Raw genomic sequence first — 230,686 nt, 5'->3', positions numbered from 1 at the left:
GAAAAGCGCGGCATAGACAATGCCAACGGAATAGTAGGACCAGGCGCCAACATAATTCCCGGCGGCGAGCCCTAAAAACATGGCGATGCCCACCCAGGACATGATCTTTCCAGCATGCTCCCGGCCAACCAGCCCGATAGGCCAGGTTCCGCTACAGGTAAAAATCAGGCTCTCGCCAACCCCCATCAAGATCCTGGAGAAACAGATAATCACGTAAGTAAGAATAGTCGCTGGCAATAAAGCGAATGACAGATAGCACAACATCCCCGCGCTGAAGGTCAGCGTAAGCCCCAGCACCATCCCTTTTCTGGGACCATGATTGTCCGAAAACCTGCCGGCGTAGGCGCGGGAAAGCAACGTAGAAATGGACTCAATCGCTACCACCAATCCGACATAAAACGCAGAGTAGCCCAGCGTTTTATTTACATACAACGGCAGGACAGCCAGGGAAAGCCCCAGACTGACAAGAGCCAGAAACAGAATACTGGCGACCATACTGGCCGCCACAAGGTCATTTTTAACCCGGTACATCAACATCATCCTTCAATGTGACTTTATTACCCTCGTATATGATTTTTTCATCAATAAAGTCTTTGACCACGCGATGAATGATCCCTTTCTCAACCTGGATAATCGCCTCCCGCAAATCACTTTCAGTCATACCATAAGTAATGCGAACGCTTCCCTGGTCAATAATGGGGCCGGCGTCGACTTCATCATTAATGAAATGCACGGTTGCGCCAGTAATTCTCACTCCAGCTTCTATTGCGCGCAGCTGCGCCTTATCCCCAGGGAAAGCGGGCAGCAGCGACGGGTGAGTATTAATCGTCTTATGCCCATACTGGGTCACAAACTCCGGGGAAAAAATTCTACGGAAGCCGCCTAATACGACCAAGTCAATTTTGTTACTCTCAAGGCGCTCAGATATCGCCTTTTCGAACTCCCTTTTTTCGCGGTAATCACGATGATCGATTGTCGTCACGTCAACGCCGTTAAAGTGGCCGTAAAGAGAAGAATCGAATTCCCGATTATTCGTCATGACGAACTTCAGCGAGGCGGGGTTAGCCGCCGCCTCTATACCGGACAATACTGAAGACAGTAAGCTTCCTCGTCCTGAAAAAATAAATGCTATGTTTTTCACACCATTACCTCATTTCTCATCCTTTTGAATTCGCGCTCTATTGTTTCAGCATCGGAGTACAGGGCGTGATAATCATCAACCACTGTCTCGCCATTCACCATCACTCTGTATGGACGCTCCTGATTCAACATCGTAAGTATCGACACCGGCGTATTGATGTAAGAGGAGTCAATGCGAGACGAGTCGTAGAAAATAATATCCGCGTTGCAACCTGCGGCTATGCGTCCTGTCTGTGGGAGTCCTAAAACACGTGCGCCGTCACAGGTTAACATTCGCAGGACTTCTCTTGCCGCCAACTTGCTGGATAGCGAATCCGGTCCATGGTGATACAGCGCAAACAGAGCGTCAAACGTCAGGTCGTTATTAGGGTTTACCATCGCCGCATCCGTTCCCAACCCAATGCGCCCATCTTCGTATAACGCTCTAACAGGCATTTTACCCGCCCCCACAAAGCTATTGCTGACAGGGCAATGCACTATATCCACCGTGGAGCGGGTCAAAAGCTCCACATCCTTTTCACTCAGGTGGCAACAATGAACCAGGGTAGTATGCCGATCCAACACTCCCAAACTCGCCAGGCGCTCAATAGCGCTATGTCCGTAATGAGTTTTGAACTTTTCTACCTGATGTCGCCCTTCGTGAATGTGCATGAAGAACTTGCCGCCACGCTCAGCCGCAATAGCGTGCAAGGAGCGCAGCAATTCATCATCCGCAGACAGTTCTGACGCTGTCGCCGGCGTCAGCGTAATCAACCCGGACTGGAGGGCGGCTTCCGCGCTTCTATATTTGTCCAGAGCAGCCTGTAGCTGATGACTCTCCGGACTCTGCCCGGCGCCGATCCATTGCGTGCTTTGACAGTAATTGACGACAGCCCGGACTCCGACCTGCTCACAAGCGCGAATGTCACTGTCTATTCTGCTCGTGAACACGCCATATGTGGTCACCCCTTTTTTCACACCAGAGGTCAAAGACTTTAGCGCCGCTACGTACTGCCCTTCGGATGTTTCCAGCGCGTTATTTCTGTGTACGGCGTCCAGTACATCTTCGATGGGCGAATGATCGCTAATGGCGCCGTAAATCTCTTTGCTGGGGTGTAGGTGAGCATTAACCAGCCCGGGAAGAACAATTGCATTATCGCAATGAATAACGTCGCATGAGAGCTGAGAGGAAAGCAGCTCTGGCGTAACAGCCTGTATGACTCCCTCTTTTACGTGAATATCTCCAGAGACCAGCTCCATGGAGTCGCTATCAAGATATCTTACTCCCTTAAGAACAAACTCGTTCTTCACTTCCCAATACTCCATGTAACTGCTTTTCGGTTTCCTTAAAGTCTTCATTTTTGTTGAAATGAAGCGTCTTCATTCCAAGCGCTTCACATGGGGCGATATCATTGGCGTAACTATCGCCCACGATCAGCATTTCTCTGTAGTCGAGGTTCACTTCGTTCCTGATGCGCTCGAAGAAGCCCACATTTGGTTTACACCAAGGGCTGGCGGAGCCATAGAAAAAAGTATGGAAGTACCTCTCCAAGTCATGACGCGCCAGCTTGCGGCCTTGCACAGACTCATGTCCGTTGCTGCAAATGATCAGTTTAAGGTCAAGTGCGCCCAACGCTTTCAGTACTCGGTCCCATTCACCGACTATATGACAATTGTTGATATAAGCCTCAATGAAAGCGCGCTCGATAAACAAGCGCTCCTCCCGGCAGTCTATAGCAAACCAGTCGCCGATATACTCGAACCGCCTTTTAAGTATCTCTTCAACACTTATCTCTCCGTCTTCAAAGCGGCTCCATAAGCCATGATTCAACTCACCATAACCACTGTGAAACTCAGAAAAGTTGTAGTCAGAAGCGACGCGTCCTCGCTCCACTAATGTCGCGCCAAGAGCCGCCATTGCAGAGTTGTGGCCATGGGTGTGATCAAGCAGCGTTTCGTCGATGTCGAATAGCACTGCTTTAATCATGAATCAGGCCTTTTCTTGCTGAGCACAGCGCCGAAGGCGCAGCGAATCGCGGTCTCAAATTCATCGACGCGGGTATATAACCCCTTAGTCAGAACGCCGTTGGTTCCAAGCGTATCGATTTGCTCTTCGGTATACTCAGTAAACGTCGCTTTCACCACATCAGAAAGCTTATCTGCAGGACTGACCTGGTTGATAATTGAATCGGGCACCATGACTTTACCGCTGCAGCCATAATACACCTCATTAAACGCCGTCTCTTTAACAGCGGCCCAGCCATACACGAAGTTGCCCGCTTCTGACTTTTCTATCAGCCCTTCCAGAGCAAGAATATAATCAACATCCTGAGGATACCTGGATTCGAGCCACTCAATACGCGCGCGACACCCCTGCAATGCTTCATTATCCGTATCAGGCGTTTCACTCACGCCAGAGGGAACATCCTCGGATATCAACTGAAAGTCAGAGAATAAATGAGAACATATGTTATTGGCGGCCATTACTTTGGCCGGATTTTTGGAAGCCACCAATACAACGACATTATCATTCCGCATTTTCATAAACCCACTTCATTACTTCCGTATCAGACTTCCTGCCATATATATCATTCAACGTTGCGCTGGCTGATATAATCGCCGGCATTACCTCATTCTCACCGGCGCTCTCAACCGCTTCATTCGCCTTGCTCAGCGTTTTATCATAAATTTGCGTAAAGGTGGTTTTCATTATGGTAGACCCTAGCTCCAGGTCATCCATTCCCCTTTCTCGTAAATCCCGCCAGACAAGTTCATGAATAAAAGAGAAGAATCCCATGTCATATGGCAAGCCGGTAATAACATCCGTACTACGGGAAATAGTTTCACAGTAGAGTGTTTTATTCTTTATAAAGAACTGCATCCCGACCGTGCAAGGGAAGTCCTTGGTGTCTGACTTATGGTAACTCTGATTAATATTAATAATCGCGCGTCGAGAGTCTCTGTTTTTTACAAGGACATCTATCACCCAATTATACTGATTACCATACCCTTCCACGTCTTCATAGAAAACGTAGTACCCGTAGTTAGAATTTACATTTCCGTTCTCGTCAACTAACGTCATCCAGAATCGGGACGCTTTCGCCAAACCGTCCTCGGCTTTCAGGCTACCGCTGAAATACGCGACCAGCTCACGGCAAAGATATCTGCGAGCGCCATGCCGCAGGTTATGAACTCTGTTTCTGGGATTAGTCAGAATGTAATTGACGCCATACGACTGTATAGCTTCACCAGCTCTGGAAGTGATTTTAGAACCCGTGGTTAAGATGTGATATATGCCATTTTTAACAAGCTCATCAACACTGTCGCCACTAATACTAATAAAGTCATGCTGGGATTGACTTTTCGGTTCTACAACGCCTGCCACCATTATTACTACCTCTCTCCATAAAGTACAAAAAATCCAGTTTGGGACTATCAAGCAGCGGGAAATCAAAAATAATACTGTGCATCATGAATTGCAATTGCTTTTTGATTGCATTCCTTCACAGCGATAAAAACACCTGTCTGATATGTTCAGGTCTATATATTGATCAGTTTTAGACCTGCCTGATAAAAACACAAATAAAACACATATGTATAACAACTAAACTTTTAAGTAGTCATATCTCCCCTTTAGATAACAAGGATTCAACATAAGTAAATATTCACTCATCCTGAAAGCACTGCATAGCCTAAAACAAAGGATTGTTTTAAACGCAAGTGTAAGAACTGAAACGACAGCTTTTAAAAACTTGGAGGCTTAACAGCGTTACGACAAAAACGCGCATCAGTTGAATGAGAACAACCCTCCATGAGAGTGGCGAACTCAACGGGATTTAAATAATTCAGGTAATTCACTGTTTGCTTCCTGCACAGCTTTATTGGTTCAGCAGCGTATTCTATTTTCTTTTTACTTCAGCCTTTTGATTTAGCTCAACACCACCTCAAACTCCGCTCCTGGAGTGCGGTTCAGCACATCCACCTCGCCCCCCATAGCACGAGTCAGCTGTCGCACTAACGCCAACCCAATTCCGGTGCCGACGGTTTCACGGGTCAGCTCATTGCCGGAACGGTAGAACAGTTGAAAGATTTTTTTCATCTGGCTTTTCTGAACGCCGGGGCCATAGTCCCGCACGCTCCAGGCGACTGACTTCGCTCCCCGCGGCCGCGCGTGGATCTCGATACGTTTGCGCTCAGACTTGGCGGAGAATTTGATGGCGTTGTCCACCAGATTGATGATCACTTGTACGAAGGCGTCAGCGTCTACATGCAGCTCTCTTTCCACGCAGGAAGGATCGAGCTCGTAGCTGCATTCAAATCCGGCCCGCTCGACCTGGCTGCTGATTTTAGAGCGCACCATATCCATCAGGGCCTGAGCGCCGACGGGTTTGAGTTCGAGTTTCAGGTCGTTGCGCTCCATTCTCGCCAGTTGCAGCACGTTGGCGATGAGCCGGGAAAGGCGTTCACTCTCGTCATGAATGAAGTCGTAGTACTCCCGCTTTTTCTCTTCGCCAACCCAGCCTTCCCGCAGCATTTCGCCGTACATGCGGATGGAGGTTAGAGGCGTTTTCAGTTCATGGCTGACGGCGGAAACAAAGTCCTGCTGCTGTCGCGCCAGTTTGATCTGCCGCAGGCCAAGCCGGTACAACATGATAAAGCCCAGCAACAACACGCCGCCAAGAATCACGCTGGCCCAAATGACGACCCTGGCCCCTGGACCGGCTGGAAGCCGGTTAATCGTCCACAACAATTGAAAGTCGCCCAGCGGCGCCGACAAACGCACCTGATGCAATAGTTCGCCGTTCAACTCACCGCTCCGGTCCATGTAAGCGCGACCCGCGGCGCCGGACATCGTTTGCAGGATATCCCCCTGAAACGCCACCACCATATTGCTCATCTGCGCCAGCGCCGTTCCCTGAAAAGCCTGCGCCATCGCGCCTTCGATAAAGGCGTTCTGCTCGATGATCGCTCCTTGAATAATCCGCTGACCATCACGCCAGACTTTCCTGAACAACACAAACTGACCACTGTCCAACAAGGCCAGTTCCAAGGGGTCGACTTCACTTTCGAATATTTTGACTTTTGGCGCCGCGACGGCAGGCTCTCCTGGGGCCGCCTCGGACTCCACGTCTTCCAACAGCGCAGTCTGCTCTATCCGTGACACGCGGTTGGCTGTCTGCGTCGTCGCTGGTGCGGATTTCGAGAGCGACTTGCTTGCGATGCTTTCTTTCTTGAAGCTGTTCTGCAGCTTGAGGTCTTCCAGGCGCTTATCACTCTGACTGCGCTGCCGTTGCTCGAATACTGGCGAGTTTAAATTATCAAACGCCTGCTGCGCATATAAGGGCGGGGCTTTGGATTTGTATTCTTCCTGCCCCGGCGCCGATACGGCTTTTCTCTCCTGGGGGACGGGCGCCGTCAGCGTTGGTTTGGGCTCAGCCATAGCCAGACTGTCCATCTCTGCGTCGCTGTCAGCGTTATCGCTACTGTTTGGTGCGCCATAGCCAGTAACGTCAGCGCTATCGACAGTACTGTCGGCGCTCTCGTTGATTCTTCCCAGACCCGATTCGTATGACGAACTGAACCTGCTTGAAGATGCTCCCGACGCATCCGCCAAGCCTGCGCCTTCATCCATCAGATTGAGCGGCTTGTCATCCGTCCTGCGGCGTTGCACCAGTTGATTCTGACTGAGAATATCCAGTAAAGAATCGCGTAGAGACGTCCTCTGCGTCAGCTCATCGACGCTCAGTCCCCAACGCTCGGGGTTATCCAGCGTCTCTGGCGTCGCCGGCGTAGAGAACACGCCTGCCGCATCCACCTGAAAATAGCCAAGCAAGCCAGGAATAGAGGATTCAACAGGGAAAGCCGCCAAAGGCGAGCGCTGCACGTAGCTGGACGTATTGGGGTCGCCGGTTAAAACCAGAAACTGATAGTCGGCGTATGAATGCGCTTCTTCCACGGCGATCCAGCGTTGCAACTCTGAATCGATACGCTGGGATAACTCTTCCGCCAGCAAGCGGTACTGGTGAAACGCCTCCCATTTGATCTGCTGCTGGGTCTGCCACACCAATACAGTGAAAGGGATAAGCAAGGCAAGAAACAGAACCGCCAGAAACAGACGCAGACGTCCGGGCGTCAGACCATGTCGCAGCGAGGCGGCCATCAGGATTCCGTCATCAGGCGATAGCCGCCGCCGCGAACAGTCACCAAGCGTTGCGGTTGCTTGGGATCGTCTTCAATCTTACGGCGCAGCTTGGCGATATGGATATCCACAGTGCGGGTTTCTATGTCCAAGTCCCGCGCGTAGCCCCAGACTTTATTCAGTAGCTCCTCACGCGATACCGGACGCTCATTGTGTTCATGCAGGTATTGCAGGACATCCATCTCCCTGCGCGTAAACGCAACATCTTCCCCTTTGTGCTGACAGCTCAGGTTCAACGTGTCGACCTCCAGGCCGCCCATCAGACGCATATGAGCGTCATCAAGCGTCGTGGAGCGAGAGCGCCGCAGCACCGCCTGCACGCGCAACACCAGTTGCGCCACGGAAAAAGGTTTGGCGACGTAGTCATCAGCTCCCAGCGACAAGCCATGGATGACATCTTCGTCGGAAGACTTGGCGGTCAGCATGATAATCGGTTGGTCACGGTCCTTGAGGCGCACGGCTTCGCAGATCTCGTAGCCGTTTGTTCCCGGCAGCATCACATCTAGCAGGATCAGATCATAGGCGCCATTCAGCGACTTATTCAGCCCCTCGTCGCCATCCACGGCGAAATCCACTTCATAGCCATGGTAAACGAAGACATCCACCAGACCGGTGCGAATCGCCGTTTCGTCCTCCACTATCAGAATGCGCGCTTTGCGTTGCATCTCCACCTCAACAAGTACCGAAAAGAACATTCTCGCGATAGGAATGTAGTTACAAACGAGTCTAACAACAAGCGCCAGCGCACCATGTAAATTCTTTGTAAACAGAACGGCGCAGGTTTTACAAAAGCCTGTCTACGACGCCTGCACACTCCTTTTTAGACTGTAACCACATCAACGAACACCCTGAAAGGAGACGAACATGGCGCTGATCACCAGACTGACTCGTTTATTCAAAGCGGATATGCACGCCGTGCTGGACCGCCTGGAAGAGCCCGACGCCCTGCTGCGTCAGGCGATTCGGGAAATGGAAGAAGAAGTATCGCAAAACGCGCGTCGACTGCAAACGAAAGAGTTTGAGATACAACAGGTTAATGGTCGCGTTAAAGAAGTGGAGAAATCTCTGGGCGGACTTGAAGGGCAATTGGACCTTTGTTTTGAGGCGCAGAACGAAAAACTCGCCCGCAACCTGCTTCGTCGCAAACTGGAAGGCGAGTTGCTGCTAACCCAATTCCGACAGCAGGCCAGTCAACTGACTGACGCGATCACCGCTCAAACCTCTACGCTTTGCGATCAGCGCCGCCGGCTTGAAAGTATGCGACAGAAAGCCGCTTTGTTTGAGACGGATCACAGCGTCGAGCCCAAGGCCTGGGACAACAAAGACGTCAGCATTACCGAGGAAGACATTGACCTGGCGATGCTGCGCGAGCAGCAAAAACGGAGGGCGTCATGAGCAAGACCACTTTTTGGCGCGGCGCAGCCATTGCGCTGGCGCTCAGTATATTCGGCGCCCTGGCGCTGGTACTTTTCGCGCCGCTGGTTGGCGAAGGCTTCGGACTCAAGCTGCTCATTTCCGCGCTGGGTCTGACCTATGTGGTGATCCTGTTGCGCGATAGCCGCGCCCGCACCGGACGTCTCGTCGTTTTCGCCGCCTGGATGGCAGCGACCGCCGCTCTGTTCTTACTTAATCCTGGTATTTGGGTCTGGCTGACGACGCAAACCGCCGCCATCTGGCTGACGCGCTGTTTGTATATCCATGACAGCCTGGTCGCCGCCGCGATGGACGCGCTCCTCAATGGCGCCGCCCTGCTCGCGTCCCTGGCCGCCGCGCTACATTCCCACAGCCTGTTCCTGGCTTTGTGGACCTTTTTTCTCGTACAAGCGGCGTTTGTTTACATCCCTCGCAAGCTGTCTGCGTCAACACGCGGTGAAACGCCCATCAGCAACGAGGATTTCGAGCGCGCCTATCGCAACGCGGACGCCGCCCTGCGTCGGCTGTCCAGACATTCCTGACCTCGGCTCATTCACTTATTGGAGGACCTAAACCATGAAATCGAAACTGCTCGCCTTCACTCTGTTTGCAGCCACCGCCGGCGTGGTCGCCTTTTATCCTACGCTGCAGAACCTCGCTATTGCGAAGCCTGCCGTCAACCAGGTTACCCACCCGCTCACGACGGCAAACTCGATCGCCACGATCAGTGAGAAGCGCGCCAAGATAGAAGTAGTATTCGCCCTGGACACCACCAGCAGCATGAGTGGTTTGATTCAGGCGGCGAAAGAAAATATCTGGTCCATCGCCAACACCATGGCCTCAGCGCAACCCGCTCCGGAAATCAAAATGGGACTGGTGGCGTTCAGAGATCGCGGAGACAGCTATATCACCCGCGTCACCGACCTTTCCCCTGATCTGGACTCTATGTACGCGACATTGATGGATTACCAGGCTGAAGGCGGCGGCGATGGTCCTGAGAGCGTCAACCAGGCGTTGTTCGACGCCGTACATAAAATTTCCTGGAGCCAGGACAAAGACAGTTACCGAGTCATTTTTCTGGTCGGCGACGCGCCCCCGCATATGGACTATCAGGACGAACAGCAATATCCACAAACATTAAAAGACGCACTGAGTAAAGGCATTGTCGTCAATACAATCCAGGCCGGAGGCGATCCTTTCACACAAACGGAGTGGCGTCGCATTGCGCAGTTGAACCAGGGCTCTTTCTTCCAGGTGGAACAATCCGGCCAGGCCGTTGCAGTCGCCACTCCATTTGATGAACAGTTAGCGTCCTTGTCCAAAGAAATGGACAACACCCGGATGTTCTACGGTACGGAAGAAAAGCGTAAAGCGCTCGCCGCCAAAAGCGCAGCGACAGACAAGTTGAACGCTGTCAGCTCCGACGCCGCTTTGGCTAAACGCGCCGCATTTAACGCTTCAGCCGCCGGTGAAGGTAACTTCCTGGCGGAAAGCGAGTTGGTCGATGACATCAGCAGCGGCCGCGTCGATCTGGAGACTGTCGCGCCAGCAGCCCTTCCCGAGCCTTTACAAGCCATGGAAAAAGAGGAGCAGGTGAAAGTCATCAAGGAAGCAGCGGAAAAACGCGAAGCCCTGCGCACCCAAATTGCGGAACTGTCACGTCAGCGTCAGGCGTTTATCGAGCAGCGCTTAAAGGACAGCGGCGCGGAAGAAGAAACCCTGGACTATAAAATCTACTCAACGGTTAAAACCCAGGCCGCCGAAAAAGGCATTCTCTACGAAAGCGCGCCAGCTTACTGAGTTATCGGAAGGAAGCAAACAAGGGCGGAGTCTCCGCCCTTGTTTTTTATAACACTTTTTTCGTCACAATATCGGACGTGTCACTTTCCAGCCCATTCACATCCACTGCCGAAACGGCAAAGTAATGGGTGCCGACAGGCAAGTTGTCGAAGGAGAAGCTGATTTCATCCGGCGCCGCTTCATATACCGTTTCCACGGAACCGTCTTCAGACAGATGATAAATACGATAAAGTTGAATTTCCGATGCCGCGAGCACGCTGCCGTCTTCGCGGGTCGCCGGCGGCGTCCAACTCAACAAGGCAGTGCGATCGATCACGACATCCAGCGTCGCCGCATCACTAATCACTACGCCGCTCTCATTGCCAATCATGACGTCATAATTACCGGCGTCCGCTTCGCTCACATTGGTAATGGTATAGCTGGAGGTGACCGCATCAGGAATGTTCTGGCCATTTTTACGCCATTGATAATAGAGCGTATTACTGCCGCTGGCGCTGACGTTCAAGGTGACAGAGGAGCCTACCGCGGCGGATTGCGAGGCTGGCGGTAAGGAAATAATGATGTTCACGTCATCTGACTGGGTCTGGTCAGTCGTCGGGTCCTGTGTGGACGTATCTGGGGCCAACGTCGTGTCGCCCGTATCCGTCTGGCCGGAGTCAGTCGTCTGATCGCTACTCGATGCAGTCGTATCCGTTGTAGGACTAAAGGGGTCCGTAGTCTGACTGGTGTCGCTAGACTGGCTGGTGTCAGTCGTGTCAGAAGGACTAAACGGATCTGACGATTGAGTAGAGTCAGAGTTATTAGTGGTGGGACTAAAGGGATCTTGAGTGGTTGTCGTGGTCCCGGAAGTGTCCGTGGAGGTGTCAGTAGTGCTGTTGTTGGAGCCATCCCCCCACCTTCCGCCTCCTCCTTTGGTCCCGCCTTTACCGCCTTTGGTGGAGGTGTAAGATGAATCCAGCACCGTATCGCCGCTCAGTTCCGTTTCTGAAACGGTGATGGAGCTTTCCGCTGAAGCCTGAGACTTTGGCGCGGCGTTAGCCGGCGTCGCGCCCCCGCACCCCGCCAGGAATAACGGCGACAAAGTTAAAACAGATGTCAGTACGGTGCGTCGTAAGTTACGTTGAATCTTAAGAGTGCGCCGTATTTGCCGGTCTGACACCAAATGTTGTTCGACAAGGATCTCACCCAGCTTTTTGTGGGATGTCTTCTGCAAAGACATCGCCTTTTCCAGTTGCTCCTGGGTGATGATATTCCGTTCAAGCAACAGGTCCCCTAAACGGGTCTTATCTGACGATGATACGGGTGCTTCCGCCATGTCCACTCCCCCCTCTGAGGATACTTCCCGCCGACTCGCCACTTGGCGCTTCACTGCGCATGACTTCGGGCTGCGACGGATATGTTGTTCTGGCGTGAATAAATATGCGGGCTGTTCTCGTCCGTTTGGGCGCAAAATCCAAGTAGCATTATTTATGCGGCGCCATTATTTACAGTTTAGTAAAGGATTTACTCTGTAAATAACGACGATAAGATCAAATGGATATAAAAAAACCAAATGTGCTAGCGTTTTGTTAACTTCTTTTCCATTGTGAAATTAACCAGTATCTGACCGTTGCGTTGTATTTCATTAAGTTGCGTCGTTACAAAGCCTTTTGACTCAAAAAAGGAGCGCGCAGCCCTTGATGCTTCTACATAAAGGCGCGTTATCCCTGCGTCAACCGCCTCCTTCTCCAGTCGCTGATAGAGCTGTGCAGCCACCCCACGCCGCTGAAACTCAGCATGGGTATACAGGCAGTCAATATGGCCATCAGCCTCCAATTCGATAAAACCAAGCAAGCGCCCATCGCTTATCGCCAAAAACGGCTTTTTGATATCCAGCCTGGCTTTCCATTTATCATAATCAGGGGGCGTCGGCGCCCATGCTTCCTTTTGCGCAGCCGTGTACATCTGCGAATCGACGCCATGCACCGCCCCATGAAACAAATCAGCCACCGCCACGGCATACTGAGAGTCGTAATTAACTACATCAATATTCACAACAAAATCGTCCTCACTATTAATCAAGCAGGTATATGGCGCTCGTCAATTTGCTAAAAAAATTACTATTAAATGCTGACAGTGAAAGCCGGATCAAAGTCCAGATTGCGTTCCCCGGGATAGCCTCGGGGATTGCAGACAACCCGGGTTGCCCCTACCTGATAATCACTGCTGTTGTGCAAATGGCCGTGTATCCACAGATTTGGCTGCAAGGATTCCACCACCGGCTCCAGATTGGAAGCATACGCTGAGCTGATAATATGGTTTTTCCTATGCAGCGGCAGGGAGTGGCCACTGGGCGCATGATGAGTGACGACAACGCGCCGGCAGCCTGGATGCGTCTCGTCGCAAAGAGCGAACGCGCCTTTTAGCCAGTGCAACGAGCGAGAATGAATCACCGCCAGATCCAGTGAGCGCATTTTGGAGTAACCAGGCTCTCTGCGGATCTTACGAAAATCGCTCATCACCTGCTGACATTCAAATCCCGCCACACGGGGATCGCCAAGCAACTCAAAGTCCGTCCACAGTGTACATCCGAAAAAGACGACGTCGCCCAGCGCCACGGACTCATTCTCCAGCACATAGACATGCGTTCCCTGTGTCATCTCTCGTAACTTTCGCGCCAGTTTCGGGTAGATATGCCGGTAGTATTCATGATTTCCCAGTACATAAATTATCGGCTTCGCCGGAGTCTGCTCCAAGGCCCAACGCACACCTTTGTCGCCGACATGGATATCCCCAGCCAGGACCAGCACGTCCGCGTCGTCGACATCGAGCGCAAAATCCTCAAACTCCAGATGAAGATCGCTCAATACCCTTATTTTCATACCACTGCCTACTACTCACCCCAAAATTTGTCGACACGGCACGAAGGGAATATGAGTTCCCTTCCTGCCGTCGGGCTATTATCTACTCACTCGTTCCAGGGACCGTTCAGGTCGGGATTTACCGCTGAGATCGAGCGGAAGTTCGGAATCAATACGCTATCCTTACCCACAATGGAGCGCACCGCCATGAGTCCGGCCTGGCTCAATGCTCTCACTGCCGAATCAGTGATGTTGATCTCCGCGCAAGGCGTCACAACGGATTCGCCATCTTCGCTATAAACATGCAAAGGCAGGCGATCTACCTGCTGCTTCCTACCCGGCGCAAATTTCCAGCCGAAATCCGTATAGTGTTGCGCCAAAAGCATCACCGCTAACCAAGCGCCGTTGCCCCATAGGTAGAAGGAGTGCCGATTGCGCTCCGGCAGCTCTTCAAAATCAAAGCGCTCTGTGCGGGACGTGCGCTTGCCGTATGGCATGCGCAGCAATACACGCGGGGCCACCATCGCCAGGCTGCCGGCGCTAACCTGCTCCCTCATCGATTTCCATTGTTCGGAGAATTCCGCGTCAACGACGCCCTCCCAGTCATCCGGATCAGGCGTCACCGCCAGATCGCCGCACCCCGCCAAGGTTGCGGACCCACCAGTCAACGCCGCCGCTCCGACAACATGAGCGGACCCCGCCAGAGTGGACAGAAAGTTCAGTGTTTCCGTTTCCGGCCCGAAGGCGTAATCAGCAAGGATCATGCTGAATGGCGTGGCGCCGCTGGCGCTGCGCTTCTCCACCAGCAACTTGTACAGTCCGGTTTCGTCGATGGATTCCGCTGCGTTCGCGTCGGCTATCAGCTCTTGACGCGTTGCATCAACGATGAAAACGCGCAGGTTTGCGTCCGTCTCCAGCCTGCGCACCAACAGATACAGCCCACGCCAGCTCGCTTCCAAGGCATGAAAAGCGCTGTGATGCATGATTTTGCGCATCAAGTCGCTGGCGGCCTGGTCCACAGCCTCCAGCATTTCCTGTTGGCGCGGGTCCGGCCCCTGGCTCACGTAGGGCGCAATGATCTCCTGCACCAGAGTGCGCACATCAAACGCATTACTGGAGCGCTGAACGCCGGATGCGCTATCCAGCAGGCTTTCCAGCAAAGAACCGCTGTCGCTGGACAGGCCTTCACTAGATGGCTTGGACTCCTTAACAGGCCTTTCCGCTTGCGGAGCGGAGCCGCTCCAACCACGGATTTCATCCGCCGCCGCCTGGAAGGTATCGTTACTTTTGAGGCGACGCTTCAGACTTTTGAACTTCTCAAACAGCGCGGTGCGGTCATAGATGTAATCCGGGTGCATATCATCCAGCTCACGAAAACGAATGACGTCATCAATAACCGGAATATCCAACTCCACCTTCAACTGCTCGAAGACGTCATCATAATTATCCCGATCCACCTCAATCACTTTGCGTTTCGCCAGCGTCTCCGGTTCATGCGCGCCACGATGTCCGCGGCCGCTGAAGTCCCCCAACACCACGATGTGACAGGGTTGATTGGCTGGCGTCGCCTTCTTGTCGCCGGCATCTTTGGATTTAAACTGAATTTCGCCCGTGCTGATGGTTGTTCTGGACATATGAGCTTCCCTTGAGGTTGTCGCGCCTCACATTGGAGGAGAGTGTAGACGCCATATTTTATGCAAAGCAGCCGTGTCAGGCGGCCGCTCTCATACAAATTGAATCGGTCGAGAATACAGCGTCGTGAAAAAGAGTAAAAGCGTTGAAACGGAAGACACTCCGGCGCCGGAGAACTGAAGCCGTCCATGGCTTGGTGTGAAAGTGGCGGATGCCTTTCCTTGCGACTTAGAAGGCTTAGGGACTATTGCGTCTGAAGACCCGACGCATCTCCAGGTGAGGTGCGCGAACGGTTCAGTAAACGTAACGCGATCAACATGCCCAGACCGCCAAGATGCCACCACAACGGTAGCGGCCAGAGCAACAACAGAGCGGCTACACAGACCAGTAGACGCATGACGGGGTTCAACGCCTGCCCCAGCCACCCTACAAACACGGCGGCGAACGCATACAAGCCAAATGCGGAGAACACGAATATCTGCAACGCCTCGCCCCAGTCGCCGCTAAGAAACGGCGTGTAGGCGAACAGGAACGGAACGATATACAAGGCTTTCGCCAGGCTCCAGGCGGACAGCCCGGCTGACATCGGAGATGTTTTGGCGATGGCCGCCGCCGTGAAAGCGGTCAGGCAGACTGGCGGCGTGACGTTACTGTCCTGAGACAACCAGAAGATGATCATGTGCGCGGATAACAGCGCCAGGGTAATCATTTCCGGCGCAATCGCAACATCCAGCAGCGTCGGCAGGATATCCCGGCTGATGCCTCCCACCAGCGCGGCGGCCTGATCGTAAGGAATCGGCTGACTGAGATCGACGTCCGTCACCCCCGCCATGAACTGCAACGTCACTCGCGCAGTCTCCGGCAATTGTCCGGCTACCAGCAAATCCACTAACTGGTTTTGCAGAATCAGTTGTTGCAACGCCGGGGCGGCGATGGTCGCCACCATGATATAGGCCGCCGTCACTGGCAGACCCATCCCCAATACCAGCGAGGCCAGAGCGATCAACAAGATAGCAATCCACAGCTGTCCGCCCGCCCATTGCACAATCATGAACGAAAAAGTGTTGCCGATTCCGGTCGTGGCCACCACGTTTACAAGCAGTCCCACGCTGATCAGCAGCAACGCCGTCATCACCATATTCTTGGCGCCTAAAGCCAGCGCGTCGCAAACCGCCGTGAAGCCCATGCGGTTGGACGTCAGCCAGGACGACGCAATCACCGCCAGGATCGCGAACCCCGCCGCATAGGTAGGACTCAGTCCCCATATCAGTAGACCGATCAACAGGATAATTGGCGCAAGAAATGAGTATCCTCCCCGTTTCATCAACACTGACAGCGGTTCCGGGCTGCCTTCCTCAATAGGCTTCAACCCTTCTTTCTTCGCCTGGAGCCGCACAAATGCGGCAATCGTCAGGAAATACAGCAACGCCGGCAGAAACGACACGACAACAATGTCTGTATAGGGAATCTGGGTGTAGTTGGCCATGACAAACGCGCCAGCGCCCATAATCGGAGGCATAAGTTGCCCTCCGGTAGAAGCGGCGGCTTCAACCCCGGCGGAAAAACGCGGCGAATAGCCCGCCTTCTTCATCAAAGGAATCGTGATGACGCCAGTAGAAGCGGTGTTAGCCACTGCAGAACCGGAAATCGTGCCAGTTAATCCAGAGGAAATGACAGCGATAAGCCCGGGGCCGCCGTGCATTTTTCCTGCAGAGCGTTTGGCCAGATCAATAATGAAATCCCCCGCCCCGGACCGCACCAGGAAGGCCCCGAACAAGATAAACATCATCACAAAACTGGAAGAAATCGTGGCGATGCTTCCAAACATGCCGTCATCGCCGAAAAGACTGCGAAACATGATGGTTTCGAGACTCAGCCCACTAAAGCGAAATACGCCGGGAAGGTACTGCCCCCACCATGCGACATAACCCAGAGCGATAATAATCAACGTGGGAATCAGCCAGCCCGCCATACGCCGGGTCAACTCCAGAGACGCCAACACCACCATACAACCGGCCACCCAGTCCGCCCAAGTCAAATGGAGGCCTCGCTCATAAATCATGTCCTCGCTGAAAAACAGCCACAGTGTCGCTGCAGTGGTCGCCGCAGCCAGAACATAATTGAATATCTTTAGCTTCCTTGATGCGTCTTTGCTGACATACCAGCCCACGCATAGCCAGGCGAAACCGATGAAGTGAATGACATTAGGCCAAAAACCGCTGATCCAGCCGGTCATGTTGATAACGATATGGATAAGGGATACAACGACGGCCGCATAAAAAAATACGCGGCTGTCACGGAGCTGACTCCACTCCGTCGCAGACTGACTCATTACAAATCTCCAAAGTAAGCGGGGGACGCATCCCCCGTTGTGACTCAGGTATGGAGGCTGTTATTTCATCAGCCGGTCGGGAATATTCAGTCCCTGCTCTTTGTAGTAGCGAATCGCGCCAGGATGCAATGGAATCGGCAGGCCGGCGATCGCCTTTTCCAGCGCCATATCGCTGGTGGCTTTATGGATGCTGTTGAGGAAAGGGAGGTTTTCATAAATCGCCTTGGTCAGGAGATAAACGGTTTCCTCATCGATGTCGTCACGCACTGACAGGAAGTTAGGCTGAGCGATAGTGACGATATCTTTATTCACGCCGGGGTAGACGCCAGCTTTCACGGTGAAAGGCGTCCACAAATCGAAGCCATTATCCGCCTGTTGGATTTGCTCTGGCGTGAAGGACAGCAAGGTGATATCGGAACGTTGCGCGAAAGCGTTTATCACAGCGCCTACTGGAACGCCTGCCGGCGTCCCAACGCCCACCACTTTACCGTCTTGCAGCGCCTGACTGCTGGGGCCATAACCGGCGTACAAGAGATCAAAGTCTTTATCCAGATCCAGGCCGAAGTTGGCGAGAATGGTGCGGTTGGACTCAATAGTTCCCGAGTTCTTGGAGCCCAGAGCCAGACGTTCCCCCTTGGCGTTGACCAGATCGCTGATGGTGCCGGTTTTGACGTATTTGTTGTCCAATACGAAATGCTCGACGTTCTGCCACAACATGGTGATGGAGCGGATGTTGCGTTGCTTGCCTTCATTGGCGAACACGCCGGAGCCTTCCCACGCGTATTTGCCGAAAAGCCCCTGCAGAATGGAGAACTGCGCTTCGTTATCACGCATCAACTTGATGTTTTCCGCAGACCCTGCGGAGCTGATGGCGGAGATGCCGATTTTGTGGGTTGGCTGCAGCTTTACTTTCGTCAGTGTGGCGATTGCGACGCCAACAGGATAGTACGTGCCTCCTGTGCTGGCGGTCGCCATGATGTAATTTTTCTCTTCGGCGGCGCGCAGGCCGGAAGAGAACACAGAAAAGGATAGAACGGAAAGGGTGAGAGAGATTAGTCGGATATACCGATTCATACTGAATACCTCAAAGTTTTATTTTTTAAGTCACAGGCGTTCAAATACTTCGCAAAGGTCATGCCGCTTACCACCTTCACACAACTTACTGATTTATAAAGAAGCCAACCAAAATACAAAAAGCGCCATAAGCTAATTTTGGCTTATCACTAAAACTTTATAGGCAAAATTTTGCTTATCGACCAATGAATGTGGCTTTATGCTTTGAAAGCCCTGAACATCATCAGCGCCTAAAGGTTGTAATAAAACGTTGAACGAGAGTAGCTTTCCTATGTCGAACCAACACATCCTGGCGTTCACACTTTGCCTTTTCACATTACCGACCCTGGCTGCGGAAGCGCCCATGCTTAAAAACGATCCCAAACGCCCACAAAAGCCAGAGAACGCATGAATAAGTCCGTACTCTTACCCTGCCTGCAACAGGCCAACCCGGAGATCACCAACGACAGACTTGATCAGGTGATGGATAAATACAGGGAGAAAAAAATGTATAGAACACCGCAACTGCTTCTCATCGCGGGCGCCGCACTGCTTACCCAGGCCTGCACGACTGAGCAGGCTTATTACGCCGTACGGGAAAACCAAAGGCAACAGTGCGAAAAATACATTGAGCAATCGCAATACGAAGCCTGTATGAAGCAGGCGAATGAGAGTTATGACGACTACGAAAGACGCAGAAAGGAGCTGACGAAACAGAAGCAGTAAGCGCCTTTAGAATTTGCACAATCTTTCCTTATTTCAACCGACGGCCTTCCTCATGAGTAGGCGCTTTCAGAGTCATGAAAATCTATCAGCAACTCTGATCGGCGACACGATCATCAACAAGAAGGCTAACACCATGGCAAGTGAATACATCTATATTCCTGTAAACAGTGACGAAATGAGCGAATTCGCGGAGAGATTCGCGAAAGCGCTGGGCATTCCAGTCAACCAGATACTGGCTAACAAGTGCGTTTCAGGAAAAGGCAAAGCGATGTATCGCTGGATCGACAAATGTCTCAGCAAACTCACCAAGGACGACACGCTCTACGTCGTTACTCACGGTACGGGAGCCGCCGACGCCAAGACCATTGGCGCGGAGCGCAACATGGGCAATAACAAACAGAAAAGAGTTAACGTTAACAGCAATGACACCTGGGAGGGCGGTGAGTGGAAAAGTTACACGCCGGAACAGCTCACCTCCACGCTGACCAAAGAAGGGTTGCCTAGCACCTTTGTCAACCTGCACGTTTGCGCCTGCGGCGGCGGTTACGAAGGAAAAATGGCGCCATGGGCCAGCCGTCTGAAAGACGCCATGAAGCAGAGCTTTCCCAAGGTTCAGGTTACCGGCTATCAAGGCGCTTTCTCCGTTACTACTACACGCATCGCCATTATCGATAAAGGCAAGCTGTATCCCATGAACGAGCGCTCCGTCACCTTTTAAATCCCCTAGACGCCGCGTAATTAAAGCGTTGCGCAGCGTCGCATTGGTGTTCGTGTTTTTTCTTGACACATTAATCTTGTCAAAATAGATCCAACCTCTACCGGTTCTGGTTCAAATAAATGAAATCGACAGTAGCGAGCTGCTCCCGTTAATTGGCCTGTAAACGGTGGAGTCACTAGCGCAGGCCATGCGCGCCATCATTCACGACAATCAATGTAAGTCCAAATGGGACCTGTTTCACGTCCTCTCCCACCTTAGCGCTCAAATGCCCGAAGGCGCTTGCGCCCTTCATGTCGACGCCCTCCTTCGGCTTGAGGCGCCATGGCGGGATTGCGCCGCTTTGTTAACCATAGACCCCGTTCTCAAAGTACGTGAGTGAGCTATACAGGCTTGGCTGCAGCCGGACAATCAAGCGTACGCCAACGAGGCCGATCTTGCTCATTTCGTGGCGGCGAGAAAGTGGCTTCCAGAACCTGACAGATTGCATCTTGATGCAATCATTAAGGCTTTGCAGCGCCGCCGCGTAGGCGGAGCAGCAAAGGATGCCGAGAAAGTGGAAGCGCGCGAATGCTATGTATCTCCGTTCGATTCACTTGGCGCGTTTTACATTTCACTGGTGTTATTTCATGAGGGGAAATAGAAAGTCTGGAGCGCTCGTCTAAGGCAAGATATGAGACTCTCCAAGGGCGGTCTTTTGATATTCCCTGACAGAAATATTCTGGATAGGCATATTGAAAACGGTAAGCGCTATCTGAATTTCGGAATGCTCCCAAGCGCAGAGCTCAAGGCGTTGGTCCGACACTTTCTCCTATACAACCGCGGCGCATACAGTCCTCCCGCTCCAGAGCTGCTTTGGATGATCAATCACGTGGAGGGAAGTGGTCGTCGCCGGACTCAATGAACTGTGAGGAGATAGTGGATGCTCTGGAAGCCCCTGGATAACTGCCCGCTGATCAGTCGGGCTTCGCCAAGGATATACGCCAGCTGGCTCATTCATGGATAAGGCCCGAGTGGACCAGAGAACACTCCACCAGCGAGGCGTTGATTGAGGAGCGCTTTGAGGCTCAGCGGGAAATGTGGCGGGAGCGTTTCCTATTGTCCGCGTATTTCCTTCAACAGCAGTCGAAAAGTCCGAAAAAAATCGAATTGTTAAGGCAAGCCGCAGCCGGTATCGCCGCCGGTAAACCCCTAACAAGCGTTTCCTTAATCAGGGAAATGGCGGAAGCAGCCTTTCATTGGGAGGGCACGCCAATTCAATGGGAAGGAATGCCTCTGGGAGAGATGGCGCGCTTCCACCGCCAGATTTATCAGGACTGATGATTCAACAGTAATAATTACCCAAGGACTCCCCCGTAGACCACATGGCATAACCCCTCTGGAGCTTTGTGTAGGGGAGTCGGCTTTGTTAACTTTTGTTTCAACTATAAGCAATTTTCATTGCGCACAACTCAATATCATTCGCCGCCACACTAAGCCGCCCCGGTTTGCCACCGTTGGATATCCCACCTGTTACTTGGAATGGGAATCTATTGGGCTGAAAGTTTGCATTCAATGTGACACAAGGAATTTTTAGGGATTAATCATGAGTCAAGCCTCCTCTAATTTTATTCGAATTGGTCTGCCTGAAACCGGGAAGCAAGTGTATGCCTGCGGTCCTGTAGCCATAAAATATAAGGCGCTGGAAAGTGCATCCCAAAAAGGGAACTATTGGGCAACTACAGTGATGAAAGAACTGCAGCGCCTGACCTCAGGTAAACTCGGGCACGATCATGTCTATGTAAAGAAGCAAGTTTTTCCGGGAGGGGTTGAAACCTTTTATCTAAAGCTCCCAGGCTTTAACGCCACAGTAAAAGAGCTTCACAGTGCATACTTTATTATGCAAATGGATGTCAGTCTCGATTATTTCTTACTGCAAGACCAGTATGAAAAGCCAGGGCTCCATTTTGTACATAAGGAAAATAAAGAGTGGGTTGTAAGATTACTTAAAGATGAAAAAATAGAGATTAACAAGCGAAGTATTAACACAAAACCCGGGCTGGTTAACCCTCAGTCTGAGAATGCTGTTGATTATGTCATCGCCAATGTTGCAGCTCCATGCAGAACTCCGGAAAAAGCTGCTAAGCTTGCTGCCGCTCATATCAAAGCAAGTCCATATAAGGAGTCAAAAATAGACTCTCTTGGTTTCAACATGCTTTACACACCAGGCGCAATGACCATAGGTGGTTGTTATAACCTAAAAGAAGCGCGGAATGCTGAAACCTCGGAGAATTTGCTGGAAACCTCATATCTTCTGGCCGAGGCCATGATTAATGCTGAGAAGGCAAATATGCAAGTTGCCTGGATATCCCATGGCGGGGGTTCCGGTTATTTGACACAAGCAATGCGCATTGTGAGAGACAAAGGACACTCTCTTAAATCACAGACAATTTTTTTAAGTCGCCCTACGACAAACCCAGGCAGCGCATATACTTTAAGTCAAGATCTTGGGATGACACTTAATCAGAAATATGTAAGTAGTAAACATGATGTATTGATGGAGCTAGCTGCCGCTGATCTCACCTTAGGGATAGGAACGAGCTTGAATCGTCTGAAGAATGAAGATGTTTACGGATTATTTAACTTTGGCTCAGATTGTTGGAATACTATCGGGGGCTGGAAGAACCTTATTAAAATTGGGGCAGCTTTTGGCGGAGCAGCGGCAGCTTGTTTTGCTGGAGTTTCCGTTGTTGTCGCGGCGGTAGGGGCTGGCGCTGGAGTGACAATACCCACCCTAATTGCTAACATGAACTCTGTTTCCGAGTGGCCGGACACAGAGTCAGCAGTGGAAGAGATTAGTAAGCCTTTACTTGAAAAAATGACATCCTTTTTCAAGAGACAACAGTGAGGCTTATCATTAAAAGGTTTTAAATCATGAGTTTATTGACATTGAAACTCAGAAAAAGACGGCCATGCGCTCCAATTGGCCCTGATTTCTCCAAGGCTGAACGCATAGAGCTTGTGCTATCTGGAACAAAAATTAGCGTGTCGATGAATGACCATCTTCCTGATGGTCCTCACGAGGAGGTTATCTATCCAGCAAGGGAATATAATATATTCGATAGCGGACTATATGAAGAGGTCCCTAAGAATATTGATGAAACAGCCTGCTATAAGGGGCTGTACAGTATAATACCATTAAGGCGATGTTGGTCCTTTCGCGGACCAATATTCACTGGCTATGCCGCACAAATAGATACAACTATTTCTATCTTAAAAGTTGTCCCTGTCCAAAGTGAGCTCTCGTTATTCAATCCTGATAATTTTCAGCAATTCCTTTTAGATAAGTTGACTGTTGACTATGGGGCATTGATTACTCACGGCCGTAGTCGGTTTGATGCGCCTGTTGGATGGCGGGTAGTCAAAAACCTTCCTGTTCCTGCCGCAACCTTTGAAATAACTCCCGTAATTGATGGCGGTAACCGGAAAGTCATGTTCGCCTTTCCTGTGGATCATGAGATTGCAGTCTATTTTTGCTTCCATCTTTTGCAGTATGAACCGGGAGAGCTATCAAAAAAAGATGCAATGGTCTCTCCAAAACCGCTTTATGAGCTGGTGAGCAACGTCATTTCAAGTGCAAAAATTGAGTTATCGTCGTCCGCGAACCAAGCACTAAACGAAATAAAGTCACGCCATCCAGAGGCGAAGCTAGCACACTCTGTGAAACCGTTGAAATGGACAACTCCAGAGCAAGACGCTGAGTGGGAGGAATATAGTAAAGAACTGGCTGATATGCGCCGACTTAGTTATTCAGACCAGACGGCTCCTAAATCGGAGATGGATAAGCTCTACAAGAAAATGAACGAAGCCACAACAGAAGAGGAAATGTTTAAGTTAATGGAGCAGGCTGCGGAGATGGAGACTAAGCACTCCAGCCAAGGCAAAAAGAGCTAAATTTATTCCAGCGACCATTACTGAAAACGCCTTTGGGTTACCCCTTGGGCGTTTCAGGCCGCCCTCGTTGTCAGAAATAACATCTGCGCGATGGCCTTTTTGTGCTGAACGATTAAATCGACTGGGTTCACCGTGCCAGCCCCCTGATAAGAGACTTAGAAGTATCAAAGCAGTCACTATATCCGTTCCGCCAACAAGATTTCATCACCATCAATAACAAATTGCTATAGCCCTTATTCGTGAGCTTAAAGCGAAGTCATAACTACTTCGTTACATAATCCAACTAGTTAATTGGTAGTGATCAGCTCCCTGTTTCACGTCATGTATGACGAGAGCATTTGCTATCAATTCTTTATGGAACAAAAAGAGACTTGGCTCGAAGATCAGACAGCGGAGATCCTCCAAATGTGCCTGGAAGTGGTCGCCCTGGTGGTGGAGGACATGCACCTATTGCGGTAGTTCAGTATTCTTGGGATGTTCTGGAAAGCTGTGCGCAATGGACGCTTACCCCGCGCTTGCGACCATTTCAATTCCCTGCAGGAAAAGCTAGTGCGCAAATCTATGCGCAGATAGACTCTATTTTAGCCGCTGCAAAAACACCGCCCCTTAAGGTACACTGATCGCAGTTTTCATTACTCCCCAACGACAGTCAGGGAAGACAGCTCCACACAATCCGCTGTGGCCACGATGAATGATTGAGAATTGATAATTTATGCCGTCAAAGAGACACAGCAGGATAGCGGGAACAGGCGTTATTCTCGCCGCGCTAGGCCTACTTCTGCTGGGAGTCACCCAATACTATTGGTCTACCAACGATCAGTATGTGACTTTCTTTGCACAGTTCTACGCCCATATATTGTCGGCAATCTCTATCGCGCCCCCTGTCGCAGAGCCTGCTTTTATCACTGGCGGCTTTTCGCTTACCGAAGAGTTAGCCGTGCAGATCAATCACGGCATAGCATTTTCATGCGCCCTCGCCGCCATATTCTGTGCGTTCCTAGCGAGACGGAGAAAAGAAAGTCCAGTATATGCCGGCGCCTCCCTGGTTTTTGGGGCCGGTGTGTTTATCTTGTTTAACCTAACCCTCGGACTGTTAGTGGCCACGGCTTGTTTCCTAATTATACTTGCTCAGAAAAAGAGCCCACCATCGATCCCGTTTCCCCAGGAGAACTGATATGACGTTATTCCTAAGATCAGTTGGCGTTACTGGGGCCATATTATTTGGCTTTTTATTCGCCATTACATTCGTTGCCACAGACACATTGGAACGTTCAGCAAAGAGCTTTGTCCAAGGGCAGATTGAAAAGGAAATCCGTGAAAAGTTTCAGCACAGCAAAACGTCATCGCTGAGAGAAAAAGCCGAAACTCTCGCCAAGTCGCTAAGTATGGAAGAACGGCAGATGCTTGAAGATCTCAAAAACAACCTGCCAGACAAAATCGCCAGTGTCATAGCCTCCATGTGCGGGTATGACTGCGAAAAGAAAAAGAGGTTATCCCAGTCCATCACAAACGACTTTCTTAGCCGAATATCCTCGTTAGAAAGCGCACAAGGAAGGCTGGAGAGCATCATAAAAGAGAAGTACATAGATATTACGGAGGCGCTCAAAGCGGACTTACGAATATTTCTCGGCACAAACTTAGTCGCCTTCCTTGCCGTACTGCTCATTTCTCTGGTCAAGCCCCAAGCGAATATACAGCTCGCCGTCCCGGGAATATTGATAATCATCTCAACGATCATCAGCTCCACTATTTACCTTGTAGGGCAGGACTGGTTTTACACTATCCTCTACAACGACTATATGGGAACCGGATATATCGCTTACATCAGCATGGTATTTGGGTTCCTTATGGACATTACCCTCAACAGGGCGCAGATAACGACGCTTATTCTGAATGCCGTTAGCGAGGCGTTAGGCGCCGCCCTGCAAGTAACGCCATGTTGATAACGCGCTTTTGGATTATCGGCTAATAAGTGCTTGTTGCAGAGCTTCTACCTTCATTCCCCTATCATGGATTATTCCGACGTATTTAGATAAGGAAGCAGAGCCTAATTATTTACCATGAACACAAAATCCGTAGTTAGAAAATACTGGGAACTCATGCAAACCAATGACTTCCATAAGGCCAGCGAGATGCTGTCGGAGGATTATGTCTGCCATTGGCCGCAGTCTGGTGAAGTCATTCGAGGGCGTGAGAACTTTGTTCTGATCAACGCCAATTATCCCGCGCAGGCCGAGTGGCGTTTTACGCTTAACCACATCCTGTGCGAAGGCGAGCAGGTGGTGACGGATGTGACCGTCACGGATGGAGTGACTAAAGGACGCGCCCTCACCTTCAGTACTGTTAGTGAGGGCTTGATCGTCAAACAGATTGAGTACTGGCCAGACGACTTTGCGCCACAGGAGTGGCGTAAAGCGTGGGTGGAGATCGTCGACTGATTTAGCCGCCCACAATTAACCACCCAAAAAATCCTCCCGCCGCAATCCATAGCGCTGCATCTTCTGATTCAGCGTGCGGCGGGGCAGGTCCAGTTCTTCCATCACCTGATTGATATTGCCTTTTTTAGCGGTCAGTTCCGCGCTGATAACCGCTTTTTCATATTCCGCGACACGAGACGCCAGGGATTGATCCGACGGGCTGGACGTGTCCAGCTTTTCGCCGGAGAGCACCTCCCGGATGGATTCGTCGCTAAACTGGCTGCGTAAAAGATAGCGCTCCGCCAGATTCTTGAGTTCCCGCACGTTGCCCGGCCAGTTATGGCCTTCGAGGGCGACCCAGTCATCGCCGCGCAGCTCGGGGGCTTCTTTATCATGTTTTTGCGCCGCCAGTTTCAAAAAGTGAGCGAACAGCAGCGCAATGTCTTCGCGTCGCTCCCGTAGCGGAGGAATGCGCAACTCCGCCACCATCAAGCGGTAATAAAGGTCGCTGCGAAAGCGGCCTTCATCCCCGGCTTTTTTCAGATCCTCTTTTGTCGCCGCCACCACACGCACATCCAGCGCTACCGCCTGATGCGAGCCGAGTCGAACGACTTCCCGCTCCTGCAAGGCGCGCAGCACCTTCACCTGAAAATGCAGCGGCATACTTTCCACTTCATCCAGGAACAGCGTGCCCTTGTTGGCGTATTCGAACTTACCCGCCTGAGCTTTCTGCGCCCCAGTGAAGGCCCCGGCGGTATGCCCAAACAGTTCACTTTCAAACAGATTTTCCGGAATCGCCGCCACATTCAGAGCGACAAAAGGATGTTTCGCGCGCTTACCGAAGTCATGTAGGCATCGAGCCACCAGCTCTTTGCCTACGCCGGTTTCACCATGGATCAGCACGTCCACGTCCAATTGCGCCAGCTCATGGACATGCCGACGCAGTCGTTTGATACCCGGCGAGTCCCCGATAAGAATTGATTCCAGCCCCTGCTGCGACTCCAACGCCTTGCGTAGGCGCTGATTTTCCAATAGCAAAGAACGCTGCCGGCAGGCGCGCTTGATTGCGTCCACCAGATGCGTAGGCTGAAACGGCTTCTCGATAAAGTCATAGGCGCCCTGTTTCATTGCCTCCACCGCCATGGCGATGTCGCCATGGCCCGTGATCAGCAGCACAGGAATATTTTTCGGCATTTTCTGCAGCAGCGCCATGCCATCCAGGCCGGGCATCTTGACGTCTGACACCACCACGCCGGCGAAGTTCTCATCAATGGTCTGCAAGGCTGCTTCCGCAGACGCCCATGCCTTGGTTTCCAGGCCCGCCAGCGCCAGCCACTCTTCCAGCGCCTCCCTGACAGAGCTATCGTCGTCGATGATATAAACCAATTTAGTCATAATGAATTACAGCCGGTAAGCTAAGGGTGAATTCGCTGCCTTCACCCGGTGTACTGGTAACGGTTATCTCTCCGCGCATGTCCTGCAGCAGGTTATAACTGATCGCCAATCCCAGGCCCAACCCCTCACTCCCTGTCTTGGTGGTGAAGAACGGATCGAACAGGTGTTGCAAACGTTCTTCGTCCATCCCTTCGCCGTTGTCGCAAACGGATATCATAACTTTATCGCCGCGGCGCTCCGCCTTAACAAAAATATCGGGCTGTACGGCGGACTTCACCGCAGCAATGGCGTTGTCGAGCAGGTTGATCATCACTTGCTCCAGCATATGCTGATCCGCAATGGCCTGAAGCCCCTCAGGAATCTGCGTACGAAGGATAGACCGTTGCTGGTTGAGCTTATGCTCCAGCACCTCTCCTACATACCGCATGACCGCCTGCAAAACAGTCGGCCGCAAATCGACGGAGCGTATCCCAGCAAACGACTTAAGCTGGGAGGAGATCCTGGCGATACGTTGCACCAACGCATCCATTTTATCCAAGGTTGCGGCGCTTTTATCTTTTTGTTCCTGCGCCAGATACAGGCGCCCCATGGCGACATAACTGACCAGCGCCGTCAGCGGCTGATTCAGCTCATGAGCAATGGCTGCGGACATACGCCCCATCGCAGCCAGTTTGCGCTCCTGCATCAAGGCTTCCTGGGTCTCCCGCAACGCCAAAGTACGCTCTTCCACCCTAGCCTCAAGCTCTTCATTAGCTTGCAGCAAAGACGCCTGCGCCGCCTTCAGCTCGCTAACGTCATGTACGGTCAACAAATACTCCCGGTCGGGTCCTGTGCGAATCAGACTGACGCAATATAGAATCGGGAACGAGGCGCCGTCAGGGCGACCGCCTTCCGCTTCCCTGACCACCCCGTCAGGCGTGCTGATCCAGGGCGTGACCAGACGCAATGGGTCCAGGGACACGCCTTGCCCATGCGTTTCCACGCCGAAAAGTTCAGCGGCTTTCTGGTTAACCTCACGTATTTCAAAGCGTTCATTCAGCGTCATTAACCCCGCGTCCGTGTTTTGAATAATGGCCCGTTGATGCGCATCGCTCTCTTCGATGACTTTCAAGAGCCGGTGCTCCGTACGGCGTTTTTGTCGCGCTTCGCGGTAATACAGGGCGAGGACAATCAGCAGCAACACGGCGCCGCCGCACGTAGCGGAGATCAGAGCCGCCATGGTGTTCACATCCACTACCGGCAAAGCCCGATGCATCCGCCAGGGCTGTCCGACCACCTGACGGGAAAACAGCAACAGGCGAACGCTGTCGACTTCGACAATCGGGGCTTCAGACCAGGCATCCACCTCCGCCAGCAAGGGTTTCGATTCAGCAGAGCCGTATTGCTTGGTGGCCTTAAGCTCCGCCATCACAGGCTCTTCTAACGGTTTCAGTGAGCGATATAACACAGCAGGATCGGATGCAAGAAAGATAATGTCATTGGGTCCGCTCAGGAATATCCGGTTGCCGGTTGCAGCCCAGCTCTCCTGTTGCGGCGTCAGGTCCAGTTTGACGACAGTGACGCCGAGTATTCGTCCAGTGTTGTCTCGTATCGGCGCAGAGATAAACAGCCCCGCCTTGCCAGTGGTGACGCCAACCGCATAATAGAACCCGGTGCGCCCCGCCACGGCGTCAGCGTAATAAGGGCGAAACGCGTAGGAGTGACCGACAAAGCTGGTGACGTCGCGATAGTTACTGGAAGCCAGGGTCAGCCCCTCGGCGTTCATGATGAATATCTCATCGGAACCCGCCGCTTGATTGAAGCGGTTCAGCAGCTCGGAAATTTCATCATCACGCTCATTACGACGCAGCATCCGCTGAAAGCGCGGGTCCGCCGTCAGGATAGCGGGGAAATAGACATATTTATCAATGGCGGTAAGCAAAGCGCTTTCAAACGCCTGCAACAGTTGCTCCGACTCCAGGCCGTTGTGCTTGATAAGCAGATTACGGGAGAGGAAAAAACTCGACGACACCGTCGCAAGCAACAAAAAAACCAGCGCGATCTGACGCGCCTTACGATGGGATGGACGAAACGAGTCAGCCGGAAACATAGTCAACTACACTTGTTTTATTGACATTTATCTTAACGATAAGAAAGCTCGGCGCATACCGAACCCCAAGTGGCGGATATTCTCCGCCCGCTTATCCGCGACGGCAAGACGGGTCTATGTTGGCGCCACAGCACTATCAATCAGGACCGCCGCTGCGCAAGCGCATCCATGCGCTGGGTTATCAACATGCCAAGAACCTTGCCATGTTAATATTGCTCAGCCAACCTCTCCAACGCCTTTTCGACCTGGCGCAATTCTTCGTCGGTAAGCGCCTTGTATCCTCTCAGATAAGACCAGCCATATCCCCAGCGAAAACCGGTCGGCCAGTAAGGCGATCCACCGACGCGCACACCGGCTTCCATCACGAAAGACAAGCTTTCCTCTCCAACGCCAGCGACACATAACTGCAGCGCTTTATCAGCTTGCACGCGCTCCTCGTAGGTTCCGCCTCTCCAATAAGCCAAGTCATGCCGATAGCAGCAATCAAGCCAAAGATTTTCTTCCATGAATGAGCCATCGGGAAACAAGCTGCAGCCGTCGCTGGCGAAAGGTTTAAGTTCCTCTCCGGCGCATAACGCCGGGCCTAGCAGCAACAACGACATAACAATATTGCGGGCGAACATAGAATAATCGATCCAGCACAGCTAATCCTGCCCGTAGCTTATGCCAGAACCCAACGTATTACAAAGCGCGACCTGCGCCTTCAGGTTAGCGCCAACGCGGACCAATCAGGCATGGTTGCCACTCTTCCAACGACTCCAACCACTCTTGCCAGGATCGCATCATGTTGCTTTGTCTCTTCTTGATCTTTATCGGTTGTTTTATTCTGGAACGTGTGCACACCGGTTGGCGTCTGCCACAGGTAAAGTCTTGGTGGTTCCGAGTCTTACTAGTGAATGCATTTCAACTGGGGGTGGTGTTGCTGGCGGGCGTCACCTGGGAAATCTGGTTGTCCGCTTACTCCGTTTTCAATCTTTCGAGTCACCTGAACCCTATCGCCGGCGGCTTTTTTGCGTACTTCATCGCCACCTTCATTTTTTATTGGTGGCATCGCTGGCGCCATGAAAGCGACTTTTTATGGCGTATCTTCCATCAAATACACCACAGTCCCCAGCGCCTTGAAGTCATCACGTCCTTTTATAAACACCCGGGTGAAATGGTCTTCAACTCCATCCTGGGCGGTCTGCTGGTCTATGCGCTACTCGGTCTGGACCCCGCCGCAGGCGCGGTATATACCTTCTGCACTGCGATCGGTGAGTTTTTTTATCACACCAATATCAAAACGCCGCACTGGGTGGGTTACTTTTTCCAGCGCCCTGAAATGCATCGCATCCACCACGAATATGGTCGCCACAAGAATAACTATGGCGATATTACCTGGTGGGACATGCTCTTTGGCACTTATGAGAACCCCAAAACCTGGAATAAAACCTGCGGTTTCGACGACGCCAAAGAACAGCGCCTATGGGATATGCTGATGTACCGCGACGTCCATAAGGAATAAAGACCTCCCCCTCAAATAAGCAGGGGGATGTTAGCGCCAATAAAATAGCGCAATCCCTTGAATTGATGTGTAATACGGGTTATCAATGCAGCGCGGAACCCAACGAGAGAGGCGCAATGAAACATCCCCTGAAAGTGTTCACCGGCAACTCCAACCCAGCCCTGGCCCACGAAATATGCGGGCATTTGGGAATAGAGCTTAGCCCACTGCAAATCTCACGTTTCTCCAACGACAACCTGTTTGTGCAGATCCAGGAAAACGTGCGCGAGCGGGATGTGTTTGTAGTGCAGCCGTTCACGGAGCCGGTCAGCGAACACATCATGGAACTGCTGATTACGCTGGACGCCTTACGCAGCGCTTCCGCCCGCCGTATCACCGCAGTCATTCCCTATTACTCTTACGCTCGTTCCGACAAGAAAGACGCCCCCCGCATTTCCATCGCCGGGAAGCTGATGGCCGACTTGCTGCAAACCGCCGGCGCCAATCGGGTGCTGACCATGGATTTACACGCAGACCAAGTGCATGGCTTTTTTAATATTCCCGTCGATCACCTGACAGCCGTCCCGCTGATCGCCGACTACTTCAAAGCGAACTACGACCTGAGCCGTATGGTGGCGGTAGCGACGGACGCAGGTGGAGCAAAACGGGCGGGACGTTTTTCCGAACGCCTGAATATTCCTCTGGCGATCATCGATAAGCGACGCGTCAGCGATACTCAGGTCAAACAAGGGCACGTCGTCGGCGACGTAAAGGACATGGACGCCGTGATCTTCGAAGATGAAATTTCCACCGGCGGCACCCTGATGTCCACCGTCAAAACCCTGCAGCAGGCAGGCGTACGCAGCATTCATGTCGGCGCCGTACACCCAGTGCTTTGCGGTCCCGCCATCACCAATCTGCGTGAAGCGAATATTTCATCTTTGGTCGTCACCAATACGGTTTATCTGCCGGAACAGAAACAACTGGAGAAAATCACCCAACTCTCCGTCGCCTCCTTAATGGCGGAGGCGATCAGCCGAATCCATTCCGGGGAGAGTGTGGGGGCTTTGTTTAGTTGAGGCGCCACCTTGAGTAAGGCGCTTTTAACTATGAGGCAATATAAAGCCTATCTACCACCTTTTTCTATCAAGACTTCAGGCCCACCACAAGCTTGGATCACCCTTTTTTGTCTTCCATAAACTTAAGTGTTTCACAACTTGGGAAATAACATCACCAGGTAACGTACTAGTTGCGTGACCCGAGTTATAAGACTCAGGATTAAAACCTACGTTTTTCGTATATGTAACATTTGCGAGAGCTTGCATTCTTGCAGAAACCTTAGAAAACTTATCTGTATACTTCGTTATATTCACTGTCGGCAAGCCCAGAAAAGCGCCAAAGTCCATACCACCACTCATCATTCCAACCGAGGCAATCACACCCACTTGCTTGCAGGCGCTTAATACAGCCCCTTGCATTAGATATGAGTTATCTTGTGAGTATGCCTGTCTCTGTAGCTCTATTAAGCTCGAGGCAGATTTAGGCATCTTTGTTGGCTTGTCTCCAATGAGTACAGGTTGTAAGCCTATTCCCTTTATTGCAGCAACTATCTGATCTAATGCCGCCTGTGACAAGCCCCTTCCACCCTCATGATTATTTCTAACCCATACTAGTACTTTTTTTATATTTTTATTTCCAAGTTCATTAATGAGCTTACTTTCAAGCCCATCAAATGCCCCTTTATTGCATACATTTGTAAACTTTTTTGAAATTTCAGAACGAATAAATGGCGCCCCCATACACTCTAACGCGTTATAAACGGTTTCCGTCGTAGCACCAGGCTTTAGTTCACTTCCCTTCTCGCCACCACTATTTATCTTGCCAAAACCAATAAAGTTGGAAAGGAAACTTCTAATTTGAGCATCGGTCACCTTACTTTCCGTTGTTGGCGCTTGAATTATCTTAACCACTAGACTCGGGAAGGATTCACTAAGCTGTTTAGCAGTAAGCCAAGCAGCTATGTGCAAAACTTCACCAAATTCGTTGGTTCCAACGATTGCATTATTCTTTGATAAATCATCAATCTCATTCGAAGCCATTTTTAGTTCTCTCCTTAGCGCAACCAATAATTCAAAAGTAAGCGTCTTTTCAAATAAAATCCCTTCGCACACAAACGAAGTTTTTACGAAAAAAATAACGAATAGGCCGCAAGACATCGCTTTTATTGCAATACCTACAAACAAACCGTACATATGCACTAAACTTGCAATAACAAAGGATTACATACGTCTACTTTGGACGGTTAAAATGAGCGTTAAGAAATATATTTTTTCCCGATTCAAAACAAAAATGTTGGTATTTATGCTTGTCATAGGCCCCACTATTCTGCCTGCTGCAGACATCAAGGTCGTGACCACCGACTTCCCCCCCTATTCCTTTGAAGACAATGGCGAAATCGGAGGTATGGCGACGGAAGTGGTGAAAGCCGTGTTGGCGAAGTCTGGCGTCGGTGTGTCTTCGTTTCGCGTTTATCCCTGGGCGCGGGCTTATAAACTCGCTCAGACTGAGCCCAACACGCTGATCTACTCCATCGCCCGCTCCACCGAACGAGAGCCGCTGTTTAAGTGGGTGGGAGAGATTGCGCCGTTTCGGGTCAATCTCTACAAGCTGAAAAGTCGGTCGGATATCAATGTTGGCAGCCTGGAAGACGCCAAACGCTATGTCGTTGGCGGTGAGTATCAGGATATCAAGCAGGATTATCTGGTTAAGCAGGGCTTCGAGGTCGGCAAGAATATTGTGCTGATGCCGGAAGACGAGCTCAACCTTCGCATGCTGTTCGCCAAGCGCATTGACCTGATTCCTTTCAGCGAATTCAGTCTTCCCGTTATGTTGAAGCAAGAAGGCTTCACTCCAGCAGATGTAGAGAAAGTGCTGACGCTGGACGATATTTCCTACAACCTTTACATGGCCTGCAGCCTGGAGACGCCGGAAGCAACCGTAGACAGTCTCAGGCGCGCGCTGCAAACGCTGTGGGATAAGGGAGAAATCCAGGCGATCCATCAGAAATACCTCAACCCGGAGTAATCGAGTCTCTCACTGTGATCGCCGCAGATGTATAATCCCCGCCGTAATCAGCGGAGCAACCCCATGGCGTTAAAAGCAACCATCTATAAAGCCGTACTGCATGTTGCAGATATGGACCGGAACTATTACGAGGATCTGACGCTCACCGTCGCCAGACACCCTTCAGAAACCGACGAACGCATGATGCTGCGTCTGGTCGCTTTCGCGCTGCACGCATCAGATCGCCTGCAGTTCACCAAAGGCATCAGCACACAGGACGAGCCGGATATCTGGGAAAAAAGCCTGAGCGACGAAATTGATCTGTGGATAGACCTCGGGCTACCGGAAGAAAGCCGCATTCGCAAAGCCTGCGGTCGCGCCAGGCAAGTCATCATCTACGCCTATGGTGGTCGAGCCGTTCCGTTATGGTGGCGGAAATACCAGGACGAACTCGCCCGCTTCGATAACCTGCGAATTATGGAAGTCAGCGCAGAGACGACCAAACAACTGGCGGATTTGGCGCAGCGCGCCATGGATCTGCAATGCACCATTCAGGATGGACAGGTCTGGCTGAGCGACGCCACCAACAGCGTCGCCATCGAGCCCGTCAGCCTGTTTCCCGCATAAGGCTTCGCTTACGCCGCGAGCGGCGCGCGCTTCCTGGCGCGCCGTGCGCTCATTTCCCGCCGCATCAGCAACAAACCGCTCGCCACAACCAATAGGGCGCCGATTAACGCCAAAGCAGCAGGCGTTTCCTCCCAGAACGCGTAGGCCAACGCCATTCCCCACACCAACTGAGAGTACTGCATCGCACTGACCGTACTGGGCGATCCGCTCTGAAATGCTGACAGCACCAACAAAGTCGCCAAGGCGTAGCACACTCCGCCCGCCGCACTGATCGCCAGCGAGGTCATATCAAAGGAGAACAGAGACCATCCAGGCCAACATGCGGTCACAACGACAATCAGGCTCAACCCATAGACGGCGAACGCCAGAGGGTGCTCCTGGTTTTTATATTTTGCGACCATTATGAACGCCGCCGCTTCAATCATGGCGCTCGCCAAGGCGGGCAATAAAGCCATATTCACCACGCCAAAGCTTGGCGAAAGCACAACTAACGCGCCCACAAAGCCCATCAGCGCCAACAGGAAACGTCCCGTATCGAAGCGCTCCATATTCATCGCCATCGCGAATACCGCAACAAACACAGGCATAGTCAGAATCAGGCTGTACGCCTCCGTTAACGGCGCAGCGCCATAGCTGTAAAACGCCAGGGCGTCGACCAGCAACAGCATAACGGCCCGGGCTAAATGCAGGCCCGGCCGCGATGTCTTCAACAACGTCCAGCGTGGAGCCACCCATACCGATAACGCCAGCAAAGCAAACAGGCAGTTGAAGAAAATCACCTGCGGCAGCGGGTATATCGCCAACAAATGTTTGATGCTCAAATCCATCCAGGTAAAAAAGAAAAAGCCGCACAGAGCCATCAGCGCCGCTCTCATAATTGCCCCCCTCAACTCAAATCAGTCCCGCAACACATCGCACGCGCCGCACCACGGGATCAGCAGTGCGTGTTGGAAAAATTTCACTTGGGATAGCTTGCGGCAGCGTCTAACATTTGTGAAACGAGTTTATTTTTATTAATTAATAAAATCATTTTATGAATTTATCTCATCACATCATCACCCATCTTCCCTTTCTCGCGGCGGTCTATCGAGCACGCAGCTTTACCCGCGCGGCGGAGGAAATGCACGTATCCCAGGCTGCGGTGAGCTACCAGATTCGGCAGTTGGAGCAAAAGATCGGGGTTTGTCTGGTCGTGCGCCAATCCGGCAGTCGCATCCATCTGACCCATGCCGGGCAGAATCTGGTGGATGAGTACCTGGTCAGCGAGCAACGCCTGCAGGCGACTCTCGACAGTCTGAGTGGAGAAAGCCTCAGCGGCAGGTTAAAGGTCACTGCCCCCGTCGACTTCGGCAGTCTGGTTATGCCTGCCGCCATTGCGGAATTGGAACGTCTGGCGCCCGCGCTGAAAATAGAGTTGCACGTCAGCGACGACCTTATCGATCTTGTCGCGCAACAGTTTGACGTCGCAATCCGCTCTCCTGCGACGGGCGCCGGGTTGACGCATCACTTGCTGACAACTTCCAAAAAACAGGTGGTGGCCGGTAAAGAGTATCTGCAACGACGGGGCTTTCCGGCAGCCCTCGCAGAGCTAAAACATCACCGTCTGCTAACCCGCGCCAACGGCAAAGCCGCCAGTTGGGGGCAGTTATTAAGGCAGAATGATCTCAATCTGGATGCGATGCCGGAGCGCATGCGCCTTGGCAATACCTTCGCGCTGGCGGAAGGCGTACGTAATAATCTGGGGGTGGCGATATTGCCCAGCTTCGCTATGGAACGAGATATCGCAGAAGGAAAAGTCATCGAGCTGTTTCCGTCATTTAGCGCACCGTTACTGACGGAGTTTTACCTGAGCTATCCGCCGTCAGCGCCCATCCGCAAACGGCTCGCAGCGCTGGCGCAAGCTATACGGACGGTAATGGCTTCCGCGCGCTTCAGCGACGGGTTCATAGAAGCGGACGGCCTATCGAGCGATTAAAGACGCTCAACGCAAACGCCCCATATCGTCGTCTTCAGACAGTTCTTCCGCTTTGCGGCATTCTTTGTCCGTTTGCGTCCCGTCACAAGCCGGATACTGAGTCTGCGGATCAGTCTGATGATGCGACGCACAGGATGACAACACCAACGCCAACAGTGCGACCAATACAGGTCGCAGCCAACGCACTCTCAGTCTTAACAGCTTTTTCACTTGGTTTTTCCTTTTAACTTGCACTCATCAATCAGGCTACGAACCCGCTCATCCGTCAATACGTTTTCCCGCACCCATATGAAGTCCTTACTGCGTCCTATCGCAGGAGCCTGATAGGGTTGATAATCAAAGTCGGCGAATTTGACGCTGACCTTGAGCAGGCAAGCGAAAAAATAAATGGCCTCTTCCTTATTTTGCAACAGCGACGCAAAACGCAGCCCGTTTCTGGCGATACTCCACTGAAAGGGCTCTTCAGCCAACAACTCCTTTGTGCGCGACAGAAAACAGGATTCATGGAAATAACTCAAGGTTTCTGGGTCTTGCGTCCACACGCCCCGACGTTTCGACGCATTGAGATAGCAGGCGAGAATGTTCTGCCACAACTTATAACGAATGACTAAATTGGCGAGTTGCGCCTGCTCAAGAATATCCAGGGCGGACTGGTATGCCTGAATCGCCTCTTCTCGATACGCCAGCATACGCTGATCTTGATTACGTTTACGCGCGCCAAGGCAACGGTCAAACAACATATCTCCCAGCAACCATAACAAACGCGCGCGTCCCACTGGTTCGCGTCCTGTAATACTCAGTTCATGACGCAGGAAAAGCTCCAGCCGTCCGATGTTCTCCGCCTGCGACAGGTCGCCATTACGACGATGCAAGTCCTCGTACAGATCGAACATGCCTTCCAACGCCGCTGGAAAAGGGTTGGGAAACTCCCTTTCATGCAAAGCGTTGATTATGTCCACTGTATTTTTATTGGGTTTATGGTGGGGATGAAGATAGTTCGCCTTCAGCGTTTTGATATCCGGACCAGCCTCATACTGGGCCACAAAAGCTTCCCATGTCCAAAGACGCTTCAGGCGATGAATTTTATTAAAAGTTGTAGGCACACCCACTTCCAAAAATGTCAAGACCAGTTTTGGATGTAAAACTGGTTTTTTAGGTCTCTTTTCAAGTCGCTATGCTGACCGGGAATCAAAGGCTGCGTCAAGCGCCGCCACTGCCGCAATCAGCACGAGGAACCGATAATGAAAAAATTTGTTATAGCCACGATCACCCTTCTTTACCTCAGTGGCTGCGCCACCTCTCCCCACTTCAATCGCGCGGCGATGGAAGGGATGTCCGCCGAATCTGGACAGCCTAAAGAGTACGCACGGGCGGACTCGGTTAAAGAAATCGACGCCCTGAAGCCACAAGCCGAGCTTCCATTGCGGCTGTACGTACCGCAGCCCGCCAATGAAAATCCATGGAGCCAGGAGGAAATTGAGGAAATCGAGTCATGGAAGCCATTTTTAAAACAAAATGGTTTGGTGTCCGAATTGTTTGTCGCGCCGGAATCGACGCGCAAACATTGCTATCAGTATGACAACTGCCAGCTTGAAGAGCAGCGCATGGAGGCTGCGCGCTTTCAGGCGGACGCCTGGCTCGCTTTCGACATCAACAGCAGTGAGGAGGAGTACGCCAACCCACTAAGTATTCTCAACATCACGCTGGTCGGCATGTGGGTGGTCCCGGCGCATCACACCACCTCAGACGTACGTCTGGAAGGCTCACTGGTGGATGTTCGCAACGGCTATCTCTACGCTTTCGCCCGCGCTTTCGGCAAGGCGTCTCAAGCCAAACCGTTGATGTACTCCGAAAGGAGCGAAACCAGACGCCAGGCTCGCCTGAAAGCATTGAAAAACTTTGGCGAGCGACTCAAGCAAGAATCCGGCGCGAGTGCAGCGCCCACTCTTTAACTCCTCGGCGACGTCCATTATCCTCAGCTAGAACGCCTCCCACTTTTCGTGGTCAGGCCAGAATCGATTGAGGGAGTATGGACATGCTACGCGCCATAACATTGCTGTTAGCTCTGGGCCTGAGTTTCATGACACAGGCCCAGCGCCTGGAAACGATCACACTGCAACACCGAACAGCGGAGGACATGGCGCGTCAGGTTCGGGAACTGTACCCCGAGGATCAGGCCCATATCAGTGGTCACCGCAACCAGTTGCTGATTCGGGCCGACGACTCGGTAATTGCGGAAATCCAAGACTTGGTGATGCAGTTAGATACGCCGCAGCGGCAATTTCTAATTACCGTCAGCCACGACCGTAACCGGTTAGGGGAAAACAGCGGCTGGGGCGTATCCGGCTCCGTCAGTAACAACGGGGGTTCAGCGCGACTCGAAGCGGGCAAGAAAGTGTACTCCACACGAGGAGGGGGACAACAAACGCTTACCGTCGTGGAAGGCTCTTCCGCTTTTATCAATACCGGGCAAAAGCAGCCGGTCAGAACGACCCAGCGCATTAATGGCCGCCTGGTTGAGAGCGTGGAGTATATGGACCTGAGCAGCGGCGTCTATGTAGAACCCCGCCTGACCGGACAGAGCCGGGTTGAGTTAAAAGTCAGCTCAAAGAGCAATGAACGGGATGATATCCAACAGCGCCGCATCAACACCTCCTCGCTGGATACTCTTCGGGTCGTGCAACTCGGAGAGTGGGTGGAGCTGGGTGGAGCCTCCCAAACCAGCCACCGAACTGATAGCGGCCTAACTTACTCCACCCGCAGCCACAGCTCAGACGATCAAAGCGTCTTAATCAAAGTGGAGTTAATTGGCGACTGACTAGTCAGTAAAGAAGTCATGAAAGTGATACCCCTTATTCTCTGGACGCAGAGATAGAGAAAAACGACGAAAGTCTTCTTTCGCCCAATGGGCTTCCGTGACGACATCGATGGCCTTATCGACGTTGGCCCCCGTCGCCAGAGCCAGATGCGTGCGAATGTTAACGCCCAGATGATCCGCGAAATCAACGCCGTTGAAATAATCATAGAGAAGGACGACCGCCCAGCCTGCTTCGACAAAGTGTCCGCCGACACTGTGGGACAAACGCCCGTCCTTTACCCCCTGTAACCCTTCATTTGACCAGTCCACACCGCCAATCAGGCGCTCCGGCTCAGGCGCCACAGAGCGGGCCGCCAGCGCCATCAAATCACTGGCGGCCCAGATCAGGTCCACCGAAGGGTAACGCTCCAGCATTTTCGGAGCACGGGCGGTGACCTCGTCCCAAAACCAGTTGGCGTAAACCAGTTGTTTCAGGCTTACCTTGTTCTCATATTCCGCCAGAAACCGTTGCAGACCGGCGTTGCGGTCCAAAGCCGCAGTGGAATCCATGCCGCCGCTGAAGGCAAGCAAATCAAAGCTGTTCTTACGCGGCCATTTCATCCTCGCCTGACGCAACAACTCCTTCGCCACCAGATAGCCCACTTCTTCATCATCGGGGTACATATGTCCCAGCCAATTGGGAAATTTCTCAGAACGCGGCTGCCCCACTAAAACGCGATCACGCTCAGGCACACTGGTGTTGACCAAAAATATGCTGACGCCTCGTGCATTGGCTTCCTGCAGAAGCCTTTCCGTAATGGAAACAAAATATCCGACAATAATAGCCCTTGGCGGTTTGGGACGCTGCAGCGCTTCCATTCCCATTTTCAGTACAGAAAAGCGTTGATCATCCCCATACATGACCTCCAGCTCGACATCTAAGTCTTTCGCGACTTCTTTCGCGAAAGCCCCGGTCTTGCCCCAGAAAATATTTGTCGCAGGAGAGGGAGAGATAAACAGAAAGTAGTCAGTGTCGGCCCAACGCCCAACAGGCTGGACGCCAGCATGACATAGCCAGGATAAGACCAATAGCCAGACGACAATGAAGCCGCGTAAGAACTTCATTACAGTTGCGAGATTCATAATTAACTATAGATAAGGCGCTTTCATTAAGAGTGGACCATTACCGCCAGTTTGCAAAGAATCAGACCTGCGCCTGGAAGCATCTACGCTTCAGCCCTCATCGGCGCTTTTTGATGGCGCGGCTTGTCGGCGCTATGAGAGTAGCCCGTTGTTTTCGAGGACTGTTTATCAGTTTGCCCTGATATTAAGTGCTAGCCTGCCAAGTCAACAGCTGTCATGTCGATTCAGCAACGCCTATGTCAGGGTAACAGCCATGCCACTAACAATAATAAAGTCGCAGTTCTCCCGTCGTTTTCACCGTACGCTTCGTTTCAGCTTTTTCGCCAGCCTGGTCATTAGCCTGCAAGGGTGCGCGACTCCTTGGTGGCGAGACGCAGAGCCTCCCGCTCAACAGGAGGAAATCAGTCAAACAGAAACGCATATCGCCTCACGCGAGACTACCTCTCAGATCCAGATTGAAACGGTCTCCGCACCGGAAGGCGCTGCCCAAGTTGACAGGCTTGAAACGTCTGGCGCTCCACCGAAGGTCATCATTGACGATCCATCTGTAGCTGGAGATGAAGCGGCGCCACTGACGCCCAAATCCGCACATGAGGGGGTTACACAAGCCGCATCACAAGAAGAAGAGACGCACGCTGTCGTTACTGAGACAACAACCGCCCCTGCGCTCTCGCGCCCCTCTACAGAAGCGTCCAGCATGCAGCAGACGCCTCCACATGCAACGCTTGCGATAGCGGAAGACCCGAAACCTCGGCCTGTGAGCATGGAAGTGAAGGGAGTCGAGCCAAGTGAAGCAATTACAGCTGAAGAAGCCGGCACATTAAAAGTAGTGGAAGTCAAAGCTCAGCCCGCTTCTATCGAACGTTCCTCCACAACAGCCGCATTGAGTCAGAACGTCGGCACATTCGGCATCTGGACCCTAGAGCGCAACTGGGATGGCGAGCACCCGGACAGCTGCCGTCTCAGCACTCCAACCCGTCAAGTAGAGATCGGCGACCATACGTCTCAAATCTGGTTATCCCTGGAGCCCGGCCGCTTTGTCGTTTACGCCTCATCGGATATTTTCCTGAAAAAGCGGGGGGTGGGTTTGCGTCTGGATCAATCCAGATTGATGTCTTTTTCTCAGCAAGACTACCCCACCCGCAGCCTCGTCTTGTCAGATATCTCAGGCCAGCTTGAGAAAAGCAAAATGTTGCATGTGTATTTGGTGTTAGGGGAACAAAAGTCATCGCTTTCCCACCAGGAATTCAGCTTACAGGATATGCGTAAAGCGATTCCCGCACTCAAGCGCTGCAACAGCTGAAACGCCTTGTTTTCAAGGGCGGGCCGCGAGTTCGCCCAGGCTTCCCCCCACACTTTCAGCCTTAAGCAATAATGCTTACAGAGAATCCACTACAGACCGCTAACCGACTGATTCTTTAGACTACTCTCGAATACATAGAAATATATACGGTTAGTATTGTGGACTGGATAATCAATAGCAGCCAAAGAAACGCCATTCACCCAAGCGGACTTGAGCTGTTTTTTTACGCATTCGGCGGAGAGTTACGGGAGTTGATGCCTCGTAATATCCCGGAAGAATTATCAGCCTCTGAAGTCCGTGAATTAGTGCAAGATGGTGAGAAGAAAATCACCAACTTCTTCGGACTCGAGAGCGACCCCCGCAAAGTGCATATCCTGCTCTAAGCGGACAAAAAAACCGAGGCGAACGCCTCGGTTTTTTTATTGCCTTCACTTTTCCAATTCGCGCTCTACATAGCGCTTTCCAGGCAATATCGGCTATCCAGCCGGCTGACGCCTAGCCCGCTCATTTTCTTCACTTTGATTTGCACGGAAATACGCTCCTTCATCGCCTCCACATGGCTGATAACGCCGATCATCTTGCCGCTGGCGTTCAAGCAGTCCAATGCATCCAGCGCCACTTCCAAGGTTTCGCTGTCCAGCGTACCAAAGCCCTCGTCCAGAAACAGAGAGTCAATGCTGGTCTTGTGACTGACTAAATCAGACAAGGCCAACGCTAACGCCAGGCTCACCAGAAAGCTTTCCCCGCCAGACAGAGTTTTGGTGTCCCTGACAGTATCCGCCTGCCAGGTGTCCACCACTTGCAGTTCAAGTGCTTCGCCTTCTCGACGCTCCAGCTCATAACGGCCGTGTAAGCGACTTAAGTGTTGATTGGCGAGATACACCAGGTGGTCCAGAGTCAGGCCTTGCGCATAACGACGGAACTTGGCGCCGTCCGCCGCGCCAATCAGGCTGCTCAGGTAGGCCCAATCGTCATAACGCTGCTGCTGCGCCTCAATATCAACCAACAACTTTTGACGACTCATACGTCTGGTCTGATCGCTTTGCAATAGCTGCCTGATTTCCCCCTGTTTCTGACTGACGCCTTTCAGGCCGTCGGCGACTGTTTGCAGCTGCTCCAGCAATTCAGGCTCTTTTAGCGCAGTCGCCGGCGCCGCCATCAGCTCATTCACTTCAGCTTCCGCGCGCTGCTTGAGAGTCGCAGCCCGATCCTTCTGTTGATCCAGCTCCTGCTTCAATACCGCCAGCGCCTGGCGCTCTTCTTCATTGATCAACGCCTGTTCAAAGGCGGCTTGATCCGCAAATCGGCTGGCGGCGAGCGCCTCGCTCCATAAACGCTCCGCATCGGATAACAGTGCGCGCTGGGAGCCCAATTGCGTCTTCAATACCTCCTCGCGCCCCAAGTGTTGCTGTAACGCCGTATCCGCCCTTTCTTTATCTTCCTGCAATGTCGCCCAACGCTTTTCCGCCGCCGCCAATTGCTCTTGCATGCGCTTGCGCTCGTCCAGCGGCGACTTGTCGCCGAAGAGCGCCTGACGCTGCGCTTTTTTCTCCGCCAACGTCGCTTCCGTCTGCGTCATATTTTCCTGCAAGTTGTTTAAGGTCTGGGCGATGTCCGCAGTTTTCTCCGCCGCATGTTCAAGCTGACGCTCCAGATCCCCGGCTTGCTTCACACCTTGTTCCAACCGTTCCTGACAGGCTTGGTATTCCTGCGCTTCAGTACTACGGGCCTGCAGCCATTCGTCCTGCTGATCATCCAACGGCATAGCGTACCCCATGTTGGCGAACGCCTCGGTTAGCCCTTGCTCCAAAGCCGTCAGGGCTGCTGCCTGCTCCGCCTGCTGCCCTTGACGCATCTCTATCTCGTTGCTGAGATTCTGCAGGTCACGCTGTTGCAGCTCCAGCTTTGTGCGGATCTCTGCAAGTTCCTGTTCAGCAGCGGTAGCGGACTCTTTAGTTTGCTGCAGTTGTTTCTCCGTTTGCTCCAACGACCTCACACGCTCCATGAGGGCATTTTCTTTGGCTTCTTCTTTCTGCAGATAAACATCAACGGCGTTTTGCGCCCCCGCAGGCGCATCGATCGCCAGAGTAACGCCGAACGCCTTACACAATTGCGCCCACTCGTCCTTTAGCGCCGCCATATCCTGGTCCAGCTTGCCGCGCGTCGTTACACCTATTTCCAACTCACTGGATAACCGGGCTGCTGCTTCGTTCAGCTTTTTGCCTTTCTCTTCCAATTCCTGTAGCTGCTTGCGTTTCTCTTGCAGACGTTTTTCCGTGTCGGACTCCCGCTGCGCCTCATAGGCGGCGATACCGGGGTGCTCATGAGAGCCGCACAGGGGACAGGGCTCACCGGGACTCAGGCGGGCGCGATGCTCGCTGAGTGAGGCGATCTGACGTTCTTTCTGTAACAGTTGATCCAGGTCATCCAGGTGCGCCTTCTCCGCTTTATATTGCTTACGCATCAGCGCCAGTGACTGCTTCCCTTGCGCCAACTCGCTCTCGCGCTGACTGAGTTGCGCATTAAGTTCAGTCTGTTCCTGTCGCCGTTTGCCATAATCGTCCGCCAGACGCCCCAGTCGGAAGCGATCTGTACGGCTTTCCTGCATCGACGCCAAGCGTTCTCGCAAGTCCACGTCGGTTTCCCCAGACAAGACGCTGAGAATCGTCTGTTGGGTGACGGCGACCGCCTTTCGGTGCTCTTCCAGCACATGAAGCGCCGCCGTCTGAGCCTCTTGCAAACGCCCGGACTCCGCTTCCTGTCTTCTCTGTTCAGCCTGGCGCGCGCCAATGGATTCGTCCAGTTTTGTCAGGTCGCTTCTGGCTTTCTTCCGCTGCGCCAAACGTTCTCGCCATAGCGGGAGATTCTCTGGCAAGAGCTTATGTGAGCGTCGATTCTCAAGGTATTCGTTTGCTTCCTGAATGGTATTCCGCAACGCTTTCAGCTGATCAGACAGCGCTTTTTCCTGCTCCCCCGACTCATTCCGACGGCGCACCGCCTCGGCGACCGCTTCCTGCTGTTGTCGCATCAGGGTATTCAGCTGCTCCAGAGCTTGATCCAACGGCACGATTTTGTCTGCAACCAGACTTTCCAGCTCCTCCCGCTGCGTCTGCAGCTGCATCAATGCTTTTTTCGCTTGGGCGAGCCCCTCGGATTTGTTCTCCAGTTCTTCTCTGGCCAACTGAAGGCTTTCCGTCAACGACTTGATATGCCTCTCCGTTTGCGCGTATGCGTCATGCGCCTGCTGGAAGTCTTTATAGAAGGGCCGCAGTTTCTCAGCCGGTTCGCTCAGCGCCAAACGCCCCAGGTCGGACTTCTCCTGCTCCAGCCGCGCCGTCGCCTCGGTCAATCGCCGCTCAGCCTCCTTAAAAGACTGCTGCGCCTGGGTTAACCGATCCAGCCACTGTTTCTGCGCCCGCAAAGACTCTAAGCGCTCGACTTCAGTCTTTTCCCTGGTTTCGAGCCCCGCCGCCTCTTCATAATAAGCCGTCAGCTCTTCGTCGCTGAGCAGATCCTGACCTTCAGCCTTAGCGCGCAGCCGCTCCAGTTCCCCCTTCGCATCACGCTGGCGCTCAAATACGCGCGCGGAAATCTTGCCGTAGATCTCAGTACCGGTCAGTTCTTCCAGCAATTCAGCCCGCTCATTCGCAGGGGCGTTAAGAAACGCCGCAAAGCCGCCCTGGGCCAGCAACATGGACTTGGTGAATCTGGCGAAATCCAGGCCTGTCAGCTCAGCAGTCAGCGTAAGCTTATCCTTCACTTTATCCGCCAGGATCTTACCGTCCGCCGTGGCCAACTCCACTTGAGGGGGCTGAAACCGGCCTTCCGCCAGATTTCGCGCTCGTCGCTGGCTCCAAAAGGCGCGATAGGCCTCGCCTTTGACTTCAAACTCCACTTCCGCCAGGCATTCCGCCGTATGCCGGGTCATGATCTCATTGTTCGTCGGCGAGACGTTGAGACGTGGCGTCTGGTGGTACAGCGCCAGACAAATGGCGTCGAGCAATGTCGTCTTGCCAGCGCCGGTAGGACCGGTAATGGCGAACAACCCGTTACTATGGAAGGGGTCCGCTCTGAAATCTATTTTCCACTCGCCTTTGAGAGAGTTCAGGTTCTTGAGGCGAAGACTCAGAATTCTCATGCTTCGTCTCCTGCCGCAGATGCTTCTACTCTGGCTTCAAGCTCGGATTCTGTGTCCACGCCGCCGGCAAGCACATCATTCTCTACCTGCCGGAACATCCCCATTAGACGTGATCGGCGCTGTTCCGCCTCGTCGCCATCCCAGACTTCCTGCGCGAGCCGACGCTCGAACACTTCTTCCACCGTCAACTCCGCCAAGGTTTCTTTCTCCAGCCGCTCCAGCCTAAGCCCTTTATTCTTGCGCTCACGCCGCACCAAAAGCACTTCCACCGGTAAAGCGCCCACCATTTCCTGAATACGACGCTGTAAATCATCGAGATAGTCCTGAGTCGCCGCCACCTCGATGTCGACCCAGACTTTATCCGCATTACTGAACAGCGAGAGTTGCGAGTTGGGAGCGACAATGGAGCCCAATTGTTCCTCTATCGATTTCAAATCGCCGCGAATCACCTGCATAGGCTGAAAGCAAGGGGTCTCCAGCGGAGTCACCTGTTGCAAACGCCCATCTTCAAACTCCACCATTAACACCGACTTGGTTTGCTCTGCTTCATCAAAGCTCAAAGGAATCGGCGAGCCGCTATAACGAATATGCTCCTGGCCGCCCACTTTTTGCGAGCGGTGAATATGACCCAAAGCAATGTAATCCACAGGAGGGAATCCGCCGGAGGGAAACGCGTCCAACGCGCCAATGTAGATATCCCGTACTGACTCAGAGACCTCCGCGCCAACCGTCGTCAAATGTCCAGTAGCGATAATAGGCAGCGCCTCGCCGAATTCCTCGCGACGCGCCTGCGCCAACTGAAACAGGCGCGCATAGTAATCGGCAATCGCCTGCTGCAGCGCCTGCTGTTTCTCAACACCGTCCTGCCCCGCCTTGCTGGTGGTAAGGTCACGCTGCCGCAGAAAGGGAACCGCACAAAGAATGGCTCCCGGCTCTTCATTGCGGTCATTCAAAAGCAGCACATTGTTTTCCGGTGTATCCGGCATCCCCGCCACGACATGCACATTCAGGCAGGCCAGCAGATCTTTGGACTCATTCAACGTGGCGACAGAATCGTGATTACCCGCCAGCAGCACCAATTGGCAGTCAGTCCGCTGCAATTCCACGACAAAGCGGTTGTACAACTCCCTCGCGTAACTGGGCGGCGCTCCCGTGTCGAAAATATCGCCCGCGACGATTAAAGCATCCACCTCATGCACCTGGACTTGCTCCAACAGCCAGTTGAAAAACATGGCATGCTCGTCCGCCCGCGTTTTACCGAAAAAATGCTGGCCAAGGTGCCAGTCCGAGGTATGAAGAATACGAAAGGTCATTAGAAAAAGTCAGCCGAATCCAAATTTCGGCAAAGTTTACGAAGCTTGGCGGGTAAAGGCTATAGATGAAGTCGGCGGCTCCAGGTTTTCGTCTTATAAAAACAAGACAATTCCCCTACACTCCAACGCATATCAACAATACATTTAGTCAATGATTTTCAATCGGTTACCTGGCGCCCATCCCAGATATGCCGTTATTAATCAGGCGGACAAATAGCTTCCTTCTATTTCTCTGCAACGGCAGTGTGAGTCCAATACATAGGTACGGCCTACTTGCAGACTATCTATAACAGCCAGTTGTGGTAGGGCCTGTCCATTAAATAGTACTTGCAGCGGTCCTCCCGTTGTTTATCAGAGAGCGCCTTCAGCCGCGAGTAGATAGCATCCTCCTGTAGCATATTCTTCCGGTCTTCATGACTTCCGTCGCCAGACATGGCTCGTCTGATCATCCGGCTACCAATTATGGCGATGCGTAGTTTGAGTGGGCCTACACAGGTATAGGACTCCAAGTTAACATTCGGGGGCTCAGGCAAACCCAACAACAGCTCCAGTATCGGCATGTTCTCCGTGTAAACCGCATACATCATCGGGCTCCACCCAAAGTCGTCCTTCTGGTTCAGCAATGCTTTAAAGGAGCTCAGATACTCCACCGCCTCTTTATTCTGATAAAGAATCGCCAGCATCAGTGCGTTGCGGCCAAACTCCGTCCGCGCCATCAACAGGTTCTTATCCAGTGCGCGCAGCTCTTTGTCTTTGTTGCGAGCCGCCAGTCGATGGGCGATATTCCACTGATCGATGGAGGACACCAACGCCATAGTGAGATAGGGGTTTTCGTGCTTTTTGGATTCAATCACTGCCGTGTACATGGCGTCATAGTTATCGCCACGGGGAAACTTCACGCCAGCGCGAAGCGCATCCAAAAGCGCGTCATACATGCCGTCCCGGGCCAGAAAATTGAGATAGGAGAAGCCCCCGTACGCCTGCGTATTTTCATCCGTGTATTGATCAGGATTAACACCTTGCGCCGGATAGCGAGTGTGCTTGGCGTTTTTCATCATCTCCGGCCATGCTGTGTCCACTACCTGATCCCACTGCAACTTGTCCGCCGCATATAGCGCTTCCGCCTTCGACCTCTCGGTCTCTGCTTTGGCCTGGCGGGAAAGCAACAGAATGGAAATCGTCACTCCCGCGATCAGTATCCACGCGACAGGCTTTTTAGCGATGGGCGGGCTTCCCCTGGAAAACGCCATCATGTATCGCTCTCGCTTCCAAAAAAGTAGTCATCAAGCTTCTCCGCAGGACTGCGGCGACCCAACGCCTCCAGCGCAGCTTTCTCATGGTTCGACGCCCCCCCTTTTGCGGTCAGGCGGCGCTGATAAGCTTCTTTCAAAGTTAAATTGCGACTATTACGCAGTGAAGTCGACGCCCCCAGACTCGGCAGGCGTTGCACCAACTCCGGCGACACCCAGTTCACCAGGTAATGCGCCAGTGTCTCGCCATCTTTATCCACCCACTCAGCGGCAGTTTGCTCTTCCACCAGCCAAGCCACTAGTCTTTCGGTATTGTCACGGGATTTGTAAAGCCTTAGCCCGTTATCGTCCTCCCAGCGGGGCATGTTTCGCGCCATATCCCAAAGCACTTTTTGCTTTATCCCTGGCTCTGCGGCTTCAGCCCTGGTCAAAAAGACCGCCACCGCCTTCAGACTCACCCCGTCCCCTCTATCCCCGTCGGCTACCGCCGACAACGCACAAGCCAGCTCAGGTTGCCGCACCAGATACGCCATTCCTCCACTTTTCAAAGGAACTTCCGACGATGAAGCATTCCTTGCAATCAAGGGATTGTAGTAGGGCGTAGGCACTCTGCGGGGAGACATAAAGTTCATGTCGCCCTCTCCCAAAACACTGAAGGCGTGATACAACTGGGCGCAGTTCAAAGACAAAGTTTTAACCGCCTCGGGAAGCGTAGACAGGTCTGACACTCGCAGCGTGCTGGCGGCGATGCTCTGGTCACGCGCCAACTTGTCCTCACCGGCATAGTCACTATCATTAAAGGCGATGGCCGGACGCTGAAGAAGGTCCGCCAGCTTATCTACGTTTTTTTCCGCTACCGCAGCGATAATCCACTCTACTTTCTTCAAGTCAACGAGAGCCCGCTCGGGCAATATCTCCATCAAGCCCTCAAGGTCATGCTCAGCCGTCCACTTCCACAGAGGTTCTAAAACCGATTCTTCTATCCCATTCACAACAGCTCTGCCGTGCGCATAGGTCGGCGCTAACTCATCCCCTGGCGAGTCATCGCCTAATGCTCGCCGACCATGGTCTTCGCTCACGCTTCTCAGGCGCTGTCGCCAACTATCCCTCACTTCAGGACTATAAGGCAGGTTTGATAGACGTTCCCTGGCGGCCGTCTCGATATATCCCAGCGGATCGTGGTAGTAAGAGGTATAAGCGCCACTATAGTTCTGCCGGGCAGCTGTATCCAATGACATCCATCTTTCATATGACTGCGATGCAGAAGACAGTTTCTCCAGCAGCATCCATAGCCTGTCATCATCCACGTCTGAACCAAGCCACCCAGAGGCGTAATTGACGGCGACATCGCCTAAACAACTAGCGCCCTTGATATGTTGCAAAGCCAGTTGGATATGCTCCTTTTCTTTCGAGAGTAGCGCCTGGGATAACAAATTGTAGTCCCGGTCACTGTCACAGACGGGCCAGCCCATATCAAGCGCCGCCTCCGTAAAGCCAGGCCATCGCCAGGAAGCAATGACCGGATTCAAAATCGCTGATAACAGAAGCGGGATAACCACCACTGACAAGGCCGTGATCAGTCCCCACTTAACCTTGCGCGGCATGACAATAGGCTGCGCGGCGGGTTGAAGCAGTGGCCCGTGCTGAGGTTGCGTGTGCGTCGTTGCGCGGCGCCCCCACCCCTTTCCGGACTGCTGAGACGCAGTGGCCCTCTTGGTGTTACGCTTTACAGTATTCGCGGCCTTTTGTTCAACGGTACAGAACGGACAGCCATTGCCGAAGCTCAAGTGCTCCTTGTTATTCGGACAGGGCTGCAAAGGGGAGTCATCCGCCGCCAGTAGCCAATGCAGGTGGTCGCTCCACTCCTGTGCGGAGGGTCTGGCGTAGGGAGGTTTGGTGAAGGCGTTTTCAAACAACTGTTGCGTGCGTGTGTCCAAAGCCTGGTGAATACTCCAGGGGGAAGGCGCAATCCGGGGATGCTCCTGTATGCCATAAGCATACAAACCCGCACCAATACGTTCGTGATTGGTCGTGGGTAAATTGGCGCCGCCTTTGGGGGTCCCCTGAAATGGGTGCACGCCTTGATTGAGCAGTTGAAACAGAATGACCGCCAGCGCAAAACGGTCCTGCTCTTCGCCGAGTTGGTCCGGCCCCTGGCGCCCCTTAATGGCTTCCGGGGCGATGTAGTCAGGCGTGTACTGGTGCGCCGTGAAACGCTTGCCGGCGCCTTGAATACTGAAGCCGTCGCAATCCAGCAAAGCGGTAAAGAAAGTCTCCCGATAAACATTGATGTTTACCGGCTTCATGTCGATAACATGGTGGCGCTTGCGATGCAGCGCTGCGATCAGCGCCGCCATATTCTTGGCGGCGGACAAGCGATAACCGTAATGCTCAGGCAACTTGCTGAACTGTCGCGTCTTACGGTTCAGCAGCATCTCCAGCGAAACGGCTCGTGACAGATCGACGAAAGGCATCAGATAGCCTTTCAGGTTTCCTCGCCCATCCGTCAGAATGGACAGCGGCCAGGCGATTTGCACAAAGCGATGGCCGTCGTGCTCGATATGAGACAGCTCCGGCGAGTTCGCCAGCATGGCCTCCAGTTTAGCGCGCCGCCCTGGGTCCTGCTCTGGTTTGTGATAGATTTTGGCGACCAGATCAGAACGTCCGTCAACACGGTATATCGCCGCGTCCGCACCCTGCCCCAGAGGTTTATCCAACAGGCGGACGGCTCCGCCGCCCACCTCAATCAGCGTTTGCGTCTGGCCCATAACAGCGTCTTATCGTCACCGGAAATACGACGGGCGTTGGCGTGATCGAGAATCTGCCTGAGCGCAGCGACACCCCGCTCTTCGTCGTTTTGCTCCAGAAAAGCGCAGACTGGAGCGATAAAGCCCTGGTCCAGTCCGTTCGCAGCGGGTTTGGCGGTAAAGCTGTATGCGCCGTCAGTCACCAGCACCAACTCATCGTAATCAGCAGGTACAGGGGTTATACGCAGATGCCGGCGCCAGCCATCCTGAGTGAAAAAGAAGGTTTCTTCCGCATAGTCGCCATTTTCCGGCAGGCAAAGCAGGCAAGGCGCCCATTGCCGTTGCTTTACAGCCGCCGCCATGCCATCCCCAATTTGCAGAACAAAACCGCCATTGTCGCCGATAACGGCGGCGGCCAGGGTAGCGTGAAAGTCCGCCATCCGGGCGTCAGGGTAGTTTTGCAGCAAGGCGTTGCGACAGGCGTCAATGGCCTGCTCCGCAATTCGTCGAACGCTGGGTTCATCCCATTTCGGCGCAAGCTGGTTTGCGAAAGCGTCCACGACATACTGGCTCAGCATCCGGCTACCGTGCTCCGATAACGCGGCGGAGCCGGCGCCGTCACTGACCGCCGCGACAAGTAGACGGCCGGCGACGCGCCAACTGAACGCATCCTGACAGGGAAGCCCGTCCCGGATATGATGCGGACCAGTAACGCTGGCGGCGACCACTTTCCAGGCGGACTCGGGATAACTGCTTGTCATAGAGGATTAAACTTCGACTTCAGACCAGTCTGTCGCAGGCAGCTGTACTTTCTCGCCTGGGGACGACACCGACACGCTGGCCATGCTACGGCTCAGCCAGACAAAGAGTTCACGGAACTGCAGCCCCTTCAGTTTCTTAGCGCCTTTGTTGGAAAACTGATTGAGCGTCTCGAAGGTTGCGCCTTCCACACCAATGGGGAAAATCACGACTTTACGATTCTGCTCTGCATGGCGGCAGCGGTCAGCGACCGATTCCCAGTCGAAGTCTGTGGGAGCGCCATCGCTGATGAGGATAATCCAGGGACGAGTGGAGGAAATTCCGTTGGCGTCATACGCGGCTTTCTGATCTTCGATTTTATCCAGCGCCAGATTCATGGCGGCGCCCAGCGGCGTCGTGCCGTTGGCGAAAACTTCGGGGGCGTTAAAGTCCATCGCATCCACCCAGTCCGTCAATATTTCCGCCTGATCATGGTTGCCTGCGCGGATCACCAAAAGCTGCACGCGCATCGCGGTGCTGGCGTCTTCTTTCAAAGCCTGCTCCAACAGCTTCAGTCCTTCATTGAGCTGTCTGATCGGCTCGCCAAACATGGAGCTGGAGCCGTCCAGCACCAATACGCAGGGGGTGCGCTGGCTGTTGTTATCGTTAAAAACCACATCCGGAATCAATGTGTCAGACATACCTACTCCTCGCTTACTTCCAGAAACTCAGGCAAAAGAAACACAAAGCGCTATTTTCGAGAAGGTCCCTTCAGAAACATTCTCGACCTTGTCTGGGCCACATTCTGAAGGATATCAGGCGCTGATGAAAGCGTTCAGAAACGCCTGGGTGCGCTCCTTTTCCGGCGCTACGAAAATCTTGTCAGGAGGACCTTCCTCCAGAATCCGGCCCTGATCGAAAAAGCAGACGCGGTCGCTGATCTCCCGGGCGAAATACATTTCATGAGTCACCAGCAGCATGGTGAAACTGTGTTCTTTGGCGAGGCTACGAATGACGTCCAAGACCTCATCCACTAACTCTGGATCAAGCGCTGACGTTATTTCGTCCAGCAACAGAATTTCCGGTCGCATAGCCAGAGCGCGGGCGATGCCGACCCTCTGTTTCTGCCCACCGGATAACTGGGCGGGATAACTATCCGCCTTATCTTGCAACCCAACCAGCGCCAGCAAGTCCATGGCTTCCCGTTCAGCTTCCTGCCGCGACTTGCCTTTCACCCGCATGGGGGCTTCAGTGATATTGCGGCGCACCGTCATGTGGGGGAACAGATTAAAGTGCTGAAACACCATTCCCATATGATTACGCATCTTGCGCAGGTGCTTTTTATCCGCCGGTACGAGTCGATCGCCTTTAGGCATATGCCATAGCGGCTCGCCTTTCACATTGACCACGCCGCCGTCGATACCCTCAAGCGTCATCAGGATGCGCAATAAGGTGCTTTTCCCGGAGCCGCTGGAACCGATTATGGAAACGATCTCCCCTTCAGCGACGGAGAAATTGAAGTTATCAAACAGCGCCAGTTCGCCGAACTGTTTTTTTACGTTCTTAAACTCAATGATGGGGGAAGTCATCTCAGACTGAATCCTTCTTTCGGAAAGCGGCGCTCAACCTGATGCACGCCAAGGGCTGCGACAATACTGAACGCCAGATAGAGCAGGCCGACCAGTGTGAACGGCTCCAGATAACGAAAGTTTTCAGAGCCCAGAATCTTCGCCGTCTGCAGCATTTCCAACAGGGTTATGGCGGATAGCTGCGGCGTTTCCTTAAACATCGCGATGATGTAATTGCCCGTCGCCGGAATCATGGCGCGCAACGCCTGCGGCAAAATAACGTCACGATAGGTGGCGAGTTGAGACAGATTAAGCGCCCTCGCAGCCTCCCACTGCCCTTTCTCCACACCATCGATGCCGCTGCGAAACACCTCGGAAAGATAGGCCCCGTAATGCGCGCCAAGCGCCAGCACGCCGGTGGTCATTGGCGACATACTGACGCCGAACTCGGGCATGACGTAGTAAAGAAAAAAGATCTGCACCAGCAGTGGGGTGCTGCGGATGAACTCCACCACCCAATAGGTCGGCCAGCTGACCCAGCGCAAAGCGCTACGGCGCAGCAAAGACAGTATCAGACCGACAGCAATCGCCAGCAGACTGCCCAACAGCGTCGCGGACAGCGTGATTTGAGCCGCGTTCAATAGATCCGGCAGAACTTCCCAGGTAAAGTCCCAGTCCCAATTCAGCTCAATCACGAACGCAGCCCTCCTCTATCCATGCCACGGCCCAAGCGCGCCTCCAACAAGCGGAACAGGTACGCCATCACTTGTGCAATGACAAAATAGATCAGCAGCACCAAACCGAATATTTCACCGACCTGAAGGGTCGCGTCCGCCAGCGTTTTGGCTTTGTAGGTGAGGTCGCCGATGGTGATCAGAGAGACCAGCGACGTCGCCTTCATCAACTCAATGGCGAGATTGCCAAAAGGCGGAATCATATTGACCAGGGATTGCGGCAGAATGATGCGCCAAAGCCTGGTCCAGGCGGTAAAATTCAACGCCACCGCCGCTTCGTACTGCCCTTTGGGCACAGCCAGCACGGAGCCTCTCACCACTTCCGCTCCGTACGCGCCGATATTCAGACCCAGCGCAATCACACTCGCTGTCATAGCATCGAGACTCAAGCCGAAAAACGGCAGCACAAAATATATCCAATACAGCTGAATCAATGCGGAGGTGCCGCGAAAAAACTCAATGTAGACGCGCGCAATCTGTCGCAAAGGCGATGGCGCGAAGAGTCGCGCCAGCCCAGCCATAAACGCCAGTGCAGCGGCGACAGGCAACGATAAACAAAGAATTTTCAGGGTGATCCAGGCGCCCTGTAGCAAAATGGGCGTCAGTTCGCTCAGTTCCATGAGATGAGGTCTTAGTTACACAGCTCCTGAGTAGTGACGTCTCCCGGCAGAGTATGCTTACCGAAGCCATACTCCTGCACCATGCTGACGTGCTGCTCCGTGCCCAGGAATCCGTCCAGCACCCGGTTGAAGTTATCGCGCAGAGACTCATCTCCTTTGCGGAAACCGAATGCGCCATAGCCTTTCACAGACTCGCCGTCAATTTTCAGCTCATCAAACGGCTGCGCCAGCTCCACCCGCTCGTCTTTCTGCGCCAACTGCGCCATGGTGAGGCTGGTGCCCGCTAACGCATCAATACGTCCCGCTTTAAGCGCCGCCACGCCAGCTGGGTAGTCCGGCAATGTCACAATACGATCCAGCGGTACGCCGAATTTTTTTGCGTAGCCGAATTCCACTGCGCCAGCCATAACGCCCATTTTTACTTCATCCGCATCTTTCACATCACCGTAGCCATGCAACCCTTTGGGATTGCCATCCAGCACCAGAAAGCCTTCGCCAATGGTGTAAGTGGGATTGGAGAACAATACCTGCTTGCATCTTTTGGGATTGACGTACATACCCGCGGCGATCACGTCAAAACGACCGGCTTTCAGTCCAGGAATCAAAGAGCCGAATTCCGTCACCACAACTTCAACATCCTCCACGCCGAGCTTGTCCAGAACATACATGGCGATAGACGGGGCCTCACCGGCGGGCTCCCCCATGGGTGTGAGATAACCATAAGGACGCTCATTAGCGACACCAAGCGTGATCTTCCCTTCTTTACTGATCTCATCCCAAGTGTCCGCCATGGTGAGACTGGAGAACGTGAGCAGAATAAACGCGAATATGCTTTTCATGACTTCCCTCGAATTCCTTATATCACTAAACAAAAATGCTTATTAGAATCCTTAAAAATCATAAGTAGGTGAAAATTAATTCTCAATAATTATTTTGAATTCTAATAAAAATACGCTACCCATTCTCGTCTTCGATCTGCCGAAAAGGCCCACCAATAACGACGTGAGGCGACGTCACGGAGTGCTTCAACGAAATTTCCACTACAATAGACCGCCATGTACTTCAGTCACTCTTCTTCATCAGCCCTATGCGCCGTTTTCCAATTCCACGCTTATCCACAATTTCCAAGCGCCATATTCATCGCATCAAGCAAAGTCTGCGGCATTCTGCGTTGACGATGCTCGGCTTCAGCCTGGCTGCATACGGAGACCCCGCGGAAATTTCATTGCAGTTCATTGAGTCGCACTCCATCGAGAACAAAGCACTGGGATTAACCGAACCATCCGGTCTTAGCATGGCCGCCGGCAGTGGTTTGTGGACAGTCAGTGACGATACCGCCAGTCTTTTTCTACTGGACGCCAAGGGCGCAATTGTGGATAACCTGAGTGTGGCGGATGCGGGCCTGGAAGGCGTCGCCTACGACGCTAAACGCAATCGCCTGATTGCCGTGAAGGAAGAGAGCAACGAGTTTTTCATCATTGACCCCAACAGTAAGCTGCTGCTTCAGCGTCGTATGTTGTCCGCGATAGCAGGCTTCTCCCTGGCTGCGCCCTACTTCAGCCTCGGCGGCGAAAACAAAGGACTGGAGGGCGTCGTCTGGAACCCTGCGGACGACTCCTTTTTCGCCATAAAAGAAGGCGAACCCGGCGTGCTATTACACCTTAGCGGAGATCTGAAGCGAGTTATCAGCGTCGTGCAACTGACCGATACGGGCGTCAGCGACGATGATACAGAACGGGATGATATCGATTATTCCGGGCTGGCCATCATCCCAGAACGCAACCTGCTGGCAATTGTCAGCGACAAAGCCGCGCGGATATTTTTTTACGACTTGCAAAGCGGCACAGTGAAGGGAAGCGCCGAATTAACACGCCCCGGAAAGGAGCCAGGAAAGTTCAAACCAGTGAAAAAAGCCGAAGGCGTCGCTTATGACCCCAGGAACCAGATTCTCTACGTCGTCAGCGATAAAGACGCGGCAATGTACGCCTACAAACTGATCATCAAGAAGTGAGAGAGTGTTGCGCCCGACATTGCTACTGATCGTCAGGCGCGCCAATCGGTGACGGCCGCTAAGTCCGGCCTGCGCGAATCAGTACAGCGCCGACTCGTCCTCCAATACCTCGGTGACCACATCCAGGAACAACTTGTCCGCATCACTCATATTCTCTGGGATGCGAATGGTCGTGCTGGCGCTGATCTCGTCCGCGATCTTGCGCTCTGCGTTTTTTTCCTGATGCAATCTGCGTGCGATTTCCATGCACTTGACCGGAATAGTAGGGTCCATCAACACTTTCTTGATAAAGCCTCGCATTTCCGAAATCATTTTTGCCTGCCGGCTCTCTTCCGCCATACTCATTGGCGATCTCCTATAACAGCTTGTTCTAATAAGTTATTACGCAAAAAACCAAGAGACAACGTATCTGAGTTCTCATAGTGAGTATAGTGAGGGTTTATCCATAAAAAAACCCACGCCCGACGCCTTCGTGGAAGCTGTCGGACATGGGCTGATAAGTACCGCTGACGCGGTGCGTATGAGACAAATCAAACCAGAAAGGATAGCTGTTAAGCCGCTATCTGGTTGGCGGTTGCAGAATCTCATGCCTTGTTCGTCGCCAACACTGTCTGTTTCGACATTTATTAGGCTAATATAGCCAATCCAGGCGTTGACGGATAAAAGCATGCAACAAGTCACAATTCTCGGATTCGATTACGCGGTGTCTTCCGCCATCACCGGCGTCGTGGACCTCTTGGCGATGGCTGGAGTTACGTGGAACCATATTCAACGCAGCCAGCCTCATCCCAAGTTCAATATCCGCGTAGCTACCCGCGAAGGACGCCCCGTGCGTTGCCATAACCGGCTGTTGATTCAGGCGGACGCCTGCTTCGACGACATCAAGCCGAGCGATATCCTGGTTATCCCCTCAATCGCCGGCGACATCGAAAAAACACTGACCCAGAACCCGGAATTGATCCACGTCCTGAAAGAGATGAACGCGCAAGGGACTATTATCGCCGGCAACTGCACCGGCGCCTTTTTCATGGCTGAGGCGGGCATCCTCGACAATCGCACCGCCACCACCCACTGGGCCTTTGTGGACACGTTCCGTCAACGTTATCCCAAAGTGGACCTGCGACCAGAGCAAATGCTCACCGCCTCCGAAAACGTATTCTGCTCCGGCGGCGGCATCGCTTGGCTGGACCTGTGTCTGTACCTGATCGAACACTTTTGCGGACATGAAGTGGCGGTGCAGACCGCCAAGACCTTTGTCATCGATATGGGGCGCACCTATCAGTCCAGCTATTCCTCCATGCGGGCGCGCAAGTATCACCGCGATGAAGACGTGCTGCGGGTGCAAAACTGGCTGGAAAGCCATTGCGACCAAGACGTGCGCATCGACGATCTGGCGGTTCGTTTCAACATGAGCCCACGCACGCTGGCCCGGCGTTTCAAGGCCGCCACCGGCGATACGCCATTGGGATATTTGCAAACACTACGCTTGGAGCAAGCCAAAAAGCTGCTGGAAGAGACCTCCGACAATGTCAGTCAGATCACCCTGGCGGTAGGCTATGAAGACGTCAGTTCTTTCACCAAACTGTTCCGACAGAAAACCGGGCTGACGCCGAAAGAATATCGCAACAAGTTCCAACGTCGCAGCATTACCTAAAGCTCACTTATGTCTGATGAAAACGCGATCGATACCGCCGCTGCTCTGGACGCACCCCAAACTGCGCCGCCGCTGCAGCCGTTCTACTATCTAGACAACTTCCACGCCTTATTGGACTGCGTGGAAGCGCAATACGCCAATCTCCTGAGCGCAGAAGAAGGCGCATATATACACGATTTTCGCAAGCTGACGCGTACGCAACAGGCATTGCTGGTGCGCCTGTACGGACGCAAAGGCCCCCTGTTCCGCAGCGACAAGCTGGCGTATGCGGAGATCCCCCGACTGAACGACGATCTGGATATCCTTGCGAGCGCAGGCTGGATAGAACTCAACCCAGAAACAGAACCCTCGTCGCTGCTGGCCCTGCTGACCAAAGAGGAAATCCGTCAGAACTGGCGGGCGGACGCCCCTCGCAGCAGCAGGCGCGACAACCTGCTGGACGGCCTTGAACTGACCTGTACGGATATTTACCAGCATAGAGCCTATCGCTTTCTACAACTCAACCATACTGATCTGGTGCTGCTTTTCCGCCTGCTGTTTTTCGGCAACCTTTATCAGGATCTCACCACTTTCGTCACTTCCGAGCTGGGCGTGATTCGCTATGAAAACTACCAGCTTGACCCAGAGCACAGACTGTTCGCCACTCGTGAGGACATTGACCGCATCAAGCAACTGGTGGCGCTGGCGGACGAGTATGCGTCACAGGATTCCCTGAACTCGCGGATTTGCGCCGATATCATCGCCAGAACGCCTGCGCCAGGTGAAAACGCCTCGCTACGCCGTCGTCATGACCGCTTCTGCAATAAAATCGCTCGCGACCTGGAACGCTTACAGGATCTGGACCTGGCTTATCAGGTTTACCAGCGTACGGAGGCGCCGCCCTCGCGGGAGCGCCGCGCCCGCATCCTGTTCAAACAGGAAAAATACGCCGAAGCGCGCGACCTGTGCGCCGCCATCATTGACGCGCCGCATGTCGAAGCCGAGTTGATTTTCGCCGAGCAGTTTGGTGATAAGTGCGTTAAGGCCCTCGGCCACGCTAAGCCCCACAGCAAGCCTTTTCGGCCCGTGCAGCGCTCACTCACCATCGCCGCGCACCCTGAATTACGAGTGGAGGAGCTGGTGCGCCAGGAAGTCGCGGCAGAAGGCGGCGTCTGTGTTTATGTGGAAAACTGGTTATTCAATGCGGTATTTGGTCTGACCTTCTGGCCCGCGGTTTTCGCACCCGTCGCAGGCGCTTTCAGCCATCCGTATCAGCATCGCCCCCACGACCTTTACGACGCCAGTTTCACCCAAAAACGCAGTGCGCTGGTTCACGCTTCATTCGCTTTAGTCGGCTCAGCGGAGTGGTCGGAAGTCGTTGTCGCGAGATGGCGTGAAAAGTATGGACTGAGCAATCCTTTTGTCGGCTGGCCGGAAGCCGGAGAAGACTGCTTACGTCTGGCGCTGGCGCGCATCCCTCGCAGGCATTGGGAGGCGGTTTTCAGGCGTATGCTGCGAGACTTGCGGGAAAATGGCAGCGGCTTCCCTGACCTGATTCATTTCCCAGAGCAAGGCGGCTATGAATTGCTGGAAGTGAAAAGCCCCACCGACAGCCTGCAACCCAATCAAAAGCGCTGGATGGCGACGTTCGAGCAAAACGATATCCCTTATCAACTGGTTCAGGTCACTTGGCTATAAAGACGTCTGCGTCCGACAAACTCACCTATAAGCTCAGCGTAAGGGAAGCGGCGCATTTCCTCGCGCAATTGGGCGACCTGGACCACCAGGATCGGGACACCGCCAGCGCCCGTGAAGGACAGCTCGCGCACAAGCAGGTTCAGGAAAGCTGGCCGGCGGACTACGTCAGTGAGGCGCCAGTCAAGATCACCCTATCCGAGGCTGACTTCCAACTGCAGCTACAGGGCCGCATAGACGGCCTCCGCGTTGCGGACGACCATGTGCTGTTCGAAGAAATCAAAACCCTGCGTCAGGACCCGCAGCATATTCCTCTCGGACTGGCGGAAAGACACCGCCTGCAAGTCTTGCTTTACGCCCTGATGTGGCGAAGGGAGCAGAACCCTCCCCCACAAGCGTCCACCTGGTTGCGCCTGAACTATGTGCGCGTACCGGACATGGAGCAGACGCAATTTGATAGCGAAATATCCTGTGAGGAAGCGCAGCAAGAGAGCGACACGCTGTTTCAACGTCTGCAGGACTGGTATCGCAGCCTGACGCAGCACCGCCTTGAACGAAACGCTCTGCTGCGTGACCTGGACTTTCCCTACTGCGGGTTTCGCCCGGGTCAGCGGAAGCTGGCGCGCCAGACGTACCTGAGCCTTCGCGACGCGGGACAGGCGCTGATAGAAGCGCCCACCGGCAGCGGCAAGTCCCTGGCGACGCTCTTCCCGGCATTGAAAGCCATGGGCGAAGGCCATCTGGATCAGGTGATGTTAATAACCGCCAAGACCTCGTCCCAGGAAGCCGCTCTAAAAGCGCTGCGGGATATGCGCCTGCATACGACTTCTTTGCGCACCCTGCATCTGCATGCGCGCGAGCGTATTTGCGGCGGCGACTCCATCTGCGATCCTCTGGACTGCCCACGGCGCAGAGAATTTTATCAGCGCCTGCCGGAGGCGCGGGAAGAAGCGCTGGCCACGGCATGGCTGGATGGTGAGCGCTTGCGGGAAGTTGCACTGAAATTCGACCTCTGCCCTCACGGATTACAGGGCGAGCTGGCGCCCTGGGTGGACGTCTTAATCGGAGACTACAACTACGCATTTTCACCACAGGTCAGGTCAGACAGCCTATTTACCCGCAACCGTATAGGCCTGCTGGCGGATGAAGCGCATAATCTGCCTGACCGGGCCCGGGACCTGTTTTCCGCAGAGCTGTCCGAGGCTCCTTTCTCTCGCATCAGCCGCCAGTGCAAAGCGCTGAGAAAAGACGCCGTCGCCGTCGCCAAAGCGATCAATCAAATGCAAATTACGCCAGAACAGGCGCCAGGCAAAGGCCAGCAGGCGCTGGAAGGGCGTTTGCAGGACTTCTGCGCCGCCGCGGAGAACTGGCTGATGTCGCCCCAGGACCTGCTCGCCTCGGCGGACACGGAACTGAATCGTCAGGTTCAGGAAGCAATTTTCAACGCGCAAGCCTGGATACGCCTGGCCCCCAGCATTGGCGACGACTTCGCCTGCTTCGAACGCCATTGGGAGCAACAACGCGTCCTCAGTTTACGTTGCCTGTCTCCCGCCCGCTTGCTACGACCAATGCTGCAAGCCTGTCATGGCGTCACCCTGTTTTCCGCCACCCTGACGCCGCCGTACTACTACCAAAGCGTATTAGGCTTAGACGAGAATCTTCAGCTTTTACGCAGCCTGTCGCCCTTTCCGCCAGAGCATCTGGGGGTTTTCGTTGCGCCCTACTTAAATTTCCGCTTGCGCAGTAGAGACACTCAGTTGGACGCAGTGTGCGCGTTGATCCAGCAGACCATATCCTTCAGGCCGGGCAACTATTGGGTATTCACTCCGGCTTTCAGTTACATGGAACAGCTTACCGAGCGCTTCGCGTCGCTGTATCCCGAAGTGGAATTCGTGCAGCAGACCCGACAGGCCAGTCAGGAAGATCAGCAGCGTTTTCTCACCCGCTTCCGCAAGGCCCGAAGTCTGCTGGGCTTTACCGTCATTGGCGGCGTCTACGGGGAAAGTATCGATATGGTCGGGGACAGTCTGGTGGGCTGCATTATTCTTGGGCCCGGCCTCCCTCAGATCAGTCCGGTTAACGAGCAGATTTCCGCCTACTTTGAACGCCAGGGCATGGATGGCTTCGCCTACGCCTACCAACTGCCAGGCTGGCAAAAAGTGGTGCAAGCCGCTGGTCGAGTGATCCGCACGGAATTAGACAAAGGCGTGGTCATACTGGTTGACGACCGCTTCAGCAAACCGCCTTACCCCGCTCTAGCCCCTCAACATTGGCGTCCGCAACTCGCCAGAACCAGTCAGAGCCTGCAAGCCGGCCTCGCCCAGTTCTGGTCGCAAGATCCGGACGCTGATGATAATTGAGCGGCGATGCGACGCTGCAGATACGGGAATAAAAAAAGGCCCCGAGCAGGGGCCGAGTAGCGTTCAAGAAAACATCATTCGAGAGGTTCGAACCGCTGGTCTGATGAGGCAGACTGCGCATTCGCTGTGTCATCCTAAGTGTAGGCAAAGATAGGCAGTCCGCCAGAAAAAAATAACAACTTCTCAACAAAATAAGGATAATGCCGCGTCGCCACCCGGGCAGGGCTAAGATCGTTCAGGAACTTCAGATGCGGCGCCTTTATATTTGATCTCAAGCATTGAAGCTTGAGCTCCTATGCTCAGATGTATACATTCATGAGCCAAAATTTAGGAAAGATACTTCCGGCATGAGAAAAGTATCCCTTTACTTGCACTTTGTCTTAGCGCTTATCTCAACTCCTTTTTTCTCAGCTTGTGACACGTCAGGGACGGCTATAAGTCATATCCAGGATAGCAATGGCGATTTTGACATTTGTGAACTCGCGCTGCCATCGGATGGCGGAAGTATGGCCTATTGCATTGATACCGGCCGTGAAAAATTGTGGGTGACTTTCGACAAGGCGCTTGAATCAGAACGCCCCTGTACCTTTATCGTGAGCCGAATTGAGGGAAGCGCTCAAAGAGTTAAGCAAGACTCCGATCAAGAAAAGATATTAATTAATTCCTTCTCCAAGTGGCTGACCAACAACGCCAGCAAAGCATCCATAAATGCCTTTAGTAAACAATCACTGGCCGACTTCCATAACGAGGAATCAATGCATGCATACCTGGTCTGGCATATGCTGCAAAGAATAAAAGACCGAAAAAACAGCGCATATTGCTCAACGATGTAATAACGCCCAACCTTAAATCAATAAGTTCCTTTCCTCTGTTTCCAATAAAATCCCGCCGAATCTAAACTACCCATACCGGGCATGGACTCTCAACGCCCGGGCAGGATGCCTTTATCACTTCAGGACTATGATGGAGGGAAGCCATGACACTTCTTCGTTGTATTGCTATCGCTCTTTTGCTTACGATCTCCAACGCTTTCGCTGATCCCATCCAGGACAGCGTGTCCAACCATTACAAAGCCGGCTGGTACCCGAATGCCTATGAAAACGAGGGGCCCTTAACCTGCCCGAAAACCTGTCGCGCCTGGACGGGGTGGCGGGCGGAAGGCGAGTTGGCGCCCTATGACGGCATAAAGCGCACCTATGTATGCAAATCCAACAACCTTGACACCTTCCCCTCGCCGACTGACAGAGACGTATGGCTCTACGGTAATCAGTTCGATGAAAAGACGGCCTGTTTTATGGGAACGCCCTATGAAAAAACCGTCGTCAGCGAGCGTTATTACTGTCTCTGCGTCAGCGAGTGCAGCGGCCCGGATTTGGTGATTCGTACGGTATACGACCCGGTATGGGACGCCACGACCGGCGAATCCGTCATAAAAATCGTGGTCACTAATGTGGGCGTCGGCATGTCAGCCGCAACAGACGCGCGAGTTTTCGACCCCGGCACAGGCGCGTCAGACATACAACCTGTCGCCGCTCTGGCGCCGGGAGCTTCCGCCGGCGTTAAGTTCCGGCTGAGCTATTGGGTGTTCGACCCTGACGCCGAGTTGCATTTCATGGTGGATTATTCTCACAAAGTGGACGAGTGCGACGAAAACAACAATACCGCCATCTACAAGAAGCAGGGATAGTAATGACGGCTCGGGAGGCAGGCTAACGGCGCTCTTGAGAGCGCCCTTCCCCAGCCGCCAGTAGGCTGAGCTACAGCCAAAACCGCCATAATGCGAAAAGGCCCATTCCCGCGGCGATGGTCGCCAATAAGTTGCGGGTGAGCGCGGCGACAACAATCGCCGCCGCCGCAGCGACCAGATAAGGATTGCGCCAGTCAAGCCAAAGCTCGCCTTTAGGAACCAACACCGCCGGCGCAATAATCGCCGACAGCACCGCCATAGGCGCGTAGCTCAAAGCCCTCTCCACCCAAGGATTCAGACGCAGCCGGTCCGCGAGCGCGAACGGCAGATAGCGAATACCGAAGGTTACCGCCATCATGCCCAACAACATGGCCCACTCCATCAGCAACCTCCTTCGGCCAGTTCAGACTTGCGGTCTTGCAACGCCATTTCCGCTCCCAACCCGCAGAGTATGCCCGTCAGCGCCGCCGCAAACAGACCCAACTGATGCGGCCAGTCATGCCACCATACTGAACAAACGCCAGCCGCCAACACCGCCGCCAGACGAGGACGATTAACGACCTGCGGCGCCACAATACCGATAAAAGTCACCGCCATGGCGACATCCAGGCCCCAGTTTTCGATATCAGGGACCCACTCGCCTAAGGTCAATCCCAATAGGGTGCATAGCTGCCAATTAAGGTACATGGATAGCGCAGAACCCAGGTAATACCAGTGAAACTGCCCCGTATGCTCGCCGCCTATGCGGCTGGCGACAACGGCGAAGGTTTCGTCCGTCAGCCAGAACGCCATCGGAGCCCGCCAGCGCTGCGGCAAGGTGCGCACCATGGGAATCAGGGTGACGGCGTAAAGCAGATGCCGCAGATTAACCACGAAGGTAGTCAGAACAATTAACCAGGGAGATGCTCCCGCCGCCAGCAAACCCAATGAAATAAACTGCGCGGAACCGGCGAACACCATCAAAGACATCGCCAGCGTCGCTTCAAATGACAGCCCGTTCACCGGCCCCAGCGTGCCGAATACGATGTCAAAGGGAATAGCGCCCACGATCAAGGGTATCGTGTTCTGGGCTCCGGACTTAAACGCTTGTCCTGGCGTTTCAAATGTATGTGTGCTCATAGAGGAACGGCTCTCAATGCTATATCCGTGTTTAACAGTGTGGTGTCAGCTTGTCGAAGAAAAGGCCGTCGCGTGCGCAGCTAGCAGACCTTGGCGAAACGTCCCGGTGAAACGCCCATAATGCGCTGAAAGTGGCGGCTCAGGTGGCTCTGGTCAGAGAAGCCGGTCGCCGCAGCCACATCAGTCAGACTTAACCCCATCCGCAACAGCTGCTGCGCGCGGCTCACTCTTACTTGGTTCAAATAAGCATGCGGCGGCATGCCGGTCATCCGCGTAAACAGCCGCGTCAGATAGCTGGGGCTCAGCCCCGTGCAATCCGTCAGATCTTTTAATGAAACGGCGTCAGCATAGTGCGCCTGCAGATATTCCTTCACCTTGGCCACCGCCCAGTGCGAGCCGCCTTTCTCCAGGAGCTGACGGGGACGCATGCGTGCATGCCGTTGCATGAGTTGTCCCATTATCTGGTAATAAAGGGTTTCACAATGCAGCGGCTCGTCGCCCTGCTCCAAAAGACAGTGCAATACCTGTAAGCCTCTGGCCAATTGCGGATCGCGCACCACTGGCTCAGGAAACCAGGGCTCCACGCCAGGCCCGAAAATGTCTGCGATGACCGGCGCCAACTCCGCCGGAGTGGGGTAGATAGCCCGATAGGACCAGCCGTCCTCTGTCGCTGTACGGCCTGTATGCACTTGATCGGAATTCACCAGCACGATGCTTCCGACCGGTGCGGTATGCTCTGCGCCATCGCGGAGGAAATGCTGAGCCCCTTTCTCTATCACCGCCACACAATATCCCTCGTGAACATGTCGGGGAAAGTGTTGTTTTACGAAAGTAGCTTTCAGAATTTCGACCCCACCGAGCGCTTTGTCCTGCCAATATTTAGCATGCTCAGTCACAAACCGTCACTCATGATAAACGCCATTTAACGATAAATGGGAAGGTCCAATATAGAGTCAGTCTAGCGACTTCATTAACGGCTGTATTGTACGTTTTTGCTCTTTACGCTGCGGATAGCGCGCCTTCAAGGTTCAACAAGAGGCGATGGGCGCGAAGGGGAAGGTTAATTAATTTGAGTTCAGAAGTGGCGGGGGACCAAGAGCGTTACTCTTGAGATAGAAGCTAAGCGGCTGACAGCCAGGTCGCTGAAATCAGCGCCTGCAGCCATTCGTCTTGAAGATCAGCTCTTCTTTCTCTTAACTTGAGAAGCGGCGACTCCGCCGTTCATGACTTCTGCGATCTGGCGCAGCCCCATATTTCTGCGATATCGGCAGTCCCGTTGCTCATCCGTTGTCAGCCAGACCTGTTCCTCAGCCCATTGCGGTGCATCAGGAACATATATCGGAGCGTAGCGTTTGATCGCCTCCTCAACCATTTGCTGAGGCGTGGGCTGCTTTTGCTTATCCATATGCATTACTACCTGTATCGTTTAAGAAATTCTGATTCGCTTGGGGCATTTTCGCTACGCCTGCTGTAGCGTTTCGAAACGAACTGCGCGCCCATGGACCGCGCCATAAACTTGCTGGAACACTAACCAAATCCGCCTCCGCAAGTCACACCCAAACATGAGTAACTATCTTTTTCTCGAAACCGCCGAGTATAGGACGGGAACCTTTTTCAGACGATCACCCAAAGGATCTATATTTGTCCTAGTCCAGACCAGGCCTGGGCTCCCGATAAGTGAACATCGTTCAAAATTTTTCCAGAATTCCGACGCCCAAAACAGGTGCAGGAAGGTTCTGAAAGGGAGCAGGTTCTCTGGCAAGCCGCCAGATCGATTAAACAGAGCGAGAATTGAGCAGTATAGTGACGAGGTGATTTGAAGAAATAGTTGAAAGCCGCGACACGTCCTTGTGCCGGTAACCTTTATTGAGGAGTCGGACCGCCTTCCGTTTTCAGACGCTCGGCTTCCGCTTTGATCATCTGTTGCAGCTCCTGAATATTCGCCTGCACGCGAGTTGCGCCCAATTGCGCGCCTTTGCTCATCAGCTCCGGCATCTTCTGGATAGCCTTCTGGCCGGTGTCGGTCTGATAGAAAGCAATAATTTCATTAAGCTCTTTTTCGGTGAACGCATCTGCATATATGTTTACGAATTCCCCTTTCAATGTGTCATAGCTCATCTGCTTCTTGAAATATTTCATCATGACATCCTTGAAGGGGACCATGTTTGGGTTTTGTTGCAGCTGAATAGTCATCATTTGCTCGATGGAGTTTTCCATCATGACTTCCATATTCATGACATCCAGCAACTTGGCGGCGGCCTTCTTGGCGCCCTCATCCGCAGCGAATACGGAAGGGCTAAGTAAAACTGCCGCCATGACGCAGGCAACCATAGATTTCAACATCATTTTCTCCTTACTAATCAATAGCTTTATAGTTAGACGCTGCGCCCATTGTAACGAATCATTTACGCTAACGCCTGGCAATTCACCATAACCTCGGGTTTCCCCCAGGCTTTGCCACATATTGTTTAAGCGCCCTAAATCTACCGCCAGATCCCGTCGACAAACATCTTATTGACCCGGTGAGAATAAGCCTTTAGTTTGCCTAGCTGGCAAAAAATCTAACCTAGAAGACAACTAAGGAGACTATATGGCCGGGCAAACGACTCATTCCCAGGTTGTAGTGTTGGGCAGCGGACCGGGGGGCTACTCCGCAGCGTTCAGAGCCGCGGATATGGGCTTGGAAGTAACCTTGATTGAACGCTATTCATCCTTGGGCGGCGTTTGTCTTAATGTAGGCTGTATTCCGTCCAAAGCGCTCCTGCACGTCGCTTACGTAATGGAAGAAGCGCATTCCGCCTCCGCCGTGGGCGTCACTTACGCCAAGCCGGAAGTGGACCTGGATAAAGTGCGCGCGTTCAAAGACAACACGGTCAAGAAGCTGACCCAGGGCATCCAGGGCATGGCTAAGGGCCGCAAAGTAAAAGTGGTTCACGGCTATGGCGAATTCGCCGGTCCCAACCAGATTACCGTGGACAACGAAGGCTCCAAAACCGAAATTACCTTTGACCACTGTATCATCGCAGCGGGTTCACAGAGCGTTAAGCTGCCTTTCATTCCCCACGACGATCCTCGCGTCCTGGACTCCACCTCCGCACTGGAGCTGAAAGAAATTCCCAAGCGCCTGCTGATCGTTGGCGGCGGCATCATTGGTCTGGAAATGGGCACTGTATATGAAGCCCTGGGCAGCGAAGTCAGCATCGTCGAGTTCGCCGATCAATTGGTCCCGGCTGCGGACAAAGACCTGATCGCCGTCTACAGCAAATTCGTCAAAGACCAGTTCAACGTCATGCTGTCCACCAAGGTAACCGCCGTGGAAGCGAAAAAAGACGGTCTGTACGTGACTTTCGAGGGCAAGAATGCGCCAGACGGCAAGCAGTCTTATGACGCCATTCTGGTGGCGGTAGGCCGCTCACCCAATGGTAAGAAGATCGGCGCAGAAAAAGCGGGCATCCAAGTGGATGAGCGCGGTTTCATCAACACTGACAACCAGCAGCGCACCAATGTGCCGCACATCTACGCCATCGGCGATATCGCCGGCAACCCGATGCTGGCGCATAAAGCCACCCATCAGGGCCATGTGGCGGCGGAAGTGATCGCGGGCCACAAGTGCGTGTTCGACCCTAAAGTAATCCCCTCCATCGCCTACACCAACCCGGAAATCGCCTGGACAGGTCTGACCGAGAAAGAAGCCAAAGCGGACGGCATCCCGTACAAAACCGCTGTATTCCCCTGGGTAGCCAGCGGACGCGCTTTAGGCGCCGCGCGCAGCGAAGGTAAAACCAAGCTGATTTACAAAGAAGACGGCACGCTGATTGGCGGCGGCATCGTGGGCATCAACGCCGGCGAACTGCTGGGCGAATTGAGTCTGGCCATTGAGTTCGGCGCGGATGTGGAAGATCTGGCGCTGACTATCCACGCTCACCCAACGCTGCACGAAACCGTTGGTTTGGCTGGCGAACTGGCGGCGGGAACCATTACCGACCTGCCCAACCCCATGGCGAAGATCAAGAAATCCTGATCACCTCTCTCGCTATCCAAAAGCCGGCTTTCACGCCGGCTTTTTTTATTGCCCGAAGAAATCAAATCCCGCCGCCATTTCAATACGCCATAGTGGACATAATCTTTTTGGACTAGGAACTTCTCCGTTTTCCCCGTTACTTACAAGTTGAGGCGCTATGACCAGCAGGATGAGTCGGCGCTGCATTTATACCGGGTAGTATCAACCACAGGAGTATAGCGAGTTCCAATATGACTCTATATCAAACGCATATTCATCAATTGCTGCAGGTGATAGGAAACCGTTGCGGCGTGGATTTGACGCTGAAAAACGGCTATTGCACGCTCTCCTTTGATCAGGAGTCCCGTTTGCATGTGCAGGTCGGCCGGGATTCAGAAACGGTGGTATTCAGAATGCCTCTGACGCAGCCTCCCAATATCAACCGGGAGGCGTTTTACGCAAAGCTGTTGAATATCAACTCACAACCAGAAGCCACGTTGGGGGCATGGCTTGCGCTATCGGAACACTCGGGAGCGGTGGAGCTATGCATGAGTCGCGAGGCGCTCAGCCTGGACGACAGCGAAATGGCCGCCATCCTGCTGAACATGATGGATCTGCGGCAGTCGCTCAGGCAGGAGCTGGAGACGCCTCAGAGCACGCCCAAGCCGTGCAGCCCGCACTTAGGCGCAGGCGTCCTGCACGCTCGTCATCAAGCCCTCTGAGGTCAATACAGGGCGCACTAGGGCTGAAGGTATCCGCCGACAGCCTGGATAATACGGGGAGAATCCGGCGGCGACACCCATATCGCCAACGCCGTTTTCTCCTGACCTATCTGCGGCGGCGGGGGAAGTTCGATGTTCCACTCCCCTGCGCCCGCCGCCTCCACCCTGTCCAGCACCACAAAGTCATGCATCAGCATACGTCCGCGGTTTTCCCCCGCCTTGATTTCGGACGTCAATCCCACGCCCAGGTATGCGACGTTCAAAACGGCTTTGCTGGAAGCAGCAAATGAAGCATGTAAACGGCCGTCCTGCAACTGCGCCGACAGTACGCCAGGCTCGGCGTCGCCGCCATGCCACCGTCTCGCCCCGGAAAACCAGCGACGCCACTCCTTGCTGTTCACCACAATGCCCGGCGTGTAAACATGGGCGACCAGACCTGAGCGTACGTAATCCCGCTGTCTTTCACTGTATTCCTCCCGCGAAAAGCGATCGGTCCAGCCCAGCTGATTCCAATAGTCCACATGAAACGCCATAGGGATGAAATCTTTAAACAGCCCCTTGTCCCCTTTCATTTCCGACAACCACTCATCCGCACGAGGACAACTGCTGCAGCCTTCTGAAGTAAAGAGTTCAACCACATCCGTGGCGTGTTTCGCGCTGACAAACTCCTGCGCAGGAGCCAGTAATGGCCACGCCAATAATATGCATGCAAACAGGTTAGCTTTCACTTTTCACTCCTCGCGCTTCAGGGGCTGTAGACATCAAGACGACAGCCTCTGGTCATTGAATAAAACAAAAGTCTGACGTTTTAGAGTCCGCTTAAGACAATCAGTTCCCTGGACACCCCAATGCGCTAACTCCATTTAAAGCCTCTTCCCGACATCCAGACCCGACGGTTAGCGTTGAAAACGCTTTCCAGAGAAAGCAATGGCCTCTTAAGAATAAGCCCCGCCAAAGCATCGTTATCAGGCGTTTCAGTTATCTCCCAAATCAACAGATGTAGTCCAAATGGGGGTTTGCAATATTTCGAAGGAAAGCTAGAGTATTTCGCACACATAATGAAAACGATTCCACTTCAACGCCTTGTCCCGTCTGAATGACCACGGACAAAGGCGTTACTTAGCAAGCACCAGCAAACACTCTCGTCGCGACGAATTACCGGGGGCGACATGACAGGCGCCGTCTTCCGTCCGTCATGGCTGCTGGCGCGCTAATACCGCATTGGCTATGTCGAAGTTGTGAACTCGGCTCCAGCCCCTCCGGCGTAAAGCTTCCTCGGGAGATTCCGACGCGCGCAGTGAGCGCGTCGGCCTTTTAAACCTGACAATTACATAAGGTATCGCCAATGATTAAGCAGGGACTTAAAGCGACGGCTATCGCCGCGCTTATCGCAGCCGGGCCGGCAATGGCCTATGACTGCGCAGGACTGAGCAGCTGGGACGCCGCCGCCGTCTATGTCGGCGGCAAAACAATCCAGCATAAGCAAAACGCCTACACCGCCAACTGGTGGAATCAGGGCGCAGATCCAGAAGCCCATTCCGGACAATGGCAGGAGTGGAAAGCGGAAGGCGCCTGTGACGGCGCCGGCGGCAATCAACGCCCCACCGCCAAACTCACTTCTCCTGGCGCAGGACAGTCATTCAAAGTGGGAGCGACGGTCGCGATTAACGCAGAAGCCGCCGATGCAGACGGCTCCGTATCCAACGTCGCCTTCTTCGTAGACGGCGCACAAATCTCCCAAGACGCTACCGCGCCATATGCGGCCACCTGGACCGCCACCGCTGGCGCGCATACCCTGAAAGTTGTCGCTACCGATGACCGTTCCGCCCAAGGGGAGTCCGCAACGATTTCCATTAACGTCTCCGATGATGATACCCAACCGCCCTCCTCGGACTGCGACGCCCCGCAATACAGCGCAGGAACCGCATACGTCAATGGCGACCAGGTACAAAACCTGGGACGGGTTTACGAATGCAAGGTGGGCGGATGGTGCTCCTCCAGCGCCGCCTGGGCGTACGAACCTGGTAAAGGGCTCTACTGGGAACAAGCCTGGGGCGACCTTGGCGTATGCAGCGACGGCAATGCGGCTCCAACCATCTCCCTCAGCAACCCCGCGGATGGCGCTATCATTCTCTCCGGTACGGCGATCAATCTGCAGGCGAGCGCCTCCGATAGCGACGGCGTGATTACGGAAGTCTCTTTCTACGACGGTTCAAACCTGCTGGGCAGCACGGTAAACGCGCCTTACGCCTACGATTGGCTGAACGCGCCTGTCGGTCAACACACGCTGACAGCCGTCGCCAAAGACGACGGAGGCAAATCCACCACCTCCGACAGCGTCACCATCACTGTCAGCGACGAAGCCGTCGCCACCGCCATCACTTCACCGCAAAACAATACGCGAGTCACGCTTGGCGCCAGCGTCAACATTAACGCCAGCGCCAGCTCCATCAACGGGGCGATCGCCCAGGTCGAGTTCTTCGTTAATGGCGCGTCCATTTCCACAGACGCCAGCGCCCCCTATCAAAGTAACTGGACGCCTGCGGCGGAAGGCCAATACCAGCTTACCGTCACTGCGACGGACAAAGACGGATACGAAGCCACATCCACGCCCATCCTGGTGACTGTGCTCGGCGGCAAGACGTCTGATCGCGTTATCGTCGGTTACTGGCACAACTTCGACAATGGCTCCGGCTTCGTCAGACTGCCGGATGTCTCAGCGGACTGGGATGTCATTGATGTCGCCTTCGCCACGCCCAAGCTGGGCAGCCACTCGGATATGGAGTTCTCTCCGTTCCAGATCACCCCGGCGCAAATGAAAGCGGATATCGCCGCCGTGCAGGCTCGCGGCCAGAAGGTCATTATCTCTATCGGCGGCGCGGAAGCGATTGTGAGGTTAACTGACGCCAATGCAGAGGAAGAATTCGTCGCCAGTATGACCGCGCTGATCCGTGAGTACGGCTTCGACGGTTTCGATATCGACCTGGAAGGCAGTTCCTTGTCTCTGGACGCTGGCGACACCGACTTCAAAAACCCTAAGTCTCCTGTACTCACACATCTGATTTCCGCCAGCAAACGCATTATCAGTAACTTCGGCGGCAACCTGATGCTGACCATGGCGCCGGAAACCTACTATGTTCAGGGCGGCTTCAGCGCCTATGGCGGCGGCTCGGGCGCTTACTTACCGGTCATTCACGCCTTGCGCAATGAACTCAGTTTCATTCATGTGCAGCACTACAACTCTGGCTGCATGCTGGGACTGGACGGCAAGTGCTACAGCGTCAGCACCGCTGACTTCCACGTCGCCATGGCGGAAATGCTGCTGGCCGGCTTCCCCGTGGGCGGCAACGCAAGCAACCGTTTCCCACCTCTGCCAGCGGAAAAAGTGGCCATTGGCCTACCCGCCTCCACCTCCGCCGCCGGCAGCGGCTACACCTCGCCTTCTGTCGTGCATCAGGCCGTGAACTATCTGGTGAAAGGGCAATCTTTCGGCGGATCTTATCAGTTACAGAACCCTGACGGTTACCCAGGCTTCAAAGGTCTGATGACCTGGTCTATCAACTGGGATCGCGTCAACAACAACGAATATCTGAAGAGCCATAAGCCGTTCCTCAACGGTTTATAGTCCCTGCCTTGGGCGCCTTTCGGCGCCCTTTTTTTATCCATTCTGTCATGGCGCATCGCCACTCATATCGAGCAGTCTAATCGGCGGCGCATTCGCCGATTACAATTTCTACACAAAACTCAAAAAAGCATTATTTCCATATAAAACAGCAAGATAATTTGCACCACCATCCCCCCTCAGCCGAACATGACAACCGTTACAGGTATCTTCACGTACCTTCGCTCACTTGAATAATTAACTGCATACACTATAGTCCCCAGAAAAATGCGCATGTCACCCGTTTTACCAAAGCGAGTTCGTATCCAGTATGAGCCTGACCACGTCAGCCCACCGTTCAGGCGCCCTTGGCGTCATACCTCCCCTCTTCAGCATGCTGATCTTTGTTATCGGCCATGGCCTGTTAACCACGTTACTGACCGTGCGCATGTCTGCGGAAAATGTTTCCACCTTCGCCATCGGTATGATTTCCACCGCCTACTTCGCCGGGCTGGTGATCGGTTCTTTCGTAAACGCCAAGCTCATCATTCGAGTGGGACACATTCGCGCCTACGCTGCCTACGCCTCTATGCTGGCCAGTGTCGCCATCATGTATGGGCTGGTGGTTGAACCCTATACCTGGGCCTTTCTGCGCCTGCTGGGCGGATTCGCCACTGGCGGCCTGTTAGTAGTGATCGAGTCCTGGATGCTGGTATCCAGCTCATCCGAGAACCGCGGCAAGGTCATGGCGGTATACATGATTCTTTTCTACGCCTCGCTGGCGGGTGGGCAGTTGTTGCTGAAATACATCGACCCTCTGTCGCTGATTCCCTTCGCGCTGGCCGCTATCGCCGCCTCCCTGTCTGTGGTGCCGCTTTCCCTGACCCGCGTACCCATGCCGGAAATGGGCGAACCGCACCCACTCAGCATGATCGAGCTGGTTCGACTCACGCCGGCGGGCGTGTTGAGCAGCTTCATGTCGGGAATGGTATTGGGCGTGGTGTACGGTCTGTTGCCGCTGTTCTTCACCCAGTCCGGCTACGACCTGGATTGGGTCGCCAACCTGATGGCGGTGGTGATCATAGGGGGTATGGCGCTGCAATATCCGGTTGGCCGCGCTTCAGACCGCTACGACCGACGTCTGACGCTGACGGCGTTGGCGGCGGCCTTGGCGATTCTCAGCAGCATCATGAGCCTGATGAGCTATGGCGCTGGCGGCAGCAACGCGATGATGGCGCTGATGATTTTTCTGCTGGGCGGGGTTGCTTTCTCGATTTATCCCATCAGCCTCAGCCATGCCTGCGATGAACTGCGGCCGGAACAGGTTATCAGCGCCAATCAGGGCCTGCTGATCGCCTACAGTATCGGCGCCATGACCGGGCCGCTGGTGGAGCCGGCGTTTGTCGCCATCATGGGACCCAAAGGCATATTCACTTACTTCGCCGTGGTGTCTCTCGCCCTGGTTGGATTCCTATTGTGGCGCCGGAGAGTCAGAACTCCTGTACCGCTGGAAGAGCATCAGGCTTATGCCCTGACCACCCCGAACACGCCTGTTATGGCGGAGTTCGACCCGCGTTCGGATCACGAAGATGAACTGAACGAGGAATCCGACGGCGAAGAGAAAGCGGCGTAACTTACTCCGCTTCTATTGAAGCAGGCTGCATGGGGCGCTTCTCGCGATCCCGCAGCCCAACCAGCAATACGTTTCCGCCAGCGCTCACTTTAACTTCCCCATAGCGGGCGGCTTCGTAAAATTCGCCCAACCCTTCCTGAAAGAAAAATGCGTCCGAGGCAATTTTGATCCGCCCTCCTCTGATCCGATACAGCATCGCCACTTCAGATGCCCCCGCCTCGTCCCCCGATTGCGCCAGGCGTTGGAAACGGGCGACCTTATCTTCATCCAGCGTTGCGATCAGGTATCCGTCCGCCGTCTCCACGGCTTCCTTAGCCCCCAACGCATTGTGGATATCCCCCGCCAGCGAATAGCGCAGGCGCATATAGTCTCCCTGCATAATTGAGCGGGGATCGCGAGGCGCCAATTCCAACAGCACCGTTTCGCCGCTTGCGAGCAGCCTCTCCTTGGCGATGATCAGCCCGTTGCATACCAGTAAAACCAGCACCAGACCGCCCCATAGAATACGTTTGCGAAAAGCCTCGGTCATGACGTGGCCTCCCCGTCGACGCCAATACGATCAAGCAGCATGCATACGCCAATCAATACAGCGCCAGTGGCGACAAGGCTGACAGACTTCGCCAGCAGGCTGATTTCGATTCCGTAGAAGTAGGCCGCCAGGAACACAGACAAGAACACCACGCCTGCCCCGATATAAAAAGTCCTGCGTTGCGCTACGCCCACTACCAGCGCCAAAGCCGCAACCATTAACCCTGGCGCATTATGCGCCGTTACTGCAGCAATCAGCGCAGTCGCGACAAGGATCGCCGGCGCGCGTTTGTCCTCGCCGAAGACAGGAAACAGCGCCCGCCAAAGCGACCAGACTAAAACCGCCGCTATTCCCAGGGTGGAAATCCAGGGATTGGGATAGAACACAAAGTCGTCCATTAAGTCAGGCAGTACATAGACCGTCGACAACAACGACCATCCCAACGCCGCGACAATCATCCCCGCCGCAAGAGGCGACGTCAGGGACTCGTATCGGCGTAACCCGTTTTGAGAGTCATTCAGAGTCAACCAGGCGAAACCCGCCGCCAACAGGGGGGGTGCGAGGGGTATCAGAGCCTGTTGCTTGTGGATATATAACAATATGGCTGCTGCGATGCAGATAAAGAGAACGGACAGAAAGCGATGGGCGCGATCGGCGAACACAGGAATCAAAACCAGATTAAGCAAGGCTAACGTCGCCAGTACGCCATCCACGTCGTTAACCAGATCCATTTCTTCCAGGCCAAAGCCCAGCATCAATTGGCCAGCCATGCTGGTCGCCAGCGCGACCTGGTTAACGAACAAATGATCCACTACACGGCTCAAAACAGCTGCGCCGCCAATGAACAGTATTCCCAGGACAATATATCCCCCGTCGGACGCCATCAGGCTAACCCCTAACGCGAAGGCGATAAACAACCAGCTGCCCAGCCATGCGCCGAAGCCCACCAGCGCCTTGATGAACCAGGGTTGCTCTTCAAACTGTAACAGCCGTTGCTGCAGCGGCGCGGGTAATTCAGACGCCGCCGTAATAGCGGAGTTATCCGCCCGCATGCGCTCCAACAGCTGCGCCAGCGTCAATGTATCACTACGCATTTGGAGCCCCCCTGCGAATCTTACGCGCCAGTTCACGCAACCAAAGCGCAGCGAAGGCGGTTTGCCCGATCACCAGCAACGCCATAAACAACGCAAACTCGAAAGAATCCGCCCAAAGCCTTGCAATCAGGGAGTTCAATACCAAGATGATAGCAAGAGCGCACTCCGCAAGAATCAGTAAGTCAGGCCTGCGTCGTTGATAAAACCAGAGGCAGGCGCCGACCACCAGGATAAACCCGACAGGCGTCAGTTGAACTAAGCGTTGTCCACGCTCCCAGCCGTCAAATATGACAGACAAGCTGGCGCAAGCCATTAACGCTAATACGCCGGTAGCGATAACGCGGGGAAACCAGCGCCCCCGCATCCAGGTTACGCCCCGCTCGGCGCAGTGTTCCCATGCAACCAAAATCAGGCCATTTAGACATAACAGCGATAACGCCAGGCCCTGGTCCCACACCATCTGCCCGAGCATCAGCAGTGGGCCGCCGATGTCTTCGCTCCAGCTTGCGTGGGGATAGAGCATCTGCGTCCAATACAGTATCAGGGACAAGTTGGCCAACACTGCCGCCAGCATCCATAAACCTGGCTGCCGACCAATGACAACCCAGGCCGCCGCCAGAACGCCCCAGGCGATAAACAGTCCATAGGGGTCTGCGCCGGTCTGATATATCTGTCCGTACACCGCCAAATGGACACCGGCTAAAAACGCAGCGGCGAACAGGCAGCAACGCCCGACGAGGCTATCCAGTCCTTTACGCCAAGCGCCCAAAGTCCCCACCGCGACACCCGCCTGGATTAAAGCGAATTTAGCGAACTTATGCAGGTCCTGCCAATTGAAGGCAAAAAACGCCGCGACTCCGGCCAATATCAACGCCGCGCCGCACAGCATAAAAAACAGGCGGCATCTGACCAGCCAATCCTGACGCGAGGGCTGATAGCCGGCATGACTCAGCGCTCGCTCAAGCGTCGCCTGATCCCACAGCAGTTCCTTGGCGAGAGAGAAGATCAAGGCGCGGGAGATAGGCAGTTCGGCTGCTTCTTTTGCCGTTGAAGGGGGTAAATTCTGGTTCGTCTGCATAGGCGGATTTTCATAGGGTCATTAGCCGGTAGTCTATCCCAGACTCGCTTATTAGAATACTTTTCTATAATCAAGTCCGGTTGACAATGTTGATGAAGTTCACGCCAAAAGGCTGATCTTTTGGCTAGAGTTTTCCCTAATCGACATCGCCGCGCGCGGCCTCAACGAAATCGGCGCCCATTGCGAGTCCATTCCCCGAGTTTATAGCGGCGTTGCTTATGACTTCTGTCGCCTGCATGGCGCGCCCGCTCCCATCCACACCTGGCAGACCACGGATGGAGAGGCGCACATGCTGGTAGTGGATATCGTCGTATCGGGCGTGCTTGATACCTTGTCCCTGCCCTACACCATTTACAAGCAGTCCAAGCTGGGCAATATCCGCATCCAGTGATCGGGGCGCAAACCCAATGGATAGTGAGTTGGCTGGCTGTGCAAGCCGTGGAGCTTACGCCGGGTCGTCCGACGGCTCCATACGGCTGCAAACCCGGTTACGGCCTTCCTTCTTGGCCTGATACAGGCATTCATCGGCGGTGGACAGCAGGTTTTCACGACTGATGTGAGGACCAGGATAGCAAGTCACCAGCCCCGCGCTGATGGTGACGATCTTCTTGCCATCGTTATGCTCATGAGCGATCGCCAGTTTGCGCACGGCGTTCAACATGGCGTCAGCGAAGCGCTGCCCGCCTTCTGCGTCCGTGTCCGGCAGAATGACAACGAACTCCTCTCCCCCCAGGCGAGCGACAAAATCCGTATTGCGCTTGCGCACTTGATAAATCATTTTGGCCACTTTCTGCAAACAGGCGTCGCCGGCAGGGTGACCATAGAAGTCATTGAATCGCTTGAAGTTATCAATATCGATCATAATCAGTGATAACGGCTCTCGAGCCCGGCAGGCGCGGAACCATTCACGTCGATAGACTTCCTGGAAATTACGCCGGTTTGGCACGCCGGTGAGGGCGTCGGTCAATGTCAGTTTCTTCAGCAAGTCCCGATTGCGCACCAGCTCCAGCAAGTTACGCGTTCGCGCTTTGACGATAGAGTGGCTGTAGGGTTTGATAATGTAATCAATAGCGCCGGCCTCCAGGCCCCGCGTCTCGTCCTCTGCTGAGTCCCGTGAAGTGACGAAGACAATGGGAATATCGCGGGTTTCCGGCTCACGCTTTAGCTGTTTGCAGACCTGATAGCCGTCCGTGTCCGGCAACACTACATCCAGCATGATCAAGTGCGGATGCGCCTCACGGGCGATCTGCTTGGCCTGTTCGCCATTAACCGCAAAGAACAGCTCATACTCGTCCCCCAGCATGCTCGCCAGGGTTTCGATATTGCTGACGGAGTCGTCCACGATCAATACGCGTTGCTTGGTTTGCGGTCTACCGCCTCCCAGGGTCAGCTCGGTTTCTTCCAACGACAACTGAATCTGGCGCAGGAATAACTCTTCCCGCTCCTGGGCGTTGCGCAGTTCCGACTTCATTTCCCGCAACACCAACTGAGTGTTGACCTTGGCGATGAGTTCGAACCAATTGAACGGTTTAATGACATAGTCCACGGCGCCTTGTTTGTAGCCGTTGACCATGTCGTCCACATCATTTTTCGCAGTTAGAAAAATGACGGGAATATGCCGGGTATTCGCGTTGCTCTTAAGCCTGCGGCATACTTCAAAGCCATCCATGCCGGGCAACTGGATATCTAGCAAAATAATGTCCGGTAAGTCCCGGATCGCCATTTCCAGCGCCTCTTCGCCAGTCATGGCGAACTCCACTTCGTGCACTTCTTTGAAGATGTTATGCAGAAGCTCAATATTGGTGGCCTGATCATCCACCACCAAAATACGCCCGGCCGGTTGTTGCTTAGCCATAGGTCGTCGCTCTAATCGTCTGTTCGTATCAGGGTTCGCAAACGTCTTAACGCTTCCAGCGCCTCTTTAAAGTTCAACTTCTGTAAGTTTAATAGCAAATCCTGATTTTCTCTCTTTGCGGCGTCACTTAATACGTATGCGTTGACTTCTTTAGCGACGTCCCTGGCGCGTAAGTTATTGCTGGAAATAAGTTTTTCCAGCTCATCCAGTATTTCCAGCAATGCCCCCCGAGCTAAGGGCCCATCCTCGTTCTGAGGCTGCGGCTCGGGTTCGCCGTTGCTTTCCAGTTCCAGCAACAGCAGCTCCGCCTGACGCGCCGAGCCGGACATTTCGTCCAATGCGTCCGCCAGCACCACCAGGGACTCGTTTCTCACCTGCCCCAGGCGTATCTCCTTTTCCAGAGTCATAGCGGCTTGATACACACCCTCGGCGCCGAGATTACCGGCTTCGCCTTTCAGGCTATGGGCCAAATGTTCCGCCCCCTGCTCATCGCCTTGGTCCAGCATGTCCTGCAAACGGGCGCAGGCGTGAGAATTGTTTTCAATAAAATCCACGACCAGATGCAACAGCAGCGATATATTACCCAGGAAGCGCGCTTGCGCCTGCTGCCAGTCGATCCCCGGCAGGTCCAGTTCGATGGAGTTCTCCGTAATCTTGCGGGCCGGCTTGTCCACGGATGACTCTGACGGCTCGATGCGTTTCGCCGGAGGCGCTTCCTGCATCCACTCCTTTAACGTCCGATACAACTGGTTCACGTCGATAGGCTTGGTAATATAATCATTCATACCCGCCTTAAGGCAACGCTCTTTATCACCGGCGATCGCCATCGCCGTCATCGCAATGACCGGCGTTTTATCCAGACCCGGCAGTTTGCGCAACAATTGCGTCGCCTGCAAGCCATCCATTTCCGGCATCTGAATATCCATGAATATCAGATCCCAGAGCCCTTCTTTCCGGTACAGGGCGTCTTTGATACGGTTAATAGCCTGCAGACCGTTGTTGCAGATGTCCACGCGCAAGCCCAGATCTCCCAGCAGATGGCGGGCTACCTCCTGGTTACCAGGGTTATCCTCCACCACCAACACTTTGCCCGACACCCGCGGACGCGCCACTGGGCCGACTTCTTTCACTTCCTGCGCAGGCGGCGCCTCGTCAGTATCCACCTGAAAGCCTGCGGTGAACACAAAGGTGCTGCCTTTGCCAGGAGTGCTCTTGGCCCAGATCTTCCCCCCCATCAATTGCACCAGTTGCTTACAGATAGCAAGCCCCAGTCCAGTGCCTTCATAACGTCGGCTCAGACGGCTATCCACCTGGCTAAATGCCGCGAACAGACGCGACAGGTTTTTCGGCGCAATGCCTACGCCAGTGTCACGGATAGAAAAACGCAGCATCACGGGGCCGTCATCGCCAGCTTCTTTCTTATACAGCCGCACCGTCACGACAATCTTACCGCGCTCCGTAAATTTAATAGCGTTATTCACCAGATTGAGCAGGATCTGCCCCAGTCGGTCCGGGTCGCCTTTCAAACGTTGCGGCACATCCTGGGATACGGAGAAGATCAGCTCCAACTGTTTCTCCGCCGCCTTCGCCGCCTCCATTTGCGCCAACTGTTGCAATACGCCGTCGAGACTAAAAGGCCGGTTTTCTATCTTGAGTTTGCCCGCTTCAATCTTGGAGAAATCGAGAATGTCGTTAATCAGCGCCAGCAGGGACTTGGCGGCGACGTTGATACGGTTGAGAAAATCCGTTTGCCTGGCGTCCAGGTCAGTACGCTGCATCAGGTAACACATGCCCAATATCGCATTCATGGGCGTGCGAATCTCATGGCTGACGTTGGCGACGAAGAAGCTCTTGGCTTCACTGGCGGTTTCAGCCTGTTCCTTGGCCAGGATCAGCTCTTTTTCCGTCTGCTTGCGCGCATCGATTTCACCACGCAGTTTTCGTATCAGGATATTGATCGCCACCCAGGCGATCAGCAAGAGACATAGCGTCAGCAGCGCGTCCATCAAAAACGCATGCTGCATGTTGCGCTTGAGTTTGCTGAAAAACAGATGACTGACCTCAAACCGGGCGATTCCCAGAAGTTCATCGGTCACCCGGGAATACAGTTCAATCTGCGCGGCGTAACACCCCATACAGTTGCGCACGCCCCAGGTGCGATTGAGAATCCCCGAAGGCGCGTTCAACACCGTGTAATCCAGCTCCAGTGTCACGCTTTGAAAAAAAGGGGTCTCCGACACCGGGTCAGTCAACAACAACACCTGATCAATGACGCGTTCCACCCGCTCCCGGTCCACGGGTTGCCCGGGATGCTCCGTCAACACATCCGCCAGCGCCACCCCCTGCGAGTAGGCCAGTATCTGGGCGTTCGCCTGCGCTTCTTCGCTTAGACGGGGCTCCAGCCCGAGAAACCAATAAACCGCGAGAACGCCTTCCAGCGCCAGCGCGAGTAGTGAAAATGCAAGCGTGGCGGCGATAGGCACACGGGATCGCTCTGCACGGATGTCACGGGCCATAAGTTTTCGCCACCTTCAGAAAAAACGCTTTAATGCGAATCTGCGAGTCCGCCAGCGTCTGCAGATTGATGTAAGGTTTGATGTGCGCCTCTACCGCGAGACCGCCCAACACGCCTTTAGCCACATCGCCTGCAAACGGAGAATAGAGCACCACCTGCTTGTCGACGCCAAAGTCGATCAACGGTTTCAATTCGTCGTCAAAAAGCTTTTCGATGACGAAAACGCCTGCCGGAGGCGCTGTCTGATATTTGCTCAACGCAAAGTCGTTAGAAATCTCAACCCGAATAGGAAACCCTCTCACCCGCGCCTGCTGCTCGCCTTCGCCCAATTCCAGCAGCTCGCGGCCGTAAAACTCCGCCTTGGCGCTGTTATTGGCGTAAACAAGCACTATTTTCAAATAATCGTCGTGGGTCTTCTTGGTTTCAATATCCTGATCCGCCGCCAATAAGGCCCGGAATAATTTCAGGCCGGCGCGGATACGGCGCTCTTCCATGTTGTCCGCGTGCGCCGTTTCCCACCAGCCGCAGCTGACAAGCACCAGAAACAAGAATAGAAGTCGCTTGAAATTATGCGAATCAGAAAGAGAGTGAATCAGCATAAAGGGTTATCGAACCCTGAACCGGTCTTGCGGCGACGCATTCGCGCGATGACTTCGTCGCCAGTTCGGACGCCAAGAGGCTGTTGACGTTTCGGCATTATTTGTTCGCTAATTTGATCCGCATGAGTGGGCACAACCTTTCCACGAATCGAATTATAAATCAAGTTGAGAGATGGCATAGCCCACAGTACGGGCCGCCCGGCTTCAGACCGCCTGCTTGCGGGGACTAGCGCGGTATCCGCTGTCGATGGAAAGAGCGCACAGGCCAGCCAACGCCCGCACGAAAGCCAGCCGCTCTTCCGGGGCGGTCATGCCACTTTCTTCATCCGGCTGAAACAGCAAACATAAGAGACCAATGCGTCGTCCCTGGCGATTTTTAAGGGGCATCGCTACCGCACTAAGCCGCTCGCTGCCGACGTGATTCAGGAGACTCTCATGAGTGCCGCAACGGGCGGCGGAATCGTAGGTGACGGCGATAACGCTCAGATCATCCTGATACGTCGCCTGCACAAAGGCGATGTTTTGATCAGACATACACAACGACGGCATTGCGTGATGGGTCTTGGCGCCATGCCTGGTCTGAAAGCACGCAGGCCACAGATGCTCTTCTTCCGGGTCGATGAGATAGACCAAAGAACCCTCCGCCTGGCTCATATGCATCGCGTTCAGGGATACTTCGTGCAGCAAGCGCTCAAAGTCCCGCTCTTCCGCCAAGGTTCTGGTCAAACCAGTGAAGCGGCTGATGGTGTTTTTCATCAACTCAATGGCGGACGCCAAAGAGTCGATATCGCTGATTGAGGACTTCACCGTCAATGGCGAGACAAAGTCCAGCCGCTGAATACGGCGGGTCTCTTCCGCCAGGTTTTTCAAAGGGCGCGCAATCTGATTGGCGAAAAACAGGGCGAATGGTAAGGCCAGAATCACGATAACCAGAGTGATAACGCCAGACTGGTTGGTGATTTCATAAGCTTCCGCCAACAACTCGGATTCGGGCGCCAGGATCATCAGGTTAGCGGTAAAGCCCACCAGGTTAACGGGGCGGGTAACTCCCAGCCAGCGCTCGCCATGGGAGTCAAAGAAAAAGTCAGAGCTGGCGGATTCCTTCCGCCGCATGATGAAGTCGCGAATCTCCGGGCTTTTCAGGTCCGCCAGTTGCAAGATGCGAAGTTTCTCCGGATCGTTGTCCACCACAATCGTGGCGGGGTCCAAACTACCGATTACGCTGCCGTCATGGGTATAGATCAGCATTTGCGAAGAAGGGCTTACTCGGTTTTCCTGCAGTGTCTGCGACAGCGACTCCAACGTAATGTCCGCCGCGAACACCGCCCCGCTGGCGGAGTCCTGCTTTACGGCAGTAACGCCAACCTTGCCAATGAAGTAATACAGATAAGGTTGCGTAGTAGTGACGTCGCGCGTATAGGCCGCCAACCGATACCAGGGGCGTACAGTCGGGTCATAATTGGTGTAGCCGAGATCTTTCTCGCCAACTTGGTTCAGCGCTTCATCGTAGTAGAAACGCATAAAGGCGTTCGCGCCATCGCTGCGTTCAATATTATCCACCACATAATGCGCGCCGAGAGGCGCATCAAAACGTTTCAGAAGATATTCAGAGTTGAGGTTGCGGATGATGAAATATTCTGAGTCCGCATATCCCACAGACAGCGCGGCGACTTGCGGTTGCGCCCGTAAAACGGCCACCAGGCTGGGCAGGTGCTGCAAACGCCCGTCAAGATCGGTTTCCTGCACCAGAGGAGACAGAGAAAGCAGTTTGACGGTGGCGGAGACGGGGGAATAGCCGGCGTAAAAGGCGCCGCTGACGTCCGTGGCCACTCTATCAAACAGGTGATGTGTAGACGTAATGAATATGTCCGACATCTTCTGGTGGTGGAACCACCCTAATACCGCGCCGAATGTCAGTAACAGCGCGATAAAGGCCATCGCCAAATGAAACTGGATCGAGTGCTTGGCTCTACGTCTTTTAGTTCGAAACACATTGTCGTCCGAATCTGGGCGTGTTAATCCTTACTACCCTCAATACAGTTTATGTAGCCATATAAACTGTCGACTGCAGAGGCATACGTAGTAACACGTAACTTTAACACAATTGGGAGGGCCAGGCTCCGCAATTTCGCGATTAATCCGTAATATTCGCTCTGGTCTAGTCCTTTAAAAAAGGTCAGGGGCGCTCAGAATTACCAAATTAGCATTGGCTTGACAACTTGTTCCTGTCCTCTCGGACAGGATAGCCGGCGTCAATTTTTGGGGCGGCCCGACGAAAACAGAACATTCTATCGCATTGGGATCCAATTATGATTGATTTTCGCAGCGACACAGTAACTCGTCCCAGTCAGCCAATGAGGGCCGCCATGGCTGCCGCAGAAGTCGGCGACGATGTCTACGGCGATGATCCAACAGTCAACCGCCTGCAGGACATAGCGGCCGAGATGCTAGGCTATGAAGCCGCCTTGTTCGCCTGCAGCGGCACCCAGACCAACCTGCTGGCGTTACTCAGCCACTGCCAGCGTGGCGATGAATATCTTGTGGGACAGCAAGCGCACACTTACAAATATGAAGGCGGCGGCGCAGCGGTGCTGGGCGGCATACAGCCTCAACCTATTGAACATGAGGCGGATGGGACGATTTCCCTGGCGAAAATTGAGGCCGCTATCAAGCCTGACGACTTTCATTTCGCCCGCACCCGCCTGCTTAGTCTGGAGAACACACTGGGCGGCAAGGTGATCCCCCAGGATTACATCAGAAACGCAACAGAGCTTGCCCATCGCCGAGGACTCGCCACGCACTTGGATGGGGCCCGCCTGTTTAACGCAACCGTCAAGCAGGGCATTGACCCTAAAGAGGTCACGCAATACTTCGACTCGATCTCAATTTGCCTGTCAAAAGGTCTCGGCGCGCCTGTCGGCTCCCTGCTATGCGGCGACAAAGCCTTTATCGACACCGCACGGCGCTGGCGAAAAGTCTGTGGCGGCGGCATGCGCCAAGCCGGTGTGCTGGCCGCCGCGGGCGTCATAGCGTTGCAGTCAGGAGTTGAACGCCTGCAGGAGGATCATGATAACGCCGCCTATCTGGCGCAATGTCTGGCGGATACCAATTTGTTCGATGTAGATATGAGTCTGGTTCAGACCAATATGGCGTTCGCGACTTATCGAGGAGATGACCTCAACGCTCTGACGCAGCATCTGAAGTCACAAAACATTCTAATTTCACCTTCATCGACAATCAGGTTCGTTACTCATCTCGATATTTCACGGGATGACATTGATCGACTGGCCCAAGCGGTGATGGCGTTTAAAAAATAAGCTCTGCATATTGGGGCCTGATTGATGGCCCCGATACTTTCGCCCTGCCCAGCAACACTACAAATAGTTCTCTTTTTGAGCAACTTTCCGCTCTCTATCGCGAACTGCGTAACTCTTTGTAAAAAATAAATTTTCCAGTCTGACTACCTGTTAGGAATAATATGCTATATTTTGTCTGTTAATTATTTTTAATAAAGCAACGGGCATTAAGGATTAACTATGAGCGACGTTTATTCTACTCCGCAATCCAACCTCACTCCGGAGCGTAGTGGAGACCGCAGGTGGGGCTCGCTGGAAGACGGCGTTAACGGCAACTACCACTTTAGGGTGGGCGATCTGATCAGCGAGGCGTGGGAGCGCACCAGTGGGGCGAAAATGACCCTCATCCTCGCGGGGATAGTCTACATCGCTGTCATGTTCGGCGTTTCCATCGTCACCAGCATCATCTTCGGCATTGTCACCCCTGACAACGCAGTAATCGCCATCATTCTGGGATTAGTAAATCAGGTGGTCATTTCTGCGATCACGCTCCCTCTAGCGATGGGCATGTTTATGCTGGGCTTAAAGCGTTCAGTTGACGCGCCTATAAATGTAGGAGAAATCTTCAACTACTTCAGCAAAGTCGTCCCGCTTCTTATTGGTATGATTTTGATGTATCTGCTGATCGCACTTGGGTTTGTGCTGTTGATCATTCCTGGCCTCTATTTGGCTGTCAGCTATTATCTGGCGCTGCCATTAATCGCGGAAAAGGATCTGTCGCCCTGGCAGGCTCTGGAAGCCTCACGCAAAGCTATCACCAAACGCTGGTTTGCTGTTTTTGGTTTGTTCCTGCTGCTGGGCCTGATCAACTTCGTGGCGATGATCCCGCTGGGCATCGGCCTGATCTGGACAATCCCCATGACCATGATCTGCTACGGCGCCCTGTACCGGAATATCTTCGGCATTGAAGAACACACTATGGCGAGCTAAACGCCGCATAACTCTCTATACGAAAAAGCCAGCGCAACGCTGGCTTTTTTACGGCCTGATGTAGGTCAAAGGTCTTCCAGATTATTCAACTGAATACTTAGCGCGGCGCCAGAGATATGTATCTCCACCAGACAGATCACAAGAGAACCCAATAACAGAAACAAGCTTACTCCCAGCAACCCTTCCCCAACGTACTCCAGCTCCAGAATCAAACTGCCCATGGAGAGCGTACAGGAAATAAAAGCCATGACTCCCAGGGACTGCATCCAGCGAATCAGATGAATCCGCTTTCGTAAATGCAGAATCTGCTGCTTCATATGACGCTCCTTCGTCTCATTTAATTGCTTGTACAAAGAACGTATCAACTGAGCGATCACCAAGAATCGATTGGTGTAGGCCAACAATAGCAAGGATATGGCGGGAAACAGTAGTGCAGGCGTAGAGATGTTCAGCATAGTAAAGCGCAACAGAGACCTTGAGTTAACAGCTGGATTATCCATCAAATCACAAAGCAACATCACACGCCAGACGTATGACGTCATGCTTAGAAGGACGGATTAAAGTAGGTAATGGAAAAGAAAATGGCTCGCATTCTGCGAGCCGTTGAGATCAGTTGTCGTCGAGGTGACGGCCCAGGAGGGCGTGGTAGATGTTCTGGTCGTTGATGACGCCGGATATTTCTTTTTCACCACCCACCAATATGGCATGGCCGGTGTAATGGCGTATCGCCACCACGTCCCGCATGAGCGTTTCCGCCGGAATAATCGTTGGTAGTTTTTGCAGGCTTTCCACTTCCTGGCCCTCGCTCCAGCGCTGCACAGGAAACACTGCGTCCGCGTATCGGACCTGGCTTTCCTCCAGGTTGTCCGCCGTTTTCAGCCAGTAATCGTAGCGCTTGCTGACGCAGATTTCGTCCGCCGCCTTTTCCTCTTTGGTCAGCGGACGCATCAGTGATTGCGCCAGCAATACATTGACCGGATTGGTGTGCGAAACAAAGCTGCGCACATACTCATTGGCGGGGTTCAGCACAATGTTCTCCGGCGTATCGTGCTGCACGATGCAACCATCTTTCATAATGGCGATATGGCTGCCGAGCTTCAGCGCCTCGTCCAGATCGTGACTGACAAAAACCACCGTCTTATTCAGCTTTTCCTGCAGGCGCAACAGCTCATCCTGCAACTGATTTCGAATCAGCGGGTCCAACGCGGAAAACGGCTCATCCATCAGAATAATGTCCGATTCCATCGCCAGCGCCCGCGCCAGACCAACGCGCTGTTGCATCCCACCAGACAGTTCGCCGGGTTTGGTGTCGCGCCATTGCGCCAATCCTACCAGCTCCAGCTGCTCGTCCACGCGCTTTTTCACTTGGGAGCGGCTCATTCCCTTCATTTCCAGGCCAAACGCGACATTCTCGCCCACGGTCAGCCAAGGCATCAGCGCAAACTTCTGAAACACCATGGTGATGCGCTCCAGGCGCAGCTTGCGTTGTTGCTCCATTGGCAGCGCGAAGAAGTCTTGTTCTCCCTCTTCCGTGGTGATCAGCACCTGCCCCCGGCTCACTTCATTCAAGCCATTCGCTGTGCGCAACAGGCTGGATTTGCCGGAACCGGATAGCCCCATCAGCACGCAGATTTCGCCCTTTTCGACTCTCAGGCTGGCGTTGTTGACAGCGACAGTGTGTCCGGTGCGGTCAAGGATCGCTTCCCTGTCCTGCCCTTCATCCAGCAGGTCCAAAGCCTGCTGCGGCTGGTCGCCGAACACCACGTCTACGTTTTTAAACTCAATCATGGCAATTGCCCACTACTTTTTCAGCAGAGACCAAGCGCTTTGCGCTCAGGCTCTTTTAAACAGTCTGTCCAATAAAATGGCGATCAGTACGATAGCCAGGCCGGCTTCAAAACCGGTTGCGATATCCACCGTATTCAAGGCGCGCACCACCGGCTTGCCCAGCCCGTCGGCGCCGACCAGGGCGGCGATGACCACCATGGACAAAGACAACATGATGCACTGGGTGACGCCCGCCATAATGCTGGACATCGCTGCGGGAATCTCGACTTTCAGCAACAGCACGCTGGGTTTACAGCCGAACGCTTTGCCGGCTTCCAATAACTCTTCCGGCACCTGAGTGATGCCCAAGTGCGTCAACCGAATCGGCGCAGCGATAGCGAAAATCACGGTTGAAATCAAACCGGGCACGACGCCGAGACCAAACAGGGTCAGGGTCGGTATCAGATAAACAAAGGTCGGGATCGTCTGCATCAAATCCAGCAGCGGACGCATACCGCGATATAGCCAGGGTCGATGTGCGGCGGCGATGCCAATAGGAACGCCAAACAGCACGCAGAATCCAGTCGCAAACAGGACCAGCGCCAGCGTTTCGATGGTTTCCTCCCAATACCCCATATTCCAGATTAGGCCCAGGGCGACCAATGCGAACAACGGCGATGACCAGTTGCGATGACGCCAGGCGGCAAACGCCACGATGACGGCGATAAATAACCAGGGCGGCGCAAACAACAACGCTTCGGTGAGCCCCTGGATCAGGTATTCCAGACAAACGGCGACGCCGTCGAAGAAGGCGCCGCCATGGTCGATGAGCACATCGACCAGGCTTTCCATCCAATCGCCGACTGGCAGTTTGTAGCTGCTAAGAGCGCTCAAATTACTACTCCAGTCCATACCTGCGCCTGCTTACATCAGGTCCAGGTGTTTTTTCACTGCCGGCGCTGCGGGCTTGCCGTCAATGGTTTTCACCCCCTGCAACCAGCCTTCGACGCTATCGAAGTTTTCCTTCAGCCAGGCTTTGGCCGCTGCTTCAGGCTTTTTCTTGTCATCCAGAATCGCGCCCATGACTTCGTTTTCCATCTGCAGGGAAAACTCCAGGTTGTTCAGCAGTTGCGCCAGATTGCCGCACTCGCTCATCAGGCCTTTACGCACATTGGTGAATACAGACGCGCCGCCGAAGTTGGGGCCGAAGTAGTCGTCGCCGCCGCTGAGGTAAGTCAGCTCAAAGTTGGCGTTCATCGGATGCGGCTCCCAGGCCAGAAACACCATCCACTCTTTACGTTTGACGGCTCTTTTCAGCTGCGACAGCATGCCTGCTTCGCTGGACTCCACGACTTTAAAATCCTTCAGGGCGAAGGCGTTTTTATCGATCATATCCTGAATCAGACGGTTGCCGTCATTGCCAGGCTCAATACCGTAAATACGGTCTTTGAACTTATCCGCATGCTTGGCGATATCCGCGAATGTTTTCACGCCCGCTTCCGCCACATAGGAAGGCACCGCCAACGTATACTTGGCTCCTTCCAGGTTCTTGCCAACGACTTCCACAGACTTGTTTTCCACATAGGGGCGAATATCCGCTTCCATGGTCGGCATCCAGTTGCCCAGGAATACGTCCACATCCCCATTTTCCAGCGACTTGTAGGTCACCGGCACAGACAGCAGCTGGGATTCCGTGGAATAGCCCAGTCCCTGCAGAATGACGGAGGTCAACGCAGTCGTGGCGGTGATGTCGGTCCAACCGACATCCGCAAAAGTGACTTCTTTGCAGCTTTGCGCGCTATAGGCGTTAACACTCGTCAATAACATCAGACCGCTGATCAACAGTCGCTTGAAGTGGTTCATTATTTTTCCTCTCTTCAATCGTTCCAGAAATGGTTGGGGTCCGCCCTCGCAAGAGGACGGCCATGGCTACCGCTGCTTGTTCGCGTAGTCGGGATGGATCCAGACTGGCGCATCGCTGGGCGGCAGCGTCGAAACACCGAGAATGTGATCTGCGCACTTCTCGGCCATCATAATGGTCGGCGCGTTCAGGTTGCCGCTGACGATGCTGGGCATGATGGAGGCGTCCACCACTCTCAGCCCTTCAACGCCCCTGACTTTCGCCTCGGAATTCACCACCGCCATCGGATCGTCGTCCGCCCCCATTTTGCAGGTGCAGGAGGGGTGGTAAGCGCTGTCTGCTCTCATGCGGATGAACTCGTCTATTTCCGCATCGCTTTTTACAGCCGGGCCAGGACGAATCTCCTCGCCACGGAAAGGATCAAGCGCCTTCTGCGCAAAGATTTCCCGAGTCAGTTTCACGCACTGGCGCATTTCCCAGCGGTCGCGCTCCGTCGCCAGATAGTTAGGCTCCAGCAGCGGATGCTGGCGCGGGTCTCGGGACACAACCTTCAAGTAGCCTGTAGAGGTCGGGCGCATCGGCCCAACGTGCGCCTGGTAAGCGTGCAATTGCGGGTCGACGCGACCGTGGTCGATGACCTGAGACGGCAGGAAGTGATACTGGATATCCGGGTGCTTCACGCCTGCTTCGGTACGGATAAAGCCGCCCGCTTCCAAATGCGCGGTGCGGCAGGCGCCGCTATCATGGTTCAGGAACCACTTCACGCCTTCCAGAGTCTTACGCGGCTGTTTGGTGTAGGTGTATAACGTCAGCGGTTGCGTGCAGGCTTGCTGAATATAAAACTCCAGGTGATCCTGCAGGTTCTGGCCTACGCCAGGAACATGTGCGACTACCGGTATTCCTAAAGACTGCAGTTGCGCTTCGTCGCCGATGCCCGACAGCATCAATGTCTGCGGCGAGTTGATGGCGCCGCCGGACAAAATGACTTCCCGCTCCGCCTTAACCTTGACCAGCACGCCGTTTTGCTCGTACTCAACGCCAATGCAGCGACCTTTGTCGAACAACAGGCGAGTCACCATGGCGCCCGTCTCAGCCGTCAGGTTGGGACGCGACAAAGCCGGACGCAAATACGCCTGAGCCGCGCTCCAGCGTTTGCCCTGCTTGATGGTCATGTCCATCACGCCCACGCCTTCCTGCTGATAGCCGTTCATGTCCTCGGTATAAGGATAACCCGCTTCCATTCCCGCTTTGATGAAGGCGTCGAACAAGGGGTTCTTTTCGTCCCCGGTATGCACGTTCAATGGGCCCGCATTGCCGCGATAGGCGTCGCCCCCGCGTTCACGGGTTTCCGCCTTGCGGAAGTACGGCAACACGTCTTTATACGCCCAGCCCTTGGCTCCTTCCTCTTCCCAGCGGTCATAATCCAGGGCGTGACCACGGATATAAACCATGGCGTTGAGAGCGGAACCACCGCCCCAGACACGCCCACGCGGCCAGTACAAACGACGCTTGTTCATGAACGCCTGGGGCTCGGTGTGGTAGAACCAGTTGTACTTCTCATCCGCCAGATTGAACGTCAACGCGGCGGGCATATGGATTTTCCAGGTATCATCTTTACGGCCCGCTTCCAGCGCCAGCACATTGAACTTGCCGCTTTCGGAAAGACGGTTGGCCAGGACGCAGCCTGCTGAGCCGGTCCCGACGATGATGTAATCAAAACTATTGGTAAACTGCTTGTCAGCCATAACGCTCGCTCAAAAAGGTGATTCCAGGTCCGTCATGCCGACGTAGACGGCCTTGATTTGGGTGTAATGATTCAGGGTGGCCATGCCGTTTTCGCGGCCGATGCCGGATTGCTTGTAGCCGCCTACCGGCATTTCCGCCGGCGAATAGCCGAAGCTGTTGATCCAGCAAATGCCCGCCTGCAGCCTGCCGATCACACGATGGGCGCGACGGATGTCATTGGTGAACACCGCCGCGGCCAAGCCATATTCCGTATCATTGGCGCGCGCAATGACCTCTTCTTCGTCCTCAAAGCTGAGCACGCTCATGACGGGCCCGAATATCTCTTCCCGCACGATGCTCATGTCATCGCGACAGTCCGCGAACACAGTGGGGGCGACGAAGTAGCCATTCTCCACGCCTTGCGGGCGCACCCGCTCGCCGCCGCAAACCAGCCTCGCTCCTTGCTGCCTGCCCTGCTCGATGTATCCCATGACTTTTTCCATATGCGGCGCGGAGATCAACGCCCCCAGGTTGGTATCGGGATGCATGGGGTCGCCGATGACCACATTGCTCTCGACGCGCTCTTTCACTCGCGCCAGAAAACGGTCGTAAATCTCTTTATGCACAAGCACACGCGTACCATGAGTACAGACTTCGCCCTGGGTGTAGAAGTTTCCAAGCAATGCAGCGGAGACGGCGTTTTCCAGATCGCAATCATTGAATATCACCAGCGGCGATTTGCCGCCCAGCTCCATGGTCACGTCTTTCAGAGTGGAGGCGGAGTCCGCCATTACTTTCTTGCCGGTCCCCACTTCCCCCGTGAAGGAGACTTTGGCGATGCCAGGATGGGCGGTCAGCATGCGGCCGACGCGATGATCGCCTTGCACCACATTGAAGACGCCGGCGGGAACGCCCGCTTCAACGAAAATTTCCGCCAACTTCAAGGCGCCTAACGGGGTTTCTTCGGAAGGCTTGAACACCATCGCATTGCCCGCCGCCAAGGCTGGCGCGGATTTCCAGCAAGCGATCTGCAGAGGATAATTCCAGGCCCCAATGCCGGCGCAGACGCCTAAAGGCTCTCGGCGGGTGTAGTAAAAGTCTTCGCCCAGGGATTGCTGATTGCCTTCGATCGACGCCGCCAGGCCAGCGAAAAACTCAATACTGTCAGCGCCAGTCACTACGTCCACGACACTCGCTTCCTGCCAGGGCTTACCAGTATCCAGGACTTCAATACGCGCCAGCTCATCGTTCCTTTCCCGTAACAGGGCCACGGCCTTCTGCAACACGCGTCCCCGTTGCATGCCGGTCATCGCGGACCATTCTGCGAATCCGCGATTCGCGGATTCCACCGCCGCTTGCACCAGACTTTCACAAGCCTGTTCAACGCGGTAAATCAGTTCGCCTGTAGCGGGATTCACCACATCAAAGGTCTCGTTCGATGTGGACGCCCGATAAGCGCCGTCAACAAAAGACTGATAAACAGGAATGCTCATGCTTTATGTTTTCCTTCAAACAACTCACTTACGTAGTTCTTACAAATGCGTTCCGCCTGTACGACGGACAAACCACCAGAGCTGAGCGCGCTGCGCAGCCACAAACCGTCGATCAGGGCGGCGATGGCGTGAGCCTGATCCTCCACTTGAGACGGAGGAAGAATTTCGCGCAGGCTCACCTTTAAGTTGGAGAACAACCGTCGCTCATTAACTCTCTGCAGCCGGGCTAAACGCGGGTCATGCATGGCCTGGGCCCAGAAAGCCATCCAGGTCTTCGCCGCCCTTTCACTGACCTGCAGTTTGCTGAAGTTGGCTTCGACAATGGAAAGAAGGCGGCTGTATGGCGAACCGTCCGAAGACTTGGCCAACTCTTTCAACAGAGAGCTTTTCAGGGCTTCCAGCAGGTAGCGGACAGTCGCCTCCATCAGCGCCTGCTTGCCTCCGAAGTAGTGGCTGATAATTCCAGTGGAAACACCCGCGTAACGGCTAATGGAATTAATGGTCGTGCCCTGAATGCCATAGGCTTCCACCGACTTAAGGGTGGCTTCTATCAGCTGCTCTTTTTTCTCTGCTTCGACGACGATCTTGGGCATTTTTTATTGATTGAATGTTCAATTAAAAACACACCCTAATAGTTTGAGTTCAATATTTCAATTTTGAAAAAGGAGAGACGAAGAGGGAGACACCTAACGAAATAGAGATTAAATTACTTTAATTACAAACATTTAAGCAGCATAATCTGCACTCGCAGCAACAAATGTAACTTTTTGTAATTGGCAAATATTTAGCGTTCTAAATAGGAAAGAAAGGCGAAACCTAAATTTCCTTTGAGCAGCAACCTTTTTACAGAGGGTCGCTTTCAAACAAAGGTATAAACAGGGGAACAGGGAGCATGTTAGCGCCAGCAACACACCTGCAAAGCCGTCAGGGGTCACCATCTTCGTTTAAAGTCCCTGAGTTCTTCGCTAACGCGCTGAGTCCGGGACCCACCATGGGTTTTACAGACTTGGCGTCAATGGGTTCCTTACACTCAGGGCAGACCAATGTCGCCGCCATCTTCTTGCCGCACCCCAGATGAACATACTCAACCGGCGGCCCAGCTTCTTCAGCCATGTATTTATCCCCCCAACCCGCCATAGCCAGGATCACGGGATATAAATCCATCCCCTTGCGGGTAAGCCTATACTCATAACGGGCCGGACTCTCCTGATACAGCGCTTTGCGCATCACGCCGCTTTCGACCAGTTTGTTCAGACGGTCCGATAAGCGGTGACGGGTAATCTGCAAGTGCTTCTGGAACTGTTCAAAGCGGCGTACGCCCAGGAATGCTTCACGAATAACCAGCAGCGTCCAGCGGTCGCCGATGACAGAGAGGGTGCGGGCGATTGAACAGGGAATATCTTGAATTTCACTCCAGCGCATAAACGAGTACGGCGTCCTCTCTGGGTTAACGGAAGCGAGATGGAAAACGCCAGGAAGTATAGCTTTACAGGTTCCAGTTTGGAATTTACTATTTTACAAGTTCCAAAATAGAACTAATAACAAAGGAGAGTGATCATGCCTGATGCAGAGACAGTTGAAGAGCGCATCGACCCCTCTGTGTGGAAACCCACCGCGTGCATCCTGTGCAGCATCAATTGCGGCCTGGAAATGCAGGTGGACCAGGGACGCATCGTCAAGGTCAGGGGCGATAAGCTGGCGCCGAACTCTGAAGGCTATATCTGCCAGAAAGCCGCCAAACTGGATCACTACCAAAATCATTCCGCTCGCCTGCGACAACCGCTAAAACGCCAGCCAAACGGCGAATACGCGCCTATCTCCTGGGACGCCGCCATCGCCGAGATCACTGCGCGCATGCGCGACATCAAGTCCCAGCATGGGGGCGGCGCATTCGCCTACTATGGAGGCGGAGGCCAGGGCAACCACTTGGGCGGCAGTTATTCCGGGGCTTTGCGGGCGGCGTTGGAAACGCCCTATTTATACACCGCGCTGGCGCAGGAAAAGACGGGGGATTTCTGGGTAAACGGGAAACTGTTCGGTCGCGAAAGCTGTTTCGTGCTGGAAGGCATGGAACACGCCGATTACTGCATCGTGCTGGGCGCCAATCCTTATATGGCCCACGGCGTGCGTAAAACCCGAGACCTGCTGAAAGCCTACAAGAAAGATCCCAACCGCACCCTGGTCGTCGTTGACCCACGAGTCAGCGAAACCGCCAAAGACGCAGATATTCATTTGCGGGTGCGCCCCGGAATGGACGCTTACCTGCTCGCCGCCATCATCGCCGTCATTTTTCAGGAAGCGCTGGAAGACAGGGAATTCCTGCGTCAACACACCAACGGTTATGATGAATTGCGCCGCCATTTCATCGACCTGCCAGTGGAGCAGTACGCGACCATCGCCGGCGTCGATCCCGAGACAGCGCGGCAGGTCGCCCGAGGTTTCGCCACCGCCAAATCCGCGACGGTCAGAGCCGACCTTGGCATCCAACACAGTTTACACAGCACGCTGAATTCCTATCTGGAAAAGCTATTGTTTCTGGTGACAGGCAATTTCAATAAGCAGGGCGGCAATCACTTGATGGCGCAATTCGCCCCGTTGATCGGTCATTCCAAAGCCGATGACAAGAATACTGCCGTCACCGGGATGCACGGCATCGCCAAACTGTTTCCGCCCAACATTTTGCCCCAGGAAATCGATAGCGATCATCCTGACCGTATCCGCGCCTTAGTGGTGGACAGCGCCAATCCCGCCTTATCCGCCGCTGATACGGAAGCCTATCGGAAAGCATTTGAGAAACTGGAGCTGATGGTGGTGATTGATGTAGCGATGACGGAAACCGCCCGCCACGCGCACTACATATTGCCGGCGGACAGTCAGTTTGAAAAAGTGGAGTCCACCTATTTCACATTCGGTTTCCCTACCAACTATTACCATCTGCGTCGCCCCATACTGCCTCGCAGCGGCGACACGCTTCCCGAACCGGAAATCTACCGGCGTATGCTGGTCGGCCTGGGGGCGATTCCCGACCGCTTTCCACTACTGGAAAAAGCAGCCAAACTGGACCGTCGCCTGCCGGTCAGCCGCGCCTTTCCATTAGCGCTGGCGGCGGCGTTGAAGCGCCATCCACAATGGCGCAAGTACGTCCCAGTCATTTTATACGCCACCCTTGGCAAGGCGTTGCCGGAAGGCATGCAATCCGCAGCGGCGATCTGGGGCGTCTGCCAGATGTACGCCGCCAAGTTCGGTTCGCAAGTCCAGCGCACCGGACTGCCAGGCAAGGGCTACACACTGGGGCTGGCGCTGTTCAATCGTTTTCTGGAGAGTCCCAGACCTGCGCCCATCGCCACCTTCAAGGTGGAGGAAACCTGGAATTTGATAAAAACCAGGGACCGCAGAGTAAACCTGTATATACCCGAACTGACTGAGTGGCTGGATCGTTTGAAAACAGAGGGTTTTAGTGAAGACAGGGATTATCCGTTCATCCTGGCCGCTGGCGAGCGCCGCGCCTATAACGCCAACCAGATCTATCGTGGACCGGAGTGGCGCAAGACGGACAAGGAAGGCTTACTGCGCGTTCACCCCTCCGATCTGGCCAAGCTGGGACTGGTTTCCGGGGATAAAGTGCGCTGCCGTTCCCGACGAGGCGCGGTGGAGGCCATCGCCTCCGCGGATGAGAGCGTTCTGCCAGGAGTACTGACGCTGCCTCACGGCTTCGGCATGCTCTATCAGGATGAGCAGGGAAGACAGCTGCGCAATGGTCCGGCGATCAACATGCTGACGGACGCACAACACTGCGACCCCATCGCCAAGACGCCTTATCACAAATGCGTCCCGGTTGCGCTGGAAGCCGTTGACGTCTAACCAGCATTCCCAGCCGCCGCAAAAAAGGCGACGATACGCACTCACCTAAAACATCATTACGTCGTATCGTCGCTGCGCCGGTCTGACCGAGGAGACCGTCCCTTAACCGCAATGTCCCTCACCGGCGTCAATCAGGGAGTCGGTTTACGAACTTCACTACTTCCTCAATGACGCGTTCATCCCGCAATACTCGATAATGCCCCAGCCCCGCGGTCTGCAGGAAACGACTGCCATGCCACTTAAGGGCAAGCGCTTCACCGTACGCAGCAGGAACTTCCGCATCATTGATATCTGATACGATCATTCCTTGCGCCTGGATGAGTGGAACGTTTTTCATTAGAGATAAACGATCCCAAATATCGTCGCCAAACTCCTGCTCCATCAGTTTGCAATGAGCGAGCATGACGGCGTCCGGAACCTGCAAACGCTGCTGAAACACATCCAGCACCACCTGCATGTCCGCCGGCGGGGCCAACATAATGACTTTATTGGTCAATAACCCTTCCCGCACTGCCATAGCGGCGGCGATAGAGCCCAGGGAATGAGCCACCACTGCGTGCACGCCCAGAGTCTGCGCCGCCACTTGCAGGATCGCATCCCGCATCTGCAGAACATTAGTGCGCACGCCTTGAGCCCGTCCATGACCGGGCGCATCAAACGCCACAACCCGATACCCATTGTCCACCAGGGGTTTCACCATCGCGCCAAACTGCACGCCGGAGCCGGACCAGCCATGGGCGCACAACACCACAGGGCCGGCTCCCCAGCTGTAGACAGGGATCGTCAATGCTCCCACTTTCAGGTTCATAAAGGCGTCCGCCTTGTCCAACAGGGCGTCAAAGCGTGAGTTCAATCCATAACGCTGCGGCGTGAACCAAAGTCGGTTAAGCATCCGGCCTGCGCCTTGGGAGGAGATGCGAGCATAGGCGCGAATCGCCCAGCGCATGGCTTTCAAGGCGAAGGGAACCTGCGGCTCTCTCAGTGGTTTGGACGGGGCTACGGACAGGGGAATGTTCGCGGACATGTGACGTATCCTCTTAACTTACTAGATAAAATCACCAGCGCCACGCCGATTTTCGGGGCTTTGTCGCAGTGGCTATGTCTACAAGATAAGGTTTGCAATGCATTAGCGGGAGTGTCATATTTGACACTTAAATTGCCTTTTATGACATTTCGCCTTTTCCTTTTTAGCCACGAAACGGATGAAGGAGTCGCCCATGAAAATTGTCTTGCTCGCCCTGCCCCACTGCGCCGCCGCCTCCGTACACGGCATTCTGGATATATTCACCACCGCCAATTACTGCCACGCCCGACTCTCCCGCGCCGCTGGCAAGCGTCCAATGGAGCCGTACTTCAGCATCAATGTCGTCACGCAGAATGACCAGCCCGTTATCGCCTACAACGGCATGGCGATTGCGCCGAATGCTGCATTCCAGGACGTCGAGCCAGACTTGATCATTGTCGCTTCCGCGATTGAGGCGATCACGGCAGGCGCTGACCTGCCGAAGCACCTGGCGCAGTTTCGTCAGGCTTATGCATGGCTGCAAGATCACGCCCAGCGCGGCGCTGTTATCGCCAGCGCCTGCACCGGCAGTTTCGTTCTGGCGGAAGCCGGACTGCTGGAAGACAAAACCGTCACCACCCACTGGCGAGCCGCAGAGCCTTTCCGCCAGCGTTACCCGAAAATCAGACTGGACATAGACCGACTGCTCATTGATAGCGGCGACATCATCTGCGCCGGCGGCGCTACCGCCTATATCGACCTAAGCTTTCACCTGATCGAACGCTTCGCGGGTCAGGAACTGGCGTCGGCGGTCTCCAAACTGCATCTGTTTGACAGTAAGCGCCAGCAACAAACGCCTTACATCACGTTCTATGGCTACAAGTCTCATAAAGACGACGCTGTAAAAAAAGCGCAGGAGTGGATGGAGTCTCATTACGCCGAGCACTTTTCCGTGGACGATGTGGCGGCGCTGGCCGGATTGGGAGGACGTACATTCAAACGCCGCTTCAAGGAAGCCACCGGCGAGAATCCGATCAATTACCTGCAACAGTTACGAGTGGAAGCGGTGAAACACCAATTGGAGACGACGCTCAAGTCGTCGAATGAAATCATTTGGGAGGTCGGTTACGAGGACATCAGTTCGTTCCGGCGACTCTTTAAACGAGCCACCGGATGCACAATGGAGCAATACCGCAAACGCTTCAGTTATGTGACGCCCCCGCGAGTCGGCATACCCGCGCTGGAAGGACGCATTTAGGCAGGAATAGATACTTTGATGCAGGCCCCCGCCTGGGTGTTTTCCGATTCGAAACGGCCGCCCAGACTCATAGCGCGTTCGCGCATGGAGATCAGACCAATGCCGGCGTCCTTTTCCTGTGAGGGCTTGAAGCCCACGCCGTCGTCCTGAATCACCAGCTCATAGTCCTTGGGACGATGCAGTGAAATGGCCACTTCTTTCGCCGCGGCATGCTTGACCGCATTGGTGACCGCCTCCTGTACGATGCGATAAATGCCTATGTTGCGCTCTTCATCCAGGTTATCGCAGTGATCGCCAATCGACAGCATAAACGAACACCCATTTGAAGACTGATTGTAATTGTTGACCAGTTCCTCCAAGGCGCCGCTCAACCCAAGCGTATCGATAATCTCTGGACGCAGACGGGAAACCAGGCTGCGGGCGGAGCTGTATGCGTCCGTGACGATGGAGGTGATTTTTCTTCCCATGCTGGCGATTTGCGCGTCTTCGCCGCCTTCTTGAGCCAGTTGCTCAATTTTTTGGGAGTACATTTTGATGGCGACCAGCGTCGCATTGAAGTTGTCATGAATTTCCTGCGCGATCAGCTTGCGCTCATCTTCCAACGCCGTACGTAACGTCTTGCCCAGCATGCGGTTTTCCTCCACCGCCACTTCCAGAGCATGCGTCCTCTCTCGCACCTGCGCTTCCAGGATGTTCTTGTGATCGAGAATTTTTTCGCGATAGGCCAGAAACGACTGCAGCAACTGCCGTATTTCCACAATGTTGCTGCCCGCAAACTCATGCGCGCCCAGTCGACTCAACTCCTCTTTAGCTTCAGTGTCATCCACAGAGTCCACAAACCGAGTAAGTTCTCTCACCGGGGCGGTTAGCGCCCGCGACAATAACAACGAAAGCGCGACACCGGTCGCCAGGATAAAAATCAGCGCCATGGAGCTGATAATCAGCGTATCCACAAGGTGCTCGCGCTTAATCAGTTTGGGAACAAGAAAGGTCACCAAGGAACCGATTTTTTCACCGGATGAGTGCTCCAGCACCGGCGTCACTTTGCGAACAAAATCGACGCCATCCGCTACCGCCTCAAAGGGCGCCGCTGGCGCCCCCTCAAACTTGAACGCGCTATCTTCACTGTTCTCCCAGTCGTAGCAGCAGGGAACGTCAACCTCGGCTGATTTGTGACTGGTCGCCGCCACCTTGCCGTCAGTGTCCAGCACGTAGGCGAACAGTAACGGGCTCTCCTTAACCAACTGCGCCAAGGCGTCTTCAATATGGACAAAATTGCCCCGTCCAAGCAGCACGGAAATATGCTGTCGGTTAATCAACCCGGCAGTCTGGTCGGAAACCTTGATTGAGTTTCCCAACACCTGATACTGATGCACAAAGAAGGAAACCGCGAACCCAAACAAAGCGACCAGAACCGTAAACTTGATGCAACGCTGAAACGAGTACTTTCTAAAACTATCCATATTGTTAGACGCACTTTGTTAGCTGATTAAATTCCCTTAAAAGAATATACGCTGTAGATATACTCTTCTCCCTTCCTCACTGCGTAAGGGCCGCCGCATTCAATAGGCAGCGCCGTATCGTCCTTGGAGAAAATCAGCATGACTTCTCCCGCGCCATAGTCCCGTTGATTGCCGTTCAGCTGCTGAAACTGGACTTTCCCTTTGTCAAAGCCGGGGTCCAGATCTTTTACCGAGACCTGATAGGTTTCCGGGCAAACGATGGGATCATAGGAAAATACCGAGGGCGCTTTGTACCCTGGTGTAGGCTCGCCCATAACGTTGGTCATATCGATGGAGGCGTCGCCATATTGCAGAGAGTTATTCAGCTCGCCATACACGACCGCTTTGACGTACCAGGCCCAGAAAGCGGCCTTTTTCAGATACTTATCCTCCACCTTCGCTTCTTCGCGAGTGGGGAGAATGACCTGTACTTCGCCGTCCCTCTTGCTAAGGGGCGCTGTATCCTTGGCGCTGGCCAGAATGGTTTGCGGGTTGTTGGCGATCTGGGCCGGCATGTAGGTGATGTAGTCATCATCACCGATAAAGTAAACGTTATCGTAACGCCACTCCTTCGGAGACAGCTCGCTCACTGGCACACCAGTGAAAACGTGCTCTTTTTTCTCGCTGTTCAGATATCGGTGCGGCGTGTTGGAATATACGTCGATGCGCTTGTCGCTGTTGTCCGTCTCCACCACACGGTAATCTGCGGCGTTTTTATTGATGACGAAGATTTCCTTAGCGACGGCGTTGAACGACAATGCGCAGACGCCGGCAGTCAGCAGCGCGCGGCTTTTAAAACTCGAAAGTTTGCCCCGCACGGGTGATAAACAGTCTGTCCTTTTCAATCTCATTCTCCCTTACTAACTTATCGTAGGTTTCAGTAATTACGCTGATTTCATTCCTGCACATATGGGTCACGCCCACGCTCGCGGCCACGCCGGATTGAGCAAATTGCAGCACTTCGCTGAATGAATAGTGACTGGGGATGTTGTCGTTAAGCTCATAGACTTCCTGCAGATGCAGGTCGACGCCTTGAATCAGCTCAACCGCTGCCGGCGTCAGTTTGCCGTCCCCTGAAATGGAGAAAGAGCGGCCGTCAAAGTCCAGTCGATACAATAAGTTCGGGATAGAGTGTACGGTGGGCGCGCTACGAATGGAAACCTCCCCGTATTTTTTACTGTCGAGGGTGTCGAATTCGGCGAACTCAATCGTGTATTTGAAATATTTGGACACGCCAGGGTAGCCGTGTTCCAGAAGACTTTTTACGAACGTTTCCGTGCCCGCTGGCCCCCAGATCTTAAGGGGGCGGGTTCTTTTTTCTTCCAGATAGCGGACCAGCAGAGGCACAACGCCAAAGGAGTGATCCGCATGGTGGTGGGTCAGCAGCACCAGATCAATATTCTGATGATAATCGCCCGCCCAAAGGCGAGGCGGGACCTGATAACCGCAGTCGATAAGAATGGAGCCATCGGCGGACTGCAACAGGAAAGAGGTATTACACTCTTCCGAGAAGGCCTCTCCATTACCGACAATAAGCAAATTCTTCATAACAAAAGCTTTCCGTGTTTTCCATTTTCCATCCTGTCGCGATAAGCGCGGATGGCGCTCCCATGCCTGCATGGCGGCAACCTGTCGATTGCCGCGGGGATTATGCCACTAACCCATTGGTTTATAAACGGGCCGCGGTTTACCGTAATGTAAAGCGATTATCATGAGAAAGAAAAACGTGAAAATCGGCCGGCGTTAACTCACCGGCCTCATATAAGCGCAACCAGGACGGTCTGTCAGAGAGGCTGAAAGTTAGGAAATAATTCTCGGGTAATTCCAGGTCCGCCGCCTTTGCCTACGTTGTAATAGAGGGTCCACAATCCCCCTGTGCGGACGCCAAAGACGCTCGTGGGCGTCCCGTAACCTTCTCTCGCTTTGGCCCCGTAATCACTTGGTTTCAACATCTGCAGACCAGCGTGTGAAATCACATTGTTGGTGATCAATTGCTCGGTGACTTGCCCATAGAACTGATCCTGCGCCGCTTGCAGATCAAAGTTATATTCCTTGATATCTCCACTGTTAGGGAAGCTCACCAAGCCTTCATTAGCTGGCTGGCAGTTCATATGGACGACAAAGGGAGATACCTGATTACCGGATACAACAAAGCAGCACCCGGTCAGATTGGCGGTGACGAAGAAGTTACACGCCCCCTGAAGCTGTCCGGCTACAGCCCGCCATCCGCGCCATGGCAACCAGTAGCAGTTACCATTGTGAGCAGTGGCGACAGTGACCGTATTTCCGCCAGCCACATGTGCGCCTTCTTGCAGGTTGGCTCGCTCAAGCTGGTTCACCAGATAGCAGTTTCGTTGGATGTTATTGCATTTGACGCTGTAGGTAGCGTGGGAAATATTTGAGGACTCCGCGCCGGTCACGGTAATTGACTTGTTCGCATTCTGTTTAAAAATATCCGCCAGGGCCATCTTGTCGTCTCCTTAAACTCGTTATTGCTGACAGTCACCGCAGCCTCGCCTTGGTTCTTACTCGTTTTGAGACAGGACTCCCCATCGCGCGAGTGACCGGATACTGAAGCTAGCGTCAATCCGACTCTGACGCCCTTCATATTTTTTATAATGTTTTGTTATCAGAACTAATTTTATTCATCTATAGAGCGATACGCTGGATAAATCAGCGAAAATCTGACCACTTTTGTTAATCAAAGAAGAGTCATCCATTGACGCTTTTTCAAACATAACTACCAGTACGCATGGCGATAAAAACGTGACGTACAATTCGCAAAAGAAAAACAATGTAAAATTTATTAAAAATAATACAGTATAACGAATTATATACCCGCCTCATTTACCCCCTTAAAAAGCAACTTTTAGTTACATAAAAGTGCATTATTCTCACTATTACAAAACATATTGACACATATAATCGATAAGAAACGAAAAGCATCTATTGACTTCGTAAATTACTTATATGTCAAAGGCCATTTGGCGCTTGATTTTTGATCTAATTCCTTCAATATGCACGCCATTTTTAGCACTAGGTAAACATTAATGCAGTCGTTCAGAAAGATTTGTTTCTTACTTGTCACACTTACCGCATTCGGCGCCGGGCTGGCTCGTGCGGAAATATCGAGCATGGATCAGGCTCTGGACATCGCCGGCCAACAAAGAATGTTGAGCCAAAGAATCGTTAAAGCATATTTATTGATTGGTCAGGATATTCTTCCTGATAAGTCCGCGATTCAATTACATGACAGTGTGGCGCAATTTGAGTCTCAGCTGTCCGACTTGGAAGGATATTTAAAAGCGGGAGAAATGGCCCGCGAATTAAAATCCGTGCGTAAAGAATGGACCGCCTTCCGCCAATTGGCGACCGCCGCTCCCAACCAGGAAAATGCTGCGAAGCTGATTGAGCAAAGTGAACAACTGTTGAGTCTGACCCAGGACATCACTAAAGATCTGGAAAAACAAGTCGCCAGCACCAAAGGCCGTTTGATCAACATTTCCAACGAGCAGGGCATGCTGTCCCAGAAAATCGCCATGTACTACTCCGCGATGAGCTGGAATCTGGGCGTGGCCGACCTGGAAAACGATTTTAAAGCCGCCGTCAATAAATACGACTCCGGCTTGAGCGAGCTGCGCAAAGCGGACGCCAACAGCGAAGAAATCAACAAAGCGCTGGATAAAGTGATTTCACAGTGGTCCTTCTCTCACTCTGGTTTCGAGAAAATGGACGGGCAAGACTTCGTGCCTTTTGTTATCGCCATGACCACAGAAAGCATGTTGAAAAGCATGCGTAAGATTTCAGACATGTATGCAGGCCTGAAAAGCTGATCCGCAAGGATTGAACTCCTAAACCGAGTTCCCGATTTATTCGTCTTCTTCGTTTAGTGCGGCGCAAGCCGCACTCTTTTTTTCCGCTTATTCAGCCTCTTTTCCCTCTCGCATTCAGCAGGCGCAGCTCATCGCGTAGAAGTTTTCAGCTCCACCCCAAAACGCGACCATCACTCTCTTTCCTATTGTTTATAAAAAACTTTTTACGATTATCAAAAAACGCGCTTTGTCCATACCCACTAATTTCCGACCCATTTGGCGCCTAACTTGCGCTGGATCAGCAATGCGTCAACTACCTATCCGTTTTAATACTTGTAACCGACTGATATTAAAAGTCTTTCGCTTACACTGCACCAGCATGAATCACATGAGGTAAATGTATATGCGCTATATAAGGGACTTTAGTCTGCTTCTTTTCTCTTTTTTTGCACTATCCTGGAGCCACATTGTCACCGCAGACATCACCAACCTGGATGAAGCCATCAACAAGGCCGGGCGCCAGCGCATGCTGAGTCAACGGATTGTAAAATCCTACCTGCTCATCGGACAGGATATTCAGCCAGATAAATCTTCAGGCCAACTGACAGAGAGCATCGACGTATTTGAGCGGCAGTTGGCGGAGCTGGAAGACTACGCAAAGACGCCACAGCTCTCAGGACAACTCAAGTCCGTGCGCAAAGAATGGAGCGGATTCCTCAAGATGGCGACCGAGAAGCCCTCGCAGGACAAGGCCATTGAGCTGATCAGCGCAGGAGAGCGAATCCTCGCCCTCAGCAATAAGGTCGTGCAGTCGCTGGAGCAGCAGTCTGGCAATCCCAAAAATAAAATGATCAATCTCGCCGGTCGGCAGCGTATGCTGTCACAGCGCATAGCGCTTTATTATTCCGCATTAAGCTGGAACCTGAATCAGGCGGACTTACAGCAAAGCTTCACGCTGGCCGTGCAGGAGTACGACCAGGCGCTACATGAGCTGCGTCAGGCGAAAATCAACAACCGGGACATCAATGCCGCCTTGGACAAAGTGATTTCTCAGTGGGGGTTCTCCCGCTCCGGTTTCCAGTTGATGCAAGGCCAGAGCTATGTGCCATTCATCATCGCCACCACCACGGAAAGCATGCTTAAGAATATGGAGACCATCACCGGCCTTTACGAAAACCTGCAAAGCTAAATATTCTTACATTCACGGCGCAGCTCAACGTTGCGCCGTCTCTTCTGAGAGTTGGTCCGTTATAAACGTGGCAAAGCTGAAGATATCTATCGCTTCTGTGAAGTAATCCTACCCTATGAAAAAGCTAAAAAATCGCATCGCCCTCGCCACCGCCGCACTAACCTTAAGCCTAACCGCCGTGTGGATAGCGGGAGGCGCACTATCAGCGCCAGTCAACCACGCCATCGCCCCTCCCCCGCCAACGCTCAATACACAAACGGTGCAGTTCGAGAATGTAAGCGGCTGGTATGCGCCTGCCGCCGGCCAGCAATGCGTGCTGCTTCTACATGGCGTTCGCTCCGATCGCACCAGCATGATCAAACGCGCCTTGTTTTTGCAAAAGTCAGGTTACTCCTCCCTGTTAATAGATCTTCAGGCTCATGGAGAAGCGCCGGGGGAACAGATTACTTTTGGCTACCGGGAGTCAGATAACGTCAAGTCCGCCATCGCCTATTTACGCAAGCAGCGTCAATGCGAGAAGGTAGCGATTATTGGCGTTTCGCTCGGCGGAGCTGCGAGTTTGCTGGGTCGAGCGCCTGCTCATGCGGACGCCTATGTTCTGGAAGCCGTTTATCCAAACATTGAACAGGCCGTCAGTAATCGATTATCCATGCGGCTCGGCGCGCCGGGAAAATGGCTGACGCCGCTGTTGACCGCACAGATTCCTTTACGTTTGGGCGTCAGCCTCGATGATCTGAAGCCGGAAGAAGCCATCAAACGTTTACAGGCGCCGGTCCTGATTATTGCTGGCGCAGAAGATAAACACACGACATTGTCGGAATCAAAGCGTCTTTTCGCTAATGCTCCCGAGCCCAAATCACTATGGCAGGTGACTGGAGCGCACCATCAGGACTTCCATGAATTCTCACCCAAAGCATATGAGGAGCAGGTAAGCATGTTTCTTCGCACGTCTTTGATGCGTTGACTGCCTGGTAAATAGTACGCCTACACTTGGCATCGTTTTTATAAAACCAGTACACGCAACGCCAAACACCCGCAAGAGCACGCCGCCATCAACATGGCTAGACATATGATTACTTAACCAGTCTATGCCGTTTAACCGGTTCCACAGCCTACGTAGATTAACTAACATTCAATGCGCTAAACACACTGATGAATAAATAACCATACACCCTCAGTCAATACAGGAGTCATGGATATGACCAGGTTCTCAGCAGGCATATCGGCGTGTGCGCTTATCTGCGCTACCGCAGCCATTTACCTGTGGGTTGAAAACAAGGATTTGGAATTTAAATTCGAGCAAGAAAGAAAACGTTTTCAAGAGCATGCACAACAACAAAACGCACGCTACCAGGACGCCATAGCCGCTTTCAACGCCTACTTGGAGCAACCAGTAGAACTGGAAAGACAAAGGGCGCCAAACAAGCGGAGGTTGCTCACTACTTCCGTCCCGGCTATGAGCGAGCTGGAGACGCAAACGTACGCCGCAGCTCAACCTCTATGGGAAGCAGAAGAATTAAGTCGGCGACAAGCCGTTAACGAAAAATATCGCTTTCTGTTTTCTGAACTGTCTCTCGACGCTTCGGCTGAAAAGCAACTGCATCGTCTACTGCTGGAGCGTGAGCGCCTCTCCGCTCTACCCACGGTGAATTACTTCACCTCACCCGAAAGTCTCGCAGAGCAGGTCGAACTGCGCACTCACGCCCTGAACGAGATGGACCAACGTATCGTCAATCTGCTGGATGAGGATAGCGCCCGACTGTTTGAACTCACCCGCAACTCAGAATTTGAACAGCATCAATTGCAGGAAGTCACTGACAGACTGAGCGCCGACAAACCACTTAGCCCCGACCAGGAGCGCACATTGCTCCTCGCCAAGCTCCGCCACAAAGAAGCATTCGATACTGCACTGCGCGACTACGTCGCCGCACAGACCAACAAGCACGCCATGGCGGATGAGGCCATCAAGGCTCTGACCCGCTATCGAGATGACTACTTGCAGGAAGCCGCCGCCTATCTGGACGCCGAGCAAATGGCGGCGTTAACGGATTATGAAGCGCTGAGCTTTGAAGAAATGGAAGACAGCCTGCTCGCCTCTTTGCAAGCGCAATGAGCGGGTCGTCCTGAGAAGACAAACATGCAAAGGAGGACATGCGCGCCAGAAAAAGTGATGCCGGTTAAGACCAGCGTCCACACAAAGGAATACTGATCAAACAGAACAATAAAAACACATTCGTTTCCAGGGTAACCAAAAAACATAAATTCGGAGAACACGATGTTTCGTAAATTAACCTTAGGCTTGGCCCTGCTTGCTTCAGCAACCAGCATTCAAGCCGCCGCCAATAGACCTGACGGATTCACCACTATTTGCAAGGGCAGCCAAACATGTATGGTCAGCCGCCCCACTCAGGTGGCTTTTGGCGCTGCCGGTAAATTCATCTACAAAACGCTAAGCGGCGGCTTTTCCTGTGATATCGCCACATTTGGGTCCGACCCCAATCCCGCCAAGTCCGTGAAGGAATGCTCCGTCGCGGGGGATTTCACGGGGCCTGAACATGACGGCGGCTCCAGCGCCGACGTCTCCGTTAAATTGAAAACCAGCTCTGGCGACGGCAGGGTTGAGCTGTCCTGGAGCGCCAGCGGCCCCCTGCGCAATGTGCAGGTGATGCGCGACACGGACGCCAACCCTATAGGTCGTCAACGTATCGCCAGACTCGCAGGGGACGCCCGCACTTTCAGCGATGCAAAGGTTAATAATGGAACCACCTACTGGTATTGGATCAAATACACCGACGCTAGCGGTAAAGTCGCCAGCTCCGCAGTACAATCCGCCAGCCCGTTCGGCGGCTCAGGCAATGCAGACGAATGCTTCGCCGGAGCCACCATTAAAAACAAGAGTGTGGATTGCGGCGGCAAGACCATCGGACTGTCCTGCGACAGTGACAGCGAACATCAACCGCCCGTGCTTACTCTGATCAACGCCAGTGTGAAGAACCTGCGCATCTCCGCCAACGGCGGCTCTGACGGCATTCATTGCACCAGCGGTAACTGCACGATGGAAAACGTAATCTGGGAGGACGTCTGTGAAGACGCCGCCACTCATTCTTCGGAAGGCGGGACCATGACCATCATTGGAGGCTGGGCTTACAACAGTCATAACGGCCCCGGCGGCAAACCGGACAAGATCTTCCAGCATAACTCCAAGAACAGCACGACAATCGTCAAAGGCGGCTTCACCGTCAAAGGCGACAACGGCAAGTTATGGCGCTCATGCGGGGATTGCAGAAACAATGGCGGCCCCCGACATCTGATTGTGGAAGATGTCTTTATTGAAGGCGCGCTTTCCAGTGGACTCGCCGGCGTCAACAGCAACTACAATGACACCGCCACCATTCGCAACCTGAAGGTCAAAAACTACAAAGCCGGCAAACCCAAAATTTGCGTCGAATACAAAGGCGTCAAAAAAGGAGAAGGCAAATCCGAGAAGAAAGGCGAAGCCTGGAACACCGCCAACTGTATAGTGGACCACGCAGACGTTTCCAGTTACTGATTTCTTCATCCCTTGATCAAAAGGTTTCCCCGCACAGGGAAACTTTTTTGATCTCGCCTATACGCACGTATAAATGCCGTTAGGGCCATCCGCCCGGTATACTGTCCGAACGCTTTTCCCTCATAATCACCCTGGATTTATGCATGCAGAAGTATATGTACGACGCTATTATTTTTGATTGCGACGGCGTACTGGTTGATACCGAGCGCCTGACCAACGAAGTATTCATGAGCCTGCTGGCGGAGCAGGGATTACATCTGACCCATATGGAGATGCACACCCACTTCACCGGCCAAACCACCGAGGTCAATCTGCTCACCGCCGCCGAACTGCTCGGTCGGGCGCTGCCGGAAGACACCCACCACCGCCTGCGCACCGGCTTCTGGGAAGCCATGCGCACCGGTCTGAAAACCGTCCCCTATGCGGAAGAAGCTTTACGGGCGATCAGTCTGCCTAAAGCGATGGCCACCAATGCTCTGCGCGAAGACATGGACTTCAAACTGAGCCAGACCGGCCTGCACGCTTATTTCGATCACTGTTTTTGCGTCGAAGATGTTAAGCATCCTAAGCCAGCGCCGGATATCTATCTGCGTGCTGCCTCTGCACTGGGCGCCGCGCCTGAGCGCTGTGTGGTGGTGGAGGATTCCACGGCGGGCATTACCGCCGCCGTCGCCGCCGGCATGACAGTCTACGCCTACAGCGCAGATATGGATGCGGAAAAACAAAAGGCCGCGGGTGCGGCCTTATGCTTTAGTGACATGAGAGAACTGGTCCATTTACTGAGCCAGCGGCCATAACGCAATCCGGGCGACCGCTGACTGCATACGCGCCTGCCTCAGGCGCTCTCCAACGCTAATAGATTCAGAGGCATGCCTACCTCCGCTTCTATTTTCTTGTACTCCTCCTCCAAATAATGAAGAAGGTGATTCAAACTCACCAAATACTCGAAGTGACTTTCCGAATCGTTTAAGAAGCCGCCGTCCATAATCGCGCGATTGAACTGAATCGCATCCGATACGGCTTGCAGAAGAATGGGAGCAAGTTCATTTCTGATATTCATTTTGATTTTGTCTCTATACTGCCGCGTTGTTATTTTTGGGGAGGCAGTCTCCTCCGGGCTGAAGGCCCGACGCCGAGTTAGAAGTCCCATCGGCGCCGGAAATAAAAGGGGCGACAAGCGCCCCCAACGCAGATTATCTCAGCGTGATTTCGTCAATCGCGTACCAACGACCGTAGTTACCGTAGCGCATAGTGACCAGCACATACTGCGAGTTGGCTTGCAGCGGGATATCCGCAGCGCCGGAGCGGTATTGTCTGACGCGCTGCGCGCGCACCCACTGGCCGTTCTGCCAGACATAGATGTCATAAGAACCGGCGAAGTTGCCGCCATCCCAGTTGATGGTCATACCGGACATGCTTCTGGCGCCGCCCAGATCCAGCATCACCCACTGCTGCTGATAGCTGTTGTAGATGGTTGAAGACACCCAAGGCGTGGACAGAGAACCATCATGCAGGTTGGAAGGCAGATATCTGTTGCTGTAGGTGCTGGAGGCTTTTGCGCTGGAAACTGAGACGGAACCAGTATCGCCGCCGTTATCTCCGCCGTCGTCCCCTCCGTTATCGCCACCGTCATCTCCGCCATTGTCGCCGCCGTCGTCTCCACCGTCATCGCCGCCATCGTCACAAGGCGTCCAGCTGCCCTGTACTTTTACGGCGTCGAAAGACTCATGAATGGAGTTCCAAGCCTGTGAGCATTCGCCGTACAGCGTTTCCGCAGACTGCGCCAAACGCGTCCGCGCAGAGGCAAAGTTGGTGGATGCGGTGAACAGGTTGGTGTTGGCGTGGTAGTAGATTTCCAACGCCTTCTCCATGCCAATGCCGGTCACCCGGTTGGTGGTTTTTCCACGAGGATGCACGCCGCCTTCGGACAGCAGGTAGAACGCCAGGTTCATGATGCCGCTGTTAAGGTGAACGCCGCCATTATCTTGTGAGCCAGTATAACGGGTGTCGTAGCTGTCCCGGCTCTGGCCATCCGCCACAGGGTCGGACATATCGCGCATCATGCTGCCGTTCGGAGAAGCCTTTTCACCCAGAGTCCAGTTACTGCGTTGTGGTTTCAGGCCGCCGGAAGGCTTGCTGCTGGCGGTGCCGCCAGACATCACGTAAGTCTCCGCCCCCGCGCCGAAGATATCGGACAATGCTTCGTTAATCGCGCCCGACTCGTTGCGGTAGGTGAGATTACTCTCAGAATAGGTCACACCGTGGGTCAACTCGTGCGCCACGATATCCAAAGCGCCAGCGGGATTCTGCAACATGCTGCCGCCTTCGCCGTAGATCATCTGCTCGCCGTTGAAGTAGGCGTTATCGCCGGAGCATCCGCCGTTCGGAGTTGAGAACATGGCGTGTACGGTGCTGACCATCTTCTTGCCGCGTCCGTCATAGGAGTCGCGGTTGAACATGTTGTCATAGAACCAGTAGGTATAGCCGGAGTTATCGTAGGCGGATTTAGCATGCTCGTCGGCATTGGGAGAAACTTCCCTGCCCGGCAGAATGTTGCTGCCCCAGTTGGGATCGAAACACTGACGGTCAATGGAGTGTACGCTGCGGGACAACGCGGAGTAGAAGCGCGGCAGCTTGTCTACGATTTTACCGCTGTTGGCGTCGACGAAGATTTCATCTACGCGATAGCCTTCGTCTGTGGTGGAGTATTCCACGACGGAACGCCAAGTTAGAACGGGACCTTCCGTTTCAGACACATAAATCTGCAGGCTGGGGTCATCGCGGAACCTGGGCTCGCCCCTCAGGGTGTCGCGCATACTGTCGACCGCTTTGTTGAACGCCACCTTGCCGTTAAGTCCAGGGTTAACGTCTAACTGGATGCCAGGCTCAAACTCGCCGGTCACCAGACTGATTTCATCTTTATTAGACGCCTGCACCACCGTTTCACGACCGTGCACTGGCACGCCGTTATACTCTTGGGTGAATTTGTAATAAACGTTGCCTTCGTCATCGCGCTTGGAGGTTTTCAACTCCAGGTCGTCGTTTTCGCCCATGCTCAACAACTGCTTGCCGCCCATCATGATCGCCTGCTTGGCCATGTTCGCGTCACTGGCCACCAGCGACTGACCTCCAGCCGGTTTGAGATGGAAAGGCGCGCCTACCCCGGCCGTGCGCTCGCCCTCAAATAGGTCAGCGCCAGCCGCAGGGGGCGAAAACTGTGCATCAGGGGATTGATAACCCGTATCCGCCTGATCGTTAAGATTGGCGACAAAGTCCTCAACATCCGACAGATCAGGCGCATCGCCAGCCGTTTTCGCCGCGGCGGAAGCGCCGGCTGGCGCAGCAACGGGACTCATATCACTCGCAGAAGCGATGTCCAAACCGGACTGTTGAGCGTTCTCCACCGACGCCGACACGACGTCCGACGATCCATCGCCTAACTGGTGGTATAAGGCGTAGCTGCCTGTCATGGCGGCCATGACAGCTACTAATAGCTTTAATTTCACGAGTAGTTCCCCTCTCTTGTTTCTATCATTTTGATTTTTTCGAGCCAAACATCGTAGCTATTGAGAATCCACTCGACATGTCATTGCGCGCTATTTATCTGTCACTTGCTGCCATTTTTTTAACACTGTGAAGTACGCCTATTTCGTTAGGTTATTTGGCCGAGTTTTCCTTGGCCCTTGATTTGCTATATTCGAATGCGCATGGGCGGCGACCCTGCGGCAGGCTAGTTATTTCGCCAAGTCTATGGAAGAGAAACTACTCTTATGACGCCACAACTGGACGAACCCTTCATCATCGCCAACTGGGTGAAAATGTGTCTGGACGCCTTTGAGAAACGGGGGCTGGACGCCTATGATCTAATGCAGACAGCGCAACTCTGCGCCTCCGAATTGCAGTCTCCCCTCGCCCCTGTGCATACAGATAAAATCAATGCCTTATTCGACGCCGTCATCGCAGAAACCCAATGCGAAAGTATTGGCATCGACGCGGGCAAGAACATCAGCCTGACCACCTTCCACGCCCTGGGCTACGCGGTCATCGCCAGTCAGTCTTTGTGGGAGGGGTTTTCACGGGTGATTCGTTATAACTACGGCATCTCCAACGTCACTCGTTTGTATCTGCAGACTAACGGCGATGAGGTGGAGCTGGGCGTGGTGAGAGAAGGCGATGCGCCGTTGCACAACGCTATTCTGGAGGCCGCCGCCTGCATGATGGTGCGTATCTGTCGTTTCCTGACGCCACAGGGAACAGATCTGCTGCGAGTCTCCATGGGGCGTGACAAACCTGCGGACTACGAGAACTACGAGCGCTATTTCCGAAGTCCGGTCAGCTGGGGCGACAGCCGTTACCGATTAATCTTCAGCCGCAACTACTTTCATTGCCGACTGCCTAACGCCGATGTGTTATTGGCGAATGAAAACGAGCGCCTTTGCGAAATTTATTTTGGGCGCCTGTTCAACAGGAAACTGACGCAACGGGTGCGCTCTCTGCTTCGCCGGACGATGGCGACAGAGGAAACATCTTTACAGAAAGTAGCGCAGACGCTGCATTTGAGTGAACGATCTCTGCAACGCCACCTCAGTCAGGAGGGAACCAACTTTCGTGAGCTGGTTGATGAAGTGCGACAGGAAATTGCAGAGCGCTATCTTAAGTCCTCCTCCATGAGCATCTCCCAGATTGCGTACAGTCTGGGATTCAACGACGCAGGTAATTTCAGCCGCGCTTTTAAGCGCTGGTTTTCCTGCTCTCCGGAGACATACCGGCAAAGCCTGCAGGAGTCTCCGTTACTATAGTCGACTAGTGGACGGCGCTGCTTCAGGCAGTGTCCGCATGGGCAGCTGTTTCCTGCTTCGCCCATTTACTGGCGGCGCGCCAGTTCATTGAGAGAAAAACCGCATTCGCCAGAAAAATGGCGGTGCTCTGGCCCATGATTCCAACCATCATCCATCCCACATTGGCCAGCATCATCAACCAGAACCCGGTTTTGTTCTTATTGCCGATCTGCCAGACTGCGACAAACGTCAGCAGCATGGCGATCCAGTCCACACCATAAAATCGCATATCCATCTCAGCCCCCTGCTTATAGCCCCTTGCATACGAGATAGTTCATTCATAAATTCGCTTTATTTGTTTAATTATCAAGCGAAAATTCCCTGTGGATAGCATCCAACGCGTTAGCTAACCTTAGCTGTTGGTCTAGTATAGATGATTGCCCGCACTGAGTGTGTTTTCAATTGTTTTAGCTTGCCCCTTATCAATTATTAACACGGCAATGATATTGACCTGTTAATAATCAGGCGCACGGATGCGTCTGCGCGGCGGCCAGCCGCGGAAAACAGGGCCTGCCTGATTCATAACGCCCAACGCCAGCGACTTTTCGGGTATTAAAAAGCACAACTCAAAGATTTATTTAGCGCTACCTCTCCCGCCCTGGCGCCTGGATACAAATCCGCGATACTAGACTCTTCGGACCCATCTACTAGTGGAGCCAGACCATGCACCATCAACAGCGCGCAATACCGAGACAGCCGGTCGCGCTATTGCACGGATTGGCGCGTACGTCGCGCAGCCTGAATCCCATGCAGGACTATCTCGCCGCTCACGGTTTCGACACCGTCAACCTCAACTATCCTTCCACGCGGCTCTCTCTGGAGTCGCTGACGACGCAGCATATCTATCCCGCCTTACGCGACCGCTTCGGCGCCAACAGCCCGCCACTCAACTTCGTCACCCATTCCATGGGAGGGATTCTGGTTAGAGTTTTAAGCGTTTTGAAGCCTGACTTTCCCATAGGCCGGGTCGTTATGCTCAGCCCGCCCAATCAGGGCAGCGAAGTAGTCGATAAAATAGGCCGACTGTGGCTGTTTAAGTTGATCAACGGTCCTGCGGGCGGCCAGCTTGGCGTCCTCGACAACAAGTTATTGCAAACTCTTGGCTCGCCCGATTTTGAGCTTGGCGTCATTACCGGCGATCGATCCGTGAATCCCCTGCTCTCTCTCATGATCAATGGCCCCAACGACGGCAAAGTGTCGGTTGAGCGCGCAAAGTTGGAAGGCATGAAAGACTTTCTGGTGCTCCCTGCCTCGCATCCGTTTATCATGCGCAACCCGACAGCGTTGGAACAAACCCTGCATTTCCTGAAGGAAGGGCGCTTTCAGCATTGACGCTGACTCAACAGGAACTTAAGGACAGACAAAGACAAGTCATGGCGAGACAATTAGGACAGCATTACATCAGCAGTCATTTGAATGAGTTTATTGACGGCGTCAAACAAGGCGTTCGGCGTCAGCATCCAAATATTCTGCTAGAAGGAGACTCCTGGTTTGACTACCCAGGGCGCGGTTGGGGCGTCCTGAACGCGCCCAATAATATTTTTGAGGCGTTCGCCTTGTTGGACCCGCTTGGCGCGAATTGGCTGGACTACGCCATCTCCGGCGCCACCACGCTGCAGATGCGCCCCCATTTACAACTCTACCGCAGACTGAAGCACGCACATGTTCGGCTCGATTACGTCTTCATCAGCGCTGGCGGCAATGATATCTTCGCCAATCTGGCGCCCATCCTGGTCCCCTACGAGCCGAGTTTGAGCGCACAGCAATGTCTACAGGAAGAGATACTCGACATAGTTCTGGCGGATATCGCGGACTTTTATAAAAGCAGTCTGGATATGCGCGACCACTATCATCCCGACGCCACCGTTGTCAGCCATAGTTATAGTGCGCCGCTAAGCCGCGAGCGGGGCTGGGAGTTGTTTCTGTACCTGCGCTCAGGTCCCTGGATTTCTTCCGTATTCGAGTTGCGCGGGTATCCGCCCATCGAAGAGTCTCCGCTACGCCATGACATCATCCGATTCATCCACGGGCGTCTATCCAACGTCATAGCAGGCGCGCTCGCTCAATACGAAAATACATTATTCTATGACGCACAGGCGCGCAGCCTGAATCTGGCCGGTAAAGAGTTCTGGGCGGATGAAATACACCTGTCCGCCCAGGGTTATAAAGACTTCGGCGCTGATTTCATTCAGTTTCTGGAAGAAAAACAGGGCTACGCCTGGAGACTGAAACGCGCTATAAAAGCGTAATGTCAACAAACCTTTATGTCTCATCAGACACGCACCATCAGTTTTGCTTTTATGAGACACTCCGCCCATCAAGGTTAAAGGCGCATTGCATGGACAAAGCACAGCTGATAGAAACGATCACCGCGTATTTCAATGAGCACATCCCTTTTAATCGACTGGTCGGCATCAAAGTGCGGGAAGTCAGTAAGGAGAAAGTGGTGCTGGGGCTTGAGATGAAGCCAGAACTGGTTGGCAATACGTTCCAGAATATCCTTCACGGCGGCGTTACCGCCACGCTGCTTGACGTCGCCGGAGGGCTGGTGGCGACCATCAGCATCATTGAGCGTCTAACGGAAATTGACCCCAAAGAAGTGCAGCGTAAACTGCGCCGGCTCGGCACCATTGATATGCGGGTGGACTATTTGCGCCCCGGCCGCGGCGCCTTTTTCGTCGCTTCCGCCAGCGTCATCCGTCACGGCCAGTCCATTGCGGTGACGCGCATGGAGCTGGTCAATGACCGTGAGCAAACGATTGCGCTGGGCACAGCGACTTATACCGTATCCTAAGGAGATTTACTGGATGAACCTTAAATCTGCAGCGCTGTTGTGCTGCCTGATCCCCTCCTCCACATTGGCTGGCGAAACCGCTAAAGATTTCCTCGGAGATTTCATCATCGGAGCCTATCAATTGATCGGGAAAGCGCCCGACTCCACCGCCACTTACCAGGGGGCGCTGCAAATCTATTCGGAAAATCATCAGTTAAAGATAAAACGGGAAGTCGCTGGCGTGGAGGTATACGGAGAGGCTGCAATTGAAGAGGCCGTCCATGGCGAAGCCACGGTGCTGCGTATGCGTTTTAAGGAAAACAATGTCGCCTATGAGAGCACTTGTCTGGTGCAAAGCGATCTCGATAATTACGCCCGCATCAGCTGTCACCTGTACCAGACGGACAAGAGTAGCAAAACGCCTGGGCTGGAAGCCCTTTTCATTGACCACAGCAAAATCTGACGCCAGATAGATAACCGTGTTGAAAAATGAAAGGGCCTCACAAGCGCTGTTGAATGGGCTTAACCATATCACTCTTGCGGTCAGCGATCTGGAAGCCGCGTTCGAATTCTATGTTTCTTTGCTGGGCATGAGTCCACGCGGCTAATGGAAACGCGGAGCCTATCTATCCTCAGGCGAGCTATGGCTTCGCCTATCATTAGACGCCAGCCAGCCTGGCGGAGATTACTCGCTATATGTTCTCGACCCCAATGGCCATAAACTCAAGATCCATGTCGGCTCTCTACAGTCCAGGTTACGTTCTCAGCGCGAAACACCCTATGAAGGGGCTGTAATTATTCGATTAGCGGTGAGCTTTCATCCAGTGGCGACACCGGCAGCCACCATTGAGTATCCGGGGCTTCCGTCCCAGCAGGAAGCGAGGGGTTCTGCAACAAAAATACGCGTCGCTGCGGCAGCTGCGCACGATCTAAAAATGACTGGTGATGCGCAAGAAACAGCTGCTTGAACGAGCCATCCGTCAGCGCTGCGTCAAGCCCTTTCTCAATCAGGCGGGCCAGCGTTTCGTCATCTTTACGCACGAAGTAATAAACCGGATAGGGATAATAGAGAGCCAACGAGGGCTCCACCGTAAGATCAGGGTATTGCGCTTGACGCTCCTCCAGCTCCTTCCATGCCTCGTTCAACCCTCTGGGAAAATAATCGAAACGCATCTGCATCAGCATATCAAACAAGAGCCCGTATTGAGGGGAGTCCTCCACTTTAAGCCGATTGCCGCGCAAGATATCAATGTCGCTCCACTGTGCGCCAAAGCCCGCGACAAAACGCTCGCGCAGGTCGTCCAGGCTTTTCACCAGACCCAATGCAGGAAGACTGTGTTTATGCGCCAAAAATACACGATAACCCAGAATCCCCCGCAGTATGGGAATTTTCACCGCCCGAAAGCGCCGCTCCAGGTCGACAGTCGTGGGGAGAAACGCCACATCCAGCTGCCCCCGCTCCAATAAAGCCAGTCCTCTCGCAGCGGTGACATTGTCCTGCAACGGACGCAGCCTGAACTCGTTGCCCACTCCCGCCTTCAACAGCGCCAATTGCAGCAATTGAATTCGGTATTCGTAGCGGCTGTCTTTTTGATAATAACGGAGCGGACGTTGATCCGCGCAGGCGGAAACCGCCATCAACGCCAGCCACAGGCCACATAACAGCTTCATCCCCTGATCCCGTATTGAGTATGAGGTTTCGCCAATCTAGGGAAATATTAGCAGGGATGCGGCGTTCTATCAGTCGCCGCCGCAGCCTCCACCACCTGTGAGGGCATGGATACCATTCGTCCATCCGCCATGCGGCAGATATGAAAATAGGCGCGTAGACCGGTAAGCGCCCTCTCGATTTGAACTGGGGCCAAATGAGAGTATTTCTTGGTGAAGCGGCGATTAATGGTTGGAGGTAATTGATAGTTTTCGATAAACCGGGTGCGACTTTTGCGCACCGCTTTGCGATACTGCAGATACCCCTAATAGGAAATACCCGCCAGAACAGCAAGCACCAGGACAATAATCAGATAGTTCAAGGCAACCGACACCCATCATCTACACCCTCGCCCTACCCGAAAAGTGAAAGGGGCGATAAATCGCCCCTTTCACATATAGTTAGAGAATAATCACCAATTATTTCTCGATCTTGATCGATAGTGATTCTGTTGCGCCTTCATATTCGGCACTGACCGTAATAGTGGAGCCGGTATAAGCACTAAAGTCGTTACTCATCGAAAGCTTGCCATCACCGTTAATGTTCGCAATTGCGTCACCTTCTGAGATCTTCCAGTCCGCTTTCGAGGAAATATTATTCCTGGAGTTGTCGGTATAAACTTCATAAAAGGCCAACTGACGTACTTCGCCTTCTTCTAGAGCAGCTTGGCCCTTAACATCCTTTATCTCATAACCGGAAATCTCCAATACTTTCACCGTCGTATCCGCAGTATGGCCGCCGCAGGCTGCGGTGACCGTTGTTTCGCCTGTGGACACGCCTGTGACTTTACCGCCATCCACCGTGACCACGCCCGTGTTGCCGGGAGTCCAGGTAGAGTTGGAGGTGATGCCGACGTTGTTGGTTCCATCGCTGTAGTCGCCGCTGACCGTCAATGTCGTGCTGCCGGACTTGCTGACTGAAATCTCGCTACCTTCGTTAATCTTTATAGAGGCCAGCGTATCATTAACCGTGACGGGCACTGCTGTGGACGTCACCTCGCCCCGACGGACTGTCACGCTTACGTTCCCGCTGTTATGCGTCACCAGCGAACTACTGTCGCTGTTGATCGTCGCCACTGCCGTATCGCTGCTGGTCCAGGATAACCCAGACACCATTGGACGTTGTGAGCCATCAGTATAGGTTCCGGTTGCGCTCAGGGTCAGGCTGCGGCACTCATCCACTTCAGAAGCGCTCGCGCTCGCTTCAATACTCGACAAGGTCGCGTCGGAAACGGTGACCGTCAGATCTGCGCTAAGATTCACCAGTGTCGCTGTAATCACTACATCTTCATTGCCGACCGGAGTCCCGGTCTTCATCTTGCCAGCATTGTCGACCGTCGCCAGTGAACTGTCGCTGGTCGCCCATTTCACTTTGCTGGTGATATCTTGTGTAGAACCGTTGTTGAGCTCCGCGACTACTTTCAGTTGCCAGTTTTCATTGGGCTCAAACAGCGTTTTGTCGGAGGTGGAGGTCAGAGTCAGGCTTTTGGCGTCCAACTTACCTGCATCGACAGAATCATTTAGTTCACCCGTATCCCCACTTCCCCCTCCGCAGGCGGAAAGGAACAGGGAAAACACAGTCATTGCGGCAAACCCTGCAATGCTGCGGTGGTTGCTGATTTTAGAAATCATATTGCAAACCCAGACCAAAGTTTCTGATCTTCACACCATCATCTTCAAATACATGATAGTAGCCGGCGGACAGTTTTACGCTGGGGTAGGCTCTGAGCGGCTCTTCCAATCTGATCGCCAGACTGGTCCCGTCGAACGACAGATCAGAGGCTATGCCCCCGACCTCAGTTTGCAGCTCAGTGGAAACATAGCCTACGCCCAATGTCGCAAGGGTATCGCCGCTGAGTACGCCGGTATATGTCAAATAACCGCCCGCCATGCTGCTCAGCTCCATATTGACGTTGGCTTCTTCGGAATCTGTGACGCCCGTCGCGAATAAAGCCTCCAGACCAACGCCATTTTCAAGCCGTCCGCCCAGACGAACATTGGCCGCCGGGATGTAGAATTTCTCTGAAGAGGCCGTCACCATTCCGACGCCTCCGTCCGCTCCCACATACCAGGTTTCCGCCAGAACAGGCGCGGAGAAACAGGCTAAGCAAGTAAAAATACAGGTTATTTGACGCATTGGACTTCTTTCCGTGTTTGTTTTTAGGCAGTGTCTGGACTGCAGAAAAGTAAAGGTATATTAGGGAAATCAACCTGCTATTGCTAATTACAAAACCCGGCTTAAACAAGTTGTAATAATGTCTTGAGGCGACAGGGGAAATCAGGAGAAGGGTTAACCGCCTGAGGCGCGCAATGCGTCGCCAGCAGGCGGTAATATAACGCCGGGTTTATCAGTAGGCGCTATAGGTGGGCATAAATTACCTTGAATGCCGCATAACGTCCAGTGTCCAGCCTCATGCCATTTGGCCTAGCCGATTATGAATATTGTTATTTTGCCTGCATTTCCCAACAGGAGCCGCCAACTGATTTCAAAGGCGTTTTCAGCCTAAAAACCCTTGCTGCTGAGATGCATGCAGTCGGCTGCGGATCATCTCCCAGAGTTCATCATTGAAGTCAGCCAGGATGCCGGTCTTCGACAGCACCTGTTCCAGTCGAACGCCATTCTCCACCCAGCTTTGACAGCCATTATTCAGGTTGATCAGCACCGGCATCAGCCGATCCATCGCGTAGGCATAACGGGATTCTGGAGTCAGCCTCTCTTCATACTCCAGCCACAAGGCCTTGAACTCGTCTCCCACTTCCGACGGCAACAGCCCGAATATACGTTCGGCGGCCTTCATTTCATTTTCCGTATCCGCATGGGAGGCGGAGAAAACAAACTTGTCGCCCGCGTCAATTTCCACTACGTCATGCAACAACAGCATGCGTACGACCCGGTTGATATCTACTTTTTCTTTCGCATAGCGCTCCAAAGACATGGCCAGCACCGCAATCTGCCAACTGTGCTCGGCGGAATTCTCCCGGCGATCAGTTCCAATCACTTTGGTCATGCGATTGACGCTTTTCAGCTTTTCCAGCTCGACGATGAAACTGAAAATCTTCTCCAGCTCTGCTTTCATGAATGCCATTTCCTCATCACTCTCATCTTAGGCGGCGATTAACGCGGCGGAGTATATCCCCTTAACGTCATAGCAGACACCTCAACAAGCGGAGCGATCACATTTCCGGTGTGCGGCAAGTCCCATTTCTGGGTTTTCATTACAGACATAAATTCTTTAATTTCACATACATACAGATACATACACGCCAGAAACCATTAACTTGCGTTGGCTTATGGTAACCCCCCGGCAGGCACTTCACAGTTTTACGGAAACTGCCTTTAACCCCCTCTTCATGATGCCTATTCTGCGCCCAACGAATGAGCTGAGCGGTACTTTCGAGAGTTATTGATCCGACTATTCACCGTCCCATTCATGGGCAGAACATAAGCAGGTATAGCATCATGTCCAAGGAGTTTTTCACTATCAAATCCCAAGCGGTTTCCACGACTCGCAACAGCTGGAAGACGGCATTTAATTCTTTTCTCATCGGCGGAGCCCTTGTCGCAGCCAGCGCACTGTCCACAACAGCCAGCGCCATGCCGAGCCCCAATCTGTCAGGCATCTACTGTAGCTGTAGCCCGACCACTGAACGCAACTCTTCGGTTTTCCATAACGCCGGTGAAATTGATTATATGGATGGCGTCCTGGTGCGCATCAGCTGGGCGCTGCTGGAGCCGACGCCCGGGGTGTACGACTGGAGCCGTTTGGACAGCCAATTGGCTAAAGCGCAACAGGAAGGCGTGAAAGTCGCGCTGGCGATCACTAACGGAGCGGAGGCGCCGTTATGGCTTAAAGCGCAAGGTGCAGAAACGCTGGATTACCTGTTCCGCAACGTTTACCCCAAAAGCATGCCCCTGCCTTGGGACAGCGTATTCCTGAATCGCTACACGCAGTTTATCGACGCACTGGGGCAGCGCTACGACGGCAATCCGAACATTGAGCTGGTGCATATGACCAACTCCACCACCAACGGCTTCGAGATGCAGTACTTCTTCGACCGTGACACGGAAAACCGATTCAGGGCCATGGGCTTCTCCAACGAAGTGCTGATCGCCTCCTGGAAGCAAATTATGGACGCCTACAGCGCAGCCTTCCCCACCACCAAACTGGATGTGGAGATACATCCTGTATTTCGTAGCCCGGTGGTGGCTCAGGAAGTCGCTGCTTACGGCCACGCCAGCATTGGCCCACGATTCGGCCTGTTCGCCGCATGGTTCAGCGAGGAGAACGCCATGAACGCTTATCCAGAAATGTACAACCTGCTGGTGTCAGCGCAGGCGACCAGCTTTGCAGCGGTGCAGATCGTCGGCACAGCATCTTCCGACCGCGCGAATATCCAACTTACTGAAGAAGAGTTGCTCGGAGCCATTCAGTTCGCCCTGGATTCCGGCTTCAACTATATCGAAGTCTGGGCGGCGGACCTGAAAAGCGATGCGTTGAGCGACAATCTGATGCTCGTGCACACCAGTATTCAATTGGCGTCACAATAATCCCCCCATTCGGCGAGGCTTGCCGAAACTCTCTCTCCACAAGGAATCAGTGACCATGGCGACCTGTAAACACACAGGGAACGGGATCATTTTGTCCCGTCAACACAACGCCGGTCCTATTCAGGGCCGGCGTCCCTGCGTCAACAAGGCATAAACCTCATCCGCCGCTCAATACGATGTCAGGTTATTGAGAATGGTTCTTCACATAGGCTTCCACGTCAAACCAGAGTGACTCGTCATCCAAAGGCGTTTGTTTGGTCAACAGCGGGTTGTGTAACGAAAAGATGCGTCGATGTTTGAAGTCCACCGCCTGCAGCGCGCGGCGATGAGGCTCAAACCCATATAGCAGGCGTTCGAATTTGCCATTATCGATGGCTTTGCGCAGACCCAGACGTAACCGCTCCGCCAAATCCGCGTCTTCGCGCCGTACGAAGAAGTACACCGCCGTTGGGTAGTGCAGCAGAATACTCTCCTCAACCATCAGGCTATCCTGGTCGAGCGCCACCAATTCATCCCAGGCCTCCAGCACACTGCGCGGGAAATAATCAAATCCCCCTTGCGCTAACAATTTGAAAAGCCCCTTGTACCAGGAGCTGGTGTTAAGCCGATAGCCATTCGCTTGCAGGATTTGCGTATCCGGCCAGTCGTGTCCCTGATAAGCCAGCAGCGTCTTAAGCTGCTCAGGCTCGGTGATCGCGTTAAACTTGAAACGATCCTCCTTGCGAATGACCAACACGCGATACCCAATCAGCCCCTGCATCAGAGGTATTCTGATCGCGTGATAATTGGTTTCCCTCTCCTCCGAGGTCATGGACCAGACGACATCGACGAGTCCCTCCTGCAGACTTTTAAACGCCCGTCCCTGCGACATCGGCGCCTGAATCTGCTTCATTTCATATGGCCCCACGTCCGATGTGGACTCTTCCAGCGTCAGATGCAACAGGCCAATGAAATAATTTTTACGAATATCGCCAACGTCTTCCGGCCCCACATGGCGCACCACCACCGGTTCCGCGCTGGCGCCGGCGGATATGACAAGACAACCGCTAAGACACAGACATAACAGATAACGCACGTGGCTCCCCGCTCTGCGGCTCGCTCGCAGAACTCTGTCACCCGCTCAGAATTAATTGCCGCCCATTGACCTGCGCGAGAGATCGTCTCAACAAGTCACAGGCATTATTTTTCAGTATAGAACAGCGGGAGAAATACTCTCGTTACGGACGCCAGGAGCCCCGACACAGTTGGTCGACTCGCTTGAGAAGAGTGGGAATACGGTGCTTGCCGCTCATTGAGAGAATCCAGTCCCGAGCTTGCGCCAAAGGAACCCCGACGGCGGAAACATACAGAGGTTTAAGGCTGTCGCCGCGTAAGATTTCACGGTCCGGCGGCGTGTCCAGAAAGGCTTTTTTCGCCACGCCAATAATCGGGATACGTTGCTGCAAAGCGTTATGCAGATGCATGCCGAGACCGGGACGATCCTCCGCGCCCAGCGTGACATAGCCGTCCACGACAACGATATCCAGGGTTTCGGGAATAGTGTCCAGCAACTGCAGGATACACGGCAGCTCACGCTTGTAGAACTGGCCGGGCTCATAATCCTGCACCTCGCTGACTTGCGTCAGGACCGCTCGCGCCGGCTCCGAATCATTCCAATCCTCGAACAGAACGCCTGCGACGGTCGCGCCGCCACCGTCTTCGTATTGTACGTCTACAGCTAGAATCAATGTTTCACCTTCTCTGGACGGACGATGTAAGGCATCAGTTTCGCCATATTGCGGGCGTCGTCAATACCACGGTGATGGGAGCCTTCCAGAGACAAACCGGCAACTCGCAAGGCTCCCGCCATGCCATACTTCTTCTTAAGCCCTTGCGTCGCTGAGAACTGCTTCTTGATATTCAGATGCCCGCTGGCGAAGGGATAGGCGACCTGATGATATTGGCAGTCCTGCTCGAATTGAGCTTTATCGTAATCGCCCCAGGAGCAAAACAGATAGTTGGGATATTGGCGCATCCAATCTTGCAGAGACTCGATCGCCTCCGGGTAAGTCGGCGCATTATCGACTTGTTTCTGCTTGATGGTAGTCAGTTCGCGACAGAAGTCCGTTAACTGCGGGTGTCGCACAGGTCGAATAAAGGTTTGGAACTCATCGACCACCGCCAGAGACGTCGCGTCCACCAGCACTGCGCCGATTTCAATGGTTTCCATTTCCCTGCGGGGAACGGAGCCCTGGTCGCAACAGGTGGCCTCAAGATCAATAATCAGGTAGTAGTCAGGTTTTACAGGTAAATCCATTTTAAACCTTCTTCAATAACTTCTAATGTCAGAGATAACGCCTTCGCAAACTCGACGGCGTTATCTTAGAATTTTCGCGAGGAGTTAGCCTCCTTCGCTGTTTTTGCGCACGCCAAAGCAATGCTCCATAGTCGGGAACTCGCCGGAGCGCACTTCATGAGCGTACCTGGAGAAAGCCTCTTTAATCGGTTGGCTTAAATCCACGTAGCGTTTGGCGAATTTGGGCGTATAACCCGAAAACAGGCCAAGTATATCCTCGGTGACCAGTACTTGACCATCGCACTCCGGGGAAGCGCCGATGCCGACAGTGGGGATATTCACCGCCGCTGTCACTTTGCGCGCCGCCTCTTCAAAAGCGCCCTCCACCAGCAAGGCGAAAGCGCCCGCTTCTTCAAAGGCCCGCCCTAGTTTGACGAACGCGTCAATCTCCTCCTCGGTGCGGACCTGCGCCTTGAATCCGCCCTGCACATTTGCATGCTGTGGCGTGAGGCCAATATGCGGCATTACCGGAATGCCTCGGCGCACCAGAAAATCGACGGTTTCCAGCAACTCAGACCCACCTTCCATTTTCACGCCCTGCGCCTGCGTCTCCACCAGAACTCTGGCTGCATTGCGATAGGCCTGCTGCGGCGATTCCTGAAAGGTTCCGAACGGCATATCGACAATCACGCAGGCTTTGCTGACTCCCCGCGTCACTGCTGCGCCATGGTTGATCATCATATCCAGCGTGACGGACATGGTGGAGTTAAAACCGTAGGCCACCATACCGGTGGAGTCGCCGACGATAATCAAGTCTACGAATTCATCCATCAGCTGCGCCATGGGCGTGGTGTATGCCGTCAGGGAAACGATGCTTCCCTTGCCCTTCATCGACCGTAACTGCGGAATAGTGATGCGCTTTCTGTCAACGTGCGTACTCATAAACCCTCCCAGGTCCGTCGCCTTTGCATATTCAGTATTTTCAGTTAGTTGCATGGGATGGTTATTTTTATTTGGGCAAAACTATAACCAATTATTATGTTTTCCCCAATAACATTAACCGCCACAGATCAAGCGACGCCATCATTCCGGAAGCGAGCTTGAGGATACATGCTAAGCTAGAATCTAAGGCTTGCTGGCGATGCAGGAACCATTGTCATGTCCACCCGAAAAGACAGAGGTTTCCCTTAAGGGAGCGACGGCGTTCCTCATGCAGCAACAACGCTGGACGGCGATGCCGCCGGCGCCAAAATCCAACGCAGCGGAACTCTTGGACGAAGCGACATATGAACAGCCAGCCTGGCATAAAGGAAGGCGCCACTCTTGACCGTCCCATGCAGCAGCCGGATAGCGGCGGCCCAGGGAGGTCCAAATGGCTGTATCGCAGCGCAGCGATAATCATCACTGTGGGCGTGATCGCCGCTGGCTTCTATATTGACCGTCTCAATAACATTCGCCATGAGCAGGAAATCCGCAATGACGTGCTCAGTCAGTTGAGCGTGGTGCGCGCGCGCCTGGAAGGCTCCATCAGCAGCAATATTCAAACCGTCCGCGGGCTGGTGGCGGCGATCAGCGTCGAGCCGGACATGAATCAGGACCGCTTTACCGAGTTCGCCTACCCGTTATTCGACGGCCGCGCTCAACTGCGCAATATTGGCGCAGCGCCGGACATGGTTATCCGGCTGATATATCCCCTGCAGGGCAATGAAGGCGCCATCGGACTGGACCTAAGCGCGACGCCCAACCAGCGGGAAGCCGCCGAGCAGGCGCGGAGTTCCGGACAACCTCTGGTGACGGGCCCCGTCAACCTGGTGCAAGGCGGATATGGTTTTATCGGCCGTATTCCGGTCTTCACCTACTCCGACAGCGGTAAAAAAGAGCGCTTTTGGGGACTGGTGTCCGCGGTTATCGACGTCGATGAACTGTACAAAGCCAGTGGCCTGACAAGCGCAGCTCAGAGGCTGGATATCGCCATTCGCTCCACCTATGACAACGATACGGACAGCGATGTATTTTTCGGCGACCCGGACGTCTTTCGCGCCAATCCGGTCATCGCGGAAGTCACATTGCCCAACGGTTCCTGGCGTATCGGCGCCACGCCCCTGGGCGGCTGGCCGCAGCTGGCGGAAGGAGCCATTGCGCTGCGCCTGAGCATGCTCACTATCGGTTTGTTGATACTGGCGCCGACCTTATTGGTGTTCCGGCAAATGCGTAAGCGCCATGAAAATGAAAGGCTGCTGCGCAGCCTGTTCGACATGTCCCCCCTTGGCATCGCTCTCAACGACTATAAAACCGGCGACTTTCTGGAGGTCAATAATGCGCTGCTGGGGCCTACCGGCTACACTCGCAAAGAGTTCATGATGCTGAGTTACTGGGACATCACCCCCAAAGATTACGAGGAAATGGAGTCGCAGCAACTGCAGCAACTCAGTATTCGCGGGCGCTATGGCCCTTATGAAAAGGAATACATCCGCAAGAACGGCGAGCGTTATCCTGTACTGCTGAATGGCGTGCTGATTTCCGACACACAAGGCCGCGAATATATCTGGTCAATCATCGAGGACATTTCCGATCGCAGACAGGCGGAGGCGGCGGGCCGCATCGCACGCCAGCAGATTGAGCAATCCCAGAAAGAGTTGCAGAACTTCTTCGACCTCTCCACCAACTTCCTCTGCATCGCCAATACCGAGGGCTACTTTGAGAGAATCAACTTCACTTTCAGCAAAGTGCTGGGGTACTCGGAAAAAGAACTGTTGTCCGAGCCCATCATCAGTTTCGTACACCCTGACGATGTGGAAAGCACACAGTTGGAGTTGAAGAAGCTGGCGCAGGGCAAGCCCTCCATATCTTTCGTCAATCGTTACCGTTGCTATAGCGGGGAAGTCGTGACGTTGTTGTGGAATGCCGCCTGCGACCCGGTTTCAGGTAAATTTTATGCAACAGCCGTGGATATTACTGTTCAACGCAATGCTCAGTTGGAGTTAACGCAGGCGAAAGAGGCCGCGGAAGCCGCCGCACGCGCCAAGAGTGATTTCCTGGCGACCATGAGCCACGAAATCCGTACGCCAATGAACGGCGTCCTCGGCATGCTGAACCTGGTGCTGCACTCCAACCTGGATTCGGAACAGTCACGTAAGGTCAGCATCGCTAAATCCAGTGCGGAATCCTTGCTGAGCCTCATCAATGACATCCTTGATTTTTCCAAGGTGGATGCAGGAAAGCTGGAGCTGGAGCTGCTCGACTTCGATCTACGCCATCACCTGGATGAATTCGCCGGCACTATGGCCTTGCGGGCGCAGGAGAAAGGGCTGGAGTTGGTTCTGGATCAAAGCGCCGTCGAGCAATCCATGGTGCAGGGCGATCCTGGACGCTTGCGTCAGATTCTCACCAACCTGGTCAGCAACGCCATCAAATTCACCTCCGAAGGCGAAATCGTCATTCGTTGCCAGTTACAGCCGGAAGGCGGCCACCTGCTGTTAACCATATCCGTGAGCGACACTGGCATCGGCATTCCCTCAGAAAAGATCAGCGGGCTATTCGAGCCCTTCACACAAGTGGACGCCTCAACCACCCGCCAATTCGGCGGCACCGGGCTTGGGCTGGCCATTTGCAAACGACTCTGTGAGTTGATGGAAGGCGGCATCACCGTACACAGCAAACAGGGGAAAGGCAGTTGTTTCGAGTTTTGCATCCGCTTACGGCGCAGCGAACTGACGCAGCCGATTCTTCCCAAAGTGGATATGCGCGCACTCTCTCTACTGGTCGTGGACGATAACGCCGCCAATCGGGAAGTGCTCTGCGGGCAACTCAGGCTGTGGGGCGCCCATGTGCTTGAAGCCGAAAGCGGCGCTGAGGCGCTCGCCATGTGCGAAGCCAAGATCAATGGCTCTCCCGCCGCCTATGGCAGCCCCTTTGATATCGCCGTACTGGACATGCATATGCCGCAAATGGACGGGGCCATGCTGGGGCGCGAACTCAAGGCCAATCCCGCCTATCGCAACATGGCGCTGGTGATGATGACCAGCATCGGTCACCGGGGCGACGCCCGCTATTTCGCAGAGCTGGGCTTCAGCGCTTACCTGCCCAAACCCGTCACCGTATCAGAGTTGAGCGCCGCCCTGTCAGTTGTGGCGGAAGGCGGCGATGCCTTACGTCAGGCCAAACCTTTGGTCACCCGTCATTACGCTCGCTCTTTGCCCGCCCATCATGTCCCGGAGCCGGAAAGCGCGGTAGCGCATCCGATCATGCAGTGGCCGGCGCAGAGCCGCCTGCTACTGGTGGAGGACAATCAGGTCAACCAGGAAGTAGCGCAGCTGATGCTGGAAGAAATGGGGCTGCCGGCGGATGTCGCTGGCAATGGCCTGGAAGCGCTGGCCGCGTTGCAAAGCGCGCTGGAAGAAGCGCCTTACAACCTGGTGCTGATGGATTGCCAGATGCCGGAAATGGACGGCTATGAAGCCACTCGCCAAATTCGCGCAGGCAAAGCCGGCGAGCACAACCGCCATATTCCCATCGTCGCCATGACCGCCAACGCCATGAAAGGCGATCGCGAGAAATGTCTCGCAGCGGGCATGGACGACTATCTCAGCAAACCGATTAGCGCCAGCGGGCTGGAGGAAAAACTCAAACTATGGTTGTTTCGCCGCTCTACCGCAAAACCGGGCGCCCAGTCCTACGCCAGCGTCGAAGAGGAACGTTGCGATACCGAAAGCACGGCGCAGACGCCACTACTGCTATGGGATGAAAAAGCGGCGCTGGAAAGCCTGATGGGCAAACACGCCTTATTAAGCCGACTACTGAGCGGATTTTGCAGTCGTCTTTCGGACCGTTTGAGTTCCCTGCATGAAGCCATCGGTGAGAACGATACCGGCAAAGTGGAATTCATCGCCCACTCGATCAAAGGCGCAGCGGGCCAACTGCACGCACAGCAGTTGCAACAGGCCGCCGGCGCGTTGGAAAACGCCGCCAGCCTGGACGACATAGAAGAGGTCAACCGCCTGTTGCCGGATTTCATCACCGCTTGTGAGCAGCTGGCCCGGCATTTCGATCACTACCTCAACACTCGTCCAGTCAGTTAACGCTCCGCTGGCTTTCGTCGGTAACGCTACAGACCGCCGGAAACGTCCAAAATAGAGCCCGTGACATAGGAAGCTTCGCTCGACAATAACCACAAAATCGCCCTGGCCAGTTCTTCCGGCTGGCCGCCCCGGCGCATGGGGATATTTGCTTTCACCCGCTCCACTCTTCCCGGCTCGCCGCCGCTGGCGTGAATCTCTGTGTACACTGATCCGGGCCGGACGCCGTTCACCCTGACGCCTTCCAGCGCCAGTTCTTTCGCCAGCCCCACTGTCATAGAATCAACAGCGCCTTTGGAAGCGGCGTAATCAATATACTCGCCTGGAGAGCCCAGTTTCGCTGCGGTGGAAGAGACATTGACGATAGCGCCGCCCTGACCGCCATAGCGGGTGGACATACGCTTGACCGCCTCCCGCGCGCATAGGAAGTAGCTGACGACATTGTTACGGAAGATACGCGCCAGACGCTCGGCGTCCATGTTGTCCAGCCGCATCTGGCGCTCCAGCACGCCGACGTTGTTGACCAGCGCCGTGACGCTCCCGAGTTCGCGATCCACCGCGGCAAACAGCGTCTGCACGCCCTCTTCTTGCGAAACGTCGGCCTGTACGGCGATCGCTTCGCCGCCTCGCGCCAGAATCAAGTCCACGACCTGCTGCGCCGCCTCATGATTTCTCAAGTAGTTCACGCAAACGGCGAAACCGCGTTCTCCCGCCAGCGCCGCCATCGCCGCGCCAATACCCCTTCCCGCGCCAGTAATAATGACGACTTTTTTGCTGGTTAATACGCTGCTCATGTAGCAAAAGCCCCTTGGTAAACGTTTCTCTAATTCAACACTATGAACCAAAGAGTAACGCAAAAAAGCGCCTTCGCGACCTATCGGAAAGTCTGCTTTTCGAGTAAAGCCAATGCCTCTGATATCAGCGAGGCATTGGCGGTTGAGAGGCTACTGCCCGCATTCAGTCCCGTTAAGCTTGATGCTCGCAGGCATATTGGCGGGAGCGGAGCCTTTTTTACCAATGAAGCCGAAGGTGGAGGTTCCGCCGTTGGCGGCCAAGGTTCCATTCCATTGCGTCGCTGGAACCGCTGCGGTCACCCCAGCGCCATCTGCGCTGAAGTTAGCGTTCCAGCCATAGTCGAAGGTTTCGCCTGACCCAAGGGTCCAGGCCAGCTCGTATCCACGCACGGGTTCATCGCTGTTATTGGTGATGGTCACCACGGTATGGAATCCACCGTCCCATTCATTCACCAGATCGTAATCGACCGAGCAGTCCGCCGCCGGCTCATCGCCGCCTTTCTTCACCTGCAGGTATGCGTTCGCCACCCCTGCATCCGTTTTCGCATACATCTTGTTCGCCACCGCATCGCGCACTGGAGTCACCGCGCCCTCCGCATCCGCGACGCCTACCTTAACCTCCTGCGCCGTCGCGTTGATCGCCTGCGCCAGCGCATAAGGCCATTCCGTCGCTGCGGAGTCCGCTTCCCCCAGAGTCAGTGGTTGCGCCGGGTAATAGAGGTCGCGTCCATCCTGCAGCACCACACGCACGCTGACCTTATCGCCTGCGGCCAGATTCACTGGCTGCGCAGTGAGCGCGCCCAAGTCCAGCCAGGGGGATGAGCCTGCCGGCAAGTGGGTGATGGCGACATTGGCGTCATCACTTTCGTCGGTATTGCTCACATGCAGAGAAATAGTCACGCGACCTGCGGTTTCCGGATTAGCCAGACGCAAGGTGGCGACCTTCTGACTGGCCCCCTCCAGCTCATAAAGCCCTGGATTCTGTGACGATACGCTCCATTGATAAGACAGGCCTTCGCCTTGAGATTCGCCAGCATCCAGACGCAACTCCCCTGCTCCGGTGAACTCGCTGACATCAGGGGTCAGATCGATTTTTGCGAAAACGTTTTCACCATCACCAGGGTCGCTCCCATCAAACATCACATCAACACATCCATGGAAGCGCTCAAAAGTGTATTGATTACGCCCCCACTCGCCATATATCACATGCCGTCCGCTACGCTCTGGAATGTCGCAAGTCGTACGGAAACGCGCGTTACCTTTGTCCGGCTCAACATTGGGATTGGCGTCCGGGTTTTTGTCGTCATAGTTCAGAACGCAGAACGCCTCTTCTTCAAAGTCATCCCAGGTTAAGGAACGTCCGGCTTGAAACTGGAACCCTGGTTTGGTGATCCAGTAGCGGAATTCTTCCGTGTCATCAAAATGGGGGCCCCAGGAGATATTCCAGGTAAAGGTTTTCGGGCCTGGACTCAAGTGGGAGACAGGCCAGTCAATCGCGCTGTCCCAAGGCGTGGCGCCGCCCTGCCAGGTCTCGCTGCCGAAACCACAGACGTGCTCGGGCAACGGGTCCACCACAGCGCGCCCCTGTGCGTGAGTCAACACGCTCATGAACTGATAGCCGCCTATAGGGTCCTGGGCGAAAGCGCCGCGACATTCTTCGTATTCAGCCGTTCCATTGTCGATTTCATCAGGCTTGGTCACCGCCCCGCAATACCAGTTGCGGGAGGGAGGATCTTCGATAAGGCCATGGGCGTTGACGCCGCCGGCCAGACACGCCAGCAATGCGCCGGCGCAAACGGATCGATAGGTTCTGTTCATTGCTGTTCCTTCCATAAACTCATTACTTGGCGGTATTGGGCGCGTGTCTCGCGCTCTATTAAAAAGCATAGCATTCAATTTATGAATACGTTTTCATAATCCGAGTTCGCACGGGACGGGTAAATCCCCCATACGCCCTAGAAAAATGGGTTGAGCTATGAAGAAAGGTTGAACGGCGCGTATAAGTGCTTGCTTTTGGCTGCCGTCAGCCGCAGAAAAACATGACGGAAAAGCAGGCCCCATCATAGAGCCTGCGCGGAGATAACGATTAATGCAGAATGATGCGCGCGTTCACGCCTTGTACGGGACGATTGGTGGGGCCCCCCATGGTTTCCACAAACTGGTTGATCTGCTCTTTGGAAGCCGTGCGAGATTCCTTCATCACCAACCAGCGCACGCCCTCGGAACAGGGCGGCGTCGTCAGCGAACCGTTAAAACGATAGTAGCCGGCGTTCGCCGACACCATATCGCCAGCGTTGACGTCCGTCGGCAACGCCTTGGAGCTACCAGCCTCAGTCGGCATATGTTCCCAGACTTTCGCCAGATGCTCGTTGTGTTCGCCCTCTTTGTACAGCACGGAAAGCACCGCCAGCTCGCCTTTGTCATTGGCGTGCACAAAGTGCGCCTCCAGCGGGAAGCTCTCGCCATTCACCGTATTCTCGCTGGGAGAATGAAAATGAAACTGCTTGAGTTCGAATTCCCCTCCTTCCACGCGGGCTTTACTGCCCGGCTTGTAATTCACCTGAATAGTATGGCCATTGTTAATGACCTCATGACCGCCACTGTTGTAGCGCATATCCACAGCGGGCAACTCGCCTTTGATAAGACCAGTAATGTCCACTGGCGACTGGTTCTTCCCAGCGGAACAAGTGGCGTATTCCGGCTTCAATTCTCCCCAGCGCTCAGGCGCGTCATAACCCCAATGCGTTTCACTACTGGACCATGCCTGCCCACACGCGGTCACGCCGGCCAATACCCATATCAGACGTCTGATCATATGCCTTTCTCCTCGTTGACAAAAATATGCAACCAGACACCATCTAACTTGTTGTTTTCTGGCTCATTATTGTTTTAAAAACATATTTACCCGTTTCGACGCCCGCTGACAACCCACAAGACGAAACGCTCACTGCTTCAACGTGGCCAAAAACTCAAAGAACTCAATAAACTTGTCTTTCCCCATGCTGCGCGCCGTCGCCAGTTGCCCGCCCCGGGTGGCGAACAGCACTTTGTCGTCGTTATCAGTAACCACAATTGAGGGGATGCCTTTTTCTATGGGGTTGCCATAGTTCTCGACAATATCCAGGTTCTTGTCCCAGTCGCCGATATCGACTTTTACAACCTTGAAGTGTTTGCTGACCAAAGCGGCGATTTCAGCATCCTGCATGGCCTCGTCGAAGACGCGACAATCGGGGCACCAGTTAGCCCCGAAGGTCAGCAGAATCAGTTTATGATCCTCGCTCGCGGCGGATCGCGCCGCCTGAATATCGCGTTTGGCGTCGGCGTTTTCATCATAGGGCAAAGGGCCTGCGGCGGTGGTGAAAGACAGCAGACCCAACATCAGACAGACGCAGATCCTGATCAATCCATTCATGTTTTTCTCCTTGAAATGATTCATGGCGGTTAACGATTACAGGCAGCTTTATAAGACACAGAGAGACAATGCTGCGCTGGCGGGAAATATTAATATCATGGAGACAGAATTGTCATGTTATTCACCAGACACAGGGGTGCGCCTGCGCGGCGGCTAGTCGTGGGAGACAGGGCCTGACATGCGCAGGATCTGTGTGCCTGGTGAGGTTTTGTCTGCCTGAAGAGTATTTGTCTGTCTGATAAACAGTATAAAAAACGTTCTCTGCGACGCCTGGATTTCCAACATATTGACGATTTTTTCGCCGCGACCCCGTCCCAAAGCGCCGGAGATACTATAATCCTGCCTTGAGGATTCCCTTTTGCAGTCAGACCTTTATAGTGTATAGCCCCGTCAGGAAGCTCCTCGCCATGCCGACGGGTAGAAAAAACAAAGGAGTACGTCTGCGGATGAGTTTGTATTTAATCCCTCTCGCGCCCCTGTTGGGGGCGTTGGTTCCTCTATTCTCCGGACGCTCGGGCCGTAGCGCCCTGGCGCTCTCCGTCGCGTTATTCCCCGCCTGGGCGCTGGTTTACGTCCTGATCCAGGCGCAGGCCGTGCTGGACGGTGAGACGTTGCGCTTCACCCTGGACTGGATACCCGCCATCGGGCTGCAACTGTCTTTCCGGCTTGATGGGCTAGGTCTGTTGTTCTGCCTGCTGATACTGATTATCGGCCTGTTGGTGATACTGTACGCGCGCTACTACCTTTCAGAACAGGAAAACATGGGAAGGTTCTATTCCTACCTGCTCCTGTTCATGACGGCGATGCTCGGCATCGTTTTATCCAATAACCTGCTGCAGCTCTGGATTTTTTGGGAACTCACCAGCATCAGCTCATTCCTGCTGATCAGTTTCTGGTCTCATAAAAGCGAAGCGCGCAAAGGCGCGCGCATGGCGCTGGCCATCACGGGCGCGGGCGGGCTTGCTTTGCTGGCGGGGCTTTTGCTGATAGGGCATATCGTCGGCGACTACAGTCTGGACACCGTGTTAGCCAATGGCGCACTGATCAAGACGCATCCCGCCTACCCCGTGGCTCTGATTTTACTGCTGCTGGGCGCATTTACTAAATCCGCTCAGTTTCCTTTCCATTTCTGGCTGCCTCACGCCATGGCCGCGCCGACGCCAGTCAGCGCGTATCTGCACTCCGCGACTATGGTGAAAGCCGGTATTTTCCTGTTGGCGCGCATGTACCCGGCCATGTCCGGCACCGATATGTGGTTCCTCGCGGTGAGCATGACAGGCTTGATCACACTGCTCTACGGCGCCTTCACAGCCCTGTTTCAACACGACCTGAAAGGCCTGCTGGCGTACTCCACCATCAGCCACCTCGGATTGATCACCTTGCTGCTGGGCATGAACACCCGTCTGGCGGCGGTGGCGGCGGTGTTTCATATTATCAATCACGCCACGTTTAAGGCGTCGCTGTTTATGGCGGCGGGGATCATCGACCATGAGTCCGGCTCCCGCGACATGCGCAAACTCAACGGCCTGTGGAAATACATGCCGCATACGGCGGCGCTGGCGATGGTGGCGGCGTCTTCCATGGCGGGCGTACCGCTGCTGAACGGATTCCTGTCCAAAGAAATGTTCTTTGCGGAAACCCTGGACCAAAGCACTCTGGGCGGACTGTCCTGGGTTATCCCTGTGCTGGCGACAGTCGGCGGCGCTTTCTCCGTGGCCTATTCGCTGCGTTTCATTCACGACGTCTTTTTCAACGGCGAGCCCATCGACCTCCCGAGAACGCCCCACGAGCCGCCTCGCTATATGAAAGTGCCGGTGGAGATTCTGGTGGCGCTCTGTCTGTTGGTGGGCGTGTTTCCCAACTATGTCGTCAACGATCTGCTCAACGCCGCCTCAGCGGCGGTGCTGAACGGACGCCTGCCGGATTATAGCCTCGCCATCTGGCACGGCTTCAATATTCCCATGTTGATGAGCTTCGCCGCTATGGGCGGCGGTCTCTACATCTACTACAACCGCCGCACGTTGTTCCAGTTTCACGCGCAATTCCCGCAGCGCGACGCCAAGCAGACTTTCGAGGGGGTAGTGCAATACATATCCAGACAGTGCGAACGCTGCATCGACGTACTGGAAAACGGCTCCCTGCAACGCTATGTATTCCTGTTGCTGCTGTTTGCGCTGTTATTCATGGCGGGCCCATTGCTGGACTTGCATCACAGCGCCGGCTCCCGGCCGCAGATTGAACTCAATGGCGTAGTGCTGGTCGGCGCCATACTCCTCAGCCTGAGCGCCGTGGCGACCGTAATATGGGCGCGGCGTCGGTTTGTCGCGCTGCTGTCGCTGTCAGTGACGGGGCTGATCGTCTCCATCGCCTTCGCCTACTTTTCGGCGCCTGATCTGGCGTTGACGCAGCTGTCCGTTGAGATCATTACCGTCATTCTGTTGATGCTGGCCCTGTTTTTCCTGCCGCAATCCTCGCTTAAAGAGTCCAGTCCCAATCGACTGACCCGCGACCTCAGTTTGGCGGCGCTGATTGGCGGCGTAGTGGGCAGCATCAGTTACGCGCTGATGACCCGGCCGCTGCAGAGCATTTCAGATTACTACCTGACCCACAGCAAAACCGGAGGCGGCGGCGACAATGTCGTGAACGTCATTCTGGTGGACTTCCGCGGCTTCGACACCCTGGGAGAAATCACCGTGCTGGGCATCGCCGCTCTGGGCATCTACAAGCTGATCGCAGGAATGCGCATATATATGCCTGCGAGCGATGAAAGCGGCCGCCCCTGGAGTCAGGACCGCCATCCGATGATCCTCGCCTTAGTGTCGCAAAACCTGCTGCCTCTGGCTTTGCTGGTGTCCGTTTATATTCTGCTGCGCGGGCATAACCTCCCCGGCGGCGGCTTCATTGCCGGCCTGATTACCGCGGTGGCGATCATTCAGCAGTACATCGCTCATGGGGTGGACTGGATCAAGCACCGCGTGCGCATCAACTATCAGGCCCTGATCGCCGGGGGCATACTGCTGGCCGCCCTCACCGGAGCCGGCGCATGGTTATTTGAGCGCCCCTTCCTGACCAGCTGGTTCGATCATTTCCACTTGCCCTGGATTGGCGACTTCGAGCTCGCCAGCGCCATGCTGTTTGATCTTGGCGTCTATCTGACGGTAGTGGGGGCCGCCATGTTGATCCTGGCGAACCTGGGCAAACTCACCACCAGCGAACGCCCGGCTTATGAAAACGGCGACGCCCCGCGCGCGCCGGCGACGCATCACAAAGAGGAGTTATAAATGGAAGGCGTTTACGCATTCTGTGTCGGCCTGCTGACGGCCTGCGGCGTATTCTTATGCCTGCGCGGACGCACTTTTTCTGTGGTGCTGGGACTGACGCTGTTGTCCTACGCCGTCAACCTGTTCCTGTTCGCCAGCGGACGCCTTACCCTTTACGGCGCAGCGGTTTTGGGGGCGACAGACAAGTATGGCGACCCTTTGCCTCAGGCATTGGTGCTGACCGCTATCGTCATCGGTTTCGCCATGACCGCCTTTCTGGTCATACTGGCGATGCGTTCACGGGCGGATCTGGGCAATGATCACGTGGACGGCCGCATTCCCTCCGAACCGTCTGTGGTGCAAAGGCGTACGGGGAGAAAAGGATGATGCAGCATTTGCCGATACTTCCTGTCGTCATCCCCCTACTGGCGGGCGTACTGTTATTACTGCCGCCGATCTGCCACTCTCTTCCCAGACAAAGAATCGTCGCGGTCGCGGTGAATCTGGCGTTGATCGCCGTCGCCATTATCTTGTTGCAGCGGACCCATCTGGACGGCGCGTTGACCTACGCACTGGGAGACTGGCCGTCGCCGTTCGGCATTGTGTTAGTGGCGGACCGCATTTCCGCACTGCTGACCTTGCTCACGTCGTTGTTAGGATTAGGCGCCCTGCTGTACGCCTGCGCTGGCGACGACAACAAAGGCATGTACTTCCATCCGCTGTTCATGTTGCAGCTGATGGGCGTCAACGGCGCATTTCTCACTGGCGACATCTTCAATCTGTTTGTGTTCTTTGAAGTCTTGCTCATCGCTTCCTATGCGTTGCTGATCCACGGCGGCGGCAAGCAGAAAACCCGAGCGGCGGTGCATTACGTAATTCTCAATCTGGTCGGCTCCTGCCTGTTTCTGTTCGCATTGGGAACGCTTTACGGCGTGCTGGGTACGCTCAATATCGCGGATATGGCGGTCAAAGCCACACTGCTGGGGCCGGAAGAACAGCCGCTGGCGAAAGCGGGCGGGCTGTTATTACTGGCTGTTTTCGGACTCAAGGCTGCGTTGCTGCCGTTCTATTTCTGGTTGCCGCGCTCCTATTCTTCCGCATCGGCGCCCGTGGCGGCTCTGTTCGCCATCATGACCAAAGTGGGGGCGTACAGCATATTGCGCATTCACACGACAATTTTTGGCGTCGGCGCCGGGGCGCTGGCTGAAATCGCCACCCCCTGGCTGCAGCCTCTGGCTTTAATGACGCTGGTCATCGGTTCCATCGGCGCGCTCGCCAGCCCCAGCCTGCGTGCATTGACCGCTAATCTGACGCTGGTCTCCATGGGTATTCTGCTAACCGCCATTGCTCTGCAACGCGCCGACGCTACCGCAGCGGCGCTGTATTACACCATTCACACCACGCTGGTTACCGGCGCCTTGTTCCTGTTGGCCGATATGATCGGCCGTCAACGCGGCAAAGCGGAAGATCGTTTCGTCGCCACCCGGCGCATGCAGCGCCCGCTGGCTCTGGGCGTCGCCTTTGTGATCGCCGCCGTGGCCGTCGCCGGCGCCCCGCCACTATCGGGCTTTGTCGGCAAAGTGCTGCTGCTGCAGGCCACTGAAGGCCCTTTGGAGGCCAGTTTCATCTGGCCTGCGGTATTGGTCAGCGGGCTGGCGGCGATCATCGCTCTGTCGCGCGCAGGCTCCTCTCTATTCTGGCGCCACAGTGACGACTCTCCCGTCGCAGAACCAACGCCGATGTTGCGGATGCTCGCGGTTTACCTGTTGTTGGCGGCCTCGCCGTTATTGGTGGTGTTCGGCGGCCCCATAACCGAATTTGCTAACGCCGCCGCAATGCAGTTGCACAACTCCGCCGCCCTGGGCGGGCTGATGCAGCAAGGAGGTTCCTGATGGCTAACAGACTGCTCATGTTCTGGTTTCCTTCTCCCTGGCTCAGCCTGCTGTTGTTTGTCTCCTGGTTGATGCTCAATAACAGCGCGGCCCCAGGTCACTTGGTTCTGGGCGGCTTTTTAGCCATCGCCATTCCGCGACTGACCGCCAGACTTGGCGATCCTCAGCCCACGATAAAACGGCCCCTGCTGGCGGTGGGCTACGTTCTGCGCGTGCTTGGCGACATCATTCGCGATAATTTCCGCGTCGCCGTACTGATCATGGGACCGAACCGACGCTTACAACCCGCCTTCGTGGCCGTGCCTCTGGCGTTGCATGAGCCATTGCCGGTCTCCATTCTCGCCGGCACCATTTCGCTGACCCCCGGCACAGTCAGCGTGGAAGTGTCCGAGGATAAACTCTGGCTTTACATCCATACCCTGCAACTGGACGACGAGGCGGAGCTTATCGCGCATATCAAAGGCCGCTACGAAGCCGCCTTGAAGGAGATATTCAAATGTTGAATCTGGCTCTGCAAATCGCGATCGGCATGGTGTCCGTCGCTATGCTGCTGAACCTCTGGCGCCTGCTGCTGGGCCCGGAATCCGCCGACCGAATTCTGGCCCTGGAAACCATGTACCTCAACAGTATGGCTTTGATCGTCCTGTTCGGGCTCTGGCAGGGCGCCGCCCTGTTCTTCGAAGCCGCATTGCTGGTGGCGATGCTGGGCTTCGCCAGTACGGCGGCGCTATGCAAGTTTCTCTTGCGCGGCGACATTATCGAATGAGGCCTGAAAGGCTAGTGAGAGCACTGATATGAGTTTTACAGTAGAACTGATTGTTTGCGCCCTGGTTCTCCTTGGAGGGCTCTTCGCCCTGCTAGGCTCCATTGGCGTACTGAAATTGCGCGATTTCTACACCCGCTTGCATGCGCCGACGCTGGCCGCAACGATTGGCATGGGATCACTGCTGATCGCCTCCATTATCGCGTTCAGCGTGCGCGAGCAAAGCCTTTCCGCCCATGAGCTGTTGATTACCTTGTTTGTGATGATCACCGCCCCGGTCACCGCCCATATGCTGGCGAAAGTGGCCCTGCATCAGCGACAGAAATCCGCGCCTAATACGCATAATCAAGCACTGACGGAAAGAATTCGCAAACGCCTGCCGCCTGAGTAAAAGAAACTCGGAAATACGACCCATTAAAGACGCAATCATATCCGGCCGAAGGGGAATTCTTCTTCGCGCCGGGTCTTCGCTATCGCGTCCACCGAAATAATCGAGTAAAATACTCGGCCATTTTTTAATCAATTCTCCCGGTGAACTTTCTATGCACGCGGCGCGTCCTCTGTTTTCCTATCAACGCTATTGGGCTGAATGCTTCGGCACGGCGGAATTTCTGCCGATGTCGCGCAAGGAAATGGAGGCGCAGGGCTGGGACAGCTGCGACATTATCATCATCAGCGGCGACGCTTACGTCGATCATCCCAGCTTCGGCATGGCGGTGATCGGGCGTTTGTGGGAGTCCCACGGCTTTCGCGTTGGCATCATTGCACAACCGGACTGGTCCTCGAAAGACGCCTTCATGGCGCTGGGCAAACCCAACCTGTTCTACGCGGTGTCCGCCGGCAATATGGACTCCATGATCAACCGCTACACTGCAGACCGTAAACTGCGCCACGACGACGCCTACACGCCCAATAACGAAGGCGGCAAACGTCCAGACCGCGCCGTACTGGTGTATACCCAGCGCTGTAAAGAAGCTTACAGTGACGTGCCGGTGCTGGTCGGCGGCATTGAGGCCAGTCTGCGCCGCATCGCTCATTATGATTACTGGTCGGACAAAGTACGCCGTTCGGTTCTGTTCGACTCCAAAGCCGACCTGCTGGTTTACGGCAACGCGGAAAGAGCAGTAGTGGAGATCGCTCATCGCGCCGCCGCCGGCGAGCACATGAAAGACATGACCAATATTCGCGGCACAGCCTGCGTATTGTCTGAGTTGCCCCATGACTGGGAAATGAAAGACTCCACCCGCATCGACAAACCCGGTAGAGTCGATCCGCTGCCCAACCCCTATGTGTACGCCAATGAGGAAGGAACGGAAGAAGGCTGCGGCTCCAAGCAGGCCGTCGCTAATGAACCGGAAGAGCAAGTCGTGCATATTCTGCCTCCCAGCGGCGGCCACAAGCGCTTTATTCAACTGCCCTCCTACGAGAAAGTACGCAACGACCCTGTTCTGTACGCGCATACGTCCCGCGTGCTGCACCTGGAAACCAACCCGGCCAACGCCCATACGCTGGCGCAGAAGCATGGCGACCGTTACCTGTGGATGAACCCGCCGGCGATTCCGCTACAGACCAAGGAACTGGATGACGTATTCGAATTGCCTTTCCAGCGCATTCCTCACCCGGCGTACGGCAAGGCGCGTATTCCCGCTTACGACATGATCCGCTTCTCCGTGAACATCATGCGCGGCTGTTTCGGCGGCTGTTCGTTCTGCTCCATCACCGAACATGAGGGGCGCTGGATTCAAAGCCGTTCCCAGGATTCCGTCATCCGCGAGATCGAGAATATTCGCGACAAGACCCCCGGCTTCACTGGCACTATCTCGGACCTGGGCGGTCCTACCGCCAATATGTATCACCTCAACTGTAAGAGCGAGGAGATTCACGCCAACTGTCGTCGTCTGTCCTGCGTCTATCCGACGATCTGTAAAAACCTGAAAACCGATCACTCGGAGACCACTCAGCTATATCGCCGCGCACGTGCACTTCCCGGCGTGAAGCGGGTGATGATCGCCTCAGGCTTACGCTATGACCTGGCGGTGGAAGATCCTGAATACGTGCGCGAGCTGGTGACTCACCATGTCGGCGGCTATCTGAAAATCGCACCGGAGCATTCTGAGGAAGCGCCCCTGTCGAAAATGATGAAGCCAGGCATGGGCACCTACTACAAGTTCAAGGAGATGTTCGAACGCTTCTCCAAAGAAGCGGGTAAAGAACAGTATCTGATTCCTTACTTCATCGCCGCCCACCCAGGCACCACGGATGAAGACATGCTGAATCTGGCGATGTGGCTGAAGGAAAACGGCTTCCGCGCCGATCAGGTGCAGGCGTTCTATCCATCGCCCATGGCCAGCGCCACCGCCATGTATCACTCAGAGCGCGACCCCTTGCATCGCATCAACTATAAGACGGACAAGGTATACATCCCGAAAGGCGAACGGCAGCGCCGCCTGCACAAGGCGTTTCTGCGCTATCACGACCCAGACAACTGGCCCATGCTCAGAGAAGCCCTGCAGCGTATGGGCAAAGCGCACTTGATTGGCTACGGTAAAAAGCATCTGGTGCCGCCAACGCAGCCAGCGAATCACCCCAGCGCCAAGAAGTACGGCTCCAAGTTGAACCCGCAAGGCGGACAGCCGCGCAAAGGCCGGATTCTGACGCAACACACCGGTCTGCCGCCCCGCCAGGGCGCAGGCCCTAAACGCGGTAAACCGGCCGGACGTTCACCGGCGAAGGGGCGATAACCGATCACACAGCCTCAGATGACATCCGTCGCCTGAGGCTTTTCCCCTGTTTCCATACTCAGACGCAGTGCTTTTTTCTCCTTCCTCGCCTCTCTCGCCCCTTTACGATTCTCTTTAGCGCTCTCCCAGACACCGCAGATAACTCCCAGAACAATGCTGGTCGGCAGAACCATAGACGGTATAAAGATACCCATTTTAGGCGACAGAGAAAAAAGCAGAAAAAACACGCCGTAGTCGAGCAAAGCGACAACCATGCTGATCAGCGTAATATGCAAAACCACCGTCTTTCTCGAATATTCCTTAAAGTAGGCCCACAGGAAATATCGACAGACTGCTGCTGAAAATAAGACTGAATAGACGACAAGAGGGAAGATGCCTGGCGGCAGCTCTTCAACGCCCCAAAAGGCCACCAGATAACCCACAATGGTGGATATGAAAACAGAACCTAAATAGATTCCCAGTGTTTCAACGCCCTTATCTATGAAAGACTCAGGAGCTTGAATCGCGCCGATTACGAAGAAAACCGTAACAACGGAAAACGCGCTAAAAAACGGCCCGGTGATAAGCGTGAATAGCAATACTCGTAGGTTCATAGGATCCCTGCGCTACTGGCGGCGGTTAGTCCTGTGCGTCGACAGCCGCTCGGTTAAATCCGAGCGGCATTATGCGCACATAGATCCACGACCGCCAGAGCCGAACCGAGAAGGCTAGCTGTCAGGCCTCCTTATATAAAACGGCTTCACTCCTTTTTAAGTTCATAGGTGAAGCCCGCCATATCCGCCGTCATCCTGTCGCCGTCAAAATCCAACACTTTGATTTTGGCGTAGCCCAGGTCAATGGTTTGTTCTTTCACCGTGAACGCGTCGGGAGAAATACGTCGTCCGCCCAGGTTCTGATAGAAGTTATCGCCCTCGAACTCCCACTTGTCGTTTTCGCCGTCAGACTCACCGTTCATGGACAGAATCAACCAGCTTCCCTGCAAAGCCTGCTTGCTCAGCTCCGCCGCTTGCACGCCTAACGCGAACACCGTCAGCGCGATACCTATGACCATTCTTTTCATTGCTTTAGATTCCATTATCCACTCAAAGGACTTAAGCATAGTCGAAAGACCCTTAACCGACTTCTCGCCGCTGCAGCAGTTCTTCCGCTTCCGCATAGACCGCTTTCATCTTCAGCGTCAGCAGCCCCAGCAGTTCCTGATAGCGGGCGTCATTGCGGTCGCCCCTGACCAGGGTTTCCAGTTCCGCCGCTATCGCTGACACAGCATTGGCCCCGACGGTGGACGACATGCCTTTGAGGCTGTGAAAGTGCCGCCGGGTTTCTTCGGGTTGTTCCGGCCACTGCGCCGGATAGAGTTCCATCAACTTGGGGGCGTCGCGCAAAAATAACTGAATGGCGCGGCAGTATATCCCCCAGCTATCGTTCATCCGCGCCAAGGCGGACGCCGCATCGATAGCGCCGCTACTATCGTCGGCGCTGGCGGCCTCTTCCGACGGAGCCGCCATGGTTCCGCTCCCCCAATTCGTCTGTTTAATCAACACTTCGAGCAGATGGTCAAAGTCGAAAGGCTTGCCGACGTGATCGTTCATTCCCGCAGACAGTGCGGCGTCCCGGTCCGACGACATCGCATTGGCGGTCATCGCGATGATAGGAAGGGCGTTCATTTTCAGTTTGCCGCGAATCTCCCGCGTGGCGGTATAACCGTCCATACCCGGCATCTGGATATCCATCAGCACCACGTCAAACATCGGTTCGGCATTTTTAATCGCCGCAACCGCCTCAAGACCGTCCGCCGCGATCTGCACCCCGGCGCCTTCGCTTTGCAGCAGCTCCATCGCCACCTGCTGATTAGTCAGATTGTCCTCCACCAGAAGTATCGACATACCATGCAGGCGCCTGCCGGCCACCAATATGACATCAGCGCGTCGAGAGCGATCGGCGTTAATGGTCTCCGCCGCCGCATCGAGAATCATGGACGCCGTCACCGGCTTGGTGAGGTATGCGTCAATCACCTTTGGCGAGACGAGGCGGCGGCGCTCCATTTCGTCCCGCGTCTGCGCGCTCACCATCATGATCAACGGCGCCAGGCCTTCCGGATGTTGCGTTTTGATCAACTCCGCGGCGCTCCACCCATCCAGGCCGGGCATCACCCAATCCATCAGCACCAGGTTGTAGGGTGAAGACTGTTCAGCCGCTTGCAATACTCTGGCGACGCCGTCTTCACCATTGACCGCCATGTCCGCGCTCCAGCCGAAGGATTCGATAATCCCTTTGAGCACTTCTCTCGCACTGGCGTTATCATCCACCACCAGCACACATAGCTCTTTGGGCAGGCTGCAGGTTTTCTTCGCCGCGCTCCTGGCTTGCGCCCTGGCGCAGAGAATGGAAAAGCGAAACACGCTGCCTTCGCCTTCTTTGCTTTCCGCCGTAATCTCTCCGCCCATCAACCTCACCAAACGCCGACAGATCGCCAACCCCAGACCCGCACCGCCAAACCGTCTGGCGGTTGAGGCTTCCGCCTGGGTAAAACCTTCGAAGATACGCTGCAGCTGCTCAGCAGAGATACCAATACCTGTGTCGCGCACGGAGAAAGACAAACCCAGTCGATCCTCTTCAGCGGACTTCAGTTGGACGGAAATCTCTACCTCCCCCTGCTCCGTAAACTTCACGGCATTACCCGCCAGATTAATCAGAATCTGCTGTAAACGCAGACCATCCAGCTCCAGCCAGTCAGGAATCTTCGGATCGATGTCGAACAACACTTCCAGGGGTTTGTCACCGATGTTGGCGGTAATGATGACGCCCACATCCTGCAGCAACTTATCCAGGCTGCAGGGCTCCACGTCCAGCGTCAGTTTGCCGGCTTCAATTTTGGAGAAATCCAGAATGTCGTTGAGAATGCCCAGCAACGCGCGGGCGGAGGATTCCGCCTTGTGCACATAGTCCCGCTGGCGTTCTTCCAGGTCCGTACGCTTGAGAAGATTGACCATTCCCAGTATTGCATTCATAGGGGTGCGGATTTCGTGGCTCATGTTGGCCAGAAACTCCGACTTGGCCTTGCTGGCGTTATCCGCCATGGCCTTGGCTTCACGCAGACGCTGCTCGTATTCGCGCTGCTCTGTAATGTCTCGATTAACTCCCAGCACCAGTATCGGTTTGCCCAAGTCGTTGAACTCCACTACCCCAGCGGCCTGCACATAACGCACCTCGCCGTTGGGGCGCACTATGCGATAGATGGGGTCATAAACGCCTTCTCCCGCCAACGCCGCATCGAGCTTGGCCGCCGTGGCGGCTTCATCTTCGGGGTGCAGCGCGTTGCGCCAATGACGGTGACTTAAACCCGCTTTATTTAATTCGTAGGGAACCTGATAAATCTCGAACATCTGTCGGTTCCAGGTCAGCGAGTCGCTCACCAGGTCCCAGGTCCAGATCCCCAGCTCGGCGACTTCCGCCGCTTTCAACAGCTGATCACGCATAGAGGTCAGATTACGCCGGTCCTGCACTTGCCGGGAAATATCCGTCGCGACGCCCAGATAGCCGCTGGCGCGATGGTTTTCATCCTGCAGTTCGGTCACTGACAGCTGCACAGGGAAACGACTCCCGTCCTTGCGCACGTAGGTCCACTCATGCTCATTGGAGAGTCCGCGCTTGGTTTTGGCGATGAATACGTCAAAACCCGGCGCCAGCTTTTCTCCTAACTCTTCGGAGAACTCCCGCGCCCTCGCCGCCACTTCTTCACGTAAATGGAAAACCGCCGGCGTCCGTTTGCCTACCATTTCGTCAGCGCGATAGCCCAGCATGCGCTCGGCAGCGGGGTTAAATAGCGTAATCAAGCCCTCCAGGTCTGTCGCAATGATCGCGTTGCCCGCATTGTTGAGAATAGCCTGCTGCAACGCCAGATAGCGTCGAATTTCCGCTGTCCGCGCCTCTACCTGACGCTCTAAAGACGCGTTCAGCTCCCTAATCTGGTTTTCTATGGAGATCTGCCGGCTGATATCTCGCACCGTCTTGGCGGCGCCGACAATTTCTCCATCCGCATTCCTGATCGGCGACACCGACACCGATACTTCCACGGTGCGCCCGTCCTTGCATCTACGCTGAGTGTTGAAGGGCTTAACCGGGCCGCCGTCTTCAATCATGCTCAAAAGACTTGTCTCTTCCGCCACCCGCTCTGGAGGCACGATAAGTTTCTGCACGAAGCGCCCGATCGCTTCGTCACGACGATAACCAAACATCAGCTCTGCGCCACGGTTCCAATCGGTGATCACGCCGTCCAGGTCCATTCCTAAAACCGCATCCTGCGCGCTTTCCACAATCGCCGCCATCCGCGCCTGTCCCACGCTAACCAGCTGTTTTTGCCGCATGTTCAACCAATAGAGATACAGAAAGCCTCCTACTACCGCCATGCCGCCCAACATGGCCAGCATGATATTAGAGACAGACCGCCCCACCCGCTTCTCCGCCGCCTCTTGAGGGTATGTGATGTACAGTTTGAGACTTCGATCCGGCTGTCCTTCCTGCAAAGCGACTTCACGACTGACAGCAAGCTGCGCGCCGCCCTCCCCCTCATACAGCGACATGCTCCGGAACAATTCTGAATCGAACTGAATCAGCTTGAATTCGTCCTCCCACCGGAAACGCTGCCCAAGGTCAAAGCCGAAAACTTTATTGCTATTGGTATGAATCAAGAAGTCGCCCTCCTGATTGGTGAGATAAATTTGATATCCCGACGGGGTCTGCTCAGTAAGGTCAGTGAACATAGCCTCGGCATCGATATTGATCACCAGAGCCCCAAAGACGGAACCAGCGGAATTGACGACAGGAGTCGCCACCCTCAATGTCGGAACATGGGGCCACTGCACCATTTCATACTCACGATTCAGGCTCAGATCAGACACATATATCGAACCCGGCGGTATTCGAACAGCCTCCTGGAAGTAGTATCGATGAGTCTTTGTCTGTAACTCGTCGTCGGAGATGATCTCCGGGAGCTGGCCCAGGCGGTCAACGCGCACAATTTCCTTGCCATCATTCGCCACGCCAATAAATCGCACCTGCGTAACTTCAGGATGAGTGACCAGATAACCGGAGAAAATGGTATTCAGCCGTCGTCGCCAAAGGGATAGAGAACTGTCTTCCCGAACGTCGTAGCCATCGTTTTCCGTGGCGCGAACGATGCCCTGAATAGGAGGAGTGAAAAGCAGAAAACGCACATCGTGGGAGAGTCCTTCCAGGCGCTGAGTAATTTTCTCCGCGCGGAAAGAAGCCTGTCCCCGCATCAGGGCGTCCACTTCCGAGTATATCCTGCGGCGCTCAACGCCAATACTGACGTAAACCACAAGCAGACAGACGCCGACAACCACTATCAGCGCAGCAATGAACCGCCATTGAGCTGAGGAGGATTTCCCTGACATCCAAGCTCCTGTCGCCAATCCGGCGAGCCCGGACAAGCGCCGCGCCAATGGCCGGCCGCCTCCCCGAGCCAGAAGGTGACACTGCGCCGCCATACGCTGGCGAACGCATGTTTACATCTATAAGAGATTAGCTGAAAAATCGGGACTACGCGGGTTCGTGTTAAGTCTCACGTTGTCTGATGACAGGCCAGTGACCAGGGCGATCTGCGACGCGGATGGAATAACCCCCAGCCTTAAGCCAGTGTCGCATCTCAGGGAATTAGGCATTCAAAATAAGACGCCCTCACTCCGGCTTACGATAAGCCATGACCTGACAATATTTACGATAGGCCAGGTCGCGACACTCTTCCTCTGGAGTCAGCATATCCGGTTGAATGCCGGTGAGTTGCATCAGGCGACTCTCCAGTTCCGGCTGCGCCTCGATGTCTCCATCATGGGAGATATGTCTGACGGAGATGCCTTCCCTTTGCAGGGCGTAGGCGATCAGCAGGCTGCGGTGGCAGCTGGCGGGGTCTTTCTCCGCGCACATCAGGACGATGCGAAAGCCCTTGTCCAGGCCGGCTTTGAGTCTCCCCACCCCACTCTGAAACAAATCAGATTGAATCAGACGGTCAAACTGCACCTGTCGGCTTTCGTCGTAGTGAGACGGGTCTTTGGAGCGCGGCCCCAGTTCTTCGCCAAGGTAGACATAGCGTAAACCATGGTTTTTGAGATGCTGGATCAGCGTTTCCCGATTGTAGTCGTGGAAGGCGCGACTGTAGGGAACCGAGCGTACGTCCGCCACCACGTCGATACGATGGCGCTGCAATTGCCCGATAAAGGCGTCTATCGGCTTGGTGGCGTAACCAATGCTGAACAAGGGAGGCGGGGGTGTATTCATTCCGCTTTGGATTCCGATGGCTCCAGGACCAGCCAGCGCTCATCAATACGGGTGGAAAAGCCTGCTGCGCGGGGATGCCCGCCACCGCCAAACTTCATCGCCACTTCCGCCACATTGACGCCGTCTTCCGTAGATCGCAGCGACCAGCCGCGCTTGCCGCCTTTATCACTGTACCCAGCGGCGAACGGATGACCTTGCGCCAACACGTTGAGTAATTCGCTGGTCACCGCCAGAGGACAATTAACGATTGGCGCCGCGTAGCCAGCGATTTCCCCCATCACCGCCCGCCCTTTGTAATACTCGATCATCTGCTCGCGGAAACGGTTGATGGCGCGTCCCTCGTCGGCCAGGCGCGACAGGGCGGCCCCGGACTGGGCCAGCTCATCCCATACCCCAAAGTCCTTGGGGTAAGACATCAACGCTGCGTTGACATCACGGCTGTCAGCGATGCGCCATTGCCAGAGGTCCCGGTCCTGAATCATGGCCAGCAAAGCAGGGGGCGGCTCTTCGTGGAAATACTCCCAGGCGATCACCGCGCCGGAGCGGCTCATATCAAATGTCAGACTCAGATTCGGGCATTCCTGATCCAGTCCCGCCACGTCTTCCGCAGCACTGATATGATGATCCAACACAATCACGGCGTCGGCGCTGGCGCACAGTTGCTTCATAGTTTCCCGCTTGTAGCAGAAATCCAGCAGATAAACACGCTTGCCGGCGGATTCAGGCGGCGGTTCGCCGTGGGTCGCGGCGTAGTAGTCCGCGTCCTGTTTATCCAACATCGTCAGGCGTCGATACGCCGCATAAGCGGCGCCGAAGCCGTCCAGGCAATTGCCATGATAAATTACGAGAGTCTGAGTCACCGATCGCTCACCTTAACAGTCCTGATTACTGCCATATATACGCTAAGTTCAGAGGACGGCTCAACGCCACTTTCCGGTATGCCAAAATAAAAAAGCCCGGCGCTCCTTCGGGAAGGCCGGGCTTTCATAAGCCTGCCGCCTAGGGCAGCAGCATACCGCGAATCATGAAATACAACAGGGCCGCCAGCAATGCGGACACAGGGACCGTAATCACCCATGCGGCGACAATCTTCTTGATGCTCGCACGCTTGACCAGCTCTTCCCGGTACACATTTTTCAGGCGCTTGCGCTCTTCTTTGGTGAGAGGCACGTCGTCCTTATGTTTCTTGGCCTGCTTCAGCATCTGTTTCATATCTTCCACGGACGCTTTTTCGAAGTTATTCAGGAATTTCTGCAGCTTCTCACGCTCCAGACCCGCATGCTCTTCCAGAATGAGGTGCAACTGGCTGGCGTAATTCACTTTCAGATACTCCCGCAGGAAGCCAACGCCAAAGACCGCGCCAACGGCAATGTGCGTGGAGCTGACCGGCAAGCCCAGCTGAGAAGCCACGATCACCGTGATCGCTGCAGCCAGGGCGATACAGAATGCCCGCGTTTTATCCAGCTCGGTAATTTCATTGCCGACCGTCTTGATCAGCTTAGGCCCGTATAACAGCAATCCTATCGCGATGCCCAAAGCGCCGACCATCATCACCCATAAAGGAATAGAGGCCTTTTGCACGATACCTTGATTAACAATGGCGTCATTAATGGCCGCCAGCGGACCAATAGCGTTGGCCACGTCATTGGCGCCATGGGCGAAACTCAACAGCGCCGCAGCAAAGATCAACGGAACCGTAAACAGCTTGTTGACGCTTTCACGGGTGTTTTCCATTTTCCGCGCAGCGCGCCCCACCATCGGCAGTAACGCAAAGTACAACGCCGCCGAGACTCCCAGGCCTATCAGCAAGGCGGTCATGAAATCCAGCTTGATAATATTCTTGGCGCCTTTGAGCAACAGATAAGTTATGAACGCCCAAGCCATGATTGAAATCAGAATAGGAACGTAACGCCGCGCCGCGCCCAACTTGTCATCTTCATACAACATAGAGCGCTTGACGAAGTACAGGGTTCCCGCCGCGATAACGCCCCCCATTGCCGGCGAAATCACCCAGCTGGCCACGATAGCGCCCATTTGCCCCCAGTTCGCAACGCCAAAGCCGCCAGCTGCGACGCCTGCGCCCAATACGCCGCCAACAATGGAATGGGTGGTGGATACTGGCGCGCCCAAATAAGTCGCTACGTTCAACCACAGTGCCCCGGCCAGCAGCGCCGCCATCATAAGCCATATAAAAGTGGTGGAGTCTTGAATGAAGTCCGGGTTGATAATGCCATTCTTGATAGTGCTGACAACGTTGCCCCCAGCGACCAACGCCCCCAGCGCTTCAAATATTGCCGCCAGCGCCAGCGCGCCCAGCAGCGTGATCGCTTTCGACCCCACAGCGGGGCCCATATTGTTGGCTACGTCGTTGGCGCCAATATTCAGCGCCATATAACCGCCGATCATAGCGGCGACTACAAGCAGGTATCCTCCCTCAAGATCGCCGATCCGAAGGTTGGTGTATATCAGGATGCCCAGAATAAAAAGTAGCGCAATACCAATGCGGGCCAGTTCCTGCTGCCCACTGGAGGCGGCTTCTTCCAACTGGCCCAGGTTGCGAAACTCCATCAGATATTCCCCTCAGTAAATTTGAAGGCGCAACTTTAACAAAACAGTCATCTTATGGACATAGTCCAAAATCGCGGAAATAACGGCTATTAACGGGGAAAATCCTGGAAGATTGATCTGCGTCTCGCCAGGTTATTGATTCAACCGATTATTTTGTATACATTAGGCGAGTTCGTGCATCAAGAGAAGGACTGACGTCCTCACCAACCTGCCGACCTGGGCAAGGTGGTGCCAGAACCAATTCAGGAAACATTTTGTTTAAGTCATTAATGTCGATTACCAAACGAATTACCAAGGGCATGTTACCAACCGGTAAATAAGCCCCGATCGTTTGCGCCTCTTTAGGCAATGGACATTAGAAAAACTCCCACGTGCGGGAATGACTTAACCAAAAAACTGTTTCCGGGTTCTGAGATGTGGCCATCCTGGCAACTCACAGGCAAGCCCCACGTCAGTTCTCGCACGTTTTAATCGATAGTATTAACGTGGAGAACCAAGAACATGTCATTAACCGCTTCAATAGCAGATCAAGCTGAGGCCCATGAGCTTCAGGATCAGCCCGAGCTTCCGCCGCCCAACCTGGAACAGCTTCTGACTTCCGGTGCGGTAATCAGCCATTATGTCCATCTTTGTCCCCTGTATGTATGGATGGCGCAAGGTTCATACTGTTGCAAGACTCAGGGAAACCACACCAGCTATTGGGTTTACGCAGAATTCCGGGATCGCCGCGGCGCCAGCCGTTACGCCAGCTTTCGATTTTCCTCCTCGCAGCAGGCGCTGGATTTCGTCCGCTTCAGGCTGGCCGCCGTGTCGTTGCCGGGCATCAGTTCAGAGCAAACCCTTCGCCGCCCGTTAGGTTAATCCGACGGGCGACGCCTGATTTTCCGGAGTTCCGCCGACCGCCGCCATCGCTTCCCGAAATAATTTTTAACAATTGTCGCGGGAAATACCTGATAGTGTCGGCAATTTATCGAATATATGTGGACTATAATAGAAACAGTCACTTGCAGAGGCGGCCATAACAATAAAACATGACAGAGCGTAACCGCAAAACCAACTTTCATCTGTTAAGCGCAGTCCTCGATGAAGAAGCCAAGGTCGTCAGCGTCATTAAAGCGCTGTCTTATGCGGCGTCCTTCACCTCTTTCGTTATTGGCGTAAAGTCCTGGCTGTGGTCCCATACCGCGCACGCTTCCGCATTATTTCTATTCTGCGTGCTGATGCTGATGAACGTCATTTCCTACAACCGCACGCGCAATCAGCAACTGTTCAAGACCCTGTTTCTATGGCTGGTGGGCCTGTTATTTCTGTATCTCATCGCCGGCGGCGGCGAGAGCAATACCGGCATCCTCTGGTTTTACGTGTTTCCGCCCTTCGTCTTTTATGTGGCGGGACTGCGCACTGGCAGCTGGATGTTGATCATCATGGTGGCCCTGATCGCCATCATCTTCCGTTTCCCGGAACTTCCCTGGGTGCGCACCGTCTACAGCCTGGATTTTCAGCTCCGCTTCGCCGCAACAGTCTCTTTCGTCTCAATCTTCGCCTTCGTTATGGACCACTCCCGGCGCAAGGCGCGTCAGGAGCTGATCAACATGGCGCGACTATACGAGAGAGCCGCGCGCACTGATGAACTGACCCAATTGCCGAACCGGCGCGATATGCAGCAGCAGCTTGAGAAAGAGTATTTCCGCTACAAACGTCACGGCAGCCACTTTTCCGTCATTTTGCTGGACATCGATCACTTCAAGATGATCAACGACACTTACGGTCACGACGCCGGCGATTTTGTGCTGATGAAAATTTCAGAACTACTTGTCGGCGCCTGCCGCAAAATGGACATGGCGGCGCGCTGGGGCGGAGAAGAGTTTCTCATTCAATTGCCGGATACGTCATTGGTGCAGGCCCTGACGCTGGCGGAAAGGCTGCGCAAGAACATCGCCGCCAGTCCGTTGCAGTACAAGAATCAGGAGATCAGCTACACCATCAGCTGCGGCGTTTGTTCTATCAGTCAGGCGAAAGATCTGGCCTCTCTACTGAAGCAGGCGGACGTCAACCTGTATCAGGCGAAAATCAAAGGCCGCAATATGGTGATCCCGTTAGTAGTGCAAAAGGCCAGTGAAGATGAGCCTGTCTAAACGCGTCAAAGCATCGCCAGAATGGCTTCCCACTCATGGTGCTGCACCGGCATCACGGAGAGACGGCTGCGTTTGACCAGGGCCATGTCCTGCAACGCCGGGTTAAGCTTGATCTCCGCCAATGGGACGACGCGGTTCAATTTACGCACAAACTTCACCGATACACACCACCAGCGCGGATTGTCCTGTGTCGATTTCGGGTCGTAGTACGGCGACTCCGGATCAAAAGAAGAGGGGTCCGGCCAGGCCTCCCGGCACACTTCCGCGATGCCCGCCACACCAGGTTCCGGGCAGCTGCTGTGATAGATGAACACCTGATCGCCCTCTTTCATCTCGTCACGCATAAAATTACGCGCTTGATAGTTACGCACGCCATCCCAGCCTGACACGCCATCCGGGGAGTTCGCCAGATCATCAATGCTGAAAGCGTCGGGTTCGGTTTTCATCAGCCAATACGCCATGAGTTGTTCCTCCTGTTGAGCCGAAAGGTGGCGGGGCTAAACAATAAATGCAAAGACAAAAAAATTCTAACCCCATCCTCCCTTAAAATTCCTGACGTGGGCGCTTACAATACCTGACTGAATTAATCGGACATTACATCGTCCCAGTAACCGGAAAAGAGTATGAAAAAGATTGTTATCTGCGTCGGCACGGTATACGGCGCCGCACTGGAAACCGCTGAGGCGGTGCAAAAGGCGCTGACGGATAAAGGGTATGAAGTTCGGGTGGCGCAAAACCCCACTCTCGAAGACATAACAGAAGCGGACTCCGCCGCTTTGATCTGTACCTCAACCACCGGCAGCGGCGACTTGCCTGACAACATTGCGCCCCTATATGCCGCGCTTACCACAGAGTTCCCCAATATCGTCGGCAAGCCTTTCGGCCTCATCACTCTGGGCGACAGCTCTTATTTCGACAGTTATTGCGGCGCGGGGGATCAAATGGAGTACGCCATGACTGAGCTTGCGGCGGTAAGAGTCGGAGACGGACTCAAGATCGACGCGATGGAAACCGCTGATCCAGCGGCGGAGGCCATTACTTGGGCGCTGGAGTGGGCGCAGCAATTGCCGTAAGTCCCCCCCGTCGCACGGTTTACCAACCGCTTCTCGCAGGCCACTGCTTCTCAGTGGTCTGCCTTTTATCGCTGCAATAAACGCCCAAGGTTGGCGCGAACGCCCATCCCTTCCTAATCTTAAACTGTAACCGCCGCCTTCGCTTCGCCCCATTATCGCCATTGTGGGACGACGCTAATTGTTGAACTCAGAAGAACAATGCCCAATATCAAAGCGTTTCTGTTCCTGTGCCTGCTCATTCTCAGCGCCCATTGTCCGGGGGAAACGGACACGCCGCTCAACAACATCAGCGCTGAGGATAAGTCCATCCCGACTCTCGCCTATTGGCGGGATAACTCCGGAGAAGTAAACCTGGAGACGCTGCTTGGCGATCCCGACCGTCCCTGGGAGATTATCGCCGCTAACCACGCCAACTTCGGTTACACCAACGACAGCTTCTGGTTCCGGTTCACGCTCGCCAACGCATCCGACAAGCCGAAACGTCGCTTGTTAGTTGTAAGAGCGCCTCATCTGGATGATGTTTTATTCGTAGAACTGATCAATGGGGAAGTCGCCCGGAGCAGTCAAACGGGCGAATACTACCCCTTCCCTCAACGGGAAACCCTGCATCCTCTTTATATCTACCCGGTAGAACTCGAACCAGGCGAGTCTCATGAGTTTATCTTCCGCATCCAAAGCGAAGGCTCCCTGAGCCTGCCGCTGGAGATCTGGAAGGAGGACGCGTTCTACCTGCGCAATGACCGGGAAGCCCTCACCCACGGCCTGTATTACGGATTTCTACTCTTCGTCGTGACATTCAACCTGTTTATTTTTCTCGCACTTCGAGAGCCTATGTACCTGTTCTACGTCATCTTTACCTTGATGATCCTGTTAGTGCAGGCGACGCTGCAAGGCCGTACGTTCCAGTTTCTCTGGCCTGGCGCGCCACAGTTGCAGAACTTCACCATTTTGATCTCCGTGCCGTTGATCGCCCTGTCAGCCGCGGAATTTTCCCGGCGTTTTCTGAAACTGCCTGTCAAAGCCCCACGCCTGAATTATCTGCTGATCGGCATCAGCATCGCAGGCGCCGCCTCTATCGTCGGCGTATTCGCAGCGCCGCCGCACCTGTCAAAGGGCGTCTCCACTGCGCTGGTGCTAATCACCGATCTGATCCTCGTTATTATCGGCCCTTACCTTTGGTGGAAAGGCGTGCGCTCCGCCCGCCTGTTTACCTGCGCCTGGCTGATGCTGGAGCTGGGCGCCAGTTTAACCCTGTTGCTGGTCCTCGGTGTTGTTCCGCATAACCTGCTGACCGCCTACGGCTTCGAAATTGGTTCTGCGGCAGAAGCCGTGCTGCTGTCAGTCGCCATTGTGGAGCGTATCTATGTCGAGCGAAACGAGCGCCTCAAGGCCCAGGAACAAATCATCGAAGAGCAGCAGGAACTGCAATTACTGGAGCAGCGCCGCCTATACGAAGCAACGCACAGTCATGTCACGGAGTTGCCCAGCCGCGCCTATCTGGAGCGTTTCATCACAGACCGAATCAGCGCCCGGCCCGAGTCCCCCTTTATGGCCTGTTTGATCAGCCTGCAGCGTTATCGCGACATTGACCGCACCCTGGGCAATGAGAACGCGCGCCAGTTGATGTATCAGATCGCCCACCAGCTCAACGAGTTCATTGAAACGCTGGATGGCGTGATCGCCATAGAACAGTCCGTACAGGGGCCACTCTATGTGGCGTCGCTGGATGAAATCACATTGGCGATGTTGCTGGAGCGGCGCCGTGACAGCGAGGCGGATCACGAGGTGCAGGCGCTTTCCAATTTCCTGGGGCGGCGCATTCAGTTTGGTTACCTGTCACTGGACCTTGATCCCCGTTTCGGTTTGGCCGCGTACCCCACCCATACCGACAACGCGGAAGGTCTGCTGAGACTGGCCCGCATCGCCTTGGACGCTACTCACCACAGCAAAGGCTGTGCGGCGATTTACCAGTCCCAGTACAACCCCTACAGCGAGCGCCGCCTTACCTTACTGGCTGAACTGGATAAGGCTATAGACGCCAACAGACTCAGTCTGCACTTCCAGCCGCAACTGGATATTAACGCCGATGTCATCACGGGATTCGAGGCTTTGATCCGCTGGACTCATGACGACTTCGGGCCGGTCTTCCCCGATGAGTTCATTCCGTTAGCGGAGCAGGCCGGCCATATCACCAAACTCACGCTTTGGGTGATCAAACAGGCTCTGGCCCGTTTACACGAATTAAGCGAGGCTGGCTACGATGACATCGGCATTGCCGTGAATATTTCCATGGTGGATCTGGAAAGCGACAGCTTTATCGAGAAAGTGCAACAATTACTGGATAGCGCCAGCGTTCCCTCCTCGCGGTTGACGCTGGAGCTCACAGAAACTGCGTTAATGCGCGATCCCGAAGGGGCGCTCTGTGCGCTGCAGGCCCTCAGAGCGTTTGGCGTGCTGATTGCGCTGGATGACTTTGGCGTGGGTTACTCATCCCTGTCTTATATTAAGAAACTGCCCTTGCATAAGGTGAAAATTGACCGTTCGCTGGTCACCGATCTCGCCAGCGCCCCGGACGCCGACATCGTCGCTCGCACCGCCATCGAAATGTCCCACGGGCTCGGCTACGAAGCCATCGCCGAAGGTGTGGAGGATGTCGAGTCGCTCAACCTGCTGCGCTCCATGCATTGCCGCTATATCCAGGGCTATTGGCTGGCCCGACCGATGCCCTGGGAATTCGCTATTGAATGGTTGCGCACCTACGCCGCCCATGCTCAGGAGCGGGCGGCGGAACGGGACGTACGCGCCAAGTCCGGCTGAGGGGATTACAGCGCAGACACCAGACGAGTTTCACCGATTTTCATGACCTGCCTTTGCGGCCCTGAGCCAGGAGCCAGAAAGCGGTCCCGCGGCTCCCAAAACGGCTCCGTGGTCAGCCGCACTGTGCCCCAGTGCATCCCCACTAATCGCGCCGCCTTCAGGTCCTTGCCCATTGAAATCGCTTCTTCCGGGCTGGCGTGCACCCCCGCGAACACCTCCCGCGGCGCATAGGCCCCGATCGGCACAAGGGCGATATCATAGGGCCCGGTCAGCTCGCCAATATGCTTAAACTCATCGCCATACCCGGTATCGCCAGCGAAAAAACACTTAACTCCCCCACCTTCTATCGCGAAGCTGGCCCACAATGTCTGGTCCGCATCCCAGAGGGAGCGCCCGGAAAAGTGATATGCCGGCAACGCGGTATAACACACGCCCTGGATACGACAGCTCTGGTACCAGTCCAGCTCAATAATCTTGCGATATCCCAACCGGATAAAATCCGGGCGTAATCCCAAAGTAGTGACCACCTGCACGTTCTCTTTGTTTTTCACCTTCGCCAAAGTCGGTGCGTCGAAGTGATCATAATGGTTATGAGACATCACGATGACATCTATATGCAGGTCTTCAATCTGCAGCGGCGACGCCACCAGACGCTTGGGACCGCTGAACTGCAGAGGCGAGGCCCGCTCGCCCAGAAACGGGTCCGTCAGTATGGCCAGATCTCCCAAACGCAGATAAAAACAGGACTGCCCCAGCCAGGTCAGGCTTTGCTCCGCCTGCGCCGCCGCCAATTCCGCCACCGCCGCATCACGGCGCAGACAGTGATCGTGGGTGGCTCGCACCGAGTCATTGCCATGACGGAACAGCTCCCAAAGGACTTTCGCCATTTCGGAAGAATGTCGGCCATCGTGATGCCCTCCTGGCGGCGACCGGAAGCGACCGCCTACATGGTGGGGACGATTGCGGTATGCGTGGGGAACATCCAGGTCCAGTATTTTGGTCATGCGCCAGTCTCTCAGTGATATTGGAAATCTTCCGCCCCCGAGCTCTCCAGAGGCGTTTATTGTTACGAATAAAGCACACTTAGTAGCTTAATGGCTCAAACTAGTAGCTTAATGACTCAATCCGTGCGTCGACGAATCAGCGCTTCCTGCGCGGTTGACGCCACCAGTCGACCTGAACGGTCATAGATCAGCCCACGGTTAAAGCCGCGACCATGAGAGGCGCTGGGGCTGTCCATCGCATACAGCAACCAGTCATCCACGCGAAAGTCGCGATGGAACCAGACAGCATGATCCAGGCTCGCCACCTGCATGCCTCGCTGGAAAAAAGAGACGCCATGGGGATGCAGACTGGTTCCCAACAAACCGAAGTCAGATGCATAAGCCAGTACGCATTGATGCCAGCGCGCGCCCTCAGGCATATCGCGCACTGCCCGAAACCAATTGTACTTTTTCGGCTCCTGCTTCTCTGGATTCAATGGATTGACCGGATTCAACGGACGGATTTCTATCGGGCGTTCACGAGTCAGCTGCTCACGGCGACTCTCCGGAATCAGATCCTTGAAACGACGACGCATCTCCAGTTCCGAAGCAACGCCTTCCGGCGCCGCCACATCGACCATCGGCTCTTGATGTTCAAACCCCTGTTCCGGCGTCTGAAACGAGGCGGTGAGAGTGAGTATTTCCTTACCGTGCTGCCGCGCGGCGACACGTCTGGCGCTGAACGAGCGACCGTCACGTATCGGCGTCACCTCATAAATAATGTCATGATCCGGATCGCCGGCGCGCAAAAAATAAGCGTGCAGGCTATGAGCGATCCGCGTCTCGTCGACAGTACGATAGGCCGCCATCAGCGCCTGACCGACCACCTGACCGCCAAACACATTCTTAAATCCCAGGTCTTCGCTTGAGCCCTGAAACAGGTAATCGTCAAGCGCGCGCAACTGCAACAAATCCAACAATTTCTGGACTACATCGTTCATCTCGCATTCCTGTTTGAGTAGGTCATAAAACTTTAACTGACCGCCGGCCAGCAGTAAATCAACCCGCTTTCCGAGACGGCTTGCATCAGGCTTCAAATGACCCTAACCTAAAACAGGTCGCCCTGCTGCTGACTTAAGCGTGGGCCGCCCGCCCTGTTATTGACTTGGAAGACGTCTAAGTATAAAAAGCAGCCCGCAGCTATCGGGCTGGCTAACGATCAATACTACAGCTTCCGGAGACCGGCAAAATGAAAAACGCCGTCAATATCGCCTTTCCCGACCCCGCTTATTCGCACGCATGTCCGGGCTGCGGACGTCCGGCTCAATGCGACCTGGAGAAAGGCAAATCCACTTGCTGGTGCTTCTCTCTCCCGTCTTCGGGGCTGACTTCCGAGCTGTTCACGGAAGGCGCCAAGTGTTACTGCAGAAGCTGTTTGAACGAACGCCTGCAAGCCAAACAACGCGACGCGGACGCCGCAGACTGACCCCATTGGATCGCGCTTGCTGCGCATTCCACAATGGCTGTGAGCCTTGCTCCCTCCGTGACCAATCAATGATTCTGAATATAATGATAATCCAGGTTTGGTAAACTTTGGCCCGGCGCCATTTTGAGCTAGTATGCCAGCCAAATAACGTACAACTGAACGAGATAAGAAAAGTTCAACTGGGGAAGACAGATAGACTCTGCATCCGGCCTTGTCGCCGCCTCAAATCAAACACGGACTACCGAATAATGTTTATTTCCAAAAAGCTATACCGTCTCTTCACCGCCTCCTCCCTGGCCCTGGCGATTGCAGCCTGCAGCAGCACTCCCGTGTTAAAGCAGGAGCCCGCCGCCGTTTCTCTGGATGAGGCGAAGCAGCTATACGCCCAAATGGAAACCGCGCGTGACAACGATGTGCACCTGTATGCGCCGGACGCTTATGGAAAAGCCGTGGAAGCCTACAATGAAGCGCTGGACCTTTCCCGCAGCAAACCCACCGTCGCCGCCGCTAAAGCCCAGGCAGGCCTGACTTACGCCGCCCAGGCGGAAAAGCAGGCGGACGCCGCCCGCGGCAAACTGCAAGCCATAGAGAACGCCCGTCAGGCGGCGATAGCCGTGAGCGGAGATGAGCTGCTCGGAGACGAGTTCGCTTCCGCCGACAAGCAGCTGCGCGATATCGCCGCGCAACTGGAGAAACAACCCGGCGCCGACAACAGCAAAGCCCAGACCGCCCTCGCAGGCGTATACCGGGATATCGAACTGCGCTCACTGAAACTGGACGTGACAGGCAAAGCCCGTAAGGCGATCGAGCAGGCGCGTAAAGAGGATATCGACGACCGCGCCCCCAAAACCCTGCGGGTAGCGGAAGAGGAAATGCTGCTGGCCCTGTCCACCCTGGAAAATGACCGCACCCAGCAGGAAAAAGCCCGCCGCCACGCCAACAACGCCCTGACTCAAGTGGAACACGCCCGCGCCATCGCCACTCAGGCCGCAGACTTCGACACCAAAGACGCCAGCCTGGAAGATATTTTACTATGGCACGAAGCCAGACTGGCCGAGGCCGTGCAGCCTGTCGTTCCTGAAATTCCTTTCGAGAAAGGGCCGGCGCAGGTCAAAGAGTCCATCAACGAAGCCCTGAACCGACTACAGCAGGAAAAGCTGACTCTGCGTCATGCTTTGACGGAGGCGGAAGTCCGCGAGGTCCAAAGCGCCGCCAGTCTGGAAACAATGAAGCAGGAAATGGAGCAGAAGCTGTTAGCCGTCCAGTTGGAAACCGATGCGGCCAAACGCGCCAACGAAGAGATTCAACGCCGCTTTGAGTTTGTACAAGAGCTGTTTACCCTGACGGAAGCCGACGTTTACCGGCAGAACGCCAATGTCCTGATCCGCGCGCATGGCTTCAAATTCGCCTCCGGCTCCAGCGAAGTGCAGCGGGACAACGTGACCCTGCTGAACAAAATCATCGACGCAATTGAAGCCTTCCCCAATTGCAAAATTCGCATTTCCGGTCATACTGACAACCGCGGCGATCGGGCCCTGAACCAGTCTCTTTCTGAGAAGCGCGCCAGCAACGTCGCCAAGTTCCTCGCCAATGTCGGCAGCATAGATTCCAGTCGGATAGAAGCAGAAGGCTTCGGAGCATCCCGTCCGGTGGCGAACAATGACACCAAAGAAGGGCGCGCGGCTAATCGCAGAGTTGAAGTGCTGATTATCAACGACGCCAATCTACCTTAGTTCAATATTTCCTTGGTAACTTATGAAAATAGCCATTTTGTCGCGCAATCCTTCTCTTTATTCCACCTCCCGTTTGAAGGAGGCAGGTGAAAAAAGGGGGCATGAGGTGCATGTAATCGACACACTGCGTTGTTACATGAACATGGCGACCCACAAACCCACCATCCATTACCAGGGTCAGGTGCTGGAAGGGTTTGACGCCATCATTCCCCGGATCGGCGCATCCATCACTTTCTACGGCACGGCGGTATTGCGCCAGTTCGAAATGATGGGAGTATTTCCGCTGAATGAGTCCGTGGCCATCTCACGCGCCCGCGACAAATTGCGCTCATTGCAGTTGCTCTCACGCAAAGGCGTGGGCATGCCGGTCACCGGATTCGCCCACTCCCCTGACGACATTCGCGACCTGATCTCCATGGTCGGCGGCGCACCGCTGGTCATCAAGTTGCTGGAAGGCACGCAAGGCATTGGCGTGGTGCTGGCGGAAACCCGCAAAGCCGCAGAGAGCGTTATCGAAGCCTTCATGGGCCTGAAAGCCAACATTCTGGTGCAAGAGTTCATTAAGGAAGCCGGCGGCGCCGATATTCGTTGCTTCGTGGTTGGCGATAAAGTCGTCGCCGCCATGAAAAGACAGGCGCAACCGGGCGAATTTCGCTCCAACCTGCACCGGGGCGGCCAGGCGTCCGTGATCAAGATTACTCCGGAAGAGCGCTCTACTGCGGTAAGAGCCGCCCGCGTCATGGGTTTGAACGTGGCTGGGGTCGACTTGCTGCGCTCCAACCACGGCCCCTTGGTCATGGAGGTTAACTCTTCACCGGGTCTGGAAGGCATAGAGAACGCAACCGGCAAGGATATCGCCGGTTTGATTTACGCCTTTATCGAGAAGAAGATTCAGGAAAATAAATCCAGCACCCGCACCAAAGGACAGGGCTGAGACGAACAAGGCCCCATTCAATCGCGATGAATGGGGTCCAATTGCTGGGCCAGCTTTTGTTTTTCCATCACATAGGCCCCAGTTAAGGCAAATCCTTCCAGCCCGCCGTCAGCATTAACAAACAGGGCTTTCACGTCACAATCTCCAGACTGCTCTACCTGCCAATCCCCATCCGCACCTACAGGCGGAGGGGCTACGACTACCGGACATGCGGGGGTTTTCACCACTACCGGCATCACCCCGTAACTGACTTGGGTCGGCTCGCCGGCCAGACTTTTCGCCAGCGCTTTGGCGCAGGCCATCAACGGCAACACATACAAAAGCACATGGCCGTCCACTTCCGCACAGTCGCCCAAGGCGTAAATATCCGCAGCGCTGGTGCGCATTTCCCGATCCACGACGACACCGCGCTTAACTTGAATGCCTGCGTGCTTGGCAAGCGCCGTCCGCGGCCGCAACCCGACGGCGGAGAGTACAATATCCACCCGTACTTTGACGCCGTTATCCAGCGTCAGCTCCACGCCATCGCCAACATCTTCAACCGCTGTCGCCACCTGCCCCAGATGAAATACCGCACCTTGCCCTTGCAGGCCTTTCACTACGGCATCACCTGCCGCTTTCGGCAGCATCCCTGGCAAGGCAGTATCAGAAGGCGCAATCAACTCGACTTCATAGCCGCCTTGCAACAGATCGTTAGCAAACTCACAACCAATCAGACCTGCGCCGAGAATCGCCACCCTCTTCTTGCCATGCAACGCGTCCCGGATACGACGGTAGTCCATTAGATCATTGACCGCAAACACCTTGCCTGCGCCAGAGCCGGGAATGTTCAGCTGAATGAGATCCGCGCCCCAGGCCAACACCAGCTTACTGTACGTCAAGGCCTCTTCGCCGATAAACAGGCGGCGTTCCTCCGGGTCCAAGGCCGTCACTGTGGCGAAAGTACGCACTTCAATATTCAATTGCTCGGCCATCTTGCCGGGATCGGCCATGGAGAGCTGGTCTGCGGTTTTGGCCTTGGCGAAGCCGGTGGAGAGCATGGGTTTGGAGTAAGAATGACCGTCGTCCGCCGTCAGCATCAGCACCGGCGCGTCCTTATTGAGTTTGCGGAACTCACGAGCAAGCGTGTAGCCAGCGAGACCGGTTCCGATAATGACGATGGGCGCAATATCCGGCATGACGTATCCTTTTAAGTTTTCAGTAGAAAATTGAGCGACTTGGCGAGGGAATTAGCCAACCTGAATCATTTCAAAGTCTTCTTTGCCAACGCCACAGTCTGGGCAAATCCAATCTTCCGGCACATCTTCCCAGCGCGTTCCGGGAGCGATACCGTCTTCGGGCCAGCCTTCCGCCTCATCATAAATGTATCCGCACACTACACATTGCCATTTACGCATCACAGTATCCTATTCAATTTTGTCAAAAAAGCCGCAAAGAGCTTCTTATTTATGGTAAAACGCCTGATTCACAGTGTGTGCATTTATAAGGTTCCGGCCGGCATTGATCAAGTCATTCCGGGGCTAAATCGTTATACTGGGCTTTGTTGAGACGCTGACGTCGCCAATAAATCCTGTAACATATTAAATTATTAGAAAATTCATCATTACAACGGTAACTCTCAGGTAATTCCAATGTCCCATAGTATGGAAAACATGCAGCAGGTATTTCAGGAAGCAGACTGCTTATTTGACGAAGCGCAGGTAGATCAGGCGATTGATCGTCTGGCGCAGGAAATCACGGCGCAACTGAAAGACAGCAACCCTCTGGTGTATTGCGTGATGACCGGCGGCGTCGTATTCGCTGGCAAACTGCTGCCCAAGCTGCGCTTTCCTCTGGAAGTCAGTTACATTCACGCGACTCGCTATAATAATCAGACCAGCGGCGGCGGCCTGAAATGGAAAGTAGAGCCCGTGGAAAACCTGGAAGGGCGCACTATCCTGATTCTCGACGACATCCTTGATGAAGGAACCACTTTACACGCCATCTGCGATTACTGCGACGGCAAGCAGCCGGAAAAAGTCTATACCGCCGTACTGGTGGACAAACAGCATGAGCGTAAAGTCTACCCCGGCCAGAAGTGTGATTTCACTGGTCTGGAAGTCGCGGACCGCTACATTTTCGGCTATGGCATGGATTACAAAGGCTACTGGCGCAACGCTCCGGGAATCTACGCTGTAAAAGGCCTCTAAACCCTGCCCGCTCGGGCTCCAAATGATTAATATGCCAATGGTATTGGCACATTAATAAAGAGGCGCATGGAGGCGACGGCGAGCCGCGGGAGACAGGACCTGACATGGGCAGCCCTGTCGTTGCAGACATGTAGAAGGAAGCTATTTGTCTGCCTGAATAATAATTTACTAACAGGCGATGCTGGTTCCTTACCTATTATGCATGAAGCTAATCTGAGTCAGTTTCTGGTGCTGATTACAGCGGCGGTCGTCGTATCGTCGCTGTTCCGGCGTATGAACGTTCCCTCTGTCCTGGCTTACCTTGCGGTAGGCCTCGGCGTTGGTCCCACAGCCCTGGGCTGGGTGGACGACGTAGAGACAATCCAAGTGCTGGCGGAGTTCGGCGTGGTGTTTCTGCTGTTCTCCCTCGGGCTGGAATTCTCTCTGGCCAAGATGATTGCTTTGCGCAAGGTAGTGTTCAACCTGGGCGGCTGGCAAGTGGCGGTAAGCAGTTTGGTGATTTTCGGCATCGCCCGGCTGTTCCAGGCCAGCACCGAGGAGGCCATCATTATCGCCGGCGCATTAGCGTTATCCTCCACAGCAGTAGTCAGCAAAGAGCTGGTGCAGCGTAACGAACTGGGTCAGCCCCACGGCGTGATGTCGATGGGAGTGCTGCTGTTTCAGGATCTGGCTGCAGTTATCTTTTTGATTCTGGTGCCGTTTCTGGCCGGCGGGTCGGATAGTTCACTGGCCGCCGCTCTGGCCATCACCCTGGGTAAAGGCGCGCTCTTGTTCGCGCTGATGCTGGCGATCGGCAAGTATCTGTTGCCGTTCATTTTTTCGGAAGTCGCCAAATCTCATTCAGAAGAGCTGTTTGTACTGACCGTGTTGATGGTGTCGTTATTGGCCGCGGCGTTGACGCACAGCTTCGGTCTGTCTATGGCCCTGGGCGCGTTCATCGCGGGCATGATGCTGTCCGAAACTCACTATAAACATCAGATTGAAGCGGATATCCGTCCTTTTCGCGACCTGTTGCTCGGCCTGTTTTTCATCAGCGTCGGCATGATCGTCGACTTCGGAGAAGTCGTCGCGAACTGGCCTTGGATACTTCTCATCACCGCGATGCTTCTGGCGGCGAAAGCCACGCTGATCGGAGTGCTGGCGTATCGTCACCAGAAAGACAGGGCGGTAGCGTTGAAAACCGGACTTTACCTGGCTCAGGGCGGCGAGTTCGGATTCGCCCTGTTTGCGTTGGGAGAAAAGTTTCAACTCATCTCCAAACAAGCCGGCGCGGTAGTCATTACCACTGTCATTCTCAGCATTACCTTGACTCCCGGGCTGATGAGCCTCGCACGTCACCTCAGCACCCGCTTTCCCTCCGATAAAGGCCAGGGCATGGCGCAGACCCGTGTCGAAGCGCTGACTGTCGCCTGCTCGGAGTTGGAAGGTCACGCCATCGTTTGCGGATTCGGCCGCGTTGGCCAGACGGTCGCCCGGTTCATGCGCCGCAGCGCCATGCCCATGACCGCCGTGGACAAAGATCCGGTGCGGGTAAAAGAAGCCGCCGCCGCAGGCGAGCCAGTTCATTTTGGCGATTCCGAGCGTCTGGACATTCTCAAAGCCCTTGGCCTGGAAAGAGCTCGCCTGATTATCATCACTTACGCAGATGTGGACAAAAGTCTGGCGGTCATTCGCAAGGTGCGCTCAACCGGTTCTCAAGTGCCGATTCTGGTGCGCACGGCGGACGACTCCAAGATGACGCTGTTGCAAGAAGCCGGCGCCACGGAGATCGTGCCGGAGACGCTGGAGGCCAGCTTGATGTTGGTCACCCAAGTGCTTACCCTTATGGGCGCGCCGGCAAGGAAAATTCATCGCCAGATCGAAGAAGTCCGCCGCAGCCGCTATAAAATGCTGCATGGCTACTACCCAGGCATTAACTCCCAGTTGGTCGGCGCTGACGGGACGCCACTGGAAAAACTGCATGCACTGACGCTGCCTGACGGCGCCTACGGCTGCCATCGCTCACTGGCGCAAATGAAGCTGGCGGCCTGCAATATCGACAGCATCCGTCGCGGCGAAGAGGAGTTCTTCGACCCCACTGGCGAGTTTATCCTGCAACCCGGCGACACACTGATTCTGCATGGCTCGGCGGATCAGGTTGAACAGGCGGAAAACAGATTGCTGGGCGGCTGAGCTTGAACGCGATATCAATCCACACACTAAAACAGGATTCTGTCTGGTTATGAAATCCCAAGGGCGTCCAGCTCCTTCCCTGGCGGAGCAGTTCAAGGCGAAATTGCCGGTCTACATTGACCTCACGCGACTGAACCGCCCTATCGGAACCTATTTGCTGCTTTGGCCTACCCTGTGGGCGCTATGGCTGGCCTCAGAGGGCGCGCCCTCCATCAAGAACCTGTTCATTTTCATATTAGGTGTTTTGTTGATGCGTTCAGCCGGCTGTGTGATCAACGATTACGCTGATCGCCGCATAGACATGCACGTAGAGCGCACCAAGGGCCGTCCATTCGCCCAAGACAGGGTGACGGAAAAAGAAGCGCTTACACTGTTCGGCGTATTGGTCGGCATTTCATTTATTCTGGTGCTTTTCACCAACGCCCTGACGATCTATCTTTCCGCTGGCGCACTGGCGCTGGCTTCTACGTACCCTTTCATGAAACGACACACTTACCTGCCCCAGGTCGTACTTGGCGCCGCTTTCGCTTGGGGCATCCCCATGGCATTCGCTGCAGAGTTGGACGCCGTGCCGCAACAGGCGTGGCTTTTGTACACTGCGACAGTGGTTTGGACCGTCGCCTATGACACCATGTACGGCATGGCGGACCGGGAAGACGACCTCAAGATTGGCGTCAAATCCACGGCGATCCTGTTCGGTGAAGCCGACCGCGCCGCCGTGGCGGGACTGCAAGTATTGACCCTGGGCATGCTGTTTATGGTTGGCGCACAGTATGAACTGGGCGTCTATTATCAGGTTTCGCTGATCGTCGCCGCCGTCTTGTTCGTGTATCAACAACACCTGATTCGCGACCGCGAATCTCAACACTGCTTCAAAGCCTTTCTCAACAATCACTGGGTCGGCGCCGTCGTTTTTCTTGGTCTGGCGCTGGAATTCATCTTCCGCCCCTGACTAGGCTACGTCATGCCTTTTGTCCGGCCATCACAGGCCGGCCCCATTTCCATCACATTTATTAAGCGCCTGTCATATACTTGTAACAAAACGCCGTTGTAATAATTCGGCAATCGAGTATTCAAAAAGGTGTTTTGCATGGCAAGCAAACAAGTTCTCATTGTGGACGATGAGCCCGCCATCCGGGAAATGATCGCAGTCGCTCTGGAAATGGCCGACTATGACTATCTGGAGGCAGGAGACGCGCGGGAAGCGCATGCGTTGATCATTGATCAGAAACCGGACCTCATACTGTTGGACTGGATGTTGCCCGGCGTCAGCGGCATTGAATTCGCACGCAGACTCAAGCGTGACCAAAACACCTCGGAAATCCCACTCATCATGCTCACCGCTAAAACCGAAGAGGACAACAAAGTCCAGGGCTTGGAAGTGGGCGCCGACGACTACATCACCAAGCCATTCTCTCCAAGAGAGCTGGTCGCCCGCCTGAAAGCTGTGCTGCGACGCACCGCCGTACAGGGTATGGAAACGCCCATTGAAGTCGAGGGGCTGCGACTGGACCCAGTATGTCACCGCGTCACCGCCAAAGGCGATGCGCTCAACATGGGCCCCACAGAGTACAAGCTCCTGCAGTTCTTTATGACGCATCAAGAACGGGTGTATACTCGCGGACAGCTTTTGGACCAGGTATGGGGCGGCAACGTCTATGTGGAAGAGCGCACGGTGGACGTGCATATTCGACGCTTACGCAAAGCGCTGGAGCCCAGCCATCATCATTTGGTTCAAACCGTGCGTGGGACGGGGTATCGCTTTTCGACACGAGCGCCATAAGCGCAGCGACCTGTCTTAAATAATAAATAATTCCAAAAGAAGTATTCATCAAAACGCATGCGCAATCACTGGCGTCATTATGCGCGGCTACTGGTTTACAGTTTGCTGGGCTGCATCGTTGTCGGACTTGTCATAGGCTCGGTAGCCTGGGCGCTGGTGTTTGGTCTTACCGCGTATCTGGGATGGACACTCACACAGGCGTTTCGGATGCATCGCTGGCTGTATCAGACGAAAATGGAAGACCCACCCGAGAGTCGCGGTCTCTGGGGGGACTTGTTTGACGGCATTCATCGTCTACAGGTGCAGCACTACCGCTCCCGTGACCGGCTGCAAGCGATGATTGACCGCATACAGGAATCCACCAACGCACTCAAAGACGCCGTCGTCATGACTAACAGCGAAGGCGCAATGGACTGGTGGAACCAGTCCGCAGAAAAGCTGCTCGGGTTCAAATACCCCACTGATCGTGGCCAACTCATCTATAACCTGATCCGCACACCGATTTTTAAACGCTATTTCGCCTCCAAAAAGTATCAGGAACCGCTGATCCTCAACGCCCCGAATAACCCCAACCTGAAGTTACAGTTTCACATCACTTTGTTTGGTGAAGATGATCGCTTATTGCTGGTTCAGGATGTCACCCGTCTGTATCGCCTGGAAGAAATGCGGCGGGACTTCGTCTCTAACGTTTCTCATGAGCTGCGTACGCCATTAACGGTTATTTCCGGTTATTTGGAAACCCTCATCGACAATGCTGACGATTTACCGCCGCGCTGGAATCGCGCCATGAACCAAATGCAGCAACAGGCGCAGCGAATGGAGGCGCTGGTTAATGATTTATTGCTTCTGTCCCGTATAGAAAATGACGGCTCAAATTTCAAAGCCACACTGGTGGATATAGACAGCATGCTGCGCGCCATCTGCAGCGACGCCCGAGCGCTCAGCCAGGAAAAAGGCCACCGGATAGAATTAAACCTGGAAAGCGCCGCCGGACTGACCGGTAACGAAACGCAGTTGCACAGCGCCTTCTCCAACATCGTCATGAATGCAGTGAAATATACCCCCGCCAATGGGGAAATCCGGGTGCGCTGGTTCGAAGATAAGAAAGGCGTGCATTTCGCCGTCAGAGACAGCGGCATTGGCATCGATCCCCTGCACATCCCCAGGCTGACGGAGCGCTTTTACCGGGCCGACCCTTCACGGGCCGCAGACACGGGGGGCACCGGCCTGGGCCTTGCTATCGTCAAACACGTCTTGATCAATCACGATGGGGAACTGGAAATCACCAGCCATATCGGCGCAGGAAGCACTTTTACCTGCCACTTCCCACGCGCCCGCATGGCGTCTGCGGAAGCGTTAGCGGAAGCCGAAGAAGTGAGGGATTAAATAAGCTTAGAATTTAGCGATAAACTTGGATAAGGACGCCATCTTATCCGGGTCTTCATCCACAAAACGGATAACGATACTGATAAAGTCCGTATCCACCCGTTTCTCCACGGCCTGAAGCATGTGCACATAGCCGTTGATCCGCTCAAGGGTCTCGCCATCGTCGACCTCTATGTCCACCACCGCCGGATCAAGAATCATCGGAAAACGTTGTCCTCGCTTGGCGATCACTTTCACTTCCGTCAGGGTAATAGCTTTAATCACGCAGGGCAGGTTGAACTCAGCAAAACGAATCTGCGCCAGGGCCTTCTTGCCTGAGACCGCTGGCGCAGACTTTTTCGGAGAAGAGGTTCCCCCAGTCAACAAGGCTGCGCTATCAGCAAAAGGACCAGGCGTCACGGCTGGCGCTGAGGTTTGTTTGGCGCTGTCGGACGCCTGCATCAATACGGAGGCGGAATCAGCGCCCGGTCGGGCGGAAGAAGTTTTTTCACCGGCGGCGCGTTTAAGCTTGGCGGCCAACTGTTTATTGACCTTCTGCGCCAGCATTTCAGGACTGAAGGGTTTTCCCAGATAATCGGAAACGCCGCTCTGCACCGCTTCCACGACATGCCCCCTGTCTCCACGGCTGGTAACCATGACAAAAGGCGTCTTCTTGTAGGCATCTTGACCCCGCGCCCACTGTAGCAATTCCAGCCCCGACATTTCAGGCATTTCCCAGTCGCACAGGATGAGGTCATAGTGCGTCTTATTCATCAGGATCTGCGCTTTTTTCCCGTTGATGGCTTCTTCTACCGTCACTTGAGGAAAATAGGTGCGCATCGCCCGCTTCACCATATCGCGAACGAAACTCGCGTCATCAACCACCAACACCTTTAAAGCCATGTCAGAGCTACACTTTCCGTTAATCACATAACTATAAGGCTAGCACTGTCTGACAAATTTCCCACTTTATTCAGTACTTAAGCGGCGGCGCGGCATTCGCGCCGCCGCAACGGGATTACCTGACCGTCACACCAGAGCCAGAGGTAGGATTCGACTTCGGCAACTGGCCATGTTCTTCCAGCCAGAATTTAACGCCGCCAGCGACCGCCGCCTGCATGGACACCAGATTCACAATAGGAATCAGAGTGCTGCCCCAAACGCCCAGGCCGAATCCAAGCGTCCGACTACGACGCTCGCGCATGAAGCGAATAACGTCGTCGATCTTGCGCTTATTGTTGTCCGCAGGATAGTCCACAAACTCCAGCGCCATAATCCAGGAAGAGAATACCGCCCAGAGCACCGGCGACAATAGGTTTACCAGGGGAATAAAACTGAGCACAAATGTAACTACAAATAGACCTAAAGCGCGAGGCAAGTAATAAAGAAACTTTTTGACCTCACGCCAAACACTGGCGGGAATATTCTTGATCACTTGCTTCCAGGGAGTATCCTCATCCACCTCTTTGCCTGTCAGCAACTTCTGCGTCTGTTCCGCCAGCAGCCCGTAGAACGGAGCGCCCACCAGAGTGGCGACAAACACAAAGGTATAAAACACCAATACGCCAACCAGTATCGCGAACACCAACCATACCAGCCAGCGCAAGAATGACAGCCAGTCTGGAAGCCAGTTGACCATGGCGTCCACCCAGCCGGAGAAATAGGCGCCCATGCCCCAGATGAAGCCAACAAACACCAATATATTGATAATCAATGGAATAACAACGAAGACCCGCAGTTTGGGATGCTGAATCAGGCGAAACCCTTCCAGCAGGTCGTTGAAACCTTTAGCGAATAATTTCACGCTCTTTTCCTTTCTGCCTCATACAAATAATTAGTGAGAGTCGCCGCTGGACTCAATTTATGGGCTCCGCGCTCAAGCGAAACCGGGACGCGCTCATCTTCATTTGAAATGTCTGCAACTGACGGTAGCGCATATCCACCTGAATCAATTGCGTCAACGCATCTCGAAGTTCAGGGTCCACGGCGCAGCCGAACATGATCGCAGATATAGCCGTGGAGGGAAACTTGCAAAGGGACAACAGCTCACCATCCCATTGTATTTGCTTCTGCCCGGTATCCAGCGGACGCAACAAACGCCACTCGCCTTCCCCAGCGAATTCAGGAGACCGCTGAAACAATGGGCTGAACCCAAACGCTCCGGTTTGCGGTCTTTCGTCTACGTATTCAAGCTTTTTGAATGTTTGCGGATTATCGAGATAATGTCCTTCCGTCAGAGCCGCCTTATCCACGTCGATCGCCAATGCCACGCCACGATGACGATCCCCCTGAAATCGCCATAAGGCGAGGCTTTCAAAGGACTCGTACAAACTGAGCACACCCAGAGATTGCAAAAAGCGAGGACTGAGAAACAATGGTTCGCCGCCCGCCCCCTGCAGCAGGATGGCTTCGATCTCTTTACGCTTGCGTCTGGCTTGCTGCAGATAGTAATCAAACGTGACCAGACTGCTAAGCTCCTCGGGTAACGCCTCGTATTGCCGCTTTACTTCCGCCATGAACTCCGCTTGAGTGATTTCCCTGACTGAAGCCTTCGCCAGAGGCAACTCTGAAAATAAAAACGGATCATGCAAACTGGCCAGCCCTCGCAAAGGCAGTTTGCCCTCTCTCAAGATGGTAATGCTCAGCTTGTCGGCGTACAGATATAATTTCATGTTTTGCTGCCCAGGAAGCGCCTTCGCATGTTCAGATTGTCTCAATTATATAAAAGCCTGATCGACCTTGGGGGCCATTGGTCCGCCCGCGTCGCCTTCTATGCGCTAATGGTAATAGGACTCGCCATTGCGCTCACCCCCAACGAATACACTCCGCTTGGAACCGTCAACGACAAAATTCGACACGCCTTCTCCTTCGCCGTCATGAGCGGCATGGCCATGTGGAGCCATCGCCGCAGCCAAGTACTTCATGTTTTTCTCGCCATGACAGGCTATGGGCTGCTGATTGAAGGTTTACAAAGCCTGATCCCCTACCGCGACGGCAGCCTGGGAGATATCCTGGCGAACACCATCGGCATTGCAATTGGCGTATATCTCGCAAACTGGCTGGTTGTCTCCGCTCGTTCTATTAAGACTTCAGCTTAAGACAAGGACGCCAAACTTTCGCCAGAAGCAGGCTTATAAAGAAAATGCACTAATGTATTAGTAGTAAGAATTTGACCCAAAACTTTGTAGGAAATATCTCACAAAGCCGTAGGAGATTGGCGAAACTTACTGTAGTCATTACGGATTTACTTACTAAGACATTTCATAACACTATGTTTTATATGACAAATACAAAAACACCTTAGCTTAGCGGCGTATTCGCGATGAGGGATTGTCACAAAAACGCCATTCGGCCCGAGGTATATTTATAACCGTCAGGGCAGACAAGGAAATGGAATCCAGCCAGGATGGTTTCTTCGCAGGAAGCGAAGGGAAGCAGGGATAAGGAATGATGCTTGAGGGAATTTTTGGATCTAATCCAGGAATAAAACAGGATAAAGTTGGCGCATAGGATGGCGCTTTACCAGGGAACGGCGGATGGGATATCCAAAACCTATTCCAAATGAGGCGACCTAATTAGTCGCCTTTTTTTCGTCTATCATAAGACGGCGCCCTGATAGATTCTCACTTCATTAAACTCTTCAAACTCATTCAGATCAGGAAACGTCCTGCCAGTAGCCTTTGTCGCCAGCCTGTATCCCGGGGCAGCAAGGTCTCGTACTCGTGAGTCCGCCAATAACACTTTCTTTGCTCTAGTGCGCCATTCGGGAAGCCATTGCAAGTTCTCCCGGTCATAAAGAACATCCGCTGCTGTGATCACATCCGGCTCGCCCATTACTGGAAGCATTCCGCACACCTCTACCTGCACGCCGTTCAGCAAAGCATTCTCCGTCGCCGCCACTCTTGCAGCCAGATCCAGATCACACGCCAAGATGGTCGCCGCTCCCGCCAGCGCGGCGGCGATGGCCACAACGCCAGACCCTGATCCAATATCCCATACAGCTTTATTCTTCACTAAACCAGGATGATCAAGAATATAGCGGGCCAAAACTTGGCCACTGGCCCAACAGAAACTCCAGTACGCCGGCTCTGCGACAACAGCTTGCGCCTCGTCATGGGAAAGCGGTCCTTCCATGACGCTCGGATCGAACAAATGCAGGCGGATTTCAGGGATTAGCGGCGGTGCGCCCGCCAGTAAAGCGCCTCGAGGTAAAGTGCGTTGCAGTAATGACAGTAAGTGAGCTGGCATAGGACTGAAAATCAATTGTTGACGTAAATTAAGGAAAAAACGCAAATTTCGGGGAACAGCGGTCATTTAATCAGAATATTCAGCAAATTTGTAAGAATCCAGTCCAGAAAAAATTACGTATTCCTACTTTTGCAAAATCGCGTCAGAATTTTGTCGCACCTACGGAAATGCACTTATTGCGCGGCTAAGCCCAGGATTCCGCGCATAAAAGCGCTTGGCAGAGCGCCGGCTTCTGCTAGACTAGCGCTGTCTGGCTTCAATGCCCGCGCGCTCGCCGTCATCCTTTGCAACGCAATACCTAACCCCACCCATCCCAGGTGGCGAGCGCTGACGCATAAGAACTAAAACCGCTAAGGAGTCTTCAATGGAGAACCTAGATCAGTATTTTGATAAGGCTGTCGAATTGGTGATGGAGTACGCGCCACAATTGTTGCTCGCCATCATTACTCTCATTGTAGGTATGTGGCTGGTCAACAAGGCGCTCAAATTCACTGACGACCGCCTGCAGAAGAAGTTTGACCCCACACTCACCAAGTTCGTTCACAGCCTTGCGTCGGTGGGTCTCAAGGCGTTGCTGCTGGTCAGCGTGGCGCAGATGGTGGGCATTGAAACGACTTCCTTTATCGCCGTACTGGGCGCCGCTGGTCTGGCTGTCGGCCTGGCTCTACAGGGCAACCTGTCGAACTTCGCCAGCGGCATCATGATTCTGGTGTTCAAGCCCTTTAAAGTCGGTGACGTGATAGATGGAGCCGGCTACATCGGCACAGTCAGAGAGATCCAGATTTTCACTACGGTAGTAATGACGCCGGACAATCGCCGAGTCGTTATTCCTAACTCCAATCTGGCTAATAACCCTCTGATAAATATCGCAGCGGAAGCAACCAGACGTGTGGACATGGTTTTCGGCATCAGCTACGGCGACGACATCGACAAGGCGAAGAATATAATTAAATCAATGCTTGAAGCCGACTCTCGCGTGTTAAAAGACCCCGCTCCAGTCGTCGTCGTATTGGCGCTGGCGGACAGCTCCGTCAATTTGGCGGTGCGTCCCTGGGTCGCCACTGCGGACTATTGGCCGCTGTATTTCGACATGCATGAGAATGTGAAGAAACGCTTCGACGAAGAAGGCGTCACCATTCCTTTCCCGCAAAGGGATGTCCACATCTATCAAGAAACTCAATAACTCCCTTAATCCCTGTTTTATTTTGGAAAGTTCCCCCCGGGCCGATCAGGTCCGGGAATAGATTACACAAAGAGGTGGCAATGAAAGCAAAACTACTCCCATCTATTTTACTTATGAGCGCAATTGCTTCCGCGCAGCCGGCGTTAGCCGACGGTCGCGAGAAAGGAGCTTATTTCACTGGCCTGCTCGGCTATACGTTTTTCGACCATGAGCGCCAAATTGAAGACGATCCCAGTTTGGCCGCAGGTTTGGGCTATAACTTCACCCCCGCCATTTCCGCAGAAGTCCTGATTGGAGCGGCAGACCTGGAACGCAAGCATAACGCAGGCTATCTCGATAGCGTGTTCTATCGCGTAGATGCGCTCTATCACTTCAACCAGGGCGAAGCCTGGCGTCCATATCTAGTCGGCGGCGCTGGCAACTATAGATTCAAATACGATGGCGGCGGCAAAGATGAGGAAACTCAGTACAATCTGGGCGCAGGCATCAAACACGCCATCAGCGACTCAATGGACGTACGCTTTGACGCCCGTGGCGTATACGGCGACGAAGATGAAACAAAAGACGCCATGCTGAACCTGGGCTTCACTTACATGTTCGCTTCGGCGGCGCCCGTCCCTAAAGACAGCGACAGCGACGGCGTATACGACGATGAAGACGCATGCCCGGGCACGCCTTACGGCGCGACGGTCGACGCTCGCGGTTGTGAAATAATTGGCGATGCGGATGGCGACGGCGTTACTGATGACAAAGATCAGTGCCCCAACACCAAAGCTGGCGCACGCGTAGACGCCACTGGCTGCCCGGTTGTCGGCGACGATGACGCAGATGGCGTGCCTAACGAAAAAGACCAGTGCCCGAACTCTCCAGCGGCGGCTAAAGTGGACAGCAGAGGCTGCCCTCTGGATACCGATCGTGACGGCATCACTGACGGTCTGGACGCTTGCCCAGACACGCCTTACGGCGCCAAGGTGGATAATCGCGGCTGCCGTATTCAGCTGAGCGAGACGGTCACCATTACATTGAACGTTACCTTCCCAACCAACTCAGCCGCGATTCCAGACGAATTCGTATCTGAAGTGGAAAAACTGGCGGAATTCATGCGTCAGTACCCAGACACCAAAGCGGTGGTGGAAGGCCATACCGATGATCGCGGACAAGACGCCTACAATCAGAAGCTGTCTGAGAAGCGCGCCAGCGCCGTGCGTCAGATGGTAGTAGAGCGTTTCGGCATTGCTGGCGAGAGAATTTCCAGCGTCGGTTACGGTGAAACTCGTCCAATCGGCGACAACAACACCGCGGATGGCCGTAGCGCCAACCGTCGGGTTGTGGGCGTCGTGGAAGCGACCGTTAAAACCAATCAATAACGGCTTGTCCACTGGATAATCCAGTCAAGGGGGACCCTCGGTCCCCCTTTTATTTTTCCCATCCGTTACCCAGTTCCCAACTTTCCGTCCCACCATTTGCTGCAATCGCAAGTTAATAGGCTATCTTAATTAGTAAGAGCGAATGTTTCTTACCCAGGCTGGAGGTGGCTTATGCCTGTACAATTGTTGAAGAACTTCCTCGATGGACATCAAGTCCGGTATGTGTCGATTCAGCATTCTCCCGCCTATACGGCGCAGGAAATCGCTCAATCCGCGCATATCTGCGGGAAGATGCTCGCAAAAACCGTCATTGTCATGATGGACGGCAAGTTCGCCATGGCGGTTATGCCCGCCACATCGCGTATTCGTTGGGACCGCTTTATACGCGCGATGGGAACGGACTTTATTGAACTGGCGGACGAAGAAGACTTCAAAGACCACTTCCCAGAGTGTGAAGTCGGCGCCATGCCTCCCTTCGGCAACCTATACGGCATGTCTGTCTACATGGACGAGCATCTGCGCAATAACGAAGAAATCGCTTTCAGCGCCGGCACCCACAGCGAAATTCTGCGTATGCCCATGAACTCCTATATAGACTTGGCGCGGCCGCTGGTTATGAACGAGGGCTTCGTACAGCCGAACAGTCCACCGGTGCAGCGGGTGCGGCAAGGTCGCAAACGCGCCCACAGGCACGCCTGACCCCAGGAGCCTTAATATTCGCCAGCAAAGCCCGGCAGTGTCGCCGATATACAAATATCTGACGTTTGTGCTGGCGACGTTATGTCTATGCGCGGGCTACGCCAAGGCGGAAAAACCCATGCTGGTTCTGGGCGGCCCGCCATGGCCGCCTTATCTAAACGAAGATCAGCCCCATCGCGGCCTGGCCACCGAAATCGTTGAATCCGCTTTTAACAAAGCAGGGTATCCAGTGGAGATTAAAATACTCCCTTGGCCGCGCCTGCTGCGCGCTGCGGAGTTCAAGGAGGTCGATGTCATGATTGGCCTTTGGTGGACGCTCGAAAGAGAAGAAGCCTTTGTCTTCTCCTCCCCCTACTATGTCAATGTCATTGGCTTCGCTGCGCCAACGGCCAGCACGTTTCAGCCATCGCGCCTCAGCGATCTCACCAACGCACGTATCGGCGTACGTCAGGGAGGTCGTTTCTGGAGCCCTTTTGATTTCTCTACTTCGCTGAATAAAATCACCGTCAATACCACAGAGAGCGCGCTCAATATGACCGCTGTCGGACGTCTGGATCTGACAGTTGAGGATGTCAGAATTCTGCAGAACCTCATCAATCATGATGAAAGGCTCAGCGAGAATCTGAAGATACTGCCACTGCCACTCGTATACCGGCCCCTGCATATGGGCGTACGCCGCAATCTGGCGAACGCGGAGGAGATCACCGCTGATTTCAACGCCGCCTTGGCGGAACTTCTACAGAGCGGCTGGGTGGCGACCATCTATCGGCGTTACGGCATTGCGGAAAGCCCCCTGGATATCCTTACCCGCACGCCGCCCTCCATGGCCGACGAGTAAGGCCGTCCATACCCGCGCCAAGGCTTTGCAGTATCCTTCCTACTTCCTCTATCATTAGACGCCCGGCTTTTCCAGCCGCCTGGAACGCACTGATACGACTATGACAGACAAGCCTTCTTCCCAATCCGGCGTCGCCCCTGACTATGACATTATTATCGTCGGCGGAGGTATGGTTGGCGCAGCCATCGCCGCCGCATTGAAGAACAGCTCGCTAACCACGGCGGTGATTGAAAGGGAACTACCCGCCCCTTTCAATCCGAAAGAAGCGCCGGACTTGCGAGTATCCGCCATCAACTACGCCAGCGAGCAGTTTCTGACCGAAATTGGCGCCTGGGAGCATGCACAGCGCATGCGGGCCCACCCTTACCAACGCCTGGCGGTATGGGAAAAACTGGGCGATCCGCTGGGTGTGCGGCTTTCGTCAGTAATCAACAAAACAGAGTTCGACTCGCGCCAGGTCGGCCACGCTCATCTTGGCCATATTGTTGAAAACCGGGTCATACAGTTAGCGCTGCTGCAGGTTGTCGAGCAAGCGAATAAGGTAACGTTGATCAGTGGTCGGCGCATTAACGCCATCAACTTCCGCCAATCGCTTCCTGAAGTCACGCTGGATGATCAAACCACTCTGCGCAGCCGGTTGGTCATCGGGGCGGACGGCGGCTCCTCCCTGGTTCGGGAGCAGGCGCAACTTGGGTTGCTTAGCGACGCCTATGAGCAGCATGCGTTGGTGATCAGCGTGGCGATAGCAGGAGAGCCTCAGAACATCACGTGGCAGGCGTTCCGGCCACATGGGCCATTGGCGTTTCTGCCACTATGCGCCATCGATGGCGTCGCTTACGCCTCTCTTGTGTGGTACGACCAGCCCTCCAGGTTAAAGGCGTTGCAGCAACTCTCTCACGATGAATTTATACAGGCGCTGCGCAAAGAATTTCCCCATCAGCTACCGGAACTGCTTCAAGTTCTGGGCAAAGGCTCATTTCCCCTGGTGAAACGACATGCACAACACTATGTCGCACAAGGCGTAGCGCTGGCGGGGGACGCCGCTCATACGATTAACCCTCTGGCTGGACAGGGCGTCAATCTCGGCTTTCAGGACGCCGCCGCCCTCGCCGAGGTGATTCGGCAGGCCCGCGAGAACGACCACAACATTGGCGACCTTCAGACCCTGCGGGAATACGAGCGACTGCGCCGTGGCCAGAACCTGAAAATGATGACGCTGATGGACGGTTTTTATTACGCTTTCAGCAACAATCTGGCCCCGGTTAAGTTAGCGCGTAACCTTGGGCTTGGGCTGGCGGGCCTACTGGGACCCGCGAAGCGCAAAGTCATCGCCTACGCCATGGGTTTGGATGGCGCACAGGCGGACCGCCCGCTGACGCGCTGATTGAAACGTCAAATACGACAACATTGTAAACGCAGCCAAAGGATGCAAGACCATGTCTGAAACCATTTTCAGCAAGATCATCAAGCGGGAAATACCCGCCGATATTATCTACGAGGACGAGTTATGTCTGGCGTTCAACGACATCAACCCTCAAGCGCCAGTGCACTTTCTGGTCATTCCCAAAAAGCCGATCGCCACCATCAACCATATTGAAGAGCAGGACCGGGAACTGGTCGGGCATCTATATATCGCCGCCGCCAAAATCGCCAAAGAAAAAGGCTTCGCTGACGACGGCTATCGCGTAGTGATGAATTGCAACGAAAACGCAGGGCAAACGGTTTTCCATATCCACCTCCATGTTCTGGCGGGCAAACCTCTGGGGTGGCCGCCCTACACAGACAAGCTCAAGGTCTAGACAGTCTTTTGCAGTGGCGGCGGGACTTGGCGACCGGTTTAGTCCTTCGCCGCCGCTTCCGAAACGGCCAACGGCGACTCAAATTGCGCAGGGGCCCGTTCCAGCCAGCCGCCAATGCGTTCCGCCATATCCTCTGAGTGTTTGATCCAGTTGAAGTGCCCCACTTTAACGCCACCGAAATCGGCGTCCGTCAAACGCCAATGCGTCACCTCCGCCGCCGGCATTTTAGAATATAAATTCACCACGGCCTGCGCCGGCGCTAATTCATCCGACGCGAATGAAATGGCCAGCACAGGCTTGGTGACGGCTTCCAGCAGACGCTCATAATTGATCGGGCTGCGCTCCGGGTAATAATCGCCTGTACGCGCATTCCGCGCCCAATCTCGAATAAGTCGGCGCGCCTCTCGTCCAGCAAAGCCGATTCGATCCCCTGGCAAGTACCCCAGTATCTCGCTGACCCCGCGCAGCAATTGTGTGCCAGCGAGAGTCCTCAGAGGCCTGGGATAACCCTTGTAATATACATTGCAGGACGCCAGCAGAATTAAACCGGATACCGACCCTGGCCGCTCAGCCATGTATAAGGAGCTCAATTGTCCGCCCAGACTGTGGCCAAGCAACCAGACCGGCGAATCCGGCAGGTGTAGCCTCACACAGTCAACGACTGCCGGCCAGTCATACTGGATCATTTCATAGAAGCCAAAATTATTGCGTCGAGAGGCGCGCACTGAGCTACTGCCATGCCCACGCAGATCCGCTGTCGCACAATGTACTCCACGAGCGGCCAGCGCCTCAGCCAAAGGCGCATAGAAGCTGGCGCGCACGCCCATGGCGGGCATACAGACAATGACCGGCGCCTGCAACCTCTTCGCACGATAAAGAGATAATGTGGAACTCACTTGATCCTGGCTGCTGATCGGTAAACTTTCAGGGGACATGAAGAAGGCTCTCTGAGACCAATGTTTTATACGCTAACATCGATTTACGAGGAACGATAGGACCCGGCTTAACAGCGCCAGGGTCCAGACCAAATGGCTGATCAGGTTCCGTTAATCGCCAGATGCGCGGCGATTGACACGGCGTACCCGATGAAAATAGCCCAGGACCATTTCAGGTGGGACAGAAAGGTATAACTGCCCTTTGACTGGCCCATCAACGCTACTCCAGCCGCCGAACCAATCGACAGAAGGCTGCCGCCGACGCCTGCGGTGAGCGTAATCAACAGCCACTGGTTAACATCCATATCCGGCTCCATTGAAATGATCGCAAACATCACTGGAATATTATCCACCACAGCGGAAATCGTGCCGGCTACAATATTGGCGACAGTGGGGCCCCAGTTATCGTACATGCCATGGGACATCATTTGCAGATACCCCAGTGTCGCCAAGCCGCCGACACAGAAGATCACGCCAAAGAAGAACAACAGGGTGTCCCACTCAGCCCTCGCCACCCGTCGGAAAATATCAAACTGAATGTCGTCCTCCACAGTTCCTGTCCTACGTAGAAAATAGGCGAAGAACATCAGAGCGGACATGCCCGTCATCATGCCAAGAAACGGGGGAAGGTGGAAAAAACGTTCGAAGCACACTGCGGTGGCGATCGTCAGTAGAAACAAACAACAGATACGCACGCCGCCCCGCTTTATCGGCGTCAACCCACCCCGCCCGGACGGCGCGCCATTGGGCAGAAAGAAGTTCATGATCAGCGCAGGCGCCACAAAGTTCAGTACAGAAGGAATGAACAGCGCGAAGAATTCTTCAAACTGCACCTTCTTGGACGCCCACACCATCAGAGTAGTAATGTCGCCAAAGGGACTGAACGCCCCGCCTGCGTTGGCGGCGACCACCACATTGATCATCGCCAAAGAGACAAATTGAGTATCTTTGCCCCCTACCGCCATGATGACGGCCCCCATCAACAGCGCAGTTGTGAGGTTATCCGCCACTGGCGAAATGAAAAACGCCAACCATCCCGTCACCCAGAACAGCTTACGATAGCTCATGCCCTTGTGAACCAGATACGAGCGTAAGGACTCGAAGACATGGCGCTCCTCCATCGCGTTGATAAAGGTCATCGCCACCAACAGAAATAAGAATAAAGCGCCGTATTCCAACAAGTTGTGCGAGACGGCGCTGTGGATCTCGTCATCACTGCGGCCCATGTCCTGCGCCACGCTGGCTACCAGGACCCAGATTAATCCAGCGGCGAAAATAACCGGCTTGGATTTCCTTAAGTGCAATACTTCTTCCGCCATGACGGCGATATAAGCGACGATGAAAATGATAACGGCGAGTATCGCCTTGGGTGAGTCAGTGGCGTCGAGGACGAGCATGCCTCCTTCAGAGGCGTAAACAGGACCGGCCGTACACAGCAGACCGCCCAGCAGAAGTGGAAGTTTTCTCATTCAGCTAATCCGTACTTTAGTTCTCGGTTATTGTTATTGAGCGCGCCCCTGTCAACGATTTACTACAAACCACCGCCTGCAGGCGCAGAACATAATGAAAAACGTTGAAATTTTATGGGCTGGGAAAGGAATGCGCAATTAAGCTTAAGTCTCTGATGGCTTGTAGCCCCTAAGCATAATCCGGATAAAACGCCGAGGTTGTTGATATGCGTCAACCCCGGGACAAAGCGAATTGGTTACAGTTGCGCTCAGCGCTGGCGGAATAGCGGCAGGACTGAACTCAAGGGGTCCGGCGATGTCGCAACGCCATCCGGCGCTCCATCCGGTTTCGACAGGGTGGTCGCCCGCGGGTCATCTCTCCCTCCTCCCGACCCGCGGGCAACTTATCTTTTTAACGTTCTATCCCAACGCCTTTGATCGCAATCAAAACAGCAATGATCAGACAGTCCGTTATTGCGCGCCCGCCAACTGATTCAGCCTGACGCCTAATATTTCGGAACGCTCCTCCAGCACATCGAACAGGGCGCTTTTCAGCGCTTCTACGAAACGTGAACCGGTATCCGTCCGGGCGAAGGCGATATAGCCTTTCATATCATCCAACGGCACATCCTTATAGGTATAGAGGTAGTTCAGATACACCTGCTGACCAACCATGCCACGCATTGAAAAACGGCGCTCTTCGATCACACGCTTTAGATCCTGATACGAGGGTATTTCAGGCCCTCTGACAACCGACGTAATCGCAGCCGCCATCGCAAGCTGAATGGTGACGGTATTATCCAGCATGGAGTCTGTAGCGCGGGTAGCGCGGTCATAGGCGGAGAAAAGATCTTCCCGCTCGCTGCCTTTACTTTGTTCGCTCAGGCGATCCATCCTGCGCTGCGCCTCCGCATATTCTTCCGTGCTCATGGAGTTGAGCTCCGCTGAGACGATTTTCTGGCCCATGGGCGATTGATACCAAAGTAGCACCTTGCGCATTTCCGCTTCTGACAGTTGCTGCTCCAGGCGGACGCCAACCTGACGCTGCAGATCGTCGGCGTTATAAGCGCCATCCACCACCCGCTCAAACAGACCCATCAGGTCTTCAGAAGCGCCAGTGCGACGGATATTGGCGCGAATCCCGGTTTTGATCATATCGGGGTATCGCTCCAGCAATTCATCCACCCCCGTCTGAGCCAGCAAATTTGCGGACAACGATACGTCCGTTTTGATGGCGAAAGCAGGGGCGGAAAGCAGAAGAGTGGACAACAGACAGATAACAGCACGGAACAACATCATATGAGAGCATCCCAAAACAGCGACAACAGGAAGACACGGCGAGCGGCATGAATCCGTTCGCCTGACTTCCAGTATAGTTGCCTAAATTTTCGGCGCTTTGGAAAACCGGCTTATCTTACAAAAACCTACAATTCACTAAGATAGTTAACCAGACTGTCGCGAAGAAAGGATTCGTAACGCCAGACGCGGGTGGTCAGCTTTTCGGGTCGACGATAGAGATATACCCAGGCAGTCAGGCGACCGCCTCCAGGCGTTTTGACTGCACAGTAACGGCGAACATAATCATCGCCTTCATAGTGGTCAAGGCTGGCTATGTCATGAGGAGTCAGTCCGTGATAGAGGTGTCCGGGGCAAACGGCGCTGCGATCGCGCCAGACGCCAGGGTATGCCTTGCCGACAACTTGCAGACAGCGGTATCCAGGCAGTCTGGCGGCGGAGGCTTCGGGCGCCCATCCTAAAAGTCGCTGCATGACGTGGGGATGACGCAGCGTGCCATAACAAAAAAACGGCGTAGACAATTCACAATTCCTGATAACAGTTGTTGAAACGGGAACGCTAAACGCAAAAAACGCAACCGAAGCTGCGTTTTACCATGAATAGATCCGCCGGAAAATGATCAGGACTTCTCGATCAGCTTCTCAGTCTTCTCCAGCGAAACATGACGCACGTCTTTGCCCTTCACCATAAAGATGACGTGCTCACAGATATTTCTGGCGTGGTCGCCGATGCGCTCCAACGCCCGCAATACCCACATGACGCTGAGAATACGGGAAATACTGCGGGGATCTTCCATCATGAACGTGACCAATGAACGCATCGCGGTTTTATATTCGATGTCCACGGACTTATCTTCTTTCATGACTTCAAAAGCCAGGTCTAAGTCGAAACGAGCGAAAGCGTCCAGGGCGTCGTGCACCATCTTTCCAACATGGCTGCCGATATGACGCACTTCCACGTAGCCGCGGGGCGCTTCGCCTTCTTCCTGCAGCTGCAACGCATTCTTGGCGATCTTCTCCGACTCGTCGCCAATACGCTCCAGGTCGTTAACCATCTTCGCAATCGCCACCACCAGACGCAGATCGCTCGCCGTGGGCTGGCGCTTGGCGATGACCCGGGTGCATTCCTCGTCGATGGTAATTTCCAGTTTATCGACGTCATTGTCATTCTGGCGCACCATCTCGGCCAGTTCCGAGTCCCCGCGGACCAATGCTTCAACCGCGTCCGCCACCTGCTTTTCCACCAGGCCGCCCATCACCAGTACATGGTTGCGAAGCTCCCGCAAATCCACATTGAACTGTTGAGAAATATGCTGCAAATGAACGTCTGAGTTCGCCATATATGCTTCCTATTACTAATTTTCGCCGGGGAAAACCATTACCCGTAACGCCCGGTTATATAATCTTCTGTCTGCTTGCTGGACGGGTTGGTGAACAGCTGGTTGGTGCTGCCGAATTCAATCAGATCGCCCATATACATGAACGCAGTATAGTCCGATACCCGCGCCGCCTGCTGCATATTATGGGTGACGATGACGATGGTGTAATCGTCTTTCAGCTCATGGATCAATTCTTCAATCTTCAGCGTCGACAAGGGGTCCAAAGCTGAAGCCGGTTCGTCAAGCAACAGAACCTCTGGCTTCACCGCAACGGTGCGGGCGATAACCAGACGCTGCTGCTGACCGCCGGACAAGCCCAAGGCGCTGTCGTTCAAGCGATCTTTGACTTCATCCCACAACGCCGCCGACTTGAGCGCCCACTCAACCGTTTCGTCCAGTACGCGCTTTTTGTTAATGCCTTGAATGCGAAGACCGTAAGCCACGTTTTCGTAAATGCTCTTGGGGAAAGGGTTCGGCTTCTGGAACACCATGCCCACCCGACGACGCAATTCCGCCACATCCACGCCCTTGCGATAGATGTCTTCCTTCTCTAACAGGACCTGACCGTCAATACGGCACCCATCCACCAGATCGTTCATGCGGTTGAAACAACGCAGCAGGGTGGACTTACCACAACCTGACGGCCCGATGAACGCTGTCACCCGCTTTTGCGGAATGCGCATATCGATGCCGTGCAACGCTTCTTTCTCGCCGTAGAACAGCTTGAGCTTATTCACCTCAAGGGCGATCGTCTCATTGTCGATCGACAAATCCTCCATCGAGCGCTCAATCGCGCTAATGTCGATACCGTGAGAACGGTGCTTGGATTCGTTGAATGGCTGATCTTCGTTCACTACGTTCTGATTGGTCATAGTTTCACTCATTATAGTCCTCCCCACCGGCTTTGGGGCGTCATCCGGTTCAGGTTACATCTCAAGGGCTTTGTACTTTTCACGCAGGCGGTTACGAATCGCCACCGCACTCAAATTAAGCAGTGCGATCACCGCCACCAGCAATAGGGCCGTCGCATAGACAAGTGGCCGCGCCGCTTCGACGTTCGGACTCTGGAAGCCGACATCGTAGATATGGAAGCCCAGGTGCATAAATTTTTGGTCCAGGTGCAGATAGGGATAGTTTCCATCCAGCGGTAACGACGGGGCCAACTTGACCACGCCCACCAGCATCAACGGCGCCACTTCCCCGGCCGCGCGCGCAATCGCCAGAATCACGCCGGTCATCATGGCCGGACTGGCCATCGGCAGAACAACCCGCCACAGCGTCTCCGCTTTGGTGGCGCCCAGCGCCAGACTGCCCTCGCGGATTGAGCGGGGGATACGGGCCAAGCCTTCTTCCGTAGCGACAATCACCACGGGCAGCGTCAAAATCGCCAGTGTGATGGACGCCCACAACAGTCCGGGAGCGCCAAAGGTCGGCGAAGGCAGCGCTTCCGGGAAGAAGTGATCATCAATGCCGCTACCAATGAAGTAGATAAAAAAGCCCAGACCAAACACGCCGTACACAATAGAGGGAACGCCCGCCAGGTTGTTGACCGCGATGCGGATGATGCGCGTCAACGCGCCCTGGTGCGCATACTCTCTAAGATAAACAGCGGCGATAACTCCTAAAGGCGTCACCAGCACGGACATGATGATCACCATCAACACGGTGCCGTATATAGCAGGGAAAATACCGCCCTCAGTATTCGCCTCTCGGGGGTCGTCGCTGATGAACTCCCAGATCTTAGCGAAATAGAACCCAATCTTTTCCCCTAGTCCCATCTGGTTCGGCTGGAAGGCGCGAACCACCTTAGACAGAGAGATTTCCAATTCTTTGCCGTTCATCGCCCGCGCTACCAGGGCGTCGCGCTTAATGTCCTGGTACAGCTCATTCAGGTCCTTCTGCAACGTTTCATAGGTCGCGTTCTGCTCAGCGCGTTCCGCTTCAATTTCAGCCATGGCTTCCGGCGTCTTACTGCCATCCAGTTCAAGACGGCGTTCCTTCAGACGCAGGCGTTCCAAGGCGTAGTTAATCTTGCCGATTTGCTGCTTTTCGATATCGTAGATACGATCGTGCAGCGCCAAAGCGCGATCAATTCGCGATTGTAGTTCATCCCAGGCGCCTGACCCCGAAGCGACTACCGAGCCATTTTCCTGGACGGAGACGAGGTAACCGTAAAAGTTGCCCCACTCGCGACGTTCCAGCGCTATCAACTCCTTGGGATAGCGCAGGTCGCGCATACGGTCGGCCAGCACCCAACGGAAGTCGGAGCCCAGCACGTCACGGTTGCCGGTCTTGATAAGATCGCGACGCATATACTCAACACCCGGCGGCACTTGCACGCCCGCAGCAATCAGCTGCTCCGCCGGGACCTCTTCCGTTTCAACGATCTCGCCAATCAGCAACATGGTTTTGTCATTGTCGCCAAGATAGTCCGCTTCCATCAGACTATGAGGCCAGAAGTGGGCCAGGCCGCGCACGCCAATCAGCAGCAGCAGGCCGAACACCATCACCAGACAGATTGATACGGCGCCGGCGTTTATCCAGATCCAGGGATCGCCCTTGTTAAACCAGGTTTTCAGTGAAACGCGCATTCTGTTCTCTCGGTTCTCTCAGATTTCTTTACTGCCCATCGGACTTTCGCATTGATTCAGCGCGACCTTAGATCACGCTGTACTTGGCCCGCAGACGCTGGCGCACGAATTCAGCAACGGTGTTCACAACAAAGGTGAACAGGAACAGCACGAACGCCGCCAGGAACAAGATCCTGAAGTGGGAGCTGCCAACTTCGGACTCCGGCATCTCCACCGCAATATTGGCGGCCAATGTGCGCATGCCCTCAAAAATATTCATATCCATAATCGGCGTGTTGCCTGTCGCCATGAGCACAATCATGGTTTCACCAACAGCGCGTCCCAGGCCTATCATCAGCGCGGAAAATATCCCTGGGCTGGCGGTGGGCAGTACAACGCGAATCATGGTTTGCCATTGTGTCGCGCCCAGCGCCAAAGATCCGTAGGTCAGATGCTTGGGCACACTGAACACGGCGTCTTCAGTAATGGAGAAAATCGTGGGTATCACCGCAAAGCCCATGGCCGCGCCAACCACAAGCGCATTACGCTGGTCATAATCCAGACCCAGGTTGTCTTTCAGCCAAAGGGGCATATTGCCGGCGAACAAAGCGACCTCCACCGCAGGACTGATGGCGAAGCTGAGCCAGCCTATAAAACAAATGACCGGCAGTAACAGCAATGCCTCCCATCCTTCCGGCACTATCAGGCGTACGGACTGCGGCATATTCGCCCAGGCGAAACTGAACAACAGAATCGATATGGGCATAAGCACCAGTAATGTGAATACGCCCGGCATATGGGACTCCATAAAAGGAGCAAAGAACAAGCCCGCCAGAAAGCCCAGGATTACTGTCGGCAGCGCCTCCATCAGCTCGATCGCCGGCTTCACTTTACGGCGCAGCGTCGGAGACATGAAATGAGCGGTATACAGGGCGCCGCAAATCGCCAGCGGAATCGCAATCAACATGGCGTAAAACGCCGCTTTGATGGTGCCGAACACCAATGGCGTCAAGCTGTATTTGGGCTCGAAGTCGTTACTGGCGGCGGAAGACTGCCAAACGTAATCAGGCTCAGCGTAGCCTTCATACCAGACTTTGCTCCAAAGCGCTGACCAGGATACATCCGGGTGTTCGTTGTCGATACTCCAGAAGTGCAGTCGGTCATCTTGAGACTGCAACAACATGAAGTTGGCTCTGGGCGCGACGGACATGTGTTTGACGTCGCCTTCAACGATCTGCTCTTGCAACAGGTTGCGTTCCGCAGTGGTATTGAAAATCGCCGCCTGACCTTGAGCCGTGGCGACCAGGAAGCCCTTACGCCTTGGCTCCACCGCGATCTTGGCGATTGCCGCCTCGCCCGCCTGGAAGCTGCGAACATTCTGTAAGTGGTACTGATTTTCTGAATCGCGAACGGGAAACCATTGGCGTATTTCGCCGCGGTTATTGCCAATCAACAAGGAATATCCGCCCAGCAAAAACCTCATATCAGTAATCTGAGAGCCTGACGCCACCGCATCAACTCGCGCAATCAGATCTGGAGACTGCTTATTGGAAATGTCGTACATATCCAGTTTGCCGCTTTTAGTGGCGATATAAAGCCAGCGTGTGTCCGGGCTAATCTGAATAGAAACTATTTCACCGTTTACAGACGGCATGGTGACGGAGGATTCTTCAAGCGTCACATCGCCTGTCAGGAAGTTTTCTTCTTTCTCAAAAAAGCTGGCGAACAACTGATTTGACACATTCGAGCCGACAACCAGCAGATAGTCGTTGTTGTCACGCACCGCTACATGAGTCAGCGCAGCTCCTGACGGGTCCAACGCCATCGGTGACTCGCCATAAGGAAACTCCAGTGAGGGCGTGATCACCCTGACATTGTCCGGCCAGGTGATTTTATAGGTATGCTTGAAAATAACGACGCTTCCATCACTCACGCCCGCCACTACTGTATTGGAGCCTGGAGCGCCCTCATTGACGCCCGTCAACACAGCGCTGTCAGGAATAGGAAGCCGGGTTTCGGAATCAAGTGAGCCGTCCTTCAGGTTAAAGAACGTGACATTGCCTTGAGCGTCGAGGCGAACGCCTTTTTCAGCCTGCTCTTCCATTCCCAGTATAAGCGTCTCGCCTTTCTCTCCCGGGACGTCGTAAGTAGCGACGGAAGACACTGACGCAGACTCAAAGATCGGCGCCACTTCATACAGTAAGTAAAAGAAGATGAGGGTGACTGCAACAATGACGCTCACACCGCCCGCAGCGATAAACCCTTTCGCCATTTTGTCTTTCAGGGTTCGGATACTGCGGTGGCGTTTGAGCTGGGGGGTATTGAAGTCTATCTCTGGGGCTTTGACAGATACCGCCTCATTCATAGTGAAATCCCAATATTAAAAGATGCGCAAACGATAGCGGCAAAATGTGACAGTTATGTTACAACCCTGTCACATTTGTCGCTGTCGGAGCCTTCATTAAAACAAAGAGATTTTAAGCTTCTGTGACAGCTTATCAGGACGTAAAGCCAGCAGGCGCCGAACCTCAGCGCAACCTGCCCGTAACGCGCAATTTAAGGGAATAGAGAGAGGAGACGTTAGCAGGGACGAAGTCAATTCGTCCCTGCGTATTGATGACGATGCAAGACTGGTTACAGCAAGTTGGAAAAGTCGCCGATGCGTTCTTGTAACAATGCGTTGATGTCCACCAGCCCGTTCAACTCACTATCCAGTCCGCCGACTTTTTCGCTGACGATCTCATTCAATTTCGCCTGCACCTTGCCGGTCAGCTTCTTCTTCTCCTCGTCGATCAGTCCTTTCACGCTCTGAGACAGAATTTTGTCCAGACTGGAGGTGATTTTCACTTCAGGGTCCTGCAGGGCGCCGGAGGCCAGCATATTCACATCAAACTGAGAGATATTTTTCAGGGCGTTCAACAGCGCCTTTTTAAGAGGAGCGCTCTCTCCCTCTAAAAGATTAGCCAGTTGCACCTCCAGGAATTTAGCGTCGACATTCATCGCCAGCTTACCGTCAGTGATTTCAGCTTTACCCGCAATCGCAGCAATCGCTTTGCTCAATGTCACAGGGAAGTCTTCCTTGTCAGAGAACACAATATCCGTGACAGGCAGATCCTTCAGATCAAAGGAAAATGAGTCTTTGGCGATAGCGGTGACATGATCAAGGACGCCCTTGAAGTCCAGCTTGCCAACGCCCTGCGCCTGACTTTGCAGCGCCAATTGCGCAGGTTTGCCCCAAACATCCGCGCGATCTGTCAGGTTGTTGAACTTGCCGGAGAATGGCACATCCTGCTGTGGGATAGGCAGCTTACCGCTGATGCTCAGCGTCTTCACCAGGAAGCGCGGCAAGCCATCGCTGTAATCGGTCGTGTCAGGCTCGGGAGCCGACTTTTGCGTTTCTTCGCCTGATCCATTGATGTAAGGCTGCAAACGGCCATACCACATGTAGGCGTTGTTCGCCCACTTGGCCACTTCATCGCCGAATAACGCTTTCGCCAAACCTTCCCATGCCCCTGGATTCAACCCAGCCAGCTCCATCACTCGCTTCATATCTTCCTGCGGCGCGGCTTTGACTTTAGCCAGATCCGCCTTCAATTGAGCAACTTCTTTTTCCAGGTCAGACTTGGCGTCGCGGATTTTTTGTAAATCTTTCTTGGCGTCGCTCTGCAAATCCTTCACTTTGGCGACAGCCTGCAGTCTTTCGAGAGGATTCTTCGCTTCTTTGAGGGCTTTGATGCGCTGCTTATAGCTTTCCAGAGTTTCTTTGTTAGGCAGAGCGTCGATGCGTTCTTTCCAGGCTTTCTTGCGTGCGGACAAAGAGGCTTCCATTTCTTTGGCCATCGCTACGGTCTTGAGGTCCACTCTGGCCAGCAACTCATTCGGATCAGGAATATCAATCGCCGGCAGCTTCATGTCTTCTTTGAACTGATCAACCAGCGACGGCTCTTGACTAGGTGGCGGCGTCAGGCCAGGCACCGCGCCAGTGACCGACCGCGCTGTATTAAACCGCATGCCTTCCAGCGCAGCAGTTTCCACAATCACTTTGGACTTTAACAACGGCTCCCAGTCCAGGTTGGCGTCAATCAGCTCCGCTTCAAAAGCATTGGTCATGGGAGCCTGAGGGTTGGTCACCTTCAAACCATAAATTGAAGCCCCAAGCGGGAAGAAACGGACATCTACAGAATCTACTTCAACTTTGGCCTTAACCGCTTTGGTGCCTTCTTCTTCAATCGCAAATTTGGCGATGATATCGATAAAAAAGAGAGCTGCTATGACAATTACGATCAACAGAACGAATACATAGCCAACAAACTTAAGTGCGCGCATGGCTTTTCCTTATGCTTTTCTTTGGCAAGAGAGTTACCCCAATAACCGCATAAGATAGCAAGGAGGATGTGAAATGTGTATGGCGGGATTGCGGGGATTATGCGTAGAACCAAAGCAGATAAGTGCGCCCCACCAAAGAAAAAACCGCCTGCAAGAGGCGGTTTTCTCAATCAGCTCGTTCTGACTGCTGGGCGTTCTTACAACGCCAGCTCTTTCAGGTACTTGCTGGTGACGGAAGAAGGCAGAGGCACATAGCCGTCTTTCACTACCACTTCCTGGCCCTGCTTGGACATGATCATTTTAATGAACTCGCCAACAATTGGCTCCAGGTCTTTGTTGGGCGCCTTGTTGACGTATACGTACAGGAAGCGGGACAGTGGATATTCACCAGTGATGGCTGTAGAAGGCGCGGCTTCAACGAATTTGTCGCCTTCTTTCTTGGCCAGAGGCACCAAACGTACGCTTGCTGTCTTGTAGCCGATACCGGAATAACCAATGCCATTTACGGATTCAGATACGCCCTGAACCACTGACGCAGAGCCAGGTTGTTCGTTAACGTTGTTTTTGAAGTCGCCTTTACACAGTGCGTGCTCTTTAAAGTAACCGTAGGTGCCGGAAACAGAGTTACGACCAAACAACTGGACGGAGCGGTTAGCCATGGAGCCAGTCAGGCCCAGATCACCCCAGGTAGTAACGTCTTTGCTGAAGCCGCACTTGCGAGTGGAGGAGAACACAGCGTCAACCTGCGCCATGGTCATGCCTTTAATAGGGTTGTCTTTGTGGACAAATACCGCCAGTGCGTCAATCGCCACAGGGATAGCGGTTGGCTTATAGCCGAATTTCTTTTCGAACGCTTCCAACTCTTTGTCTTTCATCTTGCGGCTCATCGGGCCCATGTTGGAAGTGCCTTCAGTCAGTGCAGGAGGCGCAGTAGAAGAACCTGCTGCTTGAATCTGAATGTTGACGTTTGGATAGTTACGCTTGAACTCCTCGGCCCACAGCGTCATCAGGTTGGCCAGAGTATCGGAACCTACGCTGGATAGATTGCCGGAAACACCACTTGCTTTACTGTAATCAGACAGCTTCGGATCCAAATCCGCAGAAGCTGCGCCTGCCCAGAATGAAGCAGCAACAACTGTGGCTGCCGCAAAAAATTTTTTTAATTGCATAGGGATGAACTCCTGGTTTCGATTGCGACGTATCCGATAGGTTCGTCGGATTGATCGCCACTATAGGATTCGAATGTGACAGGGATGTTACAAAGTGACGCCTTGTGACATTCAGATTGCAACCTGTTTTCACCCAAGGCTCATCGCATTCCCATTTCACTCAGGTTAAACTTAGCGGTTGAATTCCCGCCCCGGTTAAGGAAACGAGAGACTGCTGCACATTAGGGATTTTTCGGGCGTCGTATGCATAGATATGTCAGAAGTAAGAGCTGTGGACATGAAGGGCGGCTGACTCGGTCAGCCATAACGATAGCCCTATCTAACAACAAGAAGGAAAATCCATAATGACTAACGGCCTCACTGCTGTTGTGAGACTCATTGACGCGTTCACCGAGAAAACCGGCGCGATCATCGCCTGGCTCAATATCGGAATGGTGATCGGGACCGTTGCGGTCGTCCTGCTCCGATATGTCTTTAATAATAGCTCCATCGCTCTTCAGGAATCCGTGCTTTATATGCATGGCTTCGTATTCATGATCGCTTCCGCCTATACCCTGAAACACGACGAGCACGTTAGGGTGGATATTCTCTATCAACGATTTTCCGTGCGCGGCAAAGCCATTGTGAACTTATTGGGAACGCTTCTTCTTTTATTCCCACTGCTTATTTATATCGGCATAGAAAGCTGGCCTTACATAGCGCAAAGCTGGCGTATTCGCGAAGTTTCACCTGAAACCGCCGGCCTACCCGCCGTCTTTATCCTCAAGTCGCTGATTCTGGCGTTGGTATTTGTCCTTGGCGCCCAAGGAATCGCGGAAGTGCTGCGTAACCTCTGTCTGATAATTAACCCCAGCCATTCCAACGGACAAGAGGAGCACGACTAATATGGAATATATGTCGCTGATCATGTTCGCGGTGGTCTGTCTGGTATTACTCTGTGGTTATCCCGTGGCCTTCTCCCTCGCCGGCACCGCCCTCGCCTTTGCAGGCATTGGGGCCATGGCCGGCGTTTTTGACCATAGCTTCTTACTGGCCACGCCCAGCCGTCTGTATGGGTTGATGAACAACCAGACCTTGTTGGCGGTGCCCTTGTTCGTGTTTATGGGCTGCATGTTGCAGAAGTCAAAGATCGCTGAGAATCTGCTGGAAAGCATGGCCATGCTGTTCCGCAATGTTCCCGGCGGCCTGGGCATATCTGTGGCCGTCGTCGGCATGTTGCTGGCGGCCAGCACTGGCATCGTCGGCGCCACGGTGGTGACAATGGGCCTCATTTCCCTGCCGACCATGCTGAAAAGCAAATACAGCAAAGCGGTGGCCACTGGAACCATCTGCGCCACAGGCACCCTGGGCCAGATCATTCCGCCATCGATCGCCCTGGTTCTGCTGGGTGATGTGTTATCCAGCTCCTACCAGCAAGCGCAACGGGATATGGGTATTTTCAGCCCGGATACCGTCTCCGTCGGCGACCTTTTTGTCGGAGCGCTGATTCCGGGTCTCGTATTGGTTCTTCTATACATCATTTACCTGTTTGTATTGGCGCTGGTTAAACCCGACCTGCTGCCCGCCGGCGAAAAGCTGAGCAAACAGGAAATGCACTCACGTGAACTCTCGCTGTTACAGGATCTGGCCCCGCCTCTGGCGCTGATTATCGCTGTACTGGGCTCAATACTGTCAGGTATCGCAACGCCGACAGAAGCTGCCGGGGTTGGCGCGTTTGGCGCCATTATCCTGGCGCTTTATAAGCGTCAGCTTTCTTTCAATGTCGTTAAAGACGTTTGCCAGCAAACCACACGCGTCACCTGTATGGTGTTCATGATACTGATTGGCGCCACGGTTTTCTCACTGGTGTTCCGCGCCTATGGCGGCGATGAGCTGATCAAAGAGATTTTCACTTCCATGCCCGGCGGCGTTTTTATGGCGGTGCTGGTGGTGATGTTGGTTATCTTCCTGCTGGGCTTTATTCTCGACTTCATCGAGATTACTTTCGTAGTCGTGCCTATTGTCGGTCCAGTATTGCTGGCGATGGGCGTGGACCCCATCTGGCTGGGCATCATGATCGGTTTGAATTTACAGACTTCGTTCCTGACCCCGCCCTTTGGGTTTTCGTTGTTTTATTTACGCGGGGTCGCCCCAAGCCATGTCAAAACGACTGACATCTACCTTGGCGTGGCCCCTTTTATTGCTATCCAGGTGTTAATGCTTTGTCTGTTGGCGGCGTGGCCGTCACTGGCCACTTGGCTGCCGGAGGTGATTTACGGGCCGTAATCGCCTCCTCAATTTGGGCGCAATGACCAATCGTCGCGTCAGCGCCTAAACTTGCAGATATCGGACTTCCATAAATACAAGAGAATTGTCATGAAAGCTTCTAGTAGCTCAGCCCCAAATGGAGACCTGGCGCTTCGCGTCATCGCTCTAGACAAGGATACTAACTCCAACGGCGATATCTACGCTGGCTGGTTGATGTCGCAGATGGATCTGGCCGCCGCCAGCATGGCCGGCCGTATCGCCAAGGGCCGCACGGCAACCGTATCCGTCAAACAATTGGATTTTCTGTCTCCGGTGAGAGTCGGTGCAGAGGTGAGCTGCTATGCGCGCATGGTTAATATCGGCACCAGCTCCATGCATATCGAAGTGGAAGTATGGACCCGGGACAACCACCAGAATATCCCCCGCAAAGTAACAGAAGGCGTATTTGTGCTGGTCGCGATTGACGACTCTGGACGCATCCGCGCAGTGCCTGCCGGGGAATAACCGAAGCAAAGACGTCGGACATAAAAAAACCGCAGCCTGAGCTACGGTTTTTATCTCTGCGAGACTATCTAGGACCTGGAGTTAATGTAGGCCTTTTCTGAGATCTCATGGTATTTCCACACATTGCTGCGGAATTTTTCATAAGACTCATAAACCTTCTTCACTGCGGGATCTTTCTCTGCAATCTCCTGAATTGTCTGACGGGAGATGTCCTGCAGCTCCTTCAGCACGTCGTCAGGAAAGCGGCGGACGTCCACGCCATGGTTGTTAACCAGCTCATTCAAAGCTGCATTGTTACGCGCCGTATATTCGTCCAACATATCCTGGTTGGTCATACGCGCCGCAACTTCCACGATGGCTTGCAGGTCTTTCGGCAATGCTTCAAACGCTTTTTTGTTGAAGGTGAACTCCAGCGAAGTGCCGGGCTCGTGCCAGCCTGGGTAGTAATAGTGTTTAGCGGCTTTATGCAGGCCAAACGCCAGGTCATTGTACGGTCCTACCCACTCGGTGGCGTCAATGGCGCCAGTTTGCAGGGCAGTGAAAATCTCGCCGCCCGGAAGCTGCACCGGCGTGCCGCCAGCCCGCTGCAATACTTCTCCCCCCAGACCAGGGATGCGCATCTTGAGACCTTTCAGGTCATCCAGAGAGTTGATCTCCTTGTTGAACCAGCCCCCCATCTGCACACCGGTATTACCTCCAAGCATAGGAATAACGCCGAATGGTTCATACAGTTCACGCCATAGTTCCAGGCCCCCGCCATAGGTAATCCAGGAATTGATCTCCTGCGCATTCAGGCCGAAGGGAACAGTGGAGAAGAACTGCGCTGCGGGAATTTTTCCTTTCCAGTAATAAGCCGCTGCATGGCCTGCTTCCGCAGTGCCTTGAGAGACGGCGTCAAACACTTCCAGAGCGGGAACCAGTTCCCCAGCGCCATAGACTTTGACTTTGAGACGTCCGTCGCTCATTCGCTCGACTTCTTTGGCGAAGCGCTCTGGGGCTTCGCCCAGTCCAGGAAAGTTTTTAGGCCAGGAAGTCACCAACTTCCACTGAATGGTTTGTTTGGGCGCCTGTTGGGCAACCGGCGCCGCCGCTTCCTTATCAGCGGAACATCCGCCCAGAAGCATTCCCAACATGCCTGCGCCCATCAGGGAAAACAGATAGCGTCTTTTCATTCGATTGCGTCTCCTTTTTGTCTTTATTCTTATGTGATCTCGGCGCCTGCGCAGCCAAGTATCCAGCGCCTGCCGCCAAGCTATCTAAACCCGCTTGGAAAGCCTGTTTAGATGAGCCGGCGAGTGAGGCTGCGCTCCGCAGTATAACTCTATTTTCCGGCAAAATGACACTAGAGGAGGCGCTCTGAAATCTAACGGATCAGTTAACAGTCAAACTATCTAAATCACTTCCAGTTTGGCGTACGAAAGCACTAACCACTTACTGCCCTGATCATCGAAATTCACCTGAATGCGGGAATGCGGTCCGCTGCCCTCATAATTTAATACGACGCCTTCGCCAAATTTTTCATGACGCACCCGCTGCCCAAGAGAAATACCCGACTGCTGCGCGGATTCGCCAATTGCCCCATGCGCCGGCCCACGATCCCAAAACATAGGTTTGCTCACGACGGAGCGCAAACGCACTTCACGTAATAATTCATTGGGAATTTCACGGACAAAGCGAGAGATAGAGTGGTATTTATCCTGACCGTACAAGCGGCGGCTTTCCGCGAAAGTAAGCACCAGCTTTTCCATGGCGCGAGTGATCCCGACGTAACACAACCGGCGCTCTTCCTCCAGACGCCCCGCCTCTTCCAGCGCCATCGAATGAGGGAACAATTCTTCCTCCATACCCGTCAGAAACACCAGGGGAAACTCCAAACCTTTGGCGGAGTGTAGCGTCATCAATTGCACAGCGTCCTGCTCCGCGTCGGCCTGACGTTCGCCAGCATCCAGCGCCGCCTGAGTCAGAAATTCAGCCAGAGGCGATTCATTGTCGAGAGTCTCGTATTCCGCAACAGCGTTCACCAGCTCCAGCAAGTTTTCCTTACGCGCTTCCGCCTTATCGCCCTTTTCGTTAGCGTGATGCTCCAACAGTCCGCTGACATCCAGCATATGCTTGGTTAGATCCTGCAATCGGTTATCTTTCGCATACTCACGCAGGGTTTCGACTATTTCTATGAAACTCCTCAGGCCTGCTCCCGCCTTGCCCTTGACCAGACCCGCGCTGACCATCGCCACTGTCGTCCGCCACAATGAGCTACGCTGCTCGCGGGCAGCCTCGCGCAAGGTTTCCAGCGATTTGGCGCCCACACCGCGGGGAGGAATGTTGACCACCCGCTCAAACGCGGCGTCATCATGTGCGAAGTGAGCGAGACGCAAGTACGCCACGGCGTTTTTGACTTCCAGACGATCATAGAAACGCAGGCCGCCATAAATCCGATAGGGAACCCCATGCCGGATCAGCGCCTCTTCCAACACCCGCGACTGCACGTTGGAGCGGTACAACAGCGCTACTTCCGAGCGGGTGCGGCCCTGGTTCACCCAGGACTGCACAGACTCAACGATATAATTGGCCTCATCCTGTTCATTGAAGGCCGCATAGACATCAATCGCCTCACCTTCGCCCTGGTCTGTCCAGAGTTGTTTGCCCAGACGGCTTGGATTATAGGAAATGACATGGTTGGCGGCCTGTAAGATGGTCTGCGTTGAACGATAGTTCTGCTCCAGCCTCACCAATGCAGCTTCGCCAAAGTCATTCTGGAAGCGCTGGATGTTTTCAATCTTGGCTCCGCGCCAGCCATAGATAGACTGATCGTCGTCGCCAACCACCGTCATAGGGACTCGATCCCCCGCCAACACGCGCAACCAAGCATATTGAATGGTGTTGGTATCCTGAAACTCGTCAACCAGAATATGCTGAAAGCGTTGCTGATAGTGCTGCAGCAGATCCGGCTTTTGCAGCCAGAGTTCATGAGAACGCAGCAATAACTCGCCAAAGTCCACCAATCCGCTTTGCCGACAATATTCGTCGTAGCGCTGGTATATCTTGTTCATGGTCTGCCGCCAGGCGTCGCTACCCGGATCAATATTCTCCGGACGCAGCCCTTCGTCTTTCTGGCTGTTGATGAAATACTGCGCCTGGCGTGCGGGCCACTTGGACTCATCCAGTCCAAGCTCGCGAATCACTCGTTTCAGCATGCGCTGCTGGTCATCGGAATCGATCACCTGGAAGTTTTCCGGCAAGCCGGCTTCCCGCCAGTGCGCGCGTAACAGTCGATGCGCCAGGCTGTGAAAGGTGCCCAACCACATACCGCGCGTAGGAATATGCAGCAGCGACTCCACCCGCTCCCGCATTTCTCGCGCAGCCTTGTTGGTGAAAGTCACCGCCATTATTGCGTGAGCGCCAATGCGCTCGACTTGAATCAACCATGCCATGCGGTGCACAAGAACGCGGGTTTTACCGCTACCTGCGCCAGCCAGGACGAGCAGGTTGCGAGCGCTGGCGGTAACCGCCTCACGTTGAGCATCGTTAAGCGGGTCCAATACCGCCGTTACATCCATTGCTTAGACTTACCTCTCTCTGTTTGAAGGGCTTTGTTGTTAACGGCTTTCCGCGAAAGACATGTCAGGAAATTAAACCGCAGACCCATCTCCGATTTTATTCGAAGTGCTTGTGCGCGAGTTCACTATCGGGTTAAATGGGACAACGAACAAAAAATAACAAAATGTTACATACAATAAGCACACTAAGCCACCAACCGGAGCCGTCGCCCTCTGCGTATTGGCGGCGATTAATACTGGATAATTTTACAGCCTATTACAACATTGCATCGCTGCTTTCCAGGTCCGCCGACCGTCAAAAGCAGATATGACGGGTTTGTTTGTGCGGCGGAATTCCAGTGAAATCGGACAATTATACTAACATGCACCCCGGGACAAACGATATTCAGGCAGGCAGTTTAAAGCTGATGTCGACCATGGCGCGCCCCAAACCCCTCATGGTGCGCCGGGAGCAACTCATAAAGCTGGGACGACGCAGTCGCCAGGCCTCCGTGTTGCTTTTTTTAATCTCCATGGGATTTGTCATCGCGGCCTTTCCCTACCTGCAATTAGCGCCCCTGACAGCGCTCGCAGTGCTTGGAGCAACCTGCGCACTGCTCCTTACCGCATTCGGCGCATGGGCTCCGCCCCAGTTACAAGATGAAAACGCCAACCTACCTCGTAATGTCGCCAGACTTAGTCAACTCTATATTTTACTCAGTAGCGCAATCGCCATAGCTCTGGGGCCAATAACCGCTTACGTGATCTCCGTTCTCCCTGTCTCCTGGCTTAATAGCGCCACCATCGCCCAATTTGTCAGCGCAGGACTTCTATCCTTTTTTCTTGGGGTCTGGCGAACTCCCTTCGTAATTCTCAGCGCTATGCCTCTGTTGTGGCTCGCTGTTCTGTTAAACGGAAAGCAGCCACTACCGTCGGAGTTATTGACCAATGCGGCAATCCTCTGTGTCTTTTTATACCCGCTAGCAGCGCTGTGGTACTTAGCCTCTAGTCGATATCTCAACCAGAATCTGCAGATGCAGGGTTTGATCGCCTATCTGGAAAACGCCCGCGCCGCCTCAGAACAGTTTAACCAACAACTTGGTCAAGAGATCTCTCACCGAGAAACCATAGAGCATGAGCTGCGGAAAACCCAAAGGCAACTGGAAGACGCCATCTCAGAGCGAACTCATGAGCTGTCCGAAGCCAACCGCATTTTGAGCCAGCAAATCAAGCTGCGGAAAAATATCAGTGACGCGCTGATGAAGAGCCAGACTCGCCTATCGCAAGCTATTGAAGCCACAGGCTTGGCTCTGTGGGACTGGGATATTCCGAGAAACTCTCTCTACCAGTCGTTCTTTCACGACGCGTTCGGCCCTAGAGAAATGACCGCCACGTCATTCGTAGAACGCATGCATGGCCTGATACACCCCTATGACCGTGCCCGCATCAGAAAAGAAATGATGCTTTGTCTGAAGGGAACGACTCAGACCTACCGCGTGCAATATCGGGTCACCACGGCCAAAGATACCTGGATGTGGGTGGAAGACTGCGGCAAACCAGTAAGCTTCGACAAACTGGGGCGCATTACTCGCATGATTGGGTCTCGCCGCAACATCACTAATGAGAAGAGTCGTGATGAGCAATTGCTTCTGGCCAAGTCCGTATTTGACCATACTCCCCAAGGCGTCTTTGCACTGGATACGGAGTTCCAATTCCTTACCGTCAACAATGCGTTCAGCCAAATTACCGGCTATGAGACGGAAGAAGTGATTGGCAGCAGCCTGGAGGACTTTAGCCAGGCCCCCAATAAGCGGCAGGTATTCAGCCGTATTCGGGATGAACTGTCGTTACGCGGCTTTTGGCAGGGAGAATTATATGAAAAACGCAAATCTGGTGAGTTTTACTGCCAATGGCTACAAATTACCGCGATTATCAATGTAGAAGGCGCTACCACCCATTACGCAGGCTTATTCTCCGACCTCACTGAACGCAAACAGACGGACGAAAAGCTCCACTACCTGCTCAACTATGACGAATTGACAGGGTTAGCGAATCGCATGCTGTTTCGCGAGCGCTTGGACAAAATTCTTCGTAAAGTGCGGGAGCAAGGCCTCAGCATCAATATGCTGCTCCTGAATGTCGACCGTTTCCGGCAAGTTAATGAAAGCCTGGGCCAGGACCGCGGAGACGAACTGCTGAAGCAGGTAGCTACCCGCATCTCTCAGTCCGCAGCCCACGTTCATACTCTGGCCCGACTTGGCAGCGATGAGTTCGCCATACTGACCCCAGCGAAAAGCCGTTCCCAGGTGAGCCGTTTCTGCGAGCAATTGCTGGAGGAGCTAAAAGCGCCTTTTAAGATCGACGGACATGAATTTTATGTATCAACGTCAATAGGCGTCACCCAGGCGCCTGATAATGGATGGGAAATCCAAACCCTGATGCAGCAAGCCAATATGGCGGTGCGGCAGGCAAAGTACCTTGGCGGCAACACCTATGAGTTTTACAGTCGCATGTTGCGCAGCATGTCGCGGATGCGACTGGAAGTGGAGACCGAGCTACGCCGTGCGATACAGAACCAGCAAATGGAGGTCTTCTTTCAACCCAAACTTTCGCTGGATAGCGGTCGCATTACCGGAGTGGAGGCGCTGGCGCGCTGGCGGCATCCTCAGAGGGGGCTCATCGGTCCCAGCGACTTCGTGCCCATGGCGGAGGAAAGCGGTTTGATCACTGAGCTAGGCGAGCAGATGCTTGGCGCCGCCTGCGCCCAAGCCGCCGCCTGGAGCCGCGAAGGTCTGGATAATATTCAAGTATCCGTCAACCTTTCCGCCCACCAGTTACGTCAGAGCAATTTGCCGCAAATGGTGCGCAAAGTGCTGCAAGACACAGAACTGCCCCCTCACCTGCTCGACCTGGAGTTGACGGAAAGCACGCTGATGGAAAATATGAGTCGCACCCAGTTCATGCTCTCCCGGCTACGAGAGATGGGCGTACGTATTACCGTGGACGACTTCGGTACAGGATACTCGTCTTTGTCCTACCTCAAACGATTTCCACTAAACGCCCTGAAAATAGACAGGATGTTCATCAAGGATGCCCACCATAACGCTGACGACGCCGCTATCACTCGCGCTGTCATTATGCTCGGCAAAAGCCTGAACCTGGAAGTGATCGCCGAAGGCGTGGAGCACGAAGGTCACATGGAGTTTCTACGGGAGAGCGGCTGCCACACAGTACAAGGCTACCTGATAGCCGAGCCGTTGGGGGCCGAACAAATGGCCAATCTGTTGAGAACACAATGCGCCGGTCCCGCACAGCCGCAAAGTTCAACGCCCGCCATTCAATAACACCTACGCCTGTGAGGCGGCTGGCCGTAGCAGAAAAATAGAAGGAGGCTATTTGTCTGCCTGATTAATAGTCAGTGCAATACTGCTTCGCTTTTGTCTATCCTTAGAGCAGGTTTTTACCATGCCTGGCTCTCAAGGGCGGACATGCGTGCGTTACCCGCCGCCAAGGCGATACGACAATCCAACGTAGTTGAAGGTAGTTGAATGGAGCGCCCCCGCGATTTATTGAACTGGCTCCGTCAGAACCGGGGCACATTACGCAAAAGCGAGCAGAAAGTCGCGGAGTGCGTGCTGCGCAACCCCAGTGACGTTATTCATATGCGCATCGTCGATCTGGCCACTGAAGCCGGCGTCAGCGAGCCAACCATTGTGCGATTCTGCCGCACCATCAGTTTCGACAGCTTTCAAAGCTTTAAAGTCAGCCTCGCCCAGCAACTCGCAAGCATACAAAAACAGACGCCCTTCCCAATAGAAACGGGAGATAACCTGCAACAAACCGGAGCAAGAATTTTCCATGACGTACAGTCGTCATTGCTACAAGTCTTCAACCAACTGGCCTGGGAGCGGATTGAGCAAGTTTGCGCTTGGATATCTGAATCCCGACGCCTGTTTTTTTTCGGCTATGGCGCCTCAGCGGCCGTAGCGGCGGACGCCCAGCAAAAATTCTTTCGCTTGAAGCTGGAAACCCAGGCCTGCCCTGATCCAGACACGCAGATGATGATCGCCGGCCTCGTGGAGGCCAATGATGTTATTGTCGCCATATCCCATAGCGGCCGCACCAACAACCTGATTCAATCCTGTATCCGCGCACGCGCTTCAGGCGCCAGAGTGGTCGCTATAGGTCCACCGCAATCAGCGCTCGCCAATATCGCCACCCTCAACATCGGCGTCTCAGTGGAGGAAGACACTGACGCCTTCACGCCGCTGGTTTCCCGCCTTGCGCACTTGATGGTTCTAGACACCATCGCCACCAACCTGTTTCAAAAACTTGATGAACGTCATGCGCAAAGGCTCAACCAAGCGAAAAAGAATCTAAGCTCGTTGCGACTCTCGCCTAATTAATTGTATTATCGGTGAAATAATATACAGCATAAGACCGACGCTCCTCAGTCGGCTGGACAAGGCATCGCATTCACGCAGGAACGGATTGATAACGCGCGTTATCAAGCAGTAAGCCGGTTGTCATTCCAGTGTAAAAAATAACAACTACAGTGAACCGTCACTAGGCTAAGGGGAAAGCCATGCAAAACATGAATCAATCTTCCGATTCCGTCGCCAGCACCATTCTTGACGTTTTTTACGAAACCGAAACTCAGGAGAGGAAGAGCAAAGAAAAGCAAGCCTCAAAGCGACGTCTTCAAGCCCGCCGGGCAATCGAAGACTATTTGGAAAACAAGCGGTTGCGTGAGGCTACCGAAGACTACTATTTATCTAAATAAACGCACTTAGCAGCGTTTTTCGCGTGCGCGCCCGACGCCTCCAGGACGCACGCGCGTCTTCCGCAAAGCAAAGCGGATCGCTGGATATTTCACCAAAATAAACCAGACTTGATGATGCCGGTTAACGGCTGAAATACGCATGGTGAAATCCAGGGAGCATGATGATGGAAACGCTGCAGCTGCGAGATATTTCAGAAACCGCACTCCTGCCCTTGTGGGCCAGGGCGATGGAAACCCTGCGCCCGGACGCCATTATTCACGACGATAAGGCCCTGGAAATGTACCAGCGCCTCAATTACGACTTCAAGCGCTTCAGTAACGCCTGGCTGTCCCAACTGGCCATCGCCATACGCACAGACCTCATTGACAAGCTGGTGACTGAGTTTATCAACGCTCATCCCCATGCTGTGATCATCAATCTCGGCGCAGGATTCGATAGTCGCTACCTGCGTGTGGACAATGGCCAGATTCAATGGTTCGATCTGGACTTGCCTAATGTTATCGCCGCCCGTCGCCTCTTTTTCAACGACTCTGATCGCTATCATATGTTGGAACAGTCGCTGTTCGACGTTTCCTGGCTGGAACACGCCGCCAGTGACGCGGACAATTGTCTGATATTGGCGGAAGGCGTTCTCATGTATTTCACCGAGCAACGTATTAAACAGTTCTTCAATGATCTTGCAGAACGCATCCCTCATGCTCGCATGCTTTTTGAGATGCTGCCCCACGGAGCGCTTGGGCAAGCTCACTTACATGAAGCCGTAGGCTGGATGAACGCTGCTTTCCAGTGGTCTCTGCATAATATTCGTCGTCTGGAAAGCTGGAATCCCCACATAAAGGTCAGGGAAGAGTGGTGCATTCTCGACTACCACTGGGAACGCTGGGGAGCGCTAAGCTTTCTCGCCTGGTCTCCCTGGCATCGTTATCTATTTGGCGAAAAGCTGGCTCTCTTGGAGTTTGATTGAGCAACAGCTCGATTTGCTCGGTCAGCGTCTATACTATTAATCAGGCAAACAAATAGCTTCCTTCTATTTGTCTTCCGCAGCGTTGTCGCACAAGGGGATATCCGTATTCAACAGGAGCCCGATATGTCATGAAGCCAATTACCTGCCCGCAGTTTGTTGAGTTGGAAAAAGACCTGATTGACGAATTTGTCGCCTGCTTTCAGGAAAACGTAGAAGAAATCGAGCACACGATCCAAACCTTGGAGCATCAAGTCAATCCTGATTTGATCAACGAGCTGTTCCGCAGCATGCACTCCCTCAAGGGCAACTGCAGAATGGTTTTTCTTGACGCCATGGTGGACGTTATCCATGAGCTGGAGGAAATCGTTTCCGACATGCGTAAAGGCGAGCTTCCTTACCAGCCCATGTTCGGCGTTTTCTTTATGAGCATTATCGGTTATGTGGAAACACTGGTCGGACAATTGGCGAGCGACCATACTGCTGACGGCGATCTACAGGAGTCCCTGTTAAGAGTTATCTCCAAAGTACGCAACGCCTCGCCTGGAAACGTAATTGCCGTCATTAATGAAGGTCTGGATGAGTTGCTATCCGGCCCCAAAGATGCAGGAGAAGCACCGCGCCCAGAGGCTGCGATGCCGAGTTACTTTGCCCCGGGCAAAGACTCCGACCAGCAATTATTCCGCTTCCTTGCACGGCAGCTGGACCAGCTCAGCATCTACAGAAAGGATCGCACACAAAAGGAACTGGAACTATGCATGGCCATCAACGAAGAACTGGGCGGGCAGCTTAATGAAGAGCAGCTCAGCGCCGCCGTACTGCTACACGATTTAGGCATGGCTTTCGTGCCTGTTGGTTTGGCCCATAAGCACGAAGAACAGCTGTCCCGGGAAGAACAGAAAATAATGGCGGCCCATGTCGCCACCAGCTCGCAAATTCTGCATCGATTTGGTGGCTGGGAAGACGCCTCCCAGATAGTCCTGCATCATCACGAACACTATGACGGTAGCGGTTACCCATTTGGCGTCAGCGGTAAAGATATACCATTAGGCTCCAGAGTCCTGGCAATTTGTGACGCTTTTTTTGAGATAACCAGTGAGCGGGCAGATCGTTCATATAAGAAGTCACTGTTTGAGGCGGTGCGTTACGTAAACAGTTACAACGGCTCGTTGTTCGACCCAGATTGTGTTGAAGCCTTTAATATGGCGGTAAGAAAACTCTATATCGCCAAAGAGGGTTAAAGCCTTTTCGTCTCCAAGAACAAAAAAACCGCATCTGGCGTCGCCAGCGCGGTTTTTCATTTTGAGAGCGGAGAATCAAATCGCCCCCGCCGTGCTTCCTATTGCTGATTAAGCAGCTTGCTTACGACGACGCAGACCAACGAACGCCAATCCAAGCCCCATCAGAGCCAGTGCGCCGGGCTCAGGCACAGAGAAAGGAATCTTGCCTTCGATAGTATCGTTACCACAGGTCATGCCCCAATGGAAAGCAAGCTCATCGCCTTTCAGCAGCTCAGTGCCAGCAATGTCAAAGGTGAAAGAAACCTTGCCGTTTACAGTGTCAACCAGCCAAGAGCCGGAGCCAACGGAAGTTACGGTAGAGCTGTCAGTTTTAACAGCGACTTCCTGACCGTGACGGTAGGTTGCGTATCTGCCATTGATGAAATTGTTGGACAAGTATGCATTATCGCGGTTTGCCGCGCCATTCAGCTCATATAGCGCGCCATCTCCGCCAACAGTACTCCAACGGTCATCCAGATTGAACCCGTAAGTCCACTTGGTTCCAGTGCTATGTCTATCTTCCAAGTAGCCAGTATCAGCATCGCCATTAGGCGTCCAAGAAGAAGACAGGAACAAGTCGCCAAATGCGATACCTTTTTTCTGACTCAATGCAGTATCAGTGACATAGTTATTGAAAACACCAACATGATTTACAAAATTAGTGTACACGTCGACTGTCAGCATAGTGCCAGAAACGCTTACATCAATTCCCTTTACATCGAACTTTGAGGCGTCTCCGATTACGTCGCCATATCCATGGTCTTTGCCCACATATTCATCGTTAATTTGGTATGCATAGGCGGAGACAGAAGAACACAACGCCGCTACTGCAGCCAGAACTTTGAAAGTTTTCATAGACAACTACTACTCGATTATTAGTTTATTGATTTGTAAGCCTTAAGGCCTGCACAAATTAGTGACACTATATAAGCATTTTCGGGGCCAACTTTAATAAGCGCCTGATACCAAAGAACTAAACTATGAAAGAGTGCGATGTCGGTTAAGTTTTCAGCTTAATGATGTAAATTTAACCGACACACTAACCGGCCAGCTGTAAAGGCTCTTTGCGCCAAACAGCCTCATCTTTTTATAAACGGCAGTCACAGAAGGATGCACTTTACTTAATTTGTTCTACTTTTAGATAAGGAGGACGAGACAGTACACAAATTTTTCAGTCTACAAGCCGCTTGAGGGACTATGGCTCAGGAGTAGAGCCAATCTGCGGGGCTAAACATCGAGCGAAAGCCATGTCAGACTTCGATGCGCTGCTAGCAATATCCGGTACGGCATTAATCGTCGCAGGGATAGTGTTGTTTATTGCGGAAAAAATTATTCACCACAACCGCCAAGGTCGCCTTCCTCCGGATATTATGTATCCTGCTCTCATGCTGACTGTCGCTGGCGCAGGCGTCGCGTTGATTCCCACTCTTCAGCCGGAACTCCAAGAGTTCGAGCATTTTCCCCCACCCAGTGCAGGCTTCTCAGTCTATGACACAGACATCGTAGTACAGGGTAGTCCGAATTTATTCAAAGACTCTGTTATAACTACTCCTAAGCAAGTTTCGCCCAAGAGTAAGTACGATCATGCAGGCCTATTCGATTTGCTGTCATACAGTGTCAATGGGACGCCTCAGCAGCTGAACGGCTCTATGGACATAAGGCCGACTAACGACAACGTATATGAATGGATCGCCGATATAGAAGCTTACACCGACTACGGTTTGCCCGTGATCTACTACTATACCGGCAAACTCTACCAAGAGAACGGCGATTGGCGTTTGCAGATTACATCGAGTAATGACCACTCATGGGAAAAGGGCTTCTCGGTTCCTGCGCAAGTCGATATACGCCATGACTATTTAAGCCTGAGCTACGATTACAACGGCGTGAGCGTCCTCGCGGTATGGCGCTCGGATTAACGCTCACGCTCCGTCTTTACAGATTAACCTTCTTCCACTCTTACCCCTCTCCAGAAAGCAACGTAGTTCTGAATGTTTCTGGCTGTTTCTGAAGCTGTGGGGTAATACCAGGCTGCATCTCGATTGGTCGATCCTTCCACTTCAATATCGTAATAACAAGCAGTGCCTTTCCAGCCGCAAACGGTTCGGGTATCGCTTGGCTTGAAATATTCAGATCGGATTGCTGAAGGAGGAAAGTAATGATTGCCTTCCAATATGATTGTGTTCTGACTTTCGGCAATGACTGCGCCATTCCATATAGCTTTCATAGTCTATCTCCTGATTGTCTATCGATTGTTGTTATTCTTTTCGCATCCCGCGTTTCACTACCGACAGAACGTCATGCGCGAGCTCAGTATAGAGATACGAAGGCGCACGGAAAAGGTATCAATTATCTTGTGGGGAAGACTGTCCCTGATGTCCAAGTTTAAAGGCTATATAAATGACGGCCAGACTGAGCAGGAACCAACCCAGCCCCCACATCATGCCCGAACCGCCATAAGCTTCCCCAAGCATAACCGCGTCGGACCGTAAGTGAGAGCGCTCGATGGTATCGCTGTATATATCCAGCGGCGCATATAACATGCTAGTGACGCCAATAACTCGCAGCACACCGTCATTAAACGAAGCAGGCAGCCATATTGCACTGGCGATCATCGCTCCGCCGGTAGCGAGCGCAAACCCCAATGCGAAGACATCCCTGATCCACCAGGCCGCAATAGCCAATAAAGAAAGTCCCAGAATAAACATAAGGACTCGATCCATACGGCTTAGCAGCGCCGTTAGATATATCAACACACCCCAAATCAACGACCCCAGGTAACCAGCGGATAGTGTCAGAAAACGACTACCGCCACGGGACAGCACATACCCGCCTTGATCAATGGAGATGACCATTTCCACCACTTCGCCTCCAGTCGCCACGGTCATAATGGCGTGTGACGCTTCATGAAAGAAGACCACGAGCAGTTTCAAGGGAATCAGGACTGGGTATGGCCAAAGCACGACGACCAGCAAAATAACGCCAACGAGAGGAAGGTATGCTTTGGCCAAAATAGACTCCTTAGCGACTTTGGGCTGGAATTGAAAAGCCGCGTCAAGACGCGGCCTTAAGATAGCGTACTATGTTAAATATAGCCGCCTGTTATCTTACCTGAAAAACTATACTGCCGTGTCATACTCCATGATCTCATAGGAGTCGCTGAGACCAATCGCAGGCGTACCATATCCCGCTAAATGCCAAAAACGAGGAAACCAAGCCTGGAAGGCGGCAGTCGTTGGGAACCAAAACTCACCGAAATTGGGGTCAAAAAAGGTTACATCTGTATCGCTCCATGCTGCGACAGCATGAGCGAAGTTCGGGCCAGCAATTCCAATCATTTTGTATGATTTGGCGCTGGTGGTGATTGCCCGCCCGATTTCCGCCGAAAAGTCTCTACGGCGCCCTCCACGTTCGCCAGTCGACCCTCGCGACATACCTTTGAACCAGGTTGGACCGCTCGAAATATGCTTACGTCTAGTCACTCCTTTGGATTGCAACCAGCGCTCTGTCGCATAGGTTTGGTCTTCTCTGCCAATACCCGGCTGCCCCACAACAGCCCCGGAATTCATCGTGCTTCCGATAATAAACATCTGCATAATCTGGCGGACTTTACTGGGGTTAATCTCCCCACCGGAGCCACTAATCCAGCCAGCCAAAGAGGTAGCTTCACCGGATCGAGCATATTTCTCCGCATTGGCGTGAACTTCCAACCACTTCGCAGCCAGCATTTCGCAAATTCCACCACTTGTGTCCGGATTGGTAAGAATCAAGCTTCTCACCGGGTTCTTCACCTGAGAAAAGCGCCAAGTGCAATGGCCGCCCGCGGCCGCTGCGGAGTTTTGGACTCCCGCCACACGCAAAGACAAAATATTATGCGCCAACCAATCAAACATAACGGGCATTTTACGTACTCCTGATAACAACAAATCTCGTAAAAATTCTTTTTACCCCTATCTAAGAGCTAACTCTGAGAGTAAAAAGTAACGGAAGCGGCGAGTTGGAATATTAATTCAAATCGATAGGTTCCTTGTATCTGGGAAATCGCTCACAGACCCACTTTAAGCTCATAGACTTTAGTCCACCTTTCTCTGCGCGTCAGTCCCAAGCTAGTCAGACCTCCATTATCCCGTCAGGTTCCCTCAGAGCTGTTATATTTATTAGTGCGCCTTTTCTTCATCCGTGAATTGCATAGGTGATGTTATGGACCCAAGGGAAGTGAAATCCGTCGACGACGCACGCACGCTTATAGAAGACTCCATGTTCAAGCACATTAAGGTAGGCGTATTTGATATGGATGGCGTTATGCGCGGCAAATATATGTCTCGAGACAAGTTCCTGTCCTCGTTAAGCAAAGGTTTTGGTTTCTGCGATGTGGTCTTGGGCTGGGACGTAAAGGATCAACTCTATGACAATGTCGCCTACACCGGTTGGCATACCGGCTATCCTGACGCCCAGGTCCATATTATCCCCTCCAGTTGCCGTCCATTGCCTCTTGAAAACGGTGGCGTCTTTTTTCTCGGAGAGTTTGCCAATAACGCTGAATCAATCTGCCCCCGAGGCCTTCTAAAAAGAGTTATAGCGAAAGCCCGCGACATGGGATTTGAGGCGGATTGCGGATTTGAATACGAGTTTTTTGTTTTTGAAGAGTCGCCTCACAGCATCCGGGAAAAGGCATTTCGAAACTTGGATCCCATGGCTCCTGCGGAGTTTGGCTATTCCGTCATTCGCAACAGCGTGGCGTCGGAGACCTATATAAGCCTGTTGCAATTGGCTGACGATATGGACTTTCCTCTAGAAGGCCTCCATGAGGAAACAGGACCCGGCGTGCTTGAGGCTGCAATTTCCCATGATGATGCATTGAATGCAGCAGATAAGGCGGCGCTGTTTAAGACCTTCACTAAAGTAGCCCTACAAAAACAGGGCAAAATGGCTACCTTCATGGCCAAGTGGTCAAAAGACTATCCCGGGCAAAGCGGCCACATACATTTATCGTTAAAAGACGATGAAGGGGTAAACCTCTTTTATGACAAAGAAAAAGAGGCCAATATGAGCGCGACGATGCGCCACTTCATTGCGGGCCAACAAAAGCTCATGCCAGAATTAATGGCGATGATTGCACCCACTATTAATTCTTATCGCCGATTGATTCCTGGGTTCTGGGCTCCTACCACAGCCAGCATAGGTATTGATAATAGAACCTGCGCTATTCGCATCATTCCCGGAGGCGCGCAGTCTCAACGCCTGGAATATAGAATCGGCGCCGCCGACGCCAATCCCTATGTCATCCTAGCTGCGGTCATTGCATCAGGGCTATGGGGAATAGAAAACAAACTTGAACCAGAATGCATGGTGACAGGCAACGCTTATGAACAAACATTTCCCAAACACCTTCAGCTTCCACTGACTTTGTGGGATGCGGCGCAACGCCTGAAAGCCAGTCAAATGGCCAGAGATTTCTTCGGCTCCAGTTTTGTTGATCACTTTGCAGCGACACGCGAGTGGGAGGAGAGAGAGTACAGGAAATACATTTCACTGTGGGAGTTGGAACGCTACTTCGAAATCATTTGAGTAAGAGCGTCAACGGACGATGTGGAGAGAAGCGATGTCTGGACCGGAGAAAAAGACTCTCCCTCCGATCCAGAATCATCAAAACTAGCAGCGGCTATAAATTATTTAGCGCGCTTTCTAGCTACGAGACCAACCAGACCCAGACCCAACAGGGCGAAAGTAGTAGGCTCTGGAACAGAGTGAACGGAAATTTTCCACTCTTCAGTCTCACCTTGGTAATAGTGACCAGTTGGAGTCATACGATCTTCATAGCTACCAGTGTATGCAGTTTTCCACTGATCATTCCATGAGCCGCCGTACATGTTGGTGATGGAGTGGCTGCAGGTTACGATAGCGCGCAACCAGAAATCGCCTACGTCAGCATTGGTCAGGGTGTATTCGCTGGAGAAGAAAGAGAAGTCGGGGTTGGTAGGCGCCTGCCAAGAACCCAGAACTGGTTCGAAGTCAGTGAGTTTGTGTTCGCCGTATGCGATTTCGTCGCTAGCGTCGAATACGCCGTTTTGATCCCAGTCAATCCAAGCCTTCATCAGGTCAGCGTAGTGTGTGCCCACATTTTTCTTGTGTACGTTGAATTTGAATTGAACGGTTTGACCAACAGTTAAATCTTCACGGCCCCAGCTTGCGCCACCGTCAGTGGTCCAGGAAACGCCGTAGGAGTCGCCATTAGGCGCGTCAGCCAGTTCCTGCCACGCAGTAGTGTCGTGAGTAGTAGTGCCATAGGAAGCAGGGATAGCATAGGCGCTGGCTGCGCCAAGCATAAGTGGAAGGCTTGCGAGAAATGCTAGTTTCTTCATGATGTCCTCTGAACAAATGTCGGTTAAATTGTTTAGCGTAAATGCTAGTTTTTATTGTGAAGAGCAGAGCCCTTATCGTCCCCGTTATATAGCAACCACCATGCCAATCTTTATACCCTTGATTTATAAGGACAAAGCTTTTTTGTCTTAATAGACATGTAAAAATAATGGACTATTCATTAAAAAAAGTGCAGGTACGTTTAACACTCTAACGCACAGTAATAGCGGAACTGCCTCAACCCTCACTACCTATTCTTTTTTCAGCAAAGATTTTCAGCATGGCAGTGTTATTGGCGGGTCAATAACCAGGCGTATAAATGCGCCTGCGCTGCGGCGAGCCGCGGAGGACAGGGCCTAACACGCGCGGGTCCTGTCGTAGTAAACAAATAGAAGGAATCTATTTGTCTGGCTGATTAATAATTAGGAACGTTCCACAAGATTCGTAAAACACCGCGACATCCCACAGGAATTTGCAATAATTAGAGCTGAGCAGAGGGAAATTTATTGCGACGACAAGTATAGGGAAGCAACTATCATGAGAATCATTTCACCCATTGACGGATCAGTGGTGGCGGAGCGGGACCCAGCCACCAATGCACACATCAATCTGGCGCTTGAACGCGCAATCACTGCACAAAAGATCTGGCGCACGGTCTCCGTTGCGGAGCGCGCCCGTTACTGCCGACTGGCCATTGACGCTCTGTCTGCGCATACGCGGGAGATCGCTCCCGAGATAACCCTCCTGATGGGCCGCCCAGTGCGCGACGCGCCTCAAGAGATCAAAGACGTGGAGGCCTGCGCCGGACATATGATTGATGTTGCGGAAAGCTGTCTCGAAGAGGTTTTAACGCAGCCAAAAACCGGCTATCGCCGCTATATAAAACGCGAACCGCTGGGCATTGCATTATGTATCGCACCTTGGAGCCATCCTTATTTAGCCGCCGCCAATGCAATCATTCCGGCTCTAATGGCGGGCAACTGCGTCATCCTGAAACACTCAATACAAACGCTACTGTGCGCGGAGCGCTTCTCTCATATTTTCTTTGAAGCGGGTCTACCAAACGGCGTATTTCAATATTTACACCTTGATCACGCCGACGCGTTGCGTTTGATCAGCGACCAGCGGATAAAGCATGTGTCCTTCACCGGTTCAAGCGTCACAGGCGCGGCTATCGAACACGCAGCGGCTGGAGCTTTCAAAGGCCTGTCTTTAGAGCTGGGAGGCAGTAATCCCGCCTATGTTATTGCTGACGCCTCTCTCTCTAAAACCGCCGCAGGGATTGCTAAAGGCGCTTTCTTCAATTGTGGACAATCCAACCACGCCATTAGACGCATTTATGCTCATGAAGATATTTATGACGATTTCTTAGACGCCCTGATTGCTGAGGTAAAAACCTACAGGCTGGCGAACCCGATGGACCCCTCCACCACATTGGGGCCTATGGCCAGCTCGCAAAAGGCCATAGCCGCGAAAACGCAAATAAAAGCCGCCATTGCTCAAGGCGCAACTCCTTGCATTGACGACATGTATTTTCCTGATTCACACATAGGCCCGGCTTACCTCGCCCCCCAGGTGTTAACGAATGTCGATCACTCTATGACCCTGATGAAAAGCGAAACATTCGGCCCGGCCATTGGCGTCATGAAAGTAAAGGATGATGCGGAAGCCATTCATTATATGAACGACAGCCTCTATGGCCTGCGAGCTTCTCTATGGACACAGGACGCCGCCCGCGCCCAAGCGATAGGGGAGAGATTACAAACTGGCTCCGTGCTTATGAATCAAAGTGATTGTATTGATCCAACCCTGGCCTGGGGCGGCGTTAAACAGTCTGGATTCGGCCCCCTGTTATCAGAACAGGCCTATGCGCAACTTACCCACTGCAAGTCTTATCACTTACGAATAGCTTGAGTGCAGAGCTTGCAACCCGCCTTCACCTGGCGCTCCTGCATGGGCCAGCACAAAAAGCGGCGGTCACGCCGCTTCTCTCACGCATTGAGGCTCGACTCTGGCGCAATATTCTCGATCGGGTCGAAGGCGGTATTCAGGAGCGCCATTAACCGGCCCCTCTTGCAAACACGCCTTGGGTTGGCGAAGATTCCGCGTATCTGTGTTAAAGGACTTTTTCAGGCAGGAGTATGACAAGAAAAATATTCTGGGAAGACCCCTATCTTACGACTTTGAGCACCTATGTCACTAGCGTCAATGGCGCAGTAATAACAGTCGAGGAAACTATCTTTTACGCTTTATCCGGCGGACAGGAGAGTGACCACGGGACGATTGGCGGGTTCAAAGTGATCAGCGCGCGCAAGGAAGACCAGGAGATATTTTATGAGTTGCCGGAGGATCACGCCCTTCAGGTTGGCGATCCAGTGGAAATCGCCATTGACTGGGAACGGCGCTACCGCTTGATGCGATTGCATTTTGCAGCAGAGCTAGTGCTTGAGTTGTTCTACCGCAGGCTGGACGGGGTTGATAAAGTCGGCGCCCATATCGCCGCCGAAAAAGCGCGTATCGACTTTTCCTGGCCGCAGAGTATCTCTCCCATGCTGCCGGATATCGACGCTGACGCCCAACGCCTGATTAACGAAAACCGTGACATTATCAGCGCTTTCAGTAACGAAGATGCGGAAAGACGCTATTGGCGGGTGGAGGGATTTGCCGAGGTTCCTTGCGGCGGCACGCATCTGACCCGCACCGGCGAGGTAGGACGCATCTCCATGAAACGCAAAAATGTCGGTAAGGGCAAAGAGCGTGTGGAGATTTACCTGAGCTAAGCTCCGGGCGCCCCCGGAGCCGCCGCTGTTGGTTATTCGCAGTACTTGATGGTCTTGGTCACGCTGTGAACTTTCACGTCAGCTCCGGCGCGAATCACAAACTCGCTCAAACCTACTTCCGACTCCGGGTTACCCCAGTCATAGGTGTAGCCCAAACGGGTCCAGGGGTAGCCGTTTTCTCCATAAGATGTTTTACGCAGATTTTTGAACCATTCCTTGTGCTCTTTACTTACGGAGACGAACCGGTCCGACACAGGGAAATCCAACTCTGCTTCATGATCGCTGACCTCCGGATCTGGAGAGGGGCGGAATAAGTCCGATGGGCTGACCCACATTTCCACAAACTTGGTTTTCTTATCGCCAGGCGGCAACCCCAGTAACTGCTCCAACCGCAAAATCGTCTGCTCTGGAAACTTATAGCGAGCGCGACAGAAGTTTCTTACTTCTGGGACTACCGTCACCCATACTTCTCTGGACAATGTCTGAGACTGTCCTACGGAGTTGTCGTAACCGTCCCAGGACGTCCAGGTCGTCACCAACACTTTTTGCCGATCGCCACTCCATTCCAGCGCCGGGTTTAGCGGCGTAATTGCAATCAGGTTCTTGGAAATTTCATTCGGCTCTACAATTTCAGCATCCCTGACCGCATTGGCGTACGCCTGACTCAGATTTGTCTGCAAGGGAGGCTTTGCATTCTGGTGAGCGCATGCGCTTAGCGCCAACGCCACTCCCAAAGCGAGAATCTTTTTGATATCCCTATATCCGTCTCTCCTGAAAATCATTCTTCACTCTCCGTTCTATCCAGATTCTGTTGCGGGCGCATCTCCTCCGGCCTGCGTTGAGCGCTATCGCCAGCAAAGGAGTGCAGCATGAAATATATATTAAAATTAACCCCTTACATAATCTTTACCGGGAAACATGCTATCATTCTCTTCGCCAGCCATGATGTCTGCGCAGGACTGGGAGTCTTGGATATGATCGGCAAAGTATGCCTGTTTTCAGAAGTTTACGGCGTGATTACCTACGCTGGCGAACCTGTATCAGGCGCCACAGTGACCCGTTGGGTCGAATGGCGTCAAAAATCCTCCGACAGCGTACACACTGCTCCAGACGGAAGCTTCCGTCTGCCTGCCCTATATAAAACTTCTCTATTGACGACGCTCTTGCCGATACCATTTCGCGCCGCGCAAACCATATATGTAGAAATTAACGGCAAAGAGCATCTGATTTGGAGCACAATCAAAGTCGGCCCCGCCCCCAATGACGAACTGGCGGGACGCCCCCTGCGTTTCACCTGCGAGCTGACGCGGCAGCGCAGGTACGTACATCTGGGCGCAGCGAGCATTGAGAGTAACTGTGAATGGCGCTGAGCTCCTTCACTCAGCCCATCACCCGAACTGGTGCGCCATCCAGGTACGCTTGAATCGCTTCGACGATCTGAGTGTAGTAAGTGCGATAGTTATTCTCAGTGACATAGCCCAGGTGGGGAGTCGCCAGCACATTCGGCAGCGTGCGCAGAACATGTCCTTCCGGCAGCGGCTCCTGCTCAAATACATCCAATCCCGCCCCGGTGATGCGATTCTGCAGCAGCGCTTCCACCAAAGCCGTTTGGTCGACGATTTGAGCCCGGGAAGTATTTATCAACAGCGCAGACTTTTTCATCCGCGACAACGCCTCCGCATCAATCAGCCCCCGGCTGCGCTCACCTAACACCAGATGAATGGAGACAATATCGCTGCACGCCAGCAGAGCGTCTTTCGAATCTGCAAGCCTCACGCCCTTTGAGCTGGTCAATTCCGCAGTGAGGTTGGCGCTCCAGGCGACGACGTTCATGCCAAACGCCTGGCCAATCGCCGCCACTTTCTGGCCAATGTGACCCAACCCCAGCAAGCCGAGCGTTTTCCCTGCGAGATCAACGCCAACCGTGTTTTGCCATGGACCGTTGGCTTTGAATGCAGCGTCTTCTATCGCTACGTGGCGCGCCAACCCCAGTATCAACGCCCAGGTTAGTTCTGTCGGTGGTGTTTTGGAGGCCTGAGTGCCGCAAACCGTCACGCCATTTGCGCTGGCGGCGGCAAGATCAATGGCGGCGTTACGGGGACCGGACGTCACCAGAAGTTTCAGCCTCGGCAATCGGCCCAGTAAAGAAGCGCCAAATGGCGTTCTCTCTCGCATGATGACAATAATATCGAAGTCCGCCAGTTGTGCGGCGACCTCATCTTCATCGCCAAGATGGCGGTTGAATACCTGGAGATCTATGCGCGTATCCAGCGCACTCCAGTCCGCATAGGTCTTCGCCACGTTCTGATAGTCGTCCAATACCGCACAGCGCAGTTTCTTGCTCAGAGCCTCTTCCATTACACCACCACTCCTGTATGTCACATTAAGAGGATACGGCGCGGCAGTATAACAGGGCTCTCGCCGACCACGCAGCGACCAAGCCCTGAGCAAGACAGATTAATTACGCCCCGCCATCACGCCGCCGTCAACATCCCAGATCGCGCCGGTCACCCAGTCCGCCTGATCTGAGAGCAGAAATATCGCCGCGTTCGCCACGTCGCCAACATCACCAATGCGACCGATAGGATGGAATCCGTTTAGCGTCGCCAAGCTCTCGTCGACCTCTTCTGGAGCCATAAAGGCTTCATAGATCGGCGTTTTCACCACTGCCGGCGCGATAGCGTTGACGCGAACGCCATCATCCGCCAGCTCCATCGCCATATGTTGGGTCAGCGCGTGCAAGCCCGCCTTCGCCATGGAATAGGCGGAGGACGGCGTGGCTTTAACCGCCTGCTTCGCCCACATGGAACCAATGTTCAACACAGCGCCGCCGCCGTGTTTGCGCATGTTCGCAGCGACTGCCTGGGAGATAAAGAATAAGGCTTTATTCAACCCCAGGTAGGCGTCGTAATCCGCTGGCGTATGCTCCAGAAACGGCTTGGGATTGAAATAACCCGCAGCGTTCACCAAGTAGCGAATGGGCTCCTCCAGAGCATTCAGTTGATCGATCAAACCCGTTACTTGACCTTCATCATAAAGGTCCACGCTAATCGTCCTGACTTCCGCCTCGCCACGCAATGCCTCGCCAGCCTGCTGCAGTTTTTCGCGACGCTTGCCAACCAGCATAATATTCACGCCCGCCGTCGCCATCCGGCGTGCAATTTCCAACCCCATTCCACTGGAGCCGCCCACGATCAACGCCCAGGAACCTTGTACCAACTGCATGATGCCTCACCTCTCTAAAGTCATTTGAAACAGGCGCTCAGAGTAGGCTTCCAGAGGGAGTCAAAAAAGTAAGCACAAATTGGTCAGGTAGGCACTTACTGGTCTACATTGTTGATTTAAGAAAGGAAAAAATATTATTGCGCGCTGACTTCGGCTAGATGCGTATCGATATCGCCTCCTGACCTTCGCATTGAACCCGGCTTGTACTATTATTCCGCCGGATATCCCGGGCATTATCTGATTGGAAGCAAGATGCTCAAGCTACTCACAGTACTTATTCTCACCAATTTCATAAGCCACGTCTCATATGCGGAGAATGTCGATCGCATTATCTGGGTTACGCCGGAGTGGGAAGGCAGCGTGGAGAAAGACGGTACGGGGCTTTACAACGAAGTCATTTTCGCCGCATTCAAGCATGTAAACATTGAAGTAAACCAGATTATCGTGCCCTGGAAACGCGCCGAGCTCATGGTGAAGGACGGACACGCCGACATGTATGGCGGCCTTGATCCTACCGATGAATACCCGCAGGCGCTCTATCCTGTTTCCGTTATCACCGAAGCTGTCACCTTTTTGCCTGAGCATTTCGGGGAGTGGAAAGGGCTGGAGTCGCTGGCTGAAAAAAACGGCGTATGGATTCGAGGTTATACGGACTATATCGACGATAAGGTGAAGCAGTATCTCCAGGGAGAAGATCTGAACTCCAGAGAAAGCGCGCTCTCCAAAGTCTATCTGAAACGGGCGGATTACTACTTCGACAACCTGCGTCAGACCAACATTACTTTCAGCAATATTCTGGTAGATAAAACCCAGTTTCGCACTGAGCCGGTGACCCGTGTTTTCTTGTATATGACCTTTTCCAAGAGTGAGCGCGGAGAATATCTACGAGAGAAGTATAACGAAGGCGTCGCTTATCTCATTAAAACCCATCAGCTCCTGCCGCTTTATGAGAAATATGGCAGAGAGTATCCCATTGAGTAACGTCTCTTAACCGGCTATCGATCCGCTTTTTGCTGCTCACGCCAAAGATGGTCCGAGGAGAAACCGTAAAGATATAGCGCCTGCGCCACCGCCAGGGTATACAGGGGATCGATCACCAGTGTCCAGTCCAGCGCAGGCGGCTCATTAAATTGATACACTCCAAACCCGAACGGCAGGATAAAGGCGTATGAGACAAACCAGACGACATATACTGGCAGCGCGACCTTCCACAACTTCTGCATGCCGATGCGCTTGGAAAAAGCATACCCAAATAACCCAACCAACATGACGCTCTGTATAAGCCAATCAAAGTAGTCCAGCACGCCAGCGTTAAAATCTAAATCCACATAGTCTGCGCCAATGAAAGACATAATCAGAAATGGCGCCACGATCAGATTCAACAGCACACAGATCACAAAGAATATTTTCCATATCACGATGGGTTCTTTAATCGACATCGCGCCATCAGCAACCTGACTTTTGGGCGGCGCGTACAAGTCACTCATATTTATTTCCTAACTATTCTGATTCCGCTTCACGATGTGAAAGAGGCCTTGCATTGCCCATCCACAAAGGCTGCGACTTAAATCCGTAATTATAAATACACCGGGAACTGACGACAGTAACGCCCAGCGGAAATATCATGGTCCAGTTTACGTATGTTCGCATGCCCATCTGCGGGAAATCATAGCCAAACGGCAAGGCAAACTGATATATCAGCGACCAGACAGGATAAACCCAGAGCAGGCATTTCCAGAACCCGGCCCGTCCGACTCTTTTGTTAAAGGCGTAACCATAAATCGCCCCCAGGTTGATGAAGAAAAACGCTAAATCCACATAGTCATGCCAGGCAAATAGCGCCTGCGTGATAATCACCGCAAACACAACGGCAATCAGCGCGTACACAAAGAAATAAAGTTTCCACCCCAGACGCCACGCGGCCAGTTTCTCAGCAAATGTCATTCAGGCGCCACAATAAGCTACTTGTCTGCGCCTTTGACAGCGCTAGGCTTAATCACTTCCGGTTTACTAGCGGCTTCATCGATCCCTTGCTTGACGAGCCGGTTGATCGACATCAACGCCTTCTACAAAACCGCAACTGGTCAGTGACAGCAATAATACAATCCCCAAAACGCGCAGCATCTCTATCTCTCATTCCTGATTTTCAACGTTGGCTCGCATTATTGCCGGATCTGAGTCGAAGAAGAACCTTTTTGGCGACGCGCCGCTGATCAAGCCAATGGCAAATAGATATCGATGATCGCTTCATGTTCAGGAACGTCCGGGTACATGGTCACACGTTGGAGAAAACAAGGCGTGTCGCATAAAGTTTCCCCACTCCCAGAAAGCCACTCGCCATATAAGAAGTGGAAAGCCGCCCGCATGCCAGCGTCGGGACCGGTATGACGCAGCACGGCATAACGCCCCGCCGGAAGTGTTTTAGCCATGACGCCGTAGGGATTTTCCTCAACCGCTGAGTTGACGCCTGCGCACAAGTCCATACGAAACGCTTCCGCCGGTGTAGACTCAGGGTCGCTGTACAGGATGTTATACGTGGCGCTGACTGAGGGAGGCCGTTTGTTGGCTTTACGCCATTCGATAAAGCGTCGAATAGACTCGCCGAGACGCTCTGGAGCGCCGCGATGTTCCAGCGCCGCGACCGGAATGGCCTCCTGCGCCAGGATATTGACTGAATAGTTCGGGTTATCCGTCTGCATAATGTCCGCCCTCGCTTTGAAAAGAAATTCATCATGATCTCGCCAAGGCGCCCACCACGGATCTCGTCGAAATTGGGAGGGCGTTTGTCCGCATGCTTTCTTGAAGGCTCGGGAAAAGGCTTCCAGGCTATCAAACCCGGTATTTAACGCAATATCCGTCACGCTATAACGACTGCGATAAGCCAGCTCATGAGCGGCTTTCTTCAGTCGTCGCAACTGCACATATTTATATACGCCCATTCCCATGCTCGCGGAAAACTGCCGGTGGAAATGAAATTTGGAGAAGTGGGCCACCTGACTCAGCGCTTCGACGCTCAAGTCATCAAACAAATGCTGATCTATGTACGCCAGCACGCGCCGCAGTCTGTTTTGATAAATGCTTACCGTCGTCTCATTCGCCATATTCGCCTCAACGAAGAGCATTGTGGCTGCGCTAGCGCCGATTCGCCTGATTGATCTTGCTGACTATTTTTAATGCTGGCGACCAGAGTTTAGTGTGTATCAACGTCGCCGACGACAGACTCATTTCAGCCCCAGTTTCTTGGCCATTTTATGCAGATTGCTCGAATCCACCTCCAGCTCACGAGCGGCGGCGGCCCAGGAGCCATCGTGGCGATTCACCGACTCACGGATAACTTCGCGCTGACAGTCCTCCACGGCGGCGCGCAGGGAGCGGACACGCGGATAACTCACGCTTTCCGACGGCGAGCTTTCTTTGGGCGCCGACACCGTGTCGCCATAATCCAGGTCCAGTAACGCCGCATCCAGCGTCACAATGTCATTTCTGTTGGCGCCCCGGCTAATGGCTTTGAGCGCTGCACGACTGATGACATGCTCCAGCTCCCGCACATTGCCCGGCCAGGAGTATGCGCACAGGGCCTGCTCCGCCGCTCGCGACAGCCGCAGACTGCGCACGCCCAGCCGTGAGCGGTTAAGCTCAAGAAAATGCCCCGCCAACACCAGCGAATCCGCGCCACGCTCACGCAGCGGCGGAATCCAAACAGGGTAAACGGACAGGCGGTGATATAGATCCGCTCGAAAGTCGCCAGCGCGAACGCTGTCTTTCAATTGCCGATTAGTGGCGGCGATGACCCGCACATCCACCTGTCTCGGCTTATCTTCACCCAAGCGTTGAATCTCGCCGTTCTGCAGCGTCCGCAACAACTTCGCCTGTACGCTGAGCGGCAACTCTCCCACTTCATCCAGGAAAATCACACCGCCATGCGCCGCTTCAAAGCGCCCTGCGCGGTCCGCCAACGCACCGGAAAAAGCGCCCTTGCGGTGACCGAACAGCTCGCTTTCCACCAGGGATTCCGGCAATGCGGCGCAGTTCACATGAATCAACGGACGCTCTCTGCGTGGAGAGCGACGATGGAGCCTTCGAGCAAATAATTCTTTCCCTACTCCGGTTTCACCCATCAGCAGCACCGGCAACTCGGAGTCCGCCACCACATCCAGCTCCCGCAGCAGATTTCGGATTATGTTGCTGGAGCCGATGATCTCGCTTTCCTCCTGCGTTACGCCACGTCCCTCTCCATCCTGCCGCATGAGCGCCAGATTACGGCGTTCCTGCTCCAACCGGGTCACTCTTACTGAAGCTTCGATAATCAACGTGAAACGCGCCAGATCCTGCTGCGCCTGCGCATCAAAGGTCCCTTCCTGCAGGGCATCCAGGGTCACCGCCCCCCACAGGACGCCATCCACATACAGGCTTACTCCCATACAATCATGCACAGGCAGAGGTTCGCCGACGCAGCTTTCCAACAGACCATCATAGGGATCGGGCAAGCCTGAGTCGCTCGCGAAGCATACCGGTCGCCGGCTGGCCAATATGGCGGCAAGACGGGGGTGCTGGGCGATGATAAAGCGGCGTCCCAGGGTTTCCTGCACCAGCCCTTCCGCCGCCAACGGCCGCAGGCAGTCCCCGTCAGCCCGCAACAGCGCGACTGCGCCGCACCGAAAATACTCTCGCATGGCGTTCATCAAGCGCTGGTAACGCACCGCGTGGGGCAGCTCCGTCACCAGATCCGCCAACAGGCTGGCCTCAATCATGGTATTAATCACCTTAGAAGGGTTTTTATAACCCTATTAGATAAGGGTAAAAAACACCATAAAAATTTTAAGCACTTAAAAATCATAAAGTTAATATATGGCATAAAGGTTGCCAAACCTGTTGCGTGTTAATCACCTTCGAAGGAAACCCGCCATGACCTTACTTGATCGTCCCGTCGGCTGGATCGCTCGCAACCTCCCCGGCTCCACCCGCCTCTTTCGTGAATACCAACTGGATTTTTGTTGCGGAGGCGCGAAGAAGCTGCGGGACGCCCTGGCTGAAAAGGCGCTGAACCCAGACGTTGTGTTGGAACGGCTCAACGCCTTACAAGAGGAGCCAGAGGACAATTGGAGCCACGCTGACCGCCCTGAGTTGATTAACCATATTCTCACCCGCTACCACGCCCGCCATCGCGAGCAGCTTCCGGAACTGATACATCTCGCCCGCCGCGTGGAGCATGTCCATGGGGAACGCGACGAATGTCCAAACGGACTGGCTCAACATCTGACGGAAATGTTCCAGGAGCTGGAAAGCCACATGATGAAAGAGGAGAACATTTTGTTTCCGATACTGCTGGCGGGAATGAGCGGCATGCAGGCGCAAGGCCCTATTTCCGTCATGCGCATGGAGCATGATCAGCACGGCGACGCACTGGCGCATCTGGAGGCGTTGACCAACAACATCACGCCTCCGAAAGGCGCTTGCAATACCTGGCGTGCGCTTTACGCCGGCCTCGCCCAACTGCGCGACGACCTGATGCAGCACATCCATCTGGAGAACAACATTCTGTTCACTGACGTTGTGGAGGACGCCCATGGCTGAATACCGCAAACTCTGGTGGCTGCTCATCGCCGTATTGGGCGTCACTTTCTGCTTGCTCGGCTTCTTTGGCCGCGAGGTTTATCGGCAGGCGCCGCCGATTCCGGATCGCTATGTCACCACGACAGGCGAGACCATTTTTACCCAGGAAAATATTCTCGATGGACAAACCGCCTGGCAATCCGTGGGCGGCATGCAGCTGGGTTCAATCTGGGGGCACGGCGCTTATCAGGCGCCGGATTGGACCGCTGACTGGCTGCATCGCGAACTGGAGCGTTGGTTGCAATTAGCCGCGCTGGATGTGTATGGGGCATCTTACGTCGATCTGAATGACGAGCAGCAGAGCATCCTGCGTCATCGTCTGAAAAACGAATACCGCCACAACGCCTACGACGCATCGAGCGACTCCGCATCCATCAGCGACCGCCGCGCGCAAGCGATAACGGATACCGCGAAATACTACAGCCGCCTGTTCAGCGATGCGCCAGACTTGCGAGGAACCCGTGAAAGCTATGCGATGAAAGAAAATACTCTGCCCGACGCCCAGCGCCGAGAAGACCTGACCGCTTTCTTCTTCTGGACTGCCTGGGCCGCCGCCACGCAAAGGCCTGACAGCGAGGTCACCTACACCAATAACTGGCCCCATGAGCCCTTGATAGACAACCGCCCTACCGCGGAAAACATCATGTGGTCCATTGTCAGCGTCGCGCTGCTGATCGCCGGCGTCGGTTTGTTGATCTGGGGATGGGCGTTCCTGCATAAACACAATGAGGCGGAGCCTGCGGCGCCGCAGTCAGATCCACTGCGTCGCTTCGCGCTGACGCCCTCGCAACTGGCGCTGGGCAAATACCTGTTCCTGGTTGTCGCCCTGTTCGCCTTCCAAGTGCTTCTCGGCGGCTTTACCGCCCACTACACCGTTGAAGGCCAGCATTTTTACGGTCTTGATGTCTCCCAGTGGTTTCCCTATTCGCTGGTGCGCACCTGGCATATTCAGAGCGCGCTGTTCTGGATCGCCACCGGCTTCCTTGCCGCGGGCCTGTTTCTAGCCCCCATTATTAACGGCGGCAAAGACCCTAAATATCAAAAGCTGGGCGTCGACATCCTGTTCTGGGCGCTGGTGGCGGTCGTCGTCGGCTCTTTTGTCGGCAACTGGCTGGCCATCGCGCAGATTATGCCGCCAGAGCTGAATTTCTGGCTCGGCCACCAAGGATATGAGTATGTGGACCTGGGGCGGCTCTGGCAGATCGGAAAATTCCTCGGCGTCGCGTTCTGGCTCGTATTGATGCTGCGAGGAATCATCAACGGGTTGCGACGCCCTGGCGACAAAAACCTGTTAGCGTTGCTGACCGCGTCAGTGATCGCCATCGGGCTGTTTTACGGTTCCGCCTTCTTCTACGGCGAACGTACGCATCTTTCCATTATGGAATACTGGCGCTGGTGGGTGGTGCACTTATGGGTGGAAGGCTTCTTCGAAGTATTCGCCACAACCGCGCTGGCGTTTATTTTCTCCACCATGGGACTGGTGTCGCGCCCCATGGCGACCACCGCCAGTCTGGCGTCGGCCTCGCTGTTTATGCTCGGGGGCGTTCCCGGAACGTTTCACCATCTTTACTTCGCCGGCACCACGACACCGGTGATGGCGGTAGGCGCCACCTTCAGCGCGCTGGAAGTCGTTCCTCTGATCGTACTGGGCTACGAAGCCTGGGAGAACTGGCGCCTGAAAGCCCGCGCGCCCTGGATGGAAAACCTGAAATGGCCACTGCTGTGTTTCGTCGCCGTCGCCTTCTGGAACATGCTGGGAGCGGGTGTGTTCGGCTTCCTGATCAATCCGCCGATCTCGCTGTATTACACCCAGGGGTTGAACACCACGCCAGTGCACGCCCATTCGGCGCTGTTTGGCGTCTACGGATTCCTGGCTCTGGGCTTCACTTTATTGGTGTTGCGTTATATCCGTCCGCAAATGGTCTTCAGCGACCGCTTGATGAAAACCGGCTTCTGGTGGCTGAACGCCGGTCTGGCGTTGATGGTCGTCGCCAGTCTGGCGCCGATAGGACTATTGCAATTCCACGCCAGCGCCAGTCAGGGGCTTTGGTACGCACGCAGCGAAATTTTCATGCAACAGGACATCATGGAAACCCTACGCTGGGCGCGCACATTCGGCGATGTCATTTTTATCATCGGCGCTTTCGCCGTTGGCTTACAGGTCATGCGAGGCCTGTTCGGCGAATCGGGAGAAACGCTGCAGCCGGAGATTGTCGCTGATTAATTGGCGTGACATGGCGCCCGGCCCGGAATTCCTGTTTAGGTTTCCGGGTCTTTTTGTTTATTATCTGGATTCATTGCAGCCCAGACGCAACAGTCGCCCGTAATTGGTTCCGAGTCTATGTCCGAAGATACCGTCTCCTTAAAATCGCCCCCGTTCGAAAGCGCCCGCATGGTGGAAACCATTTATGGCTGCAAATGGTCTCTGACCGTGTTCAGTCTGCTGGCGAACGGCGTTAATCGACCTGGCGAAATGGTGCGTCGGGTGGATGGACTGACCACAAAAGTGCTTAACGACTGCCTGCGCAAAAACCAGAGCTTCGGCATTATCAAGCGCATCGCTTATCCGGAAATTCCGCCGCGCGTGGAGTATGAAATCACTCCATTCGGGCGCAAGTTCATCCGCATACTGGACGATCTGGAAAAGCTGCAAGACGAAATCGTAGCCGCAACCAAGGATTCTCCCCAACAATGAGAGCTAAGCCCAAATTGGTGATGTTGCCGGGGATGGATGGGACCGGCGACTTATTCGATCCGTTTTTGGAGTGCCTGCCTAACGTGGAAGCCCAGGTTATTCCGCTGCCGCAAACCGGCCCCCAGGACTACGATTCGCTGGCCTCACATGTCCGAGAACGGCTTCCTGAAGATGACTTTTACCTGTTGGCGGAATCCTTTTCCGGCCCCATCGGCGCTATGCTGGCGGCGGGTGAGACGCCGGGGCTGCGGGGAGTCATCTTCGTCGCTACCTTTTTGTCGATCCCCAGCCCTTGGGCGGTGTGCATCGGACGCAGGCTGCCGTTGCAACAGATGATGCGCCTGCCTTTTTCCAGCTGGACCCAGCGTCGGCTACTGCTCGGCGCCGACGTCGGGGATGACTTTCTGCAGCGTTTCACCACGGCGGTGCGCTCCGTACCGGCGAGTACGCTCAAAGCGCGTTTGAAAACGATACAGCGCCTGCACTGGAGCCACGAACCGACGCCCATCCCTTCGATCTACTTACAGGCCAGTGACGACCATTTGGTGTCGCCAGGAAAAGTGCAAGAGATACAGCAGCACTTCCCCAATAACCGTCTGGTCCGTATCCAAGGCCCCCATTTTCTGCTTCAGGCGAACCCCGTCGCCTGCGCCCGCACCCTGCTCGACACCTTCGCCATTTGGGAAAACCGCCGACGCGCATCCCAAACCTGACGCAGCCAATAGCAAAGGCGTATACTCGAACAAAGTCGATGGAAAGGGGGCTGTATGAAAAAGCTTCTTATGGTGGCCATGCTCGCGGTACTAAGCGCAACGCCGGGGCTGGGCGGATGCGACGATGCTCAGTTCCGTCTTGGCGTGAATGCAGGTTGCGATAATCCGGCGCCGCTGAGCGGGGACATTGCCGGCGTCGAAAATGGCGCTACCGTTTTCCTCAAATCCGGCCATAACGCGCTGACGGAGGCGAGTCGCATGTCGGAACAGTTTTCCCTAGAGGTTGCAGCGATTGACGTCGATGGCGGCAGCTTCTTCATTTATACCTCCACCTCAACACTCGGCGCCCTGCGTTGTGAAGGGGTCGTCGCCAGTATCAATATTTCCTGATTTGCTCAACCCTACCGCAGACTTATCCAGGCCATGCGGCGTTCTCCAGCGGCGGCTCCACTTCCAGCAGCGCGTCCGCCGGCGGCTCCACGAAATAGCGACGCATCAGCGCTTTGTCCCGCCCCGCCGCC

The 230,686-nt window shown here is 54.0% G+C and carries 206 protein-coding genes, 1 pseudogene and 1 riboswitch (2 of these 208 only partly in view); of the genes and pseudogenes, 92 read left to right on the top strand and 115 right to left on the bottom strand.

What is annotated here, in order from left to right:
* The 8 genes from AC2IBB_RS05740 to AC2IBB_RS05705 form a co-directional block, all read right to left on the bottom strand.
* Positions 1-531, bottom strand: the 5' portion of a protein-coding gene (locus AC2IBB_RS05740) for an MFS transporter (protein ID WP_486331945.1). 666 nt of this gene lie to the left of the window's left edge; 531 of the gene's 1,197 nt are visible here — the first part of the coding sequence; its start codon is at positions 529-531; the stop codon falls past the left edge of the window.
* Positions 518-1,141: a phosphoribosylglycinamide formyltransferase gene (gene purN, locus AC2IBB_RS05735; RefSeq protein ID WP_486331944.1), complete on the bottom strand. Its 624-nt coding sequence runs from the start codon at positions 1,139-1,141 to the stop codon at positions 518-520. Before purN ends, AC2IBB_RS05740 begins: the two co-directional genes overlap by 14 nt.
* Positions 1,138-2,430: an amidohydrolase family protein gene (locus tag AC2IBB_RS05730; protein ID WP_486331943.1), complete on the bottom strand. Its 1,293-nt coding sequence runs from the start codon at positions 2,428-2,430 to the stop codon at positions 1,138-1,140. The genes purN and AC2IBB_RS05730 overlap by 4 nt, the downstream gene beginning before the upstream one ends.
* Entirely contained in the window at positions 2,408-3,106 is a 699-nt protein-coding gene (locus tag AC2IBB_RS05725) for an HAD family hydrolase (protein WP_486331942.1), read from the bottom strand. Before AC2IBB_RS05725 ends, AC2IBB_RS05730 begins: the two co-directional genes overlap by 23 nt.
* A complete protein-coding gene (locus AC2IBB_RS05720; RefSeq protein WP_486331941.1) occupies positions 3,103-3,663 on the bottom strand; it encodes an inosine/xanthosine triphosphatase in 561 nt (186 codons plus the stop codon). The genes AC2IBB_RS05725 and AC2IBB_RS05720 overlap by 4 nt, the downstream gene beginning before the upstream one ends.
* On the bottom strand, positions 3,647-4,507 hold the full coding sequence (locus AC2IBB_RS05715) for a thymidylate synthase (RefSeq protein WP_486331940.1): 861 nt from the start codon (positions 4,505-4,507) through the stop codon (positions 3,647-3,649). The genes AC2IBB_RS05720 and AC2IBB_RS05715 overlap by 17 nt, the downstream gene beginning before the upstream one ends.
* Before the next feature lie 540 nt (positions 4,508-5,047).
* The gene (locus AC2IBB_RS05710) at positions 5,048-7,279 is read right to left on the bottom strand and encodes a sensor histidine kinase (RefSeq protein ID WP_486331939.1); all 2,232 of its coding nucleotides are present in this window, start codon (positions 7,277-7,279) and stop codon (positions 5,048-5,050) included.
* Complete coding sequence (locus tag AC2IBB_RS05705; RefSeq protein ID WP_486331938.1) at positions 7,279-7,983, bottom strand: response regulator transcription factor; 705 nt, start codon at positions 7,981-7,983, stop codon at positions 7,279-7,281. Before AC2IBB_RS05705 ends, AC2IBB_RS05710 begins: the two co-directional genes overlap by 1 nt.
* Positions 7,984-8,182: 199 nt before the next feature.
* Between AC2IBB_RS05705 and AC2IBB_RS05700 the strand changes: the two genes are divergently transcribed.
* From AC2IBB_RS05700 to AC2IBB_RS05690, 3 genes are read left to right on the top strand one after another with little or no spacing between them, the layout of a single operon-like run.
* Positions 8,183-8,713: a PspA/IM30 family protein gene (locus tag AC2IBB_RS05700; RefSeq protein ID WP_486331937.1), complete on the top strand. Its 531-nt coding sequence runs from the start codon at positions 8,183-8,185 to the stop codon at positions 8,711-8,713.
* Complete coding sequence (locus AC2IBB_RS05695; RefSeq protein WP_486331936.1) at positions 8,710-9,273, top strand: hypothetical protein; 564 nt, start codon at positions 8,710-8,712, stop codon at positions 9,271-9,273. The genes AC2IBB_RS05700 and AC2IBB_RS05695 overlap by 4 nt, the downstream gene beginning before the upstream one ends.
* A gap of 34 nt (positions 9,274-9,307) precedes the next feature.
* On the top strand, positions 9,308-10,531 hold the full coding sequence (locus tag AC2IBB_RS05690) for a vWA domain-containing protein (protein ID WP_486331935.1): 1,224 nt from the start codon (positions 9,308-9,310) through the stop codon (positions 10,529-10,531).
* Positions 10,532-10,577: 46 nt separating this feature from the next.
* Here AC2IBB_RS05690 and AC2IBB_RS05685 read toward each other — a convergent pair whose 3' ends face one another.
* The 6 genes from AC2IBB_RS05685 to AC2IBB_RS05660 all read right to left on the bottom strand — a co-directional run bounded on the left by AC2IBB_RS05685 (position 10,578) and on the right by AC2IBB_RS05660 (position 18,409).
* Entirely contained in the window at positions 10,578-11,846 is a 1,269-nt protein-coding gene (locus AC2IBB_RS05685) for a cyclic di-GMP-binding domain-containing protein, MshE-related (RefSeq protein ID WP_486331934.1), read from the bottom strand.
* 242 nt (positions 11,847-12,088) lie between these two features.
* The gene (locus tag AC2IBB_RS05680) at positions 12,089-12,565 is read right to left on the bottom strand and encodes a GNAT family N-acetyltransferase (protein WP_486331933.1); all 477 of its coding nucleotides are present in this window, start codon (positions 12,563-12,565) and stop codon (positions 12,089-12,091) included.
* A 68-nt stretch (positions 12,566-12,633) separates the two neighbouring features.
* Positions 12,634-13,392, bottom strand: coding sequence for a metallophosphoesterase (locus AC2IBB_RS05675; RefSeq protein ID WP_486331932.1), 759 nt, complete (start codon positions 13,390-13,392; stop codon positions 12,634-12,636).
* An 86-nt stretch (positions 13,393-13,478) separates the two neighbouring features.
* Positions 13,479-15,005 (bottom strand): type VI secretion system contractile sheath domain-containing protein, encoded by a 1,527-nt coding sequence (locus AC2IBB_RS05670; protein ID WP_486331931.1) that lies wholly within the window; start codon positions 15,003-15,005, stop codon positions 13,479-13,481.
* A gap of 242 nt (positions 15,006-15,247) precedes the next feature.
* The gene (locus AC2IBB_RS05665; RefSeq protein ID WP_486331930.1) at positions 15,248-17,335 is read right to left on the bottom strand and encodes a TRAP transporter permease; all 2,088 of its coding nucleotides are present in this window, start codon (positions 17,333-17,335) and stop codon (positions 15,248-15,250) included.
* Between the two features lie 60 nt (positions 17,336-17,395).
* On the bottom strand, positions 17,396-18,409 hold the full coding sequence (locus tag AC2IBB_RS05660) for a TAXI family TRAP transporter solute-binding subunit (protein WP_486331929.1): 1,014 nt from the start codon (positions 18,407-18,409) through the stop codon (positions 17,396-17,398).
* Between the two features lie 387 nt (positions 18,410-18,796).
* Between AC2IBB_RS05660 and AC2IBB_RS05655 the strand changes: the two genes are divergently transcribed.
* From AC2IBB_RS05655 to AC2IBB_RS05630, 6 genes are all read left to right on the top strand, one after another.
* The gene (locus AC2IBB_RS05655; protein WP_486331928.1) at positions 18,797-19,114 is read left to right on the top strand and encodes a hypothetical protein; all 318 of its coding nucleotides are present in this window, start codon (positions 18,797-18,799) and stop codon (positions 19,112-19,114) included.
* Between the two features lie 52 nt (positions 19,115-19,166).
* Positions 19,167-19,832, top strand: a complete 666-nt coding sequence (locus AC2IBB_RS05650; RefSeq protein ID WP_486331927.1) for a hypothetical protein — start codon at positions 19,167-19,169, stop codon at positions 19,830-19,832.
* 1,582 nt (positions 19,833-21,414) lie between these two features.
* Complete coding sequence (locus AC2IBB_RS05645; protein WP_486331926.1) at positions 21,415-22,716, top strand: hypothetical protein; 1,302 nt, start codon at positions 21,415-21,417, stop codon at positions 22,714-22,716.
* A gap of 26 nt (positions 22,717-22,742) precedes the next feature.
* A complete protein-coding gene (locus AC2IBB_RS05640; protein WP_486331925.1) occupies positions 22,743-23,762 on the top strand; it encodes a hypothetical protein in 1,020 nt (339 codons plus the stop codon).
* Positions 23,763-24,937: 1,175 nt separating this feature from the next.
* Positions 24,938-25,705, top strand: a complete 768-nt coding sequence (locus AC2IBB_RS05635; protein WP_486331924.1) for a hypothetical protein — start codon at positions 24,938-24,940, stop codon at positions 25,703-25,705.
* Between the two features lie 117 nt (positions 25,706-25,822).
* Positions 25,823-26,200, top strand: a complete 378-nt coding sequence (locus AC2IBB_RS05630; RefSeq protein ID WP_486331923.1) for a nuclear transport factor 2 family protein — start codon at positions 25,823-25,825, stop codon at positions 26,198-26,200.
* Between the two features lie 15 nt (positions 26,201-26,215).
* Here AC2IBB_RS05630 and AC2IBB_RS05625 read toward each other — a convergent pair whose 3' ends face one another.
* The 3 genes from AC2IBB_RS05625 to AC2IBB_RS05615 form a co-directional block, all read right to left on the bottom strand.
* A complete protein-coding gene (locus AC2IBB_RS05625; protein WP_486331922.1) occupies positions 26,216-27,574 on the bottom strand; it encodes a sigma-54-dependent transcriptional regulator in 1,359 nt (452 codons plus the stop codon).
* Entirely contained in the window at positions 27,567-29,663 is a 2,097-nt protein-coding gene (locus AC2IBB_RS05620) for an ATP-binding protein (protein WP_486331921.1), read from the bottom strand. The genes AC2IBB_RS05625 and AC2IBB_RS05620 overlap by 8 nt, the downstream gene beginning before the upstream one ends.
* 206 nt (positions 29,664-29,869) lie before the next feature.
* Entirely contained in the window at positions 29,870-30,286 is a 417-nt protein-coding gene (locus AC2IBB_RS05615) for an FAD-binding oxidoreductase (RefSeq protein ID WP_486331920.1), read from the bottom strand.
* A 269-nt stretch (positions 30,287-30,555) separates the two neighbouring features.
* Between AC2IBB_RS05615 and AC2IBB_RS05610 the strand changes: the two genes are divergently transcribed.
* Together AC2IBB_RS05610 and AC2IBB_RS05605 are read left to right on the top strand one after the other, a co-directional pair.
* On the top strand, positions 30,556-31,167 hold the full coding sequence (locus tag AC2IBB_RS05610; protein ID WP_486331919.1) for a sterol desaturase family protein: 612 nt from the start codon (positions 30,556-30,558) through the stop codon (positions 31,165-31,167).
* A gap of 116 nt (positions 31,168-31,283) precedes the next feature.
* A complete protein-coding gene (locus AC2IBB_RS05605) occupies positions 31,284-32,225 on the top strand; it encodes a ribose-phosphate diphosphokinase (protein WP_486331918.1) in 942 nt (313 codons plus the stop codon).
* A gap of 75 nt (positions 32,226-32,300) precedes the next feature.
* On the opposite strand, the gene AC2IBB_RS05600 is transcribed toward AC2IBB_RS05605, so the two are convergent.
* Complete coding sequence (locus AC2IBB_RS05600) at positions 32,301-33,398, bottom strand: hypothetical protein (protein WP_486331917.1); 1,098 nt, start codon at positions 33,396-33,398, stop codon at positions 32,301-32,303.
* Positions 33,399-33,507: 109 nt separating this feature from the next.
* On the opposite strand from AC2IBB_RS05600, the gene AC2IBB_RS05595 reads away from it, so the two are divergent.
* Positions 33,508-34,230 carry a substrate-binding periplasmic protein gene (locus AC2IBB_RS05595; RefSeq protein ID WP_486331916.1) on the top strand — a complete coding sequence of 241 codons (723 nt, stop codon included), beginning with the start codon at positions 33,508-33,510 and terminating at the stop codon, positions 34,228-34,230.
* 63 nt (positions 34,231-34,293) lie between these two features.
* Positions 34,294-34,836, top strand: a complete 543-nt coding sequence (locus AC2IBB_RS05590; RefSeq protein ID WP_486331915.1) for a YaeQ family protein — start codon at positions 34,294-34,296, stop codon at positions 34,834-34,836.
* 8 nt (positions 34,837-34,844) lie between these two features.
* Here the strand turns inward: AC2IBB_RS05590 and AC2IBB_RS05585 are convergent, their stop codons facing one another.
* Positions 34,845-35,711 carry a DMT family transporter gene (locus AC2IBB_RS05585; protein ID WP_486331914.1) on the bottom strand — a complete coding sequence of 289 codons (867 nt, stop codon included), beginning with the start codon at positions 35,709-35,711 and terminating at the stop codon, positions 34,845-34,847.
* Positions 35,712-35,869: 158 nt separating this feature from the next.
* Here AC2IBB_RS05585 and AC2IBB_RS05580 point away from each other — a divergent pair, with 158 nt between their 5' ends.
* Positions 35,870-36,811 (top strand): LysR family transcriptional regulator, encoded by a 942-nt coding sequence (locus tag AC2IBB_RS05580; protein ID WP_486331913.1) that lies wholly within the window; start codon positions 35,870-35,872, stop codon positions 36,809-36,811.
* A gap of 6 nt (positions 36,812-36,817) precedes the next feature.
* Here the strand turns inward: AC2IBB_RS05580 and AC2IBB_RS05575 are convergent, their stop codons facing one another.
* Both AC2IBB_RS05575 and AC2IBB_RS05570 read right to left on the bottom strand, forming a co-directional pair.
* The gene (locus AC2IBB_RS05575; protein ID WP_486331912.1) at positions 36,818-37,021 is read right to left on the bottom strand and encodes a hypothetical protein; all 204 of its coding nucleotides are present in this window, start codon (positions 37,019-37,021) and stop codon (positions 36,818-36,820) included.
* Positions 37,018-37,914, bottom strand: coding sequence for a hypothetical protein (locus tag AC2IBB_RS05570; protein WP_486331911.1), 897 nt, complete (start codon positions 37,912-37,914; stop codon positions 37,018-37,020). Before AC2IBB_RS05570 ends, AC2IBB_RS05575 begins: the two co-directional genes overlap by 4 nt.
* Before the next feature lie 138 nt (positions 37,915-38,052).
* On the opposite strand from AC2IBB_RS05570, the gene AC2IBB_RS05565 reads away from it, so the two are divergent.
* The gene (locus AC2IBB_RS05565) at positions 38,053-38,763 is read left to right on the top strand and encodes a hypothetical protein (RefSeq protein ID WP_486331910.1); all 711 of its coding nucleotides are present in this window, start codon (positions 38,053-38,055) and stop codon (positions 38,761-38,763) included.
* 83 nt (positions 38,764-38,846) lie between these two features.
* Positions 38,847-39,629 carry a secretin N-terminal domain-containing protein gene (locus AC2IBB_RS05560; RefSeq protein ID WP_486331909.1) on the top strand — a complete coding sequence of 261 codons (783 nt, stop codon included), beginning with the start codon at positions 38,847-38,849 and terminating at the stop codon, positions 39,627-39,629.
* Here the strand turns inward: AC2IBB_RS05560 and AC2IBB_RS05555 are convergent, their stop codons facing one another.
* On the bottom strand, positions 39,630-40,733 hold the full coding sequence (locus tag AC2IBB_RS05555; RefSeq protein ID WP_486331908.1) for an ABC transporter substrate-binding protein: 1,104 nt from the start codon (positions 40,731-40,733) through the stop codon (positions 39,630-39,632).
* A gap of 271 nt (positions 40,734-41,004) precedes the next feature.
* On the opposite strand from AC2IBB_RS05555, the gene AC2IBB_RS05550 reads away from it, so the two are divergent.
* Complete coding sequence (locus tag AC2IBB_RS05550; RefSeq protein WP_486331907.1) at positions 41,005-42,054, top strand: hypothetical protein; 1,050 nt, start codon at positions 41,005-41,007, stop codon at positions 42,052-42,054.
* Positions 42,055-42,212: 158 nt separating this feature from the next.
* Positions 42,213-42,437 (top strand): hypothetical protein, encoded by a 225-nt coding sequence (locus AC2IBB_RS05545; protein ID WP_127968486.1) that lies wholly within the window; start codon positions 42,213-42,215, stop codon positions 42,435-42,437.
* Between the two features lie 65 nt (positions 42,438-42,502).
* Here the strand turns inward: AC2IBB_RS05545 and AC2IBB_RS05540 are convergent, their stop codons facing one another.
* From AC2IBB_RS05540 to ehuB, 10 genes are all read right to left on the bottom strand, one after another.
* Positions 42,503-46,192, bottom strand: coding sequence for an SbcC/MukB-like Walker B domain-containing protein (locus AC2IBB_RS05540; protein WP_486331906.1), 3,690 nt, complete (start codon positions 46,190-46,192; stop codon positions 42,503-42,505).
* Positions 46,189-47,505, bottom strand: a complete 1,317-nt coding sequence (gene sbcD / locus AC2IBB_RS05535; protein WP_486331905.1) for an exonuclease subunit SbcD — start codon at positions 47,503-47,505, stop codon at positions 46,189-46,191. Before sbcD ends, AC2IBB_RS05540 begins: the two co-directional genes overlap by 4 nt.
* A 284-nt stretch (positions 47,506-47,789) precedes the next feature.
* Positions 47,790-48,758 carry an ankyrin repeat domain-containing protein gene (locus AC2IBB_RS05530; RefSeq protein ID WP_486331904.1) on the bottom strand — a complete coding sequence of 323 codons (969 nt, stop codon included), beginning with the start codon at positions 48,756-48,758 and terminating at the stop codon, positions 47,790-47,792.
* Positions 48,755-51,523, bottom strand: a complete 2,769-nt coding sequence (locus tag AC2IBB_RS05525) for a protein kinase domain-containing protein (RefSeq protein WP_486331903.1) — start codon at positions 51,521-51,523, stop codon at positions 48,755-48,757. Before AC2IBB_RS05525 ends, AC2IBB_RS05530 begins: the two co-directional genes overlap by 4 nt.
* Entirely contained in the window at positions 51,502-52,263 is a 762-nt protein-coding gene (locus AC2IBB_RS05520) for a PP2C family serine/threonine-protein phosphatase (RefSeq protein ID WP_486331902.1), read from the bottom strand. The genes AC2IBB_RS05525 and AC2IBB_RS05520 overlap by 22 nt, the downstream gene beginning before the upstream one ends.
* 6 nt (positions 52,264-52,269) lie before the next feature.
* Positions 52,270-52,941: a vWA domain-containing protein gene (locus AC2IBB_RS05515; RefSeq protein ID WP_486331901.1), complete on the bottom strand. Its 672-nt coding sequence runs from the start codon at positions 52,939-52,941 to the stop codon at positions 52,270-52,272.
* A gap of 114 nt (positions 52,942-53,055) precedes the next feature.
* Positions 53,056-53,829, bottom strand: a complete 774-nt coding sequence (gene ehuA / locus AC2IBB_RS05510) for an ectoine/hydroxyectoine ABC transporter ATP-binding protein EhuA (RefSeq protein WP_486331900.1) — start codon at positions 53,827-53,829, stop codon at positions 53,056-53,058.
* Entirely contained in the window at positions 53,826-54,503 is a 678-nt protein-coding gene (gene ehuD, locus AC2IBB_RS05505; RefSeq protein ID WP_486331899.1) for an ectoine/hydroxyectoine ABC transporter permease subunit EhuD, read from the bottom strand. The genes ehuA and ehuD overlap by 4 nt, the downstream gene beginning before the upstream one ends.
* A complete protein-coding gene (gene ehuC, locus AC2IBB_RS05500) occupies positions 54,500-55,162 on the bottom strand; it encodes an ectoine/hydroxyectoine ABC transporter permease subunit EhuC (RefSeq protein ID WP_486331898.1) in 663 nt (220 codons plus the stop codon). Before ehuC ends, ehuD begins: the two co-directional genes overlap by 4 nt.
* An 11-nt stretch (positions 55,163-55,173) precedes the next feature.
* On the bottom strand, positions 55,174-56,001 hold the full coding sequence (gene ehuB / locus AC2IBB_RS05495) for an ectoine/hydroxyectoine ABC transporter substrate-binding protein EhuB (protein WP_486331897.1): 828 nt from the start codon (positions 55,999-56,001) through the stop codon (positions 55,174-55,176).
* 248 nt (positions 56,002-56,249) lie between these two features.
* Here ehuB and AC2IBB_RS05490 point away from each other — a divergent pair, with 248 nt between their 5' ends.
* The gene (locus AC2IBB_RS05490) at positions 56,250-57,173 is read left to right on the top strand and encodes an SdiA-regulated domain-containing protein (RefSeq protein WP_486331896.1); all 924 of its coding nucleotides are present in this window, start codon (positions 56,250-56,252) and stop codon (positions 57,171-57,173) included.
* Positions 57,174-57,251: 78 nt separating this feature from the next.
* Here the strand turns inward: AC2IBB_RS05490 and AC2IBB_RS05485 are convergent, their stop codons facing one another.
* Complete coding sequence (locus tag AC2IBB_RS05485; RefSeq protein ID WP_486331895.1) at positions 57,252-57,518, bottom strand: hypothetical protein; 267 nt, start codon at positions 57,516-57,518, stop codon at positions 57,252-57,254.
* A 322-nt stretch (positions 57,519-57,840) separates the two neighbouring features.
* Here AC2IBB_RS05485 and AC2IBB_RS05480 point away from each other — a divergent pair, with 322 nt between their 5' ends.
* From AC2IBB_RS05480 to AC2IBB_RS05460, 5 genes are all read left to right on the top strand, one after another.
* Positions 57,841-58,827 carry a GlxA family transcriptional regulator gene (locus AC2IBB_RS05480; protein WP_486331894.1) on the top strand — a complete coding sequence of 329 codons (987 nt, stop codon included), beginning with the start codon at positions 57,841-57,843 and terminating at the stop codon, positions 58,825-58,827.
* Positions 58,828-58,836: 9 nt separating this feature from the next.
* Positions 58,837-60,504 (top strand): VRR-NUC domain-containing protein, encoded by a 1,668-nt coding sequence (locus AC2IBB_RS05475; RefSeq protein ID WP_486331893.1) that lies wholly within the window; start codon positions 58,837-58,839, stop codon positions 60,502-60,504.
* Positions 60,495-62,861: a helicase C-terminal domain-containing protein gene (locus AC2IBB_RS05470; protein ID WP_486331892.1), complete on the top strand. Its 2,367-nt coding sequence runs from the start codon at positions 60,495-60,497 to the stop codon at positions 62,859-62,861. Before AC2IBB_RS05475 ends, AC2IBB_RS05470 begins: the two co-directional genes overlap by 10 nt.
* Before the next feature lie 347 nt (positions 62,862-63,208).
* Positions 63,209-63,694, top strand: coding sequence for a hypothetical protein (locus AC2IBB_RS05465; protein WP_486331891.1), 486 nt, complete (start codon positions 63,209-63,211; stop codon positions 63,692-63,694).
* A gap of 143 nt (positions 63,695-63,837) precedes the next feature.
* Entirely contained in the window at positions 63,838-64,548 is a 711-nt protein-coding gene (locus AC2IBB_RS05460; RefSeq protein WP_486331890.1) for a CARDB domain-containing protein, read from the top strand.
* A gap of 70 nt (positions 64,549-64,618) precedes the next feature.
* Here the strand turns inward: AC2IBB_RS05460 and AC2IBB_RS05455 are convergent, their stop codons facing one another.
* The 5 genes from AC2IBB_RS05455 to AC2IBB_RS05435 all read right to left on the bottom strand — a co-directional run bounded on the left by AC2IBB_RS05455 (position 64,619) and on the right by AC2IBB_RS05435 (position 68,013).
* Positions 64,619-64,930, bottom strand: a complete 312-nt coding sequence (locus AC2IBB_RS05455) for an AzlD domain-containing protein (protein WP_486331889.1) — start codon at positions 64,928-64,930, stop codon at positions 64,619-64,621.
* Positions 64,930-65,667 carry an AzlC family ABC transporter permease gene (locus tag AC2IBB_RS05450; RefSeq protein WP_486331888.1) on the bottom strand — a complete coding sequence of 246 codons (738 nt, stop codon included), beginning with the start codon at positions 65,665-65,667 and terminating at the stop codon, positions 64,930-64,932. Before AC2IBB_RS05450 ends, AC2IBB_RS05455 begins: the two co-directional genes overlap by 1 nt.
* 80 nt (positions 65,668-65,747) lie before the next feature.
* On the bottom strand, positions 65,748-66,563 hold the full coding sequence (locus AC2IBB_RS05445) for a helix-turn-helix transcriptional regulator (RefSeq protein ID WP_486331887.1): 816 nt from the start codon (positions 66,561-66,563) through the stop codon (positions 65,748-65,750).
* Between the two features lie 281 nt (positions 66,564-66,844).
* Entirely contained in the window at positions 66,845-67,072 is a 228-nt protein-coding gene (locus AC2IBB_RS05440) for a hypothetical protein (RefSeq protein ID WP_486331886.1), read from the bottom strand.
* 458 nt (positions 67,073-67,530) lie between these two features.
* The gene (locus AC2IBB_RS05435) at positions 67,531-68,013 is read right to left on the bottom strand and encodes a DUF2059 domain-containing protein (RefSeq protein WP_486331885.1); all 483 of its coding nucleotides are present in this window, start codon (positions 68,011-68,013) and stop codon (positions 67,531-67,533) included.
* 244 nt (positions 68,014-68,257) lie between these two features.
* Here AC2IBB_RS05435 and lpdA point away from each other — a divergent pair, with 244 nt between their 5' ends.
* Entirely contained in the window at positions 68,258-69,688 is a 1,431-nt protein-coding gene (lpdA, locus tag AC2IBB_RS05430) for a dihydrolipoyl dehydrogenase (RefSeq protein ID WP_486331884.1), read from the top strand.
* Positions 69,689-69,918: 230 nt separating this feature from the next.
* Entirely contained in the window at positions 69,919-70,389 is a 471-nt protein-coding gene (locus tag AC2IBB_RS05425; RefSeq protein ID WP_486331883.1) for a type III secretion system chaperone, read from the top strand.
* A 17-nt stretch (positions 70,390-70,406) separates the two neighbouring features.
* Here AC2IBB_RS05425 and AC2IBB_RS05420 read toward each other — a convergent pair whose 3' ends face one another.
* The gene (locus tag AC2IBB_RS05420; RefSeq protein WP_486331882.1) at positions 70,407-71,117 is read right to left on the bottom strand and encodes a DUF1223 domain-containing protein; all 711 of its coding nucleotides are present in this window, start codon (positions 71,115-71,117) and stop codon (positions 70,407-70,409) included.
* Between the two features lie 617 nt (positions 71,118-71,734).
* Here AC2IBB_RS05420 and AC2IBB_RS05415 point away from each other — a divergent pair.
* Positions 71,735-74,014, top strand: a complete 2,280-nt coding sequence (locus tag AC2IBB_RS05415) for an Ig-like domain-containing protein (RefSeq protein WP_486331881.1) — start codon at positions 71,735-71,737, stop codon at positions 74,012-74,014.
* A 307-nt stretch (positions 74,015-74,321) separates the two neighbouring features.
* Positions 74,322-75,623, top strand: a complete 1,302-nt coding sequence (locus tag AC2IBB_RS05410; protein WP_486331880.1) for an MFS transporter — start codon at positions 74,322-74,324, stop codon at positions 75,621-75,623.
* Position 75,624: 1 nt separating this feature from the next.
* Here the strand turns inward: AC2IBB_RS05410 and AC2IBB_RS05405 are convergent, their stop codons facing one another.
* Genes AC2IBB_RS05405 through AC2IBB_RS05395 form a run of 3 tightly spaced genes read right to left on the bottom strand, consistent with a single transcriptional unit; the run spans position 75,625 to position 78,324 of the window.
* Entirely contained in the window at positions 75,625-76,152 is a 528-nt protein-coding gene (locus AC2IBB_RS05405) for a GDYXXLXY domain-containing protein (RefSeq protein WP_486331879.1), read from the bottom strand.
* Positions 76,149-77,246, bottom strand: coding sequence for a DUF4401 domain-containing protein (locus AC2IBB_RS05400; protein WP_486331878.1), 1,098 nt, complete (start codon positions 77,244-77,246; stop codon positions 76,149-76,151). Before AC2IBB_RS05400 ends, AC2IBB_RS05405 begins: the two co-directional genes overlap by 4 nt.
* On the bottom strand, positions 77,239-78,324 hold the full coding sequence (locus AC2IBB_RS05395) for a DUF2157 domain-containing protein (RefSeq protein WP_486331877.1): 1,086 nt from the start codon (positions 78,322-78,324) through the stop codon (positions 77,239-77,241). Before AC2IBB_RS05395 ends, AC2IBB_RS05400 begins: the two co-directional genes overlap by 8 nt.
* Positions 78,325-78,436: 112 nt before the next feature.
* Between AC2IBB_RS05395 and AC2IBB_RS05390 the strand changes: the two genes are divergently transcribed.
* Positions 78,437-78,715 (top strand): YceK/YidQ family lipoprotein, encoded by a 279-nt coding sequence (locus AC2IBB_RS05390; protein WP_486333925.1) that lies wholly within the window; start codon positions 78,437-78,439, stop codon positions 78,713-78,715.
* Positions 78,716-78,769: 54 nt separating this feature from the next.
* On the opposite strand, the gene AC2IBB_RS05385 is transcribed toward AC2IBB_RS05390, so the two are convergent.
* The 4 genes from AC2IBB_RS05385 to AC2IBB_RS05370 all read right to left on the bottom strand — a co-directional run bounded on the left by AC2IBB_RS05385 (position 78,770) and on the right by AC2IBB_RS05370 (position 85,285).
* Positions 78,770-80,179, bottom strand: coding sequence for a response regulator (locus AC2IBB_RS05385; RefSeq protein WP_011394829.1), 1,410 nt, complete (start codon positions 80,177-80,179; stop codon positions 78,770-78,772).
* A gap of 11 nt (positions 80,180-80,190) precedes the next feature.
* Positions 80,191-82,695 carry an ATP-binding protein gene (locus AC2IBB_RS05380; protein WP_486331876.1) on the bottom strand — a complete coding sequence of 835 codons (2,505 nt, stop codon included), beginning with the start codon at positions 82,693-82,695 and terminating at the stop codon, positions 80,191-80,193.
* A complete protein-coding gene (locus tag AC2IBB_RS05375) occupies positions 82,685-83,293 on the bottom strand; it encodes a hypothetical protein (protein WP_486331875.1) in 609 nt (202 codons plus the stop codon). The genes AC2IBB_RS05380 and AC2IBB_RS05375 overlap by 11 nt, the downstream gene beginning before the upstream one ends.
* Before the next feature lie 204 nt (positions 83,294-83,497).
* Positions 83,498-85,285: a HAMP domain-containing protein gene (locus AC2IBB_RS05370; RefSeq protein WP_486331874.1), complete on the bottom strand. Its 1,788-nt coding sequence runs from the start codon at positions 85,283-85,285 to the stop codon at positions 83,498-83,500.
* Between the two features lie 317 nt (positions 85,286-85,602).
* Between AC2IBB_RS05370 and ltaE the strand changes: the two genes are divergently transcribed.
* A complete protein-coding gene (gene ltaE / locus AC2IBB_RS05365; RefSeq protein WP_486331873.1) occupies positions 85,603-86,610 on the top strand; it encodes a low-specificity L-threonine aldolase in 1,008 nt (335 codons plus the stop codon).
* A 219-nt stretch (positions 86,611-86,829) separates the two neighbouring features.
* Entirely contained in the window at positions 86,830-87,579 is a 750-nt protein-coding gene (locus AC2IBB_RS05360) for a DUF975 family protein (protein WP_486331872.1), read from the top strand.
* 65 nt (positions 87,580-87,644) lie between these two features.
* Here AC2IBB_RS05360 and AC2IBB_RS05355 read toward each other — a convergent pair whose 3' ends face one another.
* The 8 genes from AC2IBB_RS05355 to AC2IBB_RS05320 all read right to left on the bottom strand — a co-directional run bounded on the left by AC2IBB_RS05355 (position 87,645) and on the right by AC2IBB_RS05320 (position 95,847).
* Positions 87,645-88,034, bottom strand: a complete 390-nt coding sequence (locus AC2IBB_RS05355; protein ID WP_486331871.1) for a DUF2721 domain-containing protein — start codon at positions 88,032-88,034, stop codon at positions 87,645-87,647.
* A 154-nt stretch (positions 88,035-88,188) separates the two neighbouring features.
* Entirely contained in the window at positions 88,189-89,367 is a 1,179-nt protein-coding gene (gene choV, locus AC2IBB_RS05350; RefSeq protein ID WP_486331870.1) for a choline ABC transporter ATP-binding protein, read from the bottom strand.
* Between the two features lie 45 nt (positions 89,368-89,412).
* Positions 89,413-90,258 (bottom strand): choline ABC transporter permease subunit, encoded by an 846-nt coding sequence (gene choW / locus AC2IBB_RS05345; RefSeq protein ID WP_486331869.1) that lies wholly within the window; start codon positions 90,256-90,258, stop codon positions 89,413-89,415.
* Positions 90,259-90,270: 12 nt separating this feature from the next.
* Positions 90,271-91,209 (bottom strand): choline ABC transporter substrate-binding protein, encoded by a 939-nt coding sequence (locus tag AC2IBB_RS05340; RefSeq protein WP_486331868.1) that lies wholly within the window; start codon positions 91,207-91,209, stop codon positions 90,271-90,273.
* A 66-nt stretch (positions 91,210-91,275) separates the two neighbouring features.
* The gene (gene betA, locus AC2IBB_RS05335; RefSeq protein WP_486331867.1) at positions 91,276-92,952 is read right to left on the bottom strand and encodes a choline dehydrogenase; all 1,677 of its coding nucleotides are present in this window, start codon (positions 92,950-92,952) and stop codon (positions 91,276-91,278) included.
* Positions 92,953-92,961: 9 nt separating this feature from the next.
* On the bottom strand, positions 92,962-94,425 hold the full coding sequence (betB, locus tag AC2IBB_RS05330) for a betaine-aldehyde dehydrogenase (protein ID WP_486331866.1): 1,464 nt from the start codon (positions 94,423-94,425) through the stop codon (positions 92,962-92,964).
* Positions 94,422-95,018 (bottom strand): choline-binding transcriptional repressor BetI, encoded by a 597-nt coding sequence (gene betI / locus AC2IBB_RS05325; RefSeq protein ID WP_486331865.1) that lies wholly within the window; start codon positions 95,016-95,018, stop codon positions 94,422-94,424. The genes betB and betI overlap by 4 nt, the downstream gene beginning before the upstream one ends.
* Before the next feature lie 331 nt (positions 95,019-95,349).
* Entirely contained in the window at positions 95,350-95,847 is a 498-nt protein-coding gene (locus AC2IBB_RS05320; protein ID WP_486331864.1) for a winged helix-turn-helix transcriptional regulator, read from the bottom strand.
* Positions 95,848-95,982: 135 nt separating this feature from the next.
* Between AC2IBB_RS05320 and AC2IBB_RS05315 the strand changes: the two genes are divergently transcribed.
* Positions 95,983-98,286: a molybdopterin-dependent oxidoreductase gene (locus AC2IBB_RS05315; protein ID WP_486331863.1), complete on the top strand. Its 2,304-nt coding sequence runs from the start codon at positions 95,983-95,985 to the stop codon at positions 98,284-98,286.
* A gap of 127 nt (positions 98,287-98,413) precedes the next feature.
* Here the strand turns inward: AC2IBB_RS05315 and AC2IBB_RS05310 are convergent, their stop codons facing one another.
* The gene (locus AC2IBB_RS05310; RefSeq protein ID WP_486331862.1) at positions 98,414-99,310 is read right to left on the bottom strand and encodes an alpha/beta fold hydrolase; all 897 of its coding nucleotides are present in this window, start codon (positions 99,308-99,310) and stop codon (positions 98,414-98,416) included.
* A 193-nt stretch (positions 99,311-99,503) separates the two neighbouring features.
* Between AC2IBB_RS05310 and AC2IBB_RS05305 the strand changes: the two genes are divergently transcribed.
* Entirely contained in the window at positions 99,504-100,547 is a 1,044-nt protein-coding gene (locus AC2IBB_RS05305; RefSeq protein ID WP_486331861.1) for a GlxA family transcriptional regulator, read from the top strand.
* Here the strand turns inward: AC2IBB_RS05305 and AC2IBB_RS05300 are convergent.
* The 4 genes from AC2IBB_RS05300 to AC2IBB_RS05285 form a co-directional block, all read right to left on the bottom strand.
* Positions 100,544-102,010 (bottom strand): sensor histidine kinase, encoded by a 1,467-nt coding sequence (locus AC2IBB_RS05300; RefSeq protein ID WP_486331860.1) that lies wholly within the window; start codon positions 102,008-102,010, stop codon positions 100,544-100,546. The two genes, AC2IBB_RS05305 and AC2IBB_RS05300, sit on opposite strands and share 4 nt — an antisense overlap.
* Positions 102,011-102,036: 26 nt before the next feature.
* Entirely contained in the window at positions 102,037-102,894 is an 858-nt protein-coding gene (locus AC2IBB_RS05295) for a hypothetical protein (RefSeq protein WP_486331859.1), read from the bottom strand.
* Complete coding sequence (locus AC2IBB_RS05290) at positions 102,842-103,597, bottom strand: MBL fold metallo-hydrolase (protein WP_486331858.1); 756 nt, start codon at positions 103,595-103,597, stop codon at positions 102,842-102,844. Before AC2IBB_RS05290 ends, AC2IBB_RS05295 begins: the two co-directional genes overlap by 53 nt.
* Before the next feature lie 236 nt (positions 103,598-103,833).
* Positions 103,834-104,517 carry a hypothetical protein gene (locus tag AC2IBB_RS05285; RefSeq protein ID WP_486331857.1) on the bottom strand — a complete coding sequence of 228 codons (684 nt, stop codon included), beginning with the start codon at positions 104,515-104,517 and terminating at the stop codon, positions 103,834-103,836.
* Between the two features lie 582 nt (positions 104,518-105,099).
* Here AC2IBB_RS05285 and AC2IBB_RS05280 point away from each other — a divergent pair.
* The 6 genes from AC2IBB_RS05280 to AC2IBB_RS05255 all read left to right on the top strand — a co-directional run bounded on the left by AC2IBB_RS05280 (position 105,100) and on the right by AC2IBB_RS05255 (position 111,397).
* Positions 105,100-105,882, top strand: coding sequence for a type IV pili methyl-accepting chemotaxis transducer N-terminal domain-containing protein (locus AC2IBB_RS05280; RefSeq protein WP_486331856.1), 783 nt, complete (start codon positions 105,100-105,102; stop codon positions 105,880-105,882).
* 382 nt (positions 105,883-106,264) lie between these two features.
* Complete coding sequence (locus AC2IBB_RS05275; protein WP_486331855.1) at positions 106,265-107,050, top strand: type IV pili methyl-accepting chemotaxis transducer N-terminal domain-containing protein; 786 nt, start codon at positions 106,265-106,267, stop codon at positions 107,048-107,050.
* Positions 107,051-107,165: 115 nt separating this feature from the next.
* Positions 107,166-108,014, top strand: a complete 849-nt coding sequence (locus AC2IBB_RS05270; RefSeq protein WP_486331854.1) for an alpha/beta hydrolase — start codon at positions 107,166-107,168, stop codon at positions 108,012-108,014.
* Positions 108,015-108,248: 234 nt separating this feature from the next.
* On the top strand, positions 108,249-109,163 hold the full coding sequence (locus AC2IBB_RS05265) for a hypothetical protein (protein WP_486331853.1): 915 nt from the start codon (positions 108,249-108,251) through the stop codon (positions 109,161-109,163).
* Between the two features lie 162 nt (positions 109,164-109,325).
* Positions 109,326-110,600, top strand: a complete 1,275-nt coding sequence (locus AC2IBB_RS05260; RefSeq protein WP_486331852.1) for a pectate lyase — start codon at positions 109,326-109,328, stop codon at positions 110,598-110,600.
* A 143-nt stretch (positions 110,601-110,743) separates the two neighbouring features.
* On the top strand, positions 110,744-111,397 hold the full coding sequence (locus AC2IBB_RS05255; RefSeq protein WP_486331851.1) for an HAD family hydrolase: 654 nt from the start codon (positions 110,744-110,746) through the stop codon (positions 111,395-111,397).
* 38 nt (positions 111,398-111,435) lie between these two features.
* Here AC2IBB_RS05255 and AC2IBB_RS05250 read toward each other — a convergent pair whose 3' ends face one another.
* Both AC2IBB_RS05250 and AC2IBB_RS05245 read right to left on the bottom strand, forming a co-directional pair.
* Entirely contained in the window at positions 111,436-111,660 is a 225-nt protein-coding gene (locus AC2IBB_RS05250) for a hypothetical protein (protein WP_127968414.1), read from the bottom strand.
* A gap of 133 nt (positions 111,661-111,793) precedes the next feature.
* Entirely contained in the window at positions 111,794-114,106 is a 2,313-nt protein-coding gene (locus AC2IBB_RS05245) for a M4 family metallopeptidase (protein ID WP_486331850.1), read from the bottom strand.
* Between the two features lie 264 nt (positions 114,107-114,370).
* Between AC2IBB_RS05245 and AC2IBB_RS05240 the strand changes: the two genes are divergently transcribed.
* Positions 114,371-115,399, top strand: coding sequence for an AraC family transcriptional regulator (locus tag AC2IBB_RS05240; protein WP_486331849.1), 1,029 nt, complete (start codon positions 114,371-114,373; stop codon positions 115,397-115,399).
* A 22-nt stretch (positions 115,400-115,421) separates the two neighbouring features.
* Here AC2IBB_RS05240 and AC2IBB_RS05235 read toward each other — a convergent pair whose 3' ends face one another.
* Positions 115,422-115,673, bottom strand: coding sequence for a PnuC protein (locus tag AC2IBB_RS05235; RefSeq protein ID WP_486331848.1), 252 nt, complete (start codon positions 115,671-115,673; stop codon positions 115,422-115,424).
* 428 nt (positions 115,674-116,101) lie between these two features.
* Between AC2IBB_RS05235 and AC2IBB_RS05230 the strand changes: the two genes are divergently transcribed.
* From AC2IBB_RS05230 to AC2IBB_RS05210, 5 genes and pseudogenes are all read left to right on the top strand, one after another.
* Complete coding sequence (locus tag AC2IBB_RS05230) at positions 116,102-116,770, top strand: alpha/beta hydrolase (protein WP_486331847.1); 669 nt, start codon at positions 116,102-116,104, stop codon at positions 116,768-116,770.
* A gap of 41 nt (positions 116,771-116,811) precedes the next feature.
* A complete protein-coding gene (locus AC2IBB_RS05225; RefSeq protein ID WP_486331846.1) occupies positions 116,812-117,687 on the top strand; it encodes an SGNH/GDSL hydrolase family protein in 876 nt (291 codons plus the stop codon).
* 89 nt (positions 117,688-117,776) lie between these two features.
* A complete protein-coding gene (locus AC2IBB_RS05220) occupies positions 117,777-118,232 on the top strand; it encodes a thioesterase family protein (RefSeq protein WP_127968402.1) in 456 nt (151 codons plus the stop codon).
* A gap of 13 nt (positions 118,233-118,245) precedes the next feature.
* Positions 118,246-118,674 (top strand): hypothetical protein, encoded by a 429-nt coding sequence (locus tag AC2IBB_RS05215; RefSeq protein ID WP_486331845.1) that lies wholly within the window; start codon positions 118,246-118,248, stop codon positions 118,672-118,674.
* Between the two features lie 46 nt (positions 118,675-118,720).
* Positions 118,721-119,005 (top strand): annotated as a pseudogene (locus AC2IBB_RS05210) (VOC family protein); the annotation flags it as partial.
* Between the two features lies 1 nt (position 119,006).
* Here the strand turns inward: AC2IBB_RS05210 and AC2IBB_RS05205 are convergent.
* From AC2IBB_RS05205 to AC2IBB_RS05185, 5 genes are all read right to left on the bottom strand, one after another.
* Positions 119,007-119,882 carry a hypothetical protein gene (locus AC2IBB_RS05205; protein ID WP_486331844.1) on the bottom strand — a complete coding sequence of 292 codons (876 nt, stop codon included), beginning with the start codon at positions 119,880-119,882 and terminating at the stop codon, positions 119,007-119,009.
* A 47-nt stretch (positions 119,883-119,929) separates the two neighbouring features.
* A complete protein-coding gene (locus tag AC2IBB_RS05200; protein WP_486331843.1) occupies positions 119,930-120,160 on the bottom strand; it encodes a hypothetical protein in 231 nt (76 codons plus the stop codon).
* A gap of 178 nt (positions 120,161-120,338) precedes the next feature.
* Positions 120,339-121,550 (bottom strand): hypothetical protein, encoded by a 1,212-nt coding sequence (locus AC2IBB_RS05195; protein WP_486331842.1) that lies wholly within the window; start codon positions 121,548-121,550, stop codon positions 120,339-120,341.
* Positions 121,540-122,055: an outer membrane beta-barrel protein gene (locus AC2IBB_RS05190; RefSeq protein ID WP_486331841.1), complete on the bottom strand. Its 516-nt coding sequence runs from the start codon at positions 122,053-122,055 to the stop codon at positions 121,540-121,542. The genes AC2IBB_RS05195 and AC2IBB_RS05190 overlap by 11 nt, the downstream gene beginning before the upstream one ends.
* 361 nt (positions 122,056-122,416) lie before the next feature.
* On the bottom strand, positions 122,417-122,995 hold the full coding sequence (locus AC2IBB_RS05185; protein ID WP_486331840.1) for an HD domain-containing protein: 579 nt from the start codon (positions 122,993-122,995) through the stop codon (positions 122,417-122,419).
* 383 nt (positions 122,996-123,378) lie between these two features.
* Here AC2IBB_RS05185 and AC2IBB_RS05180 point away from each other — a divergent pair, with 383 nt between their 5' ends.
* Positions 123,379-124,467, top strand: coding sequence for a beta-galactosidase (locus AC2IBB_RS05180; protein WP_486331839.1), 1,089 nt, complete (start codon positions 123,379-123,381; stop codon positions 124,465-124,467).
* A 184-nt stretch (positions 124,468-124,651) separates the two neighbouring features.
* On the opposite strand, the gene AC2IBB_RS05175 is transcribed toward AC2IBB_RS05180, so the two are convergent.
* The 4 genes from AC2IBB_RS05175 to panB form a co-directional block, all read right to left on the bottom strand.
* Positions 124,652-125,542 carry a hypothetical protein gene (locus AC2IBB_RS05175; RefSeq protein ID WP_486331838.1) on the bottom strand — a complete coding sequence of 297 codons (891 nt, stop codon included), beginning with the start codon at positions 125,540-125,542 and terminating at the stop codon, positions 124,652-124,654.
* A 142-nt stretch (positions 125,543-125,684) separates the two neighbouring features.
* Entirely contained in the window at positions 125,685-126,194 is a 510-nt protein-coding gene (locus AC2IBB_RS05170; RefSeq protein ID WP_486331837.1) for an endonuclease V, read from the bottom strand.
* Positions 126,191-126,763, bottom strand: a complete 573-nt coding sequence (locus AC2IBB_RS05165; protein WP_486331836.1) for a 3'-5' exonuclease — start codon at positions 126,761-126,763, stop codon at positions 126,191-126,193. Before AC2IBB_RS05165 ends, AC2IBB_RS05170 begins: the two co-directional genes overlap by 4 nt.
* Positions 126,764-126,847: 84 nt before the next feature.
* The gene (gene panB, locus AC2IBB_RS05160) at positions 126,848-127,684 is read right to left on the bottom strand and encodes a 3-methyl-2-oxobutanoate hydroxymethyltransferase (RefSeq protein WP_486331835.1); all 837 of its coding nucleotides are present in this window, start codon (positions 127,682-127,684) and stop codon (positions 126,848-126,850) included.
* A gap of 344 nt (positions 127,685-128,028) precedes the next feature.
* Here panB and AC2IBB_RS05155 point away from each other — a divergent pair, with 344 nt between their 5' ends.
* Positions 128,029-131,820, top strand: a complete 3,792-nt coding sequence (locus tag AC2IBB_RS05155) for a response regulator (RefSeq protein ID WP_486331834.1) — start codon at positions 128,029-128,031, stop codon at positions 131,818-131,820.
* A gap of 26 nt (positions 131,821-131,846) precedes the next feature.
* Here the strand turns inward: AC2IBB_RS05155 and AC2IBB_RS05150 are convergent, their stop codons facing one another.
* The 4 genes from AC2IBB_RS05150 to AC2IBB_RS05135 form a co-directional block, all read right to left on the bottom strand.
* Entirely contained in the window at positions 131,847-132,611 is a 765-nt protein-coding gene (locus AC2IBB_RS05150) for an SDR family oxidoreductase (protein ID WP_486331833.1), read from the bottom strand.
* Between the two features lie 150 nt (positions 132,612-132,761).
* Positions 132,762-134,429 carry a lytic polysaccharide monooxygenase gene (locus AC2IBB_RS05145; protein ID WP_486331832.1) on the bottom strand — a complete coding sequence of 556 codons (1,668 nt, stop codon included), beginning with the start codon at positions 134,427-134,429 and terminating at the stop codon, positions 132,762-132,764.
* A gap of 268 nt (positions 134,430-134,697) precedes the next feature.
* Positions 134,698-135,426: a carbonic anhydrase gene (locus tag AC2IBB_RS05140; protein ID WP_486331831.1), complete on the bottom strand. Its 729-nt coding sequence runs from the start codon at positions 135,424-135,426 to the stop codon at positions 134,698-134,700.
* Between the two features lie 129 nt (positions 135,427-135,555).
* Positions 135,556-136,023, bottom strand: coding sequence for a thioredoxin family protein (locus AC2IBB_RS05135; RefSeq protein ID WP_486331830.1), 468 nt, complete (start codon positions 136,021-136,023; stop codon positions 135,556-135,558).
* Between the two features lie 446 nt (positions 136,024-136,469).
* On the opposite strand from AC2IBB_RS05135, the gene AC2IBB_RS05130 reads away from it, so the two are divergent.
* From AC2IBB_RS05130 to AC2IBB_RS05100, 7 genes are all read left to right on the top strand, one after another.
* Complete coding sequence (locus AC2IBB_RS05130; protein WP_486331829.1) at positions 136,470-139,304, top strand: monovalent cation/H+ antiporter subunit A; 2,835 nt, start codon at positions 136,470-136,472, stop codon at positions 139,302-139,304.
* Positions 139,305-139,670 (top strand): Na+/H+ antiporter subunit C, encoded by a 366-nt coding sequence (locus AC2IBB_RS05125; RefSeq protein ID WP_486331828.1) that lies wholly within the window; start codon positions 139,305-139,307, stop codon positions 139,668-139,670.
* Positions 139,670-141,175, top strand: a complete 1,506-nt coding sequence (locus AC2IBB_RS05120) for a monovalent cation/H+ antiporter subunit D (RefSeq protein ID WP_486333924.1) — start codon at positions 139,670-139,672, stop codon at positions 141,173-141,175. The genes AC2IBB_RS05125 and AC2IBB_RS05120 overlap by 1 nt, the downstream gene beginning before the upstream one ends.
* On the top strand, positions 141,175-141,678 hold the full coding sequence (locus AC2IBB_RS05115) for a Na+/H+ antiporter subunit E (RefSeq protein WP_486331827.1): 504 nt from the start codon (positions 141,175-141,177) through the stop codon (positions 141,676-141,678). Before AC2IBB_RS05120 ends, AC2IBB_RS05115 begins: the two co-directional genes overlap by 1 nt.
* Positions 141,672-141,941 carry a K+/H+ antiporter subunit F gene (locus AC2IBB_RS05110; RefSeq protein ID WP_486331826.1) on the top strand — a complete coding sequence of 90 codons (270 nt, stop codon included), beginning with the start codon at positions 141,672-141,674 and terminating at the stop codon, positions 141,939-141,941. The genes AC2IBB_RS05115 and AC2IBB_RS05110 overlap by 7 nt, the downstream gene beginning before the upstream one ends.
* A 28-nt stretch (positions 141,942-141,969) precedes the next feature.
* Positions 141,970-142,329 carry a Na+/H+ antiporter subunit G gene (locus AC2IBB_RS05105; RefSeq protein WP_486331825.1) on the top strand — a complete coding sequence of 120 codons (360 nt, stop codon included), beginning with the start codon at positions 141,970-141,972 and terminating at the stop codon, positions 142,327-142,329.
* A 151-nt stretch (positions 142,330-142,480) separates the two neighbouring features.
* Positions 142,481-144,679: a YgiQ family radical SAM protein gene (locus AC2IBB_RS05100; protein ID WP_486331824.1), complete on the top strand. Its 2,199-nt coding sequence runs from the start codon at positions 142,481-142,483 to the stop codon at positions 144,677-144,679.
* A 14-nt stretch (positions 144,680-144,693) separates the two neighbouring features.
* Here AC2IBB_RS05100 and AC2IBB_RS05095 read toward each other — a convergent pair whose 3' ends face one another.
* From AC2IBB_RS05095 to AC2IBB_RS05070, 6 genes are all read right to left on the bottom strand, one after another.
* Positions 144,694-145,272: a hypothetical protein gene (locus tag AC2IBB_RS05095; RefSeq protein ID WP_486331823.1), complete on the bottom strand. Its 579-nt coding sequence runs from the start codon at positions 145,270-145,272 to the stop codon at positions 144,694-144,696.
* A gap of 146 nt (positions 145,273-145,418) precedes the next feature.
* The gene (locus AC2IBB_RS05090) at positions 145,419-145,739 is read right to left on the bottom strand and encodes a hypothetical protein (protein ID WP_486331822.1); all 321 of its coding nucleotides are present in this window, start codon (positions 145,737-145,739) and stop codon (positions 145,419-145,421) included.
* A 52-nt stretch (positions 145,740-145,791) separates the two neighbouring features.
* Positions 145,792-150,093, bottom strand: coding sequence for a PAS domain S-box protein (locus AC2IBB_RS05085; protein WP_486331821.1), 4,302 nt, complete (start codon positions 150,091-150,093; stop codon positions 145,792-145,794).
* 283 nt (positions 150,094-150,376) lie between these two features.
* Positions 150,377-150,973 (bottom strand): DUF488 domain-containing protein, encoded by a 597-nt coding sequence (locus tag AC2IBB_RS05080; protein WP_486331820.1) that lies wholly within the window; start codon positions 150,971-150,973, stop codon positions 150,377-150,379.
* Complete coding sequence (locus AC2IBB_RS05075; protein WP_486331819.1) at positions 150,970-151,833, bottom strand: DHH family phosphoesterase; 864 nt, start codon at positions 151,831-151,833, stop codon at positions 150,970-150,972. The genes AC2IBB_RS05080 and AC2IBB_RS05075 overlap by 4 nt, the downstream gene beginning before the upstream one ends.
* A gap of 139 nt (positions 151,834-151,972) precedes the next feature.
* Positions 151,973-153,541 carry an inorganic phosphate transporter gene (locus tag AC2IBB_RS05070; protein WP_486331818.1) on the bottom strand — a complete coding sequence of 523 codons (1,569 nt, stop codon included), beginning with the start codon at positions 153,539-153,541 and terminating at the stop codon, positions 151,973-151,975.
* 171 nt (positions 153,542-153,712) lie between these two features.
* A riboswitch (SAM-I-IV-variant riboswitch) is annotated at positions 153,713-153,804 on the top strand.
* Positions 153,805-154,042: 238 nt separating this feature from the next.
* Between AC2IBB_RS05070 and AC2IBB_RS05065 the strand changes: the two genes are divergently transcribed.
* Positions 154,043-154,402 (top strand): hypothetical protein, encoded by a 360-nt coding sequence (locus AC2IBB_RS05065; protein ID WP_486331817.1) that lies wholly within the window; start codon positions 154,043-154,045, stop codon positions 154,400-154,402.
* Positions 154,403-154,572: 170 nt separating this feature from the next.
* Positions 154,573-155,676, top strand: coding sequence for a GGDEF domain-containing protein (locus AC2IBB_RS05060; protein ID WP_486331816.1), 1,104 nt, complete (start codon positions 154,573-154,575; stop codon positions 155,674-155,676).
* 5 nt (positions 155,677-155,681) lie between these two features.
* Here the strand turns inward: AC2IBB_RS05060 and AC2IBB_RS05055 are convergent, their stop codons facing one another.
* Positions 155,682-156,137 (bottom strand): EVE domain-containing protein, encoded by a 456-nt coding sequence (locus AC2IBB_RS05055; protein WP_486331815.1) that lies wholly within the window; start codon positions 156,135-156,137, stop codon positions 155,682-155,684.
* Between the two features lie 162 nt (positions 156,138-156,299).
* Between AC2IBB_RS05055 and AC2IBB_RS05050 the strand changes: the two genes are divergently transcribed.
* Together AC2IBB_RS05050 and AC2IBB_RS05045 are read left to right on the top strand one after the other, a co-directional pair.
* Complete coding sequence (locus AC2IBB_RS05050) at positions 156,300-156,749, top strand: flavodoxin (protein WP_486331814.1); 450 nt, start codon at positions 156,300-156,302, stop codon at positions 156,747-156,749.
* A 198-nt stretch (positions 156,750-156,947) separates the two neighbouring features.
* A complete protein-coding gene (locus AC2IBB_RS05045; protein ID WP_486331813.1) occupies positions 156,948-159,566 on the top strand; it encodes an EAL domain-containing protein in 2,619 nt (872 codons plus the stop codon).
* Positions 159,567-159,571: 5 nt separating this feature from the next.
* Here AC2IBB_RS05045 and AC2IBB_RS05040 read toward each other — a convergent pair whose 3' ends face one another.
* Both AC2IBB_RS05040 and tesB read right to left on the bottom strand, forming a co-directional pair.
* Positions 159,572-160,570, bottom strand: a complete 999-nt coding sequence (locus tag AC2IBB_RS05040; RefSeq protein ID WP_486331812.1) for an MBL fold metallo-hydrolase — start codon at positions 160,568-160,570, stop codon at positions 159,572-159,574.
* Positions 160,571-160,686: 116 nt separating this feature from the next.
* Positions 160,687-161,550, bottom strand: coding sequence for an acyl-CoA thioesterase II (tesB, locus tag AC2IBB_RS05035; RefSeq protein ID WP_486331811.1), 864 nt, complete (start codon positions 161,548-161,550; stop codon positions 160,687-160,689).
* Positions 161,551-161,798: 248 nt separating this feature from the next.
* On the opposite strand from tesB, the gene AC2IBB_RS05030 reads away from it, so the two are divergent.
* The 3 genes from AC2IBB_RS05030 (at position 161,799) to rimK (ending at position 164,702) form a co-directional block, all read left to right on the top strand.
* Positions 161,799-162,035: a cysteine-rich CWC family protein gene (locus AC2IBB_RS05030; RefSeq protein WP_486331810.1), complete on the top strand. Its 237-nt coding sequence runs from the start codon at positions 161,799-161,801 to the stop codon at positions 162,033-162,035.
* 248 nt (positions 162,036-162,283) lie between these two features.
* Positions 162,284-163,768, top strand: a complete 1,485-nt coding sequence (locus tag AC2IBB_RS05025; protein ID WP_486331809.1) for an OmpA family protein — start codon at positions 162,284-162,286, stop codon at positions 163,766-163,768.
* A gap of 22 nt (positions 163,769-163,790) precedes the next feature.
* On the top strand, positions 163,791-164,702 hold the full coding sequence (rimK, locus tag AC2IBB_RS05020; protein WP_127968342.1) for a 30S ribosomal protein S6--L-glutamate ligase: 912 nt from the start codon (positions 163,791-163,793) through the stop codon (positions 164,700-164,702).
* A gap of 17 nt (positions 164,703-164,719) precedes the next feature.
* On the opposite strand, the gene AC2IBB_RS05015 is transcribed toward rimK, so the two are convergent.
* Together AC2IBB_RS05015 and rd are read right to left on the bottom strand one after the other, a co-directional pair.
* The gene (locus AC2IBB_RS05015) at positions 164,720-165,880 is read right to left on the bottom strand and encodes an NAD(P)/FAD-dependent oxidoreductase (protein WP_486331808.1); all 1,161 of its coding nucleotides are present in this window, start codon (positions 165,878-165,880) and stop codon (positions 164,720-164,722) included.
* A gap of 51 nt (positions 165,881-165,931) precedes the next feature.
* Positions 165,932-166,099 carry a rubredoxin gene (gene rd, locus AC2IBB_RS05010; protein ID WP_486331807.1) on the bottom strand — a complete coding sequence of 56 codons (168 nt, stop codon included), beginning with the start codon at positions 166,097-166,099 and terminating at the stop codon, positions 165,932-165,934.
* A 234-nt stretch (positions 166,100-166,333) separates the two neighbouring features.
* Between rd and AC2IBB_RS05005 the strand changes: the two genes are divergently transcribed.
* From AC2IBB_RS05005 to phoR, 5 genes are all read left to right on the top strand, one after another.
* Entirely contained in the window at positions 166,334-166,891 is a 558-nt protein-coding gene (locus tag AC2IBB_RS05005; protein ID WP_486331806.1) for a hypoxanthine-guanine phosphoribosyltransferase, read from the top strand.
* A gap of 198 nt (positions 166,892-167,089) precedes the next feature.
* Positions 167,090-169,063, top strand: coding sequence for a monovalent cation:proton antiporter family protein (locus AC2IBB_RS05000; RefSeq protein ID WP_486331805.1), 1,974 nt, complete (start codon positions 167,090-167,092; stop codon positions 169,061-169,063).
* A 49-nt stretch (positions 169,064-169,112) separates the two neighbouring features.
* Positions 169,113-170,015 (top strand): 4-hydroxybenzoate octaprenyltransferase, encoded by a 903-nt coding sequence (ubiA, locus tag AC2IBB_RS04995; RefSeq protein ID WP_486331804.1) that lies wholly within the window; start codon positions 169,113-169,115, stop codon positions 170,013-170,015.
* A 138-nt stretch (positions 170,016-170,153) separates the two neighbouring features.
* Positions 170,154-170,846: a phosphate regulon transcriptional regulator PhoB gene (gene phoB / locus AC2IBB_RS04990; RefSeq protein ID WP_011394745.1), complete on the top strand. Its 693-nt coding sequence runs from the start codon at positions 170,154-170,156 to the stop codon at positions 170,844-170,846.
* Positions 170,847-170,903: 57 nt separating this feature from the next.
* The gene (phoR, locus tag AC2IBB_RS04985) at positions 170,904-172,232 is read left to right on the top strand and encodes a phosphate regulon sensor histidine kinase PhoR (protein ID WP_486331803.1); all 1,329 of its coding nucleotides are present in this window, start codon (positions 170,904-170,906) and stop codon (positions 172,230-172,232) included.
* Positions 172,233-172,238: 6 nt separating this feature from the next.
* Here phoR and AC2IBB_RS04980 read toward each other — a convergent pair whose 3' ends face one another.
* From AC2IBB_RS04980 to AC2IBB_RS04970, 3 genes are all read right to left on the bottom strand, one after another.
* Positions 172,239-173,114: a response regulator gene (locus AC2IBB_RS04980; RefSeq protein WP_486331802.1), complete on the bottom strand. Its 876-nt coding sequence runs from the start codon at positions 173,112-173,114 to the stop codon at positions 172,239-172,241.
* Positions 173,115-173,229: 115 nt separating this feature from the next.
* Positions 173,230-174,015 carry a sulfate transporter CysZ gene (cysZ, locus tag AC2IBB_RS04975; RefSeq protein ID WP_486331801.1) on the bottom strand — a complete coding sequence of 262 codons (786 nt, stop codon included), beginning with the start codon at positions 174,013-174,015 and terminating at the stop codon, positions 173,230-173,232.
* A gap of 52 nt (positions 174,016-174,067) precedes the next feature.
* Entirely contained in the window at positions 174,068-174,883 is an 816-nt protein-coding gene (locus AC2IBB_RS04970; protein ID WP_486331800.1) for a hypothetical protein, read from the bottom strand.
* A 27-nt stretch (positions 174,884-174,910) separates the two neighbouring features.
* Here AC2IBB_RS04970 and AC2IBB_RS04965 point away from each other — a divergent pair, with 27 nt between their 5' ends.
* Positions 174,911-175,309: a VanZ family protein gene (locus tag AC2IBB_RS04965; RefSeq protein WP_486331799.1), complete on the top strand. Its 399-nt coding sequence runs from the start codon at positions 174,911-174,913 to the stop codon at positions 175,307-175,309.
* Positions 175,310-175,808: 499 nt separating this feature from the next.
* Here the strand turns inward: AC2IBB_RS04965 and AC2IBB_RS04960 are convergent, their stop codons facing one another.
* On the bottom strand, positions 175,809-176,459 hold the full coding sequence (locus AC2IBB_RS04960; protein ID WP_486331798.1) for a class I SAM-dependent methyltransferase: 651 nt from the start codon (positions 176,457-176,459) through the stop codon (positions 175,809-175,811).
* 364 nt (positions 176,460-176,823) lie between these two features.
* Here AC2IBB_RS04960 and AC2IBB_RS04955 point away from each other — a divergent pair, with 364 nt between their 5' ends.
* The 6 genes from AC2IBB_RS04955 (at position 176,824) to AC2IBB_RS04930 (ending at position 182,345) form a co-directional block, all read left to right on the top strand.
* A complete protein-coding gene (locus AC2IBB_RS04955; protein ID WP_486331797.1) occupies positions 176,824-177,642 on the top strand; it encodes a mechanosensitive ion channel family protein in 819 nt (272 codons plus the stop codon).
* Between the two features lie 80 nt (positions 177,643-177,722).
* Positions 177,723-179,009: an OmpA family protein gene (locus AC2IBB_RS04950; protein ID WP_486331796.1), complete on the top strand. Its 1,287-nt coding sequence runs from the start codon at positions 177,723-177,725 to the stop codon at positions 179,007-179,009.
* A gap of 171 nt (positions 179,010-179,180) precedes the next feature.
* Positions 179,181-179,708, top strand: coding sequence for an aminoacyl-tRNA deacylase (locus AC2IBB_RS04945; RefSeq protein WP_486331795.1), 528 nt, complete (start codon positions 179,181-179,183; stop codon positions 179,706-179,708).
* Positions 179,709-179,745: 37 nt separating this feature from the next.
* Positions 179,746-180,546: a substrate-binding periplasmic protein gene (locus tag AC2IBB_RS04940; protein ID WP_486331794.1), complete on the top strand. Its 801-nt coding sequence runs from the start codon at positions 179,746-179,748 to the stop codon at positions 180,544-180,546.
* 100 nt (positions 180,547-180,646) lie between these two features.
* The gene (locus AC2IBB_RS04935) at positions 180,647-181,930 is read left to right on the top strand and encodes an FAD-dependent monooxygenase (RefSeq protein WP_486331793.1); all 1,284 of its coding nucleotides are present in this window, start codon (positions 180,647-180,649) and stop codon (positions 181,928-181,930) included.
* Between the two features lie 52 nt (positions 181,931-181,982).
* Positions 181,983-182,345, top strand: coding sequence for a histidine triad nucleotide-binding protein (locus tag AC2IBB_RS04930; protein ID WP_486331792.1), 363 nt, complete (start codon positions 181,983-181,985; stop codon positions 182,343-182,345).
* 38 nt (positions 182,346-182,383) lie between these two features.
* Here AC2IBB_RS04930 and AC2IBB_RS04925 read toward each other — a convergent pair whose 3' ends face one another.
* The 10 genes from AC2IBB_RS04925 to AC2IBB_RS04880 form a co-directional block, all read right to left on the bottom strand.
* Complete coding sequence (locus tag AC2IBB_RS04925) at positions 182,384-183,280, bottom strand: alpha/beta hydrolase family protein (RefSeq protein WP_486331791.1); 897 nt, start codon at positions 183,278-183,280, stop codon at positions 182,384-182,386.
* Between the two features lie 101 nt (positions 183,281-183,381).
* A complete protein-coding gene (gene nhaD, locus AC2IBB_RS04920; protein WP_486331790.1) occupies positions 183,382-184,749 on the bottom strand; it encodes a sodium:proton antiporter NhaD in 1,368 nt (455 codons plus the stop codon).
* A 450-nt stretch (positions 184,750-185,199) separates the two neighbouring features.
* On the bottom strand, positions 185,200-186,027 hold the full coding sequence (locus AC2IBB_RS04915; protein WP_486331789.1) for a DUF2059 domain-containing protein: 828 nt from the start codon (positions 186,025-186,027) through the stop codon (positions 185,200-185,202).
* A gap of 125 nt (positions 186,028-186,152) precedes the next feature.
* A complete protein-coding gene (locus AC2IBB_RS04910) occupies positions 186,153-186,545 on the bottom strand; it encodes a gamma-glutamylcyclotransferase family protein (protein WP_486331788.1) in 393 nt (130 codons plus the stop codon).
* Positions 186,546-186,643: 98 nt separating this feature from the next.
* A complete protein-coding gene (gene phoU, locus AC2IBB_RS04905; RefSeq protein WP_486331787.1) occupies positions 186,644-187,363 on the bottom strand; it encodes a phosphate signaling complex protein PhoU in 720 nt (239 codons plus the stop codon).
* A gap of 38 nt (positions 187,364-187,401) precedes the next feature.
* Complete coding sequence (gene pstB / locus AC2IBB_RS04900) at positions 187,402-188,274, bottom strand: phosphate ABC transporter ATP-binding protein PstB (RefSeq protein WP_486333923.1); 873 nt, start codon at positions 188,272-188,274, stop codon at positions 187,402-187,404.
* Positions 188,275-188,328: 54 nt separating this feature from the next.
* Positions 188,329-189,993 (bottom strand): phosphate ABC transporter permease PstA, encoded by a 1,665-nt coding sequence (pstA, locus tag AC2IBB_RS04895; protein WP_486331786.1) that lies wholly within the window; start codon positions 189,991-189,993, stop codon positions 188,329-188,331.
* A 67-nt stretch (positions 189,994-190,060) separates the two neighbouring features.
* Entirely contained in the window at positions 190,061-192,337 is a 2,277-nt protein-coding gene (locus tag AC2IBB_RS04890; protein WP_486331785.1) for an ABC transporter permease subunit, read from the bottom strand.
* 269 nt (positions 192,338-192,606) lie between these two features.
* Positions 192,607-194,298, bottom strand: a complete 1,692-nt coding sequence (locus AC2IBB_RS04885) for a TIGR03545 family protein (protein WP_486331784.1) — start codon at positions 194,296-194,298, stop codon at positions 192,607-192,609.
* Positions 194,299-194,495: 197 nt separating this feature from the next.
* Positions 194,496-195,467, bottom strand: coding sequence for a PstS family phosphate ABC transporter substrate-binding protein (locus tag AC2IBB_RS04880; protein ID WP_486331783.1), 972 nt, complete (start codon positions 195,465-195,467; stop codon positions 194,496-194,498).
* 344 nt (positions 195,468-195,811) lie between these two features.
* Here AC2IBB_RS04880 and AC2IBB_RS04875 point away from each other — a divergent pair, with 344 nt between their 5' ends.
* The 3 genes from AC2IBB_RS04875 (at position 195,812) to AC2IBB_RS04865 (ending at position 198,218) form a co-directional block, all read left to right on the top strand.
* Positions 195,812-196,351 (top strand): TRAP transporter small permease subunit, encoded by a 540-nt coding sequence (locus AC2IBB_RS04875; protein ID WP_486331782.1) that lies wholly within the window; start codon positions 195,812-195,814, stop codon positions 196,349-196,351.
* Between the two features lies 1 nt (position 196,352).
* On the top strand, positions 196,353-197,732 hold the full coding sequence (locus tag AC2IBB_RS04870) for a TRAP transporter large permease (protein ID WP_486331781.1): 1,380 nt from the start codon (positions 196,353-196,355) through the stop codon (positions 197,730-197,732).
* A 90-nt stretch (positions 197,733-197,822) separates the two neighbouring features.
* Positions 197,823-198,218 carry an acyl-CoA thioesterase gene (locus AC2IBB_RS04865; protein ID WP_486331780.1) on the top strand — a complete coding sequence of 132 codons (396 nt, stop codon included), beginning with the start codon at positions 197,823-197,825 and terminating at the stop codon, positions 198,216-198,218.
* A 68-nt stretch (positions 198,219-198,286) separates the two neighbouring features.
* On the opposite strand, the gene AC2IBB_RS04860 is transcribed toward AC2IBB_RS04865, so the two are convergent.
* Both AC2IBB_RS04860 and uvrD read right to left on the bottom strand, forming a co-directional pair.
* Positions 198,287-199,390, bottom strand: coding sequence for a TRAP transporter substrate-binding protein (locus tag AC2IBB_RS04860; protein WP_486331779.1), 1,104 nt, complete (start codon positions 199,388-199,390; stop codon positions 198,287-198,289).
* A 219-nt stretch (positions 199,391-199,609) separates the two neighbouring features.
* Positions 199,610-201,775: a DNA helicase II gene (gene uvrD / locus AC2IBB_RS04855; protein WP_486331778.1), complete on the bottom strand. Its 2,166-nt coding sequence runs from the start codon at positions 201,773-201,775 to the stop codon at positions 199,610-199,612.
* 362 nt (positions 201,776-202,137) lie between these two features.
* Between uvrD and AC2IBB_RS04850 the strand changes: the two genes are divergently transcribed.
* From AC2IBB_RS04850 to AC2IBB_RS04830, 5 genes are all read left to right on the top strand, one after another.
* Entirely contained in the window at positions 202,138-205,098 is a 2,961-nt protein-coding gene (locus tag AC2IBB_RS04850) for a putative bifunctional diguanylate cyclase/phosphodiesterase (RefSeq protein WP_486331777.1), read from the top strand.
* 204 nt (positions 205,099-205,302) lie between these two features.
* The gene (locus tag AC2IBB_RS04845) at positions 205,303-206,160 is read left to right on the top strand and encodes a MurR/RpiR family transcriptional regulator (protein WP_486331776.1); all 858 of its coding nucleotides are present in this window, start codon (positions 205,303-205,305) and stop codon (positions 206,158-206,160) included.
* A gap of 179 nt (positions 206,161-206,339) precedes the next feature.
* Positions 206,340-206,537, top strand: coding sequence for a PA3496 family putative envelope integrity protein (locus tag AC2IBB_RS04840; RefSeq protein ID WP_486331775.1), 198 nt, complete (start codon positions 206,340-206,342; stop codon positions 206,535-206,537).
* A 158-nt stretch (positions 206,538-206,695) separates the two neighbouring features.
* Complete coding sequence (locus tag AC2IBB_RS04835; protein WP_486331774.1) at positions 206,696-207,502, top strand: class I SAM-dependent methyltransferase; 807 nt, start codon at positions 206,696-206,698, stop codon at positions 207,500-207,502.
* Between the two features lie 128 nt (positions 207,503-207,630).
* On the top strand, positions 207,631-208,740 hold the full coding sequence (locus AC2IBB_RS04830) for an HD-GYP domain-containing protein (protein ID WP_486331773.1): 1,110 nt from the start codon (positions 207,631-207,633) through the stop codon (positions 208,738-208,740).
* 108 nt (positions 208,741-208,848) lie between these two features.
* Here the strand turns inward: AC2IBB_RS04830 and AC2IBB_RS04825 are convergent, their stop codons facing one another.
* Positions 208,849-209,634 (bottom strand): PEP-CTERM sorting domain-containing protein, encoded by a 786-nt coding sequence (locus AC2IBB_RS04825; protein ID WP_486331772.1) that lies wholly within the window; start codon positions 209,632-209,634, stop codon positions 208,849-208,851.
* A 392-nt stretch (positions 209,635-210,026) separates the two neighbouring features.
* On the opposite strand from AC2IBB_RS04825, the gene AC2IBB_RS04820 reads away from it, so the two are divergent.
* Positions 210,027-210,698, top strand: a complete 672-nt coding sequence (locus AC2IBB_RS04820; RefSeq protein WP_486331771.1) for a hypothetical protein — start codon at positions 210,027-210,029, stop codon at positions 210,696-210,698.
* A 23-nt stretch (positions 210,699-210,721) separates the two neighbouring features.
* Here AC2IBB_RS04820 and AC2IBB_RS04815 read toward each other — a convergent pair whose 3' ends face one another.
* The 3 genes from AC2IBB_RS04815 to AC2IBB_RS04805 all read right to left on the bottom strand — a co-directional run bounded on the left by AC2IBB_RS04815 (position 210,722) and on the right by AC2IBB_RS04805 (position 212,681).
* Entirely contained in the window at positions 210,722-211,006 is a 285-nt protein-coding gene (locus AC2IBB_RS04815) for a DUF427 domain-containing protein (RefSeq protein WP_486331770.1), read from the bottom strand.
* A gap of 118 nt (positions 211,007-211,124) precedes the next feature.
* Positions 211,125-211,790: a M50 family metallopeptidase gene (locus AC2IBB_RS04810; protein ID WP_486331769.1), complete on the bottom strand. Its 666-nt coding sequence runs from the start codon at positions 211,788-211,790 to the stop codon at positions 211,125-211,127.
* A gap of 108 nt (positions 211,791-211,898) precedes the next feature.
* Positions 211,899-212,681: a YopT-type cysteine protease domain-containing protein gene (locus AC2IBB_RS04805; protein WP_486331768.1), complete on the bottom strand. Its 783-nt coding sequence runs from the start codon at positions 212,679-212,681 to the stop codon at positions 211,899-211,901.
* A gap of 298 nt (positions 212,682-212,979) precedes the next feature.
* Between AC2IBB_RS04805 and AC2IBB_RS04800 the strand changes: the two genes are divergently transcribed.
* The gene (locus AC2IBB_RS04800; protein ID WP_486331767.1) at positions 212,980-214,347 is read left to right on the top strand and encodes a glutamine synthetase family protein; all 1,368 of its coding nucleotides are present in this window, start codon (positions 212,980-212,982) and stop codon (positions 214,345-214,347) included.
* A 101-nt stretch (positions 214,348-214,448) separates the two neighbouring features.
* Here AC2IBB_RS04800 and AC2IBB_RS04795 read toward each other — a convergent pair whose 3' ends face one another.
* Positions 214,449-215,141, bottom strand: coding sequence for a GEVED domain-containing protein (locus AC2IBB_RS04795; protein ID WP_486331766.1), 693 nt, complete (start codon positions 215,139-215,141; stop codon positions 214,449-214,451).
* Between the two features lie 535 nt (positions 215,142-215,676).
* Between AC2IBB_RS04795 and AC2IBB_RS04790 the strand changes: the two genes are divergently transcribed.
* Complete coding sequence (locus AC2IBB_RS04790) at positions 215,677-217,053, top strand: aldehyde dehydrogenase family protein (protein WP_486331765.1); 1,377 nt, start codon at positions 215,677-215,679, stop codon at positions 217,051-217,053.
* 227 nt (positions 217,054-217,280) lie between these two features.
* Positions 217,281-217,919: an alanyl-tRNA editing protein gene (locus AC2IBB_RS04785; RefSeq protein ID WP_486331764.1), complete on the top strand. Its 639-nt coding sequence runs from the start codon at positions 217,281-217,283 to the stop codon at positions 217,917-217,919.
* Positions 217,920-217,951: 32 nt separating this feature from the next.
* Here the strand turns inward: AC2IBB_RS04785 and AC2IBB_RS04780 are convergent, their stop codons facing one another.
* Positions 217,952-218,701: a hypothetical protein gene (locus AC2IBB_RS04780; RefSeq protein ID WP_486331763.1), complete on the bottom strand. Its 750-nt coding sequence runs from the start codon at positions 218,699-218,701 to the stop codon at positions 217,952-217,954.
* 87 nt (positions 218,702-218,788) lie between these two features.
* Between AC2IBB_RS04780 and AC2IBB_RS04775 the strand changes: the two genes are divergently transcribed.
* A complete protein-coding gene (locus tag AC2IBB_RS04775; protein WP_486331762.1) occupies positions 218,789-219,289 on the top strand; it encodes a DUF6795 domain-containing protein in 501 nt (166 codons plus the stop codon).
* 10 nt (positions 219,290-219,299) lie between these two features.
* Here the strand turns inward: AC2IBB_RS04775 and AC2IBB_RS04770 are convergent, their stop codons facing one another.
* Together AC2IBB_RS04770 and AC2IBB_RS04765 are read right to left on the bottom strand one after the other, a co-directional pair.
* The gene (locus AC2IBB_RS04770) at positions 219,300-220,277 is read right to left on the bottom strand and encodes a D-2-hydroxyacid dehydrogenase family protein (protein ID WP_486331761.1); all 978 of its coding nucleotides are present in this window, start codon (positions 220,275-220,277) and stop codon (positions 219,300-219,302) included.
* A gap of 99 nt (positions 220,278-220,376) precedes the next feature.
* Entirely contained in the window at positions 220,377-221,144 is a 768-nt protein-coding gene (locus tag AC2IBB_RS04765; protein WP_486331760.1) for an SDR family NAD(P)-dependent oxidoreductase, read from the bottom strand.
* A 252-nt stretch (positions 221,145-221,396) separates the two neighbouring features.
* Between AC2IBB_RS04765 and AC2IBB_RS04760 the strand changes: the two genes are divergently transcribed.
* A complete protein-coding gene (locus AC2IBB_RS04760) occupies positions 221,397-222,125 on the top strand; it encodes a substrate-binding periplasmic protein (RefSeq protein ID WP_486331759.1) in 729 nt (242 codons plus the stop codon).
* 14 nt (positions 222,126-222,139) lie between these two features.
* Here AC2IBB_RS04760 and AC2IBB_RS04755 read toward each other — a convergent pair whose 3' ends face one another.
* The 4 genes from AC2IBB_RS04755 to norR form a co-directional block, all read right to left on the bottom strand.
* Positions 222,140-222,631, bottom strand: a complete 492-nt coding sequence (locus AC2IBB_RS04755) for a hypothetical protein (RefSeq protein ID WP_486331758.1) — start codon at positions 222,629-222,631, stop codon at positions 222,140-222,142.
* Positions 222,632-222,644: 13 nt separating this feature from the next.
* Complete coding sequence (locus AC2IBB_RS04750; protein WP_486331757.1) at positions 222,645-223,088, bottom strand: hypothetical protein; 444 nt, start codon at positions 223,086-223,088, stop codon at positions 222,645-222,647.
* Positions 223,089-223,357: 269 nt separating this feature from the next.
* On the bottom strand, positions 223,358-224,245 hold the full coding sequence (locus AC2IBB_RS04745; protein WP_486331756.1) for an AraC family transcriptional regulator: 888 nt from the start codon (positions 224,243-224,245) through the stop codon (positions 223,358-223,360).
* Between the two features lie 120 nt (positions 224,246-224,365).
* The gene (norR, locus tag AC2IBB_RS04740; RefSeq protein WP_486331755.1) at positions 224,366-225,895 is read right to left on the bottom strand and encodes a nitric oxide reductase transcriptional regulator NorR; all 1,530 of its coding nucleotides are present in this window, start codon (positions 225,893-225,895) and stop codon (positions 224,366-224,368) included.
* A 154-nt stretch (positions 225,896-226,049) separates the two neighbouring features.
* Between norR and ytfE the strand changes: the two genes are divergently transcribed.
* The 5 genes from ytfE (at position 226,050) to AC2IBB_RS04715 (ending at position 230,555) form a co-directional block, all read left to right on the top strand.
* A complete protein-coding gene (gene ytfE, locus AC2IBB_RS04735; RefSeq protein WP_486331754.1) occupies positions 226,050-226,718 on the top strand; it encodes an iron-sulfur cluster repair protein YtfE in 669 nt (222 codons plus the stop codon).
* A complete protein-coding gene (locus AC2IBB_RS04730; protein ID WP_486331753.1) occupies positions 226,711-228,981 on the top strand; it encodes a nitric-oxide reductase large subunit in 2,271 nt (756 codons plus the stop codon). Before ytfE ends, AC2IBB_RS04730 begins: the two co-directional genes overlap by 8 nt.
* A gap of 117 nt (positions 228,982-229,098) precedes the next feature.
* Positions 229,099-229,452, top strand: coding sequence for a winged helix-turn-helix transcriptional regulator (locus AC2IBB_RS04725; RefSeq protein WP_486331752.1), 354 nt, complete (start codon positions 229,099-229,101; stop codon positions 229,450-229,452).
* Complete coding sequence (locus AC2IBB_RS04720) at positions 229,449-230,165, top strand: alpha/beta fold hydrolase (protein WP_486331751.1); 717 nt, start codon at positions 229,449-229,451, stop codon at positions 230,163-230,165. The genes AC2IBB_RS04725 and AC2IBB_RS04720 overlap by 4 nt, the downstream gene beginning before the upstream one ends.
* A gap of 54 nt (positions 230,166-230,219) precedes the next feature.
* Positions 230,220-230,555, top strand: a complete 336-nt coding sequence (locus AC2IBB_RS04715) for a hypothetical protein (RefSeq protein ID WP_486331750.1) — start codon at positions 230,220-230,222, stop codon at positions 230,553-230,555.
* Between the two features lie 22 nt (positions 230,556-230,577).
* On the opposite strand, the gene AC2IBB_RS04710 is transcribed toward AC2IBB_RS04715, so the two are convergent.
* Positions 230,578-230,686, bottom strand: partial view of a substrate-binding periplasmic protein gene (locus AC2IBB_RS04710; RefSeq protein WP_486331749.1) — the 3' end only. Its footprint extends 737 nt past the window's final position; 109 of the gene's 846 nt are visible here — the last part of the coding sequence; the start codon falls outside the window, past its right edge — the gene reads right to left on this strand; the stop codon is at positions 230,578-230,580.

Source organism: Hahella sp. NS-SX17 (assembly GCF_057367735.1).
Note: the sequence above shows the minus strand (reverse complement) of the source record. Positions and strands in the feature narration are given on the sequence as shown.

What these genes read in the sequence shown, in the direction of transcription:
- AC2IBB_RS05725 (WP_486331942.1), bottom strand. Translation starts at nt 3,106, where the DNA reads ATGATTAAAGCAGTGCTATTCGACATCGACGAAACGCTGCTTGATCAC.
- AC2IBB_RS05720 (WP_486331941.1), bottom strand. Translation starts at nt 3,663, where the DNA reads ATGAAAATGCGGAATGATAATGTCGTTGTATTGGTGGCTTCCAAAAAT.
- AC2IBB_RS05715 (WP_486331940.1), bottom strand. Translation starts at nt 4,507, where the DNA reads ATGGTGGCAGGCGTTGTAGAACCGAAAAGTCAATCCCAGCATGACTTT.
- AC2IBB_RS05710 (WP_486331939.1), bottom strand. Translation starts at nt 7,279, where the DNA reads ATGGCCGCCTCGCTGCGACATGGTCTGACGCCCGGACGTCTGCGTCTG.
- AC2IBB_RS05705 (WP_486331938.1), bottom strand. Translation starts at nt 7,983, where the DNA reads ATGCAACGCAAAGCGCGCATTCTGATAGTGGAGGACGAAACGGCGATT.
- AC2IBB_RS05700 (WP_486331937.1), top strand. Translation starts at nt 8,183, where the DNA reads ATGGCGCTGATCACCAGACTGACTCGTTTATTCAAAGCGGATATGCAC.
- AC2IBB_RS05695 (WP_486331936.1), top strand. Translation starts at nt 8,710, where the DNA reads ATGAGCAAGACCACTTTTTGGCGCGGCGCAGCCATTGCGCTGGCGCTC.
- AC2IBB_RS05690 (WP_486331935.1), top strand. Translation starts at nt 9,308, where the DNA reads ATGAAATCGAAACTGCTCGCCTTCACTCTGTTTGCAGCCACCGCCGGC.
- AC2IBB_RS05685 (WP_486331934.1), bottom strand. Translation starts at nt 11,846, where the DNA reads ATGGCGGAAGCACCCGTATCATCGTCAGATAAGACCCGTTTAGGGGAC.
- AC2IBB_RS05675 (WP_486331932.1), bottom strand. Translation starts at nt 13,392, where the DNA reads ATGAAAATAAGGGTATTGAGCGATCTTCATCTGGAGTTTGAGGATTTT.
- AC2IBB_RS05670 (WP_486331931.1), bottom strand. Translation starts at nt 15,005, where the DNA reads ATGTCCAGAACAACCATCAGCACGGGCGAAATTCAGTTTAAATCCAAA.
- AC2IBB_RS05665 (WP_486331930.1), bottom strand. Translation starts at nt 17,335, where the DNA reads ATGAGTCAGTCTGCGACGGAGTGGAGTCAGCTCCGTGACAGCCGCGTA.
- AC2IBB_RS05660 (WP_486331929.1), bottom strand. Translation starts at nt 18,409, where the DNA reads ATGAATCGGTATATCCGACTAATCTCTCTCACCCTTTCCGTTCTATCC.
- AC2IBB_RS05655 (WP_486331928.1), top strand. Translation starts at nt 18,797, where the DNA reads ATGAATAAGTCCGTACTCTTACCCTGCCTGCAACAGGCCAACCCGGAG.
- AC2IBB_RS05650 (WP_486331927.1), top strand. Translation starts at nt 19,167, where the DNA reads ATGAGTAGGCGCTTTCAGAGTCATGAAAATCTATCAGCAACTCTGATC.
- AC2IBB_RS05645 (WP_486331926.1), top strand. Translation starts at nt 21,415, where the DNA reads ATGAGTCAAGCCTCCTCTAATTTTATTCGAATTGGTCTGCCTGAAACC.
- AC2IBB_RS05640 (WP_486331925.1), top strand. Translation starts at nt 22,743, where the DNA reads ATGAGTTTATTGACATTGAAACTCAGAAAAAGACGGCCATGCGCTCCA.
- AC2IBB_RS05635 (WP_486331924.1), top strand. Translation starts at nt 24,938, where the DNA reads ATGACGTTATTCCTAAGATCAGTTGGCGTTACTGGGGCCATATTATTT.
- AC2IBB_RS05630 (WP_486331923.1), top strand. Translation starts at nt 25,823, where the DNA reads ATGAACACAAAATCCGTAGTTAGAAAATACTGGGAACTCATGCAAACC.
- AC2IBB_RS05625 (WP_486331922.1), bottom strand. Translation starts at nt 27,574, where the DNA reads ATGACTAAATTGGTTTATATCATCGACGACGATAGCTCTGTCAGGGAG.
- AC2IBB_RS05620 (WP_486331921.1), bottom strand. Translation starts at nt 29,663, where the DNA reads ATGTTTCCGGCTGACTCGTTTCGTCCATCCCATCGTAAGGCGCGTCAG.
- AC2IBB_RS05615 (WP_486331920.1), bottom strand. Translation starts at nt 30,286, where the DNA reads ATGTTCGCCCGCAATATTGTTATGTCGTTGTTGCTGCTAGGCCCGGCG.
- AC2IBB_RS05605 (WP_486331918.1), top strand. Translation starts at nt 31,284, where the DNA reads ATGAAACATCCCCTGAAAGTGTTCACCGGCAACTCCAACCCAGCCCTG.
- AC2IBB_RS05600 (WP_486331917.1), bottom strand. Translation starts at nt 33,398, where the DNA reads ATGTACGGTTTGTTTGTAGGTATTGCAATAAAAGCGATGTCTTGCGGC.
- AC2IBB_RS05595 (WP_486331916.1), top strand. Translation starts at nt 33,508, where the DNA reads ATGCTTGTCATAGGCCCCACTATTCTGCCTGCTGCAGACATCAAGGTC.
- AC2IBB_RS05590 (WP_486331915.1), top strand. Translation starts at nt 34,294, where the DNA reads ATGGCGTTAAAAGCAACCATCTATAAAGCCGTACTGCATGTTGCAGAT.
- AC2IBB_RS05585 (WP_486331914.1), bottom strand. Translation starts at nt 35,711, where the DNA reads ATGAGAGCGGCGCTGATGGCTCTGTGCGGCTTTTTCTTTTTTACCTGG.
- AC2IBB_RS05580 (WP_486331913.1), top strand. Translation starts at nt 35,870, where the DNA reads ATGAATTTATCTCATCACATCATCACCCATCTTCCCTTTCTCGCGGCG.
- AC2IBB_RS05565 (WP_486331910.1), top strand. Translation starts at nt 38,053, where the DNA reads ATGAAAAAATTTGTTATAGCCACGATCACCCTTCTTTACCTCAGTGGC.
- AC2IBB_RS05560 (WP_486331909.1), top strand. Translation starts at nt 38,847, where the DNA reads ATGCTACGCGCCATAACATTGCTGTTAGCTCTGGGCCTGAGTTTCATG.
- AC2IBB_RS05555 (WP_486331908.1), bottom strand. Translation starts at nt 40,733, where the DNA reads ATGAAGTTCTTACGCGGCTTCATTGTCGTCTGGCTATTGGTCTTATCC.
- AC2IBB_RS05550 (WP_486331907.1), top strand. Translation starts at nt 41,005, where the DNA reads ATGCCACTAACAATAATAAAGTCGCAGTTCTCCCGTCGTTTTCACCGT.
- AC2IBB_RS05540 (WP_486331906.1), bottom strand. Translation starts at nt 46,192, where the DNA reads ATGAGAATTCTGAGTCTTCGCCTCAAGAACCTGAACTCTCTCAAAGGC.
- sbcD (WP_486331905.1), bottom strand. Translation starts at nt 47,505, where the DNA reads ATGACCTTTCGTATTCTTCATACCTCGGACTGGCACCTTGGCCAGCAT.
- AC2IBB_RS05530 (WP_486331904.1), bottom strand. Translation starts at nt 48,758, where the DNA reads ATGATGGCGTTTTCCAGGGGAAGCCCGCCCATCGCTAAAAAGCCTGTC.
- AC2IBB_RS05525 (WP_486331903.1), bottom strand. Translation starts at nt 51,523, where the DNA reads ATGGGCCAGACGCAAACGCTGATTGAGGTGGGCGGCGGAGCCGTCCGC.
- AC2IBB_RS05520 (WP_486331902.1), bottom strand. Translation starts at nt 52,263, where the DNA reads ATGACAAGCAGTTATCCCGAGTCCGCCTGGAAAGTGGTCGCCGCCAGC.
- AC2IBB_RS05515 (WP_486331901.1), bottom strand. Translation starts at nt 52,941, where the DNA reads ATGTCTGACACATTGATTCCGGATGTGGTTTTTAACGATAACAACAGC.
- ehuA (WP_486331900.1), bottom strand. Translation starts at nt 53,829, where the DNA reads ATGACTTCCCCCATCATTGAGTTTAAGAACGTAAAAAAACAGTTCGGC.
- ehuC (WP_486331898.1), bottom strand. Translation starts at nt 55,162, where the DNA reads ATGGAACTGAGCGAACTGACGCCCATTTTGCTACAGGGCGCCTGGATC.
- ehuB (WP_486331897.1), bottom strand. Translation starts at nt 56,001, where the DNA reads ATGAAAAGCATATTCGCGTTTATTCTGCTCACGTTCTCCAGTCTCACC.
- AC2IBB_RS05490 (WP_486331896.1), top strand. Translation starts at nt 56,250, where the DNA reads ATGCGCCGTTTTCCAATTCCACGCTTATCCACAATTTCCAAGCGCCAT.
- AC2IBB_RS05485 (WP_486331895.1), bottom strand. Translation starts at nt 57,518, where the DNA reads ATGAGTATGGCGGAAGAGAGCCGGCAGGCAAAAATGATTTCGGAAATG.
- AC2IBB_RS05480 (WP_486331894.1), top strand. Translation starts at nt 57,841, where the DNA reads ATGCAACAAGTCACAATTCTCGGATTCGATTACGCGGTGTCTTCCGCC.
- AC2IBB_RS05475 (WP_486331893.1), top strand. Translation starts at nt 58,837, where the DNA reads ATGTCTGATGAAAACGCGATCGATACCGCCGCTGCTCTGGACGCACCC.
- AC2IBB_RS05465 (WP_486331891.1), top strand. Translation starts at nt 63,209, where the DNA reads ATGAGAAAAGTATCCCTTTACTTGCACTTTGTCTTAGCGCTTATCTCA.
- AC2IBB_RS05460 (WP_486331890.1), top strand. Translation starts at nt 63,838, where the DNA reads ATGACACTTCTTCGTTGTATTGCTATCGCTCTTTTGCTTACGATCTCC.
- AC2IBB_RS05455 (WP_486331889.1), bottom strand. Translation starts at nt 64,930, where the DNA reads ATGGAGTGGGCCATGTTGTTGGGCATGATGGCGGTAACCTTCGGTATT.
- AC2IBB_RS05450 (WP_486331888.1), bottom strand. Translation starts at nt 65,667, where the DNA reads ATGAGCACACATACATTTGAAACGCCAGGACAAGCGTTTAAGTCCGGA.
- AC2IBB_RS05440 (WP_486331886.1), bottom strand. Translation starts at nt 67,072, where the DNA reads ATGGATAAGCAAAAGCAGCCCACGCCTCAGCAAATGGTTGAGGAGGCG.
- AC2IBB_RS05435 (WP_486331885.1), bottom strand. Translation starts at nt 68,013, where the DNA reads ATGATGTTGAAATCTATGGTTGCCTGCGTCATGGCGGCAGTTTTACTT.
- lpdA (WP_486331884.1), top strand. Translation starts at nt 68,258, where the DNA reads ATGGCCGGGCAAACGACTCATTCCCAGGTTGTAGTGTTGGGCAGCGGA.
- AC2IBB_RS05425 (WP_486331883.1), top strand. Translation starts at nt 69,919, where the DNA reads ATGACTCTATATCAAACGCATATTCATCAATTGCTGCAGGTGATAGGA.
- AC2IBB_RS05415 (WP_486331881.1), top strand. Translation starts at nt 71,735, where the DNA reads ATGATTAAGCAGGGACTTAAAGCGACGGCTATCGCCGCGCTTATCGCA.
- AC2IBB_RS05410 (WP_486331880.1), top strand. Translation starts at nt 74,322, where the DNA reads ATGAGCCTGACCACGTCAGCCCACCGTTCAGGCGCCCTTGGCGTCATA.
- AC2IBB_RS05405 (WP_486331879.1), bottom strand. Translation starts at nt 76,152, where the DNA reads ATGACCGAGGCTTTTCGCAAACGTATTCTATGGGGCGGTCTGGTGCTG.
- AC2IBB_RS05400 (WP_486331878.1), bottom strand. Translation starts at nt 77,246, where the DNA reads ATGCGTAGTGATACATTGACGCTGGCGCAGCTGTTGGAGCGCATGCGG.
- AC2IBB_RS05395 (WP_486331877.1), bottom strand. Translation starts at nt 78,324, where the DNA reads ATGCAGACGAACCAGAATTTACCCCCTTCAACGGCAAAAGAAGCAGCC.
- AC2IBB_RS05385 (WP_011394829.1), bottom strand. Translation starts at nt 80,179, where the DNA reads ATGGCTAAGCAACAACCGGCCGGGCGTATTTTGGTGGTGGATGATCAG.
- AC2IBB_RS05380 (WP_486331876.1), bottom strand. Translation starts at nt 82,695, where the DNA reads ATGGCCCGTGACATCCGTGCAGAGCGATCCCGTGTGCCTATCGCCGCC.
- AC2IBB_RS05375 (WP_486331875.1), bottom strand. Translation starts at nt 83,293, where the DNA reads ATGCTGATTCACTCTCTTTCTGATTCGCATAATTTCAAGCGACTTCTA.
- ltaE (WP_486331873.1), top strand. Translation starts at nt 85,603, where the DNA reads ATGATTGATTTTCGCAGCGACACAGTAACTCGTCCCAGTCAGCCAATG.
- AC2IBB_RS05360 (WP_486331872.1), top strand. Translation starts at nt 86,830, where the DNA reads ATGAGCGACGTTTATTCTACTCCGCAATCCAACCTCACTCCGGAGCGT.
- AC2IBB_RS05355 (WP_486331871.1), bottom strand. Translation starts at nt 88,034, where the DNA reads ATGCTGAACATCTCTACGCCTGCACTACTGTTTCCCGCCATATCCTTG.
- choV (WP_486331870.1), bottom strand. Translation starts at nt 89,367, where the DNA reads ATGATTGAGTTTAAAAACGTAGACGTGGTGTTCGGCGACCAGCCGCAG.
- choW (WP_486331869.1), bottom strand. Translation starts at nt 90,258, where the DNA reads ATGGACTGGAGTAGTAATTTGAGCGCTCTTAGCAGCTACAAACTGCCA.
- AC2IBB_RS05340 (WP_486331868.1), bottom strand. Translation starts at nt 91,209, where the DNA reads ATGAACCACTTCAAGCGACTGTTGATCAGCGGTCTGATGTTATTGACG.
- betA (WP_486331867.1), bottom strand. Translation starts at nt 92,952, where the DNA reads ATGGCTGACAAGCAGTTTACCAATAGTTTTGATTACATCATCGTCGGG.
- betB (WP_486331866.1), bottom strand. Translation starts at nt 94,425, where the DNA reads ATGAGCATTCCTGTTTATCAGTCTTTTGTTGACGGCGCTTATCGGGCG.
- betI (WP_486331865.1), bottom strand. Translation starts at nt 95,018, where the DNA reads ATGCCCAAGATCGTCGTCGAAGCAGAGAAAAAAGAGCAGCTGATAGAA.
- AC2IBB_RS05320 (WP_486331864.1), bottom strand. Translation starts at nt 95,847, where the DNA reads ATGCGCTGGAGTGAAATTCAAGATATTCCCTGTTCAATCGCCCGCACC.
- AC2IBB_RS05315 (WP_486331863.1), top strand. Translation starts at nt 95,983, where the DNA reads ATGCCTGATGCAGAGACAGTTGAAGAGCGCATCGACCCCTCTGTGTGG.
- AC2IBB_RS05310 (WP_486331862.1), bottom strand. Translation starts at nt 99,310, where the DNA reads ATGTCCGCGAACATTCCCCTGTCCGTAGCCCCGTCCAAACCACTGAGA.
- AC2IBB_RS05305 (WP_486331861.1), top strand. Translation starts at nt 99,504, where the DNA reads ATGAAAATTGTCTTGCTCGCCCTGCCCCACTGCGCCGCCGCCTCCGTA.
- AC2IBB_RS05300 (WP_486331860.1), bottom strand. Translation starts at nt 102,010, where the DNA reads ATGGATAGTTTTAGAAAGTACTCGTTTCAGCGTTGCATCAAGTTTACG.
- AC2IBB_RS05290 (WP_486331858.1), bottom strand. Translation starts at nt 103,597, where the DNA reads ATGAAGAATTTGCTTATTGTCGGTAATGGAGAGGCCTTCTCGGAAGAG.
- AC2IBB_RS05285 (WP_486331857.1), bottom strand. Translation starts at nt 104,517, where the DNA reads ATGGCCCTGGCGGATATTTTTAAACAGAATGCGAACAAGTCAATTACC.
- AC2IBB_RS05280 (WP_486331856.1), top strand. Translation starts at nt 105,100, where the DNA reads ATGCAGTCGTTCAGAAAGATTTGTTTCTTACTTGTCACACTTACCGCA.
- AC2IBB_RS05275 (WP_486331855.1), top strand. Translation starts at nt 106,265, where the DNA reads ATGCGCTATATAAGGGACTTTAGTCTGCTTCTTTTCTCTTTTTTTGCA.
- AC2IBB_RS05270 (WP_486331854.1), top strand. Translation starts at nt 107,166, where the DNA reads ATGAAAAAGCTAAAAAATCGCATCGCCCTCGCCACCGCCGCACTAACC.
- AC2IBB_RS05265 (WP_486331853.1), top strand. Translation starts at nt 108,249, where the DNA reads ATGACCAGGTTCTCAGCAGGCATATCGGCGTGTGCGCTTATCTGCGCT.
- AC2IBB_RS05260 (WP_486331852.1), top strand. Translation starts at nt 109,326, where the DNA reads ATGTTTCGTAAATTAACCTTAGGCTTGGCCCTGCTTGCTTCAGCAACC.
- AC2IBB_RS05255 (WP_486331851.1), top strand. Translation starts at nt 110,744, where the DNA reads ATGCAGAAGTATATGTACGACGCTATTATTTTTGATTGCGACGGCGTA.
- AC2IBB_RS05250 (WP_127968414.1), bottom strand. Translation starts at nt 111,660, where the DNA reads ATGAATATCAGAAATGAACTTGCTCCCATTCTTCTGCAAGCCGTATCG.
- AC2IBB_RS05240 (WP_486331849.1), top strand. Translation starts at nt 114,371, where the DNA reads ATGACGCCACAACTGGACGAACCCTTCATCATCGCCAACTGGGTGAAA.
- AC2IBB_RS05235 (WP_486331848.1), bottom strand. Translation starts at nt 115,673, where the DNA reads ATGGATATGCGATTTTATGGTGTGGACTGGATCGCCATGCTGCTGACG.
- AC2IBB_RS05230 (WP_486331847.1), top strand. Translation starts at nt 116,102, where the DNA reads ATGCACCATCAACAGCGCGCAATACCGAGACAGCCGGTCGCGCTATTG.
- AC2IBB_RS05225 (WP_486331846.1), top strand. Translation starts at nt 116,812, where the DNA reads ATGGCGAGACAATTAGGACAGCATTACATCAGCAGTCATTTGAATGAG.
- AC2IBB_RS05220 (WP_127968402.1), top strand. Translation starts at nt 117,777, where the DNA reads ATGGACAAAGCACAGCTGATAGAAACGATCACCGCGTATTTCAATGAG.
- AC2IBB_RS05215 (WP_486331845.1), top strand. Translation starts at nt 118,246, where the DNA reads ATGAACCTTAAATCTGCAGCGCTGTTGTGCTGCCTGATCCCCTCCTCC.
- AC2IBB_RS05205 (WP_486331844.1), bottom strand. Translation starts at nt 119,882, where the DNA reads ATGAAGCTGTTATGTGGCCTGTGGCTGGCGTTGATGGCGGTTTCCGCC.
- AC2IBB_RS05195 (WP_486331842.1), bottom strand. Translation starts at nt 121,550, where the DNA reads ATGATTTCTAAAATCAGCAACCACCGCAGCATTGCAGGGTTTGCCGCA.
- AC2IBB_RS05190 (WP_486331841.1), bottom strand. Translation starts at nt 122,055, where the DNA reads ATGCGTCAAATAACCTGTATTTTTACTTGCTTAGCCTGTTTCTCCGCG.
- AC2IBB_RS05185 (WP_486331840.1), bottom strand. Translation starts at nt 122,995, where the DNA reads ATGAAAGCAGAGCTGGAGAAGATTTTCAGTTTCATCGTCGAGCTGGAA.
- AC2IBB_RS05180 (WP_486331839.1), top strand. Translation starts at nt 123,379, where the DNA reads ATGTCCAAGGAGTTTTTCACTATCAAATCCCAAGCGGTTTCCACGACT.
- AC2IBB_RS05165 (WP_486331836.1), bottom strand. Translation starts at nt 126,763, where the DNA reads ATGGATTTACCTGTAAAACCTGACTACTACCTGATTATTGATCTTGAG.
- panB (WP_486331835.1), bottom strand. Translation starts at nt 127,684, where the DNA reads ATGAGTACGCACGTTGACAGAAAGCGCATCACTATTCCGCAGTTACGG.
- AC2IBB_RS05155 (WP_486331834.1), top strand. Translation starts at nt 128,029, where the DNA reads ATGAACAGCCAGCCTGGCATAAAGGAAGGCGCCACTCTTGACCGTCCC.
- AC2IBB_RS05150 (WP_486331833.1), bottom strand. Translation starts at nt 132,611, where the DNA reads ATGAGCAGCGTATTAACCAGCAAAAAAGTCGTCATTATTACTGGCGCG.
- AC2IBB_RS05145 (WP_486331832.1), bottom strand. Translation starts at nt 134,429, where the DNA reads ATGAACAGAACCTATCGATCCGTTTGCGCCGGCGCATTGCTGGCGTGT.
- AC2IBB_RS05140 (WP_486331831.1), bottom strand. Translation starts at nt 135,426, where the DNA reads ATGATCAGACGTCTGATATGGGTATTGGCCGGCGTGACCGCGTGTGGG.
- AC2IBB_RS05135 (WP_486331830.1), bottom strand. Translation starts at nt 136,023, where the DNA reads ATGAATGGATTGATCAGGATCTGCGTCTGTCTGATGTTGGGTCTGCTG.
- AC2IBB_RS05130 (WP_486331829.1), top strand. Translation starts at nt 136,470, where the DNA reads ATGAGTTTGTATTTAATCCCTCTCGCGCCCCTGTTGGGGGCGTTGGTT.
- AC2IBB_RS05125 (WP_486331828.1), top strand. Translation starts at nt 139,305, where the DNA reads ATGGAAGGCGTTTACGCATTCTGTGTCGGCCTGCTGACGGCCTGCGGC.
- AC2IBB_RS05120 (WP_486333924.1), top strand. Translation starts at nt 139,670, where the DNA reads ATGCAGCATTTGCCGATACTTCCTGTCGTCATCCCCCTACTGGCGGGC.
- AC2IBB_RS05115 (WP_486331827.1), top strand. Translation starts at nt 141,175, where the DNA reads ATGGCTAACAGACTGCTCATGTTCTGGTTTCCTTCTCCCTGGCTCAGC.
- AC2IBB_RS05110 (WP_486331826.1), top strand. Translation starts at nt 141,672, where the DNA reads ATGTTGAATCTGGCTCTGCAAATCGCGATCGGCATGGTGTCCGTCGCT.
- AC2IBB_RS05105 (WP_486331825.1), top strand. Translation starts at nt 141,970, where the DNA reads ATGAGTTTTACAGTAGAACTGATTGTTTGCGCCCTGGTTCTCCTTGGA.
- AC2IBB_RS05100 (WP_486331824.1), top strand. Translation starts at nt 142,481, where the DNA reads ATGCACGCGGCGCGTCCTCTGTTTTCCTATCAACGCTATTGGGCTGAA.
- AC2IBB_RS05095 (WP_486331823.1), bottom strand. Translation starts at nt 145,272, where the DNA reads ATGAACCTACGAGTATTGCTATTCACGCTTATCACCGGGCCGTTTTTT.
- AC2IBB_RS05090 (WP_486331822.1), bottom strand. Translation starts at nt 145,739, where the DNA reads ATGAAAAGAATGGTCATAGGTATCGCGCTGACGGTGTTCGCGTTAGGC.
- AC2IBB_RS05085 (WP_486331821.1), bottom strand. Translation starts at nt 150,093, where the DNA reads ATGTCAGGGAAATCCTCCTCAGCTCAATGGCGGTTCATTGCTGCGCTG.
- AC2IBB_RS05080 (WP_486331820.1), bottom strand. Translation starts at nt 150,973, where the DNA reads ATGAATACACCCCCGCCTCCCTTGTTCAGCATTGGTTACGCCACCAAG.
- AC2IBB_RS05070 (WP_486331818.1), bottom strand. Translation starts at nt 153,541, where the DNA reads ATGGAGTTTCGCAACCTGGGCCAGTTGGAAGAAGCCGCCTCCAGTGGG.
- AC2IBB_RS05065 (WP_486331817.1), top strand. Translation starts at nt 154,043, where the DNA reads ATGTCATTAACCGCTTCAATAGCAGATCAAGCTGAGGCCCATGAGCTT.
- AC2IBB_RS05060 (WP_486331816.1), top strand. Translation starts at nt 154,573, where the DNA reads ATGACAGAGCGTAACCGCAAAACCAACTTTCATCTGTTAAGCGCAGTC.
- AC2IBB_RS05055 (WP_486331815.1), bottom strand. Translation starts at nt 156,137, where the DNA reads ATGGCGTATTGGCTGATGAAAACCGAACCCGACGCTTTCAGCATTGAT.
- AC2IBB_RS05050 (WP_486331814.1), top strand. Translation starts at nt 156,300, where the DNA reads ATGAAAAAGATTGTTATCTGCGTCGGCACGGTATACGGCGCCGCACTG.
- AC2IBB_RS05045 (WP_486331813.1), top strand. Translation starts at nt 156,948, where the DNA reads ATGCCCAATATCAAAGCGTTTCTGTTCCTGTGCCTGCTCATTCTCAGC.
- AC2IBB_RS05040 (WP_486331812.1), bottom strand. Translation starts at nt 160,570, where the DNA reads ATGACCAAAATACTGGACCTGGATGTTCCCCACGCATACCGCAATCGT.
- tesB (WP_486331811.1), bottom strand. Translation starts at nt 161,550, where the DNA reads ATGAACGATGTAGTCCAGAAATTGTTGGATTTGTTGCAGTTGCGCGCG.
- AC2IBB_RS05030 (WP_486331810.1), top strand. Translation starts at nt 161,799, where the DNA reads ATGAAAAACGCCGTCAATATCGCCTTTCCCGACCCCGCTTATTCGCAC.
- AC2IBB_RS05025 (WP_486331809.1), top strand. Translation starts at nt 162,284, where the DNA reads ATGTTTATTTCCAAAAAGCTATACCGTCTCTTCACCGCCTCCTCCCTG.
- rimK (WP_127968342.1), top strand. Translation starts at nt 163,791, where the DNA reads ATGAAAATAGCCATTTTGTCGCGCAATCCTTCTCTTTATTCCACCTCC.
- AC2IBB_RS05015 (WP_486331808.1), bottom strand. Translation starts at nt 165,880, where the DNA reads ATGCCGGATATTGCGCCCATCGTCATTATCGGAACCGGTCTCGCTGGC.
- rd (WP_486331807.1), bottom strand. Translation starts at nt 166,099, where the DNA reads ATGCGTAAATGGCAATGTGTAGTGTGCGGATACATTTATGATGAGGCG.
- AC2IBB_RS05005 (WP_486331806.1), top strand. Translation starts at nt 166,334, where the DNA reads ATGTCCCATAGTATGGAAAACATGCAGCAGGTATTTCAGGAAGCAGAC.
- AC2IBB_RS05000 (WP_486331805.1), top strand. Translation starts at nt 167,090, where the DNA reads ATGCATGAAGCTAATCTGAGTCAGTTTCTGGTGCTGATTACAGCGGCG.
- ubiA (WP_486331804.1), top strand. Translation starts at nt 169,113, where the DNA reads ATGAAATCCCAAGGGCGTCCAGCTCCTTCCCTGGCGGAGCAGTTCAAG.
- phoB (WP_011394745.1), top strand. Translation starts at nt 170,154, where the DNA reads ATGGCAAGCAAACAAGTTCTCATTGTGGACGATGAGCCCGCCATCCGG.
- phoR (WP_486331803.1), top strand. Translation starts at nt 170,904, where the DNA reads ATGCGCAATCACTGGCGTCATTATGCGCGGCTACTGGTTTACAGTTTG.
- AC2IBB_RS04980 (WP_486331802.1), bottom strand. Translation starts at nt 173,114, where the DNA reads ATGGCTTTAAAGGTGTTGGTGGTTGATGACGCGAGTTTCGTTCGCGAT.
- AC2IBB_RS04970 (WP_486331800.1), bottom strand. Translation starts at nt 174,883, where the DNA reads ATGAAATTATATCTGTACGCCGACAAGCTGAGCATTACCATCTTGAGA.
- AC2IBB_RS04965 (WP_486331799.1), top strand. Translation starts at nt 174,911, where the DNA reads ATGTTCAGATTGTCTCAATTATATAAAAGCCTGATCGACCTTGGGGGC.
- AC2IBB_RS04960 (WP_486331798.1), bottom strand. Translation starts at nt 176,459, where the DNA reads ATGCCAGCTCACTTACTGTCATTACTGCAACGCACTTTACCTCGAGGC.
- AC2IBB_RS04955 (WP_486331797.1), top strand. Translation starts at nt 176,824, where the DNA reads ATGGAGAACCTAGATCAGTATTTTGATAAGGCTGTCGAATTGGTGATG.
- AC2IBB_RS04950 (WP_486331796.1), top strand. Translation starts at nt 177,723, where the DNA reads ATGAAAGCAAAACTACTCCCATCTATTTTACTTATGAGCGCAATTGCT.
- AC2IBB_RS04945 (WP_486331795.1), top strand. Translation starts at nt 179,181, where the DNA reads ATGCCTGTACAATTGTTGAAGAACTTCCTCGATGGACATCAAGTCCGG.
- AC2IBB_RS04935 (WP_486331793.1), top strand. Translation starts at nt 180,647, where the DNA reads ATGACAGACAAGCCTTCTTCCCAATCCGGCGTCGCCCCTGACTATGAC.
- AC2IBB_RS04930 (WP_486331792.1), top strand. Translation starts at nt 181,983, where the DNA reads ATGTCTGAAACCATTTTCAGCAAGATCATCAAGCGGGAAATACCCGCC.
- AC2IBB_RS04925 (WP_486331791.1), bottom strand. Translation starts at nt 183,280, where the DNA reads ATGTCCCCTGAAAGTTTACCGATCAGCAGCCAGGATCAAGTGAGTTCC.
- nhaD (WP_486331790.1), bottom strand. Translation starts at nt 184,749, where the DNA reads ATGAGAAAACTTCCACTTCTGCTGGGCGGTCTGCTGTGTACGGCCGGT.
- AC2IBB_RS04915 (WP_486331789.1), bottom strand. Translation starts at nt 186,027, where the DNA reads ATGATGTTGTTCCGTGCTGTTATCTGTCTGTTGTCCACTCTTCTGCTT.
- phoU (WP_486331787.1), bottom strand. Translation starts at nt 187,363, where the DNA reads ATGGCGAACTCAGACGTTCATTTGCAGCATATTTCTCAACAGTTCAAT.
- pstB (WP_486333923.1), bottom strand. Translation starts at nt 188,274, where the DNA reads ATGACCAATCAGAACGTAGTGAACGAAGATCAGCCATTCAACGAATCC.
- pstA (WP_486331786.1), bottom strand. Translation starts at nt 189,993, where the DNA reads ATGCGCGTTTCACTGAAAACCTGGTTTAACAAGGGCGATCCCTGGATC.
- AC2IBB_RS04890 (WP_486331785.1), bottom strand. Translation starts at nt 192,337, where the DNA reads ATGAATGAGGCGGTATCTGTCAAAGCCCCAGAGATAGACTTCAATACC.
- AC2IBB_RS04885 (WP_486331784.1), bottom strand. Translation starts at nt 194,298, where the DNA reads ATGCGCGCACTTAAGTTTGTTGGCTATGTATTCGTTCTGTTGATCGTA.
- AC2IBB_RS04880 (WP_486331783.1), bottom strand. Translation starts at nt 195,467, where the DNA reads ATGCAATTAAAAAAATTTTTTGCGGCAGCCACAGTTGTTGCTGCTTCA.
- AC2IBB_RS04875 (WP_486331782.1), top strand. Translation starts at nt 195,812, where the DNA reads ATGACTAACGGCCTCACTGCTGTTGTGAGACTCATTGACGCGTTCACC.
- AC2IBB_RS04870 (WP_486331781.1), top strand. Translation starts at nt 196,353, where the DNA reads ATGGAATATATGTCGCTGATCATGTTCGCGGTGGTCTGTCTGGTATTA.
- AC2IBB_RS04865 (WP_486331780.1), top strand. Translation starts at nt 197,823, where the DNA reads ATGAAAGCTTCTAGTAGCTCAGCCCCAAATGGAGACCTGGCGCTTCGC.
- AC2IBB_RS04860 (WP_486331779.1), bottom strand. Translation starts at nt 199,390, where the DNA reads ATGAAAAGACGCTATCTGTTTTCCCTGATGGGCGCAGGCATGTTGGGA.
- uvrD (WP_486331778.1), bottom strand. Translation starts at nt 201,775, where the DNA reads ATGGATGTAACGGCGGTATTGGACCCGCTTAACGATGCTCAACGTGAG.
- AC2IBB_RS04850 (WP_486331777.1), top strand. Translation starts at nt 202,138, where the DNA reads ATGCACCCCGGGACAAACGATATTCAGGCAGGCAGTTTAAAGCTGATG.
- AC2IBB_RS04845 (WP_486331776.1), top strand. Translation starts at nt 205,303, where the DNA reads ATGGAGCGCCCCCGCGATTTATTGAACTGGCTCCGTCAGAACCGGGGC.
- AC2IBB_RS04840 (WP_486331775.1), top strand. Translation starts at nt 206,340, where the DNA reads ATGCAAAACATGAATCAATCTTCCGATTCCGTCGCCAGCACCATTCTT.
- AC2IBB_RS04835 (WP_486331774.1), top strand. Translation starts at nt 206,696, where the DNA reads ATGATGATGGAAACGCTGCAGCTGCGAGATATTTCAGAAACCGCACTC.
- AC2IBB_RS04830 (WP_486331773.1), top strand. Translation starts at nt 207,631, where the DNA reads ATGAAGCCAATTACCTGCCCGCAGTTTGTTGAGTTGGAAAAAGACCTG.
- AC2IBB_RS04825 (WP_486331772.1), bottom strand. Translation starts at nt 209,634, where the DNA reads ATGAAAACTTTCAAAGTTCTGGCTGCAGTAGCGGCGTTGTGTTCTTCT.
- AC2IBB_RS04820 (WP_486331771.1), top strand. Translation starts at nt 210,027, where the DNA reads ATGTCAGACTTCGATGCGCTGCTAGCAATATCCGGTACGGCATTAATC.
- AC2IBB_RS04815 (WP_486331770.1), bottom strand. Translation starts at nt 211,006, where the DNA reads ATGAAAGCTATATGGAATGGCGCAGTCATTGCCGAAAGTCAGAACACA.
- AC2IBB_RS04805 (WP_486331768.1), bottom strand. Translation starts at nt 212,681, where the DNA reads ATGCCCGTTATGTTTGATTGGTTGGCGCATAATATTTTGTCTTTGCGT.
- AC2IBB_RS04800 (WP_486331767.1), top strand. Translation starts at nt 212,980, where the DNA reads ATGGACCCAAGGGAAGTGAAATCCGTCGACGACGCACGCACGCTTATA.
- AC2IBB_RS04795 (WP_486331766.1), bottom strand. Translation starts at nt 215,141, where the DNA reads ATGAAGAAACTAGCATTTCTCGCAAGCCTTCCACTTATGCTTGGCGCA.
- AC2IBB_RS04790 (WP_486331765.1), top strand. Translation starts at nt 215,677, where the DNA reads ATGAGAATCATTTCACCCATTGACGGATCAGTGGTGGCGGAGCGGGAC.
- AC2IBB_RS04785 (WP_486331764.1), top strand. Translation starts at nt 217,281, where the DNA reads ATGACAAGAAAAATATTCTGGGAAGACCCCTATCTTACGACTTTGAGC.
- AC2IBB_RS04780 (WP_486331763.1), bottom strand. Translation starts at nt 218,701, where the DNA reads ATGATTTTCAGGAGAGACGGATATAGGGATATCAAAAAGATTCTCGCT.
- AC2IBB_RS04775 (WP_486331762.1), top strand. Translation starts at nt 218,789, where the DNA reads ATGAAATATATATTAAAATTAACCCCTTACATAATCTTTACCGGGAAA.
- AC2IBB_RS04770 (WP_486331761.1), bottom strand. Translation starts at nt 220,277, where the DNA reads ATGGAAGAGGCTCTGAGCAAGAAACTGCGCTGTGCGGTATTGGACGAC.
- AC2IBB_RS04765 (WP_486331760.1), bottom strand. Translation starts at nt 221,144, where the DNA reads ATGCAGTTGGTACAAGGTTCCTGGGCGTTGATCGTGGGCGGCTCCAGT.
- AC2IBB_RS04760 (WP_486331759.1), top strand. Translation starts at nt 221,397, where the DNA reads ATGCTCAAGCTACTCACAGTACTTATTCTCACCAATTTCATAAGCCAC.
- AC2IBB_RS04755 (WP_486331758.1), bottom strand. Translation starts at nt 222,631, where the DNA reads ATGAGTGACTTGTACGCGCCGCCCAAAAGTCAGGTTGCTGATGGCGCG.
- AC2IBB_RS04750 (WP_486331757.1), bottom strand. Translation starts at nt 223,088, where the DNA reads ATGACATTTGCTGAGAAACTGGCCGCGTGGCGTCTGGGGTGGAAACTT.
- AC2IBB_RS04745 (WP_486331756.1), bottom strand. Translation starts at nt 224,245, where the DNA reads ATGGCGAATGAGACGACGGTAAGCATTTATCAAAACAGACTGCGGCGC.
- norR (WP_486331755.1), bottom strand. Translation starts at nt 225,895, where the DNA reads ATGATTGAGGCCAGCCTGTTGGCGGATCTGGTGACGGAGCTGCCCCAC.
- ytfE (WP_486331754.1), top strand. Translation starts at nt 226,050, where the DNA reads ATGACCTTACTTGATCGTCCCGTCGGCTGGATCGCTCGCAACCTCCCC.
- AC2IBB_RS04730 (WP_486331753.1), top strand. Translation starts at nt 226,711, where the DNA reads ATGGCTGAATACCGCAAACTCTGGTGGCTGCTCATCGCCGTATTGGGC.
- AC2IBB_RS04725 (WP_486331752.1), top strand. Translation starts at nt 229,099, where the DNA reads ATGTCCGAAGATACCGTCTCCTTAAAATCGCCCCCGTTCGAAAGCGCC.
- AC2IBB_RS04720 (WP_486331751.1), top strand. Translation starts at nt 229,449, where the DNA reads ATGAGAGCTAAGCCCAAATTGGTGATGTTGCCGGGGATGGATGGGACC.
- AC2IBB_RS04715 (WP_486331750.1), top strand. Translation starts at nt 230,220, where the DNA reads ATGAAAAAGCTTCTTATGGTGGCCATGCTCGCGGTACTAAGCGCAACG.